The following is a 229078-nucleotide window of genomic DNA, read 5'->3' as shown; positions in this document are numbered from 1 at the left end:
TCGAGCGAGATGCCGATGTTGTGAGCGCGTACGCGTGCCATGTCCATCTCCTCATCCGCCGCCCTGACGGCGGCTCGTCACCCTGACGTCGAACCAGCAGCCGACAGATCGACAGTCACGGTCACGTCGAGTCACTGGTTCTTGGCGTTGAGCCTCATCTTCGCGATCTGGTTCTTCAGCTCGTCGAGGAAGAGCGACCGGATGCTCTCGGTGTCGAGCGCGCCGTTGACACCACGCAGCTTGCCCTCGGCGAGCTTGACGCAGACGGTCGACCATGCCGCGCCGATGGCGACCGTGAAGCCGGCCGCGACGGTGGCGTTGATCGCCCCGCCGCCGACGGCGCCGAAGCCGGGCACGAACTTGAGCAGGTTGCCGGCCACGGAGCGCCCGGCCTGGGTGGCGGCGGCGGTGGCCGCGATGGAGGCCATCGCCGCCTTGTCGACCTCGATCCCGAAGATCGCCGAGATCCTGGCCATCATGCCCAGCTGGATCGGCACGAGCACCACCGCGTCGGAGAACGGGATCGGCGTGACCCCGGCGGCACCGGCCGCCGTCGCGGCACCGGCGATCACCGCGTTGGCCTGCTCCTGCTTACGTTTGACATCCACCTTCTGCGCCGCGGTGAGGGCGTCCTGTACGCCTTCCGGCGCGCAGCGAAAGGTGGCATCGACCAACGCCTGCAGCCCGTGCACCTGCTGACCGGAGAAGTCGTCGGCCTTCGCGTTGGTCAGATAGACCCGCGAGCCGTAGACGGGCAGCGCCCGCTCATCGATCTGCTGGGCGAACTCGACCGCGTCGGGGTGGTAGTCGCCGGTCGGCGAGGTCGGCACCTGCGTCATCACGAGCACCACCGGCAGCCCGAGGTCGGCGAGCTTGCGGACGAACTCGGCCTCGGTCTCCTCGAAGCGGCGGTCGGCGAAGCGGATGGCGTACCAGGCCACGTGGATCTGCTCGGCCGGCGGCCGACGGCGCCGCTCCTGGATCACCTTGGCGAGATCCTTGATCACCCGGTCGCCCTCGACGCCGATCTCCAGCCCCTGGGTGTCGAGCAGGCCGAAGAAGCCGCTCGTGTGCAGGTAGAGCGTCGACTCCCTCGTCACCGGCTCACCGATCCCGGTCTTGGCGACCTCGGCCCCGAAGACGGCGTTGACCAGCGTCGACTTCCCGACCCCGGTCTTGCCGAACAGGGCCAGGTTGAACCTGCCGATCTCCTTGGCGGACTCGGCATACCGCTTGTGGAACTCGTCCTTGAACCAGCCGTGGGATGCGAAGTTGTTCACGGCGGTCAAGGATGCCATCAGGCACCCACAAAGCATCGGCTCCATTTCGCTCCCGCGCGGGTCGCGGCGGGTCTACCCTCCCAGGCATGACTCTTCGGACCCGTCTCACCTGGGCCGTCGCGCTGGGCGCCTCGGCAGTGCTGGTCGCCCCGATCTCCTCGGCCCAGGCTGTCGAGCCCGCCGTCACCGACATCAGCGTCACCCACTGGGACGGTGTCGGCGACTTCGTGAAGGGCACCTCGAAGAGCCTCAGGCCTGGTCCCCACTCCTCCTTGAGGATCGCCGGAGACGGCGCCGGCACGGTCTCCTACACCGACCCGTTCGGCGACGGCAGCGCACGCACCTACGACTACGGCACCTGGACCTCGCCGGTGGTCGAGACGGGCTATCCGGTCGACGAGTCGGTCACCTCGTGGAACCTCGACACCCCGACCGGCACCTGGGCCGAGATCCAGTTCCGCGGTCGCAAGGCCGACGGCGCCTGGACGAAGTGGTTCGTGATGGGCCGCTGGACGGCGGGCGACGACTTCGCCGCCGGCGACATCCACCGCACCTCGCTCGACGGCCAGTCCGACACCGACGCGGCGCTCTACACCGACACGTACGTCGCGAAGACCGGCCACGAGCCGGACGCGTTCCAGACGAAGGTCACCCTGCTGCGTCCCGAGGGTGCGACCACCTCACCGAGCCTGCGGTCGGTCTCGACGATGACCAACGAATACCTCCCCGACTCCGCCTATCCCGGCACCAGCGAGCCCACCCTCGACCGCGAGATCGATCTCGGGCTGCCCCGGTTCAGCCAGAACATCCACCGAGGCGAGTATCCGGAGTTCGGTGGCGGTGGACAGGTCTGGTGCTCGCCGACCTCCACCTCGATGGTGCAGTACTACTGGGGTCGCGAGGTGCCGCCCGCCGAACTCGCCGACATCGAGGCGCCCAACGGCGACCCGCAGGTCGACTACGCAGCGATCAACGCCTGGGACTACGCCTACGAGGGCGCGGGCAACTGGCCGTTCAACACCGCCTACGCCCATCGCTGGGGCCTCGACTCCTTCGTCACCCGGATCCGCTCCCTGGCCGAGGCCGAGCGGTTCATCGAAGCCGGCATCCCGCTCGTCTTCTCGCTGAGCTTCACCGAGGAGGAGATGCCCGAGGCCGGCTACGGCACCGACGGCCACCTGGTCGTCCTGGGCGGCTTCACAGCCGACGGCGACCCGATCATCTACGACCCGGCGAGCAACACCAACGAGGGCGTACGCAACGTCTACACCCGGGTCAACTTCGAGCGGGTCTGGCAGCAGGCCACCGACGGTGTCACCTATGTCATCCACCCCCACGACGTGAAGCTGCCGCGCAACGTCCCCGGTCAGGCCCACAACTGGTGAGCGTCCACAGGTGAGCATCGACGTCGTCGCGGCCCTCCAGGCCGCCGTGCGGGCGCCCACCGTCAGCGACCGCGACGAGTCGCTGATCGACGAGCAGGCGTTCGTACGCCTCCACGCGGTGCTCCGCGAGCACTTCCCGCTGCTCCACGAGCATCTCGAGCTGATCCGCGTCCCCGAGCACGGGCTGCTTTTCTGCTGGCGCGGGGCCTCGAGCGAGAGGCCCGTCGTGCTGATGGCCCACCAGGACGTGGTGCCGGTGACCGGGCAGGACTGGAGCCGCGACCCGTTCAGCGGCGAGGTGGTCGACGGCGTCATCCACGGCCGCGGCACGCTCGACGACAAGGGCTCCCTCATCGGCATCTGCGCCGCGGTGGAGGCGCTGCTGGCCGAGGAGTTCGTGCCCGCCCACGACGTCTGGCTCTCCTTCGGCTCCGACGAGGAGATCTCCGGGCGCGCTGCCCAGGGCGCCGTCGCCGAGCTGCGCTCACGCGGGGTGCGGCCGTGGTTCGTGATCGACGAGGGCGGCGCGATCGCCTACGACGCGTTCCCCGGCGTCAAGACCCCGGTCGGGGTGATCGGGGTGGCCGAGAAGGGAACCACCTCGGTCGAGCTGCGGGTGACCGGCGACGGCGGCCACTCCTCGACGCCGAGGCGCAACGCGCCCACGGTGCGGCTGGCGCGGGCGCTGACCCGGCTCGACCGGGTGCGGATGCCGGTGAGCATGCCGGCGCCGACCGTGGAGATGTTCGGCAGGCTCGCGCCGCACGCGCCGGCGCCGCTGCGCCCGTTGATGGCCAACGCCGCCCGGCTCGCCCCGGCCCTGACCCGGGCGCTGGTCCGGCTCGGCCCGGAGCCGGCCGCCCTGGCGCGTACGACGGTCGCGATCACCACGCTGCAGGGCAGCCCGGCGCTCAACGTCATCGCGACGGTCGCCACCGCGGGCGTCAACCTGCGGGTCATGGTCGGCGAGACGGTGGCGGAGGTGGTCGAGCGGCTGCGCGAGGCGATCGCCGACGACTCCGTCGAGATCCGCGTCGTCGAAGACGGGCCACCCTCACCGGTCTCCCCGCGCGACGAGGCCTTTCACCACATCGAGACCGTGATCGACGAGGTCTTCCCGGAGGCCGTCGCGGCGCCCTACATCATGCTCGCCGCCACCGACTCCCGGCACTTCTATGAGATCTGCGACCGGGTCTACCGGTTCGCGCCGTTCCGGATGACGGCCGAGCAGCGGGCCTCGATCCACGCCGCCGACGAACATCTCGGGGTCGACGACCTGCTCGACGGCGTGCGCTTCTACCGGAGGCTGATCGAGGAGCTGTGAACGCCGAGTCCCCCACGCTCGTCGACAGGACCGCCCGCGGCATCTGGGTCGTCGTCGGCTTCCTGGTCGCCGTCGAGTTCGCCAGCGGCATCCTGCAGGGCTACTACACGCCGATCTTCAGCGACCTCGCCGACCATCTCGGCGTCTCCGACGCCGACCTCAACTGGCTGGAGGCCGCGCAGCTGATCGTCTCGGCGCTCTGCGTGCCACCGCTGGCCCGGCTCGGCGACCTGATCGGCCACAAGAAGGTGCTCCTGCTGGCCACCGGCATCACCGCGCTCGCCACCTGGTGGACCGTGGTCGCGCCCGACTTCGGCTCGTTCCTGGTCGCCTGGGCGATCCAGGGTGCCTACGTCATCTGGCTCCCGCTCGAGGTCGCCATCATCCACAAGCGCACCGGTGGCGACACCGCGCTGACCCGGCGCGCCGCCGGCGTGCTGGTCGGCGCCCTGGAGCTCTCGGTGATCATCGGCGCGGTCGCCGCCGGGGCCCTGGTCGGGGTGCTCCCGATGTGGGCGATCCTCGCCTTCCCGGCGGTCGCGGTGACCGCGGTCTTCGTGGTCATCGCCGTCGGCATCGAGCGCGACTCCGGCACCAGCGACGGTGCCTTCGACTGGCTCGGGCTCGCGGTGCTCACCATCGTGCTCGGCCTGGTCATGGCGGGTCTGGTCGGCGTACGCGTCCTCGGCGGCGGGTCGCTGCTCGCCTGGGGTCTCGTGCTCGTGGGGCTGGTCGCGATCGTCCCGTTCTGGCGCATCGAGACCGCGGTCGACGACGCCGGACGGGCCGAGCCGCTGGTCGACGTACGCCTCCTGGTCTCGCGTGCGCAGTGGCCGGTGCAGCTGACCGCGTTCCTGTTCGGGATGTCGGTGCTGGGCGCGCAGATCCCGCTGTCGACGTTCGCGCGCACCGACCCGGAGGTCGTCGGCTACGGGCTCGGAGCGGGGGCGGGGTTCGTGTCGGCGCTGATCGCGGAGTACGTCGTCTTCATGGCGATCAGCGCGTTCGCGCTGCCGCTGACCTCGCGCTGGTTCGGTGCGGCGCGTGCCCAGGCGGTCGCCTGCTTCTGCGTGGCGGTCGGCTATCTGCTCTGGCTCCCCCTCCACACCGAGCTGTGGCACGGGCTGCTCGCCATGGCCGTCATCGGTCTCGGCTCCGGCACCCTGGTCGCCTCCCTCCCGGCGGCCGCCGCGGCCGCCGCCCCGGCCTCTCGCACGGCCTTCGCCACCGGCATGACCAACGCGACCAAGACGGTCGGCGGTGCGATCGCGTCCGCGGTCTTCGCGATCGCGCTGGCGGCCGACGGCTCCATCGCCGACGCCGGGCTCGGCCACGCGCCGTTGTCGGGATATCTGACGGTGTGGGCGGTCTGCGGCCTGGCCGCCGCCGTGGCGGGCGCGATGCTGCTTTCCTCCCGTCGGTAAACTCGTGAACGCTGGAGGTGACCACATGCCCGAGAGCGAAGACTGGCCGGAGGGCCGTCCGGAGGAGCGCACGCAGCAGCTCGACGCAGACGCGAGCAAGGCTGCGGCCGCCGCCCGCATGCGTGACCAGGTGAAGTGGGTCGATCTGCAGGTGCAGCAGGCCGTGCAGCGCGGGGAGTTCGACGATCTTCCCGGCGCCGGGAAGCCGATCAAGAACCTCGACCGCGACCACGACCCCGACTGGTGGGTCAAGCAGCTCGTCGAGCGCGAGCAGATCGTCATGCTCCCGGCCTCGGTCCAGCTCCGCAAGGACGACGCCGCCCTCGACGACCTGCTCGACAAGCAGACCAGCGACGACGGCGCCCGCAAGATCGTCGAGGAGTTCAACGAGCGGGTCATCGCCGCCCGCTACGGCGCCCCGGAGGGCCCGCCGCTGATCACCATGCCCCGCGACGTCGACGCCACCCTCGAGGCCTGGCGCGAGCGCCGGGCCGCTCGCGCGGAGGCCGCCCGGCACGACGTACGCCGCCGAGCGGCCACGGCGAAGCGCCGCTGGTGGCAGCGGCGCTGAGCTCAGCTGGCCCGCGCGGAGAAACGGGAGCGATAGCGCCCCGGGGAGACACCGACCTCGGCGGTGAACCCGGCCCGGAAGGTCACCGGTGAGTAGTAGCCGGCCTCGTGGCTGACCCGGTCGATGGAGAGGTCGGTGGTCTCCAGGAGGGTCTTGGCGACCGCGATCCGCTCGGCGCCCACCCACCGCATCGGCGTCGTCGCGAGGTCGCGCTGGAAGCGTCGGGCAAGAGTTCGCGGTGAGACCGCGGCGGTCGCCGCCAGACGCTCGAGGGTGATGTCGCCGTGCAGGTTCGCCCGCAGCCAGGTGCGCAGCTCGTCGAGCCAGTGCGCCTGCTCGGTGAGCGGGTCGGCGGCGACGTACTGTGCCTGGTCACCGTCCCGGTGCGAGGCGATCACCAGGTTGCGGGCGATGGTGTTGGCGGCGTGCTGGCCGTGGTCGGTGCGGATCAGGTGGAGGCACAGGTCGAGCCCGGCGGCCGACCCGGCGCTCGTGAGCACGCCGTCGTCGACGTAGATCGCCCGCGGGTCGAGCTCGACCCCCGGATGCGTACGCCGGAACAGCTCGGCCCACCGCCAGTGGGTGGTCGCGCGCCGCCCGTCGAGCAGCCCGGCCTCGGCGAGCGCGAACGCACCGGTGCACAGCGCCACCATCCGGGCTCCGGCCTCGGCGGCCCGGCGCAGCTCGCGCACCAGGGTCGCGCTGATCGACTCGTCGGGCCGCACCGCGGGCACCAGCACGGTGTCGGCCTCGGCCAGCGCCGACATCGGCCGCTGGGGCATCAGGCGCGGCCCGCCGTGCACCCGCACGCCCCGCAGGTCTCCGCAGAGCACCACGTCGTAGAGGGGGCTCGCGTCGTGGTCCCAGTCGTAGCCGAGCGCCTCGAGCGGCATGCCGACCTCGAAGAGCGTCATGCCGTCGACGACCGGGATCGCGACGGTCGGCTTGGTCGTGTGAGCTTCGACGATGGCCATGGCAGAAATCTATCACTCTTCGTCCATCCTGCCACTCCTCCAGCAGGCTCGTCACGACCACGATGGAGTCATGACCACGAACCGGAAGAACCCCAGCAAGCTCCGCGCCACCGTGCGCGCCACCCTCGCCGGCATCGACGCCGGCGCGAAGATCCGCCACGGCTCCAAGGTGCCGACCAACCATCCGTCCCGGCGACGATGACGGCCGGGAAGTGACCTGCCGCACCAGAACCGGACGGCCAGCGGACGGCGTACATGGGAGCAGTTACCGGCCGTTATGGTGTCGCCATGAGCCACAAGAGCCCCAAGGACTTCTTCGCACCGTTGGCGGTGGGCGCCCCCACGCCGCCGCGGGAGATCCCGGCGCGGCCCAGCCGCGCGATCCACTTCTTCGACCCGTCCAACCCGAAGATGGCCGCGAAGGTGCCCGCGATGGTCGGCACCGTCGACGTGCTGCTCGGCAACCTGGAGGACGCCGTCAAGGCCGACAACAAGGTCGCCGCGCGCGAGGGCCTGGTCGAGATCGCCAAGGCCACCGACTTCGGACCCACGCAGCTGTGGACCCGGATCAACAGCCTCGACTCCCCGTGGGTGCTCGACGACCTGATCACCCTGGTCACCGAGATCGGCGACAAGCTCGACGTCGTCATGGTGCCGAAGGTGCAGGGCCCCGAGGACATCCACTACGTCGACCGGATCCTCGCCCAGCTCGAGGCCAAGGGCGGCGTCGAGCGGCCGATCCTCATCCACGCCATCCTCGAGACCGCGCGCGGCGTGGCCAACGTCGAGGACATCGCGCTGGCCTCCCCGCGCATGCAGGGCATCTCGCTGGGCCCCGCCGACCTCGCGGCCGACCGCAAGATGAAGACCACCCGCGTCGGCGGTGGCCACCCCGGCTACCTGGTCCGCCAGGACCCGAAGGACGGCGACATCCAGGGCGAGCGCACGATCTTCCAGCAGGACCTGTGGCACTACACGATCGCGAAGATGGTCGACGCGTGCGCCGAGGCGGGGATCTACCCCTACTACGGCCCCTTCGGCGACATCACCGACGTGGTCGCGGCCGAGGACCAGTTCCGCAACGCGTTCCTGCTCGGCTGCGTCGGCACCTGGAGCCTGCACCCCAAGCAGATCGAGATCGCCAACCGCGTCTTCTCCCCGAGCGTCGAAGACATCAAGCACGCCCGCCGCGTGGTCGCCGCCATGGGCGACGGCACCGGCGCGGTCATGCTCGACGGCAAGATGGAGGACGACGCCTCGCTGAAGCAGTGCCTGGTGCTCGTCGACCTCGCCGAGGAGCTCGCGGCCATCGACCCGAAGCTCAAGGAGCTCTACGACACCATCGAGGTGGACTGATCATGACCGAGCAGACCCTCCGCCCCCGCCGCTCCGTCCTCTACATGCCCAGCTCCAACGAGCGGGCCCTGGAGAAGGCGAAGTCGATCCAGGCCGACGCGCTGATCCTCGACCTCGAGGACGCGGTCGCCCCTGAGGCCAAGCCCCAGGCACGCGAGAACGCCGCAGCCGCGGTGGCCTCGGGTGAGTACGGCAGCAAAGAGCTCACCATCCGCATCAACGGCGCCGACACCGAGTGGCACGCCGACGACCTGGCCGCAGCCGCGAAGGCCGCGCCCGACGCGATCGTGGTGCCCAAGGTCAACAGCGCCCAGCAGGTGCACGACCTCGTCGCCGCCTTCGAGAAGGCCGGCGTGCCGGAGCAGACCAAGCTCTGGGCGATGATCGAGAGCCCGTACGCCATCCTCCACGCCGAGGAGATCGCCTCGGCCTCCGAGCGGCTGACGGTGCTCGTCATGGGCACCAACGACCTGGTCAAGGAGCTGTACGTCGACCACGTCCCGGCCCGCGCCAACCTGGTCACCAGCCTCCAGCTGGCCGTGCTCGCCGCACGCGCGAGCGGCAAGGTCATCCTCGACGGCGTCTACAACAACGTGAAGGACGCCGAGGGCTACGCGGCCGAGGTCGATCAGGGCCGCATCTTCGGGTTCGACGGCAAGACCCTGATCCACCCCGCCCAGGTCGAGGGCGCCAACGCCGGTTTCGCCCCGAGCGAGCAGGCCGTCGAGGACGCCCAGGGCCTCATCGAGACCTGGGAGGCGAGCGACGGCGGCGTGGTGACCTACAACGGCAAGATGGTCGAGAACCTCCACGTCGAGTCGGCCCGGCGCACCCTGAGCATCGCCGCCGCGATCGCCGATCTCTGACCCAGCAGTCCCGGGATACCCCCGCCAGTATCTAATCTGTTACCAACTTCAAATTTTTTGGCCCATTTAGTAACAGTGAGCGGAGGAGAAGGTGACAACTCCGCGAGATTCTGGTGGGGTATCCAGGCGCGCGGCTCCACCCCACTGACTATGCGCGCAGGAGACAGAGTTCATGACTGATCAGAACTATCGGCCGCGACCGCTCAAGCGTCCGGTCGACGGTGTCGCCCCCGACCCGCTCGAGATCGCCGCCCGTGCTCTCGAGGGCATCCAGCCCGCGACCGAGTCGTGGTTCACCAACCCGAACCTGCACGCCGCCCCCGGGCAGGCGCCGGCGCCGCGCTACACGCCCTACTCCCCCGCGCCTCGCGACGGGCAGATCCCGGGCGTCGACGGGTTGCCGCAGCGTACGCCCGGCGCGTCTCGCGCCCCGCAGGGTTCGCCGCGACCCGACGCCAGCTTCTTCCAGCCGGCTCGCCCGAGCCACCGCCGCCCGATGCCGGCGCACGACCAGCTGCCACAGCAGGCCTTCCAGCCGAACCCCTACGCCGCGCAGCAGCCGCGCCTGCACCCCGCCCGGCCGATGATGTACGCCAACCCGGCGATGCCGGCCTACGCCGCCGCCCAGGCGCCGACCCACAAGCCGTCGTTCATCGACCAGGGCCCCGAGGCCGAGGGCCGTGGCCGCGGCAAGAAGGCGATCCTGCTGCCGCTCGCGGCGATGGCGATCGCCTCGGCCGCCATCGGCGCCTTCGCCCAGGCCAACGTCGGCCCCGAGACCGACGTGCAGGCCCAGACCCAGCAGGTCAAGGCCCACTCGAACCAGATCGACGCCTCGCCGGTGATCGAGTACGTCGGCGACCAAGAGGTCGTCGGAGCCCCCGGCGTCATCGTCCCCGACGGCTCGGTCCCGTCAGCCGAGATCTCGCCCGCGGTCGAGCGCGCCACGGCCGGAGGCAAGCACTCCAGCGGCAACTACGACGCGCCCTCCAGCGCCGAGTCCTACGGCGGCTCGCACTCCTCGAGCGGCACGGTCTCCGCCCCGAGCGGCGACAGCGGCAGCGGTGGCGGCGACCAGACCTCGGACCCGGCTCCCGCCCCGGCTCCGGCACCTGCCCCCGAGCCGGAGCCCGAGCCCGAGCCTCAGCCGGAGCCCAAGCAGCCCACGCTCGGCGAGAACGTGGTCGCGCCGACGCTCGACGCGACCACCGGCGTCGTCGGCACCCTCACCGGGATCAACCTCGACCTGACCCGGTGATTCCGGCTCGGTAAAACCTGACGATTGCTCCCAGCGGGCCGCGACCTCCACAGGTCGCGGCCCGCTGCGTACGTTCCGGGTGGTTTCAGCATGGCCCGAACGGATCATTCAGAAATAGATCCCCGACCCCGATAACTTCTCGCGTTTTCTCTCGTTTGAGCGATGTGCCACCCCTTAACTCGGGAGTGCGCCAGGTTCCCCCGGATCTGGCAGGTGGCACGGCCCCGTTGCGGGGATCTTGGGGGATCCCCACCGCAGAATCGGAGTCCAACCAACAATGCGAAGCATGCGTACGCTCGTGCTGTCCGCAGCCGCCGCCGCTCTTACCGGTGGCGTCCTGGCTGTGCCGGCACCCTCACAGGCCGCTCTGACGACTACCTCCTTCGGGATGTTCGCCAACGGCTTCGGCACCCGCGTGACCGGCGGCCAGCTGCCGGCCAACTCGGGAGACCTCGGATACCAGACCGTCGGGTGCACCCGTAAGGCTGGTCACGACGTCAGCAACAACACCGCCGGCGCGAAGGTGCCCGGCCTCGGCAAGATCGGCGCTACCGAGACCCGGCAGCGCACCGTGAAGTCCGGCAAGTCGGTCAAGGTCATCTCGACCCACAAGATCGCCAACGTCGTCCTGAACAACAACAAGCTCGGCAAGGTCACCGTCGAGGGCCTCAGCTCCACCTCGCAGGCGTGGTGGAACGGCAGCGGCTACAAGTCGGACGCCACGTCCGACGTCGCCCGCGTCGTCCTCGACCCGGCCGGCCCCGGCCCGAAGCACGAGCTCAAGGTGCCGGGCCGCGACAAGCCGCTCGTCATCCCGGGCATCGCCACGATCGGCCTGGGCAACGTCACCGAGCGTTCCAACGCCAACGGTGCGATGTCCTACGCCAACGGCATCTACATCAAGCTCCACGGCAGCGACTCCGAGGTCATCGTCGGTCGCTCGCGCGCGGACATCAACGGCAAGGTCTACTCGGGTGTCTTCGGTGGCTTCGGTGCCGCTGTCGACGCCAGCGCCCTCGGCGGCAAGGTCGAGGTCGGCAAGAACCCGCTGACCAACGTCGTCTGCACCGGCACCAAGGGCAAGGAGCTCTCCAAGTCCCTCGCGGGTGTCCCGCTGGGTGACGCCGGCAGCATCGTGAACGTCAAGGGCCTCTCGAGCGGTCAGCGTTCGAGCCAGACCAAGACCTCCGCCACCGGCTACAGCTTCGGTGAGGTTGCCAACGTCAACATCGGCAAGGGCGCCATCCGCATCGAGGCGATCCGTGCTCAGGCCAACGCCAAGTACACCAAGGACAAGGGCACCTCGACCTCCACGTCGGGCACCAAGTTCGGTGACATCTACATCCAGGACAAGAAGGTCTCCCTCGAGCAGCTCCGCTCGGCGCTCTCCCGCGTCGACATCCCGGGCCTCCTCAAGATCGAGACCAACGTCGTCACCAACCGCAGCAAGAAGCTCGTCGAGGTCGTCGCCCTGCGACTGACCCTCCTCGACGCGACCGAGGGCACCAAGTCCCACGTCAACATCGGTCACGCGCGCTTCGCGGTCAACCCTGACCGGTGATGTGCTGATCGACTGAGACCGTCTTCTCGAGGGTCCTCAGAAACGGCCCGCGGCCTGACCAGGTCGCGGGCCGTTCTTCTTTTTGAAGTTACTCGTGGGTAGTATCCCACCTACCCTTACGCGACCGAGCCGAGCACAGGCATTAGGCTCGGTCCCATTCCGGCAGTCCTGCCCCTGATGAGGAGCGCCCAGGCATGTTGCAGATCATCGCCATCGTCTTGTGTCTAGCGACAACGGTGGCCGCCGTCTATCTGACGACCAAGGCGGTCAGGTCGATGCTCGCGGTCATCAAGATCGGTACGCCGATCAGCCGCGTCGATCAACCGTTGGCACGAACACTGACGATGTTGAAGGAGACCGTCCTCCACACGCGCATGCTGCAGTGGACCTGGGTCGGCATCCTGCACTGGTTCGCCTTCGCGGCGTTCATCGTGCTCTCCACGGCAGTCGGTTCGGCCTACTTCCAGCTGTTCTCCGCCGACTGGACGATCCCGTTCATCGGGAAGTTCTTCCTCTACGAGTGGGTCGCGGAGGGTCTCGGCCTGCTCGGCGCGCTGGGCATCATCCCGCTGATCATCTACCGGCTCATGCACCAGCCGAAGAAGCTGGGCCGCGGCACGCGGTTCTACGGCTCGGTCATGTGGCAGGCGTTCTTCGTCGAGGCCATGGTGCTGCTCGAGTCGATCGCGATCCTGTTCATCCGCGGTGCGGAGTACAACCTCGCCCTGGCGCACGGTGGCGAGCACGCCGAGCACGCCACCGGCTTCCACTTCCCGCTCGCGCAGTTCTTCGGTGGCCTCTACCCGACCGGCCACGGCTCCATCGGCTCGCTCGAGAACATCATCTACGTCATCGCGAGCTTCAAGATCCTCTCCGCGCTGATCTGGCTCATGGTGATCTCCTCCAACCTGACGATGGGTGTCGCCTGGCACCGCTTCACCGCCTGGTTCAACATCTGGTTCAAGCGCGAGCCGGGGTCGCGTACGTCCGACTCCGAGGGCGCCCGCCCGCTCGGCACCGCGCTCGGCTCGATCAAGCCGATGCTCATCGACGGCAAGCCGGTCACCCTCGAGGACGTCGAGGAGGACCGCATCCCCGAGGACGCGATCCTCGGTGTCGGCTCTATCCAGGACTTCTCCTGGAAGGGCATCCTCGACTTCACCACCTGCACCGAGTGCGGTCGCTGCCAGTCGCAGTGCCCCGCCTGGAACACCGAGAAGCCGCTCTCGCCGAAGCTGATGATGATGGCGATGCGCGAGCACGCGTACGCCGCCGCCGGCGACTCGGACCTCAAGGAGAAGCCGCTGGTCGGCAAGGCCGACGGCGCCCCTGAGGGTGCCGAGGGCAACGCCGAGGTGCTCGACTGGTTCTACAACCCCGAGGACGGCGGCTTCGTCATCGACGAGGACGTGCTCTGGTCCTGCACCTCCTGCGGTGCCTGCGTCCAGCAGTGCCCCGTCGACATCGAGCACGTCGACCACATCATGGACATGCGCCGTTACCAGGTGCTCGTCGAGTCCAACTTCCCCTCCGAGCTCAACGGCCTCTTCAAGGGCCTCGAGGGCAAGGGCAACCCCTGGAACATGAACGCCAACGCGCGCATGGACTGGGCCAAGGACCTGCCCTTCGACGTCAAGGAGGTCGGCAAGGACATCGAGTCGCTCGAGGAGGTCGACTGGCTGTTCTGGGTCGGCTGTGCCGGGGCGTACGAGGACCGTGCCAAGAAGACCACCCGCGCCGTCGCCGAGCTGCTCGACATGGCCGGGGTCTCCTTCGGCGTGCTCGGCAACGGCGAGACCTGCACCGGTGACTCCGCTCGCCGCGCCGGCAACGAGTTCGTCTTCCAGGGCCTGGCTCAGCAGAACGTCGAGACGTTCAAGGAGTTCAAGGTCAAGAAGGCCGTCACCACCTGTGCTCACTGCTTCAACACGTTGAAGAACGAGTACAAGGAGTTCGGCATCGAGCTCGAGGTCGTCCACCACACCCAGCTGCTCAACCGGCTCGTACGCGAGGGCAAGCTGACCCCGGTGGCCGACGGTGCCGGCGCCCACAAGCGCTCGATCACCTACCACGACCCGTGCTACATCGGTCGGCACAACGGTGTCTACGAGCCGCCGCGTGAGCTGCTCCAGATCATGCCGGGTGCCGAGTACAAGGAGATGCCCCGCAACTCCGAGCGTTCCTTCTGCTGTGGTGCCGGTGGCGCCCGGATGTGGATGGAAGAGAAGATCGGTTCGCGGATCAACGAGAACCGTACGGAGGAGGCCGTCGCCACCGGCGCCGACCAGATCGCCGTCGGCTGCCCGTTCTGCCGCGTCATGCTCTCCGACGGTCTGACCAAGGCCCAGTCCAGCGGTGGCGCTCGCGAAGAGGTCGAGGTGCTCGACGTCGCGCAGATGCTGCTCGCGTCCGTCAAGGGTGAGCAGGCCACCAAGCTGGCCCCGGGCCAGGGCGAGAAGGTCGGCGCCACCGCCAAGGCGGCACCGGCCGGCAAGTCCGCTCCGGCCGACAAGGCCGGCGCCGACTCAGACGGCGGCGGCTCGTCCGCCGGTGGGGCTGCCGTTGCCGGCGGCGCGGCTGCTGCCGGAGGCTCGTCGCTCTTCGACTCGCCTGCCGAGGAGGAGACGAAGAAGGCTCCCGCCGACGCCTCCTCGCTCTTCGACACGCCTGCACCGCAGGAGCCCGCCTCCGGCGGTGCTTCGGGCGGCGGGTCGCTCTTCGACACCCCCGCCCCGGCTGCCGAGCCCGAGAAGCCCGCGAAGCCCGCCGAGCCGGAGAAGCCCGCCGACACCACCGGTGGCTCGCTGTTCGACGTACCTGCCGACGAGCCGGCTGCGCCCGAGGCGAAGTCGACCCCGGCTGCCGAGAAGCCTGCGACCGAGGCCCCCGCCGAGAAGCCTGCTGTCGACCTGGGGGCCGGTGGCTCGCTGTTCGACGTGCCGGCCACCCCCGCCGAGGAGGCCAAGCCGGCTCCCGAGGCGAAGGCCGCACCCGCTGCCGCCGAGCCCGAGGCGCCCGCCGCTGCGGAGACCTCAGACACGGCCTCGGGCACCACCCCGGCCGAGCCGAGTGTCGACCTCAACGCCGGTGGTTCGCTCTTCGATCTGCCGGCCCAGGAGCCCGAGGCGGCTCCTGCCAAGGCGCCCGAGGCTGCTGCTCCGGCACAGGCCGCTCCGAGCGAGGCTGCTCCCGCAGAGCCTGCCGCTCCTGCGGAGCCCGCTCCGGCGGCGCCTGCCGCTCCGGCGGCGGCTGCCGAGGCCACGGCCGCTGGTTCGGGAGCGACCTCGGAGCCCAGGAGCGACGTCGACTTCGACAACCTCGGCTCGCTCTTCGACATCTCGGCTCCGGAGGGTGCGGTCGCCGCCTCGGCAGCTCCCGCCCCGCAGGCTCCGGCTCCCCAGGCTCCGGCCGAGGAAGCCCCTGCCGAGGCCGCTCCGGCCGAGGACACCGCCGTCGAGGCGGCGCCCGAGGCAGAGGCACCGGCCGAGGCAGAGGCGCCGACCGAGGAGGCCGAGGCACCTGCTGAGGCCGAGCCTGAGGAGGCGCCTGCCGAAGCCGCGCCGACGCAGGAGTCGAAGCCGGCCCCGGCCGCGAGCGGCGAGGCCCACACGCCGCGTACGGACGTCGACATCCACGACTCAGGGTCGCTCTTCGACCTCTGATCCCGGCGCAGTCCGCTGCACCAGCCGATGGCACCTTGCGAGCAATCGCAAGGTGCCATCGTCGTCTACGGCGAAGGTCGAAGCGTCACGTCTGCAGGTCGAGTGGGCACGTACGTGCCCACTCGACCTGCAGACGTGACTTCTCGGCAAGCGAGTCTAACACCACGTGATGTCACATCACAGTTGCGATGACGTCAAAATGGTGTCACAGTGGTGCGCATGGACATCACGCCGTACATCGACAGTCTCCGACGGGACCTTCTGGCAGCGGCCGAGGCATCGGGCCCGGAGGCACGCGAGACCGCTGAGCGACTCGGGTTCGCTCTCGACCCGGCCGTCCGGCTGGCGATCATGGAGGCCGTCAGCCAGGCCGCCTCCGAGATCACCGCAGAGCTGCCGGCCGGCAACGTCGACGTACGTCTGCAGGGCCGCGACCTCGAGTTCGGGGTCACCCTTCCGGCCTTCGAACCGACCCCGCCGGTCGCGCCCGCGCCGCCGGCACCTCCCTCTCCCCCGCAACCTCTGGAGCCCGAGACCGACGACGCCCTCTCCCGAGTGACCCTCCGCATCCCGGAGTCGCTCAAGGCGAAGGCCGAGGAGGCGGCCGCCGACGCGGGCCAGTCGCTCAACACCTGGTTGGTCGGCGCGGTGCGCGCGGCGACTCGCGAGAGCGGCGTGAACGTCGACGTCGACCTCTCCGCGATCCCGCAGATCGTCAGCGAGGCGATGGGCGCCTTCGACCCGTTCCGCGGCAGCCCGCGCGACCGGTCCGACAAGCGGATGACCGGCTGGCTCTGAGCCGACCACACCACAGACGCACGACAGACGCACGACAGCGGACGGCCACCTGGCCGGTCCGGTGGATCAGCACACCCACAGCAGCACTCACAGATTCAGGAGCAGCATCATGAGCACCTACACCTTCATGTCCACGGCCCCGGCCAAGCTGTTGGTCGAGTTCGGCAAGGGCAACCTCGAGGTCGAGGCCACCGAGACCGACGAGACGGTCGTCGAGATCGACGGCGAAGACGCCGAGGAGGTCGTCGTCGAGCAGCGCGGCGACGCGATCAGCATCACCGAGCCGCACCGGGGGCCGCTCAGCCGCTCCCGAAGATACGAGATCACCGTGCGGGTGCCGTCGCGCAGCCAGCTGCGGGCCCGCACGGGAAGCGCCGACATCGCCACCCAGGGCGTGCTCCGAGCAGCGTGGGTGCAGACCGGCTCGGGCGACGTACGCATCGACCGGGTCACCGACGAGTTCCAGTCGGAGTCCGGCTCCGGCGACACCGAGGCAGACACCCTCGACGGCCGGGCGTCGATCAAGTCGGGGTCCGGCGACATCCGGATCGGCACCGTCCACGAGCTGAAGGTCAAGACCGGGTCGGGCAGCGTCGAGATCGACGAGGCCGAGGGCGAGGTGAGCCACTCGACCGGTTCGGGCGACTTCGCGATCCACACGGTGCACGCCGGCCGGGTCACGGTGAAGGCGGCCTCGGCCGACGTACGCATCGGGATCCCGAACGGCACCCCGGTGTGGACCGACGTCAACACAGTGAGCGGCCGGTGCACCAGCACTGTCGAGAGCGCTGGCGCACCGGCCGAGGGTGAGCCCTACGTCGAGCTCCGCACCACCACGGTCAGCGGTGACGTCACTCTGATCGGGCTCTGATCGGGCTCCGGGCCTCGTAGGGCCTACTTCTTCTCCGCACCCGGAGGGGTCGGCGCGTCCGGAACGACCGGACGCAGCAGACCCCAGGCGAGGAAGATCGCGCCGATGACGAGCAGGACGATGCCTGCCCACAGGTTGGCGTTGGGCCCGCCGGTCTTCTCGACCTCCGGGTCACCGATCAGCCCCATCAGGAGCAGGATGACGCCGTAGACGGCGAGCAGGGCCCCGATCACGTTGCGGATGTCGAAGAGCGACAGCAGCGTGCCGAGGACTCCGCCGCTCTTGGCGGTCTCAGCGGTGTTGGATTCGCTAGGCATCTCAGTCTCCTTAGAAGATCACGTTCAAGATGATGACCATGACCAGGGCAAGGCCGGCCAGCGGCACCGGCCGTGAGTACCACGCACGTCCGGCGTCCTCGGCGTCGACCAGGTCCTCCTTGGGAGTCTCGGAGTAGACGAGACCCTTCAGCGAGCCCTCGGGCTTCGGCTTGGTCACCAGCGAGACGAGCACGCTGACGACGATGTCGACGACGAAGGCCGCACCGGCAGCGACGAACGACGCGCCCTGGCCCGACAGCGGCAGGACGCCGACGGAGAGCCCGCCGAGCGTGCCGTCGGACAGGATGCCGACGAGCACCGCGGCCAGGGTGCCGGAGACCAGACCGGCCCAACCGGCGGTCGCGGTCATCCGCTTCCAGAACATACCCAGGATGAACGTCGCGAACAGCGGCGCGTTGAAGAACCCGAACAGGGTCTGCAGGTAGTCCATGATGTTGGAGAAGTTGGACGCCAGGGCCGCGGTGAAGATCGCGACCGCGGTCGCGCCGACCGTCGCCCAGCGGCCGAGCCTGACGTAGAACTCGTCGGGCCGGTCCTTGATGATGTATTCCTCGATGATGTCGAAGGACACCACCGTGTTGAACGCGGAGACGTTGGCCGCCATACCGGCCATGAACGCCGCCAGCAGACCGGTGATCGCCAGGCCGAGCAGACCGTTGGGCAGCACCTCTGCCATCAGGTAGAGCAGCGAGTCGTTATAGGTCACGCCCTCACCGGAGGCTCCACCGGCGACCGACTCCCCCGCCTTCGTACGCGCGATCTCGGTGACCAGGACCGCCGCGATCATGCCGGGGAAGATGGTGATGAACGGGATGAACATCTTCGGGAAGGCGCCGATGATCGGCGTCTTGCGGGCGGCGCTGATCGAGTCGGCGGCCATCGCTCGCTGGACCTCGACGAAGTTGGTCGTCCAGTAGCCGAAAGAGAGCACGAAGCCGAGGCCGAAGACGATGCCGATCACCGAGAGGAGGTCGGAGTCGAAGCCGGTCAGCGCGGCACCGGGCCAGGAGCTGAGCTGTCCGGCGGCCGGCGCGATGGTGTCGGGGTTGTCGTTGGCCGCCTGGGTGATCTTGGCGGTCAGGCCGTCCCAGCCGCCGACCCGGTGGAGACCGAGGAGCGTCAGCGGCAGCAGAGCGGCCACGATCACGAAGAACTGCAGCACCTCGTTGTAGATCGCTGCCTTCAGGCCACCGAGGGTGATGTAGGAGAGCACGATCACCGCGGCCACGATCAGCGCGACCCACAGCGGCCAGCCGAGCAGCGCGTGCACGATGGCACCGAGCAGGTAGAGGTTGATGCCGGCGATCAGCAGCTGCGCGATCGCGAACGAGATCGCGTTGACCAGGTGGGCACCGGTGCCGAAACGACGCTTCATGAACTCGGGGACCGAGCGCACCTTGGAGCCGTAGTAGAAGGGCATCATCACGACACCCAGGAAGAGCATGGCCGGCACCGCGCCGATCCAGAAATAATGGACGGTGGGCAGTCCGAGCTGAGCTCCTGTGGCCGACATACCCATGATCTCGACGGCGCCGAGGTTGGCTGAGATGAAGGCGAGGCCGGTCACCCATGCGGGCAGGGACCGACCGGACAGGAAGAAGTCCACCGAGTTCGACATGCCCCGACTGGCCAGGAAGCCGATGCCGAGAACGAATGCGAAGTAGATGGCGATCAGGAGATAGTCGACCGCGTTGGCCTGGATCAGGGTGTCCGCGGCCAGGATGCTTGCTTGCATTCCAAGACCCTTCTATTGGATTGGGCGCATCAAACCTAACCCCGTGTTCGCGGCAAGTGTGCCCGGGGTCACCCCTTCATCGACACGCCTTCGCGCCAGTAGCCCATGAATGCGACCTGCTTGCGGGGCATCTCGAGCTCGTTGACCAGGTGTCGGCGCAGGGCGGTGACCATCCGGGACTCACCGGCGATCCAGGCGTAGCGCCCGTCCACGGCCTCGCTCGCGCTCTTGTCGGTGCCGTCGTCGGTGCCATGGCAGGCCGCCGTGACGGTCTCGCCGGAGGAGGAGTAGACCGGTGTCTCCCACAGGTTGGGGTCGACGACCAGCACGGTGGCCAGCTCGTCAGGCTTCGCCTCGAAGCCCAGCAGGCCGCCGACGGCCGCCAGGGACGGCGCGCCCACCGGCTCACCCTCTCGTGGAAGCCAGGTGACGTTGACGCCCTCCGGAGCAGAGACCTCCTGTACGTCGGCAGCGACCGGCACCTCCAGGAACGCCGTGCCGGTGGCGTCTGCCGGCAACGACTCGAGGATCGAGACGATCGCCGGCACGGCGGTCTCGTCACCGACGAGCAGCAGCCGGCTGGCGTCACCGGGGAGCCACTCGATCCCGCCGTACGCCTCGCCGAGCTTCGGGCCGACGACCAGGATCTCGTCGCCGGGCCGGGCCGAGCCGGCCCAGTCGGAGCCGGGGCCGTGGGCTCCGGGATGCAGCACGAAGTCGACGTACAGGCGCTTCTCGATGCCCTCCCCCTCGAGCGACCGGATCGTGTAGGTGCGCATCCGGGGGCGCTCGTCGTCGGGGATGGCCAGCCACTCGGAATACCAGTCGCCGGGTGCGAGGTCAGGGAGCACGCCCGGGGTGGCCGGGAAGATCAGCTTGATGCGCTGGTCGAACGACGGCCCGTCGTTGCCGAGGTCGGCCAGGTCGGCACCGGCCAGCTCGATGCGGGCGAAGGACGGCGAGAGGCGCTCGACGGAGCGCACGGAGACGCGGGCGAGGATCGGCATGTCAGGCTCCCTGGGACTGGACCGGGACGGGGTGTGTGTTCGGGCGGTGATGGCGGCCGATGGGCACGACCAGCGGCGTTCCCGAGACGGGGTCGGGGATGACCTGCGCCTCCAGGCCGAAGATCTCCTCGACGCGGTCGGCGGTCACCACCTCGACCGGGGTGCCGGTGGCCGCCACCGTGCCGCCGGCCATGGCGACCAGGTGGTCGGCGTAGCGGGCGGCCAGGTTGAGGTCGTGGAGCACCATCACGACGGTGGTGCCCCGGGTCTCCCGGAGGCCGTGCAGCAGGTCGAGGAGGTCGATCTGATGGGCGACGTCGAGGAAGGTGGTCGGCTCGTCGAGGAGCAGCAGGTCGGTCTGCTGGGCCAGCGCCATCGCCACCCAGACCCGCTGCCGCTGGCCACCGGAGAGCTCGTCGACGATCCGGTCGGCGAGGTCGAGGGTGTTGGTCAGCTCGAGCGCGTCGGCGACGGCGGCGTCGTCGTCGGAGGACCAGCGCTGCAGCGCGCCGCGGTGAGGCTGACGGCCGCGGCCGACCAGGTCGACCACGGTGATGCCCTCCGGCGCGATCGGCGACTGCGGCATCAGACCGAGGGTCTTGGCCACGGCACGGGTCGGCTGCTTGTGCACCGCCTTGCCGTCGAGCACGACCTGCCCCGACGACGGTTTCAGCAGTCGCGCCATCCCGCGCAGCAGCGTCGACTTCCCGCAGCCGTTGGCGCCGACGATCACGGTGGTGAGCCCGTCGGGGATCTCCAGCGAGACGCCGTCGACGACCGGGTCCCCGCCGTATCCGAGGCTCACGCTCTCCGCGGCGAGTCTCATCTGGGCCTCTTTCATCTCATCGCCTTCCGGCCCGCCCGCTGGCGAGCAACCACATCAGGAAAGGTGCCCCGAACGCACCGGTGACGACACCGACCGGGAGGTTGGTGTCAGGAATGGCGTACGCCGCCAGGTAGTCGGACCCGACCATCACGATCGCCCCGACCAGACCGGCCCCCAGGAGAGTCGTACGCCCGCCGTTGAGCACGCGCGCGATCGGCCCGGCGACGAAGGCGACGAACGCGACCGGACCGCACGCGGCGACCGCCAGCGCGCACAGGAGCACGGCGAGGAGCAGCAGCAGGTCGGCGTAGCGGTGGGTGACGCCGAGCGCGCGGGCCACGTCGGGGCCGAGCTCGAGCACCCGCTGCGACTTCACGGTCCAGGCCACCAGGGGCAGCAGGACCAGCAGGCAGACGGCCAGGATGCGGATCGTCGGCCAGGTGGCGTCGCTGAGGCTGCCGGTCATCCAGCGCAGGGCGCGCTGGGCGTCGTTCTCGGCGGCGCGGGTGAACAGATACTGGATCACCGCGAGCAGGGCCGCGGCTGCGGTGACGCCGACCAGCACCAGCCGGTAGCCGCCGTCGCTGCCCGCGACCCCACGGATGACCGCCGCGGTCAGGATCGCGCCGACCACGCCGACGACCGACAGCATCGAGCCGTTGACCGAGAGCACGACGATCGCGAAGACCGCGGCGGCGCTGGCGCCGAGCGAGATCCCGAGCATGTCGGGGCTGGCCAGCGGGTTGCGCAGGGTCGACTGGAAGATCGCCCCTGCGGTGCCGAACGCGACGCCCGCGAGCACGCCGAGCACCGCGCGCGGAAGCTTCGACTCCATCAGGATGAAGGTGGCGCTGGGAGCGTTCGGGATGTCCTGGCCGCCCAGGATCTTCACAAAGTCGGCGGGTGTGATGATGAAGTCGCCGGCGAGCACGCGCAGCGCGAAGAGCCCGAATAGGGCCGCGCCGAGCGATCCCGCGACGAGCCAGAGCCGGTTGCGCGGGGCGCGGCGGGCACGGCGTACGGCATGCGTGGCCTGCCCCTCCCCGGCGACCGCCGGGCCTTCCAACGTCGCGCTCACAGGCCGGCCATCCGTCCACGACGCAGGAAGTAGACGAAGACGGGCACGCCGACGATGGCTGTCATGACCCCGACCTGGATCTCGGAGGGCGCCCAGACGACTCGCCCGACGACGTCGGCGAGCAACGTGAGCGCGGCACCGAAGCCGGCCGAGAGCGGGAGCACCCGGGTGTAGGCGGAGCCGACCAGCGTCCGCACCATGTGGGGCACGACCAGCCCGACGAACCCGATCGGCCCGCACAGCGCGGTGGCGGTGCCGGTGAGCAGCACGATACCCAGACCGACCACGACGCGGTCGACGGCGGTGCGGCGGCCCAGGCCCTTGGCGAGGTCGTCGCCCAGAGCGAGGGTGTCGAGCGTACGGGCCCCGGTGAGTGCCAGGACGGCACCGACGACGAGGAAGGGCAGGGCGGTGAGGATGACGTCCCAGCCACGGCCGCCGACCGTGCCGACCTGCCACTGGCGGAGCACGTCGAAAGTGGCCTTGTCGCGCAGGAGCACGGCCGCGGTCCAGGAGGCGACGCCGGCCGACAACGCCGCGCCGGCGAGCACCAGCTTGGCCGGGGTCGCCCCGCCCGCGCCGAAGGCGGCGACCGTGTGGACGAGCACCATCGCCAGCGCGGCGCCGACGAACGCGAACCACACATAACCTGACAGCGAGCCGATCCCGAAGACGGAGACGGCGATGACCATGGCGAACGTGGCGCCGGCATTGATACCGAGCAGCCCCGGGTCGGCGAGCGGGTTGCGGGTCAGCCCCTGGAGGCAGCCGCCCGCGACCGCCAGCGCAGCCCCGACGACGACGCCGAGCACCGTGCGCGGCATCCGGGCCTGGATGATCCCCTGCCCGACGGAGCCGTCTCGCCACAGGTCGAGCGGCGAGACCAGCTTCGCGCCGATCAGCAGCGACGCCACGACGGCGAGCAGCACGACGCCGACCAGGAGGCCGGCGGTGGGGAGACCCGACCAGCCCCGGCCACGCTGAGGCGCGGCCGGGGCTCGGTGCGGGGCGACGGTGAGGGTCACTGACCCTCGACGGCCTTCACGATCCCGGGAACGAACTCGTCGATGGCGTACGGCACCGACAGCGGCGTCGGGATGCCCGCGGCGAGCGAGGCGACGTTGTCGGTCGAGGCCCACATGTGACCGTTCTTGATCGCCGGGATCTGACCGATCAGCTTGTCCTTGCGGAACGTCTCGGCGTCCTTGTCCTCGACCGCATAGGTGAAGAAGAAGTCGGACTTCAGCTCGCTGGCCTTCTCGGCAGAGACCTCGGTGAAGAACTGGCCCTTCTTGGTGTTGGCCTCGACGTAGGGCGCGTTCTTCATGCCGAGCTGGGTCAGGAACTCCGGACGGGCGTCCTCGGTCGTGTAGAACGGGATCTTGGACAGGTCGGCCGTCGCGAGCGAGGCCCACACGAAGGTCTTGCCCTGGATCTCCGGGTTGTCCTTCTTGGCGGTCTCGATGGTCTTCTCGGTCTCCGCCTCGACCTCGTCGGCCAGCTTGTTGCGACCGGTGGCCTTGCCGACCATCTCGAGCGAGTCCTGCCACGGAGTGGCCCAGGGCTGGTCGGGGAACGCGACGACCGGGGCGATCTCGGAGAGCTTCTTGTACTCCGCCTTGGTGATGCCCGAGTAGGTGGCCAGGATCAGGTCAGGGTTCTGCTTGGCGACCTCGTCGACCGGCACCGCGTCGGTCTGGTCGAGGATCGCCGGCTGGTCGGCGCCCAGCTCCTTCAGCTTGTCGTCGAACCACGGCGTCGTGCCGTCCTCGTCGCCGCCCCAGGTCACCTTGGGGATGCTGACCGGCACGACACCGAGCGAGAGGAGCATGTCGGCGTCGTCGACACCGACCACGGCGACTCGCTTGGGCTCCTTCTCGATCTTGGCCTCACCGTAGGCGTGCTTGATGGAGACCGGGAAGGCGCCCGAGTCGGCCTTCGAGGAGGACTCCTGGCCGGTGTCGGCGGAGTCGGTCGAGCCGGTGCTGCACGCAGCCAGACCGGAAAGAGCGAGCACGGCGCTTGCTGCGGTGAGTAGGGAACGACGGATCACGTGGGGCCACCTCGGGTTAGGCAATGCTTAGTTAGGACAGCCTAAACACATTTGCCGTTCAACGACATATCGCCCTCGGATCTTGACCACAGGCCCTGGCCGCCACGGCCGCCCTCACGGCCTGACGAACGCCGCCCTCTCGGCCTCGACCACGTCGCGGATCACGCAGTCGAGCGAGTGGTCGTTGATGACCCCCATCGACTGCATGAAGGCGTACATCGTCGTCGGCCCGACGAACTTCCAGCCGCGCTTCTTGAGGTCTTTGGAGAGCGCGACGGAGGCCGCCGAGGTCGCCACGACCTCCGGCACCGCCAGCGGCTCCGGCTCGAAACCCCAGACGTACGCAGCCAGCGAGCCCTGCTCCTCGACGAGCTCGACCGCGCGCCGGGCATTGTTGATCGTCGCCTCGATCTTGCCGCGGTGGCGGATGATCCTCGCGTCGAGCAGCAGCCGCTCCACGTCACCCTCGTCGAAGCCGGCGACCCGGTCGAACTCGAACCCCGCGAACACCTCGCGGAACGCAGGCCGCTTGTTGAGGATCGTGCGCCACGAGAGCCCGCTCTGGAACCCTTCGAGGCAGATCTTCTCGAACAGGCGCACGTCGCCGCCGGCCGGGAAGCCCCACTCGGAGTCGTGATACTCGAGGAACTCCGGCGCTCCACCGGCCCACGCGCAGCGCGTCTGACCGTCGGGCGCCAAGAACGGTGTCTCACTCATCCAGCCGAGCCTAGCCGCGACCACCGACGCTCAGATCTTGGTGCGGTGGAAGCTCTGGAAGCCGCGCGAGGCCGTCGGACCGCGCTGACCCTGGTAGCGGCTGCCGTACTTCTCGCTGCCGTAGGGGTTCTGCGCGGGCGAGGTGAGCTTGAAGAAGCAGTACTGCCCGATCTTCATGCCGGGGTAGAGCTTGATCGGCAGGGTCGCGACGTTGGCCAGCTCCAGGGTCACGTGACCGGCGAAGCCCGGGTCGACGAAGCCGGCGGTGGCGTGAGTGAGCAGCCCGAGACGCCCCAGCGAGCTCTTGCCCTCGACGCGCGCGGCGATGTCGTCGGGCAGGCTGACCGTCTCGTAGGTCGACCCAAGCACGAACTCGCCGGGATGCAGGATGAACGGCTCGTCGCCGTCGGTCTCGATCTGCCGGGTGAGCTCGGACTGGTCGACGGCCGGGTCGATCGTGGCGTACTTGTGGTTGTCGAAGACGCGGAAGAACCGGTCCAGACGTACGTCGATGGACGACGGCTGCAGCATCGACTCGTCCCAGGGGTCGATGACGATCCGCCCGTCGTGGATCTCGGTCAGGATGTCCTTGTCGCTCAGCAGCACGGGCCAAACCTAACGCAGCCGCGCGCTGCCCACGACGATGCGACTTGCCTGACCGCCTTTCACACCTGCCTGGGCGGGTGGGGTAACATCCTCGTCGCACCTGCGGACGTAGCTCAGTTGGTAGAGCGCAACCTTCCCAAGGTTGATGTCGCGAGTTCGAGTCTCGTCGTCCGCTCCAACGCACAAGTCGGATCTTCCCGTCGCTCGGGGGTCCGGCTTGACTGCATTTCTGGGGCGTGATCCCGCCCACGGAGGCGGGACTCTGTGGGTCGCCTCCGTTAAGATCGGGTAGCTGAATTTCGACCACCAGATGAACGACGCGTAAAGGATCTTCGACATGCCCGCGGGCTCGACCTGCCGATTCACCGACGGACGAGTCCCCGACCACGGCATCGGAGACCTGTTCACCTACGAGGCGCGCCTCCAGGCGCGGCTCGACGTGGAGGCGGCGCTGGCCGAGGCCGAGGCGGCCGTCGAGGCGATCCCCGCGGCAGCCGGCGAGGCGATCTCAGAGGCCGCCGACCTGCACATGCTCGATCTCGACCGGATCGAGCAGGCCACGGCCGAGCAGAGCCACCCGCTGACGCCGCTGGTCGAGGAGCTCTCCCGTGTCGTCGGCGCCGAGCACGGCGGCTGGGTGCACTGGGGTGCCACCACGCAGAACATCACCCAGAGCGCCGACCTGATCCTGCTGCGCCGCGCCCACCACACGATCCTCGACCTGCTCGGCGACCTGCTCCGCTCGCTCTCGAAGGTGGCCGAGGCCGGTGCGGAGGTGCCGATGCCGGGGCGTACGCACTCCCAGCACGCGGTGCCGATCACCTTCGGCTTCAAGGTCGCGATCTGGATCGACGAGATCGCGGCCCACGTCGACCGGCTCCGATCGGTCGAAGACCGCGTCTTCCGCCTCTTGATGGGCGGGGCCGCAGGCACGATGGCCTCCTTCGGCTCCCACGCCCGCGCGATCGAGACGGAGACCGCCGCGAGGCTCGACATGGGCTCGATGCCGGTGCCCTCGCGCGCGATCAACGACGGCATGGTCGAGTGGGTCTCGATCCTGGGCATGCTGGGCGGCACCGCCGGCAAGATCGGCAAAGACGTCTACTCGATGATGCAGCCGGAGTTCGGCGAGGCCTTCGAACCGATCCCCGAGGGCACCGTCGGTTCCTCGACGATGCCCCACAAGCGCAACCCGCAGCTCACGCTCGATGTCATCACCGCCTCCGCCCAGCTGCGCGCTCTCGTCGCCCCGGCGATGGAGTCGATGCTCCACGACCACGAGGCCAACGGTGCGATGACCGGGATCCTCGAGGACGCGGTCGCCCAGGCGTCGACGCTCGCCGGTGACGTGCTGGCCCGGCTGGTGGTCGTCTTCACCGGCCTGACCTTCGACGAGGAGCGCATGCGCGCCAACCTGGCCCTGTCGGGTGGGCTCATCGGCTCGGAGTCGCTGATGCTCGAGCTGGGCGAACGCATCGGGCGTCAGGTCGCCCACGACGTCGTCTTCGAGCTCGCCCAGCGCTCGGCGGTCGACGACGTCGACTTCGCCTCGCTGCTGGCCGCCTCCCCCGAGGTCTCGGCCCACTTCACCCGCGACGAGATCGACGGGCTGCTCGACCCGAGCCGCCACCTCGGCGAGTCCGCCACCATCGCCCGCGCCATGGCCGAGCACGCCCGCCGGGTCGCCGACACGATCCAGATCCCGAGCACCTGACGCCGAGCAGTCGCCTCGTAGGATTGCCGACGTGGCTTTCGAAGGTTTTCCCGTGGCGGCGCTCGACTTCTACGACGATCTCGAGGTCGACAACACCAAGTCGTTCTGGGAAGCCCACAAGCACATCTACAAGGAGTCGGTGCACGCGCCGATGAAGGCGCTCACCGACGAGCTCGCCGAGGAGTTCGGCACCGCGAAGATCTTCCGGCCCTATCGCGACGTACGTTTCTCGAAGGACAAGGTGCCCTACAAGGCCCACCAGGGCGCCTTCGTGGCGGTGGCACCGCAGATGGGCTACTACGTGGAGATCTCACCGCGAGGCGTACGCACCGGCGGCGGCTGCTACTGGTTCGAGCCGCCCCGGCTGGCAGCCTTCCGGGCCGCGATCGTCCACGACCACTACGGCGCCGAGCTGGAGAAACGCCTCGCCGTGGCCGAGAAGAAGGGCTACGAGGTCACCGGCGACCGGCTCAAGACCGCGCCGCGCGGCATCGCCAAGGACCACCCCAAGATCGAGCTGCTGCGCCACAAGTCGATCCACCTCGGCCGCACCATCGGCTTCGAGCCGGTCATCCACACCGGCGACCTGGTCACCGAGGTGAAGAAGGACTGGCGAGCCGTACGTCCGCTGGTCGAGTGGATCGCCGAGCACGCCATCGCCTGAGCACGGGCTAGCCGGCCTCAGGGCTTCGTGAACGACGCCATCGTGCGCTCCGGCTCCCAGAAGGCCTTCATCGACTTCACCCGGCCGTCGTCGTCGACGACGTAGACCATGATCAGCTCGGTGGTGGTGTAGCTGCCGTCGGCGAAGCTCGTCTTGATCTTGCCGATGTTGGCGCAGGTGTTGCCCTCGGGGTTGGCGAAGGAGTCGTTGATCTCGAACTCGAACCTGTCGACGGAGGCGATGGCCTTCTCCCAGAACGCCTTGAGCCCCTCGTGACCGTGGTGGCCCTTGCCCTCGGGGTCGAACATCGAGGGACCGACCGGGTCCTCGAGCACGCAGTCTTCTGCATAGATCGTCAGCCACTCGTCGAGGTCGCCCTTGGCGACGGCGGCATAGGAGCGCTGCCCGGCCGTGCGAGCGGGGTGTTCGTCGTCGGGCGCGTTCCAGGTGATGGCGTCGGAGGAGATCATGCGGCAGATCGTACGCCGAAACTGAAACGTGTTCTACCTATTGGCCGAGTCCATCCCGACTAGGGTCGTCGGGTGACCGCCGCGGAGCTCGAGCCGAGCACCGCCCTCGGCCGAGACTTCAACCGGCTCTGGTTGGCCACCGCCACAAGCCAAGCCGGGTCGACGATCGCCTACGGCGCTCTGCCTCTCGTCGCGGTGCTCGCGCTCGACTCTTCGACGTTCCAGGTCTCGCTGCTGGCAGCGCTGTCCGGGTTCGCGGCCGCGGCGGCAGGGATCCGGCTGGGGCCGTGGATCGAGTACCGCCGCAAGCGGCCGACGATGATCGGGGCCGACCTGATCCGGTTCGCGGCGATGCTGAGCGTTCCGACCGCAGGGCTGCTCGACGCGCTCACCTATGCGCAGCTGTGCGTCGTCGGCGTCATCGGTGCCTCCTGCGAGCTCGCCTTCACCGCCGCCTCCGGTGCACACCTGAAAGCCCTGGTCGCACCGGAGACCAGGCTGACCGCGACCAGCCGCCTGGAGACGACCTTCTGGACGACCTTCACCGCAGGGCCTCCCATCGGCGGCGCCCTCGTCTCCGCGTTCGGGCCGACCCTGACGGTGCTCGTCGACGCGATGACCTATCTGCTCTCCGCGCTGGGCATCGGTTCGATCCGTACGCCTGAACCGGACCCGCCGACGAGAGCGAAGCAGCGCTGGCGGACCGAGGTGACCGCAGGCTGGCGCTACATCCTCGCCCGACGCAACCTCCGCTCGCTCTTCCTCAACGCAGCACTCTTCGGCTCGTGCGTCATCGCGACCAGCCCGCTGCAGGCCGTGCTGACCCTGCGAGAGCTCGGCATGGAGCCGTGGATGTATGGCATCGCCATGGGCGTCCCGTGCCTCGGCGGCATCGTCGGGGCCCTGTGCACACCGCGGCTGACGAGCCGGCTCGGCGAGCGGACGGTGCTGCTGACCTCCGGGGTCGCGCGGACGCTCTGGACCGTCCCGATCGCGTTCACCCCGGGCGGCCCGGCAGGTTTCGTGTGGTTCACCGCCGCCAACTTCGGGCTGATCCTCTGCGCCGGCGTCTTCAACCCCACCTTCGCCACCTACCGGATGCGCGAGACCGCCGACGACCACATGTCGCGGGTGCAGGCGGCGTGGTCGATCACCATGAAGATCGCCCAGCCGGTCGGGGTGCTGGCGGCCGGCACGCTGGCCGCTGCGACGAGCCCGCGCACCGCGATCGCGGTAGCCGGGGGCGTGCTTCTGCTGTCGTCCTTCCTGCTGCCGTGGCGGGCCGAGGCGGAGAAAATTTGCTACCGATGAGTAGCCCCGGGCTTGCACCCCCGCATGGGCATGCCTATTCTTGAGGTTACTCGCCAGTAGTACTCGCCATGACGGCGTCCGCGACTGGTAAATCCGACGAGGCATGAAGGTGGATCAGTGGGCCACTACAAGAGCAATCTCCGCGACATCGAGTTCAACCTGTTCGAGGTCTTCGGCGCCGACAAGGTGCTCGGCACCGGGCCGTACGCGGATCTGGACGTCGACACCGCGAAGGAGATCCTCACGGAGGTCGAGCGCCTCTGCCGCGAGGACCTTGCTGAGTCGTTCGAGGACGCGGACCGCAACCCGCCGGTCTTCGACCCGAAGACCAACACGGCGCCCGTCCCGGCGTCCTTCAAGAAGTCCTACGACGCCTTCATGGAGTCCGGCTTCTGGAGCCTGACCGCTCCCGAGGAGATCGGTGGCCAGGCGGCCCCGAGCTCGGTCGTCTGGGCGATGGCCGAGATGCTGCTGGGTGCCAACCCGGCGATCTGGATGTACGCCGCGGGCCCCTTCTTCTCGAAGGTCGTCTACGAGAACGGCACCGACCGCGACAAGCGCATCGCCGAGATCATGGTCGAGAAGCTCTGGGGCGCCACCATGGTGCTGACCGAGCCCGACGCGGGCTCCGACGTCGGCGCCGGCAAGACCGTCGCGACCCCCAACGAGGACGGCTCCTGGAACATCTCCGGCGTCAAGCGCTTCATCACCAGCGCCGAGTCGGACCTGCAGGAGAACATCATGCACCTCGTCCTCGCGCGCCCGAAGGGCGTCGAGGGCGTCGGCGGCCCGGGCACCAAGGGTCTCTCGCTCTTCCTCGTGCCGAAGCTGCACTTCGACCACGAGTCCGGTGAGCTCACCGGTGAGCGCAACGGCGTCTACGTGACCAACGTCGAGCACAAGATGGGCATCAAGGTCTCCAACACCTGCGAGGTCACCTTCGGCGACCCGCAGGTCGGCGGCGGCGAGGCTGCCCAGGGCTGGCTGCTCGGCGAGGTGCACGACGGCATCGCCCAGATGTTCGACGTCATCGAGAACGCTCGCATGATGGTCGGCACCAAGGCCATCGCGACGCTGTCGAGCGGCTACCTGAACGCGCTGGACTACGCCAAGTCCCGCGTGCAGGGTGCCGACCTCGTGGCCGCCGCGAAGACGGACCCGCGCGTCACGATCACCCACCACCCCGACGTACGCCGCTCGCTGCTCGTGCAGAAGGCGTTCGCCGAGGGCATGCGCGCGCTGGTCTACTACACGACCTCGTGGCAGGAGAAGGTCGCGCTCGCCGAGGAGGGCTCGGAGGAGCGCAAGCTCGCCGAGGCAGTCAACGACCTGCTGCTCCCGATCGTCAAGGGCTATGGCTCCGAGCGCGCCTGGGTGCTGCTCGGCACCGAGTCGCTGCAGACCTTCGGTGGGTCGGGCTTCCTGCAGGAATACCCGATCGAGCAGTACGTCCGTGACGCCAAGATCGACTCGATCTACGAGGGCACCACGGCCATCCAGGGCCAGGACTTCTTCTTCCGCAAGATCGTGAAGAACCAGGGCGCTGCGCTGGGTCACCTCGCGGGCGAGATCCAGAAGTTCCTCGACGACGAGGGCTCCGCCGAGCTCAAGGAGTCGCGCGCCCTGCTCGCGACCGCGCTCGAGGACGTCAACGCGATGGTCGGGCACATGTTCAACGACCTGATGGCCTCCCAGGAGGAGATCACCAACATCTACAAGGTCGCCCAGAACACCTCGCGCCTGCTGCTCGCGGTCGGCGACCTGGTGCTCGGCTGGCTGCTGCTCCGTCAGGCCGAGGTCGCCCTCGCGGCCCTCGCCGGCGACGCCGGCAAGGACACCGACTTCTACACGGGCAAGGTCGCCGCGGCGAAGTTCTACGCCGCCTACAACCTGCCCAAGCTCACCTCGGAGCGGGCGATCGCCGAGGCGATCGACAACTCGATCATGGATCTGCCCGAGACGGCTTTCTGAGCCTGATCTGCACGTACGCTGCGGCCCGCCCGGTTCACCGGGCGGGCCGCGGTGCGTTCTGCGGAATGTCCGGCGCCCGGTGGGACGTTGAGGTGACACGTGACCTCTGAGACCGAGCCCCCGTCCACCGCCTCGGGCTCCGCTTCGGCCGAGCTGCGTACGATCTCCCATCACGCCCGCGGGTTCTGGTCGGTGGCGTTCCTGTTCGCGGTGACGATGGCCTTCGCCTCGGCTCCCGCACCGCTCTACGTCTTCTACGTCGAGGAGCAGGGCTGGGGCTCGTTCGGGATCACGGTGGTGTTCGCGACCTATGGTGTCGGGGTCGCGGCCTCGCTCTTCCTCGCCGGACACCTCTCCGACCGGTTCGGACGACGGCGGGTGGTCGCGCCCGCGGTGCTGCTCAACGTGCTCGCCGCGCTGATCTTCCTCTCGACCCACGAGCTCGGCTGGCTGCTGCTGGCCAGGTTCGCGTCCGGGCTGGGCGTCGGGATGCTGACCGCGACGGCGACGGCTCATCTCGCCGAGCTGCACCGGTCGGCACGACCGCAGGCCTCCACGACCCGGGCCGAGGTGGTCGCGACGGCCGCCAACATCGGCGGGCTCGGCCTGGGCCCGCTGATCGCGGGCGTGCTCGCCGAGTGGGCGCCGCGCCCGCTCTACACGCCCTACGCCGTCTTCGCGTTCCTCATGGTGATCGGCCTGCTCGCCGTGGTCGCGGCGCCGGAGACCGTCGACACCGATCAGCCGGCCTGGACCTACCGCCCGCAGCGGGTGCGGGTGCCGGCCGACGCACGCGCGGCCTATTTCGCCGCGGGGATGGCCAGCTTCGTGGCCTTCGCGATGTTCGGCTTCTTCACCTCGCTGGTGCCCTCGTTCCTCGCCGACGAGCTGCACCTGCGCTCCCATGCGGTCGCGGGCGCGATCGGCTTCTCGATCTTCGGCGCCGCCGCCCTCTTCCAGGTGGCGACCGGGAGCTGGCCGCGCCGACGCTCGTACGCCGCGGGGCTGGTCGCGCTCGCCGCCGGGCTGATCCTGGTGATCGGCGCGCTCTGGTCCGGCACGTTCTCGATCCTCGTCGCCGGCGCCGTCGTCACCGGCGCCGGGTCGGGGATGGCGTTCAAGGCCGCAGTGGCGACGGTGATCTCGGTGGCGCCTGCCGATGCTCGCGGCGAGGCGCTGGCGGGCCTCTTCCTGATGGGTTATCTGGGCATCACCATGCCGGTCGTGCTGCTCGGGATCCTGGTGCAGTACGTCGCCACCGACCCCGCGATGCTCACCTTCGGTGCGCTCCTGCTGGTGCTGCTCGGGGTGGCCGGGCGTGGGGTGGCCGCGCCGCGGCGTACGTCCTGACCTGCGGCCATGTGAATGCAGGGGACGGTATCGTCGGGCGCAACGCCTGGGTAGCGTAGCGGGCCAACCTCAACCGTCTGGAGCTCTGCCATGACTATCGGACTAGGGATCATCCTGCTGATCCTCGGACTCATCCTGCTCACCGGCGCGGTCGCCCTGCCCGACAGCATCGCCAACTCGATCGCGAGCGAGCCCCTCGGGTGGATCCTTCTCATCGCCGGTGTCCTCGCGATCGGGATCTCCGTCCTTCTCTCGGTCAACCGGTCGCGACACACCACGGAGGTCGAGCACCGTCGCTACGACGCCGGCCCCGGTCCCTACGGTGGCCCGCCCCCGGGCAACTACCCGCCGCAGGACCCGAACAACCCCGGCGGCTACCGCCGCTGATCGTTCTTCCGCGTCCGGCGCAGCTGGGCGCGGGCAGCGCGGCGTACGGCTTCGCTCAGGTCGTCGAGGGCGATCGAGTCGAGACGCCAGCGCTGCCAGAAGAGCTGCACGTCGGTCGGCCTGGCTCCCGGGAGCGGCACCGTCGTGCGTGATCCGACGTCGGCCTCGGCCTGGGCATCGAGCAGCATGCCCCAGCCGAGGCCGCGCCGGATCGCCTCGTGGAAGTCATGGGTGCTCGGCACCCGATGGACCACCGGCGGCCGCGTCGCACCGTGCGCGGCCAGCACCTCGTCCTGGAGATGGTCCTTCTCGTTGTAGACGATCATCGGCATCGCGCTCCAGTCGATGCCTCTGCCCTTGCGGTGGCGCTCGATCAGCGCAGGGGTCGCGCCGGGCGTGTAGCGGATCCGCCCGAGCGGCTCGACCGTGCAGCCCTGCACCGGTCTCGGCTCGCTGGTGACCGCAGCCAGCACGTCGCCGCGGCGCAGCGCGTCGGCCGAGTAGCCCTGATCCTCCACCGTGATCCGCAGGGCCGTGCGGTCCCAGGTGGCGACCTCGTCGATCACCGGGCGGAACCAGGTGGCGAGGGTGTCGGCGTTGACCACCACCGAGAGGTCGACGACGGTCTCGCTCCCGGTGTCGCTCAGGCTCGCGGCGGCCTCGGCCAGCAGCAGACGCAGCTGGCGACCCTGTCTGATCAGCGGCTCCCCGGCATCGGTGGCGGTGCACGGCGTCGTACGCCGCACCAGCACCTGCCCGGCCGCGCGCTCGAGCGCGCGGATCCGCTGGCTCACCGCGCTCGGCGTGATGTGGAGTCGTCGCGCGGCCGCGTCGAAGGTGCCTTCCTCGGTGATCACGACGAGGGTCTCGAGCTGGTTCGGGTCGAGGGCGGCCATGACCGCATTCTCGCTCACGTCTGCTTGCTTAAGCCCGCCTTATGTTCAGTTAGATTCTTTCGCTGGCCTGCAGGATGCTCCACACCTAGCGTCATCGGCGTGATCCACGCCAGCCTCGCCGGTCTCGTGACCGGGCTCAGCCTCATCATCGCCATCGGCTCGCAGAACGCCTACGTGCTGCGTCAGGGCATCCTGCGCTCGCACGTGCTGGTCGTGGTGAGCGTGTGCGCGGCCTCCGACCTGATCCTGATCTGCGCGGGCGTCGGCGGGATGGGCGCGATCGTCTCGCGCGCCGACTGGGCACTGGAGCTGCTGCGCTGGTTCGGGGTCGCGTTCCTGGGCTGGTATGGCATCGGATCGTTCCGCAGGGCGCTGCGGCCCGAGGGGATGACCGCGGCCGACGCACCGCGCGAGCCCGTGCTCCGGGTGATCGCCAAGGCGACCGCGTTCACCTGGCTCAACCCGCACGTCTACATCGACACGCTTCTGCTGCACGGGTCGATCGCGGCGACGTACGGTTCCGCGCGGTGGGGCTTCGCGATCGGCGGGTGCCTGGCCAGCATCGTCTGGTTCGCCGGTCTCGGCTACGGCGCTCGCCTGCTGGAGCCGCTGCTCGCCGGGCGGCGGGCGTGGCAGGTGCTCGACATCGTCATCGGGTGCACCATGATCGCGATCGCTGCCGGGCTCGCACTGGGCGGGATCGGCTAGCTGTGATGCCCAGCCAGGTTGTTCAATCTGGTGATGGGTGCGGCTTTCCCGATTGCTGAGTGGGGCCGGTGGTGGTTGTACTGGTGGACCCATCCTGGCAGGGCGGCGAGTCGGGCGGATTCGGAGTTGTAGAACTTCTTGAATGCCCATCCCTCGGCCAGGGTGCGGTGGAAGCGTTCGATCTTCCCGTTGGTCTGTGGCCGGTAGGGCCTGGTCTTCTTCGGCGTGATGCCTAGATCTGCGCAGGTTTCGCGCCATAGGTGGGACTTGTAGCAGCTGCCGTTGTCGCTGATGACACGCTGGACGGTGACGCCGCGGGCGGCGAACCAGGCGACCGCGTTCTTGAGGACCGCGACAGCGGTTTGGCTGGTCTCGTCGTCGTGGGCTTCGACGTAGGCCACGCGGGAGTGGTCGTCGATCACGGTGTGTAGGTAGCAGGTTCCGATCAGTGGTTGACGGTGTTTGTTCTTGGGTCCACCGGTGCGTTTGGCTGTTGTGGAGCGGTTCTTGTCGCCCTGCTGTTTGCCGAGGTAGCGCCAGCCGCCGCCGTCGGGGATCTTGCCGAGCTTCTTGACGTCGACGTGGATCAGGTCGCCGGGCTTGTCGTGTTCGTAGCGGCGGATCGGCTCACCGGTGGCCCGGTCGATGTGGGCGAGACGGTTGATCCGACACCGCACGAGCACGGCGTGCACGGTCGAGGAAGCCATGTTGAGCCTGTCGGCGATCTGGACCGGCCCGAGGCGTTGTTTCCACCGCAGATGCACGATCTTGCGCACGACCGGAGCCGGGGTCAGGTTGGGTTGATGGTGCGGCGCTGAGGACCGGTCGAGCATCCCAGCCGGACCTTCGTAGCGGTAACGCTCGGCCCACTTCTTCGCGGTACGCCACGAGACGTCATAACGCTCAGCAGCGCGGGCCGGCGGCCAGCCGTGTTCAACGACGAGACGCGCAAGCCTGAGCCGGGCGCGAGGGGTCAGGGCAGCGTTGGCATGGGTAGCGTGGGACACGAAGGCCTCTCCTGGTGGCGGAACTGGTTCCTAGACAGCTCCACTCCACACCGGGGAGGCCTTCGTCCATCTACACCTCAGACCGTGTCGTCACAGGAACTCGACCAACGTGCCTGGGCATCACAACTAGCTGCGCCGGGGCAAATGCGCCCATCGCATCCAAGCGCCCCATAGTGTGGCCGCATGCCCTGGACGACCTCCGACATTCCAGACCTGACCGGCAAGAACGCCGTGGTGACCGGCCCGACGATCGGCGGGATCGGATATTTCATCGCGCGCGGTCTCCTCGCGGCGGGTGCACGGGTCGTGCTGGCCGGGCGATCGTGGGAGAAGCTCGACGCGGCCTCGGCGTCCCTGGTCGAGGAGGTCCCGGGAGCACAGCTCGACCGGGTCGCCCTGGATCTCTCCTCGCTCCAGGCGGTGCGTGCGGGAGCCGAGGCGATCGCCGACGCGACCTTCGAGGGCGGCGGGCCGCTGCACCTGCTGGTCAACAACGCCGGCGTCATGGCCACCCCGCAGTCGCGCACCGTCGACGACCTCGACCTGCAGATGGCGACCAACCACTTCGGGCCGTTCCTGCTGACCGGGCTGTTGCTCGAGCCGCTGGCCGAGAGCGGCGAGGGCCGCATCGTGACGATGTCGAGCATGATGCACAAGCTGGCCCGCAAGGCACCGCTCGGCTTCCCGACCGTGCAGGTCGGGCGGTATTCGCCGTGGGGTGTCTACTCCCAGTCGAAGCTCGCCAACCTGCTCTTCACCAACGAGCTGCAGCGACGCCTGGAGAAGGCGGGGCTGCCGGTCACGGCGTACGCCGCCCACCCGGGGCTCGCCTCCACCCACCTGATGGCCAACGGTGCGTCCAAGAACGTGATCGCGCCGATCGCGAGCATCGGGGAGGCGGCCGTCCGGGCGATGGCCCAGACGCCCGAGGCCGGCGCATGGCCCGCCCTGATGGCATCGACCTACGTCGAGCTGGAGCCCGGGACGTACGTCGGGCCCGGCGACGCCCTCGAGGGCCGCGGCGCCCCGAAGCCGGTCTCCGCGACCAGGCTCGCGCGTGACCCGGAGGCGGCCCGCGCGCTGTGGGAGCTCTCCGAGCAGACCACCGGCATCGCCTACCCGTGACCGGCCTCCCCTGACCAAAGTCTGACTCGGTCCCTACCCGCGACCGATGCCTCGCGGGTCGCCCGCACCCTAGATTCACCAGGGTGAGCAAGAAGGTCCAGATCTGGTCGCGGACGATCGACGGCAGCACCCACCGGCTCGAGGTGACCGGTGAGATCGTGCGCACGTTCGTGTGGACCGTCGACGGCGACGAGGTGCTCACCAAGAAGTCTGCCGACGACCGGGCCCGGCTGGAGACCGAGCACCTCGGCAGCCTGCTCGTGGTGCACTCGGGGCTGGGTACGCCACGGCGAGCGACCTACTTCGCCCCCGACGAGGACCTCGGTGGACTCACCGGCATCGGCGGGCTCGACCTCACCCCCGAGCCGGGGTCACGGGCCGCGGCGTACGAACGCCGGGTGATCGACCACCCCAAGCGCTACGCGCTCATCGAGACCCTCGGCGGTGCCGCCGGCGTGGTCGGCGGCATCGTGGCGGCGATGGTCGTCGCCTGGATCCTCGCGAGGATCTCGCTCCCCGACATCGACATCCCGCTGCCCAACATGCCCGACCTGCCCGACCTGCCGCTCCCCGACCTCCCCAGCATCCCGTGGCCGTCGATCCCCTGGCCGGATCTGCCGGACGTACGGCTCCCCGACTGGGTCACGTGGCTCGCAGACCACCTGAAATACATCTGGCCGGTGATCTTCGCGTTCATCCTGGCCCAGAGCGAGATCCGCCGCCGGCGCAAGCACGCCGAGAAGTCAGGTCTGCAGGCCGAGGAGTCACGCACGCAGGTCGAGAAGTCACCAGATGACGCCTCGACCTGCAGGAGTGACTCTTCAGCCTGCAGGAGTGACGCTTCGACCGACGCGAGCGACTCCTCGACCTGCGGGAGTGACGCTTCGGCGGAGGAGGGTCAGCGGCGGGGCTTGTAGGTCGGCCGCTCGCGCTTGAAGGCGGCCTCGCGGGCGATCTTGGTGTTCTCGCCGAAGAGGAGGCGGAGCTGTTCGATGCGCTCGCGGGAGAAGGTGCGCTTGATGGGGGCGTACCAGGTGTCGTTGAAGAGGCGCTTGGCGGCGGCGAGCTGGTCCGGGGAGCGCTCGGCGAGCTTGCGGGCGAAGACGGTGGCGGTGGCCACCGGGTCGGCGGAGAGCTCGGTGACGAGACCGAGCTCGTAGGCACGCTCGCCGGAGAACTGCTCGGCGGTCATGGTGAGCTTCTTGGCGGTGTCGATGCCGACGACCTCGGAGAGCGACCGGATGCCGGTCATGTCGGGGATGATGCCCCACTTGCCCTCGAGCACCGACCACTGCGAGTCGGGCTCGGCGATGCGGAAGTCGGCTCCGAGCGCGATCTGCACGCCGCCGCCGAGGCAGTGACCGTGGACGGCCGCGATGACCGGCACCGGCAGCCGGCGCCACGCCCAGACCGACTCCTGGAAGAGGTTGGTGCCGCGGAAGGGCACGGGCACGAACGCGCCGACAACCTTCTTCGGGTCACGCAGAACAGAGGCGAAGTCGAGGCCGGCGGTGAACGCGTCACCCTCGCCGGCGATGACGACCGCACGCAGGTCGTGGTTGCGTCCGAGCTCCTTGGCGGTGTCGACGAGCTCGCGGAGCAGGTCGAGGGTCAGCGCGTTGAGCTTGTCGGGGCGGTTGAGACGCACCTGCGCGATGCCGTCGGTGATTTCGGTGGTGACGAGGGGCATGAGGAGAACATTACGGGTCAGTAGGCATGATGGGCACATGGCTGACCCACGCGCTGGAACGCTCGCGACTCCCGACGACCTGGTCGACATCCCCCATCTCGTCGCGTCCTACTACAACCTGCAGCCCGACCCCGAGGATCCGGCGCAGCAGGTTGCCTTCGGTACGTCGGGGCACCGCGGCTCCTCGCTCAAGGCCGCCTTCAACGAGACGCACATCCTGGCCACCACCCAGGCGATCGTCGACTACCGGGCATCGCAAGGGTTCGACGGGCCGCTCTTCATCGGGCGCGACACCCACGGCCTCTCCGAGCCGGCCTGGGCGAGTGCGCTGGAGGTGCTGGTCGCGGGCGGCGTACGCGTCATGATCGACGACCGCGACGGCTACACCCCCACGCCCGCGGTCTCGCACGCGATCCTCCGCGCCAACGGCGGCCGGGTCTCGGGCCCCGGCCTCGCCGACGGGATCGTGGTCACCCCGTCGCACAACCCGCCCAGCGACGGCGGCTTCAAGTACAACCCGCCCCACGGCGGCCCGGCCGACTCCGACGCCACCAAGGTCATCGCCGCGCGCGCCAACGAGCTGATCCGCGGCGGACTCTCCGGCGTCAAGCGGGTGCCGTTCGCCGACGCGAAGCGACAGGCCGAGACGTACGACTTCCTGGGCAGCTATGTCGACGACCTGCCCAACGTGGTCGACCTCGACGCGATCCGCAAGGCCGGGGTCAGGATCGCGGCCGACCCGCTCGGCGGGGCGTCGGTGGCCTACTGGGCCGCGATCGCCGAGCGCCACGACCTGAACCTCAACGTCGTCAACGAGCTGGTCGACCCGACGTGGCGCTTCATGCCGCTCGACTGGGACGGCAAGATCCGGATGGACTGCTCCTCCCCCAGCGCGATGGCCGAGCTGGTGCGCTTCGTCGAGGAGAATCCGGAGTTCGACATCGCCACCGGCAACGACGCCGACTCCGACCGGCACGGGATCGTCACCCGCGACGCCGGCCTGATGAACCCCAACCACTTCCTCGCGGTCGCGATCGACCATCTCTTCGGCGGGGCCCGCCCCGACTGGCCGGCGACCGCCCGGATCGGCAAGACCCTGGTCTCGTCCTCGATGATCGACCGGGTCGCCGGGGCCCTCGACAAGCCCTTGGTCGAGGTGCCGGTCGGGTTCAAGTGGTTCGTGCCGGGGCTGATCGACGGCTCGTTCGGCTTCGGTGGCGAGGAGTCCGCGGGCGCCTCGTTCCTGCGGTTCGACGGCTCCGCGTGGACCACCGACAAGGACGGCATCATCCTCGCCCTGCTCGCCGCGGAGATCCTGGCGACCACCGGTAAGTCGCCGTCGCAGCGCTACGCCGAGCTGGTGACGGAGCTGAATCCTGGGGGCGACGGAGAGCCGGCGTACGCCCGCATCGACGCCCCGGCGTCGCGCAAGGAGAAGGCCAAGCTCGCCGCCCTCTCCCCCGACGCCGTCACCGCGACGACCCTGGCCGGCGAGGAGATCACCGCCAAGCTCACCGAGGCGCCCGGCAACGGCGCCGCCATCGGCGGGCTGAAGGTGACCACCGAGTCTGCCTGGTTCGCTGCCCGCCCGAGCGGCACCGAAGACGTCTACAAGATCTACGCCGAGTCGTTCCGCGGCCCCGACCACCTGGCCCAGGTGCAGGAAGAGGCCAAAGCGGTCGTCGCCGCGGCGTTGGGCTGAGCCGCGTGTAACACGTCGTTCGTAGGACTACTCGCCCTATGGGAACGACCGGAAAGTCCTACGAACAGCGTGTTACAGCAGCCGCGGACCCGCTCAGCCCTCCCGTGCAGCCCTCCCGTTCAGCCGGCCCACTTGGCGGTCGAGGGGTCTTCGCGCACCGTCACGTTGACCCGGTTGAAGAGGTTGTGGGTGGCGATGCAGAGGACCAGCGCTGCGGTCTGCTTCTCGTCGTAGTGCTTGGTGACCTCGCGCCAGAGCTCGTCGGGCACGGCGTCGTCGGCGTCGGCGAGACGGGTGACCGCTTCGGCCAGGGCCAGCGCGGCCTTCTCCGCCTCGTCGAAGAAGGGTGACTCGCGGAAGGCCGCCACCCCGATGACCTTCTGGATCGACAGGCCGATGGCGTCGAGGCGGGTGTAGTGGCCCTGGAGGCAGGCCGCGCACCCGTTGATCTGACTCACCCGGATGGCGACGAGCTCGGTGGTGGTCTCGGGCAGACCACCTTCGGTGACAGCGGCGATGAGGTTGCCGACGCCCTTGAGGGACTGCGGGATGACTTCGATCGGGTTCTTCATTCGGTTGCTCATGCCATCCCTGACCCGGCGGCCGGGGTGGATGTGACAGCCCGGAGCGAGAAAATTTCTTGGGCGGGATCGGTCACATCTGCTCTGCTTCACGTGTCAGGTCGGTAGGGGCCACCGCCCCGAGACCGCAACGATCCAGGGGACACAGATGCAGCAGGAATGGCTGGCCGAGCGTTTCGAGCACGAGCGCCGACACCTGTTCGGCGTGGCCTACCGGATGCTCGGCTCCACCACGGAGGCCGAGGACGCCGTGCAGGAGGCCTGGCTCCGGCTGACCCGCAGCGAGGCCGACGAGATCGACAACCTCGGCGGGTGGCTGACGACCGTGGTCGCACGAGTCAGCCTCAACATGCTGCGTACGCGCAAGAGTCGCGGCGAGGTGTCCCTCGAGGCGGGGCCGTTCGAGGCCGGCCTGCCCGCGCCGACGGTCGTGCTCGACGACACCGGGGAGCACGACCCGGTCGAGCGCGCGGTGCTCGCCGACTCGGTCAGCATCGCGCTGCTCGTCGTGCTCGACCAGCTCTCCCCCGACGAGCGGCTGGCGTTCGTGCTCCATGATCTCTTCGCGGTGCCCTTCGACGAGATCGCCGCGATGCTCGACCGCTCCTCCGACTCGACCCGCCAGCTCGCCAGCCGTGCACGCAGACGAGTGCACGGACGCGCCCCGAGCGACGGCATGAGTGCCCAGCGCGAGGTCGTGGACGCGTTCTTCGCGGCCGCCCGCGACGGCGACCTGGCTCGCCTGGTCGGCGCCCTCCACCCCGACGTCGTGCTGCGTGCCGACAGCGGCGCCGGAGTCACGACCTATCGCGGCGCCGAGACGGTGGCAGGCAACGCCACCAGGTATGCGCATCCCGAGCGGGTCACCCGCCCGGCGCTCGTCAACGGCCTCGCCGGCGTGGTGGTCACCGTGCGCGGGAAGCTCGCCAGCGTCATGGGCTTCACCGTCGTCGAGGGCCGGATCACCGAGATCGAGGCGTACGCCGCGCCTGACCGCATCGCCGCCGTCGCGGCCGGCCTCGGCCTGGAGTCAGCACACTCCTGAGCCCGCCGGCGAGCGAGCAAGCGAGCACCGTCAGGCGGCGTTGCGGCGCGGGCGGCCACGGCCGCGCTTGTGGGTGACGACCTGACCGCGTTCGACGATCTCGCCGCCCCACACGCCCCACGGCTCGGAGCGGGCCAGCGCACCGGAGAGGCACTCGCGCATCACCGGGCAGTCGAGGCAACGGTCTTTGGCCACCTCGAGGGCGGTCGGGGACTCTGAGAACCACAACGCAGAGTCGTCTCCATGGCACGGCAGGCCAGCGGCGTACAGAGGCGGGATGATCTCCAAGGGCACCCCACGAGAATCTGCGCCTGAGGTAGGCCCCCACATCGGGCAACTACCTTAGATCGCCCCTGAGCCGCCACCCGAGTCCCCGCTGATCCTGCCGGGGGCTGCCTCGATCGACTCGGTTCGGACTCGTGATTCCCGTTTGCCCCCTCCGGCATCGCAAATATCTCTACGATGCGAAATCGCCGCGACCTGACGCGGCTTTTCCCGAGAGGAGCAACCCGTGAAGCTCGGAAAGCAAGGAATCACCCTTGCGCTCGTCGCGGCAGGCCTGGTGGTCACACCGATCGCCGCCGTCGCCGCACAGCCGGATCCCAGTGTCATCGACCGACTCAAGGCCGATGCCGACCAGACGGTCACGCTCAAGAAGGAGGGCGCCACCGGCCAGATCGGCTTCGTGTCCACCAAGGGCGACCTGTTGCCCGACGTCGCCGCCGACAGCAAGTCGGAGGCGGCCGCGAAGGCGCGCGAATACCTCGACACCTACGCCCCGGTCTTCGGGGCCGAGGCCGACCAGCTCGACCAGTCGAAGGTCTCCACCACCCCGGCCGGCTGGACGGTCGAGTTCAAGCAGGCGTACAAGGATGTGCCCGTCTTCGGCGGCACCCTGAAGGCCCACGTCGACAAGGCCGGCGACCTCACCTCGGTCAACGGCTTCGCCGCTCCCGACCTCGACCTGAGCACGACCCCGGCCTGGTCGAAGGCAAAGGCGAGCGCCAAGGCACTCGAGCTCGTCAAGGCCAAGCCGGCCGACGCGCACGCCGACGGCAAGGTGAGCACGAAGGGCGTGAAGGTGGTCAAGGCCGACCTCAACGTCTACCGCATGGGCGCCGCCCAGGGCGTGAGCGGCAAGAGCCTGCTCGCCTGGGTCATCGAGGTCACCAACGGGTCGACCGTGCGCGAGACGCTGGTGATCGACGCGACCAGCGGCAAGCCGGTCAACCGCTACTCGATGCTCCACACGGCCACCGACCGCGAGCTCGTCGAGAAGCACAACACCCCCGACACCGGTGACGACGCCACCGTGTGGGTCGAGAACGACGCCTTCCCCGGCACGCTCGACCAGGACCAGGCCAACGAGGTCGCCACCACCGGTGAGTCCTACTGGCTCTACAAGAACACCTTCGGTCGCGACTCCTACGACGGCGCCGGCGCGAAGATGATCACGGTCAACAACGACCCGGCCATCTCATGCCCCAACGCCAACTGGAACGGCGCGACCACCAACTACTGCTCCGGCGTCACCTCCGACGACGTGGTGGCGCACGAGTGGGGCCACGCCTACACCGAATACACCTCCGGGCTGATCTACCAGTGGCAGCCGGGTGCGCTCAACGAGGCCTACTCCGACATGTGGGGCAGCACGGTCGACCTGATCAACTCGCGGGAGAACGACAGCTCCGAGGAGATCAAGCGCACCGACGGAAGCTGCTCGACCTCGTCGCCGGCGCGGGTGAAGTTCGAGATCACCGCGCCGGAGGACGCTGCGGGCCTGTGCCAGGTGGCGTCGGCCTCCTGGACCGCCGCGGACGCGTTCGCCTCTCCGGTGACCGCCGACATCGTGGTGGCCCGCGATGCGGCCGACGCTGAGGGCCCCTCCGAGACCGACGGCTGTACGGCGTACGCGAACGCTGCCGACGTGGCCGGCAAGTGGGCCTACGTCGACCGCGGTACGTGCTCCTTCCAGATCAAGGCGGACAACGCGGTCGCCGCAGGTGCAGCCGGTCTCGTGGTCGGCAACAACACCGCGGCCGCGCCCGGCACGATGAGTGGCACCTCGACGATCCCCGGGGTCATGATCGACATGGCGCACGCCGAGAAGGTGCGTACGGCCGGTGCCGCGACGGCGGCGATCTCGCAGACCACCAACACCGACGAGTCCACCCGCTGGCTGATGGGTGAGGACTCGACCGCCTTCGGCGGCGCGATCCGCGACATGTGGAACCCGACCTGCTACGGCGACCCGGGCAAGGTCTCCGACGCGGAGTACCACTGCGACGGCGCGACCGACTCCGGCGGCGTGCACACCAACTCCGGCGTCATCAACCACCACTACGCCCTGCTCGTCGACGGCGGCTCGTACAACGACACCACCGTGCCCGGCATCGGCCTCGACAAGGCCGCCAACCTGATCTGGCACGCCCAGACCAACTACCTGACGCCGACCTCGGGCTTCCCCGAGTACGCCCAGGCGATGGTCTCCTCGTGCGCCGACCTGACCGGCGTGACGACGCTCAAGAAGCCCACCCTGGGCACCTCGACGCCGCAGACCGGCGGCGGCGAGACCCCGGGCGGCGAGGCCGAGGCACCGGCTCTGGAGCCGATCACGGCTGACGACTGCGCAGCGGTCGCGGCGGCCAACGCGGCCACCGAGCTGACCGAGGAGCCGGTGCAGTGCAACTTCGGTCCGATGCTCGACCCCAACACCCCCGCGCTGTGCGGCGAGGGCACCAACGAGATCACCACCTACACCGAGGACTTCGAGGACGGTCTGGCCGGCTGGACCCAGGACGCCGACGCCCTGGTCGCCGGCAACGACTACCCCTGGGAGGCCGTCTCCGGCACCGAGGGCAACGACACCGGCCTGGCCTGGGGCCCCGACCCCGTCGAGGGCCAGTGCGGTGACCCGGCCGGTGACATCACCAGCCGCAACGGCCTGATCTCCCCGGAGATCACCGTGCCCGCGGGTCTGACGCCTCGCTTCACGTTCGACCACTCGGTGCGCACCGAGTCGACGTGGGACGGCGGCAACGTCAAGGTGTCGGTCAACGGCGGCGACTTCGCGCTCGTCGACCAGGCCGCCTACCTCTTCAACGCACCGGGCGGCACGATGGCCGACGGCAGCGGATACCTGCAGGGCGAGGCCGCCTGGACCGGCACCGACGGTGGGTCGTTCACCGGTCAGTGGGGCACCACGATCGTCGATCTCGACGCGATCGCCAACGCCGGCGACACCGTGCAGTTCCGCTTCGACATGGCTCGCGACGGCTGCAACGGCGTCGAGGGCTGGGCCGTCGACAACGTCTCGGTGAGCTACTGCACCGAGAAGGCCCTCCCGGAGATCTCCGCCGCCTCGCCCAAGAAGGGCAAGGTCGAGATCACCGTCGACGGCGACCGCGCCTCCGGCACGGTCACGGTCACCGAGGGCAATCACCGCGTCGGCACCTTCACCCTGAAGAACAAGAAGGAGACGGCCACCTTCAAGGCTCGCAAGGGCACGCACACCTACGAGGTGGCGTACTCCGGCGACCGCAGGAACGAGGCGACCACCGAGACCGTGACCGTCGAGGTCAGGTAGTCCGCTCCACCACAGGCCCTGCCGGACCCAGGTCCGGCAGGGCCTGTGCCTGTCCGGGTCCTGTTCAGGTCCTGTCTAGACTCACCGACCATGCGCGGAACGATCCTGACCATGGGCGGTGGCGGCTTCTCGATGCCGGAGGTGCACGGTCGGGACGTCTCACCGATCGATGCCCACCTGACCCGGCTGAGCGGCAAGGAGCGGCCGAAGGTCTGCTTCATCGGGACGGCCAGCGGAGACGCCGACAGCTATCACGACAAGTTCCTCACGGCGTACGCCGAGCGTGGCGAGGCCACGATCCTGTCGCTGTTCAACAAGGCACCCGAGGGCTACGCGCTGCCGATCTCCGAGCTCGACCGGCTGCTCGAGCACGACATCGTCTACGTCGGCGGCGGGTCGACCGCCAACCTGCTCGCGATCTGGCGGCTCCACGGGCTGCCCGCCCTGCTGGAGAAGGCGGCGGCCGGAGGCACGATCCTCGCCGGGATCTCGGCAGGAGCGAACTGCTGGTACGAGGCGTCCTCCACCGATTCGTTCGGGCCCACCGCGCCGCTGCGCGACGGCCTGGGCTTCCTCCCCGGCTCCTTCTGCCCGCACTACCTCGGTGAGGAGGACCGGCGCGAGACGTACGTCGGTTTCGTCGGCTCCGGCGCGCTGCCGGCCGGCCACGCGGCCGACGACGGGGTCGCGCTGCTGTGGCGCGACGGCGAGCTGGTCGAGGCGCTCAGCGAGCGTCCCGACGGGGTCGCCTACGCCGTCGGGCGGGACGGTGAGGTCCCGCTCGACGTACGCAGGCTGGATCAGGGCAGGTAGAGCAGGCCGTACGTCGCGAGGTGGCAGACCGCGAACAGCGCGGGTGCCCACACCTCGATGTTGCTCATCGGCAGGTAGCGCGAGCTGTCGCGGCCGAGGCCGAGCGCCGACCACTCGGCCACACCGGGCGCGGCGGGGAGCTGCTTCTCGAGGTGGGAGATGACCGAGTACTTGCCGCTCGCCATCTGCCGGTAGGAGCGGATGATCCAGAACCAGCCGAGGCAGGTGCCGAGCGCGGCGACGAGCGCCACGGAGAAGAGCCAGGGCCGCTCGGGTCCGTGGGCGAGCAGGGCGGTGCCGGCGACCAGGGCGCCGATGTTGACGATCAGGAAGAACGCGCTGGTGAAGGTGCGCCGCACGCTGAGCCGCTCCGCCTCGGCGGCGTAGAGCTTGTACTGGTCGAAGAGCACCGCGCGGTCTCCGCTGGAGAGCACGTCGGGCGGAAGGACCCACAGACCCTCGGCGAGGGCCGAGGAGTTCGGCTGGCTTTGGGTGACATAGCTGCGCACGGCGCTCGTCGGTGCACTCGTCGACGCAGCCGTCGATGCAGCCCCAGGTATCAACTCATTCTCCATAGTGGCTGTTGTCTACCGTCCCACGGGCGCGGTGTCCATACGACGTTCGTCACCGTCGCCGAGGCGGGGCCTACCGAAGATCGCGCAACGTGACCGCGGCCTCGTCGACGCACTCGGCGAGGCTGAGGTCGGCGGCGCCGGATATCCACCGGGAGAAGGCCGCCTGGAAGACGGCGGCAGCACTGTGGGCGGCCAGCCCGGCGACCGGCTCCCCCACTCCCCGGTCGGCGAGGGCCGCCTGCGCGGCGACGGTCATCGTGGCCGCCTTGAGCAGCTCACGCTCCCGCAGCGCGGGCGTGGAGGAGATGATCCGGGCACGCTCGGCGGCCTGCTCCCGGCTGCGGACGGCATCGATCCCGACGGCCGCCTCACGCACGCCGGCGAGCACCATCTGCAGCGGCGTCGCCGACTCGTCGGCGGCGGCGATCGCCTCCGAGACCGTCTCGTCGAGCGGCTTCCCGCCGACGAAGAGCACCTCGCGCTTGTCGGCGAAGTGACGGAAGAAGGTGCGTTCGGTGACTCCGGCACGGGTCGCGATGTCGCAGGCGGTCGTCTTCTCATAACCCTGCTCGGAGAAGAGCTCGAGGGCAGCGGTCAGCATCCGACCTCGTGCGTCCGGTTCCCATCTCGCCATGGTCCCCATCCTACGTGATGTCAGTTCATGACATCACGTGCTACCGTTGATGTCAGTTACTGACATGAGAGGAACGACCATGAACATCTTCATCACCGGCGCTTCGGGCTGGATCGGCTCGGCGGTCACCGACGAGCTGCTCGCCAACGGATACGCCGTCACCGGCCTGGCCCGCTCCGACAAGAGCGCCGCCGCCCTGGAGGCGAAGGGCGTCGACGTCCACCGCGGCTCGCTCGACGACCCCGCCTCCCTGGCCGCCGCGGCCAAGGCGGCCGACGCCGTCATCCACCTGGCTTTCATCCACGACTTCGACAACTTCGCCGCCTCCGGGCGAGCCGAGCACGACGCGGTGAAGGCCATGCTCGACGCACTCGAGGGCAGCGGGAAGACGTTCATGCTGGCCAGCGGCACCACGGGCGCCAGCCGCACCGCGCCCGGCGCGGCCACCGAGGACGACCCCAGCCCGTTCCACGGCCGCGACTCGGTGCGAGGCGGAGCGGAGAACCTCGCGCTGAGCTACGCCGAGAAGGACGTACGCCCCGTGGCGCTGCGCTTCCCGATCGTGCACGGCCGCGTCGGCGACCCCGGCTTCGTCGCCTACCTGGCGCAGGTCGCCAAGGAGCGCGGCGTGTCCGGCTACATCGGTGACGGCAGCCAGGTGTGGGCGGCTGTCGACCGTGCCGACGCGGCCCTCGGCGTACGCCTCGCGCTGGAGAAGGCGCCGGCCGGCTTCCGCGCCCACATCGTCGCCGAGCAGGGCACCCCCACCCGGGAGATCGCCGAGGCGCTCGGCCAGCGCCTCGGGCTCCCCGTGGAGTCGGTCAGCCCCGAGGACGCCGAGGCGCACTTCGGCTGGATGGCGAGGATGTTCGGCGCCGGCACCCCGGCCTCCTCCGACATCACCCGGCGCACCCTGGGCTGGACCCCGACGGGCCCGACCCTGCTCGACGACATCGCCGCCGGGGCGTACGACCTCTGACACGTACGACGGGACGTTCCGGTCGGTCTACCCGCAGGTAGCGGACCGGAACGTCCCGTCGTATCGCTCAGACGGCCTTGCCGACCGAGGCGGCGCCGGCCGCCTCGAACTCCTTCAGGAGGCGACGGCGGGTGCGGGTGTCGCCGCGGACGGCCTTGATCAGCTTGCCGATCTGGGAGGGGGCGTTCTTCACCGTCGTCGACTCCAGGAAGCCGTTGGGCAGCGAGAGCCGCACCACCTTGTGCCAGGCCGAAGCGACCTGCTGCGGCATCGGCGCGGTGTGGTAGTTGAGGCCGTACTTGTCGAACAGCGCGCGCACCTTCGGGGCGATCTCGGCGTAACGGTTCGACGGCAGGTCGGGGAAGATGTGGTGCTCGATCTGGTGCGACAGGTTGCCCGACATGAGGTGCAGGAGCTTCGAGCCGGAGATGTTGGCCGAGCCGAGCATCTGGCGGACGTACCACTCACCGCGGGTCTCGTTGTCGGGGATGTCCTTGAGCTCGAAGGTCTCCACGCCCTCGGGGAAGTGACCGCACATGATCACCGAGTGGGTCCAGACGTTGCGCGTGAAGTTGGCCGCGAGGTTGGCCAGCAGGGTGGTCGGGCCGGAGAGCGTCACCATCGAGAGCAGCGGGTGGGCGACGTAGTCCTTGAGCGCCTGGCGACGGATCTTGGCGACCGTGTTGCTCGCCATCTCGTGCCAGCCCTCGGGCATGTCACGGCCGCTCTTCTTGAGGCGGCGCATCTTGCCGAGCTCGAGGTCGTAGGCCGCGATGCCGTACTCGAAGATGCACATGTTGAGGAAGTTCATCAGCGGCTGCGCGAGGGAGGCAGGCGTCCAGCGCTGCTCCTCGTCGACGCGCATGATGCCCCAACCGAGGTCGTTGTCCTTGCCGACGATGTTGGTGTAGGCGTGGTGCAGCTCGTTGTGGCTGTGCTTCCAGCCCTCGCTCGTCGAGGCGTTGTCCCACTCCCACACGGTGGAGTGGATCTTCGGGTCACGCATCCAGTCCCACTGGCCGTGCATGATGTTGTGGCCGATCTCCATGTTGTCGAGGATCTTGGCGATCGAGAGCCCGACGGTGCCGACGACGAACGCCGGCGGGAAGATGCTCGCGAGCAGCACGGCACGGCTGCCGAGCTCGAGCGAGCGCTGCACCTTGATGACCTTGTGGATGTACGCCGCGTCGCGCTCGCCGCGGGTGTCGAGGACGTCTTGGCGGATGGCGTCGAGCTCGCGGCCGAGCTGCTCGATGTCGTCGTGGGAGAGATGGGCGATCGGGCCGGCGTACGCCGGGGCGTCAGGTGCGATGGTCATGGCGGTCTCGCTCTCGTGGGGTCTGCGTAGATCAGGAGGGTGATCAGGCGGGGTGGTCGATGACGCACTCGCCGGCGGCGGCGGAGATGCACGTCTGGATGGGGATGCCCTCGGGGCCGGTCTCGCCCGGCCGGGCGACGGTGACCTCGCCGTTGCGGAGGTCACGCACGGCGCCCTCCTTCATCGGCAGGACGCAGCCGAAGCAGATGCCCATGCGACATCCGCTCGGCATGAGGACGCCGGCCTCTTCGGCGGCGTCGAGGATCGGCTTGCCACCAGGTGCTTCGATGCTCTTGCCCGTGAAGGTGACGGTGCCGCCGCTCTGCCCGTCACCGGTGGTGACGACGGGGCCCAGGCGGAACTGCTCGGTCTGGAGCGGCAGCCCCTCCGCGTCGTACCAGGCCTGGAGGCTGTCGAGGAGGCCGGCCGGCCCGCAGGCGTACGCCGTGCGCTCCCTCAGGTCGGGCACGATCTCGGTGAGGGTGTCGATGTCGAGGCGGCCCTCGGTGCCCGAGTAGCGGGTGACGAGGCGGATCGCGCCCGCCTCGGCGAGCGACTCGAGGTTGCGGATGAAGATCGAGTCGGGGCGGCTCGGGGCGACGTGCACGACCGTGACGTCGAGGCGCTGGCGCTCGACGACGCCTTCGTCGGTGACCGGGAAGAGGTTGCGCAGCATCCCGATGACCGGGGTGACGCCGGAGCCGGCGGTGACCATCAGGAGCTTGTGGCCGCGCAGGTCGCCGGGCAGCACGAAGTCGCCTGCGGCCTGCTCGAGGTGGACGATCCTGCCCGGGCGCAGCCGGCGCACCAGGTGGCTGGAGACCTTGCCGTCGGGCACGGCCTTGACGGTGATCGAGATGTGGCCGTCCCTGCGGGGACCGTGGGTCAGCGAGTAGGCGCGCCAGTGACGCACGCCGTCGACCTCGACGCCGACCCGCACGTACTGCCCCGGCACGTGGTCTTCCCAGTCGGCACCGGGCTTGATCTCGATGGTGGCCGCGTCGGCGGTCTCCGGAACGACCTTGACGATGCGTCCTCGCAGGTCAGCACCGGGTCGGAGCGGGTTGAAGATGTCGAGGTAGTCGGCCGGGGCGAGCGGTGTCGCGATCGTCTCGGCGACCTCCCACACCTTGCGTGAGAGCCGCTCCCGAAGCGCGGGTCGCCTGAGCTCACCAGGGGCGAGCAGGGCGGGGGACGTGGACATCTCAACCATGTATTCCATGATGCTATTTGTGCGAGGTAAACTCCTGTGTCGACGGCGTGAATCTGATAGGCGGATTTATACGTGACGAACAAAAGTTCCCGTGATGGGCTGACACTTTCGTCCTACGACGTTCACCTGACTCCCGAGATCGTCGCGTCGATCCGCAGCGTGCTCCCCCGGGTCAGCGACGAGGTCGTGGCCGCGATCACCGCCGAGGTGCCCGCCTACCGCGATGCCTTCTCGGGGCCGATGGGCGAGACCATCCGCACGGCCGTGGGCATCGCGCTGGGCGGGTTCCTCTCACTGGCATCGGTGGACGATCTTCCGGCGGACGTGGCGACGGCCACTCCCCCAGCCCTCGAGGGCGCCTACAGCCTCGGCCGCGGCGAGGCACGTTCGGGCCGGACGACCGAAGCCCTGCTGGCGGCCTACCGCATCGGCGCCCGGGTGGCGTGGCGAGAGCTCTCCAGCAAGGCCGTCGAGGGCGGCATGGCACCGGAGGGACTGGTCGAGTTCGCGGCCCTGGTGTTCGCGTGGATCGACGAGATCTCCGAGGCCTCCGCCGCCGGGCACGCCGACGAGCGCGCCACCACCGGGCGGGTGCAGCGGCAGCTGCGAGAGCGGCTGGCCAGGCAGCTGCTGGCCCAGGCGGCCCCGGAGGAGCTCGACGACGCCGCGTCGCGCGCCGAGTGGACGCCGCCGAGCACGCTCACCGCGCTGCTCGTGCCCAACCCCCAGGTCGGCTCCATCCTGGCGAAGGTCAACCAGGCCACCTTGGAGCACGACGACCTGCGCGACCTGGACGACTACACCCTGCTGCTCGTGCCGGACGCGCACGGCAGACGGCGCCGGGCGCTGCTGAAAGCACTGGAGGGCCGCCGGGCGATCGTCGGACCGGCCAAACCCTGGCGCGAGGCCCGGGTCTCCTACGAACGCGCCCGCCGCGCCCACTTCGCGGGCCTCGACTCCGACACCGAGCAGCACCTGGTCGAGCTCGTCCTCTCCGCCGACGCCGACGCCCGCGACGACCTGCGCGCCCAGGTGCTCGCCCCCTTGGCCGACCTACGCCCCGCCACCGCCGAGAAGCTCGCCGAGACACTGCGCTCCTGGCTGCTCCACCAGGGCCGGCGCGAGGAGGTCGCCGCCGAGCTGTTCGTGCACCCGCAGACCGTCCGCTATCGGATGGGGCAGCTGCGCGACGCGTACGGCGACCGGCTCGACGATCCGGCGATGATCCTCGCCCTCACGGTCGCGCTAGGTTGACCGACCGGGGCTGACCACCTCGAGGCCGAGCTCCTCGGCAGCACTGGCCATCTGCCGGTCATACGTCACGAGCTGCTCGATCGCCTCGTCGCCTTCGGCGTCCTCCATGAGGAGTGATGCCGTGCCGACATGGATGGCGTCCAAGGACTTGAGCGACTGAGTGAGATCCTTGGCTTCGGCGATCACCTCGGGCAGGATTCTCATGAGGTGCACCTCTTGCACGATGGCATCCACGTCGGCGCGGGCTATCCCGCTCCTGAGTGCAACGCGCGTCAGTTCGACATCGAGCAGCTCCGAGGAGATGACGCGGCCATCGTTGTCCACGATCTCGTTCAGATGACCCTCGAGGGCATCTGACTCCGGCTCGTCGATGAGCAGTTTCAGCACCGCGGACGTGTCGACGTAGACCAGCATCAGACACGGTCCTCCCGCATCTCTGCCAAAATCTCCTCCGACGAGCGACTCAGCTTCACCCGCTGGATCTTCGGCATCCGCCCGGTGCCCCGAGGCTTGCTGATGTGCCCCAACAGCTCCAACTGCTTGAACTTGCTCTTGGGCACCGGCACCAGCATCGCGACAGGTCGGCCATGGTCGGTGACCACCATCGACTCCCCCTCAGCGACGCGCCGAAGAACCCTGCCGGTCTGCTGGTTCAGCTCACCTACTCGCACTTCGCTCATGAACGCATGCTATCTCGCTGGGTAGAAATCTTCTACACGTCGAGATAGAGGCAGAACGGGTGCCCGTCGGGGTCGAGCATCACGCGTACGTCGTCCTGGGGCTGGACGTCGGCGACCCGCGCACCGAGGCCGACGGCATCCTCGACGGCCGCAGCCAGTTCGGTGACCCCGATGTCGAGATGGACCATCTGCTGCTGGGCGTCCGGCTCGCTCGGCCAGACCGGCCGCCGGTAGTGACGGTCGAGCTCGAAGGCGAGGTTGCTGTGCGTGCCGTTTCCCGACGGGTCGCAAATGAGCACCGTGGCGTACGTCGGCTCCGAGCTGCTGACCTCCCAGCCGAACAGGTCCGCGTAGAACCTGGCGAGGGCGGGCGGGTCGGTGCAGGCGAGGTTGACCCCGACCCAGCCGGTGGCGCCGCGGATGCCGCCGTTCTCCTCGGTCATGCCGTTCATGCCACCCACGCTAGGCAGAGTTCCGGACACAATCCTTCCGGCTCCATGTCGAGTCCTGGGCCTTGACCTCAACCGAGCTTGAGGGCGGACGATGACAGCATGAGGTTCACCGACGCCCAGCTCCGCTATCTCCGTACGCAGCCTCTCGGGCGGCTCGCCACCATGGCTCCCGACGGGGGTCTGCAGAACAATCCGGTCGCCTTCGCGATCGACGACGAGCACCGCATCGTGATCGGCGGCTTCGAGATGGGTAGGTCGCGGAAGTATCGCAACGCCCGCGAGCACCCCCAGGTCGCGTTCGTCGTCGACGACCTCGAGACCATCGACCCGTGGAAGCCGCGGATGATCGAGATCCGCGGCACCGCCGAGGCGCTCACCGACGAGGACCCGCCGATCGAGGGGATGTCGCGCGAGGTGCTGCGGATCACCCCGACCTGGACCAACCACTTCGGCATCGACGAACCGGCGGACGAGACAGCGACGGCGTGAGGCGCCGGCGGGCGAACCTTCGCCCGCCGGATGCACCTACCGCTTGCCCAGCAGTCGCGCGGGCAGCAACGAGAGCGGGTTGATCGCGGCGCGGATGCGCTGCCACCTGGTGCGCGAGTCGGACAGCGACGTACGCAGCGTGCCGACCTGCTCCCAGAAGGCCTCGACCTCGTCGTCGTCCGGGCCGGCCTCGCCGAACATGGTGGTGTCGGTCAGGAGCGCCAGCCCCGAGGCTCCCTCGAGCCCGGGGTCGCCGGACAGCACGGCGGCCTGCTCGCGCCTGGTGGCGCCCGCGGGGGTGCCGACGCCGTGGTCGCGGGCGTGGTCGAGCGTCTCGCGCCAGCCGCCCGAGAGGCGAGCCACCGCGGTGCCCTGCGTGCGCCGGCGATGGCGTCGCCAGAGCTTGGCACCGATGATCGCGCCGCACACGGCGGCGACGAGCAGGATCGGCAGACCGACGTAGGTGAAGACGGCGACCAGCCAGCCCGGCAGCGTGAACCCGTCGGGGCGGGAGTTGGCCTTCTGGTTGACCGACTCGTCGAGCGGGTCGCCCGAGGTCGCCGGCGGGCGCACCGGCGCCGGCGGCGGGACGACCTTGCCGGTGACGAGCTCCTCGGGCTGGGGCGCGTTCTGCTCCGGCGGCTTCTCGGTGTTCATGAACTCCGACCAGTCGAGCGTGGCCCACGAGCCGTCGGACATCCGTAGCTCGACCCAGGCGTGCATGTCCTTGCCCTGCACGACACCGTCGGAGCCGACGACGGCGCCGAGCACCACGCGGGCCGGCACGCCGACCTGGTTGGCCAGCACGGCCATCAGCGCGGCGTACTGCTCGTCGTTGCCGGCGAGCTGACCGCCCTTGGCGGTGAAGTCGGCGAGGCGGCGCAGCGAGTGGCCAGCCGGATACTGCTGGTTGGGCGGCTCACCGTCGGTGTAGGTGCCCTCTTCCTTGAGCTTCTCGGCGACCGCCAGCGCGTTGGTCATCGGTGAGTCACCACCGCCGGCGTACTCGGAGGCGAGCGCCTGGAACTGCGCCGCCTCGTCGCCGATCGGCGACCCGCCCGACCACGGCTCGCTCTTCTCACCGACGTTCTCGTCGGAGACCGAGGCGCTGAAGGAGTAGGAGTCGCCCGGCTTCAGGGCCGCAGGCAGCACGCCAGTGGAGGTCGCCAGGTTGTAGCGGAACGAGTCGGAGTCGGGTCCGTCGAAGGAGATGTGGGTGAGCGCGGTCGGCAGCGGCACCCACACGCCACCGAAGTCGTCGCCGATCGTGATCGTCCCGCGCACCTGCTTGCCGTCGGCGAGCGGGTTGCGCAGCGTCGAGCTGATCTTCTGGAAGGTGTCGTCGGCGCCGTTGCTGGTGCCCGAGTCGTTGGCCGCGCGCCAGACGGTGCCGTCGTAGGAGTCCATCGCGGCGACCCGGATCCGGGTGCCCTCGGGCAGGCCGGAGACGCTGAAGAGATCCTTCTCGTAGAGCCGCTTGTCGTCCTCCGGGGTCTGATAGCCCTTGGTGTAGACGCGGTATCCGGCCAGCGGCGACGGGTATTTCCCGACGTTGAACGGCGGCTCGATCTCGCCGCGCAGCACCGTGCGCTCCGGCGCCAGACCGGGCAGGAACGGGCCGACGAGGAAAGCGAGACCGGCGGCGCCGACGCACAGCGCCACCCCGAGCGTGGTGCGCGAGATGCGGCGACCGCCCGCGCCCAGGGCACGCGCACGCTGCCCGCGGATGCACAGCCAGCCGATCGCGATCGCCCCGAAGAGCGCGCCCAGCAGGGCGGTCTTCGACGGGTCCTGTACGCCGAGGAGGATCACCCCGGCCATCAGCAGCAGCGAGACCAGCACCGGCGGCAGCGCCGCCTTGGTGCGCACAGCCATCGCGAAGCCGATGCACCCGGTGACCAGGCCGAGGATGTAGGGGATGGTCAGCAGCGCGCCGCCGTCGACCGGCGGCAGCGTGGTCAGCAGCCGCTTCCAGCCGTTGACCGAGTTGTCGGCCAGGGTGCCGATCGTGTCGGGCACGGGCAGCACCGAGAGGCCGCCGAGCCCGTGCAGCGCGACCGCACCGCCGAGCACGAAGAACGCGGCCAGCAGCCCGACGGCCAGCACGACGATGGGCTGGCCGCGACCGACGAACGCGATGGCGATGCCGAGCGCGAGCCCGGCGACGCCGGCGATCAGGTAGGTCCAGCCGGCGTAGGTGTCGTCGAAGCCGAGGAAGGCGATGGTGCCGAGGAGCAGCAGGATCGCGGCGTCGATGGCGTGGTGTCTGGTGATCATCCTGCGAGCCCCTTCGACAGCACGATCGGGAGCTGGTCCAGATCGGGGACGGTGAGCATCGGCAGGTCGGCGACGGCCTTGAAGCCCGCCCGCTGCGAGGTGTCGACCCGCACCGCGACCGTAGTGGCGTCGACGGAGAACTGTCCGGCGGCGCGCTGCAGCGCCACGAACTCCGGGTAGCGGCCGGTCACCAGCATCACCAGCGACGCGTCCGGCGCCTGCCGGGCCGCCTCGGCGGTGATCTCGGTCAGGTTGGCGTGCTGAGGGGTCGCCCGCGCGCAGGCGTCGAGCGCCGTACGCCCGCCGCCGGCGGCCGCGGTGGCCCGCACCAGCATCACGTCGCCGGTGGCGAACGAGACGTCGAACTCGTCGAGGAGACCGCGGCGCAGCAGCGAGCCGGCGATCGACATCGCGGACTCGTACTCCTCCTCGGAGTCGTAGGAGGTCGGCGAGGAGTCGACGATGACGACGATGTGGGAGCGCCGGGTGTCGAGGAACTGTCGCACCAGCAGCTGCCCGTGGCGGGCCGACGAGCGCCAGTGGATGTGGCGCAGGTCGTCGCCGGGCACGTACTCGCGCAGCGCGTGGAAGGCCAGGTCGCTCATCGAGGTGTTCTGCGCCGTCGACCCCTCGAGGTCACGCACGAGCCCGACCCCGAACGGCTCCAGGTGCGTCGTACGCGGGTGCACGAAGACCTCGGTGCGGTCGGTCCACTCCTGCACCCGCCGGAAGAGTCCGAGCGGGTCGCCGCGCACCGTGCGGACGGGGCCGACGTCGATGACGCCGCGCCGCTGGGTGGGCACCACGAACAGCTCGGTGTGCTCACCCCCGGGCATCAGCATCGGCAGGTCGTAGGTGACGCCGCCGGCGCCGATGGGGAACTCCAGGCTCGTCGAGACGAGCGGGCCGCGGGCGTCGTTGCGGGCACGCAGCTCGCCGGTCAGCGCCTGCCCGACCGAGACCCGCGGCGGCTCCACCACGGTCGCCACCGTCAGCCGGGTGCGGCCGATCATGAAGAAGGCCGCGGCGATCACGAGGAACAGCGCGGCCAGCGCCACCACCGCCGCCTCGATCCAGCCGAGCGCCGCTGCGGCGACCCACGCGAGCGCGCCCACGAGCAGGGCACCCCAGCCGATCGGGGTCACCGTGCGGAACCACGGACCGACCCGGTCGGCGACGAACGTGTATGCCGCAGCCGCCCCGGCCCCCAGCGGGCCGAGGCGTTTGCGCAGGTCGGCAACGATGTTGCCGACGCTCGGGCGACTCATCTCAGGCGACACGCTCGGTGGGAGCCGGGACCGAGGTGAGCAGGTCGCCGATGACGTCCTCGACGGTGATGCCGTTGAACATCGCCTCCGGGTCGAGGATCAGACGGTGCGAGAGCACCGGCTCGGCGAGCGCCTTGATGTCGTCGGGCAGCACCTGCGAGCGGCCCTCGGCCAGCGCCCAGACCTTGGCGGTGCGCACCAGCGCGAGGCAGCCACGCATCGAGGCGCCGAGGCGTACGTGCTTGTGACGGCGCGACGCGTCGATCAGCGCGGAGACATAGGCGACGATCGCCTGGTCGATGTAGACCTGATCGGCCATCTCCGCCATCTGGGTGACCGTCGGCGCGGTGATGATCGGGGTGACCAGGGTGGCGCGGTCGCGCACCGAGGAGTTCATCAGCAGCTCGACCGTCGCGTTCTGGTCGGGGTAGCCCACCGAGGTCTTCATCAGGAAGCGGTCGAGCTGCGCCTCGGGCAGCCGGTAGGTGCCGGCCTGCTCGATCGGGTTCTGGGTCGCGATCACCATGAACGGTCGGCCGACCTCACGGGTGGCGCCGTCGACGGTGACCCGGCCCTCCTCCATGACCTCCAGCAGCGCCGACTGGGTCTTCGGGGAGGCACGGTTGATCTCGTCGGCGAGCACGATCGAGTGGAAGATCGGGCCCGGGTGGAACTCGAAGGAGCCCTTGCCCTGGTCGTAGACCGTGACACCGGTGACGTCGCTCGGGAGCAGGTCGGGCGTGAACTGGATGCGGGCGTGCGAGCCCTGCACGGTGTTGGCCAGCGCGCGAGCGAGCTGGGTCTTGCCCGTGCCGGGGTAGTCCTCGAGCAGCAGGTGGCCCTCGGAGAGCAGCGCGGTCAGCACCAGGCGGATCACGTTGCGCTTGCCCAGCACCGCCTTCTCGACGTTGTCGGCAAGCTTCTCGAAGGTGTCGTGGAACCAACGGGCCTGCTCTTGGGTGACGGTCATCTTCTTGTTTCCCCTACCACGTAACGGTCTTTCTCTGAGTCGGTCGCCCATCGGCTGTGCAGGTCACGGTGAACGGAGTGTTGGCGCCGACCCAGCCGCTGCCGCTGCCCGATCCCGAGCCATCGCGCCCGATGGTCACGTTCCAGGTGCCGGCGGTCGCGCTGGTGTCGCACTTCCAGGTCTTCCCCTCGAACGCGGGGTCGGTGATCGTCGAGCCGACATACCAGCAGGTGCCACCGCACTGGGTCTCCGGCTTCGGGCAGGAGCTGCCCGAGCACTCGCCGGCCTTGTTCACCTTCATCGTCGGGTCGGGCGGCTTGGCGGTGCGTACGTTGACCGAGTCGGACTTGCTGGCTCGTGACGGCGAGCTGTCGCTGATGGTCACCTTGTAGGTGTAGGCGGTGTCCCAGTTGGGCGCGGTGTCGGTGCCCGAGCGCGAAGCCGCACCGGTGCCGGTGGTGAAGCTGTCGACCACGGTGCCGCCCCGCTTCACCGTGACGGTGGCGGCGTTGCCGTTGGGGTTGTAGCTGACCCGCCAGTTGACCTTGTTGCCGTCGACGCTCGCCGAGATCGAGGGTGTGCCCAGCGGGCCGTAGGTGGTGACGTTCTTCGTCGAGTCGGGCCCGCAGGAGTTTCCGGCGCCGGTGCCGCCGGCGGAGTCGTTGCACGCGTGCAGCGTCACCGGCGTCGAGGTGCCGTTGGAGAACCCGCTGATCGTCTTGGTCTGCTGCCCAGCGCCACCGGGCGGATAGGTCCACGACCCGCACGAGGAGCCGTTGCGTACGCACTCGACCCGGTTGGTCTTGCCGTGGGATGCCTTCGGCGTGAAGACGATCTTGGCCTGACCGTTGGTGCCGGTCGGGGTGGCGCTGGCGAAGGAGACCGCGTCGGGCGTCGCGGCCGCCTCGACCTTGCCGCCGGCGGAGTAGCTGGAGATGTGAGCCTCCGGCGACCCACCGCCGCCGGTCTCGCGTGGCGAGGTGGCCTCCGCGTTGCGAGCCCGGACCGCGTAGGTGTAGACGGTGCCGTCGTTGGCGACGTCGTCGCGACAGCTCGTCGCCGTCACCCAGGAGCAGACGATCTTCTCCCCGGAGCCGCCGGTGCGGCGCACCTCGTAGCTGACGGGGGCCGGGCCGTTGGCTGCCACCGGGCTCCAGGAGACGGTCACCGCCTTGCCCGAGTTGTTGGCGGTGTTAGCCCAGTCGAAGGTCGGGGTGGCTGGGGTGTCCGGTTTGCCGGCGCCCATGCCCTCGACCGTCGAGGAGGGCCCCTTGTTGGTCTTCACGCCCTTGTCGTTGAGCGGCATCACGGTGAACTGCACCGGGTCACCGTTGGTAGCGACCGACGCCGCATAGGTCGTCTGACCTGCGGAGATGTCCTTGATGCCGCCGCCCGGCCAGCTGATCCGGTACTTCTGCACGTCGGAGCAGTCGCACTCGGCCGGCTTCGCCCAGCTCAGCTCGACCTTGTGGTCGCGCTGGCGGTTGACCCGCAGGTTCTGCACCGGGCCGGTGTAGGCGTCGGGCTCGCCCTCGGCCGAGTTGCTCCACTCGCGGCTCGGGCCGACGGAGTTCACCGCCCGCACCTTGAAGTCGTAGACGACGCCGTTCTTCAACCCGGTGATGCGGCACGACGTCGACGGGCAGTCCTGCACGTGGTCGCCGTTGGCCTCGACCTCGTAGCGCTGGATCGGGTCGTCACCGTTGTCCTTCGGCGCGTTCCACGACAGCGCGACCACGTTGGAGAGGAAGTCGGAGGTCGTACGCAGCCCCGTGGCCGCACCGGGCACGTCGATGACGTCGACCTCGATGACACCGGTGGCCTTGACCCGTTTGGAGTCCTTGCCGGAGTCGCTGACCTCGATCGCGTAGCGGTAGTGGCCGTGCCCCTCGGCAGGGGTGTCGAACTTGATCTTGGAGCCGCTGGTCTTGGCCATCTCCGGGGCGCCGTCCATCGGCTGGAGCTTGGTGATCGCGATCTCCTGCGACCCCGACGGCACCGGTGTCTGCAGATAGCGGGCCAGGTCGATGGTGACCGGCTTGCCGGCCTCGGTCTGCAGCGGCTTGATGGGCGAGAGGCTGGGCGGCGGCAGCGCGATCACGCTGACCAGGAGCTGGCCCTTCGCGTCGGAGCCCTCGATGCCGATCTCGAGAGCACCCTGGGCGCCGGCGTCGGCGTGCTCGGCGATGAGCCGCAGGCCGCCGTCCTCGGGCTTGACGTCGACACCGTCGAGCCCGTCGCCCACGTCGGCGGTGAAGTCGAGGTCGTCGGCATCGGCGGGGTCGGCGGTCCACACATGGCAGATCGCGGCGATGTCGACCAGAGCGCCGTCACCGCTCTCGGGCACCTCGACCGGAGTGCTCGGACAGTTGATCTCCGGCTCCTCCTTGCCGACCTGCACCGGCAACGAGATCACCGAGAGGTGGGCGTCGGCCGAGGTGATCTTCTCCCGGTCGGCGACCTCGAAGGTCAGGTTGGCCGGACCCTTGGTCTCGCCGGCGGTCACCTTCACGGTCGTCGCGGTGGTGTCACCGGTGTTGAGCATCCCCTCGGGGGCGGCCTCGATCTTGTCGGTGGTGGTGAGCACCACCGGGTCGCCCTCGGGGTCTTCGACGTAGTCGGTGATGTCGACGTTCTTCGTCTCGCCCGGGTCGAGCTGCAGCTCGGAGCCGGCCTTCAGGTAGGGGGCGTCCTTCGGACGGGCCGGGACGTAGATGGAGCCGACCGCCTGGGCGCCGTCGGGGTCGGTGACGCGGTAGGTCCACACCCGGGTCGTGTCGCCGACCGGGAGGGTCACCTTGCCGCCGTCGATCTTCGGCTTCGACTCGTCCTCACCGACCGAGGGGCCCTTGACGTCGTCGACGGCGAGGTCGTCGAGCGAGTCGTCGATGTCGGTCACCTTGGTCATCACGTCGACCTCGGTGGTGGAGGAGTCACCCTCCGGGTGGGCGACCACGATGCCCGCCATCGGCGGGTTGTCGTAGCCCTCCTGATAGCGGATCGCGAGCTCGCCGGTGTCTTCGTGGAGACCGGTGGTGGCGCGGTAGGGCACGTGCTGGAACGGTCCGTCGGCTCCGCCCTCGACCGTGACGATGCCGTCGGAGCGCTGCGTGACGCCCGAGCCCTCGGTCTGGTCGGTCGCGGCCAGATGCAGATCGGTGCCCGGCGTACGCAGGTCGTTGGCGAGCACGTCGTAGGTCAGCTTCTTCGACGGGTCGAGCGTGACCAGGTCGTCGACGGCGACCGGCTTCTGCGGCGCGCCCGGCGCGACGACGGCGACACGTGCGGTGCCGGTCGCGACCGCTCCGAACGGGTCGCTGACCTCGTAGGTGAACTCGTCGGTGCCGGCGGCGTTCGGGAAGGCCTGATAGGTGATCGTGTTGGCGCCGTGGGCGAGGATGCGGCCGTTGGAGGGCGCGCTGCCGATGCGCGTCACCGAGACCGAGTCGCCGTCGGCGTCGGTGCCGACGGTGGGCAGCCGCAGCGTGACCTCGTCGCCCTGCACCACGCGCGACTCCAGTGCCTTCGGCGCGGGCGCGGAGTTGTCGGCCTTCTTGCGCGGCAGCGGCTTCACGTGGATGCGGATGTTGCCCGAGGACCGCTCCGCGGAGGGGTCGCCGGTGTTCTCCACGACGTAGCGGACGTCGACGTCGACCGGGCTCTTCACGTCGTCGGGCGCGACGTAGCGCACCCGGTTGCCATCGATGTAGGCCTCGCCGACCGCCGGCTGGCCCAGCACCTGCAGCTGGCCCTTGGTCTCGATGGTCTGGTCGACGACCAGGCCGACCGGGTCGCCGGACGGCGTCGAGTCGTTGTCGAGCACGGGGATGGAGACGGAGTCGGCCGCTCTCACCGTGGCCTCGTCGTCGACCGCCTCGGGTGCGTTCTCGGCGCCGCGCAGCGCCGGGCGCTGACTCACCGTGACCGATCCCTCAGCCTCGGCGGCGCCGTTGCTGATCGTGTAGCGGATCGCCTGCGTGGCGGGGTCGATGTCGGGCTTGGAGGCCTGGATCCGCAGCCATCTGCCGTCGAGCACCGCGACCGTCAGGTCGCTGTCGCCGACCGGCTCGGCGTGGGTCACCGCCAGCAGACGGCCCTGGGAGTCGTAGTCGTTGGCGAGCACGTCGAGGGTGCGGGTCGAGGTGCCGAGCACGGCCGTGGTGTCCGGCGTCGCGATCGGCTCGTCGGCCGCCTGCGAGGCAGGTTTGACGTCGACCCGGATGTTCGCCGCGGCGGGCTTGGCCGCGCCGAACCCGGCGTTGTAGCTGAGCTGGTAGGTGCCCGGCGAGCTTCCTCGCGCCCGCACCACCCCGGTCTCCCGGTCGGTGCTCACCTCGAGTCCCCCCTTCGGTGGTACGTCGCCGGCCAGCGTGAGCGAGGCGTCGAGGTTGGAGGGGTCGGCGCCGGGGATGTCGTTGTCGAGCGGCCGGATCGTGACCCACGACCCCTGGGTGCCTTCGGCGACGTCGTCCTTCGGCTCGGGCGAGGCGGTGTTGGCGCCACCGACGACGTCGATCTGCACCTTGTTCTTGGCCGTCTTGCCGCCGGTGCTGACCTCGTAGCCGAGCTTCTCGGTGCCCGAGGCGTCGGGGTCGGCGGTGAACCGCAGCAGACCGTCCGGGGTGACGCTGGCCTTGCCCTTGGAGGCGCTCGGCTTCTGGGCGGTGACCGGGTCGCCGTAGCGCTCGTCGCGCCAGTCGCCGACCACCGGGATCTCGACGGTGCCGCCGGCGGCGACGGTGTAGTCGGTCGGCGTGTAGTGCTCACGCAGCGTCGGCTTGCCGGTGCCGCCCTCGCCCTGGATCTTGAGGTCGACGGTGGCGTCGTCCTGCCCGGCCTTGCCCTTGAGGCCGTCGTCGACCGTGTATTTGAAGCTGGTCTTCTTGCCCTTGGCCGACTCGGGCGTGGTCACCAGGATCGACTGCCGGTCGGGGGCGATGGTGGCCTCGACGCCCTTGACGGAGGCCTTGCCGACCGAGACGACGCTCAGGATCGAGTCCTTGGCCGAGGAGTCGTTGTCGAGCACGTGCAGCACCGTGGTGCGCCCGGCGCGGGCGCCGAGCTGGTCGTCCTTCGCCTTCGGCGCCTGGGCGGCCTTGGTCTGCTGCTGCTTCTTGTCCTTCTTCTGGTTCTTCTGCTGCGTCTGGGGCTGGAACGCCTCCCAGTTGGAGATCTTCTTGATGTTGGCGCCGTCGATCTCCCAGACATCACCGTTGCGCAGGTCGTTGAGCACCAGCTGGCCGCGGTTGATCCGGAACTCCAGCTCGGCGGCAGGACCGAGCGCGGGGATCTCGCCCAGCACCGGCTCACCCTCGCCGCACTGGGTGGCGACCGAACCGGTCGAGCCGTTGGCCCAGGCACCGAAGACGCAGTCGCCGAGCCTGACCGGGGCCGCGGGGTCGCCGGCGGACTCGGCGACGTGCCGGATCTCGCCGTTGCCCACGTCGACGGCCTTCAGGCCGGTCGCGTCTCCGACGAGCACCTCCTTGGCCTTGTCCGAGGGCTGCTGGAGCACCGCGCTCTCGGCCGTGTCGCCGAAGTCCTCGGCGATGTCGGAGCCCTTCGAGGCGCCGAGCAGCCAACCCGCCTTGTCGAGCGTGACGACCTCGTGACCGACGACGGTCGCCGAGGTCGGGGTCTCCGCATACTCGGGCGCCTTCGGGAGCTTGGTCTCCTCGGGGTCGGCGAACCCGTCGTTCTCGGGCGCGAACTCGGTCAGGGTGCGTTCAGCCGCAGAGACGGCGTACGCGGTGCCGTCGGTGCCGACGGTGAGCACCGTGTCGGCGCCGACGGTCTTGATGGGCTTGGTGGAGCCGGAGAGGTCGGAGAGGTCACCGGCGCCGACGGTGGGGTCGACGGAGGTGAGCCAGACCTTGCCGGTCTTCTGCTCGGCGACACCGATGGTCTCACCGCCCATCACCACACGGCTGTCCTTGACCGTCACCGCATCGTCGTCGAGGCCTTCGGCGAGCTTGGTGTTGACCGGGGTGATCGTGCGGGCGTCGCGGTCGACCGAGGCCACCGCGATGCCGTTCTGCACGACGTCGAGACCTGCGCGCTCGGCGCGCGAGCCGGCCTCGTTGCCGGCCCAGACGACACCGTCGAGCTGCGCGACGGGCCGGTTCTGCCGGCCCAAGGTGCCCCACGACTGGTTGGTCACCCAGATGCCGCCGTCGTCGAGGTCGGCCTTGTGCACGGGGTAGCCGGTGGAGCGCATCGCGTAGACGGTCAGACCGCCGGCGACGACCGCCAGTGCGAGCCACGACGCGATGGCCGTGCGATGACGCCGCATCCAACCGGGCGCCATCCCGAAACGTGCCACCAAGACTCTCCCCAAGTGCTTCCATGCAAACTGCCGGCCAATGCAAACAGCCGGGCATACTCTAGGCCTGCCTCAGGGCTCGAGACCACACGAATGAGCCAAACCTGGTCCACACGTCGGTGAACTCGCTCACTCACACCGTACGGGATGTTCTAAGGTGTCCGCCTCTAGCGTCACTGTTCGCATCCTCGACCAGGATGTCCGATTGAAGGAACCGCATGACCGCACACCCCGCCCTGCGCGCCGCGGGAGCGACTGACGTCGGCCGGGTCCGCGAAGTGAACGAAGACTCGTTCGTCATGCTGCCCGCGGTGGCCGTCGTGGCCGACGGGATGGGCGGTCACGCCAGCGGCGACGTGGCCAGCGCGCTCGCTGTCGGCACCTTCCAGAGCCGTTTCGCCAACCTCACGCCCGGTCGTGACGACATCCTCGACGCTGTCTACGCCGCCAACTCCGCGATCACCTCCGAGGCCGACCGCAACCCCGAGAAGCAGGGCATGGGCACCACCCTGACCGGGGTGGCGCTGGTGGAGCAGGACGGCACGCCCCAGTGGCTGGTCTTCAACGTCGGCGACTCCCGCGTCTACCGCATCTCCTCGGCCGGCGTCGCCCAGATGACCATCGACCACTCCGAGGTCGCCGGCATGGTCGAGGCGGGGATGATCACGCCCGACGAGGCGCGCGTCCACCCGCTGCGCAACGTCATCACCCGGTCGCTCGGCACCTGGCCCGCCCCCGAGACCGACACCTGGACCCTCGCGGTGGCGCCCGACGACATCTTCCTGCTCTGCTCCGACGGTCTCACCGGCGAGCTCGAAGACCACGAGATCCTCGAGATCGCGGCCACGACGCTGAGCGTGGGTGGCAGCATCGACAATCTCGCCCAGCGGCTGGTGGATGCGGCGGTTGCCTCCGGTGGGCGCGACAATGTCACTGTGGTACTCGTGACGCCCCCGCCCTCGCTCTTCAGCACGCCCGCACGACCTGATGACTCGTCGTCGGAATCCGCACGCCCCGAGGACACCTCCGCGCGTCATGAGTGATCTCGCCACCTACTGTGCAGGGCACTGGCTGGCGTTGAAGGGGCAGCAGTGCTGGGCACTCGTGCAGCTCGGCCCCGGTGACCCCCGGGTCGTGGGTGTGCAGACGGCTCTCGCCGACCCTCGACCGGTCGACGCGATCGCCGGGCTCCTCTCCGCCGACGGCGCGCGGGCGCCCGGCTTCGCGCTCGTCGCGCGCGAGGGCAACCGGGTGCGCTACGCCGTACGCTCGCCGGCCAAGGTGACCGCGGTGGTCAACGAGGTGCCGGTCTTCGTCGACGGCATCGACGTCGCGGGCAGCTGGGCCGACGGCCACTTCGCCGCGGTGCCCGAGCGGGTCGAGCTCGCCAACGGCGCCTGGGGCGGGATGGAAGAGGACCGGCCCCTCACCGACACCGCCCACGCCCGGTCGCTCGACGTCGTCTTCGACCCCGCCGGCGCGGCCCCGGTCGACTCGACCGTGGTGCCGCTCGACCACACCATCAGGCGCTCCGACCTCGCCGTCTCCCCGCCGCCCCCGCCCGGCTCGGCCGGTTTCGCGCCGGGCCTGCCGAGCGGCCCGCCCGCTGCGGTGCCGCCGCCGGCCTCCCCACCGCCGGCCGAGCCCAAGAAGGGGCTCATCGACGGCCTCCCGTGGCGCAAGAAGGGTGCCAAGAAGACCAACCCGAACGCCTGGGGTCCGCCCGACCGGCAGCCCTCCGCGCCGCCTCCTTCCGCTCCCCCGCCCGGGCCTCCGCCCCCGGTGCCGCCCATGCCGGCTGCTCCGCGGCCGTCCGCTCCGATGCCGCCGGCTCCGGTGCAGCCTGCCCCCGTGCAGCCGCCTCCGGTGCAGCCGCCCCCTGTGCAGCCGTCGGTGCCGAACGACATGGCCACCCGCGTGCGCGACAGCCCGACCCCGACGCCGACACCGCTGCCGCCCGAGGGCGGGCCGACGGTGTGGGCGGTCTACTGCTCGCAAGGCCACGCCTCGCCGCCCTACTCGCCCCAGTGCCGCATCTGCCGCACCACGCTGCCGCCGCACCAGCAGCCGGTCTCGGTGCCGCGGCCCGCGCTCGGCCAGCTCAAGCTGGGTGATGGGCGCGTGGTGATCCTCGACCGTGGTGCGATCTTCGGGCGCTCCCCGCGCGCGGAGTCCGGCGGCCACACCGGGGCCGGCGGCGTACCGCCTCATCTGGTGAAGGTGATGCTGCCCGACATCAGCCGGCTCCACACCGAGGTGCGGCTGGAGGAGTGGCAGGTGCTCGTGCGCGACCTCGGCTCCGCCAACGGCTCCTACCTGACCCTGCCCGGCGGGCGACCACAGCAGATGCGGCCGATGGAGGAGTACGCCCTCGAGCCCGGTGCCGTGGTGAGCCTGGCCGGCTCGATCAACGTCACCTTCGAGGTGCTCGGGTGAGCCAGCAGTGACCACGACGCCCAACCGCGAGCTCGGCCCCGAGCTCCCCGGGATGACCTGCCTGGGCAGGCTCGGCTCGGGCGGCTTCGCCGACGTCTATCTCTACGAGCGTCACCACCCGAAGGTGCGGGTCGCGGTGAAGCTGATGCGCTCCTCCGACATCGCCGAGTCGCAGCGGGCGCAGTTCGCCGCCGAGGCCGGGGTGATGGCCGAGCTGGCCGAGCACCCGTTCATCGTGCCGGTGCACAGCGCCGGCGAGACCCCGGACGGGCGGCCCTATCTGGTGATGGGCTACTACCCCAACAACGACCTGGGCGCCCGCGTACGCAACAACCCGATGAAGGTGCAGGACGCGCTGCGCTTCGGCATCCAGATGGCCTCGGCCGTCGAGACCGCGCACCGCGCCGGCATCATCCACCGCGACATCAAGCCGTCCAACATCCTGCTCTCCCGCTACGACGTCCCGGGCCTGGCCGACTTCGGCATCGCCGGACGTCCGCGCGACGACGAGGGCGACATCGGCGTCTCGTTGCCGTGGTCGCCGCCCGAGGTGCTGACCTCGGCCTCCAACGGGTCGGTGGCCTCCGACGTCTACTCGCTGTCGGCGACCGTGTGGCACCTGCTGGTCGGTCGCTCGCCGTTCGCCGAGCGGGGCAACAACTCCGACCGTGCGGTCTTCTCCCGCATCCTGCACACCCCTCCCCCTGCCACCGGCCGGGCCGACGTGCCGCCATCGCTCGACCGGGTGCTGCAGCAGGCGATGGCCAAGGACCCCTCCTACCGGCCCGCCTCGGTGCTCGACCTGGCCCGCCACTTCCAGCGGATCGAGCAGGAGCTCCGGCTGGGACGCACCGAGGTGCAGGTGCTCGCCCGCGAGTCCGGCGGCTCGGAGTCGAGCCCCGTGGTGCCGGCGGTGCCGGCCTCCCCCGGCGAGGGCCCGCCCACCGGTTCCGGACGCGGAAACCTGCCCGCCGCGCCGAGCGACCCCGAGGCCGAGCTGGTCACCGAGGTCAAACCTCCCTCCCAGGTCATCGCCCAGGCACCGATCACCCAGCCGCCTGCCGCCCTCGCCTCGACGGCCGGCACCGAGACGACGTCCGCCTCCGCCGACCGCACCCAGTTCAGCTACCCGCGCACCGACGAGGGCCCCGCCGTGCTCACCGGCACCCGCCCGCAGGGATCCCGCAGCAAGACCCCCGCGATCATCGGTGTCGTCATCCTCATCCTCGTCGCCGCCGCCATCGGCATCGCGCTCTCCCGCGGCGGCGAGGACGAGAAGCCCGACAAGGTCCCGCCCCCGCCCGTCGAGACCGACCTCCCCGGCGTGACCGGCCCCGCCGCCCCCGGCAAGGTCAAGGGCACCCTCAAGGGCAACCGTGCCGTCTTCACCTGGTCCGGCGTGCCCGGCGCGACCGGCTACAAGTGGGTCGCCGACAACTCCACCGCCGGCAAGGTCGGCCAGCCCAAGGCGGTCGTACGCCTCGCCGGCGCGGCCAAGGTCTGCATCCAGGTGCGCTCCCTCGGTGAGAACGGCAACGTCTCCCAGGGCGCCGGCCAGGCCTGCGTGTCGAAGTAGGCCAGTAGCCTCAGCTGGTGGCGCGGTGTGGCCCGGGATGTCCCTCGCGACGGATGCAGGGACGCTTCACACGCTTGAGGATGACGCCACAGCGTGACTCACGGCGTCCAGACATGATGCGGGTCAGGTCAAACGGCTCGACGCCCGCGCGAGCACGCCTCATCGCCGCCCCCACGGCGCCTACCGGATCGGGGTTGCCGTCGGTGTCCCAACCATGGGTCATCGCAGCTTCGAGCTCGTCCTTGGACAGATTCATCGCCGTCGCCTCGTCGAGGATTCCGGACGCGACAGCGGCCTTGACCATGCCGGGCGGAGCCGGCTCGGGGCGGTAGTCCCAGCCGTCGAGCCCGACCTCCTCGGCGACCACCTCGACCAGGGCGAGCACGTCCCAGACCTCCGTCAGCAGGTCCGGGTCGATCCGCCCGCTGCGGACGAGCGCGGCCGCCATGTCGTAGGCCGCCTCCGCTCTGCGGGGCCCGGCGACCAACACCTCGATCATCCCGACGGCGACCCCGTCGACGACGTCGACCCGGCTGGCGAAGACGACCCGATACTCCTTCTGGAGCACGTCGAGCGTGTTCCACCCCGCGAGCTTCTGCCCACCACGGTTGCTGAGTGGGTGCGCGCCGGCCGGGTTGCGGCACAACGCGACGACGTCGGCCAGGAGAGACTCACGCTGCGCGATCGTCAGCGGCTCGAGCGACTCGACGAAGGCGTCGTTGAACTCGATGTAGGCCTGGTCGTACGGAAAGCTCTCGCCTGCTCGCACGAGCTAGGCGACGTCGCGACGATCGGCGGCCCGCTCACGGACCCGCTCCACGTCGACACCGAGCCGTTCGCAGGTCTCCTCCAGAGACAGCGTCTCGCCACGTGAGGAGACGATGTCGGCGGCGGCGTCGATCACCCGAGCCGTCGCCTCTCGAAGCGCGCGAAGGTCGGCATCGAGATGCTCGGCCGACCCGATCACGGCAACTGCTCTCCCGTGGCTGGTGAGGACGACTCGACCCTCGGCGCTCTTCGCCGCCAGCGCTGACACGCCCATCCTGGAGGCCGCCGTCATCGGCACCCGCGTCTCCTTCATGACGACAACACTACCTAGATCTATGTAGTCTTGCAATCATCTGGAAGGCCGCATCCGGTCGTCACCGTCCACCCCGGGAAGGGGATAATCGGCGCATGCCGACTTCCCCAGTGGCCACGCCAGCCGAACTAGCCGACGGACGCCAGATCTGGTTCTTCGACGAGCAGCCGACGACACGGACGGTGCACGACGAGCGGCCGCTGGAGCCGCGGGCGGGCGGGTCGCAGCTGCGCTGGGACCGGCTGACCGCCACCTGGACCGCGGTGGCAGGACACCGGCAGACGCGTACGTTCAAGCCGCCCTCGGACGAGTGCCCGCTGTGCCCGTCGATCGACGGCCGGCTCACCGAGATCCCGGCGGAGAGCTATGACGTGGTGGCCTTCGAGAACCGGTTCCCGGCGCTGTCGACGGTGGCCGTCGGCGAGGCGACAGGGGAGCCGTTCGTCTCCCGGCCGGGGCGCGGCCGGTGCGAGGTGGTCTGCTTCACCAGCGACCACGACCAGAGCTTCGTCGACCTCCCTCCGGAGCGGGTGCGCACGGTGCTCGCGGCGCTCGCCCACCGCACCGAGCAGCTGATGGCGATGCCGGAGGTGGCCTACGTCTTCTGCTTCGAGAACCGCGGCGAGGAGATCGGGGTGACGCTGCAGCACCCGCACGGCCAGATCTACGCGATGCCGGTGCTGCCGCCTCGGATCGAGTCGCTGGTGAACGCCGCGGACGCCCACCGCGAGGCGACCGGTGACTGCCTCCAGTGCGCGGTGCTCGCCGACGAGATCGCCGACGGGTCGCGGGTGGTCGCCGAGAACGAGACGTTCGTGGCGTACGTGCCCTATGCGGGCCGCTGGCCCTACGAGATCCGGGTCGTGCCGCGGCGCCACGTCGGCACGCTGCCGGGTCTCACGCCCGCGGAGATGGACGACCTCGGCGTCATCTACCAGGAGTGCCTGCAGCGGATGGACGGTCTCGACGACGCCGGGCCGGTGCCGTACATCGCCGGCTGGCAGCAGGCGCCGGTCGGACGTGAGGACACCTGGCACCTGGCCACCGAGATCTTCACGATCCGGCGAGCTCCCGGGCGGCTGAAGTATCTGGCAGGCATCGAGTCGGGTGTCGCGCTCTGGGTCAACGACATCCCGCCGGAGACCGCCGCCGAGCGGCTCCGCGAGGCGCTCTGACGCCCGCTCAGATGCCCGCTCAGATGCCCTGCCAGCCGGGCTTGTCGGCGTAGACCTCGCGGTAGTAGTCGAGGCGAGCGAGGCGGGAGGCCGCGGCCTCGTCGAGGAGCACGGAGACGTGGCGGTGGTGCTGGAGCACGGAAGCCGGGCAGCTGGCCGAGACCGGGCCCTCGACGGCTTCCGCGACGGCGGCCGCCTTGCCCTCACCGGTGGCCAGCAGAAGCAGGTGGCCGGCCCTGGAGATGGTGCCGAGACCCTGGGTGAGCACGTGGTGGGGCACCGCGTCGGGGGACCCGAAGAAGCGCGCGTTGTCGCGCCTGGTCGTGGCCGTGAGGGTCTTGATCCGGGTCAGCGACGCGAGCGAGGAGCCCGGCTCGTTGAAGGCCAGATGACCGTCGGAGCCGATGCCGAGGAGCTGCACGTCGATGCCGCCGGCCCGCTCGATCGCCGCCTCGTAGCGCTCCCCCGCGTCGGGCAGCGTCGCCTCGGTCGGGTCCGGGCCGTGGACCCGCTCGGGCGGGATGCCGACCGCATCGGTGAACTCCCGCCGGATGGTCGCCAGATAGGCCTGCTCGTGGCCATCGGGCAGGCCGACGTACTCGTCGAGGTTGAAGGTCTCCACGCCCGCGTACGACGGCCCGCGGCCGTCCTGGGCGCGCCTGATGAGCTCTTCGTAGGTCGCCAGCGGGGTCGAGCCCGTCGCCAGCCCGAGCACGGCCGAGGTGTTGTCGGCCGCCCTGCGGCGTACGACTGCTTCGATCGCGTCCGCGGCGAGAGCCGCCACGGCGGCGGCATCGTCCAGGACCACTACTTCCATGTCAGTCCTTCATCCGGATCGGGGTTCGAGGGGTGCGCTGAGGAGTGATCAGGGCGGCGCCGATCGCCGCCACCGGAGCGGACGAGACCACCCGCAGCCGCGAGGCCAGCTCCAGGGAGGCGAGGAACGGCGAGGTCTCGGCCTGCTCGGTGAGCGCGACCGCGATCGCCTCACGCAGCGGTTCGCCGATCGCGGCGACACCGCCGCCGATGACGACGCGCTCGGGGTCGACGGCCAGCGCCAGCGCGCGGATCGCCGCGGCGACGCCGGTGGCGAAGCGGTCACGTACGGCGATCGCCGCCGGGTCGCCCTCGGTGGCGGCCGCGAAGAGAGCCGCGGCCGGGTGACCGGTCGTCGTGGGCCAGGCGGAGGCGAGAGCAGCACCGGACGCGACCAGCTCGAGGCAGCCGCGCTGCCCGCAGCCGCAGACCGCGCCCTCCGGGTCGACCGGGAGATGCCCCACCTCGCCCGCCGCACCGTGGAAACCTCGCCGGAGCGCACCGCCGAGATAGAGGCCGGCGGCCAGACCGGTGCCGAGGGAGAGGTAGACGAGGTCGTCGACGTCCTCGACGGCATGGGCGCCGAGGGTCGCCGCGTTGGTGTCGTTCTCGAGCGTGACCACCGCGCCGGCTCGCGCCCCGAGGAGCTCGGCGAGCGGGAAGGCGGCACCGTCGAGGCCCAGGTTGACCGCGTGCTTGACGGTGCCGGCGCGGGTGTCGACGATGCCCGGGATACCGGCACCGATCGACCTGATCACGTCGCCGTCGAGGGATGCGCGAAGCGCCGCGACCACTGCCGCCGCGCTGGTCACGACGCCCTCGGGCCCGCGGGTCGTGGCGACGCGCTCCTCCGCCAGCACCACGCCGTCGGGCCCGATCGCGATGCCATGGATCTTGGTGCCCCCGATGTCGAGGCCGACCCGTACGTCGCTCACCGCTGCCAACCCGCTTGCCGGAGCACGTCGGTCACCGCGGCCACACCCGGCAGCGAGTAGCCCTGCGGGCACAGTCGCGGCAGCCCGGCGTCGTACGCCCCGGGCCACCCCCACTCCACCAGCACCGCAGCTCGGCGCAGCTCGGCGACGGTGCGGCCGACCTCGGGCCGGCGGTGGGCGTCACGCACCTGCACGATGAGGGGCACGTCGGGGAGATCGGGGAGCGGGTCGTCGGGGCGCACCACGACGTCGGGCGCCAGCCCCCAGGGCACGTCACCGACCGCGATGTTGGCCTCGGTGCCGACGGTGACGACGAGGGCGCCGGTCAGGTCGGGGAGCGAGCCGAGGTCGCCGGCCGCGACCAGAGCCTTGCGGGCACCCTCGACCGATGCCTCCTCGAAGCGCGGGTCGGTCGCGACGGTCGCGTCAGTCGCGGCTGGGTCGGCCATGCCGGCGAGCAGCCCGTCGACGCGCGCGACCGCATCCTCGAGCCGCTCCAGCGAGAGCTCACCGGAGTCGACGGCCGCCACGATGGCGGCAGCGGTCTCCCGCACCAGCGAGACGGGCTTGTCGGGGCCGAGCAGGAGCAGGTCGGCGCCGGCCGCGAGCGAGAGCACCGCGGCCGCGGGGATGCCACGGGTCGCCGAGGCACCAGCCATGTCTAGGGCGTCGGAGACGACCGGGCCGGCATAGCCGAGCTCACGGGCCAGCTCGAGCACCGGCGCGGAGAGGGTGCCCGGAAGCTCCGGATCGAGCGCGGGCACCACGATGTGGGAGGTCATGACCGAGGCTGCTCCGACCTCGGCCGCGGCCTGGAACGGCACCAGCTCACGCTCGCGCAGCGTCGCGAGCGACGCCTCGAGCACCGGGAGGTCGACGTGGCTGTCCTGACCGGTGTCGCCGTGGCCGGGGAAGTGCTTGACGCAGGCGGCGACCCCGGTCGACTCCAGCCCCGTGACCCAGGCGGCCACGTGCTCGGCCGCCACGTCGGCGTCGCGGGAGAACGACCGGGTCGCGATCACCGGGTTGTCGGGGTTGGAGTTGACGTCGGCGACCGGCGCCAGGTTGAGGTTGATGCCCGCCCGGGCCAGCCTCGACCCGATCGCCCGGCCGGTGGCCTCGGTCAGCGAGAGGTCGTCGGCCGCGCCGAGCGCGGCGGCCCCGAGCACCGACGAGCCGGTCTGCGCCTCCAGCCGGGTGACGTCGCCGCCCTCCTCGTCGATGGCGATCACCGGTGTCCAGCCACCCTCGGCGGATGCCGCCCTGATCGCACCCGTCAGGCTGCGTACGGACTCCTCACCGGCCTCCGTGTTCGTCCCGAACAGGCAGATCCCGCCCATGCCCTCGCGGAGCAGGCCGGCGTAGTCGGCCGGCAGGTCGGTGCCGGCGAAGGCCGAGACCTGCACGCGCAGCGCGAGGGTCTCGGCACGCTCCTGAGGCCTCGGCATCACGACACCCCCAGCTCGCCGGCGAGCACGAGCACGGCCGCGCCGACGATCACGACGTCGTCGCCGAGGGTGGAGGTGCGGAGCTCGAGGCGCTCGCCGCTGACCGGCATCGTCCGCTCCCGGATGATGCGGTCGGAGGTCTCTCGCAGCGGTCCGTCGAGGAGATCCGCGGGCCCGGAGAGCACCAGCTCGTGAAGGTTGAGGGTGCCGACCACGGGCGCCAGCACCTTTCCGAGATGGGCACCGGCCTCGACCAGCACATCCTCCTCGGCCCTCTCGAGGCGCTCGCGCAGGTGCGGCACCGCCAGGAAGGTCTCCAGACAGCCACGGCGGCCACAGGCGCACAGCGGGCCGTCGGGATCGACGGTCACGTGGCCGACCTCACCGGCCGCGTCGACGAACCCGTGCAGCAGCGCACCCTCGAGCACGAGCCCCGCACCCACACCGGTGCCGACCCGGATCAGCATCAGACCACCGTCGCCGGACTGGCCGAAGGTGTATTCGCCCAGCACCGCCGTGTTGGCGTCGTTGGCGACGTACGTCGGTCTGCCGGTCTCGCGCCGGACCTGATCGGCCAGGGCGACGTCGCTCCAGCCGAGGTTGGGGGCGGCGACCACGGTGCCGTCGGCCGAGACCACGCCGGGGCTGCCGATGCCGACGCCCAGGATCGGCCGGTCGGTGGCGGCGATCATCTCCGCGACCAGGCCCTTCACGAGGCGTACGGCGGCGTCGCCCGTGCGCCCGCGCCACGGGGTGGTGGCGCGGTGCACGACCTCACCGGTCAGGTTGAGCACGGCCCCGACGACATCGTCGTCACCGGAGACGTCGATGGCGACGATGTGGGTGGCGTCGGCGGCGAGGCCCACGAGCATCGGCGGCTTCCCGACCCGGCTCTCCACCGGAGCACCCAGCTCTTCGACGAGCCCGTCGTCGAGCAGGCTGCCGACCAGATCGGAGACGGTGGCCCGGGTCAGCCCCGATGCGCGAGCGAGGTCGGCGCGGCTCGCGGGGCCGACCGCGAAGAGGTGCTGCAGCACCAGCGAGCGGTGATGGCGCCGCGCGTCTTCCTGCAGCAGCTTCCCGATCGGTCGCAGTGTGCGCCGCCTTGTCTTCGACATGTTTGTTAGTCCATCGTACTTATTAATGAATCGTCAAGTCGGCGCGACGGTTTCCGCGGGCGTCGACCTCTGACATCGAGCCCTCAGGCGATGGCGGCGAGCTGTGCACGGGTGGGCACGTACGGCTCGATCCGCAGCATCATGTGCGCCTCCTCCGGCGTGCGGTTGCCCTTGCGGCCGTTGCACGTGCCGCAGGCCGCGACGGTGTTCATCCATGTCCACCTGCCGCCGCGCGACTGTGGAAGCAGGTGGTCGATGGTGCGAGCGTGGCCGCCGCAGTAGGCGCACCGGTGGTGCTCGCGCTTCAGCACTCCCTCGCGGGAGTAGCCGGCGGGCCGATACATCCAGTGCATGGCGACGTAGCGGACCAGCCGCACGGCCCGGGGCCAGGGGTGCGGCCCGATCATCTTGTCGCCCTGCTGCTCGTGCACCACCGCCACCTCGCGGAACAGCATCCGCACGGCATGCTTGAACGAGACCCGCCCGAGCGGCTCGAAGGAGGCGTTGTAGAGCGTCACCGCGCCCACGGTCGTGTTCATGCTCGACTGCCTCCTAGGAGCCGGACAGAAGGAAACAAAAAGGCCGCCCCAGCGAGACAGACATGTCTCGCAGGAGCGGCCCGGCGCGATCCGGTGCGGCTATGCACCCAGGTCACTGTCGACTCCCGCGAGCATGAGGGTCACGCTCGTGCGCAGCGGTCAACGACCACGCCGCCGGAGCGGTGGTCGAGTGCTGCGTGATCATGACTGGTGCCTTCGTTCGGGCTGACTGGGATATGCCCAGCGCGAACCGGGCGCTACCCAGAATAGGACGAACACCCTCCAGCTACCAATGGTTTTCGCAGGTCAGGAGCGTGTCTTTCCGGTTAACTACGTTCGACTCGTCGCGTTTGAGCCAGTTAGCGCGTCCGTCACGCCAGGCCGCAGACGCGGGATCAGTGCCTTGCCGACCCGGTCGACCTCGGTCCGGTAGGGCGTGTCCGAGAGCACGAAGTGGGTCACACCGAGGTCCTGGTAGCGCTTCAGCGCCCCGGCGACATCGTCGGCCGAGCCGACCAGCCAGGTCGTGCCGGCGCCGCCACCGCCATACCTTCCGGGAGCGGTGTAGAGGCACTCGTCGAGCACCTCGCCGCGGTCGGCGAGGTCGAGGAGACGGTTCTGACCGACGGCAGCCCGACCGGCCCGGAACTCGCGATCGCCGACCGAGTCGGCCATCTGACGCACCTTCTCCTCGGCGTCACGCCAAGCCTCCTCGCGGGTGCCTCGGACCAGCGTGGTGATCCGCAGCCCGAACTCGAGCGGCGCCAGGTCACGCTCGAGCGACCGCTCCAGCCCGCGCAGACGCTCGATCCGCTCGCCGACGCCGTCCAACGGCTCGCCCCAGAAGAGCTGCACGTCGGCCTCCGTCGCGGCCACCGCCTCGGCCTCCGGCGAGGCGCCGCCGAAGTAGAGCCTGGGGCGAGGACGGCCCGGGAGTGCGTACGGCCTCGGGGTGACCGTGGAGCCGGCGACCCGGAAGTGGTCGCCGTCGGCCGTGACGGACTCCTCGGTCCACAACCGCCGCACCAGCCGCATGAACTCCTTGGTGCGTGCATAGCGGGCCTCGCGCGAGTCCTCACGGTCACCGTAGGCAGCGAGGTCGTCCTGGCCCGAGACGATGTTGACCCGCACCCGCCCTTTGCTGAGCTGGTCGAGGGTGGCGGCCGCGGTGGCGAAGTTCGCCGGGCGCCAGAAGCCGGGCCGGATCGCGATGAGCGGCTCGAACCTCGTCGTGCGTGCCGCGAGCGCCGTCGCCACGGTGAACGTGTCGGGCCTCCCCCAGCTCGTGCCCAGCAACGCACCCGACCAGCCGGCGTCCTCGACCGCTTCGGCCAGCCCGACCTGATAGTCGAGGGTGCCGTAGCCCTCCTCCGCCGACGCGGTGTCGCCGCGGTGACCGGTCTCGACGAAGTTGGGCAGATACCAGAGGAGCTCGGGGGTGGTCTGCGCGCTCATTCCAGACTCCTAAATATTGTTGACTTAATTAATAGACTATCGTCTACTGGCGGCTCCCCCGGACAGGTCCGGCCAGTGGTCCAATCCGTAGGTATCGTCCGATCCATGGGCCTGACCTCCGCTGAGCTGATCGACCTCGTCCTCGACCCGGGCACCTGGAGCCCGTGGGACACCGCACCCTCCTACGGCGACATCTCCGAGGCGTACGCCGCCGACCTGGCTCGCGCGCGCGAGCGCGCGGGCACGGACGAGTCGGTGGCGACCGGGGAGGCCCGCATCGCCGGTCGGCGGGTGGCCGTGGTGCTCTCCGAGTTCAAGTTCCTGGCCGGGTCGATCGGTCGCGCCTCGGCCGATCGGCTGATCGCGGCCATCGAGCGGGCCACCGCCGAGGGGCTCCCACTGATGGCCGGGCCGGCCTCGGGCGGCACCCGGATGCAGGAAGGCACGCCGGCGTTCGTGCAGATGGTGCGCATCGCCGAGGCCGTCACCCGCCACAAGGAAGCCGGGCTCCCCTACCTCGTCTACCTGCGCCACCCCACCACCGGCGGGGTGATGGCCTCGTGGGGATCGTTGGGACACGTCACCGTCGCCGAGCCCGAGGCGCTGCTGGGCTTCCTGGGCCCCAAGGTCTACGAGGTGCTCAACGGGCGACCCTTCCCGTCGGGCGTACAGGTATCGGAGAACCTCTTCGCCCACGGCCTCGTCGACGGCGTCGTACCTCCCGACGAGCTCGCCGGCCTCGTCGACCGCGTGCTCGCCATCCTCGACCTCCGCCCAGCCGAGAAGTCACCCCTGCAGGCCGAGGAGTCACGTACGCCGGTCGAGAAGTCGCCCCTGCAGGCCGAGGGGTCACCTGCTGACGACTCGTCCTGCAGAAGTGACGCCTCGGCGGAGGTCGACACCTGGGATGCGATCACTCGCTCCCGGCGCATCGACCGGCCCGGAGCGCGGGCGCTGCTACGGATCGCGGCGTCCGACGTCGTACCCCTCAACGGCACCGGGCAGGGCGAGCGCGACCCGGGCCTGATCATCGCGCTGGCACGGTTCGGGTCGGCCCCGTGTCTCGTGCTCGCCCAGGACCGCCGCGAGCAGGCCCATCAACCGCTCGGCCCCGAAGGTCTGCGCGAGGCACAGCGCGGCATGAAGCTCGCCGCCGGGCTCGGGCTCCCCGTCGTCACCGTCATCGACACCCCCGGCGCAGCACTGTCCGCGGAGGCGGAGAACGGCGGGATCGCCGGCGAGATCGCGCGTACGTTGGGAGCGCTCGTCAACCTCGAGACCCCCACGCTCAGCCTGATGCTCGGCGAGGGCAACGGCGGCGGCGCGCTCGCGTTCCTCCCCGCCGACCGGGTGGTCGCGGCACAGCACGCCTGGCTCTCTCCGCTGCCGCCGGAAGGCGCCTCGGCGATCGTCCACGGCAACGCCGATCACGCCGCCGAGATGGCCGAGGCCCAGCAGGTGCTGGCGGTCAACCTCCAGCAGATCGGGGTCGTCGACCGCATCGTCCCCGAGACTCCTGACGCCGCCGACGAGCTCGAGGCGTTCTGCCGCCGCGTCGGCGAGGCCCTCGAGGACGAGCTGCTGGCGCTGCTGGCCGCCGGACCCGGAGACCCGACAGCGCGAGCCGCGCGCTACGCCGGCTGATTCTGCGCCACCAGGCCTGATCTTCCCGCCACGGCGGGATTCTGCCGCGCCCGGACCCACTCACCTCTTGCGTTTCGATTGAACACGTGTTTAGCATTAAACATGCGTTCAACCCAGCCCGACCCGACCACCCGCGAACGGATCCGCGACGCGGCGGTGCTGCGGTTCGCTCGGGACGGGTTCGGCGCCTCGGTGCGGTCGATCGCGACCGACGCCGGGGTCAGCCCCGCGCTGGTGATCCACCACTTCGGCTCCAAGGACGAACTCCACGCCGAGTGCGACGAGCAGGTGCTCGCCGAGATCCGGGCGACGAAGAACGCGACGATCGACGAGGTGGCTTCCGGGCAGGGCATCCTGCACCGGTTCGCCGCCGCCGACGAGTACGCACCGATGCTCGGCTACGTGCTCCGCTCGCTGCAGGACGGTGGCCCGGTCGGTCGCACCTTCATCGAGCAGATGATCGATGACGCGGTCGGCTACACCAAGCACGGCGTCGAGGCCGGCCTGATCAAACCCAGCCGCGACGAGACGGCCAGGTCCCGCTACCTGGTCCTCTCCGCCCTCGGCTCGCTCATGCTCGAGCTCACCCTCAACCCGCCCAAGGATCCCAGCGACATCAGCGGCATGGTGCGCAGCTTCTTGGAGACGAGCTACCTCCCGATGATCGAGCTCTACACCCAAGGCGTCTTCACCACCCGGCGCATGCTCGACGAATACCTGCTCTACGTCCCGGACCCGCCGCAGGAGGCCCCGACGGAGCCCTCGGTCGATTGAGCACAGCTGAATCACGACCAGCCCCGTCGGCGTACGTCCTCCTGATCCCCAAACGTGGAAGAGAGCTCTCATGTCCGACAACATCCCCGCGGTCGAGATCGCGGGTCTGCACAAGTCCTTCGGTTCGTTCAAGGCCCTCGACGGCCTCGACCTGACCGTCCAGCCCGGCCAGGTGGCCGGCTTCCTCGGCCCCAACGGCGCCGGCAAGTCGACCACCATCAAGATCCTGCTCGGCCTGCTGCGCGCCGACGCCGGCACCGCTCGCCTCTTCGGCGGCGACGTCTGGCGTGACGCGGTCGCGCTGCACAAGCGGATCTCGTACGTCCCCGGTGACGTCAACCTGTGGCCCAACCTGTCCGGTGGCGAGTGCATCGACTACCTCACCCGGCTCAAGCCCACGGGTGACAAGACGCGTCGCAAGGCCCGCAAGGCCGAGCTGCTGGAGCGGTTCGACCTCGACCCGACCAAGAAGGCGCGCACCTACTCCAAGGGCAACCGGCAGAAGGTCGCCCTGGTCGCTGCCTTCCTCGACGAGTCCGACCTCTACATCTTCGACGAGCCGACCTCCGGCCTCGACCCGCTGATGGAGGCGGTCTTCACCGAGTACGCCCGAGAGGCGAAGGCGGCGGGCTCCTCCGTGCTGCTCTCCAGCCACATCCTCAGCGAGGTCGAGAAGGTCTGCGACACCGTCACGATCATCCGTGCCGGCGTCGCCGTCGAGTCCGGCACGCTCGACGAGCTGCGCCACCTGACCCGCTCCTCCGTCGTCGCCACCGTCGGCGGCGACCCCGCCGCGCTGAGCGGCCTGCAGGCCGTCAACGACCTGGTGACCAGCAAGAACGGCGCCGGCACCCGGGTCGCTTTCGACGTGGACAACAGCGCGGTCGGCGAGGTCATGAAGACCCTGACCGACCTCGACGTCCACGGCCTCACCATCACCCCGCCCTCGCTCGAGGAGCTCTTCATGCGCCACTACGGCGACGTCATCGAGCCGGCCGCCGACCTCGAGGAGAGCAAGCGATGAGTGCGGTGGCAACGGTCGCACCGCGGCGTACGGCCCTCGCGGACTTCACGGGCAGCGGCCACCTGATCTGGTTCATGCTCCGGCGCGACCGGATCCGGATCGCGGTGTGGACCGTCGTGATCGCGCTGCTCTACCTCGCCTCGCTCGCGCCGGGCGGTGAGTACGCCGTGCTCGACGACGACCCGCAGGCGCGGGCGGGCCGGGCGGCGACGCTGAGCAGCCCCGCGATGATCGCCATGGGCGGTCCCGGATACGGCCTCGACGACTACCGTCGCGGGCCCGCGGCGGCCAACGAGCTCATCCTCTGGGTGACGATCGCGCTGGCGGCGATGACGATCCTGCAGGTCGTACGGCACACCCGCGCCGAGGAGGAGTCCGGCCGCTCCGAGCTGATGCGCGCCGGCGTCCTCGGGCGGCACGCGCCGTCGGTCGCGGTCATCGTCGAGGTGCTCCTGACCAACGCGCTCGTCGCAACCGCCAGCACCCTCGCGCTGGTGGGCGTCGGGCTCGACCCGGTCGACTCGGCGGTGATGGCCTTCGGGATCGCGCTCGCGGCACTGGTCTACGGAGCGGTCGCGCTGGTCACCTCGCAGGTCTCGGAGAGCAGCGGCGGGGCGCTGGGCATGGCCTTCGGCGTGCTCGGCGTCACCTACGTCGCCCGCGTCATCGGCGACATCCAGGAGCCGCACGGCAGCGCGCTGTCGTGGCTCTCCCCCATCGCCTGGGTGCACCAGACCCGCGTCTTCGTCGACACCCGGATCTGGCCGCTCGGCATCGCCGTGGTCGTCGCGCTGGCGCTGCTCGTGGTCGCCGCCGTCCTCGGCTCCCACCGCGACTTCGGCGCCGGGATGGTGAAGGTGCGCAGCGGGCGGGCCGACGCCCCGGCCTACCTGAACGGCCCGGTCTCCCTCGCCTGGGTGCGGCAGTGGAGCGCCCTCGCCTGGACCGCGGTGGGGCTCGCGCTGATGTGGTTCGCCACCGGCACGATCCTGACCGAGGTGCCCAACATGCTCGAGGCCGTGGGCGACAACCCGCTCTACGACCAGCTGCTCAAGGGCTCGGGCGACGAGATGGTGAAGGTCTTCGCGGCGTTCATCGCGGCCTATTCGGCTCTCGGCGCCGGCGCTTTCGCCGTCGTGATGATGCTGCGTGCGAAGGCCGAGGAGGATGCCACCCGGGCGGCGCTGGTGCTCGCGAAGCCGGTGGCGCGCACCCGATGGCTGCTCGCCAACCTGCTGGTGGTCGCCATCGGCTCGATGGTGGTCCTCTTCAGCGGCATCTGGGCGATGGCGCTCGGCGGCTTCGCCGCGGGCCTCGACTCGATCACGTTCGGTGACTTCACCGGTCTGGCGCTGGCGTACGCCCCCGCCATCCTGGTCGTGCTCGGGTTCACGGTGGCCGTCTACTCCTGGGTCCCGCGGGCTTCCGGGGCCGCCTGGGCGCTGTTCGGCTGGATGTTCCTGGTGCTGATGTTCGCCGACATGCTCGACCTGCCCGACTGGCTGCGTGGCATCTCACCGTTCTGGTGGGTCAAGAACACCCTCTCGGAGACCATGCCCGCCAGCCACACCCTCGGCCTGCTCGGAGTGGCCGTGGCGCTGCTCCTGGCAGCCCTGGTCGGCTTCCGGCGCAGAGACATCCACGGGTGACGTGGCACGTGGGAGCTCCGGAGTCACTCGGTGACTCCGGAGCTCCCACGTCCAGCCTCTGCCGTCAGGACCCGGTGACCTTGAAGGTCGCGCCCGGCAGCTCCTGCTCCGGCCGCACCGAGCTCGGATAGGTGTCGACCCACTCCTGGTAGAGGTGCGGGCCGTAGTAGTCCTCGGTGACCGAGATGCGGTCTGCCGCATAGACCTGGAGGTCGTACGCCCCGGTCGGGGTGCCCTTCGGGACCGTCAGGCTCACCGTCCACTCACCGGCATAGATGGTGCCGGCCGTACGCACCGGGTCGGCCCCACAGATGAAGTCGCCGTGCATCGTGCGGCCGAAGCACACGCTCAGGGAGTCCAACCCGTTCATCTCGGTCACCCCGATCCGGTCGGTCACCGTCAGCACCGCCTTGATGGTCTTCGCACCGGTGCGTACGTCGACGGACGTCGCGCTCAGGCTCTTGAGCCGCACCACCGGCGGCGCCTCGTCCGGGTTGGTGCTGGTCACCTGCATCGAGGCGGCGACCTTCTCGGTCTCACGGCCGGCGGTGTCCGACGCGATGGCCTGGAGGGAGAGCTTGCCGCCGGGTGTCCACCGGGGCACGGTGACGTAGCCCTGCCACCAGCCGTCGCGGATACCACCGGAGACCATCGGCATGAAGCTGGTGTAGAGCTGCGCCGGGTTGTCGTCGGCGAGGCCGGTGACCCATCCCTGAACCCGGGAGACGCGAAGGTCGTCTTTCACGTGAACCCGCACCCGGACCAACGTGTCGCCAGAGTCCGAGTCGACCGCCGTCGGAGACAGGGAGGCCGAGACGATCACCGGTGCCTTGGTGTCGCGGAAGCAGCCGTAGAGGTAGTCGTAGACGTCGTAGTAGCAGGTGTTGGTGCCCCCGTTGCCGTGGACCTCGTCCACCCCTGATCCGCCCGCGAGCTTGTCGTTGCCGCTGTCGCCGTTGAGGATGTCGTTGCTGCTCTCGCCCCAGAGCAGGTCCTGGCCCGGGCCGCCGCTGATGGTGTCGCGGTTGTCGTTCCCGTGGAGACGGTCGTCGCCGTAGCCGCCGGAGAGCCGGTCGTTGCCGTCGCCGCCCGCGAGCTTGTCGTTGCCGTCGCCTCCGCTGACCGAGTCGGCTCCGGTGCCTCCGGAGACGGCGTCTGCGCCTGTGCCGCCATAGATGGTGTCGCCGGCAGCGCCGCCGTAGATGCGGTCGGCCCCTGCCCCGCCGGAGATCACGTCGAGGTGATCGCCACCGGAGATGACGTCACCGCCGTCCTCACCCCAGATGTGGTCCTGGCCGGTGCCCCCGTAGAGGCTGTCCGTGCCGCCACCACCGTGGATCCGGTCCTCGCCGCTCCCGGCGAGCACCTTGTCGGCGCCGTAGCCGGCGTAGACGTGATCCCCACCGGATCCGGCATCGATGAGATCGTCGCCGCCCCTGGCGTAGATGATGTCGCTGCCGCCGCGTCCGCAGATGACGTCGCGCCGTGACGTGCCCTTCAGGACATCACCACCGGACGTACCGACGATCGTGCACCGTACGCCGGTCGAAGTCGTCGCCGCGCTCGCGGGACTCGCCGCGAGCATGGTCGCCGAGGCGGCCAGCGCGACGATCCCGGCGAGCAGCGTGCGCCCCGTGAGGAGCACCATTCCTGCCTCCAGAAGATCTCAGGCCCGCGTCAGCGCGGGCCGCAGGATCATTGCAGAATCGATGCCCCTCCGGGTAGCGAACGGCGAATGTCGACTCAGAACATCAGAACATCAGAGCGGTGCTCGGGTCCGAGAGGACGGCACCCACGTCGGAGAGATAGCGCGAGCCGGCCTCGCCGTCGATGTGGCGGTGGTCGAAGCTGAGCGCGACGGTGCAGACGTCGCGCGGCTCGATGCGTTCGTCGTCGCCTTCCCCGACGACCCACGGCTGACGCTTGATCGCACCGACGCTGAGGATCGCGGACTCGCCCGGGTTGATGATGGGCGCGCCGCCGTCGATGCCGAACGGCCCGATGTTGGTGATCGTGAACGTCCCTCCGGCCTGGTCGGCAGGCGGGGTCTTGCCGGTGCGCGCGACATCGGTCAGCTCGTTGATCGCACCGCCGAGCTCGGCCAGCGACATCCGCTCGGCCCCCTTGACGTTCGGCACCTGCAGCCCGCGCGGCGTCGCCGCGGCGATGCCGAGATTGACGTAGTCCTTGAACACGATCTCCTGGGCGGCCTCGTCCCACCAGGAGTTGACGATCGGGGTGCGCCGCATCGCCAGCAGGCACGCCTTCGCCACGATCAGCAGCGGCGAGACGCGTACGTCGGCGAACTCGCGTCGCGCCTTGAGCCGGCCCACCAGGTCGGTGGTCGCGGTGACGTCGGTCGTCGTCCAGATGGTGACGTGCGGCAGCGTGAACGCCGAGTCGACCATCGCCTGGCCCATCTGCTTGCGCAGGCCCTTGATCGGCTCGCGACGCTCGCCGGCCCCGCTGGTCGTCTCGGTCCCGCTGGTCGTCTCGGTCCCGGCGCGGCCGAGGTCGGCCGTGGTGATCACGCCGTCCGTACGCTCCGGGGTGACCGTGGCCAGGTCGACGTCGAGGTCGCGCGCCAGCTTCCGCGCGCTCGGCTTGGCCAGCACCCCGTTGCCCGTCGTGGTGCCCGCGACCTGTGCGGAGACGGATCGGGTGCGGCGTACGACTGCGTCTTCCTTGGACCCGTAGCCGACCAGGTTGAGCGGCCCTTCGGCCTCCTCCGGCTCTGGCGGTGACGCTTCGACCTGCAGATCTGACTTCTCGGCCTGCGGGGGTGACGCTTCGGCCTGAGGGGGTGAGGCTTCGACGGAGTCGCCGATGCGGATGATCGGGGTGCCGACCTGGACCTCGTCGCCGACCTCGACCAGGAGCTCCTGGACGACACCGGCATAGGGAGAGGGCAGCTCGACGACCGACTTGGCGGTCTCGATGTCGCAGACGGGGTCGTTGACCTTGATGACGTCGCCGACGGCGACGTGCCACTCGACGATCTCGGCCTCGGTCAGGCCCTCGCCGACGTCGGGCAGCTTGAACTCGTTCACCACGCCAGGCTCCTGTCGACGGCATCCAGCACACGGTCGAGGTCGGGGAGGAAGAACTCCTCGGCCCGTGCCGGCGGGTAGGGGGTGTCGAACCCGCCGACACGGAGCACCGGCGCCTCCAGCGAGTGGAAGCACTGCTCGGCGACGCGGGCGGCGACCTCCGCGCCGAGACCGAGGTTGACCTGGGCCTCGTGGACGACGACCGCCCGCCCCGTACGCCGCACCGACTCGAAGACCGGCGCCATGTCGAGCGGCGAGAGCGTGCGCAGGTCGATCACCTCGAGCGACTTGCCCTCCCCCGCGGCCGCCTCGGCGGCGGTCAGGGCCGTCTTCACGGTCGGCCCGTAGGCCAGCACGGTCACGTCGGTGCCCGCGCGCACGACCCGCGACTCGAACAGCGGGGCAGGAGCGGCGTCGACGTCGACCTCGGCCTTGGTCGAGTGGTAGAGCCGCTTCGGCTCCAGGAAGATCACCGGGTCGGGGTGGGCGATCGCCTGCTGGATCATCCAGTAGGCGTCGAGCGGGTCGGAGCAGGCCACGACCTTGAGACCCGGCGTGTGCGCGAACTGCGCCTCCGGTGACTCGCTGTGGTGCTCGACCGCCCCGATGCCGCCGCCGAACGGGATCCGGACGACCATCGGCATCGCGACCCTGCCGCCGGAGCGGTAGTGGAACTTCGCCACCTGCGAGACGATCTGGTCGTAGGCCGGGTAGACGAACCCGTCGAACTGGATCTCGACGACCGGCCGATAGCCCCGCAGCGCGAGCCCGACCGCCGTGCCGACGATGCCCGACTCGGCCAGCGGCGTGTCGACCACCCGGGCCTCGCCGAAGTCCTTCTGCAGCCCGTCGGTGATCCGGAAGACACCGCCGAGCCGGCCGATGTCCTCCCCCATCAGGACGACCTTCGGGTCGTCCTCCATCGCCCGCCGCAACCCGGCGTTGAGCGCCTTCGCCAGTGTCATCTTCATCGCGAGGCCCCCTCGAGATCGAAGGAGGCGTGGTAGGCCGCGTAGCCGTCGCGCTGCTCCCGCAGCTCTGGCGGCAGCTCGGAGTAGACGTTGTCGAAGAGCGCGACCGGATCGGGCTCGGGCAACGCATGGATGCCGGCCCGCAAGCGTTCGCCGAGCTCGTCGGCCTCGGCCTCGACCTTGGAGAAGAACGACGACGAGGCGCCACCACCGCGGCGCAGGTAGGCCTCCACGCGGGCGATCGGGTCCTTCAGCTTCCACGCCTCGACCTCGTCGGAGACCCGGTAGCGGGTCGGGTCGTCGGTGGTCGTGTGGGCACCCATCCGGTAGGTGAAGGCCTCGATCATGGTGGGCCCACCGCCTTCGTGAGCCCGCTTGAGCGCGGCCTTCATCACCTCGTAGGTCGCCAGCACGTCGTTGCCGTCCACCCGCACTCCTGGGAAACCGAAGCCCTGAGCACGCTTGTAGAGCGGCACCTTCACCATCTGGTCGACCGGCTCGGAGATCGCCCACTGGTTGTTCTGGCAGAAGAAGACGACCGGGGCGTTGTAGGTGGCGGCGAAGACCATCGCCTCGTTGACGTCGCCCTGCGAGGAAGCGCCGTCGCCGAAGTGGGCCACCACCGCGGTGTCGCGGGTCGGGTCGCCGGTGCCGACGAGGCCGTCCATCTGCACGCCCATCGCATAGCCGGTCGCGTGCAGCGTCTGGGCGCCGATGACGATCGTGTAGAGCCCGAAGTTGTGCTCGGCGGGGTCCCAGCCGCCCTGGTCGGTGCCCCGGAAGAGTCCGAGCAGCTGCATCGGGTCGACATCGCGGCACCAGGCGACGCCGTGCTCGCGGTAGGTCGGGAAGACGAAGTCCTGGGGCGCGAGCGCGCGGGCCGCGCCGATCTGCGCCGCCTCCTGGCCCAGCAGCTGCGCCCACAGGCCCAGCTCGCCGTGGCGCTGCAGCGCGGTGGCCTCGACGTCGAGGCGACGGGTCAGCACCATGTCGCGGTAGAAGCCGCGTACGGCCTCGTCCTCGGGCCGGTCGGGCGAGAACTCGTAGTCGGGGTGGGAGACCCGCTCACCCTCGGGGTTCAACAGCTGCACCATGTCTGGGTGGCTGGGACTCGGAGTCAGGAATTCAGTCATCACGCTTCCTTCACACGGGGTGGGGTTGCCACCGCTGGCTGCACCGATCACGGACTTGTGATCCGTGACACATCGGCTCACCCAAACGGTACTCGCCCCCAGGAAAGCCCGTGCTCGAGAACGCCGAGGCTCACGGGCATTTCGGGTGGTGCCCGGACGGAGCCGTCGCTAGAGTCGCCGCACCTGTCAGGAGGCACAGATGTCCGATCAGTACGGCTACCAGCAGCCCTACCCCGCCCCGGCCGCGCCGCCGATGGCGCCCGTCGAGCGACCCAAGACGTTGACGTACGCCGTCATCGGCATGTGGATCGGGGCCCTGCTCGACGTCGTCTCGACCATCGTGCTCCTCACCACCGACATGGCCGAGATGAAGAAGCTGATCGTCACGGAGATGGAGAAGCAGCCGACGTACGACCCCTCCGTCTTCGAGGCGGAGAACATGGCCGACGTGATCGTCTCGATCGTCCAGATCGGCGGGGTGGTCTTCGGGGTGATCAGCCTCGGTCTGTGGATCTGGATGGCGATCATGAACGGCAAGGGACGCAACTGGGCCCGCATCACCGCCACCGTCTTCGGCTCGCTCTCGCTGATCTCCAGCCTCTCGAGCCTGGGCAACCTCGCCGGCAGCTCGACGTTCGGCGACGTCTCGGTCCCGACGTCGGCCGGCAGCGTGGTGGTCACCGTCGCGCAGCTCCTGCTGGTGATCGCGATCCTGGTGCTGCTGTGGATGTCGCCGACCAACGCCTACGTCAACGCCGTCACGGCGCAGCGCAAGGCGTCCAGGCAGGGCTACCCGGCCAGGTGACCGCGGTGACCCTGGCGACTCGGGTCGGCTAGCCGAGCGAGTCGCGCCCGTGCGGTTCGTCCCAGCCGGAGAGGTCGGGCCCGGCGGGCACGATCTGCGTGGGGTTCAGATCGGTGTGGACCTTGTAGTAGTGGTCCTTGATCTGCCCGAAGTCGAGCGTCTCGCCGATCCCCGGGGTCTGGTAGAGGTCGCGAGCGTAGCCCCACAGCGCGGGGAGCTCGACGAGCTTCTGCCGGTTGCACTTGAAGTGACCGTGGTAGACCGCGTCGAAGCGGGCCAGCGTCGTGAACAGCCGGATGTCGGACTCGGTCAACTGGTCACCGACGAGATAACGCTGTGAGGTCAGCCGCTCCTCGAGCCAGTCGAGAGCCGTGAAGAGGCGGTCATAGGCAGCGTCGTACGCCTCCTGCGACCCGGCGAAGCCACAGCGGTAGACACCGTTGTTGACCTCGGTGAAGACCCGCTTGTTCACCTCGTCCATCTCCGCGCGGAGCTCGCGAGGCCACAGGTCGGGGGCGTCGTCGGCGAAGAAGTCGCTCCACTCGTGGAAGAAGTCGTGGGTGATCCACGGGAAGTCGTTGGTCACGACCTTGCCGCTGGCCTCCTCGACGATCGCCGGCACTGTGATGCCGCGCGGGTAGTCGGGATAGCGGGCGAGGTAGGCCTGCTGCAGCCGCTCGATCCCGAGCACCGGGTCGACACCGCCGGGGTCGAGGTCGAAGGTCCACGACCGGGCGTCGTGGGTCGGGCCGGCGAGACCGAGGGAGATGACGTCCTGCAGCCCGAGGAGGTTGCGCACGATGATCGCCCGGTTGGCCCACGGGCAGGCGGCGGCCGCGACCAGCCGGTAGCGACCCGGCTCGACGGGCCACAGCGGCACGTCGGTGGGCCCGAACTCGGGCGTGCGGGCGCCCGCGGTGATCCGGTCGGGGATGTAGTTCATGTCGCGGTTGAACTCGCTGCCGGGCTCGACGTACTTCGCGTGCTTCCCCATGAGATCAGCCTACGGTGTCGTTGAATCCTGAACCAAGGAGGCGACGAAGTCGAGCTTGTCCAGCACGGCGGGCGGGATGACGAACGGGTAGAGGTCGTCATGGCCCATCGACCGGTTGATGACGTTGAGCGCGGCCGAGAGCGGCACCCAGACGTCGGTGACGACCTCGCTGAAGGCCTTGTCGGTCGGCACCGGAGCGGCGAGCCCGTGCGAGGCGGCGGAGCCGAGGGTGTCGTGGATGTGCAGGAAGTGGGCCCAGGTCTCGGCGAAGTCCTCGAACGGGTGCATCGTGGCGTACGTCGAGATGTAGTGGTGCTCCCAGCCCTTCGGCGGACCCTCGGAGTAGTGACGCTTGAGTGCCTGCTCGTAGGGGACCGACTCGTCGCCGAAGACCTCGGTGCACCGCTCCATCACCTCGCTCCCCCGCACGAGCTGCCACTCGAAGTAGTGGCCGACCTCGTGGCGGAAGTGGCCCAGCATGGTGCGATACGGCTCGGCGAGCGTCGCCCGGACGTGCTCACGGTAGGCGTCGTCCGACTCGGCGAGGTCGATGGTGATCACCCCACGGTTATGGCCGATGACCACGTCGGGGGTGGTCGCGATCCCGTCGCTGGCCAACAGGTCGAAGATCAGGCCCTCGGCAGGATCCTCCCGCTTCGTACGCACCACCAGCCCGAGCGCGTCGAGCTCCACCAGCAGGTGACGTTTCGCCTGCTCGGCATAGGAATACTGCTGACGTACGGAGGCCGGGGCGGTGTCGTCGGGGTGGGCCCCGGTCAGCTCGCAGGCGAAGCACACCCCTCCCTCACGGCGTGCCAGCCAGTTGCACCCGGTGACCAGGGTGTTGGTGCAGACCCACCGGACGGAGCCGTCGCTGCCGACGTAGCTGCCCTCGGGTGAGACCGGCACGATCTCTCGCTCCTCGCGCGAGTAGGCCAGCCGGGTGCCGCAGGAGACGCACGCCGAATTCTCGAAGTAGAGCCGGTTGCCGCACTTCTGGCAGGTGAACGCTTTCATGCCCCCATCATCGGCTGCGTTCGGCCGTGCCCCACTCCTCGACGCGCCAGCCGTCGTCGTCACGGGCGAGCACGACGATCATCGAGTCGTCGGGCACGGGGCCGTCGTCTGCGACGTAGGAGATCGTGACGTCGACCCGGGCGACGTCGCCCTCCACCTCCGGCTCGCCGTAGACGATGGTGCGGGTCAGCGCGTGCGGGTTGGGGTCGGTGTAGGTGCGCTTGCCCTGGGCGACGTCGATCAGTGCCTTCGCACCACCGCCGTCGAGGAGCTTGTCGCCCTTGTCGGAGGCGAGGTCGTAGAGGGTCGAGGTCGACGTGGTCTCCACGAACTCGCGGGTCACCTCGGCAGGGGTCGAGCTGCGCGCGAGCAGCCAGAGCGAGAGCACCACAAGGGCCGCGACGACCACCAGCACTCCGGAGATGCGAACTCCGCGTCGCCAGCGGCGGCCACGGGTGACGATGCTCGCCCGCTGCGGCGCTTGGTCCACGAGCAACACCGTACTTTCACTCCTGCGGGTCGGGGGCCACATCGCCCGAGACCGTCGAGGTCAGGCGGTGGTGAGGTAGCCGGAAACATAGCGGGCCACGACCCCACGCGCTCGAGAACGGGTCAACACCAGCATGACCCATCCTCGGTTGCGGGAGGCGAGGTCAGCGCGGGAGGGAGGCCAGGAGTTCGATGAACCGGGTGTTGGCCTCGACCTCGCCGATCGAGACGCGCACGCCTTCGGGGGCGTAGGGGCGCACCATCAGGCCCGCCTCGTCGGCAGCCGCAGCGAACTCGGCGCAGCGGTCCTCGGAGCCGAGTGCGAACCACACGAAGTTGCCCTGGGCGTCGGGGATGTCCCAGCCGGCGGCGCGTACGCCCTCGACGACCCGGGCGCGCTCGACGGTGAGGTCGTCGACCCGGGCCAGCAGCTCGGCCTGGCGCTCGAGCGAGGCGACGCCGGCCGCCTGCGCGACCACGTTGACGCCGAACGGCAGCGCCATCGCCCGCAGGGTCGCGGCGATCGGCGCGGGCGCGAGGGCATAGCCGACCCGGAAGCCGGCCAGCCCGTAGGCCTTGGAGAAGGTGCGCAGCACGACCACGTTGCTCCTGCCGCGGTAGGTGGCGACGCCGTCGACCGCGTCGTCCATACGGACGAACTCGGCGTAGGCCTCGTCGACCACGACCAGCACGTGCTCGGGCACCTTGGCGAGGAAGGCATCGAGCTCGGTCTGGGTGACCGAGGTGCCGGTGGGGTTGTTGGGGGTGCAGACGAAGACGACCTTCGTACGCTCCGTGATGGCGTCGGCCATCGCGTCGAGGTCGTGGCGGCCGTCGGCCGTGACGGGCACCTTGACCGCGGTGGCGCCGGCGGCGAGGACTGCGATCGGGTAGGCCTCGAAGCTGCGCCAGGCGAAGACGACCTCGTCGTCAGGGCCGGTGTAGGCCGAGACGAGCTGGAAGATCAGCGCCACCGCGCCGGTGCTCAGCGCGACCTCCTCGACCGGCACCTGGTAGCTCGCCGAGAGCGCCTCGTAGAGCTCGGCGCTGCCGGCGTCGGGGTAGCGGTTGACCCGCCTCGCCGCCTCGGCCGCGACCTCCACGACCCCGTCGAGGGGCGGGTAGGGGTTCTCGTTGGAGGAGAGCTTGTAGGTCACCAGACCCGGCCGCTCGGCCGGCGGCTTGCCCGCGACGTACGCAGGCATGGCAGCGACACTGGGACGGGGCTGTGGGATGCTCATATCGTGAGATTCTAGGTCGCGATGACCTCGCCGCCGTAAACGACAGGGACGTCCCGGCCGATCACGATGTCGAGGGGGTTGGTGACGCAGCGGACCGACCCGCCGCCGAGGTGGAGCTGGCTCATGTCGACGATCCGGATGGTGAAGCCCCAGCCCTCGAGGACCGCGCGGACGCGGTCGGGGCAGGAGGGCATCACCACGGTGCGGCCGATGACGATCGAGTTGGCGGCGAAGGTGGTCAGCGCCTCGTCCTCGGTGATGACGAGGGGCTCCGGGATCAGGTCGAGCAGGGCCTGCGCCGACTCGGGGGCAAGCGCGTCGGGGCAGATGATCGCGCGGCGGTCGTCGAGCGGGCAGAACGCGAGGTCGAGGTGGTACATCGCCGCGTGCGTGGTGCGCACGCCCAGCACGCGCACACCCATCTCGGCGGCCAGGGTCTTGAGCGCCATCTCGTCGGTGCGCGGGCCGGTGCCGGCCACCAGGTGGCCTGCGAACGGGAAGACGTCGCCCGCCTCGAAGGTCGGACCGATGCCGTCCTTGCCGACGTACGCCATCCCCCACCCGTTGCCGGCGAACCACTCGGCCGCGGAGAGGGTCTCGTTGCGGCGCTCGGGGAAGCGCATGTGGGAGAGCAGCACGTGGCGGCGGCTGTCCCCGCCGTCGGGGAGCGTGGCCGCGAAGCCGAGGTTCATCGCGTAGACCATGTCGGGGCTGTCCTCGCGCGGCGTGATGACGTCGACACGGCCGCCGAGCTCCTCGATGGTCGCCCTGAGGGTGTCCCACTGCGCGCGGGCGCGGAGCGGGTCGGGCTGGATCGCGGTGTCCATGAACGGGTTGATGGCGTAGTCGATGCGGTAGTGCGTCGGCTCGGCCATCAGGTAGTGACGGCCCCAGCTCAGTGTGCTCACTCGAAACCCCTCTCAGATCTGATCGTCAGAACGTCCGATTGCCTGATTGACTGATTGACTGATTGTCAGACAATTCTCTACCGATAGATTAGTGCACGAACGGTCATCACCGGAAGGCAGCGCAGGTAGGACAATGGGGTCCATGTTCGACTCACTCACCCTCGACGAGCCCGCCTCGACGGTCGACCGCGTCGCCGACGAGCTCCGCCGGGCGGTGTTCGAAGGCGAGCTCGAGTCGGCCACGCCGCTGCGCGAGCAGGGTCTCGCCGAGTCACTGGGTGTCGGCCGGTCGACCGTACGAGAGGCCCTGACGATCCTCGTCGCCGAAGGCCTCGCCACCCGCACCCCCAACAAAGGGGTCGCGGTCGCCACCACCGAGGCCGACTCGGTGCGCGACGTCTGCGCCTCGCGCTGGGTGCTCGAGGGCGCGGGCGTACGCAACTGGCTGAGCGCCACGCCCGACGACCGCCAGGCGGTGCACGACTCGCTCGAGGCGTACATCTCGGCGGTGCACTCCGAGGACGCCACCTATCGCGACCTCAACGAGCGCCACCTCGCCTTCCACCTCTCGCTGGTCGGCCTCACCGGGTCGCCGCGGCTGGTCGCGATGCAGGAGCAGCTGGTGCTCGAGCTCAAGCTCGCCCTCGCCCAGGTCGACCGCATCCGCCGCAACGCGCACGACCAGGCCGAAGACCACGCCGCCCTCGTACGCCTCCTCGACGCCGGCCGCATCCACGATGCCGAGCGGTTCCTGGAGAAGCACCTCTCCGACGCCGCCCACTCGATCTGCAAGGCGCTACGGCTCGAGGAGTAGCGGGTCGAGGAGTAACAGCCCCGCCACACCTCCACCCGGGCCCTTACGCGAGGTTGCCGCACCTGCCAGACTCGCCGGCATGCGCATCGTGACGTGGCTCATCACCAACGCCATCGCCCTCGCCGTGGCGACCTGGCTCGTCGGCGGGATCTCCTTCGACGGCCCGACCAGCGGCATGGACGAGGTCAAGCAGAAGCTGCTCCCGCTGCTGATCGTCGCCCTCGTGCTCGGCATCGTGACGGCGTTCGTGAAACCGATCCTCAAGTTCCTCGCGTTCCCGTTCATCGTGCTCACCCTGGGCCTGCTCCTGCTGGTCATCAACGCGGCCATGCTCGGCCTCACCGCATGGATCCTCGGGCCGACCGGGGTGGGCTTCCACGTCGACGGGTTCTGGGCGGCGGTGCTCGGCGGCATCATCATCTCGATCGTCGGCTGGGGCCTCGACCGCGTCTGGCCCGAGGGCGACGAGTAAGACGTTCTGCTCCGCATTCTTGGCCAAAATGTAAAACTCGGGCCATGAAGATCGCCGTCGTCTGCCTGGGCAACATCTGTCGTTCCCCCATGGCTGAGGTCGTGCTGCGTGACCGTCTCGACGGCTCCGGGCTCGACGACGTCGAGCTGGTCTCGGCCGGCACGGGTGGCTGGCACGCCGGCGACGCGATGGATCGTCGGGCTGCCGCCACACTGCGCGAGGCGGGCTATGACCCCGACCACCATCGAGCCAAGCAGTGGCCGGTCGGCGACCCCGCGACGTACGACCTCGTGCTCGCCATGGACGCCGACAACCTGGCCGACCTGACGGGCCTGGCGCCCGAGGGCCGCCTGCGGATGTTCCGTGATTTCGATCCCGAAGGGCCCGGTGACGTGCCCGATCCCTATTACGGTGGGGATGAGGGATTCAGGGAGGTGCTGGCGATGGTGGAGCGTACGAGCGATGGGATCGTCACATCCGTGGCCGCTTCGAGGCCTGGTTCGTGACCCGTCAACGGGCGGTGGCTCGTCGCGCCGAGCAGCTGCTCGGCGCGGCGGTGGTCAGCACGTCCCCGGTCGCCGGCGGAGACATCGCGACCGCCACCAAGATCCGGCTCAGCGACGGCTCGCTGGCCCTGATGAAAGCCCATTCGCCTGCGCGTGACGACTTCGTCGCCGCCGAGGTCCGAGGGCTGCGCTGGCTCGAGGAGTCGGGGTCGGTCAACGTGCCCGAGGTGCTCGCCGCCGAGACCGACTGCCTGGTCCTGCGCTGGATCGAGCCCGGCCGCCCCAACGCCGAGTCGGCCGAAGACCTCGGCCGCGCGCTCGCCGGGCTCCACCGCACGCAGGTCGCCGACTTCGGCGCCGAGAAGGACGGGTTCATCGGCCGGCTGCCGATGCCCAACAAGCCCGCCGACACGTGGGTCGAGTTCTATGCCGTACGCCGCCTGCTCCCCTATCTCAGGGCCGCCCGTGACCGGGGCGCCATCGACGAGGAGGGCGCCGCGAGCGTCGAACAGGTCGTCGGCAAGCTGCCGGCGCTGATCCCGGAGGAGCCGCCCGCCCTGCTCCACGGAGACCTCTGGAACGGCAACGTGCTCTGGGACCGGAACAGCCAGGCCTGGCTCATCGACCCCGCGGCGTACGCCGGGCACCGCGAGGTCGACCTGGCCATGCTCGCCCTCTTCGGCCTCCCCCACCTGGAGCGGATGATGGCCGCCTACGAGGACCTCACCCCGCTCACCGAAGGCTGGGAGGACCGCCTCGGTCTGCACCAGCTCTTCCCGCTGCTCGTCCACGCCGCCATGTTCGGCGGCGGCTACGGCAGCCGGGCCGCCACGGTCGCCCGCCGCTACCTCTGACGTCAGCGGGCAGCAGCGCTGTTCACGATCGGGACAGTATTGATGGACTGCAGCTAGCCCCTAAGAGCGGTCGCGGCGTGCGCGATGAGCTGCTCGCTGACTCGCCGTGCGCGGGTCTCCTCCGCGCTTCGGATCAGGGCCGGCGAGTACTGCGCCTTGTCCTTGATGTCGAGCAGTGAAGCAAGCAGCTTGCCCAACTGTTCCTTCGGCACGGCCTCTTCCAGCAGAGTCACCGCACCGCGATGATCCTCGCCTCGCCAGCGCTCCCCCACCCTCGCGGCGCAGATGGCGTCGGCAGATGCGATCCCAGCGAGCACGTAGAGAGTGACCGCAACCTTTCCGGCGTACGCGTCCTCAGGCTCTTCGCCTCCGAGAACTCCGAGCTCGTAGCACTTGCGCGCATAGCCCAGTCGCGCGGTTGCCTGCGCTTTGCTGAAAGGCTCTCGTCGACCCTTGGCCCTGCTCACGCCGACGGCACCAGCGCGAGAAGGTCGACGCCGTCGCGCTCGACAGACCGAACCAACGGATCACCCTCAGCAATCATGTCCTGCCACCTGCGCTCATCGACGATCACGAACTGGGCATGGTTTCCGGTCCATCGAGCGATCTGCTGACCGAGGGCATATTGCTCGTCGGCCCAGGACGACGGTTCGTCGTCTCCGTGGACGAGCAGGATGTCGATGTCGGAGTCTGGCCCACCGTCAGCGCGCGCAGCGGACCCGAAGACGACAGCCTTAGCCGGCAGCGGCCTCCAATCGCGGACGGTGGCGGCGATACGGCCGAACAGGTCCTCCCGCAACGACATGATCGTGTCCACCGCCGGCCACACAAGGTGGTCCCGGTTGACGCTGTAGAGGATCGCGGCGCCCGTCCGCTCAGCAACCACCAGTCCGGAGTCGACCAGACGGTCCAGGACACGTGCGACCCCGGGGACGCTGCCCCGTTCGGCGATGCGTTGGATCTGGCGACCACTCAGCGGTTTGCCTGACCGCGCAAGCACCTGAAGCACCGGCCCATCAAGGCTCGGCACCAGAGTGGCGTACGGAAAGGACAGGTCCATGTGTTAACTATAACAGACACTTGTCTAGAATAATTAACACATGGACCCGACTGCACCGTCACAGGAATGCAGAAAGGGCGCTTGACCTGGTGTCAGATCAAGCGCCCTTCACTGGCGGTGACGGTGGGATTTGAACCCACGGTAGGTCTCCCTACACAACATTTCGAGTGTTGCACCATCGGCCGCTCGGACACGTCACCGCCGATTAAGTTACAACCTCGGGGGGTCTGCGTCGAAATCGGGGTCGCTGCGCTGGTCGGCGAAGAAGCCGGCCAGCAGCGTGCGCTGCTCATCGGCCATCAGCCCGGCGATCACCTCGGGGCGGTGGTTGAGCCGGCGGTCGCGTACGACGTCCCACAGGGAACCGACCGCACCGGCCTTGTCGTCGTAGGCGCCGAAGACGATTCGCTCGACCCTGGCGAGCACGGCGGCGCCGGCACACATGGTGCACGGCTCGAGGGTCACCACGAGCGTGCAGCCCTCCAGCCGCCACTCGCCGCGCGCCTTGGCGGCCTCGCGCAGCGCGACGACCTCGGCATGCCCGGTGGGGTCGGCCTCGGCCTCGCGTACGTTGCGGCCGGTGCCGATCACGACGCCGGAGGGGTCGACGACGACCGCGCCGATCGGCACGTCACCGGTCGCCAGAGCGGCCCGGCCCTCGTCGAGGGCAGCCCGCATCGGACCCTCCCAGCGGCTGCTCGGGGTCACGCGGGCATGAGGCCGACGGCGTCGTCGAAGGCCTCGCCGCAGCCGATCGCCCGGGCGATCTCGGAGAGCGTCTCGTCGGGGTAGAGATCGTCCTCGTACATGTCGTCGAGCAGGATGCCCATGTCGACCGCGCTCATCCCGAAGTCGGCGAGAATGCCCAGGTCACCGGCGGGTTCGGCGTCGTCGTCCTCGACCTCTTCGGGCAGCGGCAGACCGAGCACGTCGAGCGCCGAGGCGGCGATCTCCCACTCGTCGGCGGCGGTCACATCGGAGAGGAGCACCTTCGTGGCCGCGCCGGAGACCCGGACGATCACGAAGAAGTCTTCGTCGACGGCAGCCATCGCGATCGCACCGCCGTCGCCGGGGAACCGGTGCAGCGCGTGGGTCAGTGTCTCGACATCGGTCAGCAGGTCGTGAGCGAGCTCGCGCACGACCCAAGCGCCGCTCTCGCGATAGACCGCGACAGCGAAGTCCACACCCTCGATCTGCTCCAGCTGATCAGACACACGACCAGAGTGACACCGAAACCGCCCCGGGTCTAGGGGGAATTGGTGACCACAAGGCGAACCGATCGTAGGGTTCAGCCCATGGAGACCCTCGTTGTGGACCACCCGCTTGTCGCCCACAAGCTCACCACGCTGCGTAACAAAGACACCGATTCATCGACTTTCCGTCGGCTTGCGGACGAGCTCGTCACGCTGCTTGCCTATGAGGCGACTCGTGGCGTGCGCGTCGCCACCGTCGACATCGTCACCCCGGTCTCGCCCACCCAAGGCGTACGCCTCACCGATCCGCAGCCGCTGATCGTGCCCATCCTGCGGGCGGGTCTCGGCATGCTCGACGGCATGATCCGGCTGATGCCGACCGCCGAGGTCGGGTTCCTCGGCATGGTGCGCAACGAGGAGACGCTCGAGGCCACGACCTACGCCGAGCGTCTTCCCGCCGACCTCTCCGGACGCCAGTGCTACGTCGTCGACCCGATGTTGGCCACGGGTGGCACCCTCGCCGCAGCCATCGACTTCCTGGTCGCTCGCGGCGCCGACGACATCACCGCCGTCACTCTCCTGGCCGCTCCCGAGGGCATCGAGGTCCTGGAGAAGGCCCTCGAAGGCGTCGACGCCCCCGTCCGTCTCGTCACCGCGGCTCTCGACGAGAAGCTCAACGAGAAGGGCTACATCGTTCCCGGTCTCGGCGACGCCGGCGACCGTCTCTACGGCGTCGCGAACTGACCCCTCGCCGAGAAGTCACTCCTGCAGGCCGAGAAGTCACTCCCGCGGGCCGAGAAGTCACTCCTGCAGCTCGAAGAGTCAGTCCTGCAGGTCGAGTTGGCATTGCCATGACCTCTCGGCCTGCAGAAGTGACGCATCGACCTGCAGGAGCGACGTCTCGACGCGTACGTCTGACGTCTCGACCTGCAGAGATGACGCATCGACCTGCAGGGGTGACGTCTCGACGTGGGTGGGTCAGCCCCTGAGGGTGACGCCTTCTTCGACGTACGGCGGGCGGGCGGCGGCAGCGGCGGCTTCGGCCTCTTCCTTCTCGGCGCGGCGACGGGCGGCCTTGGCCTTGAAGGGCCAGGTGAAGATCTGGTCGAGGGTGAGGCGGCCGGGGGCGATGACGCCGAGCACCAGCGCACCGACGCCGAGGGCTGCGGCGAGCTCCCAGCCACCCTGGTCGACGAAGACCTCGGTGCCGCGGTGGGCGTACCAGATCGCGCCTGCCATCTGTGCCGCGAGCACGACGCCGGCGATCGGGGCGAACAGACCGACGATCAGGAGCGCGCCGCCGCCGAGCTCGACGAAGGTCGCCACCTGGGCGGCGATCGCCGGCTGCGGGACGCCGAGGCCACCGAGGAACTTCTCGGTGGCGGCGAACCCCTGGTCGTACTTCTGCCAGCCATGGGCGACGAAGATGCCGCCGACGACCACGCGGGCGGCGAGCAGCACGACGTCGTTGAACAGTCCGGTGTAGGCGTTGCGCCCCACTCGACGACTCATGTCCGGTTCTCCTCTGGTCAGGTCAGAACGATCCGCACACGCTAACCGTCGAGCCCGGCACCCCTTACCACCCGGGGCACGTGTCGCCGGGTTTGGTCGCCGGGTTTAACCGAAGGGGAACTCGGCGACGACCTCGTGGACCGGATGCTTCCGCGGCCCCTCGCCGAGCCGCGAGTGCACCAGCGCGAAGGACGAGACCGTCCAGGATGGGCCGCGGTAGGCGTCGAGCAGTCGCACCCAGTTGCTGAGCTCGACCGGTTGGCCGGTGCGCGCGAGCGTCAGGTGGGGTCGGAAGCGCCCGCCGTCGACGTCGGCACCCGCCTTGGCGAGGGCGTTGCGGGCGCCGGTCGCCGAGCGATCCAGCTCGTCGGCCGGGTCCGCTTCCACACCGGCGTAGAGGACCTTGCCGGCGGTGACATCGGGAAAGGCACCGCCTCCGGTGATCGTCAGGCCGAAAGGCGTACGCCGCCCGGCGGCCGTCTCCAGCCGCTCGATCACGTCGTCGAGGGACCGCTCGGGGACGTGCTCGGCGAAGGCGAGCGTCAGGTGGAGCTGGTCGGCGAGCGACCAGCGGAAGGCGGCCGCGTCGCGGCGTACGGCCAAGAACTCGTCGAGATCCGCAGATACCGACTCCGGCGGGATCACCGCCACGAACATTCGATTCATCGGTGTCCATTGTGCCTGGCATGGCCGGCCGGATCATCCGAGATTGTCGGTGCAGGCTTTCGGCGCGCGGTCAGCCGATGCGTGCGCCGAGGAGATTGCCGACCAGGTAGGTCACCAGCATCGCGAGCAGCCCGCCAGCGACGTTGCGCACCGCAGCTCGCAGCGGCGGGGCATAGCCCAGTCGAGCGCTGGTCCAACCGGTGACGGCGAGCGCGACGGCGACGGTGAGCACCGTCGCCCACACGCGGGCGCTGTCGGGCAGCAGCATGATCGCCAGCAACGGCACCAGCGCACCCAGCGTGAACGCGACCATCGAAGCCCCGGCCGCCGTCCACGGCGAGGTCAGGTCGTCGACGTCGATCCCGAGCTCGAGGGCGGCGTGGGCCCGGAGCGCGTCGCGCTCGGTGAGCTGCTGGGCGACGTCGACGGCGGTCTCGGGCTCGAGGCCGCGCTCGCGCAGAAAACCCTCCAGCTCACGCAGCTCCTCGTCGGGCATCTCCTGCAGCTCGCGGCGCTCCTTGGCGATCAGCGACTCCTCGGTGTCGCGCTGGGTCGAGACCGAGACGTACTCTCCCGCCGCCATGCTGAGCGCACCCGCCACGAGGGCGGCGACACCGGCGATGAGGATCGCGCCCGTGTCGGTGGTCGCGCCGGCGACACCCATCACCACACCCGCGGTGGACACGATGCCGTCGTTGGCGCCGAGGACGCCTGCACGCAGCCAGTTGAGCCGGTTGTTCAGGCCTTCGGCGCGTTCCTCGGCGTCGTCGTGCGCCGCCTGGCCGTCATCGCTGGGTCGATCATTGGGTCGATCGTTGGGCCGATCATTGGGGTGCGTCGCTGTTCCCATTGCCCTGGCTGCTCCCCTTGTCCGGCACCGGCTTCTGCGGCTTCTCGCAGAAGACGACAGAGCCGCTCTTTCCACCGTGATACTCGAACTGCTTGCCCGCAGTCTCGAGCACCACACGGACGCCCTCGGTCAGGGCCATCGTGTACATCTTGCCGGGCTCAGGGCAGCCGAGGCTACCGTCGCGCCAGGTCACCTTGTCGTTGGAGACGACGGTGATCTCCTCGCTCTTCACGCCCTGACGCTTGCTCAGGTCGGCGATCGCCTCGGCGACGTTCGGGTCCTCGGGCGTCGGGCTCGATGAGGTAGGCACGTCGGACACGTTAGCGCCTGGGTCGGTCGCCTCGGAGCCGCATCCGGCAATCGCTGGGAGCAGTGTCAGAGCCAGGACGGGCAGGGCGTACGCAGCGCGGCGGATCGTGGGCTTACTGATGTCGGTGGGGGTCATGTCCTTGGGTACGTCCGCGGTGCGGGGTTCGTTGCGTCCGAGTCTCACGCGCGGCACTCTCGCACATGCCCGGCGATCAGCTCCGCGTAGACCTGGGCGGCCGCAAGCAGTTCCCTCAGCTCGACGCTCTCGTCGGGTCGGTGGGCCTGCTCGGCCACCGACCCCGGACCGAGGACGACGACCGGGATGCCCTTGCTCGCGACGAAGCCTCCGTCGCAGGCCGCTGTCCATCCGGTGGGCTCCGGGGACGGCACTCCGGCTGCCGTCAGTGCGGCGGCGACGTTGTGGACAATCGGATCGTCGACCGAGGTCTCGAAGCCTGGCATGTCCATCGTCATCGCGACCTCGACACCCAGACCCCGGTCGGCGAGACCGAGGGATCCGAGGCGGCGCACGACCTCCTTGTGCACGTCGCCGGCGGACTCGCTCGGGAGCAGGCGGCGGTCGGCGGTGATCCGGCAGCGCGCGGCGACGGTGGAGGTCGCCTGGCCGCCCTCGATGGTGCCGACGCTCCAGGTGGCCGGGCCACACAGCGGGTGCGGCGCGGCGGCCAGCTCGTCGTGCCAACGCTCGATCTCGGCGACCACCTGGGCCATGCCGTGGATGGCGTTGCGGCCGTCGGCCGGGTTGCCGGAGTGGGCGGCCCTGCCCTCGATCGTGATCTCCAGATAGGCGTCGCCACGGGCGGCGACCACCGGCTGCAGGCTGGTGGGCTCGATGACGAGGCAGGCCGCGTAGTCGGCCGGCGAGAGGCCGTCGACGAAGTGGCGTACGCCGAGGCCGAGCTCCTCCTCGTCGACCAGCACGGCGAGCGTGATCGGGCCGTCGGCGAGATTGTCGACTGTCGACAACGCGACGATGGCCGCCGCGAGGCCGCCCTTGGTGTCCGCGCTGCCTCGCCCGTGCAGCCGCCCGTCGCGTACGTCGCCGGAGAACGGGTCGCCCCTCCAGCCGTCGCCGGGTGGCACCACGTCGGAGTGGCTCACGACCAGCAGGCCAGGACCGGAGCCGCTGCCGATTCGGGCGATCAGGTTCTCCCGGCCCGGTGCGACCTCGTCGAGGGTGACCTCGAAGCCGCGCCGACAGCACTCCTCGACGAGCACGGCGACCGTCGCCGCCTCCTCCCCTGGCGGGTTCTGACCGCGGGCGCGCACGAGCCGCTGCGCGAGCCTGATCACGTCGTCCGCATCGACCTGCCTGCCGTTCACTGCCGCCCCGCGGCCAGTCGGTCGACGGCAGTCCGCAGCCGGGCGACACCCGCCGCGATCCGGGCAGGCGGCGTCGACGCGAAGCAGAGCCGCATCGAGTGCGGGAAGAGCCCGCCCGGGGAGAACGCGTTGCCGGGGATGACCGCGACGCCCTCGGCCAGCGCCACCTCGAACAGGGCCGTGGTGTCGATCGGGGCGTCGAAGGTGACCCAGAGGAAGAAGCCACCGTCGGGGTCGGTCCAGGTCGCCTCACCGCCGAAGTGCTCGGTCAACGCCGCCCGCATCGCCTCTTTGCGCTCCTTGTAGACAATCCGCTGATCGGCCACGTGAGCGTCGAACCCACCCGAGGCGATGAACCCGGCGACCTGCCGCTGAGCCGGCAGGTTCGTGCAGGTGTCCATCGCCTGCTTGGCGTTGACCAGCAGCTGGCGCAGCGACGGGTCGGCGTCGACCCACCCCACCCGCAGGCCCGGCGCGACGGTCTTGGAGAACGTACGCACCGAGTAGACCAGCGGATCACCGTCGGCGAGCTCGTGCAAGGTGGGCAGCGGGTCGCCGGAGAACCGGAGCAGGCCGTAGGGGTCGTCGTCGATCAGCATCGATCCCCACTCCCGGGCCAGCTCGATCAGGCGGACCCGGCGCTCGAGCGCGAGCGTCGCGCCCGACGGGTTCTGGAAGGTGGGGATGGCGTAGATCGACTTCGGTCGGCGGCCGATGCGGCGCACCTCCGCCTCCAGCCGGTCCACGTCGAGACCGTCCTCGTCGACCGGGATCTCGAGGAGATCGGCGGAGTAGGACAGCGCGGTCGCGCTGCCGTTGGTATAGGTCGGCGCCTCGACGACGACCAGGTCGCCCGGGTCGGTGAAGAGCTTGTGGGCGAGGTCGAGCCCCTGCATCCCGCCGGAGGTGATCATGAGCCGGTCGGGGGTGGTCTCGTCGCTGGTGCCGGCCAGCTGCGCGAGCAGCGCCTCCCGCAGCACCGGGTCGCCCTCGGTGGCGGCGTAGTCGTAGGCATGAGTCTCGAGCGGCACCGCAGACAGCGCTGCCGCGGGGATCGCGTCCTGCGCCGGGCTACCCATGGCCAGGCGGACGATGTCGTGGGTCTGCTCGGCCAGCAGCGACGTGCTCGAGTCGATCACCGACCCGACCAGGTGCTCGCTCCGTGCTGCCAGCGGCAGCCTGGCGGCTGTGCTGACTCCTGTGTGGATTCCTGCGTGGATTGTCGACACGGTGGGCTCCTTACTCGTTGACGATCACTCGTTGACGATCAGCTGACGCGGCCTCGAGGTCAGCGGCTCGGGCAGATGCTCGGTGACCAGGACCGACTCGGAGAGCTCGTAGGCCCACCCGTCCATCCACATCCCGAGGATCACGTGGAAGGCCATCCCCGGCGCCAGGACCGTCTCCTCCCCCGCCCGGAGGCTGACCGTCCGCTCGCCCCAGTCGGGCGGGAAGCCGATGCCGACCGAGTAGCCGATCCGCGACTCCTTGCTGAGCCCGTGGGCGGCGATGACGTCGGTGAAGGCGGCATGCACGTCGGCGCCGGCCGCCCCCGGTTTCATCGACCCGAGCGCGGCCTCCATGCCCTCGTTGGTCGCCTTGGCGCAGTCGAGGAGCTTGGCCGAGGGCGGGCCGAGGCAGACCGTGCGGGCCAACGGGGCGTGATAGCGGTTGCGTACGCCGGCCAGCTCGATCGTGGTCGCCTCACCGCGCCGTAGGACCCTGTCGGTCCAGGTCAGATGGGGTGTGTCGGCGCTGTCACCGGTCGGCAGCAGCGGCACGAAGGCCGGATAGTCGCCGCCCACGCCACCGACGCTGATCGTCTGTGCCGACTGGATGTCGGCCACCACGTCGCACTCGCGCCGCCCCGACCGCACGCCTTCGAGCGCGACCGTCATCGCCCGGTCGGCGACCGCACCGGCGGCCCGCAGCTCGTCCTGCTCGGCCGGCGACTTCACCAGCCGCACCCAGTTGACCAGCTCCTCGCTGTCGACGATCCGCGTGCGGGGGATGGCCCGCTGCACGGCCTGGAACCCGCGCACCGACAGGAAGTGGGCGTCGAGCTCCATCGCGACGACCACATCAGGATTGTCGACAAATATATTTAGCTCTCGGCACTGCGCGGCGATGTCGTCGTAGGGATGGATGTCGGGCCGATGGACGAGATCCTCCGGGTAGGCATGGATCCGGTCGTCGGGCAGCACGGCCGTATGGGCCGCCCCGTGAGCGTCCATCGCCCGCAGGAAGAGGTGCACCCCACCCTCGGCCGGCACCACCGCACACTGCGGCACGTAGAACGACCAGGCGTTATAGCCGGTCAGGTAATAGAGATTCGCCGGGTCAGCGACCACCAGGGCAGACCAACCGCGCTCCGCCATCCTCTGCTGCACGCTCTGCAGCCGTGTCGTGAACTCTTCGGAGCTGAAGACGCTCACCACGGTGAAACCGTTCCTGCCACCTGCTCATCGTGACTGAGCACGCTGATTGTTGACAATAGACAAACAGAACATTTCCAGAGCGCCGCGGCGCTGGCTAGCACCGGGCCGTCACACCCCGAAGATGGCCGGTGTCTCAGGGCACAGGGGCGATCGCGCCCACGACGGATCCGAGGAAGGACATACCCAGGTGAAGACGCTGATCGTGTGCACGTCTGTCTCCCACGGCAACACCAGGCGGGTCGCCGAAGCCGTCGGTGGCGTACTGAACGCTCCGGTGGTCGATCCGGACAGCGTCGCCGTCGACGACCTGCACGACTACGACCTCGTGGGATTCGGGTCCGGCATCTTCAACATGGCGTTCCACCCGCGACTGCGCGACCTCGTCGCCTCGCTCCCCCACAGCCAGGGCACCACAGCGTTCGTCTTCTCCTCCAGCGGGTTCCCCGAGCCCCCGTTCGCGCGATACAGCCGCACGATGGCGAAGCTCCTCGAACAGCGAGGCTTCGACGTCGTCGGCTCCTTCTCCTGCCGCGGCCACGACACCTGGTGGCCCTTCAAGCCGGTCGGCGGCCTCAAGAAGGGCCGCCCGAACCCGGCCGACATCGACGCCGCCCGCGCCTTCGCGAAGACGCTGCTCGCGCAGAGATGATTCCAGACTTCGCAGTACCAACCGGGCGGATGTGATCCGCTGTACGCGTACGCCGGGATCCCGACCACGGGGCTCACCGGAAACCATCTCGGGAGGACACATGTCCAGCAGACGATTCATCCGAAGTCTCATCCTGTTCCTGGGCGCCGTGGCAGCGGCCCTGCCCGGCGCGGTCACCTCAGCGCCACCGGCATCAGCGGCCAACGGCACCACCTACTACGTGCTGATCGGCGGCACCTGCGACGGCCCCGCGAATGTCTACCGCGACGAATGGCTGCGCGGTGGGATCCCCTTGCGCGTCGATTACCCCGCCGGCGGCCAGGGCACCTCGTGCCCCGACCAGACACCGATGAACGAGAGCGTCCAGATCGGCCGGCGAAACGCGATCGATCTGATCCGAGCCAACTACAGCCCGGACTCCACCTTTGTCGTGGTCGGCTACTCACAGGGCGCGATCGTCGCCAACCTGGTGCTCAACGACCTTGCCGACGGCCAGGTGCCCGGCGTGGACAAGTCACGGTTCCAGGCCAAGCTGTACGCCGACCCGATGCAACCCGCCGGACCGGCCGGCGCCGGTATCGGCGCGGTCGTGCCGGCCGGGTCCGGAGTGCCGTTCACCGGCTGGGTCTCCCCCGGGGCGGGACGCTCCGACTTCGGCGGCATCCCCTACATCCGCTACTGCATCGAGACCGACGGCATCTGCAACTTCGACGCCCCGTTGGGCGCGGGCCTGGGCGGCTACTTCGCTCAGCACTGGTGCTACCAGTGGGATCGGCCGACCGACCACCGCTCGATCATGGGCGACTCGATCGCCGACGGCGTCTACATCAACGACGCCCACAGACTGGGCAAGCAGGACTGCAAGCCGCCATATCCGGCCTGACCGAGGCACCAGCACCGAGCTGACCAACGACGGCGGGCGGCCCCTCCTCGTGGAGGGGCCGCCCGCGGCGTACGAAATATCGAAGACTCAGAAGCCCAGGTCGCGGCCGATGAGCTCCTTCATGATCTCGTTGGAACCGGCCCAGATCTTCGTCACGCGGGCGTCGCGCCAGGCGCGAGCGACGCGGTACTCGTTCATGAAGCCGTAGCCGCCGTGCATCTGGACGCAGTGGTCGAGCACCTCGGACTGGGCCTGCGAGGACCACCACTTGGCCTTGGAGGCCTCGACCGGCGAGAGCTCACCGCGGGAGTGAGCGGCGACGCACTTGTCGACGTACGCCTCGGCGACCTCGATCTGGGTGACCAGCTCGGCGAGCAGGAACTTGTTGTGCTGGAAGGCGCCGATGGACTGGCCGAACGCCTTGCGGTCCTTGGCGTACTGAACCGTCTCCATGAGGATCTGCTTGGCCTGCGCGACGTTGGCGACGGCGCAGGAGACGCGCTCCTGCGGGAGCTCCTCCATCATGTGGATGAAGCCGCGGTTGAGCTCGCCGATGATCTCGGCGTCGGTGACGCGTACGTTCTCGAAGAACAGCTCGGCGGTGTCGGACTCCTCCATGCCGACCTTGTCGAGCTTGCGGCCACGCGAGAAGCCGGCCTTGTCGGCCTCGATCGCGAAGAGCGTGATGCCCTTGGCACCCTTCTCCGGGTCGGTGCGGACCGCGGTGATGACCAGGTCGCAGGAGTAGCCGTTGGTGATGAAGGTCTTGGAGCCGTTGATGACCCACTCGTCGCCGTCGCGGACGGCAGTGGTCTTCAGCGCGGCCAGGTCGGAGCCACCGGAAGGCTCGGTCATACCGATAGCGAGCAGGATCTCGCCGGAGGCGACGCCGGGCAGCCAGCGCTGCTTCTGCTCCTCGGTGCCGAGCCGCACCAGGTAGGGAGCGGTGATGTCGGAGTGGATGCCGACGCAGGTCGGGTAGGCGGCCCCGATCTTGCCGAGCTCCTCGGCGAGCACCGCGTTGAACCGGAAGTCCTCGGCGCCGGCGCCGCCGTACTCCTCCGGGATCGCGAGACCGAGGAAGCCGTTCTCACCGGCTTCGAGCCAGAACTCGCGGGGCAGCGCCTTGTCGGCGATGTGCTTGTCGGTGTGGGGCTTGACCGAACGCTCCAGCCACTGCTGGACGGAGGCTCGGAAGTCCTCGTGGTCTTCCTCGAAGATGTCGCGCTTCAGCATGCCCCGGAGTCTACGACGCCATGGTTACTGTGTGGTAACCCTCTCAGACTGCAGTCCTGGTCCCACGCTGCCGGATCCAGAGGCTTCGTCGCTGAGTCACTGCTCTCGCGCACGAGCCGCGATCCGAACATCGAGGTCAGCGAGCTCGTCGAGGATGTCGCCCACGCCCCACACCTGGTTGCGAGTGCGCTGCGTGAGTGGCCGAATGATTCCTGCGCCCCGAAGACGGTCGATGACGCGGTGCGTCGTCGCAACGGAGAGACCCAGATCGTCCTCGACGTCCTCGGTGGTGACGACAGGCTCCGCGGCCAGCTTCTCCAACAGCGACTCGGCCGCGCTACCCCTGCTCGGCTTCACGCGATCACGCCAGTCGTCCGGCAGCTCGGCAAGTCGGCCCGCCGTCACTTTCGACTCCTCAGCGGCAACGGTCGATGATGTCGCGACGACACTGATGATCGGCTCCGCGTCGCCAGCATGGAAGTCGTTCAGCGCCCGGAAATACGCACTACGACGAGCCGCCAGCGCAGAGGCCACCGGGACTGTCACAGAGCGCGCAATTCCGCGGCGGCGTACGACCGCAGCGGCAAGGGCTCGACCGATACGGCCGTTGCCGTCGGTGAACGGATGGATCGCCTCCAGCTGCGCGTGCGCGATCGCAGCCTGCGGGATGACGGCGATGTCGTCGCGGGCCGCGAAGACGACCAGGTCGGCCATCAGACCAGCCACACGGTCGGGTGGCGGAGGCACGTAGATCGCGCCCCGTGGAGAGTGATCGCTGCCCCCGATCCAGTTCTGCATGTCGCGCCAGCGCCCGGCGTACGGCCCGTCGACGGGGTCGTCACACATCAGGCGTCGATGCGCATCGATCATCGTGTCGAGATCGAGCGGGCCGGAGACCAGCCGATCCAGAGCCCCGGTGGCACGGACCATCGATCGCGCCGACGAGTTCGACCTCACACCGTGCACAGCTCGCACGTAGTCCTCGACCGAAGCGGTCTCGTGCTCGATCTTCGACGACGCGATCGACTCGGCTCGCAGCAGCATCGTCGCCAGCGGGCGAAGCTGAGGACCATGGGTTGCGTCCAGCGACGCGATTGCTCGAATCGCCTCGTCACACTCGGCGGCGACGCCGGGCGGCACGCTCAAGCTGATCCCGGAGATGTGCGCCGGGATGCTGACCGTCACCTCCGCCAGCCGACGGTCGTCGATGGTTCCGCCCTTGACGCTCTGACGCCACGGCACGACAGCACTCTCTGCTGCCGGAACCAGGGCCGCACTGCGCTCGGTCATGAGACCAGCGTAAGCGTTATTCTCACCTTTTACTGAAAAGCGAGAACAGCGTCGATGCAGTCCTCATTTCTCCAGCTCGGCCAGGTCGAAGACGTCGGCGGCCGCCGGCTCCTCGACATGGAACTCCTGGTCGAAGTCGGAGAAGCGGAGCTCGCCGGCGCTGCCCTGGGTCCACTTCACGATCCGGTGGGGCTCCGAGGCGACGACGTACGTGCGGCTCTGGGTCTCTCCGTGAGTGACGTCGAGCTGCACGGTCGGGGTGCGATACACCATCGCCGGGCCGATCGCCTCCGCCTCGGCCTCGGCCGGGGCCATCTGGGCGGTGAGGCTGTCGATGCTGCAGAAGGCACGCAGGCTGGCCAGCTCGCCCTCGAGCGCGACCCACTTGTCACCGACGCGGTCGGCGATCTCCTTGCCCTCGCTCTTGCCCGGGGCGATGGACTTCCAGAAGTCCTCGTCGCCCTGATACCAGGCCGAGCCGCCGATCGCCCGCAGCGAGATCTGGCCGTCGCCGATGTCGACGGTGCCGAGGCAGCTGCCCTTGGCGGAGACGTCGAGGTCGATGGTGATCTTGGTGCCGCTCGGGTCGAGCACCTCACCCTCGACGTGGACCGCGTCGATGTCGTGCATCGCCGCGCGCGCCTGCTCGGCGATGCGGTTCCCTGGCTCTCGGGCATATTCACGCGCCTGCGACAGCGTCCCGCCGTCGTCGCCGCAGCCGGCGAGAGCGCTGGTCAGCGCGATGATGAGGGCGGTCGCAGGGACGACAGGTCGAAACACGCGGCCTATGGTGGCAGAAGGCATCACGAGGTCATCGCAGGGTGCCTTGAAGGTCGGCGACCCACTCGGGCACGACCTTGCCGGCCGGCCCCTGGCGGGCGTCGTCGAAGAGGTGCGTGGTCTCGGACAGATCGAGGTTGAGCTCGAGCGTCTTGGCGCCGGCACGAGCCGCCATGCGTACGAACCCGGCCGCCGGGTAGACCGCGCCGCTGGTGCCGATGGCGACGAAGAGGTCGGCCCGCACCAGCGCCTTCTCGATCAGGTCGAGGTCGTAGGGCATCTCGCCGAACCACACCACGTCGGGCCGCAGGGTGTCGTTGCCGCAGGCCGGGCAGGTCGGTGAGTCACCGAGGTCGTCGTCCCACGGGAACCGACCCTGGCACGACTCGCACAGGGCCGAGAGCAGCTCGCCGTGCATGTGTACGACACGGCTGGAGCCGGCCCGTTCGTGCAGGTCATCGACGTTCTGCGTGACGACGAGCAGGTCGTCGCCGAGCAGCTGCTCGAGTCGGGCGAGGGCGACATGGGCGGCGTTGGGAGCGACCGTACGCAGCTCGCGACGCCGGTCGTCGTAGAACTTGTGGACCACGGCCGGATCACGATGGAACGCCTCGGGAGTGGCAACGTCGTCGACGTGGTGCCCCTGCCAGAGACCGTCGACGTCGCGGAAGGTCGCGAGGCCACTCTCCGCAGAGATCCCGGCGCCGGTGAGCACGACAACTTTCACAATCATTCAGGCTAGCGAGGTTGACCGCGCTCCCGCTGCCTCAAAGCGCCATATTGGTCACTTGATCGCCATTTGTAACACGCCCGGCGCGTGCGTCTGCGCCCAGCCGGGCCCCTCGCCCGAACCTATGGACTTTTACTGTAAAGGACCCTTACTGTAAGGCGGGTTCCCACAGTCCCCCACTCGGGAGGTCCCATGCTGACCAGACGATCTGTACTCGCCGCCACCTCTGCCGCGGTCACCCTGCCGCTCCTCGGCGGAAACCTGTGGCAGGCCCAGGCTGCCCGCCCACCACGGCTCGGCGCCCAGGCCACGATCCAGCTCCGCTTCGTCAACCAGACCGGCGCCTACGACAACTCCTCGATCCACTTCTACATCGTCGGCACCAACCTCGCGACGGGTGAGCAGTCGCGGGTCACGCCCGAGGGCCAGCTCGTGCCGGTCTCGACGGCCGACAACGGCTCCGACGGCTACGCCGACTACTCGATCCCGTTCGCCGGCAGCGGTGAGACGCTCTCGCAGATCCCCGCCGACATGTCGGGACGGATCTACTTCTCGCTCGGCGACAAGCTGAGGTTCAAGGTCAACGAGGGCAACGCGCTCGCCTACCCGGCCGCCTGGGTCGAGTCCGACCCGAGCTACGGCGTGCTGCACGACTGTGTCGAGTTCACCTACAAGAGCGGCCGCATCTACTGCAACACCACCATGGTCGACATGTTCAGCGTGCCGCTCTCGATCGCGCTGACCGGCGAGGAGTCGCCCACCACCGGCACGCTCGTCGAGGGCGGCCGCGCGAAGATCTTCGACGCGATCTCCGCCTCGCCCGACTTCAGCTCGCTGGTGGTCGACGACCGCCGCATCATCGCGCCCGGGCACGGCCTGGAGATGGGCCGCTTCTCGGAGTCGTTCTTCGACTCCTACGTCGACCAGGTGTGGTCGAAGTACGCCGGCGAGGACATGGTGGTCAAGGCCAACAACACCACCTTCACCGGCCGCGTCAGCGGCGACCAGTTCGTCTTCGACGGCGGGGTCCAGGCGTTCAGCCGGCCCACGACCCGCGACGTGCTGTTCTGCGACGGCGCCCTGGCCGCACCCAACGACGGCATCACCGGCCCGGTCGCCGCCGTGCTCGGCGCCGGTTTCAACCGCACCACGCTGCTCGCCTCCGCCAACCAGCCCACCGACGACCCGGGCGGCTTCTACCAGGGCGACCCGGTCCATGCGTACTGCAAGGCGATGCACGACAACACCGTCGATGGGAAGGCCTACGGCTTCGCCTTCGACGACGTCGGCGGCTTCGCGTCGTACGTCGAGGACAACGCCTCCGAGATGGCGGTCACGCTGACCCCGTTCTGATCGGCGCGTTCTGATCGGCCCCTTCCGAGCGACACCCCTCATATAGGGGACCGTCGGCTCGACGCGTCCACCACGCCACGAGGACTCGTACGGTCACACCATGACGTACGTCGTCCTCGTGGCGTGGCTCGTCCAGGCCTCTGCGGGAGTGCTGCTGCTGACGCGTTGGTGGCGGCACCGCATCCGCGCGGGGGTGGTCGTCACCCACGTCGCCCTCTCCGTGCTCGGGCTCGCGCTCTGGGTGGCGTACGTCCTGAGCGACCATGTGTTCTGGGGCTGGGGCGCCCTCGGGCTGATCGCGGTCGGCAACGGTTTCGGCGATGCCATGCTCCTGCGGCGTGCGCGCGCCATGGGCGGACGCCATCTCTCGGTCCTCCATGCCTATCGGGTCGCGCTGGGCGCGATCTTCGCCGGGAGGATGCCGGCGTTCGTCATCTTCCACGCGCTGCTCGCCGGGGTCGTCTTCTTCGCCACCCTCGCGGTCTGCGTCGTCGCGACCGTCTAGTGCCGGTTCGGCCGCGCCAGGCGTGCGGGGTCGGGGATACTGGCGTCCATGGGTGCCGGCGGTGCGGTCTTGCTGCTGTTCGTCGCCGCCGTGCTGCTCATCTTCATCGTCATCGGCGTGGTCGTGCTGGTCGTGGCGGCCGGGGTCGGACTCTCCGGTCGGGACGCGCGGCCACTGTTCTGGGGTGGCGGCATCGTGCTCGCCGTGCCCGTGGTGTTCGTCGTCGGCGTGGCCGTCTTCGCCCAGGTCACCGGCGACCCCGACACCATCGAGCTCGATCTGCGCGACCCGGTCAGACTCTCGAGCCTGCCCGATGACAACGAGAGCTTCCCCGGGATGCGCGACTACGACAGCGACCACGTCGACCTGCTGCTGCCCGGTGGCCGCCACTTCGAGGCCGACGTCGACGGCGTGGCGGTCTGGTCGAAGGACGGCTACGTCACCCAGGTCACCTTCGACCGGCGGGCGCGCGACGCGGGCGAGGCCCAGGGCCTCGCCCGCGCATGGGAGCGCCAGCTCGGTGAGACGGCCACCGTGGAGGTCGATCCCGACTACTCCGACCACGGCCGGGTGCGCGGCGAGGTGCTCGCCGACCCCACCCCGTGACCTCCGGCGTCTTCAGCCCGTCCTGTTGACCACGACGAACGGGCAGGCGAAGGGGTCGCGGTCGCCGAGCCCGACGCGGTTGAGATGGCGGACGACGATGCCGTACGACTCCAGCAGACCGGCCTCGGTGTACGGGACGCCCTGCTCGGTGCAGTAGGCGCGCACGATCGGCTGGGCGCGGCGCAGGGTGCTGCTCGGCATGCTGGGGAACAGGTGATGCTCGATCTGCAGGTTCAGGCCGCCCATCAGCCAGTCGACCCAGCGGCCGCCGCGGATGTTGCGGGAGGTCAGCACCTGGCGGGAGAGGAAGTCGATCCGGGTGTCACGCGGCACCAGCGGCATGCCCTTGTGGTTGGGGGCGAAGCTGGCGCCCATGTAGATGCCGAAGACGGCCAGCTGCACGCCGAGGAAGGCCGCCCCGAGGCCGGCTCCGAGCACCGAGAGCACGAGCACCGGCCACCCGATCAGGCGCAGCGCCAGGAACGCCGCCTCCGTACGCCGGTGCTTGAGGTCGCGGTCGCCGATCACGGTGCGGACGGCGCCGACGTGGAGGTTGATGCCCTCCAGGGTCAGCAGCGGGAAGAAGAGCCATCCCTGGCGGGCGGTGAGCCAGCGCGCGAGACCGGTGCGCCGTTCGACGTCCTCGGTCGTGAAGAGCAGCACCGAGGGGCGGATGTCTTGGTCGGCGTCGACCTTGTTGGGGTTGGCGTGGTGGCGGGTGTGCTTGCGCATCCACCAGCCGTAGCTCAGCCCGACGACCAGGTTGCCGAGGATGCGGGAGGCCCACTCGTTCTTCGGACCCGAGGCGAAGATCTGGCGGTGGGCGCCGTCGTGGGCGAGGAACGCGGTCTGGGTGAACAGCACCCCGAAGGCCGCCGCGACCAGCAGCTGCCACCAGGTCTGTCCGAGCGTCAGCAGGGCGATCACCGCGATCGCGAAGGCGGTGCCGAGGATGATCACCCGCAGGACGTACGCCCTGGGTGACCGCGCCAGGAGACCCTCCTGCCGCACGCGGCTCATCAGCTCGGTGTAGGCGTTGACCTGTCGGGAGGCCTGGCCCTGGAGCACGGTCATCGCGGTCACCGCCCCAGGCGGCGCAGCCGCAGCATGGCCAGCGGCAGGCAGACCGCGATGATGGCGACCGGCCAGAGGACGGCCGTGGTCATCGCGTGCTCGCCGATCCAGGTAGTGGCCGGGGCGGCCGTGTTGCCGAAGAGGTCGCGGGTGGCGATGACCGTGGACGTGAGCGGGTTCCACGCGGCCAGGCCGCCGAGCCAGCTCGGCATCAGGTCGGTCGGCACGATGGTGTCAGCCACCATGGCCAGCGGGAAGACCAGCGCGAAATACTTCATCGCCGCCTCGGGGCCACTGACCAGCAGACCGAGCAGGATGCCGACCCAGGAGAACGCCAGCCGCAGCAGGATCAGCAGCCCGAGCGCGGCCACGACACCGGCGGCGCCGAGGTGGGCCTGCCAGCCGAACAGGGTGCCGAGCGCCATCAGGATCCCGAGCTCGACGACCGCCAGGATCACGTCGGCCAGCGACCGGCCGGCGAGCACCGCGACCGGCGACATCGGCAGGGATCGCATCCGGTCGAGCACCCCGCCGCGTACGTCCTCGGCGACGGAGATCGTCGTGTTGCCGATCCCGAAGGCCATGGTGAGCGCGAAGAGGCCGGGCAGCAGGAACTCGCGATACTCCGCTCCCGGCACATCCATGGCCACTCCGAAGGCGTCACCGAAGACGAAGCCGAACATGGCCACCGCCATCACCGGGATCATCAGGGTGCCGAGGAGCTCGTCGGGGCGGCGTACGAGGTGGAGGAGGTGACGTTTGGCCACGACCCAGGTGTCGACCGCCGCCCACGTGATGCGTGATCCGTGGACGTTCACGACATCGCTGAACCGGACGTCGATGGCCGCACTCATGCCGACGCCCCCTCGGTGATCAGGAGGAACGCCTCGTCGAGGTCACGGCCGCCGACGCTCGACTTGAGCTCGGCGGGCGAGCCCTCGGCGACGACCTTGCCTCGGTCGACCATGGTGATGCGCGAGCACAGCCGGTCGGCCTCCTCGAGGTATTGCGTGGTGAGCAGCACGGTGGTGCCGGAGTCGGCGAGCTCGCGCACGGCGTCCCAGACCTCGATCCGGCTGCGCGGGTCGAGGCCGGTGGTGGGCTCGTCGAGGAAGAGCACCTGCGGGCTGCGGATGAGGCTGACGGCGAGGTCGAGCCGCCTGCGCATGCCACCGGAGTAGCCCCGCACCGGGCGGTCGGCGGCCTCGACGAGGTCGAAGCGCTCCAGCAGCTCGTCGGCCCGCTGACGGGCCGCGCGGGCTCGCATCCGATACAGCCGGGCGAACATCTCCAGGTTCTGCCGGCCGCTCAGCACACCGTCGACGGCGGCGTACTGACCGGCGACGCCGATGCGGGCGCGCACGCCGGCCTGGTCGCGGGCGACGTTGCGCCCGGCGACCCAGGCCTGGCCGGAGTCGAGGCGGGCGAGGGTGGCCAGGATGCGTACGGTCGTGGTCTTGCCGGCGCCGTTGGGGCCGAGCAGGCCGTGGACCGTGCCGGCCGGGACGGCGAGGTCGATGCCGTCCAGGGCGGCGCCGCGGCCGGGGTAGCTCTTCCGGAGCGCCTGGGTCCAGATGGCGGGTTCGTCGGTGATCATGCTGCTGTCTCCACTTCTCGTGCGGTCTGAGCTGTTCGAGCGGCGCGGGCGGCTCGTGCGGGGATGCGGGTGGTGACGCCGGCCGGGGTGACCTCGTCGTAGCGGCCCAGGGCGATGCGGGCGACGTTGAGCAGCGACTCGCTGCCCTCGGTGTAGTAGCCGCAGTGGCCGGGGATGTCGCCGGTGCCGAAGCTGGTGGCGCCGAGCTCGGGGTGCAGCGGATCGCGCCCCAGGCCGAGCCGGCCGAGGCGTACGTGCGGGATCAGCCGGATCCGGTCGCTCTCGCCGTAGCCGGCCCACAGCCGGGTGCCCGAGCCGAGCTCGGAGCGGTGCACGACGCCCATGCCCGGGCTGCCCAGGGCCACGCAGTCCTCGGCGCGGGCGGAGGCGAGCGCGAGGCCGGCGACCGTGGAGCCGTAGCTGTGGCCGACCAGGGTGATGTGGGCGGCGCGCGGCAGGTAGTGGGTGAGGGCGGCCAGGTCGCTCGCACCGGCATAGGCGGCGTCGTTGGTGATCGCGTTGTACCACTCCGGCGGGGCGTGGTAGCCCACCCAGACCACGACGGCCGAGCGGCTCTCGGGGGCGAGCTCCTGCATCGTACGAAGCAGCAGCTGGCCGCGGGAGCGCGGGCTGTGCGCCTCCTGGCTGGTGAAGTAGTTGCCGAGGTGCTGGCCGTTGCCGGGCACGATGACCGCGATGTGGTCGGCGGTCGCAGCGTCTCCGAAGACCTCGACGACGCGAGCGCCGCCCGGCGGGTCGCAGGCGAGCAGGCGCCCGCCGATCGTTTCGACGATGGTTGCGTCGGCCTCCTCGAGGCCGTATCTGAGCGGCGTCACTGTCATGGCTGTGACGTTAAGAAGCAGGTGTGCTCCTGCGCGTCACTCCCGAGAGCCATTCGACCCCCTACCGGGGTAGTCAGGGACGCCCCCGAGACCCGCTCCCGACACGCTCTAGACGTGCGGCGCGACCAGCCCGCTCTCGTAGGCGAACACGACCGCCTGGGCGCGATCACGCAGACCGAGCTTGCCCAGGATGCGGCTGACGTGGGTCTTCACGGTCTGCTCGGCCAGGAAGAGGTCGGCGGCGATCTCGCTGTTGGAGCTGCCGCGGGCGATGTTCTCCAACACCTCCCGCTCGCGCTCGGTGAGCTGCTTGAGACGTGGGTCGGCGCGCCGCTTCCGCGGCGCCCGGGCGAACTGCGCGATCACCTGGCGGGTCACCGACGGCGAGAGCAGCGCCTCACCGGCATGGACCACGCGGATCGCGGACGCGAGCTCGTCGGGCGAGGCGTCCTTGAGCAGGAACCCGCTGGCGCCCAGGCGCAGCGACTCGTGCACGTACTCGTCGGCGTCGAACGTGGTCAGCATGACCACCTTGGTCTGGGCGGTGGCCGGGTTCTCCAGCAGCTGCCGGAGCGCCTCGATCCCGTCCATCACCGGCATCCGCACGTCCATCAGCACCACGTCAGGGCTCGTACGCCGCACCACCTGCAGCGCCTCGGAGCCGTCGGCCGCGGTGCCGACGACCTCGATGTCGGGCTGGGTGCCGAGCAGCGCGACGAAGCCCGACCGCACCATCTCCTGGTCGTCGACGACCACGATCTTTACCGTCACGGGGTCTTCCTACCGCGTCTGGAGGTCTTGCGCACCGTAGTTGTCACCGGCAGGCGCGCCTCGACGACGAACTGGTCGCCCTCGGAGGTGCCGGCGGTGCTTTCGGCGCCGGCGGTGAGGGTGCCGCCGACCGCGGCGGCGCGCTCGCGCATCCCGATCAGCCCGTGACCTCCGCCGGCGCTCTCGGCGTCGATGTCGGCGCCAGGGGCAGCGCCGTCGAGCGCGTTGGCGACCCGGATCTCCAGCTCCGCCTCCCCCAGGCTCAGGTCGACGGTGACCGGCTCGTCGGAAGCGTGACGACGGGCATTGCTGAGCGCCTCCTGCACGATCCGGTAGGCGGCAGTGCCGACCTCCGGCGCCACATCGGTAAGCGCGGGGAGCTCGCCGTGCACCTCGACCCGCTGCCCGGTGCCGCGTGCCGACTCGAAGAGCTCACCCAGCCCGTCGACGCCGGGCACCGGCACCCGGCCCGACTGCCCCTCCTCCGTACGCAGCACGTCGAGCACCCCACGCATCTGCCGCAGCGCCGAGGCCGCCAGGTCGCCGATCTCGGCGAACTCGGCCTCGGCGGCCGGGCTGACGTCGTCGACCCGGTGCGGCGCCGACCTGGCCTGCACGGTGATCAGCGACATATTGTGGGCGATCACGTCGTGCAGCTCGCGGGCGATGCGGGCCTTCTCCTCGACGACCGAGCGGCGCTCGTGCTCCTCGCGCAGCGCACTGCGGCTCTCGACCAGCCGTCCGGCGACGGTGGCGAGCGCACCCAGCAGCAGGGCGAGGGAGGCGAAGTTGGCCACCTCGACGAGCGAGCCGACGAAGTCGTTCCAGGCCAGCCCGACCACGGCCAGGGCCACGCCGATGGCGACCTGGATGCCCAACGTGGTCGCGGCCAGCCGCCACCCGGCGACCACGGTCAGCACCAGCAGCACCAGGAGCTGCGTCAGCGTCGGTGGCGGTGCCATCCACGGCCACCCGTCGGGGCTGTGCCGCGCCACGGCCAGCGCCGCCGCGGTCACCGCGACCAGGGACAGCCCGGCCGCCTCCACCGGGCGCCGCAGCGCCAACGGCACCGCGGCGGCGTGCGAGAAGCCCACCAGCATGGCGACGCCACCGGCGACGCTCTCGGTCAGGATCGCGGCCTGCACGATCCCGAGCACGGTCGCGGCGACGTACAACGCCAGGCGACCGCGACCGACCCAGGTCTTCAGCATGGTTTCAGTAATACCAGGGCGATGCGTGGTGCGCGTCCCGTCAGGAGGCGTCGACGAGCTCGCGGTCGCTGGTCTCCCCCAGCCGGAGCAGGGAGAAGGCGCTCAGCAGGCAGAACGCCGCGATGACGGTGGAGAGCGTGACCGTGCCGGCACCGGCCTTCTGCAAGGAGGCGAAGAGCAGCGGCGACAACCCTGCCCCCATCCCGGCGAGCTGGTAGCCGAGCGAAGCGCCCGTGTAGCGCGACGAGGTCTTGAAGACCTCGCTCATCAGCGCGGCGAGCGGACCGTAGAAGGCGGCATGGATCACCGACTGACCCAGGACCACCGCCAGGACCAGCAACGCGACCGACCCGCTGTCGAGCATCGGGAAGAGCAGGTAGGCGAAGACGGCGGTCGCGACGGCGGCGGCCAGCACGACAGGGCGGCGGCCGACCCGGTCGGTGAGCGCCGACCAGCCGAGGATGCCGATGACCGCACCTGCCGAGGAGAGCGTGAGCGCGTTGAGCACCGTCGGGCGCTCGAAGCCCGCTCCGAGGGCATAGCTGATCAGGAAGGTGGTCAACGTGCCCTGCACCACGAAGGCACCCAGCCCGACACCGACGGCCAGCAGGAGCGTACGAGGATGGTTGCGGAGCACCTCCACGAGCGGCGTCTTCGCGTCGGCCTTCTTCTCCTTCATGGCCTCGAAGGCGGGCGACTCGGTGACGCTGAGGCGGATCCACAGACCGACCGCGAGCAGGACGATGCTGAGCAGGAACGGCACCCGCCAGCCCCACGCGGTGAACTGCTCGGGCGTGGTGACCGAGGCCATCACCGCCATCACCGCTGTGGAGAGCACCATGCCGGCCGGAGCGCCCGCGTTGGTGAACGAGGCCCACAACCCACGCCGGGAGGTGGCGTGCTCGGCAGTGATCAGCACCGCGCCACCCCACTCCCCGCCGATCGCGACGCCCTGGACGACCCGGAGCAGGACGAGGAGGACAGGCGCGGCCGCGCCGATCTGGCCGTACGTCGGCAGGCAGCCGATCAGGAAGCTGACCGCCCCCATGATGAGCATCGTCAGGACCAGCATCTTCTTGCGGCCGAGCCGGTCGCCGAAGTGTCCGAAGACCACGCCGCCGAGCGGCCGCGCCAGGTAGCCCGCTGCGAACGTGCCGAAGGAGGCGATCGTGCCGGTGACGGGGTCGAGGTTGGAGAAGAAGACCTCGTTGAACACCACGGCCGAAGCGGTGGAGTAGAGCAGGAAGTCGTAGTACTCGATCAAGCTGCCGGTGAAGCTGCTCGCGACGATCCTGCCCATCTGTGTGCGTGGGCCGGTCGCGCTTCTGCCGCCGGAGGTGAGGGTCATGGGGGACTCCGTTCAGGATTCCTGTTTATCAGGATTCCTGTTGATTGTGGGTGACGGGCGTCACGCCGTCAACCACTACGGAGTCAGACCCGAGACAGGTCCGAGGTTCTAGGTGGCGTCTGCGCTCCCCGCGCGCTGGCCGGCACGCAGCCGAACCGCCTCCCGCTCGGTGTCGGCGTCGCCAAAGTAACCACCGGCCAAGACCTCGGCCGCGTGGTGGAGTGACGAGAGGAGCAAGCCCCTCTCGGCGGGTGGCATCCCGGCATAGATCCGGTCCTCCACGGCGATCATCTCGGCCAGGCAGGCGTTGAGCTTCGCCAGCCCGGCCTCGGTGAGACGCGCGAGCCTGATCCGACGGTTGTCGGGGTGCGGGGTGCGCTCGACCAGCCCGCGGGAGACCAGGTCGGACAGCACCAGATGGGCGGCCTGGGAGGAGACGAACATCAGCCGCGCGAGGTCGGCGTTGGACCTCGGCACGTGGTCGCTCAGGATCAGGAGCATGCGGTATTCCGAGACCGAGATCGACTGCCTCGCCGCGATCAGCTCGGTCGCCCGCTGGAGCGCACGCGCCAGTCGCTGAGAGACGTACTCGATCCGCGAGAAGGCCGCCGTGGGAAGCCGCTCCGGACCGACGGGATCCGCCGGACGCGGCGGTGTGGCTGGCTCTTCAGACATGGGGCGAATCACTTTCACACATCGAGGCGAAGGCGGGTGCACGATCGCGACCAGTCTCTCTCACGGGCCGGGTGCCCCGCCCCGGCAGGGGACGCTCGGCCATCAGGAGACCGCCACCGTGTCCCCACCGTCGGTCCAGGCGAAACTCGTCGCCAGCCCGGCCGTTCGGGAGATGCGCTCGATGTAGGCGACCACCGAGTCGCCCTCGCCCCGCCTCAGCGGCGTCGGCCGCGCCTCCTCGTCGATCCAGCACGGGATGAACGAGGGCCGCACCCGGTTCTCCTCGTCGACGTCGATCACCGCGATCGCGGTGTTGCGGCTCTCCGGGTGGAACGGGTAGGCGGGCATCGCCGGATCCGGCTCGAAGCCGTACAGCTCCCGACGCCGCAGCGCCCAGGCCCGCAGCTCCTCGGAGTCGTTGTCCGCGTCCGGCGTCAGCGCGTCGGTGACGGTGACGAAGTTGCCGAGCCCGTGGAAGATCGGCACGCCGCGGTAGACCTCGACGCCCCGCATGATGTGCGCGTGGTGGCCGACCACCATGTCGGCGCCGGCGTCGACGGCCGCCCTCGCGACCTCGAGCTCGTAGTCGGCGATCGCGGCCGGAGTGTGCCCGATCCCCTTGTGGAAGGCGACCACCACGATGTCGACCCGCTCGGCCAGAGCGGCGACCTGCTCGGTCATCGCCCGGAGAGATGTCTTGTCGCAGAAGGTGTAGATGGTCGGCGGGCTGGCCGGGTTGGCGTCGTCGAGCTCGTAGTGGGTGATCACCTTGACGTAGGCCGCCCCCGCCTTGAGGCTCGTCGCCCACGACTCCCGCGGACCCACGCAGTTGTAGCTCAGCACGCCGACCGTGCGGCCCCCTGCCGACGTCACCACCGGAGTGGCGGCGGCGCTGAGGTTCCTGCCCGTGCCGGTCGTCGCGATCCCGTACGCCTCGGCCGACTCGATCGTGTCGATGACGCCCTTCGTGCCGAGGTCGAACGCATGGTTGCCCGCGGTGGTGGCCACGGTGAACCCGGCCTCTGCCATCCCCCGCAGCGCCTCCGGCTCGGCCGGCGGCGACGGCACGGTGATGCCGGCCGTCTCGGTCGACGTCGTGTGCGGCACCTCGATCTGCCCGATGGCGACGTCTGCCGCACGCAGGACCTCGGAGCTCGGCAGGAAGAGCTTCTCGGTCTCGGGCTGCTGCAGCACGATGTCGCCGACTGCGGCGATGCGTACGGTCATGACGACACCTTCTCGGATGCGACCGGCGAACGACGCTCACCGGAGTAGCGGGACAGGAACGTACGCAGCCGCTCGCTGCTGGGATCGGCGAAGAACCGGTCCGAGGGGCCTTCCTCGACGACCTTGCCGTCGGCCATGAAGACGCAGCGGTCGGCGACGTCGCGGGCGAACTCCATCTCGTGGGTGACCACGACCATGGTCATGCCGGACTCGGCGAGGTCCTTCATCACCTGGAGCACGTCACCGACCAGCTCGGGATCGAGCGCGCTGGTCGGCTCGTCGAACAGCACGACTCGCGGCCTGGCGGCGACAGCCCGGGCGATCGCCACCCGTTGCTGCTGGCCGCCGGAGAGATGACGCGGGTGGGCGTCGGCCTTGTCGGCCAGGCCGACCCGGTCGAGGAGGTCGCGAGCGCGCTCCTCCGCCTGCCGCCGGGACTGGCCGTGGACGGAGATCGCGGGCTCGACGATGTTCTTGAGCACGGTCCAGTGGGGGAACAGGTTGAACTGCTGGAAGACCATGCCCATCCGCCGTCGCTGCACGCACACCCGGCTCTCGCTCAGGGTGCGGTAGCCGCCGCGGTGCGCCTCGTAGCCGAGCAGCTCCCCGTCGAGGAACATGGCTCCACCGTCGATGGTCTCGAGCTGGTGGATGCACCGGACGAGGGTCGACTTTCCCGAGCCGGACGGCCCCAGGACGGCGACGACCTCCTGCTCGTGGACCTCGAGGTCGACGCCGTCGAGCGCCACCTTGTCGCCGTAGTGCTTGCGCAGGTCCTGGACCCGGACGACCGGCTCCGTCGATACCTCTGTCACGGCCTGTCTCATGCGGGATCACCTTCCAGGGAACGGGCCCGCTCCCGGGCGGGCCCCGAACGGTCGTAGCCGCGGCCGAGCCGGCGCTCGATGCGGCGCTGCACGAGGGTCAGCAGGGTCACGACGAGGAGGTACCAGATCACGGCCACGACGAGCAGCGGCACGACCTGGTAGGTGCGGCCGTAGATGATCTGCACCGAGTAGAGGAGGTCGGTCAGGGTGATGACGCTGACCAGGGAGGTGCCCTTGAGCAGCGCGATGAACTGGCTCCCCGACGGTGGCACGATCACCCGCAGCGCCTGCGGGACGACCACCTTCCAGAAGGTCTGGCTGCCCGAGTAGCCCATCGCCCGGGCCGCATCGCGCTGCCCGCTGTCGACCGACATGATCCCCGCCCGGATGATCTCCGCCATGTAGGCGCTCTCGTGCAGGCTGAGGCCGATGATCGCTGCGGTCAGCGGCGTGATGAGGTCGTTGACGGACCACGACGCGAACCCGACCGAGAGCCGCGGCACGAGGTAGGCGAGGTTGAACCAGAAGATCAGCTGCACGAGCGGCGGTACGCCACGCAGCAGCCCGACGTAGAGCTGGCAGGTCCACCGGATCGGCCCGAAGGCGCTCAGCTGACCCGCGGCCGCCGCGGTGCCGATGGCGGTGCCGAGTGCCATGCAGACGACGGTGAGCAACAGGGTCATCCCCAGGCCGGCCAGCACCGACGGGTCGAACATGAGGTCGGCGACCACCGCCCACTCGAACCGCGGGTTGGTCGCCGCCCAGGTCAGGACGAGCACGGCGGCGACCACGAGGACGACGACGGCCGCGAGCCGTGCCGGCCGGAACCTCGGCCGAGCGGTCGCCGCGTCGGGCGCCACCAGCAGTGCGTCGGCCGTCGTCATGACGGCTCACGCTCGGTGGTCGGGTTGATCAACGGCTTCTCGACGGCGACCGGCTCCAGACCCCATTCCTCGAGCACCTTCTGGTAGTCACCGTTGTCGAAGATGTTCTGGAACGCCTCGTAGAGCGGCTTGCCCATCCCGCTGTCCTTGGGCGTCAGCAGGGCCAGCAGGCTCACGCCCGAACCCTGCTCGTCGGTCTGGGTGACGTAGTCGTACGTCTCGTCGGCGGCGGTCACGTCGAGCGCGGCGGTCTCGGTCATCCCGGCGACATCGGCGCGGCCGCTCTTCACCGCGAGGAGCGTGGCGTTGGTGTCGGCGTAGTCGGCCCGCTTGTTGGCCGGCTCACCCTGCTCGGCGCACCACGTGTTGAGCTTCTCGACCTCGCTCTCGGTGATGCTGCCGCCCACGAGCGCGATGGTCTGACCGCACGGGGCCTCCTCGGCGGCGATCCCGTCCGCACCCTCCTTCGAGAAGACGTACGCCGTGCGAGTCTGCAGCCAGGTGATGGCGTCGAAGGAACGCTCGCGCTCCGGGTTCGCCTGCACCGGCCCGTTCCAGGCCTGCCACCGACCGGACTGCATCCCGGTCAGCATGCTGGGCATCGACTGGGACACCTCCATCCGGACGGGGACGCCGAGCTGCTCGCCCAGCACCTTCCACAGGTCGGGGTCGATGCCGGTGACCTCGCCGTCCTTCTCGACGGTGCGATAGGGCGGGTGCGCATCGCCCACGACCACGAGCTCCCCGGCGTCCTTGACGCCCTTCGGGAGCGCGTCGTAGAGCGGGGCACCGGTGTCGACCTTCCCCGACTCCGCGCCCGACTCCTCGGCCGCGCCCTCGGCGCAGCCCGCGAGCAGGACCCCGGCGAGGGCGATCGAGACAAGTGAGGCAGTCGTCCTTACCTGCATGGTGCACTCCAGTTCGGTCGTGATCCGGTCGTGCCGCGGGTCATGTGACGTACAGCACTTCTCATGTGACTTGATATCAACATCAGTCAGAGATCCTGTCAATAGTCGTGGAGAAATTTATCGAAAGACGCACATGAGCGCCTAGTTTTCCCTTGCCGGGATGAGCCTTGTGGACCCACAGGAACCCGTGATATCAAGTTGCTTGATATCGAATCACGAGAAGCCGAGGTGTGACATGAGTTCGGGACCCCTGGCAGGAAAGACCGTCATCGATCTGACGACAGCGCTCGCCGGCCCCTACGCGACACTGCTGCTCGCCGGCCTCGGCGCGCGGGTGATCAAGGTGGAGAACCCCACCCGGGGAGGCGACTCCTCACGCAACAACTCGCCCTACCTCACCGCCGACGGGCTGCAGATGCGCCGCACCTCGCCCGACGACATGTCGGTGTCGATGCTGTCGCGCGGCCGCGGCAAGGAGAGCATCACGCTCAACCTGAAGCAGCCGGAGAGCCGGCAGGTCTTCCTCGACCTGGTCCGCAACGCCGACATCGTCGTCGAGAACTACAGCGCAGGAGTCACCGAGCGGCTCGGCATCGACTATCCGGCCGTCCGCGCGGTCAACGACCGCGTCGTCTACACCTCGATCAGCGGCTTCGGTGCCCAGGGCGTGCCCGGCGACGGCAAAGCCATGGACACGATCATCCAGGCGCTCAGCGGCGTGATGATGACCGCCGGCGACCCCGGCGACCCGCCGGTGCGCTTCGGGCTGCCGATCGGCGACCTGGTCGCACCCCTGTTCGCCGTCATCGGCACCCTCGCGGCGGTGCTCGACGCCGAGCGTACGGGCGAAGGACAGCATGTCGACGTCTCGATGCTGGGCAGCCTGACCTCGCTGGTCGCCTGCGAGCCGTTCGATGCGCTGGAGTCGGTCGGCTTCCCGCTGCGTACGGGCGCGCTGGTCCCCCGGCTCGCCCCCTTCGGCACGTTCCGGGCACAGGACGGCTGGTTCGCCATCTGCGCCCCGACCGATGCCTTCGCGAGCGGCGTCCTCGCCGCGATCGGCCGCAGCGACCTGGTCAACTCGGAGCTCTTCGCCACCCGCGACGCGCGCGTCGCCAACGCCGACCTCCTGCATCGCATGATCGGCGACTGGGCGGTCGAGCGCCCCCTGGAGTCTGCGCTCGCAGCCCTGAGTGCCAGCTCGGTGCCCGTCGCCCCGGTGCGCGACACGGCCGAGGCGGTGCGCGACAAGCTGGTGACCGGCCGTGGCGAGGTCACCCCGCTCGTGCACCCGAAGTTCGGCCACCACGACGGCCTCTACGGCAGCGGGGTGCCGATGGTCTTCTCGCGCAGCAAGGTCGACATCACCGCTCCGGCTCCGGGCCTGGGCGAGCACACCGACAGCGTGCTCGGCGACCTGCTCGGCTACGACGCCGACCGGGTCGAGAAGCTCCGCGAGGCCGGTGTGCTGTGACCAGCCCCGACGCGGGCACCAACGCTGGCATCGGCACCATGCCGCTGATCGGCATCGTCGGCGACGACGTGCCGCGGCAGCTCGTGCTCGCGGCCGGCGCCGTCCCGCGGCGCCTCTTCGGCTCCTGGCACGAGCCGGTCTCGGCGGAGGCGGCAGAGCTGCTCGGCACCGTCGATGCCGCAGCCGGGCGGATCCTCGACGACCTGCTGTCGGGCTGGCACGACGATCTCGCCGGGCTGCTGGTCTGTCATGACTCCCAGGCCGACCTCCGCATCTTCTACGTCCTACGCATCCTCGCCCAGCGCGGCCGGCTGCCCTTCCCGGTGCATCTCGTCGACGCGCCACGCCTGGACAGCCCGGCGGCCCGGCGGTTCGTGGGGAAGCAGTACGCGCGTCTGCTCGAGTTCTGCGAGCAGGTCACCGGCCGGCGTGCCGACGTCGGGTCGCTGCGTCGCGCGGCCGAGCAGGAGCTCGCGCTGGGAAGCGCGCTCGAGACGATGCGCGAGCGCCGCCGGAACGGTGGCTGCACGGGTGCCGAGGCGCTGCGCGCCTACTGCGCCGCCGCCACGATGTCGCCCGAGGAAGCCGTCGCCGAGGTCTCCGGAGCCGGAGCTGCGGTCGCGCCGGGCGCGACGCCTGTGCACGTGACCGGGAGCAACCACCCCGACGCCGGTCTCTACGACGCCCTGGAGCGCACCGGCGACCTCGTCGTCGTCGGTGAGGACCACGACACCGGTGACACCGCCTGGCTCGGCGTCGCCGTCGACGGGACGGAGACCGGCGAGGTGATCGACGCCCTGGCCGCCGCACACCTCGCCCGCCCCGCTGCGGCGACGGGTGGCCTGGCCGCGGCACGCGCGGCGTACACCGCGACGTGCGCCGAACGGACCCATGCGCGCGCGGCGATCGCCCTGGTGCGCGAGCACGACGACGCCCCGACCTGGGACCTGGCTCACCAGCGGCTCGCGCTCGATCGACTCGGCGTGTCGATCGTGACCCGCACCCGCATCCGGCCCGACGAGGACATCGCCGCTCTGGCTCGAGAGAGCGCCGCCGAGGTCGTCGCCGTGCTCGCGTCCCCATCCGTCGGCCCATCCGTCGGCCCAGCAGGAGGCACCGACTCATGAGCCGGCTCGACGCGGCACGGGCCGCGACACAGCACCAGAAGCAGTGGTTCGCCGAGACCGCGCGACGCGCGCGCGACGGCGACCCGATCGCTCTCGTCAACGCCGACGCGCCCCACGAGGTGCTGCGCGCGTTCGACGTGCCGTACGTGGTCAATCAGTGGTGGGCGTCGATCGTCGCCGCCAAGCGGCTCGGACCGGCGAGCATGCGTGCGTTGGCGGAGGCCGGGCTGCCCGACTACAGCCAGCAGTACGACGCCATGCCGCTCGGCGCCCAGGCGCTGCCGATCGAGCAGCAGCCCTGGGGCGGCCTCCCGGACCCGGCGTTCGCGATCGCGGACGGCCACGGCGACGTGACCCACAAGATCTTCGAGCAGTGGGGGCGGCGGCCCGGGACAGAGACGTTCCTGCTCTCGCGTACGGCCGCAGACCCGGTGCCTCCGCGATGGTGGGAGCTGGTGCCCCACGAGTGGGAGACGGCGTTCGGGGCGGATCGTCTCGACCTGCTCCAGGGCGAGATCGATGACCTGATCGGGTGGCTGGAAGAGCGCACAGGCCGCTCCTTCGACGAGGACCGCTTCGAGGAGATCATGCGGCTGGCCAACGAGCAGGCCGGCTGGAACCGGCGCACTCGTGATCTCCTCGCCGAGGCCAGGCCGGCACCGGTCCTGGTCAACGACACGATGCCGGCCGTGATGGTCCCGCAGTGGCACCGTGGCTCGCAGTGGGCCGTCGATGCGGCCCGCCGGCTGCACGACGAGGTGGCCCGACGCATCGACGACGGCGTGGCCGTCTGCCCTGGCGAGCGGCGCCGGCTCATGTGGATCGGCCGCGGACTCTGGACCGACCTCGACCTCTACCAGCGGTTCCACGAGGAGTTCGGCGCGGTGTTCGTGTGGTCGATGTATCTGGCGATCGCGGCGGACGGCTACGTGCGCTACGGACCCGACCCGCGCCGCGCGCTCGCGGCCAGGTTCGTCGGCCTGACCGACCTGCTCTACGTGCCGCCCTGGTCGGCGCAGTGGTATGTCAAGGAGGCACAGACCCACGGCGTCGACGGCGTGGTGCATCTGGTCGCCGACGACACTCCCGGAGGCCGGTTCATCTCCGAGGCGCTGGAGGCCGAGGGCATCCCCGTCCTGGAGATCCGGGCCAACAACGCCGACTCACGCTCGAGCGGCGCGGCCCGCATCCCCGAGCGGATCGCCGACTTCCTGCGTGACCGGGTGCCGGCCCGGGGCTGACCCGATGACGTACGACGGGATCCTGTCGCCGCTGGCCCACCCGGGGTTCCTCCGATACTTCGTCGGGCAGGTGGTGACGAACGTCGGCACCTGGTTCCAGAATCTCGCCCTGTCGCTGGTGGTGCTCGAGGCGACCGGCAGCGCACAGGCGCTGGGCGGGGTGACCTTCGCGCAGTTCCTGCCGATCCTGCTGCTCAGCATCCATGCGGGCCGCATCGTCGACCGGGTCAGCTCGCGCACGGTGCTGCTGGTCGGGGCGGCGCTGTCTGCGGTCGTGGTCCTCCTGCTCGCCGCAGCCGTCGCGACCGACAACGCGAGCCTCGCCGTGGTCTACGGGCTGGTCGCCTGCCTGGGAGCGGTGAACGCCTTCGAACGGGTCGCCGCACAGGCGATCATCCGGTCGCTGGTGAGCGCGGACCGGCTCGGTCGCGCGGTCTCGCTGAGCACGATCGCGGTGGCCGCCGGCCGGTCCATCGGGCCCGGGCTGGCCGGGCTGCTGTTCCAGGCGGCGGGCCCGGTGGTGTGTCTGCTGGCGAACGCGGCCTCCTTCGTGCTCGTGTTCGTGCTGCTGCTCTTCGTGAGGCCCCGGGAGGAGCGCGCCGGCCACCGCCCCGATCCCTTGCGCGGTGGGCTCGGCGGGCTTCTGCGCGACCGGTCGCTGAGGCTCCTCCTGATCGTCAACGCGGCGATCGCGCTGCTGGCGCTCAACCTCAACATCGTGCTCACCTCGATGGTGTCGCTGACCTTCCACGGGTCGGCGACGAGCGTCGGGCTCAACCACGTGCTCAACGCGGTGGGCGCCGTGGTCGGCGGCCTGGTCGCCACGGCGCTGCCCCGGGTGTCGACGGGCACGCTCGCGACGGGCTGCGCGCTGCTGGGGACGACCCTGTTCACCAGCGCCCTGCCCGGCACCCTCCCGCTCTTCCTCCTGCTCGCGCCTGTCCTCGGCCTCGGCTTCGGCTTCTACACGGCGGTCATCAATGCGGCCGCACAGGCAGCGGCGCCGCCGGGCGCGGTCGGTCGGGTGATGGCGCTGATGCTGCTCGGCAACGTCGGGATGGCCCCGTTCGGCGGCCTGATCAGCGGCTGGATCATCGACCGCTCCTCTGCCCATGTGTCCCTGCTGGTGGGCGCCGCGGTCGCGGTGACCTGCGCGATCGCCGTCGTCCTCCGGCCCCCACGACGTGGCGACCGACCGCCGCGATGCACGACCGACCATGAAAGTGAGTTGTGATGAACCTCAGAGCACGACCGAGAGCTGTGATCGCCGCAGCCGCCGCGGCGCTGGTGGCGACGCCGGCACTGATGACGACCAGCAGCCCTGCCATGGGAGCGACGGAGGACACCGTGATCAGCGGACACCTGGCCGACTCGACGCCCTACCGGTTCCTCGTCCCGGACGACTGGAACGGCACCGTCTTCGTCGACATGGACTTCGCCGGCTCGGCCGACGCGTCACCGACGGCCCAGCACCTGGTCGGCGAGGGTGCGGCGTACGGCGGGACCTCTCGCACGGTGACGGGATGGAACATCCCGGCGGCCATCGCCAACCAGGTGGAGGCGCTGGACCGGTTCGAGGCGACCGCCGGCAAGGCCGACCGCAGGATCACGATGGGCAGCTCGATGGGCGGGTTCGTCGCCGCCGGCGTCGCGCAGCACTATCCGGATGCGATCGACGGCGTGGTCTCCCTGTGTGGCGGGCTGTCCGGCACCGTGTCGCAGTGGAACCAGAAGCTCGACACCGTCTTCGTCCTCTCCACGCTGCTCGACCCGGCCGGCACCCTGCCCGTGGTCGGCATCCCCGAGGACGTCAGCGGGTCGGTCGCCGCATGGCAGCAGCACCTCGCCGAGGCCCAGAAGACCCCCGAGGGGCGCGCCCGGATCGCGCTGGCGGCGACGATCGGACAGCTGCCGGCGTGGTCGGAGTCGGCGCCGCGACCGGCTCCGCGGGACATCGATGCCTACCAGCGTGGCTGGTACGGCGCTCTCTCCGCCGACTCGCTCCCCTACATCGGCCAGGCGATGAGCAGCCGCCGGTCGTTCGAGACCATCCTCGGCGGCAACCCCTCCTGGAACACCGGGGTCGACTACGCCGAGCAGCTCTCCACCGCCTCGCCCGCGGCACGGCATGTGGTCGACCAGCTCTACCGCGAGGCCGGGCTGTCGCTCGAGGCCGATGTCGCGGCCGTCGACGGCGCCCCGCGGATCAGCGCCGACCCCGACGCCGTCGAGCAGTTCGAGCTCGGCACGGAGTTCGACGGCCGGATCAGCGTGCCGGTCGTGACGATGAGCAACATCGGCGACCAGATCTCCACCGTCGCCCAGCAGAGCGAGTACCAGGACGAGGTCACCCGAGCGGGCAACTCGCACCTGCTGCGCCAGACGTACGTCGAGGCGCCGACGCACTGCGGCTTCTCCGACGCCGAGCGCGTCGCCGCAGCCCACCTGCTGCTGCACCGCCTCGACACCGGCGACTGGCACGGTCGCGAGACGCCGCCGCGGATGAACCGCGTCGCCGAGTCCCTCGACCTCGGCCCGGCCAGGTTCATCCCGTTCCGGCCCGACGCCTTCAACCGCCCCTACTCCCCCAGCTGGGGCTGAGCCACGACACCCGTCGGCCCCGGCTGGTCGCGATGACCGGCCGGGGCCGTTGGGTGGGGGCGGGTGAGGTTATATGGGCTTGCGGTCAGCGCAGCCCGAGGAGCCCGATCGCGTTCTCCTTGAGGATCCCGGGCAGGACCTCCGGCTTCAGCCCGAGCCCCTCGAAGTCGGAGATCCAACGCTCGGGGGCGATGAGCGGGTAGTCGCTGCCGAAGAGCACCTTGCGCTTGAGCATGCCGCCGGCGGCGCGGACGAGCTCGGCCGGGAAGTACTTGGGCGACCAGCCGGAGAGGTCGATGAAGACGTTGGCCTTGTGGGTGGCCATCGAGATCGCCTCCGCCTGCCACGGCACCGACGGGTGCGCCAGGATGACGGTGAGACCGGGGAAGTCGGCGGCGACGTCGTCGAGCAGCAGCGGCTGGGAGTAGCGCAGCTTGATGCCGCGGCCGCCCGGGAGGCCGGCGCCGATGCCGTTCTGACCGGTGTGGAACAACGCCGGCACGCCGAGCTCCTCCAGGGCCTCCCACAACGGGTAGAAGGCCTGGTCGTCCGGGGAGAACGCCTGCAGGCTGGGGTGGAACTTGAAGCCTCTGACGCCGTGATCCTCGACCAGCTTCCGGGCCTGCGCGACAGCGTCGGCCCCACGGTGAGGATCGACCGACCCGAACGGGATCAGCACGTCGGCGTGCTCGGCGCACTGCTCGGCGATCTCCGCGCTCGACAGCGGCGGATGCCCGGTGGCGGTGCCGGCGTCGACGGTGAACACCACCGCCGCCATCTGCCGGGCCCGGTAGCGCTCGGCCAGGTCGGCCACCGTGGGCGTGCGGTTGTCGGAGGAGCGGAAGTACGCCGCGGAGGCGTCCATCAGGTCCTCGGAGAGCGACAGGCAGCCGTCGCCGTCCTTCTCCACGTGGACGTGCATGTCGAGAGCGGTGATCGCATCGACGTCGATGCGCGGCTCGTAGTGCATTCTCATGATCCTTCCGGGGTGCCGTACAGCTCACGCACCCGGGACTTCGAAAGCTTCCCGGAGGCGTTGTGGGGGATCTCGTCGACGAAGACGACGATCTTGGGGATCTTGTAGCGGGCGAGCCGCCCGTCGAGGTGTTTCAGCAGGTCAGTCTGGGTGAGAGCGGAGTCGGGGCGGCGTACGACGACGGCTCGTCCCACCTCTCCCCAGCGCTCGTCGGGCACCCCGATGACGGCCGCCTCGGCCACGTCGGGGTGGGTGTAGACGGCCTGCTCGACCTCGGCCGGGAAGACGTTCTCGCCGCCGCTGATGAACATGTCCTTCACCCGGTCGACCACGTAGAGGAAGCCGTCGTCGTCGAGCACCGCGACGTCACCCGTACGCAGCCAGGGCCCGTCGAAGGCAGCATCCGTCGCCGCTCCGTCGTGCCAGTAGCCGGGAGTCACGTTGGGGCCGCTGACGTGCACCTCGCCGGCCTGGCCGGGAGCCGTCTCCTCGGCGCCGGTGGCGACGACGCGGACGTCGGTGAAGAAGCAGGGGGTGCCGGCGGAACCGAGCTTGTCGAGGCCGTCCCCGGCGCGCAGCATGGTGGTGCCGGGGGAAGCCTCGGTCAGGCCGTAGCCCTGGATGATGTGCAGCCCGCGGGCCTGCCAGGTCTCGAGGAGGGTGCGCGGGATCGGGGCGCCACCGCTCAGGGCCGAGCGGAGGCTGTCGAGGTCGGCGCTCGCCCAGGTCGGCTCCTGGGCGAGCGCCTGATACATCGAGGTGACCCCGAAGAGCAGGGTGACCCGCTCCCGCTCGATCGTGGCGATCGCCTTCGCCGGGTCGAAGCGGGCGGCGATGAGGGAGGTGCCGCCCTTGAGGAAGGTCGGCAGCAGCACCTGGTTGAGCGCGGCGGTGTGGAACAGCGGGGCGGTGACCAGGGCGATCTCGTCGGAGCGGACGTCGACGTCGACGAGCAGGTTGAACGCGTTCCAGGCGATGTTGCCATGCGTCAGCATCACGCCCTTGGGGCGGCCGCTGGTGCCGGAGGTGTACTGGATCATGAAGACGTCGTCGAGGCCGACCTCGACGTCGATCCGGTCCTCCTCTCCCGCCGGCTCGACGGCCAGGGCGTCCAGCCCGCGGCCGCCGGCCTCGGTGAAGCGGTGGCTCGGCAGGCCCAGCGCCGCGACCGGCTCGGCCGAGACCGCCTCGTCGAAGTCCACCGCATGGATCAGCAGCGCGGGCTCGGCGTCGGTGAGGATCCAGGCCAGCTCGGGCGGCGCGAGCCGGGTGTTGAGCGGCAGGAAGACCGCCCCGAGCCGCGCCGTGGCGAAGAGCGTCACCGCGAGCTCGATGGAGTTCAGGCCGAGGAAGGCGACCCGGTCGCCGGCCGCGACGCCGCGGGCGCGCAGCCCACGGGCGACGGCTTCGACGAGACGGTCGACCTCGGCGTACGTCACCACCGCGTCGTCCTGCACGAACGCCCGGCCGCCGGGGGTCATCCGGGCCCGGCGGGTGGGCCACGATCCGATGCCGCTGTCCAACATGTCGATCCTCGCTCGTCTGGGGCTCAGGGGCTCAGCTGAGCCCGAGGTCGGTCTTGATCTCCAGCAGTCGCCGCAGCGCCTGGTCCCGGCGCGCGACCAGGTCGTCGGCGGAGGTGCCGTCGAGCTCGTCGTCGACCCCGTCGACCAGCTTCTCGACCAGGCCGGCGGTGAGCTCGGGGTGACCCAGGTCGTCCCACCAGTCGACCATGGGCGGGCCGAGATGCTCGAGCACGTGGCTCAGCCCGCCGGGGCCGCCGGAGAGGTGCTGGGTCGCGAACGGACCGAGCAGCGACCAGCGCAGCCCCGGGCCGTCGGCGATCGCGGTGTCGATGTCGGCGACCGAGACGATGCCCTGGTCGACGAGGTGGTAGGCCTCTCGCCACAGCGCCGCCTGGAGCCGGTTGGCCACGTGACCGGGCACCTCCCGGCGGATGTGGATCGGGCGTTTGCCCAGGTGGCGCAGGGTATCCAAGGCTGCCTCGACGGCCTCCGGAGCGGTCGCGGAGCCGCCCACGACCTCGACCAGCGGCACCAGGTGCGGCGGGTTGAACGGGTGGACGACCAGCACCCGCTCGGAATGGTGCGTGCAGGCGTCCTGGAACGTGCTCGGCATCAGGCCCGAGGAGCTGCTGGTCAGCAGCACGTCGGGGGCCGCGGCCGCGTCGAGCGCGGCGAAGATCTCGCGCTTGACGTCGAGACGCTCGGGTCCGCTCTCGAGCACCAGGTCGGCGGCCGCGCCGACCTCGGCGAGGCTGTCGGCGAAACGGAGCGCGCCAGCCGACTGTGTTGGTCTCGACACGCTCGGCCGCAGGCGGCCTTGCGGCTCGACCAGCGGCGACACCTGCGCGCGCAGCCGCTCCTCGGCGCCCGCGGCCGGGTCCCAGGCGACCACGTCGAGCCCGTGCTCGAGCCCGAGGGCCACCCAGCTGACGCCGATCGCGCCGGTGCCGACGACGCCGAGCGTACGGACGCTCTCACCGCTCCTCATGGCCGGCTCCTCGTGGTGGTGCCGTCCGCCGCGCGCGAGTGGGCCAGCGCGACGAACGGGTCCAGGGCTGCCGGGTCGGCGAGCGCGTCCTTGCTGGCGACGTCCTCAGGACGTACGCCCTGCAGGATGCGCTTGGCCGGCAGCTCGAGCTTCTTGCCGGTGAGGTTGCGCGGCACCGTGGGCACCTCGATCACCCGGTCGGGGACATGTCGCGGGGAGAGCGCCGAGCGCAGCGCACCGGTCAGGCGAGACCGGAGCTCGTCGTCGAGGCGGGAGCCGTCGTCGGTGACGACGAAGAGCAGCAGCTCGCCGTTGCCGCCGTCGGGGTCCTCGAGATGGACGACCAGCGAGTCGGCGACACCGTCGACCTCCTCGGCGACGCGGTAGAACTCGGCGGTGCCGAGGCGTACGCCGCCACGGTTGAGGGTCGCGTCGGATCGGCCGGCGACGTGGCAGCTGCCGTTGTCGTGGAAGAGGATCCAGTCGCCGTGGCGCCAGACGCCGGGATAGCGGTCGAAGTAGGCCTCGCGGTAACGGGAGCCGTCCGGGTCGCCCCAGAAGCCGACCGGCATCGAGGGCATCGGCGAGGTGATGACCAGCTCGCCGAGCTCTCCGGTGACCGGGCGGCCGGACTCGTCGTAGGCGTGGGCATCGACGCCGAGGCAGCGGCCGGAGATCTCGCCGGCGTAGACCGGGAGCAGCGGGTTGTTCTGCACGATTCCGGAGCAGACGTCGGTGCCGCCGCTGCCGACGTTGATCTGTGCACCTGGGAGCTGATCGCGCAGCCAGGCGTAGCCCTCCGGCGGGAGCGGCGACCCGGCCGAGCCTAGGACGCGAACCCGCAGGTCACCGAGGTCCTTCAGCTCGACGCCGGCCTTGCGGCAGGCCATCACGAAGCCTGGGCTGGCCCCCATGACCGTCGCCCCGGTCTCGACCGCGAGCCGCCACTGCCAGGTCAGATCGGGGTGCATCGGGTTGCCGTCGACCATGACGATCGAGGAGCGCACCAGGAGCGAGGAGACCAGGGCGTTCCACATCATCCAGGCGGTCGTGGAGAACCAGAGCATCCGGTCCTGCGGCCCCATGTCCCACGAGAGCGCGTGGTTCTTGAGGTGCTCGAGCAGGATGCCGCCGTGGCCGTGGACGATCGCCTTCGGACGGCCGGTCGTGCCCGAGGAGAAGAGCACGACCAGCGGGTGGTCGAAGGGCACCGGCTCGAAGGCGAGCTCGGCCCCGTCCTCGGCGCCGAGCAGCGAGGTCCAGGAGAGCGCGTCGTCGACGCGGTGCTCGCCGTACTCGACGTCGACCACGTGCCGCACCGACGGCAGCTCGGCCAGGATCTCGGCCACCTGCTCGCGCCGGTCGACGTCCTTGGCTCCGTAGCGGTAGCCACCGGCGACCAGCAGCACGACCGGCTCGATCTGGGCGAAGCGGTCGATCACGCTGCGCGGGCCGAACTCGCTGGCACAGCTCGCCCAGGTCGCGCCCAGGCTCGCGGTGGCGAGGTAGGCGACGAGGGCCTCGGGGATGTTGGGGAGGTAGCCGGCGACGCGGTCGCCGCTGCGTACGCCCAGTCTCTTCAGGGCCGCCCGCGCCCGGGCCACCTGGTCGCGCAGGTCGGCGAAGGTCAGCTCGACGTCGTCACGGGTCTGCGACCGGCCGAGCACCGCGACCCGGTCGAGATCCTCGTCGGTGCCGAGCGCGTGCTCGGCGTAGTTGAGAGTGGCACCCGGGAACCAGCTCGCGCCGGGCATCTCGCGGGAGGCCAGCACGGTGTCGTACGCAGCGTGCGCCCGCACCCCGAAGAACTCCCACAACGCCGACCAGAAGCCCTCGAGGTCGGTCACCGACCAGCGCCACAGCTCCTCGTGGGTCGTCATCTCCATCGAGCGCGCACGCCCGAGCCAGGCCAGGAGCTCACCGACCCGGGAGGTGGAGAGCACGTCGGCGGGAGGCGTCCAGACGATGTCGCCCTGCTCGATCTGCCCCGTCTGCCCCGTCTGCTGCGTGGTGCTCACTGGTCCGTCACCTTCCTGGCGCGCCCGTCGAGGAAGTCCTGCATCCGGCCCTTGGCGTCGTCGGTGCCCTGCGCGATCGCGGCCATCAGCGACTCCATCAGGAAGCCGTCGCGAGGGTTGGCCTCGGCGATCCGCGGCAGCGCCTGGATCACGGCGAAGTTGGTCTGGGGCGCGTTCTGCGCGATCCGCCCGGCGAGCTCGAGCGCGGTCTTGCGGCCGGTGCCGTCGGCCACGACGTACTGGCTGAGGCCGATTCCCAGGCCTTCCTCGGCCGAATAGCGGCGGCCGGTCAGCATCATGTCGGTCATCCGGGAGACCCCGATGAGCCGCGGCACCCGCACCGAGGCGCCACCACCGACGAAGAGTCCGCGCTGCCCCTCCGGCAGGGCATAGAACGTCGACTCCTCCGCGACCCGGACGTGCGCGGCGGAGGCGAGCTCGAGACCGCCACCGACGACAGCACCCTTCAGCGCCGCCACGACCGGCACCGGCCCGAGCTCGATCTTCTCGAAGGCCCGGTGCCACATCCGTGAGTGCGCGACCCCCGCAAGGGTGTCGCGCTCGGTCATCTCGCCGAGGTCGAGGCCGGCGCAGAAGTGGTCGCCGTCCGCGTCGATGACGACGGCGCGTACGTCCGCGGGGAGGGTGTCGAAGAACCGCTCGATCCCGAGCACCGCCTCGTCGCTGAGCGCGTTCCGCTTCGCGGGGCGGGCCAGCGTCAGCACCGCGATGTCGTCGATGCGCTCTGCTCGCAGGGCATCGGGCAGCTCCGACCAGGGGGAGGTTCCGGGCATCATGAACTCCTCGTGATTGACAGGAATCCTGATAATTGCAGAAGTCGAGGCGGGTCGCAAGAGTCGTGGACCACCTCCTGCTTGAATGTCGGCATGACAGATGCCCCCCTGCTCCTCTACGTCGTCAAGCAGCTCGAGCTCGCCACGCGGGCCCGCCTCGACGCCGTGCTGAAGGAGTCAGGGGTCACCGCCCTGCAATACACCGCCCTCTCGGTGCTGGAGCACCGCCCCACAATGAGCGCCGCCGACCTTGCTCGCGCCTCGTTCGTGCGCGCCCAGTCGGCCGCCGACCTCATCGGCGCCCTCGAGCGCCGCGGGCTCATCGAGCGCCGCATCGACCCGGACAGCCGACGCCGCATGCTGATCAGCCTCACCGCCGAGGGCCGCGCCTTCCTCGACACCTACGACCCCCGCGTCGAGGAGCTGGAGGAGCAGATGCTCGCCGACCTCGGCCCGGAGGACCGCGCAACCTTCCGCGCATTCCTAGATACCGCCCGCCGCGCCCTCTCCTAACCCGCCGACCCGGCGCGTCTGTCCCGCGAGAAGTCGCCGAATCTGGGACAGACGCGCCGACTCGGCATTCAGAGCTGGGACAGACGCGCCGACTCGGCGCTGGGCTGGTGCGCTCAGCTCACCGCGATCTCGTTCGGCTGCTCGTCGAGCTCGACGGAGGCGGTGACCTCACCGGAGGTGAGGTCGACGGCGTGCACGGTGTTGGCGGCCGGCTCGGTGACGTAAGCGGTGTCGCCGCTCACCTTGATGGCCGGGTGCGGGTCCTGCCAGTCGGCCGGGCCCTCCCACGGCTTCACGACCGGGAACTCGTCGGTGACCTTGCCCGTGGCCGGGTCCAGGACGTGGATCGAGCCGTCGGTCGCGAGGATGTAGGCGAGATCCTCCGGGCCGCGGGCGACGTCGCGGAAGGTGTACTCGACGCCCTCGGGGAGCGCGACCGGCTTCAGGGTGCTCTTCTCGGTGTCGATGAGCGTGACCGTGTCGAGCAGGTAGCCCTCGGCATCGGGGTCGTTGCTGTAGTCGCCGACGACGATCGGGCTGGTCTCGGAGACGTAGGCGTTGCCCATCCGGCCGTACGCATCGGGGGCCTGCAGCTTCTCGAACGCGCCGTCGCGATAGAGGAGCGCGCCGTCCTCGCAGCCGAAGACCACCGCCTCGCCGGCCGCGGTGCCCTCGCCGTGGATGCCGGGGCAGGCGTCGTTGGCGGCGACCTGCTCGAAGCCGTCGCCCTCGGGCGCGAGGGCGATCGCGCCCGAGCGGATCTCCTCGGTGCCCACGGTGGTGAGCAGGGTGCCGTCCTCGAGCACGATCGAGACGCCGTGGTGGGCCTCCGGGGCCTTCCAGGTCGTCGTCTCGGGCGCCTTCCCCTCGGCCTTCTGCAGCGCGTCGGTCTCGAAGATGGTGGTCTCGCCGCTGCCGTCGGCGAAGAGCACCGTGTGGTCGCCGTGGTGGACGACGTGCCCACCGGTGTCGGCCGGGAAGACGAGATCGGTCAGCTCGGGCTCCCGGGTGTCGAGCACCTGGAAGCCCTTGCTGGTGGTGACGGCGAGGTTGCGGCCGTCGCCGACCGGGTTGAGGCGTACGAACTCCTCGGTCTCGAACTCGTCGACGACCTTCAGCGACTCACCGTCGAGAACGGCGATCCCGCCGGCGTAGGAGACCGCGAGGCGGTTGCCCTGGTCGCCCTTCGAGGTCGCCGACTCCTCGCCTTCGGCGGTGGAGCCGCACGCCGAGAGCGCCAGCGATACGCCGGCCACCGCCGTGACGGCTCGGAGGGCACGGTGCTGTGGGGCCCGGTTGTGTGGGGTGTGCATGGAGGTGCCTTTCAATCGATGGGCCCGGGTGAGAGCCCGCTGGTGATGCGCTCGGTGTTGGCGCGCATCATGGAGAGATAGGTGTCGGCGCCCTGGCCCTGCTCGGTCAGGGACTCGGTGAACAGCTCGCTGACCTCGACGTCGACGCCGGCCTCGTCGGCGAGCACCTGGATGAGGCGGTCGGGCTGGGACGACTCGGCGAAGATCGTCGCCACGCCGGCCCGCTCGATCGCCTCGGTGAGGTCACGCAGGTCCGCCGCGCTCGGCGCGGCCAGGGTCGTGCCACCCGGGATCACGGCGCCGACGACCTGGAAGTCGAACCGGTCGGCCAGGTAGCCGAAGACGTGATGGTTGGTGACCAGGCTGCGCTGCTGCTCCAGGATGCCCGCGAAGGAGTCGGTCATCTCCTGGTCGAGCTCCTCGAGCTCCGTGACGTACGCCGCCGCTGCCTCGTCCACAGCCTGCTCGTCGACGCCGTCGATGTCCTCGGCCGCCTTTTCGAGGCCGTCGACGACGTCGAGCATCCGCGCCGGGTCGGTCCAGAAGTGCGGGTCCGGGGTGCCTGCGGCCTCGCCGTCGGAGTAGTCGAGGGCGTCGATCTGCTCCCCCGCGGCGTACGTCTCGACACCGGCGTCCTCCGCCTGGTCGAGGTGACGCTGGAGCCCCTCCTCGAGCCCGAGCCCGTTGGAGACGATCAGGTCGGCGTCCCGCATCATCGCGGCCTCACGGGCCGAGATCTCGAAGGAGTGCGGGTCGGCGTTCGGTCGCATCAGGGTGGTGACCTGGGCGGCGTCGCCGACCGTGTTCGCCACGACGTCGCCGAGGATGTTGGTGGTCACCACGATGTGGGGGCGGTCGTCGCCGTCGGCTCCGCCGGCGCAGCCGGTGAGGGTCAGCGCGAGCGCTGCCGCGCCGGCGATCCCGGCCAGGCGCCTCATCGGCCCGTCTCCGTGAAGAACACCGGGGCGGTGGGCGTCTCGAGCGTCCGCGCGATCCGTGCGTCGTCGGCGTAGTCGATCTCGTGAACGACCCCTTCGGCCGGATCGTTGAGGTAGGCCCGCTCCTGGTCGACGACCAGGTCGACCCCCGCGGCGGCGTCGCCGACGAGCGGCTCGGTCACGGCGAGCTGCTTGCCGCCTTCGGCGGCGAAGACACGCACCCGGCCGGTGGTGTCGAGGGCGAGCACGTGTCCCTCCTCGTCGTCGACGGCGGCGACCTGACGCAGCGACGCGCCGGCGTCGAGGTGGGTCCAGCGCCGCTCGCGGGTGTCGAGCAGCCAGATCCCGCTCTTCCCGGAGAGCCCCGCGACCGTCGGGCGGTTCTTGCGCCCGTCGAACCGGGTCGCGCGGGGCGCCTGGCTCGGGTAGGGGATCTGCTCGAACGCGATCCGGCCGTCCGTCTCGGTGGCGAGCACCGCACCGTCGGCGCAGCCGACGACCACGCCGACCTTGGTGGTGATGGTGCCGCTCGCCTCCGCGCACGGGATCTGCTCCCCGGACGCATCGCCGTCGGCGTCGTGATAGCGCAGCCCGGTCACCTCACCGCCGGCGACCGTCACCAGGGCACCGTCGCCGACCGGGGCGACCAGGCCGTCGCGCGAGCCGGTCTCGATCCGGAACAGCTCCTTCGGCTTCCCGTCGGCGAGTGCCTCGTTGTCGAGCAGGACCGCGTCGCCGCTGCCCGCGAAGAACACCCCGGTCGCCCCGGCGGTCGACAGCGGCCCGGTCGCGACCTTCGCCTCGCCCTCCCCCGCGACCGTGCCGAGTCGCTTGGGCTCGCCCCGGTAGTAGTGGAAGTGGTCGCCGTGGTCCCAGGTCCACATGCCGCTGTCGACGATCTCGACGCCGTCGGCGGTGGTCGCGAACAGGTAGCGGCCGTCGGAGTCGACCGCGCTCGGCTCCCCGATCCGGCCGATCTCGGCCGAGCTCCCCTCGAGGAGGTCGAGCTGGGCGACGGTGCCGGCCTCGTCGATCGTGGTCAGGTGCAGCTGCGGCTCGGCGACCTCCTGGGCGCCGTCGACGGCGCCGTGGTCCCGGGTCTGGTCCGGGCCGGTGCCCGTGTCGTCAGCAGGGGCGGCGTTGCTGCCGCATCCCGTGGTCGCGGCCAGCGTCAGCCCTGTGACGATGCCGGCGAGTGTGCTGCGGTGCATGGGGTCCTTTCGGAGGTGGGGGACAGACGGCGAAGCAGACCGAGGCCGCTGCGGAGCAGCCCGGAGACGACCGCGGTGAGCACGGCCGCGCAGGCGATCGACGCGCCGGCGGCCGTGCCCGCATACCAGGACGCGGTCAGGCCGATGACGACCGCGACGGCGCCGATGGCGGCGGCGCAGGCCATGGTGGTCGGGATCCGCGTCGTCCAGCGGCCGGCGGCGACCGCCGGCGCGAGGAGCAGCGCGATCACGAGCAGCGAGCCGACCGCCTGGTAGGACGCGACCACGGCGAGGGTCACCAGACCGACGAGCATCACCTGCGCCAGCTGCGGATGCAGGCCCAACGTACGGGCGATGCGGGGGTCGAAGGCGGAGGCGACGAACGCTCGGTGGAAGCCGACGGCGATGGCGAGGGTGACGACCAGGGCGACCGCGAGGACGGTGAGGTCGTCGAGCCCGAGGGCGAGCACGTCACCGAACAGCATCGCGGTCGCGTCCGTCGCGAAGCTGCGCGAGTGGGAGATGATGATGACGCCGAGCGAGAGCATCGCCACGAACAGCAGACCGATGCTGGTGTCGTAAGTCAGCCGGCCGCGACGCTGGAGCGCCCCGATCGTCGCGCTCATCACGATCGCGCTCACCGCGCCGCCGAGCATGACGGGTGCACCGAGCACCGTCGCGAGGGCGACGCCGGGGAGCATCCCGTGCCCGATCGCCTCGCCGAGGAAGGCCATCCCACGGATCACGACCCAGGTGCCGACGACCCCGCAGATGGCCGCCACCAGTACGCCGCCGGCCAGCGCCTGCAGCATGAAGTCGGCCCGGAACGGCTCGGTGATCGATGACACGGGGCGGGACTCTAGCTACTAATGAGAATGATTACCAGTTGCTATAGTGCTGCACGTGCCCCCACTCGCCTCGACCGACTCCTCGCCCCTGTCCGCTCGCGGACTCTGCTTCGGCTACGCCGACGAGGACGTGCTCCACGACGTCAGCGCTGCCTTCCGGGCCGGCGCGGTCACCGCGGTGACCGGGCCGAACGGGTCAGGGAAGTCGACGCTCGTCGAGCTGCTCGCGGGCGTACGGACCCCGCGGCGCGGCGCGGTCGAACGCCACGGACGGATCGCCCTGGTGGTGCAGCGCCCCTCCGTCCCGGACGCGCTCCCGGTGACCGTCCACGACGTCGTCGCGATCGGCACCTGGGCCCGCGGAGCCCGGCGGAGCGATCGGCGGGCGGACCGGCAGGGCGCGATCGCCGAGGCGATCGACCGCGTCGGCCTGAACGGCCTGGAGCGGCGTACGTTCAGCGAGCTCTCCGGCGGACAGCGCCAGCGCGCCCTCCTGGCCCAGGGCGTCGTCCAGCGCACCGAGATCCTGCTGCTGGACGAGCCGGCCGCCGGGCTCGACGCCGCCAGCCGACAGCGCACGCGGGAGATCCTCGCCGAGGAGGCCGCCCGCGGCGCCACCATCGTGTGCGTCACCCACGACGAGGAGAGCATCGCGGCCGCCGACCACGTGATCCGGCTCGAGGCGGGTCGCACGGTCGGCTGAGACCCGTCCGAGGCCCGCATGCTCGCCGTCGCGGTGGCCGACGACGTGGCCGTACGCCGCACCCCACGGTGACGCCGCCGGCTGCCTTCGTCGCCTCAGGGGCGGTCGACGAAGATGTCGTACTCGAGGTCGCCGTGTCCGCCGTAGGAGGACAGGTCGGTGACGCCGGCCTCACGCAGGACGTCGACGTCGATGAAGGTGTTTCCGGTGCACTCTCGCGCAGGTCGAGCGAGGATCTCGACGGCCGCGTCCGCGACGATCTCGGGCGTACGTGACTTCTCGATCGCCTGGTCGCCGCCGAGGAGGTTCTGCACGGCCGCGGTGGCGATGAGGGTCTCGGGCCACAGGCAGTTGGCCGCGACACCCTGCTCGGCGTGCTCCGCACCGAGGCTGAGGGTGAGCAGGCTCATGCCGTACTTCGCGAGCGTGTAGGCGGGGTGCTTGCCGAGCCACTCCTGAGACATGTTCAGCGGCGGCGAGAGCGAGAGGATGTGCGGGTTGTCGCTGCGGACGAGATGGGGCAGCGCCTTGCTGGTCAGCAGGTAGGTGCCGCGCAGCTGGATCTGCTGCATCAGGTCGAAGCGCTTCATCGGCAGGCTCTCCGTCGGGTCGAGAGCGATCGCCGAGGCGTTGTTGACGACGATGTCGATGCCACCGAACCGCTCGACCGCCTGCGCCACGGCGCCCTCGACAGAGGCCTCGTCACGTACGTCGCCGACCACGGCGAGCGCCTGCCCGCCGGCGTCCTCGATCTCGGCCGCCGCAGTGTGCACGGTGCCGGGCAGCCTGGGGTCCGGCACGTCGGTCTTGGCGAGGAGCACGACGTTGGCTCCCTCACGCGCCGCGGCGATGCCGACGGCGAGGCCGATGCCCCGGCTACCGCCGGACATGAGGAGGGTGCGGCCGTCGAGTCGTTTCTGGGTCATGCTGGTCACTCCTGAGCTGCGAGGGTCGGTCGAGGCGGACCGCGAGCATTGCATGTCAATGACAGTCGAATCAATACTGTAATGCCTAGCATGCAGCCGATCGCCACTACGCTGCCGCCATGAGCACCCCGGTCCTGAAGCCCATCTCGGCGCGCTCGGCGTTGCTCAGCGTGCTGCTCGGCGCGGACGAGTCGAGCCTGACGGCCCGTGAGATGGTCGCGGCCGGTTCGCTGCTGGGCATCGCCGAGACGACCGTCCGCGCGGCTCTCTCGCGGATGGCGTCGTCCGGCGATCTGGTGCGCGAAGCGAACGGGTACGCCCTCTCGGCACGCCTCCGGCGGCGTCAGGCCCGCCAGGAGGAGGCCGTCCGCCCGCGCACCCATGAGACCGGCGGCCGCTGGGACATGTTCGTCATCACCCAGAGCGGACGGCATGCGCACGAGCGCGCCGAGCTGCGCACCAGCCTGACCGAGCTGCGCCTGGCCGAGGTCCGCGAGGGCGTCTGGACCCGTCCGGCCAATCTGGACCTGACCTGGCCCGACGCGGTCGCGGGGACGGGTGAGCACTTCGTCTCCACCCCCGCGGGCGACCCGGGTCAGCTGGCTGCGCGACTGTGGGATCTCACGGGCTGGGCGCAGCGGGCCCGCCAGCTCCTCGCGGCCGCCGACACGGACGACCACGTGCAGCGATTCACGGCGTGCGCCAGCTCGGTGCGTCACCTGCTGGCCGACCCGGTCCTGCCGGCCGACCTGCTGCCAGCCGACTGGCCCGGCGACGAGCTGCGGGCGTCCCACCTGCGCTACCGCAGATGGCTCATCGACCTGCGTCGCGAGCTCAGCACAGAGTCGGCCTAGTCTACCCGAACTCTGCCCCGAGCTCTGCCCCGAAGGAGCCGTGACGTCCCGCGCCGTCGGCGAACCGGGTCGCACCCGCGACGGTGTCGGCGGTGACGGAGACGACGCCGTGGCGGTATTCCACCGCCAGAGCGTCGGGTTCGCCGAGGCCCTCCTGCTCCAGCAGGGAGAGCCGGTCGTGGCGCATGCAGGTCTGCGGGAAGCCCGCCAGCTGGCGGGCCAGCTCCTGCGCCGCCGCGAGCGCCTGACCGGTCTGGACGACGCGGTTGGCGAGCCCCATCCGCTGCGCCTCCTCGGCGCCGACCGCACGCCCGGTGAGGATCAGGTCCATGGCGTTGCTCGTGCCGATCAGGCGTGGCAGCCGGACGGTGCCGCCATCGATCAGGGGTACGCCCCAGCGCCGGCAGAACACGCCGAAGACCGCGTCATCCTCCATGACCCGCAGGTCGGCCCAGATCGCCAGCTCCAGTCCGCCGGCGACGGCATGACCGGCGACCGCGGCGATCACGGGCTTGCCGAGCCGCATCCGCGTCGGGCCCATCGGACCGTCGCCGTCGGGCTCGAACCGGTTGGGGTCTCCGCCCGCGACCGCCTTCAGGTCGGCCCCGGCGCAGAAGGTGCCGCCTTCGCCGTGCAGCACCGCCACGGCGGCGTCGGGATCGGCGTCGAACTCCGCGAACGCGGCCACCAGGGCCTCCGCCGTCACCCGATCGACGGCGTTGCGTACGTCGGGACGGTTGATGCCGATCGTGGTGACCGGGCCGTCCTTGATGACCGTGACCGTCATGCCGGGAGCGCCCGCTCGAGGATCGCGTCGAGGTCGCCACGTGGCGAGAGCGTGCCGAACGCGCCGCCCCAGTCACGACCGAGGCGCGAGGAGCAGAAGGCGTCGGCGACGGCGGACGGCGCGTGCCGGAGCAGCTGCGAGCCCTGGAAGACGAGAGCCAGCTGCTCCACGATCCGCCGGGCCCGGAGCTCGATGTCGTCGAAGGAGGTGAACTCCTTCTTCAGCCGGTCGAGCGCGGCGTCGTAGCGGGCGTCGGCGCCGGTGGCGAGCTCGGCCTCCGCCAGGAACGCGTCCAACGTGTGCGGCTCCTTGGCCAGCGCGCGCAGGGCGTCGAGGGCGGCGACATTGCCCGATCCTTCCCAGATCGAGAGGAGCGGCATCTCGCGGTAGATGCGCGCGATGTCGAAATCCTCGATGTAGCCGTTGCCGCCGAGGCACTCCAAGGCCTCGTTGACCATGAACGGCGCCCGCTTGCAGACGTAGTACTTCGTGACCGCGAGGGCTATCCGGCGCAGCGCCGCCTCGCCCTCGTCGCCACGAATGGCCCGGTCGTTGGCGCCCGCGAGCCGCAGCATCGCGGTCGTCGCCGCCTCCGACTCGACCTGCAGGTCGGCCAGCACGTTGCGCATCGCCGGCTGGTCGATCAGCAGCTTGCCGAACGCCGAGCGGTGGCTGGCGTGGTGCGCGGCCATGGTCAGCGCGGTGCGCATGCCGGCCGAGGAGCCGATCACGCAGTCGAGGCGGGTCATGTTGACCATCTCGACGATCGTGCGCACCCCGCGGCCCTCCTCGCCGACGAGCCAGCCGACGGCGGCGTCGTACTCGATCTCCGAAGAGGCGTTGGACTTGTTGCCGAGCTTGTCCTTGAGCCGCATGAAGCGCATCGCGTTGCGCTCGCCGCCGGGCAGGACGCGCGGCACCAGGAAGCAGGAGACACCGGCCTCGGTCTGGGCGAGGGTGAGGAAGAGGTCGCTCATCGGGGCGCTGGTGAACCACTTGTGGCCGCGCAGGACGTAGGTGCCGTCGGGCTGCGCGGTCGCCGTGGTCGTGTTGGCACGTACGTCGGAGCCGCCCTGCTTCTCCGTCATCGACATCCCGGCGATCAGGCCGCGCTTGGTCTCGGGGTCGCGCAGGCCGAAGTCGTACTCCCGGTTGGTCAGCAGCGGCTCGAAGCGCGCCGCGAGCTCGGGGTTCGCGCGGAGCGCGGGGACGACGGCGTACGTCATCGAGATCGGGCAGCCGTGGCCGGCGTCGACCTGCCAGGCGAAGAACTTCCCGGCGCGGGCGACGTGAGCGCCGGGGCGGTCGTCGGCCCAGGGAGCGGCGTGCAGACCGTGCTCGACCGCGACGCCCATCAGCTGGTGGTACGCCGGGACGTACTCGACCTCGTCGACCCGGTGCCCGTAGCGGTCGTGGGTGTGCAGGCGCGGCGGCACCCGCTCGGCGAGCCGGCCCCACTCCTGCGCCTCGGCGCTGCCAGCGAGACGGCCCAGCTCGTCGACCTCCGGGAGGGCCCACGCGGCGCCCTCCCGCTCGATCCCCTCGCGCAGGGCAGGGTCGCCGGCGGTGTTGTGACCCACCAACGGCGGGACCTGGTTGCTGACCTCGTGGGTGGAGTGGATCTCGTGCGTGCTGGTCATGGTGCTTACCCCTTGTTGGTCGAGGATCCGAAGTCGTCGTACGGCGCCGCGTCGCGCTCGCGCACCGCCTGTCTGAAGCCCGTCTCGGCGGCCCGCTGCTGGAACGCGTAGCCCTCGCGGGTGTGGCGGGAGATGCCGTCGAAGACGGTGCTGATCATCTGGCTGTTCTGCACGCCCTGGGCCAGCAGCGCAGAGTTGAGGGCGAGCTTGACCATCATCAGCTGGTTGACCGGCATCGCGGCGATGCGCTGCACGAGGACCTCCGTACGCTCGTCCAGCTCCTCCGGCGCGGCCGCCTCCACGGCGAGCCCCCACTCCGCCGCCTCCCTGCCGGAGAGGCAGTCGCCGGTCAGGAGCAGCCGCTTGGCGCGCTGGTCACCCAGCCGGTGGGCCCACAGGCCGGCGCTCGGCACGCCCCACACCCGCGTCGGCGGATAGCCGATCTTGGCGTCGTCGGCGATGACAATCTGGTCGCAGTGCAGCGCGATGTCGGTGCCGCCGGCCACGCAGAACCCATGGATCTTCGCGACCGTCGGCTTGTTGGCGTGCAACAGGCTCGAGAAGCCGCGGGTGAAACGGCTCATCATCGCGTAGTCGATCATCGGGTCCCAGGTCTGCCCGGGATCATGGTTGGTCATCTGGACGAGCGGGTCGAGCACCGTGCCGGCCTGCGCGGCGGCGCCGGTCGGCCCACCGTCCAGGAGTCGCTCGGCGCTCGCCGCCAGGTCGTAGCCTCCGCAGAATCCCTTGCCCCGTCCGCTGAGCACGATCACGTGGACCCGCGGGTCGAGATCTGCCCGCTCCACCGCGTCGGCGAGCTCGACCGGGGTGTCGGGCGTGATCGAGTTGCCCTGCTCGGGCCGGTTGAAGGTCAGCCGGGCGACCCGGCCGTCGACCTCGTAGGTCAGCGTCCGGTAGTCCCCCGGGTTGCCTTCCGGTGACCGGTCGCGGGTCGGTCCCGTGTCGTCTCGCCAGGGCGCTGCATCCGTCATGACCACCACGTTACATAGTTGGCAACAGTCGTGTCCATGAATGTTGCATGAGAAGATGCCGAGGTGGTTACCGCGCGCGACGAACTGGCTCCGCTCTCTGCCCGCTCTGCCATCCTGAGCCTGATGCTCGGCGCCCACCCGGCTCCGCTGACCCCCGCCGACCTGGCCCGCGCCGGGCAGCTCCTCGGGATCACCCCGGCGACCGTGCGGGTCGCGATCACCCGCGCGGCGGGCGACGGAGACCTCCGCCGCACCGACGGCGGCTACCGGCTCGGCGAACGTCTCGTCCGGCGGCAGGCACACCAGGACGAGGCCGTACGCAGCGCCGACGGACCGTGGGACGGCTCCTGGGAGATGGCCGTCGTCGTGGTCGGCGGTCGCTCCGGACCCGAGCGCGCGGTGCTGCGCGACGCACTGACCGCCCACCGGCTCGCCGAGCTGCGCGAAGGGGTCTGGACCCGGCCGGCCAACCTCCGGCGTAGGCGCTTCTCCGACCCGGTCATCCAGACCTTCACCGCGAGGCCCGACGAGGATCCTGTCGGTCTCGCCGCCTCGCTGTGGGACCTCGCCGGGTGGGCGCGCGACGCCGAGCACCTGCTCGAGCGCCTGGCCTCGACCCCCGAGCCCGCCCTCCGGCTGGCGACCGCCGCCGCCATCGTGCGCCACATCGACGCCGACCCGCTCCTCCCCGCGGAGCTCCGCCCCGCCGACTGGCCGGCAACGGCACTGCGCGAGACCTACCGGGCGTATCAGCGCGAGCTCAGCGAGCTCGCCGCGCTCCCCCGCTGACCGTCTGACCGACAGCGGCCGAATCCGGACCGGACGACGCTAGGCTCTCGCCACATGCTCCCACCTCCCCGTCCTGACGGCGTCGCTGTCGTCACCGGTGCATCGTCGGGAATCGGGGCGGAGATCGCCCGTGAGCTCGCCCGGCGCGGTTATCGTCTGGCCTTGGTGGCCCGGCGCGCGGACCTCCTCCACGAGCTCGCCGAGTCGCTCGACGGCGCGTTGGTGATGCCGGTCGACCTGGCCGAACGTACGCAACGCGCCTCGCTTCCCGATCAGATCGCGGCCCTCGGGCTGGTGCCCGACATCCTGGTCAACAACGCCGGAATGGCGAACCTCGGACCTGTCGCCGCGTCCGACCCGGCGGCCGAGCTCAGGCTGGTCGAGGTCGACGTCAGTGCCGTCGTCGACCTGTGCAGCCGGATCGTTCCCGGCATGGTCGGCCGCGGCCGCGGCGCGGTGCTCAACGTCGCCTCCGTCGGTGCCTTCGGGCCGGTGCCCGGACAGGCCACCTACGGCGCCGCCAAGGCGTTCGTGCTGGCCTATACCGACGCGATGCACGAGGAGCTGCGCGGCACCGGTGTCACCGCTGCCACCCTGTGCCCGGGGCCGGTGCGAACAGGCTTCGGCTCGGCCGCAGGCATACCCGACGATGAGGCCGAGAAGTCGCTGCCGAGGTTCATGTGGCGTCACGCCGACGCGGTCGCCAAGGCGGCCGTCGACGGGCTGGCCAAGGGTCGGCGGGTCATCGTCCCCGGCGCTCCCAACCGCGTCGCCGCGGCGGTGAACCATCACCTTCCGCGGCGGCTGCTGCTGTCGATGGTGGCACGCAACCACCCCGGTCTCGCCGACGGATAGCTACGTTCGTCGGCCCTCGGTCGGCCCACGATCCGGGCTGTCGCCGAGCTCAACGTAGGCAAGTGAGCCGGCTCGCTGCCGGGATCAGCCCTCGGGTTGCAGCTCGGCGAGCGACGACTCGCGGCGTACGCCCCACCAGCCGAAGGCGAGCAGCAGCGCACCGGGCATGATGCCCGCCACGACGTCGATGGGCAGCGCGCCGTAGCCGAGCATGGCCAGCAGGATCCCCACCGCACCGCATGCGGTGATCAATGCGCCCAGCCCGTGGAAGAAGCGCTGCCGGAAGACCACCGCGAGCGCGAAGAAGTGGACGCCGACGACCACCGATACCCAGGCCACCCCGGCCTCGGGCATCTCGAGCGGCCCCGAGAGCAGCCGCGCGCCGCCGATGAGGGCAACGACCTCGATCGCCACCACCAGCCAGTAGCTCTTGCCGAAGACACTGCCCGGCCCAGCGCCCCGGACCGCCGGTCCGCCGCGGACACGTCGCACCGCCAGGAACGCGACCGCGACGAAGACGAACGCGGCGAGCAGGCAGACGGCCCAACGCACCGGCGCGGGCAGGGCGCCGCTGTTCACGAATACGTAGATCAGCCCGAAGGAGGCGCCGATCATCGACCCTACGATCTGTCCCGGCATGCGCTAGCGCACCAGCTCGGGCACAGGGGCGTCAGACATCGCTCGTGGATGGGCGGTCATGGCGATCAGTAGTACCACGGGTAGGGCGACCAGTCGGGCTCGCGCTTCTCGAGGAACTGGTCGCGGCCCTCCTGCGCCTCGTCGGTCATGTAGGCCAGACGGGTGGTCTCGCCGGCGAACATCTGCTGGCCGACCAGGCCGTCGTCGAGAAGGTTGAAGGCGTACTTCAGCATCCGCTGGGCGGTGGGCGACTTGCCGTTGATCTTGCGGCCCCACTCGAGCGCGACGTCCTCGAGCTCGGCGTGCGGGACGGCACGGTTGACGGTGCCCATGCGCATGCCGTCCTCGGCGGAGTACTCCTCGGCGAGGAAGAAGATCTCGCGGGCGAACTTCTGGCCCACCTGGCGGGCGAGATAGGCCGAGCCGTAGCCGCCGTCGAAGGAGCCGACGTCGGCGTCGGTCTGCTTGAAGCGCCCGTGCTCGACGCTCGCCAGCGTCAGGTCGCAGACGACGTGGAGCGAGTGGCCGCCACCGGCGGTCCAACCGGGGACGACGCAGATGACGACCTTCGGCATGAACCGGATCAGCCGCTGGCACTCGAGGATGTGCAGCCGGGCGAGCTTGGCCTTGTCGATCGGGGTGGGCTCCTCCGCGCCGGTCCGGCCGGCGGCGTACGCATCGGTCTCCTCGTACTGGTAGCCGGCCTTGCCGCGGATGCGCTGGTCGCCGCCGGTGCAGAAGGAGTGCTTGCCGTTCTTCTCCGACGGCCCGTTGCCGGTCAGGAGCACGCAGCCGACGTCGGCGCTGGTGCGGGCGTGCTCGAGCACGCGGAGCAGCTCGTCGACGGTGTGCGGGCGGAAGGCGTTGAGCACGTCGGGGCGGTCGAAGGCGATGCGGACGGTGCCGTGCTCCTTGGCCCGGTGATAGGTCAGGTCGGTCAGATCCTCGAACCCGGGCACCTCGTCCCAGCGGCTCGGGTCGAACGTGTCGGAGACTCCCTCGATCGCACTCATGGCCCAGAGGCTATCCGGGCTTGGAATAGTCGCTGTTTTCGGCTGTTGTAGAAGACATGACAGAACTTCAAGGTGAGTACGCCCCGAGCACGGCCGGATGGGTGCGCGAGCAGGTCGAGGCCTTCGAGGCTTCCAACGGCACCGAGGCCAACGTGCTCGAGCGCGACGGCAACCCGATCATCCTGATCACCAACCGCGGCGCCAAGTCGGGCAAGATCCGCAAGACGCCACTGATGCGCGTCGAGCGCGACGGCCGCTACCTCGCGGTGGCGTCGCTGGGCGGGGCCGACAAGGACCCGGCGTGGGTCAACAACTTCCGCGTCAACCCCGAGATGGCGCTCCAGGACGGCGAGACCAAGAAGGCGTACGTCGCCCGCGAGCTCTCCGGTGCCGAGCGCGACGAGTGGTGGGACTACGCGGTCAAGACGTGGTCGACCTACGGCGAGTATCAGCCCAAGACGTCGCGGATCTTCCCGCTCTTCCTGCTCGAGCCGGCCGGCGCATAGCCAACCGATCGACCCCGGCGCGCACTCGCTGAGCATCGGGACGGTGCGGCGCCTGTCGGTTCGCGGCGCTAGGGTCTATGGCCATGCCGTTCCTCCTACGCGTCGAGCTGCCCGATGTCCCGGGTTCACTCGGTCGCCTTGCCTCTGCCATCGGTGAAGCCGGCGGTGACATCGAGGCGATCGAGATCGTCGAGAAGGACAAGCTCACCGGGCGAGCAGTCGACGACGTGCTCCTCGAGACCGCGCCGGGTTCGATGCCCGACTCCGTCGTCTCCGCCTGCAACGAGCTCGAAGACGTGCACGTCGTCTGGATCTCCCGCTACGCCGCCGGCGGCAACCTCTTCCTCGACCTCGAGGCCGTCGAGGACCTCACCGAGAACGCGCCCGAGGCGCTCGACAGACTCGTCGACGTGCTGCCGCTGACCTTCCGCGCCGACTGGGCCATCCGCATCCACCGCGTCAAGGGCATCGGCAAGTGCACCGAGGGCTCGCCCGACAACGTGCCGTTCATCGAGCTCGACCGCCCCGAGCGCCTCGAGGTCGACGGCGAGGACGAGAGCATGTTCATCGGCGCCCGCATCGACGGCAACGAGATCGTCGTCATCGGCCGCCGCGGCGGCCCCGACTTCCTCGACTCCGAGCTCGCCCGCCTCGGCCACCTCGCCTCCCTCGCCAGCTCCATCGCCCGCTCGTGACCTGACCCACCCCAGCCGAAGCGTCACGTCTGCAGGTCGAAGCGTCACGTCTGCAGGTCGAAGCGTCACGTCTGCAGGTCGAAGCGTCACGTCTGCAGGTCGAAGCGTCACGTCTGCAGGTCGAAGCGTCACGTCTGCAGGTCGAAGCGTCACGTCTGCAGGTCGAAGCGTCACGTCTGCAGGTCGAAGCGTCACGTCTGCAGGTCGAAGCGTCACGTCTGCAGGTCGAGTGGGCATCGAGATGCCCACTCGACCTGCAGGACTGACTTCTCGACCTGCACGAGTGACTTCTCGGCGGGCGTCAGGAGAGGCGGGTGCGGAGGCCGGAGGCTCGTTGTGCCTGGTGGGTGACGGCGGCGCGTACGGACTCGGGTGAGCCGATGACACGTACGCATTCCTCGGCGCGGGTGACGGCGGTGTAGAAGAGCTCGCGGGTCAGGAGCGGGGAGTCGTCGGGTGGGAGCAGGACGGTGACGGACCGGGCCTGGCTGCCCTGCGACTTGTGGACGGTCATGGCGTGCAGCGTCTCGACGTCGCCGAGCCGCGAGGGCGTGAAGTCGAGGCCGGCACCGCCCGCGATCCGCACGCGCAGGTCACCCGCCGCGTCTTCGTAGGTGACCCCGGTGTCGCCGTTGAAGAGCCCGAGTCCGTAGTCGTTGGCGGTGATCAGGACCGGACGGCCGGCGTACCACTCGCGGCCCCAGCCGGCGCCGAGCGGAGTGCCGGTGGACTCGGAGAGGCCGCGCTCGATCTGCCGGTTCCAGTGGGCGACGCCCCACGGGCCGTCACGGTGCGCGCAGAGGAGACGCCCCTCGTCGAGCATGCGTACGCTGCCCGCCCGGTCACCCGCGAGCGCGGATGTGCGCAGGGCGACGGCGTGAGCGACCAGGTCGCGCTCGACCTCGGCCATCACGGCGTCATCGGACGGGTCGACGAGCTCGACAGCGGGGTCGGCGGAGCCGAGCACGGCGAGCGCGGCGTCGGCGTCGCCGACCCGGAGCGCGGACGCGAGATCACCGATCGCGCCGCCGAAGCGGTGGGTGGTGCGGAGCGCGGCGACCGCGTCGGGCGACCGGGTCGTCAGTCCGGCGACGAGGTCGGAGAGCACGGCGCCTGCTTCGACCGACGCCAGCTGGTCGGGGTCGCCGACGAGGATGAGGCGCGCCTCGGGGCGCACCGCCTCCAGGAGCCGGGCCATCATGGTCAGCGACACCATCGAGGTCTCGTCGACGACGATCACGTCATGGGGCAGCCGGTTGGTGCGGTGATGCTTGAACCGGGTCGATGATCCCGGCCGCCATCCGAGGAGCCGGTGGAGCGTCGACGCGGTCAGGCCGGCCAGCCGGTCACGGTCGTCGGCGGTGAACTGCCCGGCCTGCTGGGCTCCTTCGACCGCCTCCTGCAACCGCGCCGCAGCCTTGCCGGTCGGCGCGGTCAATGCGATCCGCAACGGTGTCTCCGACTGCTCGGTGAGCAGCGCCAGCAACCCGGCCACCGTGGTCGTCTTGCCGGTGCCGGGGCCGCCGGTGAGCACCGTCGTCGACTGCCGGGCGGCGGCGAGCGCCGCAGAGCGCTGCTCGGCGTAGCCCTCCCCCGGAAAGAGCCGGGCGGCGGTCGCCTCGAGCAACGCCTCGTCGGCGACCGGACGGGCCGCGGCGAGCCTGGCGAGCAGGTCGTCGCGGACCTGCCCCTCCTCGCGGTGGTACCTGTCGAGATAGAGCAGGCCGTCCTCGACCTGCACGAGCGACTGCGTCGCCAACGGGCTCTCGGCGACCGCAGCGAGCCATCCGGCCGGATCCGGCCACGGCAGCGTCTCCTCGGCCTCCCGCAAGGCGGCCAGGTCGACGCAGACCGACCCGTGGCGTACGGCACGGACCGCCATCGCGACCGCCAGCCGCACCTCGTCGCGGGCCTCCCCCGCCAGGTCGGAGGCACGCGTCGCCACATGCACGTCGGCCGCGGTCAGCACGCCCTCACGGTTGAACGATGCCAACAGCCCCGTCGCCGACCGCGCCAGGCGCGCGTCGAAGGGGTCCTCGGACTCCCAACGCTCGATCATGTGGTCATGCCTCCGTCCAGCAGGTCGGACAGCGCCACGGCCAGCGACGCGGGCGGGTTCCAGGTGAAGACACCGGTCGGGATGCCGTCGACGACCGGGGTCTCGGGTCCGAGCATGCCGCGCACGTAGAGGTAGAGCACGCCGCCGAGGTGCTCGTCGGGCGAGTAGTCGGGCAGCCGCCACCGTAGGAACCGGTGCACGACCGCGGAGTAGAGCAGCGCCTGCAGCGGATAGTGCGAGTGGAGCATCGCCTCGGCGAGCTTGGGCTGGGTGTAGTCGTAGGCGTCGGTGCCGAGGAAGTTGGTCTTGTAGTCGACCACCACGAACCGGTTGCTCGGCAGCCGCACCACCACGTCGACCGAACCGGTCAGATAGCCGCGCAACGACTGGTCGCCGAGCGGCGGAGCCTCCAGCCTGTCGGCGTAGGTCACCATCGGGTCGTCGGCCGGAAGGTGATTGCGCAGGATCGGGGCGAGGTCGCGCAGGCGCAGGTCGGGCGCCCCCGGCGCGTGGGTGTCTCCGCCGGCCAGCGGGATCTCGAAGTCGAGCTCGCGGAGCCGGTCGCGCAGCGGGATGTCCACCAACCGCAGACCGTCGGCCAACGGCCCGAGCGGGGTCACGTTGAGCGGCAGGATCGCGGTCGCGAGCTCCTCGGCCGCGGCAGGCACCGGCCACCAGCGCAGCTGCTCACGTGTCCTGGCCAGCAGCTCCTCGCCCAGATCGGGCGCCGACGGGTCGGTGTGCTCGAGCACGGCGTGGACCAGCGACCCGAATCCGGCTCCCTTCGGGAGCTCCGCCATCGGTGAGAGATGGTGCTCGGCGGAGGTGGTGTCGACCGGTTCGACCTCGGGCGAGGCGGGCTCGTCGTCGGTGCCCTCGTCCTCCGGCTCCGAGGTCGCCGTGATCGCCTCGTCGACCCGGATCAGCCCCGAATACGACGTACGCCGCCACTCGGCGTCCACCTCTCGGGCGAACTCTCGCGCGGTGAGCGCCCCGACCGGGACCTCACGCACCGACGGCTCGGCGGTGACCGGCACTGCCTCCTCGGCCGCGGGCCCGCCGTGGCGGGCGACGTTGCCGAGCAGGCTCGCCGCGTGCTCGTCGCTCGGCACCGCGACGTTGTCGGGCACCACTGCCTGGCCGGGACCTCGCCCGAACAGGATCCGGTGCAGCCCGCCGTGGGCGGTGTTGGCGGTCGGCGCCCACCAGGCGACGACCTGCGACTGGGCGCGGGTCAGGGCGACGTAGAGGTCACGCAGCTCCTCGCCGAGCTCCTCCGCCGTGTGGCGTTCGACGTGGGCGGCCCACTGCGCGCCGGTGCCGGTGACGTCGATCGTGCGCTGTCCGGCCTCGTCGTGGAACCGTGCCACCTCCGGGTCACGCACGAAGAGGTCGTAGGCGAAGGGCAGATAGACGATCGGATACTGCAGGCCCTTCGAGCCGTGCACGGTGACGATCTGCACGGCGGCCGCGTCGGAGTCGAGCCGCCGCGGCCGCTCGGCGGCCGCGGAGCGACGCCGCTCGTCGCGATACCAGGTCAGCAGCGCGGGCAGCCCGAGCGAGTCGCGCACGGAGATGTCGTGGAGCAGCTGCCCCAGGTGGCGTACGTCGGTGAGCAGCCGCTCCCCGTCGGTCCGCTGCAGCACCCTGCTGGTGAGCCCGCGCTCCTCGGCTGCCTCGATCAGGGCGGCGACGCCTCGGCCACGCAGCAGCAGCGCCCAGCCACGCAGCGTGTCGGCGATGCGCGAGGTCAGCGCCTCGCCTCCGGCGTCGAGCTCGGTCGCGGTGTGGCCGAAGAAGACACTCAGCCCTGCCGCCCGCACCAGCGGGGCACGGTGGGGCGAGTCGAGCGCCTGCAGCAGCGCGAGCCAGTCCTCGCCGGCGGGGGTGAGGAACACGTCGCCGCCCCCGGCCATCACCGCCGGGATGCCGCGCGCCCGGAGCGCGCGCTGCACGAGCAGGCCGTGCTCACGCACGGCGACGATGACCGCGACGTCACCGGCAGCCACCGGGGAGTCGCACCAGGTGGCTCCGGAGCCGAGCAGCTCGGCGACGTCGCCGGCGAGGTCACGGGCGATGTGGCGGCGTGCGTCACCGGCCGGGACCATCTTGCCGCGGGTGAGCCTGAACCCGTCCCTGGCGACCCGACGTAGCCGGAACGGCGCGGGGTGCGGCGCACCGTCGAGGCGAGACCCGGCATGGTGGGCCTCGACGCCACGCACCACGATGTCGGGGTCGCCCAGCGCGGCGCCGCCGAGCACCACCTGCAGCCGCTCGACCAGCGGCCGGTCGCTGCGCCAGTTGGTGCCGAGCGTCGCCTGGGTCTGCGCCGTGCGGGCGGCGGTCAGATAGGTGAAGACGTCGCCGCCGCGGAAGGCGTAGATCGCCTGCTTGGGATCGCCGATCAGCACCAGGGTGGAGTGGCCCTCGAACGCCCGGGAGAGCACCTGCCACTGCACCGGGTCGGTGTCTTGGAACTCGTCGACCAGCACGATCTTCCACCGCTGTCTCATCCGCACCCGAGCGGGCGCCGACGCGTCCTCCAGCGCGACCGCGAGCCGGGAGAGCAGGTCGTCGTAGGACAGGACACCGCGCAGCTGCTTGCGACGCTCGACCTCGGCGCGCACCGACTCGGCGAACTCCACGCGCGCCCCAGCCACCGCATCCTCGGCGGGAGCAGCGGCGAGAGCCGACTGCGGATCCTCGACCGCGGTGCGCGCCAGCCCCAGGGCGTCGTCACGGGTGAACACCGGCCTGTCGCGAGACTCGCCGAACCACTTCAGATAGAGGTCGTCGACGACCTCCACGACCAGCTCGTCGAGCGACTCGACCAGCTCGGCGCCGGCATCGGTGTCACCGGCCACCCCGAGCGAGCGCAGCACGAGCTGACAGAACTGGTGCGTCGTCGCGATCGTCGCCCCGTCGAAGGAGGCGAGCGCGTCGCGCACGCGCTCGTGGCGTACGCCGATCTCGTCCTCGTCGACATCCAGCAGCAGCTCGAGGTGAGCGTCGAGCGGCACCGGACGCTGCCCGGCGACCGTCGCGGCGAACGCCCGTTCGGCCTCGACGAGATGGGCACGCACCCGGTCACGCAGCTCCTGGGAAGCGGCCCGGCCGAAGGTGATCGCCAGGATCTCGTCGAGCGTGGCGACCCCTTCGACGACGTAGCGCGTGACCAGCGCACCGATGGTGAAGGTCTTCCCGGTGCCGGCCGATGCCTCGATGAGGGTGGTGCCGGTCGGGAGAGTGCCGGTGAGATCGAAGGGCTCCATGGTCACCAGCTCCCCTGCTCGGCCTTGAGCAACGGCGACCACACGCGCATCGCGATGGCACCGAAGCGGGTCGTCTCGCCGTCGAACTCCTCGCCGGTCCCGGGCTGGTCGTCGAGCCCGGGGATCCCCGACCGTGCGCCCCACGCCCGCACCTGCTCCACGTCGGACTGCTCGCCGTCGAAGCGGCCGTCCTTCCAGTCCCAGCCGGCCTTGTAGAGCGCGTCGTCGGGACTCGCCTGCGTGCGGCGCTGACGCGCGTAGGCCAGCGAGGTCTTCAGCGGCAGCGGCAACGGCTCGGAGAGACCGCGGTCGCGCAGCCGCACCAGGTCGCGCAGCACGTCGACCGCGGTGTGGTCGAGCGGGCCGAGCTGGGAGAGCCCGAACGGCGTACGCGACCTGAAGTTGTGGGGCCGGCCGAGCGTCCAGGCGCTCCACGCCCGGTCCTCGTCGGAGGCGGCCAGCGCGGTCAGCTGCACCCACGACTCGATCCGCTGCTTGGCGCCCAGCCGGGAGTAGGTCACCGGAGCCAGCCGGTCGCCGTAGACCTGCGGCACCGTGCCGGTCAGGCGCCGGCCGTCGCCGAGATCGACCTCGACGTCGACGGCACGCGTCTGCCCGGTCGAGATGCCCGCGTGCCGCACCCGCAGCGCCTCTTGGGCGATCGGCTTGGCCTTGGTGACCACATCGGTGAGGATGCGCCAGCCGAGCCACTTCGGAGGAAGTACGCCGCGGCGCCACTCCTGCTGGATCGCCTGCTCCTCCGACATCCCGGTGAGCAGGTCGTGGAGCAGGCGGTCGCCCACCGACCACTGCCCCAGCCCGTCTAGCTCGACGGGCAACCCGTCGGAGAGGGGGTCGTCGTCGCGCGGCAGCGCCAGCTCGAGCCGGTCTCGGAAGAAGGCGCGCACCGGCGCCCGGTAGAAGGCCAGCAGCTCCTCGAGGGTGACGTCGCCGCTCGCGGCGAGCGGCAGCGGGCCGGGCAGGAACGCCGGCGGCTCCACGCGGTCGGCGACGGCCGCGCGGGCACCGGCCTCGGCCGCCTTGTCGAAGGAGAAGGAGTGCCCCGCCACCAGCGCCCCGGGCGTCAGGTTGCGCGGGTCGAACGGCTGCAGCGGATGCCTGGTCGTCACGCTCGCCGAGACCGGGCGTCCGTCGGCGGAGACAGCCGTCGCGTCGAGCGCATCGAGCAGCTCGCCCAGGGGAACCGCCGGCGGCCGGGGCTGCCCCGAATACTCGTTGGCGCCCGTGTAGGTCACCACCAGGGTCTCGGTCGCCGCCAGCAGCGCGTCGAGGAACAGCTGCCGGTCCTCGCTGCGCAGGTCGCGCTCACCGGTCTGCGGAGATCGCGCGAGCAGGTCGTCGCCGTCGGTGGCCCCGACCCGCGGGAAGACTCCGTCGTCCATGCCGAGCAGGCACACCACCCGGTGGGGCACCGACCGCATCGGCACCAGCGTGGAGACGGTCAGCGTGCCGGTGCGGAAGTTGGCCCTCGTCGCTCGCCCGGCCAGCCGGGCTGCCAGCAGCGCCCGCACGTCGGGCAGCCGCAGCTCGTCGACCTCGTGGCCCGCGGCTCCTTCGCGCACCCGCGACAGCTCCCGGGTCACCTGACCTGACTGCCAGTCGTCGTTGGCCGAGACCGACGTCAGCGACGCGACGCCCTCCTCGATGACCTTCAGCCAGTGGCCCAGCGGATGCACACCGGCCAGCTCGTCGGTCACCTCCTGCAACCGGTCGACCAGCTCGGCGAACCGTCCCGCCAGCTCGACCGAGCCGCTGCCCACGTCGTCGAGCGGCAGCGTGGTGTCGAGCCAGGTCGCCGAGTCCTCCGACATGGCCACCCCGGTGAGGATCCGGTCGATCCCGAAGCGCCAGGTGTTGGCGACGTACGACTCCAGCCCGAAGGGCGCGCGATGCTCCGCGTCGAAGCCCCATCGGATGCCGGAGTCCTTGGCCCAGTCCTCCAGCTGCTCCAGCGCGTCGTCGCTGAGCCCGAACCGGCGGCGCACGGGGTCGAGATGAGCAAGATCGAGTACGTCGCTCACCCCTGCCCGGCCGCCGGCGAGATCGAGCAGCCGGGTGGCCACGTCGAGCAGCGGGTTCGTACGCGTCAGCGACCGGTCTGCGAGCCTGACCCGCAGTCGGTGCGCGGGGTGCCCGGTCTCCCCGACCATCTCACCGAGCCCGAAGCCGGCCTCGATCAGCGGCGCGAACGACTCGATGTCGGGGCACATCACGAGCACGTCGCGCGGCTCCAGCGTCGGGTCGTCCTCGAGCAGCCCGAGCAGCACCTCGCGGAGCACCTCGACCTGTCGCGCCGCGCCGTGGCAGGCATGCACCTGGACCGAGCGGTCGGTGGCCTCGACCACGCGCTCGGACCTCTCCCCGACCGTGTTGCCCCGGATGTCGTCCTGCAACCACCCGAGCAGCCCTCCGTTGGTCGAGCCGCGAGCGCCGGCGAGCGTGCCGAAACCCACACTGTCGCTCTCGGCAGCGAGACCCGCGAGCCCCCGCTGCAGCTCCCGCGTATCCCGCCCCAGCGTCGCCAGCAGCGGATGCCCGACCGCATCGTGCGACCGGTCGGCCGTACGTCCCACCGACCCGTCGAGCCCGGCGAGCGCCTGCCACAGCGCCTCGGAGGGGTGCGGAAGCCACAGGTGCACCTCCCGGTGCTCGCCCAGCGCCGCGACCAGCTCGACATCGGTCGCCGAGAGCCTGGTGTGCCCGAACAACGACACCCGCTCCGGCAGCGCGAACTCCCCCGGCGACTCCTTCAGCCGCGCCACTGTCGCCGCATGCCGCTCGACCGGCGTGGGGCCGCCGACCCGCTCGGCGACCTCGCGCCACAAAGGCGGCTGCCACGCCAGATCCTCAGCGATCTCCGCACCGAGCCCGTCGGTGTCGCGCCCCGCGGCCCAGTCGGCGATCAGGTTCGGCCGCTGGTCCGCGTACGCAGCGAACAGCCGCGCCAGCCGCCGCGCCAGCGCCAGCCGCCGCCCCCGCCGGCGCACGCCTTCCTCTGTCTCGTCACCATGCCCCAGATGCTGCGCGAGCGCGCCCGCCCACGGCTCGTCCAGCGACGCATCGATCGCCGCCAGCACCGGCCAGCTCAACGACTCCGGCGCCCACGGATCCTCGTCACCCGTGCCCGCACTGTGCCCATCTCTGAGGGCGGCGAACAACGACCACGGCGACCGGAACTCGACCCCCGCACAGATCCCGTCTGCTCTCCCGTCGGCCGCTCCCAGCCGATGCGAGAGCCGCTGCGACAGCCACCGCTCCACCCCTCGCGCCGGCACCACCACGACCTCCGTCGCGAACGGATCCCCCGACGGCACCGCCAGCAGCTCGCCGAGCGAGTCGGCGAGCAGATCGGTCCGCGGCGCGCGGTGGAGATGTACGACCACAGACCGCAACCTATCGGGCACCGCCGACACTCATCAGCACCCCTCGGCGACGCTCGCCGAGGCGTACGTCAGCCGGTGAACTTGAACGTGGGCATGACCTGGTTGATCCACGTGTCGATCTGCTCTGGGTTGGCCAGATCAGGGTTGAAGGACCACGTGATCGTCACTTGGTCATCACCGACCACGGCGCCGTACTGGTCATAGGTCAACGATCCGCCAGTTCCGCGGATATGAAAGAACGGCGTCCGGCCGAACTTCTCGTCTGCAAGGCGCTCGACCTTCTTGTAACCCCCTCCGGCGGACCCTTTGGCCTCCGTGGCTAGGTCGTCCGTGCCCAACGCCAGCGTGGGCGCAACGTCGAGGATCCCTCGGCCAACCGACGCACCGGCACTGTCCTTCGGAGAGCTGAGGACGTACGTCGCCCCATCCATCCTCACGTCCCAGTCGGCCGGTGCCTTCAACTGTGCGCCTTCCATCTCAGCAACCTGCCAATCAGCGGCCGGATCGGTTGAGGGGGCGCCGGACTGGTCAGCCGAACGCGAAGTAGATTCGGTCGGCTCGCTACCGGAGGGACCGTCGTCGCTACCGCACGCCGTCAAACCAGCACCCAGTACTGCACAGATGGCGACGGTCGACTGGAGAAGCTGGGACGTCCGAGATCGACTCATGCTGCAGAGCGTATAGGTACGACGGAACGACTCTCGTCCGGTCGACACCCCACCGCACCTCCTGTTTACTTAGAGCAACATCCGAACACGCTCGGGAGGCCGCCGATGACTGGCTCGCGCTCAACGGGGGCCAACAAGGCCCTCGTCAACAGGATCAAAGAGGTCTTGATCGACGACACCGTCAAGATCGACCAGGTTCACGTCGACAAGCCTGCGACAGGCAGCTTGGGCGGCAGCGCGACCGGACAGGCCCTCGAGCGTCTCATGAACGTCGCGACCGACAGGATCAACTCGACACTGTCAGAGACGTCAAGGGCGTTGGTCAATTTCGTCGACGGGCTTGACGACGCCGTACGCGCCGTCGAAGGCGCTGATGAAAAGGCCGCATCTGATGCAGAGCGCCTCATGAACCAAGGCGTCGGCACTATTAGTCAACCGTTCTTCGATAACTTGATGAAGGACGCTCGTTTGAACCTCCCGGACATCGACGCACCGTTCCTCCCGAATTTCGGCGCAGTCGAGGAAGCTGTGACGCGAGGGAAGTTCGGCCAGAACAACGAGACTGAGGGGTGAGCGCGGTGGGACCCAGGGGCCAGATGGTGATCTTGCTCGGGCAGTACGTCGCGAAAGCCAGCCCTCAGGACGTCGAGGATCGGTTGACCGACTGGGCGCAAACACAAGAGGCGTTCACTGACCTCGCCACCGACCTGGACCTCGCCGCGAAGCGGGTCACGGAGGCCTTCCCCGAAACCTCCGCCACAGCTCAAGCTGCGCAGCATGCGTTCCGAACGGCAGCGGAGAAACTGACAAACAAAGCTGAACAGCTCGACGCTGCCATCGTTGCCCTGCGCGAGGCGCGCTCCGAGACCACGCGAGCGCAGGAAACCCACAAGAGGATTGAGCAAAGTCTCTCGTTCACTGCACTCTCGGCTCCCGACCCGTCATCTGACAAGTACGCCGCATCCGGTGTTGGAGTCGACGCTGCTCAAGGTGTCGAGAATCAGAAGGCGCTCAAGGCCGATCGGGCGGCATACAACGCTCAGCAGGCTTCCATCGCCGAAGCAGAGGCCGCTGCCGCCAAACAGATCCAGCAGGTCGACGAGCAGAACTACACCTCGCAGCCTCCAGTACGCGCACTCACCGACGAGCCCGGCTCCCCCAACGATCCTGCCCCGCAACCTCCCTCATCCCCGGGCTCCTACAGCGACGTCCAAGCAGCCCGAGCCCGGATGGCGGGCTACAACTCCGGCACGCTCTACCCCGGCGGCGTGGGCCACGAGCTGATCGCGCAGGAGAAGGCGAACATCGAGGCGTACGAGGCGGAGAACAAGCCTGAGTGGAACGGCAACCAGTGGGTCAACGCCGATGGGTCGGCGGCGCCGGCTACGTCGTACGCGATGGTCGAGACGGCTGATGGTCTGGCGCCGCTCGCGGGTGGCACCGGAGGAATGACGGCGCTCGCGGTCGGTGGCGGCGGGGCCCTCCTCGGCGCCGGTGTCGCGAAGGCGCTCGCCAGCAAGTTCGCTGCCGGTGGAACCGCCAAGGCTGCCACGGCCGGCGGTGCCCAGAGGTCAGCGGCTGCGAGGTCGGCGAGTGCCAAGGCCGGAGCCGCTGGCGCCCGAGCGAGCGGCGCTGCGAGCCGCGCTGCAGGTGCTGGCGCCAGGGGCGCCGGGGCGGGCGCTCGCGGAACCGGCGCACGTGGCGCAGGAGCAGGCAGTCGCGGCGCGACCGGCGCCGGCAGCCGTGCCGGACGCGGTGGCGCCGGAGCCGGCGCGGGCCGCGGCGGACGGAAGAAGGACAGCCGGCAGAACGGCCAGGACCAGGACTGGCAGGCCGACTACACCGACGACTGGACCGAGACCGCCAGCGACGTCTTGGACCCCAACGCGTCCCGAGGATGGGTCCCGGACCCGCCGCAAGGGGACGGTTCCGGCGACGGCAAGAGCCAGACCCGCGGCTCGTAGACCGACCCTCAGGCGACCTTGTTCATCTCACCCGTGTGCTGGATGTCTTCGTCGAGCTGGTGGCGGGCGGCGGGGTGGCCGTGGAAGTGCTTGTAGGAGTAGCCCAGGACGGCGAGGGCGATGACACAGGAGCCGATGAGGGTGATGCCGGTCCATTCGCCGCCGAGGAGCCAGAAGGAGGCTTCGAGGGGCCACCAGTGGGGCGCGGGCGGGTTGATCAGGAAGACGATGCCGACGGCGCCGATGGAGAGCGAGCCGAGGGTGGACAGGACGATCCGCGGCCAGGTCTCGACGCCCTCTGCTGCCCCGCGGAGGGCACGAAGGCGGACCGGCTCGACGAAGCGACGGGCCCAGGCGTACTGCCGCGACAGGACCGCGAGGCCGGCGAAGAGCATCAGCAGACCAGGGCCCGGAAGGACCATGGCTGCGATCCCGGCGACCACGAGGAGCCAGCCGAGCGTCTCGTAGGCGAGCCGCTTCATGGCAGCTCCTGCGAGGGACTTCATAGGAACAGCCTGCCATTCGGGGACAACCCCGAGAACAACTTGGGGAATCTTGCGGCGAATCATGCGGCCAGGTCGTACTTGACGCCCTCGGGGCTGGGGAACGTCAACCACAGCACGGCGAGCACGATGTCACCGATCACCGGTACGACCAGGACGAGCTGCCACCACCCGGAGCGGTTGCAGTCGTGGAGGCGCCGCGCGCCGACCGCGATGGACGGCACGAACACCACCAGCGCGTAGAGACCGACCACGATGCTGACGACCTCGTTGCGCGCCAGCACGGCGACGATGAGCATCAGCAGGTTCACGAGCATCGGCCAGAGCAGCTCGGTGCGGCTGGCGCGACCCGAGAATGTCGCGTACTTCTTCCAGAACCGCGAGTACGCCTCGGTGATCGAGGCCGCACGGAGCGGCTGGCTGAGGGGGATCGTCACGGGCAGGAACCTTAGGTGGGGACGTCGGGCTGCGTAAATGTCCGACCGGGCATCTGGTCCGGATGTCGGCAAAGTTCATCTTCCCGTTGCAAACAGACGCAGACAGAAACAGAAGAAGGCGGCGTACGGAAATCCTCCGTACGCCGCCCCCTTGATGTGAAGCCTCAGCCCTGGGCAGCCTCGTCGATGGCAGCCGCGACGCGCTTGTGCGCCTCCCAGATCTCCTCGGGCAGGTTGAACTGGTTGAGGTGCTCCTCGCGGAAGCCCATCTCCTGCTTCCAACGCTCGACATCGATGTTGAGGATGCGGTCGAGGTCTTCCTGCGGCAGGTCGAGACCGCGCAGGTCGAGCTCCTCCTGGGTCGGGATCACGCCGACAGCGGTCTCCCGGCCCTTGACCTCACCCTTCTGGAACGCCTTCAGCCACAGCAGCGCCCGCACGTTCTCGCGGAATCCGGGCCACAGGAAGTGACCGTCCTCCGGGTCGCGCTGGAACCAGTTGACGTGAGCGAAGGCCGGCTTGTCGGTGGCCTCACCGATGATCTTCAGCCAGTGGCGGGCGTAGTCGCCCTCCTCGTAGGCCAGGAACGGACGCATCGACATCGGGTCGTAACGGAGCTGACCCTCGACGCCCTCGGCGGCGAAGGTCGCCTCCGCGCCCAGCGTCAGGCCGTCGTAGACGCCCTCGGCGACGTCGCCGATCGCGCGGATCAGCGGCTCGCGGTCACGGGTGCGCCCGCCGAAGATGATCGCGTCGACCGGCACGCCCGCCGGCTCGTTGTAGTCGGCAGCAGCGTTGGGCACGCGCGAGATCGGGATCGTGAAGCGGGAGTTGGGGTGCGCCCACGGGTCGCCCAGCTCGTCGGCGATCCGGTTGGCGATCTTCTCGCCCTTCCAGTCGATCCAGCCGTCGAGGTCGTCGGGGTGGTGCTTGGTCTTACCCTCCCACCAGACTTCCTGGGTCTTCTCGTTGTAGGCGACGTTGGTGAAGATCGCGCCGGAGCCCTCTTCGATGCCCTTGATGGCGCCGGGGTTGGAGCCCTCGTTGGTGTCCTTGGCGACACCGAAGACACCGTTCTCCGGGTTGAAGGCGTAGAGCTTGCCGTCCTCGCCCACCCAGATCCAGGCGATGTCGTCACCGTAGAAGCTGACCTCGTACCGGTCGCCGAGCGCGTCCGGGGTGAAGGTCATCGAGAGGTTGGTCTTGCCGGAGGCGGAAGGGAAGCCACCGACGACGTGGAAGTCCTCGCCGGTCTCCTTGTCCTTGATGTTCAGGAGCAGGAACTGCTCGGCGAGGAACTTGCCGGAGGCGCGGCCGTCGTAGCAGGCCTGGCGCAGGCCGTGGGCGATCTTGCCCAGCAGCGCGTTGCCGCCGTAGGAGGAGCCGAAGTGAAGGATCGTACGCTGGTCGGCGACCGTCGCGAAGAGACGCTGGTCCTTGTCGGTGCCCTGGCCGAGGTTGGGCAGGTCGCCGGTCACGTGCACCGCACGGACGAAGGAGCTCGGGTCTGCGAGGTTGTTGATGTAGTCGATGCCGACGCGCGCCATCCGGATCATCTGCTGCACGACAGGGCGGCTGTCGGTGAGCTCGACGCCCGCGGCGTAGGTCTCCAGGGGCGAGCCGACCGGAGCCATCAGGTAGGGGATGACGTACATCGTCTTGCCCTTCGAGGCGCCGGTCATGCGCTCGGTGAGCGTCTTGACGGTCTCCTCGGCGGGCTTCCAGTTGTTGTAGACGCCCTTGTCCTCCGGGTTGGAGGTGGCGACCACGGTGCGCTCCTCGGAGCGCGCGGTGTCCTTGCTGTAGGAACGGCTGTAGTAGCGACCACCCGTGACGGGGAGAAGCTCACCGGCCTCCAGCGACTCCTTGAGCAGCCGCTCGTCGTCGGTCGCGCTGACAACCTCGACGCGCTCGGCTCCGGTCACCCCTGCCCAGTACGCGACATAGTCACGCACATGGGGATTCGTCAGCCCCGCCTCATCGAGGACCTTCTCAACGTCAACCATTCCGACACCCTTCAAAAGTTTCGCCGATTGCAGGCACGTTACCCGACTTGAAGAACCCTTCAACTGGGGTACCGTGCACCAGACTGATTCATTGATCACCGGCCTGGACAATTGATCGATCCAAGCGCCCGCGATGTTCCGATTGGGGGTCCGATGCCCGGCAGTATGCCGCTCTATGAGGCTAAGGCCGAGCTGTTCCGTACGCTCGGTCACCCCACCCGGATCCGGGTTCTCGAGCTTCTTCAGGACGGCCCGATGCCCGTGCGTGACCTGCTCAACGAGCTCGACCTGGAAGCCTCCAACCTTTCCCAGCAGCTCGCGGTGCTGCGCCGTTCCGGCCTGGTCACGTCCGCCCGTGAAGGCTCGATGGTCTTCTACTCGCTGAGCACGCCGGCCGTGGCCGATCTGCTCGCCGACGGCCGCTCGATCCTGGCCGCAAAGCTGCACACCTCCGAGGAGCTGCTCGCCGAGCTCCGCTCCGGGGTTTAGTGATATTCGACTCATTTCTCACGACGTTCCGCCATCTGGATGCCACGCCTGGATCTCGGCCCATCTCGCGTCGTGACCCGTATTACATCTAGGATTTCGCGGGTGATCCCCCAACACACCCCCATTGCGCCCATTTCAGACCGAGTGATCGGCTGATGGACCTCATTCTCGGGACGTTCGCCGCCTCCTTCACCGGAGGCCTCTTTCCGGTCATCAACTTCGAGACCTATCTCGCGGTGGCCGCCTCCAACCTGACCTTCTCCGCCCTGGTGCTCGCTCTGGTGGCCGGCGTCGGGCAGACCACCTCCAAGGTGGTCTGGTACTACGCGGGCCACGGCACCACCGCCCTCCCCTTCGTGCGCAAGAAGATGGACTGCGAGAAGTGGAAGCTGCGGATGGAGAAGTGGGAGCGGCGTACGCAGGGCCGACCCGCCTACGCCGGCGGACTGCTCGCGGTCGCCGCCCTCAGCGGCCTGCCTCCGCTCGCGATCCTCGCGGTGGTCTACGGCACCCTCAAGGCCAACCTGATGCTCTTCGTCGCGATCACCTTCGTCGGGCGGGTGCTTCGCTCGTGGATGATCCTCGAGGCTGCCGCGTTCGCGTGGTTGCGGGCGTAGCCGGCCCCAGGGATACCCGGTCGACCGGGTATCCCTGGACATGACGGGCACTGAAACACCCACCAAGTCCATGAAGTGCCCGTCCAGTGACGCGCGCCGTCTCGCCATGTAGACCGTCGAGCGTGCGAGACGACGTCGGTCCGAGCGCCCGACCCGCATAGAATCCGGCTATGTCTCAGCCCGCTGGATTCGTCGGAGTCACCGCCAACCTCGGCCTCAAGGAGGGTGCTGACGACTTCGCCGTCGTCGCTGCCCCCTCGGGAGCCGTGACGAGCGCAGCGGTCTTCACCCGATCCCGATTCGCCGGTGCGTCGGTGCTGGTCAGCCGGGCCGAGGACGTCTCCGCGTTCCGGGGCATGGTCACCATCTCCAAGAACGCCAACGTCGCCACCGGCGAGGCAGGGCACGCCAACGCCCTCGAGGTGCGCCGCCTGGCGGCGGAGGTCGTCGGGGTGCGCCCCGAGGAGCTGCTGGTCGCGTCGACGGGCGTGATCGGCGTGCAGTATCCGATGGATGTGCTCACGCCCGCGCTCGAGAAGCTCGGCGGTAGCGCCGGCGCGGCCGACTTCGACGCCATCGCGGCCGCGATCATGACGACCGACACGGTCGCCAAGATCGAGACCCGCACGGTCGGCGGGGCCACGATCACCGGTGTCGCCAAGGGCGTCGGGATGCTCGAGCCCGACATGGCCACGATGCTGACCTACTTCTTCACCGACGCCGCGGTGCCCGCCGCCGACCTCGACGCGCTCTTCCGCCGGGTCGTCGACCGCACCTACAACGCGGTCTCGATCGACACCGACACCTCGACGTCCGACACCGCGGCGATCTTCGCCTCCGGGACCGCGGGGTCGGTCGACCTCGGCCAGCTCGAGGAGGCGCTCTACGACGCCGCGCTGGCACTGGTGAAGAAGATCGCCTCCGACGGCGAGGGCGCCTCCAAGCTGATCACGGTCTCGGTCGCCGGAGCCCGCGACGACGCCCAGGCCAAGCGGGTCGGCAAGGCCATCGTCAACTCGCCACTGGTCAAGACCGCCGTCCACGGCGCCGACCCCAACTGGGGCCGGGTCGCGATGGCCCTCGGCAAGCTCCACGACGAGACCGACGTCTCCCCCGAGCACGTACGCATCGCCTTCGGCGGCACCGAGACCTACCCCGTGCAGGTCTCCCCCGAGCTGCTGGCCGATTTGTCGACTTATCTCTCTGGTGACGAGGTCTCGATCGAGGTGGACCTCGGGATCTCCTCGGGCGAGTTCACGGTCTACGGCTGCGACCTCACCGACGGCTACATCCGCATCAACGCCGACTACACGACCTGACAGCCCTCGCTGGTCAGCGGGAGACGACTCTCAACCAGCCTGTGCGGGGCGCGGCTCGCCCCGAAGCTCCGAGGCACGGCGTACGACCAGGTCGACGACGTCAGGGTGAGGGCCGATGACGTCGGCGACGACCTCGGCCCCAGCGGCTTCGGAGCGAGAGTGGACGAGGTCGGAGAAGAAGCCGGGAGCGAGCAGGTAGGGGGAGACGGCGTCACCGGGGCGTACGACCTCGTCGACGGCCGGAGCGCCGGAGCCCGAGACCGTGGCGACGCGGACCTCGCCGCCCCACGCCTCGGCCAGCATCGCTCCGGCGGTCTCGATGTCGGCGCGGGCGGCCGGGTCGTTGGAACCGGCAGCGACCAGCACCACCGGCTGACCGGGCGCGACGCCGGTGGCGACCAGCCGGGAGACCTGGGCGGAGGCGAGCAGCGGGTCCGGTCCGAGCGCTCGGCCGAGGGCCGCCGGGTGGCCATCGGCGGCCCGCGGCAGGTCGACCCTGACGTGATAGCCGGTCGAGAGCAGCAGCGGCACCACCAGCGACGGCTGGGCCTCGGCCAGGACATCCCTCACGAGCGGCTCGCAGAGCTCGACGTACGCGGCCCTCGACTCCATCCCCAGCACCCGGCCGGCGCGCTTGGCGATGATCGAGGCGACCGCGTTGCCGAGCAGCTGGCGGGTGCCGTGGGCGACGACGACCAGCCGCATCAGCCGACCGCCAGCCGGTAGCCGCGCTTGACGACCGTCTGGACGGCCTTGGTGCCGAGCACCGCTCGGAGCCGGGCGACGGCCATCTCGACGGCGTGCTCCGAGCCGGCGGTGCCGGAGGGCAGCATGGCGAGCAGCGCCTGCCGGGAGACGACGTTGCCGGGGTTGGCGACGAGGGCTCCGAGCACGGCGGCGGGAGCCGGGGAGAGCTTCACCTCGGCACCGTCGAGGATCGCCGCGTCGTCGTGCAGCAGCAGCTGGTGACCACCGGCGAGCTCGATGAGGAGGCCCTCGCGCCGCAGCGGCAGCTCGGCCTCGAGCATCTTGACCATGGCCGCGGTGCGCGAGCGGTCGGGGATCATCGTCGGCACGCCCCACATCTCGAAGGCGGCTGCGGTCACCGGCCCGACGCAGGCTGCGATGACGTCGGCCTGGAAGGCCGCGACGACCTCGTCGCGCAGCCCCACGGAGCCGGCAGCCTGCATGAACGCGGCCACGGCCGGCGCGGAGGTGAAGGTGACCGCGTCGAGCTCACCGTCGGCCAGCGTCTCGACCAGGCGGAACACCGGCTCGGGGTCGGCGGCCGAGTCGACCCGGTAGACGACCACGTTGATGACCTCTGCGCCCTGTCTGGTCAGCGCGTGCGCGACCATCGACAGCGACTGGCCGTGCTCCTGAACGACGATGCGCTTCCCGGTCAGGTCGCGACCGCGCAGGTGCTCGAGCACGTCGTCGAACTCCTCCGACTCGGGCGCCCACAGCTCACGCAGCCCTCGTCGCCGCAGCGCGCCGACCGACTTCGGTCCGCGGGCCAGGATCTCGGCCCCGCCCAGGGTCTCGAGGAGCCGGTCGAGCAGGCCCCACTCCTCGGCCGCGTCGAACCAGGCGCGCATCCCGACGCCGGTCGTGGCCAGGAACATGTCGATCTTCTCGCCGATGATCTCCTCGGTGACCGTACGCAGCGCGCCGGCGTCGACGCGGTTGGGGTCGACGGAGAGCGCGGGCGCCCACACCACCTGGGCGCCGCGCCGCTCGAGCAGGTTGATCTGCTCCTCGGCCTTGCGCGCCGCGGTCACCCCGACGCGGAACCCTTTCAGCGCACCACTGTCCACATCCGCATCGTAGGTCGCCTGCGTCGTCTGCACTGCCATGGTGTCACCCTGCGGCAGCCGCATTTCGGCGTACGCGGGCCGGCCGGTCGGGGGCGCTAACTTTCCCTCACGGCCTCACAGCGCCACCGCCACACCTACCCGGATCTCCCCCTCGACCACATCGACCTCATAGGTCGCGACGGCGACCGAAGGATCATCGAGGCACCGGCCGGTCTCGAGCGAGAACGCCTGCTTGAGCAGGGGCGATGCGACGAACGGGACGTCGCCGCGAGTCCCGACGATGCCGCGGGCGAGCACCGATGCATGGCCGTACGGGTCGTAGTTGGACAGCGCGAAGACCCGGTCGTCGTGGGTGCGGAAGACGGCCACCACCTCGCCCCTGACCAAGGCGGTGACACCGGTCTCCGGGTCGATGTCGTCGAGGCGACAGACGGAGATGTACGTGGCGGTCCTGGCTGCGTTCATCGGGCGTGCTCCATCGTGTGCTCGTCGGTGGCCGGCGGGCCGACCGGGATCGAGGAGCCGAGCGCGACCGGACCCGACGCCGGCTGCTCGCCGACCGCCGGCGCGATCTGGCCGCGCACGGCTCCGAAGGAGATGTTGGGGTCGGGGAGCTCGGGGGCGTTGACGAAGGAGACGAACCTGCGCAGCATCGCCGGGTCCTCGAGGGTCGCCTTCCACTCGTCGAAGTAGCCGTCGACATGCTGCGCCATCGCGTCCTCGAGCTCCGTGCCGAGCCCGAGGACGTCGTCGACCACGACCTCGCGCACCCGGTCGAGACCGCCCTCGAGGGAGTCGATCCAGGTCGAGGTGCGCTGGAGACGGTCGGCGGTGCGTACGTAATACATCAGGAAGCGGTCGAGGCAGCTGACCAGCTCGTCGGTGGTCAGGTCACCGGCGAGCAGCTGCGCGTGGGCCGGGACGGCGCCACCGTTGCCCCCGACGTACAGGTTCCAGCCCTTCTCGGTGGCGATGACGCCGAAGTCCTTGCCGCGGGCCTCCGCGCACTCACGGGCGCAGCCGGAGACGCCGCCCTTGAGCTTGTGCGGCGAGCGCAGCCCGCGGTAGCGGGTCTCGAGCATGATCGCGAGGCCGACGGAGTCCTGCACGCCGTAGCGGCACCAGGTGGAGCCGACGCACGACTTCACGGTGCGCAGCGACTTCCCGTACGCGTGGCCCGACTCGAACCCGGCGTCGACCAGGCGCTTCCAGATCGCGGGCAGGTCCTCCATCCGGGCGCCGAACATGTCGATGCGTTGGCCGCCGGTGATCTTGGTGTAGAGGCCGAACTCGCGGGCGACCTCGCCGATCACGATCAGGCCCTCGGGGGTGACCTCGCCGCCAGGGATGCGCGGCACGACCGAGTAGGAGCCGTTCTTCTGGATGTTGGCGAGGAACGCGTCGTTGGTGTCCTGGAGCTTGCGGTTCTCCGCGGCGAGGACGTGGCCGTTGAGCTGACTGGCCAGGATGGAGGCGATCGCCGGCTTGCACACGTCGCAGCCGCGGCCGGTGCCGTGGGCCTCGATGATCTGGTCGAAGGTCGTGTAGCCGTGGATCAGCACCACGTCGAAGAGCTCGGCGCGGGTCATCGGGCTGCGGCCGTGCTCGTCGCCGGCGAAGTGCTCGCACAGGGAGGTGTCGACCGTCTTGCCCTGGGCGGTGAAGTAGTCCTCGACGATCTTCTTGACCTGCACCTTGCAGGAGCCGCAGGTGCTGCCCGCCTTCGTCTCCTTGGTGACCTCCGCGGCGCTCCCACAGCCGGCATCGACGGCCGCCTCGATGTCGCCGCGGGTCACGTCGTTGCACGAGCAGACCTGCGCCTCCGGCGGGAGCTGGACCCCGCCACCCCCGCCGCTGGATGCAGGCAGGATGAGCTCCTCGGGGTTGTCCGGGAGCGGGATGCCGGAGGCGACCATGGGCCGGAGCAGGCCGTACGCCGAGGCGTCGCCGACCAGCACACCGCCGAGCAGCCGGGTGCCGTCCTCGCTGATCACCAGCTTCTTGTAGACACCGGCGACCGCGTCGGAGTAGGTGAGCTCGAGGCAGTCGTCGGTGGTGCCGTGGGCGTCGCCGAAGCTCGCGACGTCGACACCGAGCAGCTTGAGCTTCGTCGACAGATCGGCACCGGTGAAGGTGCCCTGGCCGCCGAGGAGTGCATCGGCGACCACCTCGGCCATGTCGTAGCCGGGGGCCACCAGGCCGTACATCTTCCCGCCCGGCGCCGCGCACTCGCCGACCGCCCACACGTGCGGGTCGGAGGAGCGGCACTGCTCGTCGACGAGCACGCCGCCGCGTTCGGCCAGGTCGAGGCCGGCGGCTCGGGCGAGCGCGTCGCGGGGCCGGATGCCGGCCGAGAAGACGATCATGTCGACCGGCAGCGGCTCCTCGACGTCCTTGAACTTCAGGGCGCTGACCTGGCCGTCCACCTCGCCGGTGGCATCGACGTCGACGATCGCCGGGAGAGCCGCCTCCGTCATCACGCCGGTGTGCACGGTGAGCCCGAGGTCGGTGATGTGCCGGCCGAGCATGCGACCGCCCGCCTCGTCGACCTGCACCGACATCAGCCGCGGGTTCATCTCGACCACGTGGGTCTCGACGCCGAGCTGGTGCAGTGCGTTGGCGGCCTCCAGCCCGAGGAGACCACCGCCGATCACGGCGCCGGCCTTGGCGGTCTTCGCGGCCTCGCGGATCGCCTCGAGGTCCTCGATGGTGCGGTAGACGAAGACGTTCCCGAGCTCGGCGCCCGGCACCGGCGGCACGAAGGGTGCGGCTCCGGTGGCAAGCACCAGCTCGTCGTACGCCATCTCCTCGCCGTCGCCGAGCATCACGGTCTGCGCGGCGGGGTCGATCTCGATGACGCTGGTGCCGGTGCGCAGCGTGACCCGCGGGTCGTCGTAGGCACCGCCTGGGAGGAACGAGAGCGCCTCGGCGCCGACCTCGAAGAAGCTGGTGAGGGCCACACGGTCGTACGCCGGGCGCGGCTCCTCGCCGATCACCACGATGTCGTGGGTCTCGGTGAGGCCGCGCTCGATCGCGGCGGTCACGAAGCGGTGGCCGACCATGCCGTGACCGACGACGACGACCTTGCGGAGGTGAGGGCTCATAACGGGGTTCCTTCCATGCTGAGCTCGGGTTCTCGGGTGGCGAGGAGCTGTCGGACGGCCGGCGCGCAGCCGCCGCAGCCGGTGGTGGCGCGGGTGGTCTCGCGTACGTCCTCGAGGGACCGGCACGCTCGGATCCGTCCGGCGTCGACCCCCGCGCAGGAGCAGACCTCGGCGTCGTCGGGGAGCCTCGGACGCGCGGCGCCTGCCGGCATCGGCTCGGGCAGCAGCAACCTGCCGGCCTCGTGGTCGCCGAGGACGGTCTGCCGGTCGAAGGCCTGGGTGATCACGCCGACCCGGCTCAGGTCGCCGACGAGGGCGCCGGCGACGATGCGGCCCTCGCGCACGACGAGTCTGCGGTGGGTGCCGGTGACCGGGTTGGCGATCTCGACGACCTCGCCGACCTCGTTGCGCGGGTCGCCGAGCACGCAGACGTCGAGGTCGGTGGCGCGCAGCCGGGCGACGACGCGGTGTCCCTCATAGGTGGCCTCGTTGCCGGCGAGGACGTCGGCGAGCACCCCGGCCTGCTCCCAGGCCGGGGAGACGAAGCCGGTCACGTTGCCGTCGTGCTCGGCGCAGTCGCCGATCGCGTGGACGTGGGGATCGTCGATGCTGCGCAGCCGGTCGTCGACGATGACGCCGCGGTTGACGGTGAGCCCGGCTCTTCTGGCGAGGTTTGCGCGCGGGCGGCCGCCGGCGGTGAGCACCACCAGGTCGGTCTCGAGCGTGTAGCCGTTGTCGAGCCTGAGGCCCTCCTCGGTCAGCCGGGTCGCGCGGGCGCCGAGATAGACCTGGGTGCCCAGCCTGGCCATCGACCGCTTCAGCACCTTGCCGGCGGACGCGTCGACCTGGCTGCTGAGCAGGTGGTCGCGCCCTTCGACGATCTCGGTCTCGATGCCGCGCACCGCCAGCGCGCGGGCGACCTGGAGGCCGAGCAGGCCGCCGCCGACGATCACCGCGCGCCGCGGGCGGTCGTGGAGGGTCTGTCGGTCGACGAGGGCGAGCAGTCGCACGCAGTCGTCGAGGCTGCGGAACGCCTGCACCCTCGGGTCGAGCGAGCCGTCGGCCCGCACCGTGCCCCGGATCGGGGGCAGGCTCGGGATGGCCCCGGTGGCGAGCACGAGCCGGTCATAGGGGACGGTCGTGCGGTCGGCGAGCTCGACCGTCCTGGTGTCCCGGTGGATGTCGGCGACGAGGCAGCCCAGCCGGAGATCCACTCCGCGTGCGGCGTACCACTGCTTCTCGCGCAGCGTCAGCGCCTCGGGGCGATGAGTGCCCTCGAGCACGGCGGAGAGCAGGATCCGGTTGTACGGCGCGTGCTGCTCCTCCGCGAGCACCGTGGTCTGCGGGCCGAGGCCGCGCGCGACCAGCCCCTCGACCAGGCGGGCGGCCGCCATGCCGCCGCCGACGATGACGATCCTGTCGCCGCGTACGGGCTGCTGTAACACGTCGTTCGCAGGACTACTCGCCCTATCTGAACGACCGGATAGTCCGTCGAACGACGTGTTACAGCTGACGGCGGCGGCACTCATGCGCTCACCGCCGCGGCACAGACCTTGAACTCCGGCATCCGGCTGGAGGGGTCGAGAGCGTCGTTGGTCAGCTTGTTGGCGCCGACCCAGTGGAACGGCACGAAGATCGTGTCGGGGCGGATCGTGGTCACGACCCGGGCCGGCGCCTTCATCTCGCCGCGCGGGGTGCGCACGACCACCGGGTCGCCGTCGTGTGCCCCGACCCGGTCGGCCAGCAGCGGATGCATCTCGACGAAGGCGCCGTCGTCGGGGAGGTCCTTGATCCGGCGGGTCTGGGCGCCGGACTGATACTGGGCGAGGATCCGCCCGGTGGTCAGGTGGAGCGGATAGTCGTCGTTCGGCTCCTCTGCGGCGCCACGGTGGTCGACGTCGATGAAGCGGGCCAGGCCGTCGGGGTGGAAGAACGAGTCGGCGAACAGGCGCGGGGCGCCGCCGCTGCCGTCGGGGCACGGCCAGAAGACCCCGTCCTCGGCGCGGATCCGGTCGTAGGAGATCCCGCTGTAGTCGGCCCTGCCGCCCCGCGAGGCCGCGCGGAGCTCCTCGAAGATCTCCTCGGGGTCGGTCGGCCAGCGGGGCCCGCCGAGCCGGGCGGCCAGGCCCGCGATCACCTCCAGGTCGGAACGTACGCCGGCCGGCGGGTCCACCGCCTGGGTGCGCAGGATGACCCGCCCCTCGAGGTTGGTCATGGTGCCGGTCTCCTCGGCCCACTGGGTCACCGGGAGCACGACGTCGGCGAGCGCGGCGGTCTCGCTCATCACCATGTCGGCGACCACGAGCAGGTCGAGGCCGGCGAGCCTGGAGGCGACGTGACCGGCGTTGGGCGCGGAGACGACGACGTTGGAGCCGAAGACGAGCAGGCTCTTCGGGCCCTCGGGGGTGCCGAGCGCGTCCAGCAGCTCAGACGCGGAGCGCCCCTTGCCGGGGATCGCGTCCGGGTCGATGCCCCAGACGGCAGCCACATGGGCGCGGGCCTCGGGGTCATCGATCGACCGGTAGCCCGGGAGCTGGTCGGCCTTCTGGCCGTGCTCGCGGCCGCCCTGGCCGTTGCCCTGCCCGGTGAGGCAGCCGTAGCCGGCGTACGGCCGTCCGGGCATGCCGAGCGCCAGCGCGACGTTGATCCAGGCGAGCACGGTGGCGGTGCCCTGGGCGTGCTGCTCGGCGCCGCGCGCGGTCAGGATCATCACCTTCTCGGCGCTCGCGAGCAGGCCCGCGAGCTCGCGGAGCCGGCCGGCCTCGACGCCGCTGACGCGCTCGACCATCTCCGGCCACCAGGCGGCCACGGAGCGGCGTACGTCATCGAAGCCGGTGGTGCGCTCGGCGACGTAGTGCTCGTCGACGGCTCCGGCGGCGTCGAGCAGGTGCAGGATTCCGAGGGCGAGGGGCAGGTCCGTGCCGGGCACCGGCTGCAGGAAGAGGTCGGCGCGCTCGCCGGTCGGCGTCAGCCGCGGATCGATGACGACGACCTTGCCGCCGTTCTCACGCAGCCGGTCGAGGTGACGGGCGGCCGGCGGCATCGTCTCGGCGAGGTTGGAGCCGACGAGCACACAGACGTCGGTCTGCTCGATGTCGGCCAGCGGGAAGGGCAGCCCGCGGTCGACGCCGAACGCCTGGTTGCCGGCCGACGCCGCGGAGCTCATGCACCAGCGGCCGTTGTAGTCGATCTGCGAGGTGCCGAGCGCGACCCGGGCGAGCTTGCCGAGCTGGTAGGCCTTCTCGTTGGTCAGCCCGCCACCTCCGAAGACGGCGTTGGCGTCGGCGCCGTGGGTCGCACGCAGCTCGGCGAGCCTCGCGGCGACCATGTCGAGCGCCTGGTCCCACTCGACCGCGCTCCACTCCCCCGTCGCCCGGTCACGCACCATCGGCGACGTCAGCCGCTCACGACTCCCGCGCAGCCCGGCCGCCGCCCACCCCTTACGGCACAGGGCCCCCTCGTTCGCCGGGCTGTGCTTGTTCCTCTGGGATCGCGCACCGACCTCCAGCCGGGTTCCCCTGCGACTCAGGGTCATCCCGCACTGCAGGCTGCAGTATGGACAGTGGGTGTCGGTCACACCGGCAACACTCGCGAGCCGACGTTTCGCCCCGCCCCACCCTCCGTACCCCTTCCGTCAACTTCCCCTCACCACCTCACGCCGTTCTCGAGCGGAGTGCCGAGGAGTCACCTCTGCGGGTCGAAGAGTCAGGTCTGCAGGTCGAAGAGTCAGGTCTGCAGGTCGAAGAGTCAGGTCTGCAGGTCGAGAGGTCACCTAGGTGACGTCTCGACCTGCAGGAGCGACGTCTCGACCTGCAGGGGTGACGTCTCGACCTGCACGAGCGACTCTTCGACCTGCAGGGGTGACGTCTCGGCAGCGATCAGGGGGTACGTCGCCGCAAGGTCGCCGAGCCGAGGGCGAGCCCGGCCACGACGAACGCGGCGACGACGGCCAGGTCGATCCAGACGTCGCCGGTGTCGGTGGAGCTGACCAGGTGGGTCATCGCGTCGACGGCGTAGGAGAGCGGGAGCACGTCGGAGATGGCCCGCAGCACCGACGGCAACGAGTCGCGCGGCACCAGCAGACCGCAGAGCAGGATCTGCGGAACCACGACCGCCGGCATGAACTGCACGGCCTGGAACTCGGTCGCGGCGAAGGCGGAGACCAACAACCCCAGAGCGGTGCCGAGGAGGGCGTCGACGATCGCGACGACGACGAGCATGACCACCGATCCGGAGATCTCCAGCCCGAGGAGGCCGACGCTGATCCCGACCGCGACGCCCGACTGCACGGCGGCGAGCACCCCGAACGCCAGCGCGTAGCCGAGCAGGAAGTCGCCCTTGCCCAGCGGCATCGCGAGCAGCCGCTCCAGCGTGCCCGAGGAGCGCTCGCGCAGCGTCGTCACCGAGGTGACCAGGAACATCACGATGAACGGGAAGATCGCGAGCAGCGCCGGCCCGATCTGGTCGAAGATCGGTGCCGGCGAGTCCTCGTACATCCACCACAGCAGCGTCATCAGCAGCGTCGGCAGCGCGACGAGCATCACCAGGGTGCGGGGGTCGCGGCGGATCTGGGCGAGCACGCGTCCGGTCACCGCGAGCGTACGTCGGATGCTCATCGTGTCTCCCTCACCAGCGCCAGGAACGCCTGCTCGATGTCGTCGACGTCGGCCTTCTGCTTGATCTCCGTCGGGCTGCCGTCGGCGAGGATCGCACCCTCACGCATCAGCAGCAGCCGGTCGCAGCGTTCGGCCTCGTCCATCACATGGCTGGAGACGATGACCGCCGCGCCCGCGGCGGCCAGATCCCGGAAGGTGCCCCACAGCTGCTCGCGCAGCACCGGGTCGAGCCCGACCGTCGGCTCGTCGAGCACCAGCAGGTCGGGCGACGCCAGCAGCGCGGCCGCCAGGGAGACCCGGGAGCGCTGGCCACCGGAGAGGTCGCGCACGACCTGGTCGCGATGAGAGACCAGGTCGACCGTCTCGACGGCCTCCGAGACCGATGCCGCGGGGGCACCGAGCACGCGCGCGAAGAAGCGCAGGTTCTCGGTGACCGTCAGGTCGTCGTAGACGCTGGCCGCCTGGGTGACATAGCCGATCCGTGGTCGCAGCGACGCCGATCCGGCGGGGCTGCCGAGCACGGTGAGCGACCCGGTGACCTTGGCCTGCACCCCGACCAGCGCCCGCATCAGGGTCGTCTTGCCACATCCCGAAGGCCCGAGCAGCCCGGTCACCTCACCTGCGCGCACGGAGAAGTCGAGGTCGTGGAGCACCTCGCGCTTCCCGCGTACGACTCGGAGGCCGGATGCCTCCACCACGTTATTCATCACATGATGAAATGTGGCACGGCAGGCGCCGCCGCGCAAGAGGGCGCGGCTCGGTCAGGGCAGCGGCCCGGTCAGATAGCCCTGGATCACCGGCGCGTACGTCGCCACCAGCGTCTCCGGCGGCGCCGAGGCGAGCGGCTCGAGCCGGGCCACATAGCGCAGCACGATGATGCCGACGAGCTGCGAGCCCACCAGGCCCATCCGGCGCTCCGGCTCGTCGAGCTCGAGCGCCTCCCCGACCGGACCCAGCACCAGCTCGCCGAACGCCTCCGGAGCGAGGCTCATCCCCTCCGGCTCGAAGACGCTGCGCACCAGAGCCATCAGCGGCAGCCGCGCCTCCTCGTCGTCCCAGACGCTGAGCAGGAGGCGTACGAGCCGCTCGCCTGCGTGCTCCTTCCCCTCGACGATGATCGTCGGCGCGATCACCCGCGGGTCGACCCGCAGCTCCAGCGAAGCCACGAAGAGATCCTGCTTGGTGCCGAAGTAGTGGTGCACCAGCGAGGAGTCGACCCCGGCGGCCGCCGCGATCCCGCGCACGGACGTCGCGGCGTACCCCTGCTGCGCGAACGACTGCCTCGCCGCCGTCAGGATCGCCGCTCGCGTGTCCGGCGATCCCGGCCTGCGCCCGCGCCGCGGCGCCTCGGTGCTCATAGGAGCACGCTAACGCGATGCCACCGGCCCCGGCCGGGCCTCCGTCCGCCGCAACCACATCGACGGACGTCCGACGAGCCACTCGAGCGGCCCGGGGCGGCCCCAGGCGGTCACGAGAGCCCCGATGCCGAGCACGACGAGCACGTGGACGACGTACGTCCCCGGCGTCTGCGCCGGCCAGACGGCGTCGGTCATCATCACCACGTGCAGGCTGTAGAGGCTCAGCGTCATCGTGCCGGCACCGAACAGCACCGCGAGCCCCACGCGCCAGCGGCCCCGCAACCGCAGCGAGATCATCTGGCAGGCGCCGATGGCGAACATCGAGCTGCCGATGGTCTGGGCGAGGTCGAACGGGGTGGAGGAGTGCGGCGCGACGACCAGCAGCCACTGCCAGCCACCGTCGACCGGGGTCTGGCCGTAGAGCCCCAGGCTGATCTTGGTGAGCACGCCGTCGAGGTCGAGCTCGGGATAAGTGCGCACCAGCACCTCGGCGACCGACGGCAGCCGGGTCAGCCGGCCCGAGATCCAGGTCGCGGAGATCGAGAGGATGATGCCGCTGGTCCAGACCATGTCGACCACGAGCCGGTTGCGCAGGTCGATGCGGCCGATGGCCATCCCGATCAGCAGGTAGGCCAGCCACGGCACTGCCGGGTAGTAGCCCGTGAAGAGCAGCTCGGCGAGCAGCCGGCCGGGCTCCAGCAGATGTGACGGCTCCGGGCTGGCGAACTGTCGCTCCGGCAGCATCGGGCGGATGCCCATCGAGATCAGCGGGCCCACCACGATCCAGGCCACGCCGAGCAGCCACAGCCACCGCGCCCGCAGCCCCAGGAACGGCAGCCCGAGCACGAACAGCACGCCGTAGTAGGTCAGGATGATCGCCACATCCGCGTCGAGCGCGCCGAGCACCAGCCCGATCGCGGCGATGAGCAGGGCGCGTACGGCCAGACCCAGGGCCCGCGACCGCAGCACCTGCCCGCGCACCGGCGTATGCCGCCCGGTCATCAGCGCCAGGCTCACCCCGGCCAGCACCGCGAAGAGCGCCGCCGAGCGTCCGCCGGCCAGCGACTGCACCCTCGTCAGCTCACCCGATGCGCCGATGGGGTCGAGGAGGTGCGTCGCCATCATCCCCAGCAACGCCAGGCACCGTGCGACGTCGACCCCGACGAGACGGGTCGAGACACGATCGGTGAGCGCGGACATCGCTCCAGAGTAGAGATATCTCACGCGTGCTCAGTCTTCACCCACCCACAACGCCTGCTTTACCGTGAGAACGATGTCCGTAGACGCCTCCCCGACCCGCGCATGGGAGGGACACGACGCCGGCAGCAGCGGCTACCGGCGGATCCTGGTCGGCCTCTTCGCCGCCGGGATCGCGGCGTTCGGCCAGATGTACTCCACCCAGGGCATCCTCCCCACCGTCGCGCAGGCGCTCGAGGTCGACGAGGCCTCCGCCGCGCTCACCGTCTCCACCGCCACCCTCGGCCTGGCCGCCAGTGTCCTCGGCTGGTCGTGGATCGCCGACCGCATCGGCCGGGCGCCGGCGATGAAGATCGCACTCTCGATCTCCCTGGTCCTCGGCCTCCTCACTCCGCTCGCGCCCGGCTTCACCACCCTCCTCGTGCTGCGCGGCCTCGAAGGTCTCGCCCTCGGCGGCGTGCCTGCCCTCGCGGTCGCCTATCTCGCCGAGGAGATCCACGTACGCCACGTCAGCGTCGCCGCGGCCATCTACATCTCCGGCACCACCGTCGGCGGCCTCCTCGGCCGGGTCGTCACCGGCCCCTTCGCCGACCTCGGCGGCTGGCGGCTGGGCGTCACCGCCGGTGGCGTCCTGTCGGCGATCGCCGCGATCATCGCCATCACCCTGATCCCCCGCGCCCAGGGCTGGTCCCGACCGGCCGGCAAGCCGGCCACGTCCGTACGCCAGGGGGTGCTCGCCAACCTCCGCGACCCGGGCATGCTCGTGCTCTACGGGCAGGCGGCTCTGCTGATGGGCGGGTTCGTCGCGACGTACAACTATCTGGGTTTCCGCCTCGAGCGCGAGCCCTTCGGGCTGCCGGTGGCGATCTCGAGCCAGATGTTCTTCGCCTACCTCGGCGGCACGGTCTCCTCGTCGGTCGCCGGCCGGCTGGCGGCGGAGCACGGGCGACGAAAGGTGATGCTGACCTGCGTGATCGTCATGATCGCCGGGGTCACGATGACGCTGCCCGACAACCTCGTGATGGTGCTCACCGGCCTCCTCGTGCTCACCACCGGCTTCTTCGGTGCCCACGGCGTCGCCTCCGGCTGGGTCGGCGCCCGCGCGAAGGTCGGCAAGGCCCAGGCCAGCGCCCTCTACAACCTCTTCTACTACGGCGGCTCGAGCCTGTTCGGCTGGCTCCTCGGCTATGCGTACGTCGTCGGCTGGTGGGGCATCGCCACCGCCGTCCTCGTGCTGGCCCTGACCTCGCTCACCTGGTCCTGGCTCGCCGCCCGCGACTGAACCCGCTCGCCCGCTGGCCGAGCCGGATTCGTGAGGAACGAACGAATCCGTGTCGAGACCAACACGGTCCCCTCGGCGCTCGATTGGACTGTGTTGGTCTCGACACGCCTCCGCCTAGCGGCTCCGGCGGCTCGACCAGCAGTGAGCTCAGGCCCGGAAGTGCTCGCGCGCGAAGTCGAGCGACTCGCGCAGGTCGGCGAGGCGTCCCTCGCGCGAGCCGGACTTGCGGGTGTTGATCTCGAGCACGATCTCACCGTCGAACCCCGAAGCGGCCAGGTGACGCAGGAACCGGTCGGCGCCCATGTGACCGCGGCCGGGCACGAGGTGCTCGTCCTTGGCCGAGCCGGTGCCGTCGGTGAGATGGATGTGGCGCAGCCGTGAGCCGAGCCGGCGCGCCATCTCGATGACGTCGTCGCCGGCGATCGCGGCGTGAGAGAGGTCGACGGTGGTGTTGGCGTAGTGCTCGGTCGACGGGTCCCAGTGAGGCAGATACATCTGCGTCGCGCGCTTCGCGGCCCGCCACGGATACATGTTCTCCACCGCGAACCGCAGCCCGGTCGAGCGCTCGAGCGTGGCGATCCCGTCCACGAAACCGGCTGCATAGTCGCGCTGCCAGCGGAACGGCGGATGCACGACGACCACCTCCGCCCCCACCTCGAGCGCCATCTCGGCGGAGCGCTCGAGCTTGCCCCAGGGCTCGAAGCCCCAGACCTGCTGGGTGAACAGCAGCGTCGGCGCGTGGATGGCGACGACCGGCAGACCGTGGTGCTCGGAGAGCTGCTTGACCGCGTGGGTCTGCTGCGAGAGCGCATCGATGCCGACCATCACCTCGACCCCGTCGTAGCCGACCTCGGCCGCATAGGCGAAGCCGTGGGCCGTGGACTCGGGATAGGTCGAGGATGTCGACAGCGAGATCATCGAGACGACCTAGACCTCGTGGCCGATGAACGAGAGATGGTCGAGGCGGTCGAGGATCAACCCCTCGCGCAGCGCCCACGGGCAGATCTCGAAGGCCGGCAGGTCGAAGATGTCGAGGCACGCCTCGGCGACCAGCGCGCCGGGCACGATCTGATGGGCGCGCGACGCGCTCACCCCAGGCAGGTCGGAGAGCTCCTCGAGGGTCATCTCCAGCAGCTTCGGGATCCAGCGGCGCAGGTCGTCGAGCTGCAGCTGACGGCGCACCCGCAGGCCGTCGCCGCTCGGCGCGGCACCGCAGATGCGCGCCAGCGAACGGAACGTCTTCGAGGTCGCCACCGCCATGTCGGGGTGCCCACCGCGCAGGATCTTGCCCGCGTCCTCGGCGATCGAGGTGCGGATCGTGCGGCGCAGCTCGGGCAGCTCGTCGTCCAACGGCCGGTGCCCGGCATAGCTGCGCGCGAGCCGGCCGGCACCGAGCGGCAGCGACCAGGCGACGTACGGCTGCTCGTCGAGGCCGGCAGCGATCTCCAGGGAGCCGCCGCCGATGTCGAAGACGGCCAGCCGGCCGGCGGACCACCCGAACCAGCGGCGTACGGCCAGGAAGGTCAGCCGCGCCTCGTCGTCGCCGGGGAGCACCTCGATCTCGACCCCGGTCTCGGCATGCACCCGGTCGAGCACCTGCTGCGAGTTGCCGGCGTCGCGCACCGCCGAGGTCGCGAACGCGAGCATCTCCGCGACGCCCTTCTCCTCGGCCACCTCGACCGACTCGCGGGTGAACGCGGTCAGCGCGTTGATGCCGTCCTCGGTCACGTCGCCGGCCTCGTCGAGGTGCTCGGCAAGCCGCAGGGGCTGCTTGAACGAGTACGCCGGAAGCGGGGCCGCCCCGCCGTGGGCGTCGACCACGAGCAGGTGTCCCGTGTTCGATCCGATGTCGAGTACGCCCAGACGCATAGGTCTACGTTAGACGGTGCGACGTCTCGCGACCCAGGTCCGGGTCACCCCGCGCTCTCGTCGGTCGCGAACGTCTCCAGGTGGTCGATCGCTGCCCGCAAGGCGTCGTCGAGCGGGCCGATCTCCTGCGCGACCTGAGCGAGCATCATCCCTCCCTGGAACGCGGCGAGGAGCAGGTTGGCCAGCTGTGTCGGATCCGCGTCGGCACTCATCCGGCCGCGCCGCTGCATCTCGGTGATCCCGTCGCGGAAGATCTCGCGCCACTGCCCGAACGCGCTCGCGAGCTCGTCGCGCACGTTGAGATCGGTCTTGATGATCTCGCTCGCGAGCGATCCGAGCGTGCAGCCTTCGCGGTAGGCACGCTCGTAGCCGACGTAGAAGGCCGCCCATCTCCGAAACGCGTCGATGCTGTCGAAGCTGTCGAACTGCTCGCCCCGATGCACCGCGAGCACCCGCTCGGCCTGCCACTCGATCACGGCCAGCACGAGCTTCTCCTTCGTGGAGAAGTAGTGGTTGAGCTGCGACCCACTGATGCCGGTCGCCCGGCGGATCTGCTCGTTGTTGGTCGCGTGCACGCCGTTGGCGTAGATGAGCTCGGCGGCCTGCTCGAGGATCCGGGCGCGCGTGGCCTGCCCCTTCCCGGTGAGCCTGCGGTGCTCGGCGGGCTTCGTCGACACGTTCATACGTCACACGATACCCGTTTTGGGCTTGACAGCCCACTTTTTCAGGAGTTCAATCGAAAATGGGTTACGCAGCCCAATCTTGATCACCGACTCGTCCCAGGAAGAAGGCACCACCATGAGAGCAATCGTCGTCACCGACCCGGCCGCGGGCACGTCAGGAATGACGCTGACCGAGCGGCCCGAACCGTCGCCCGCGATCAACGACGTCGTCGTCCGGGTGCACGCATCAGGCTTCGTACGCGACGAGCTGGAGTGGCCCTCGACCTGGGTCGACCGCGCCGGCCGAGACAAGGTCCCGTCCATCCCGGGGCACGAGGTGGCCGGCGTGGTCACGGCCCTCGGCTACGGCACGACGGGGCTCTCGGTGGGTCAGCGCGTGTTCGGTCTCGCCGACTGGCACCGTGACGGCGGGCTCGCGGAGTATGTCGCCGTCGAGGCGCGCAACCTCGCTCCCCTGCCCGACGACGTCGACTTCACCGTGGCGGCATCCCTGCCGATCTCGGGTCTGACCGCGTGGCAGGGCCTGTTCCAGCACGGCCACCTCGGCTCCGGGCAGCGTGTGCTGGTCCACGGCGCGGCGGGAGCGCTCGGAGCGCTGGTGACCCAGCTCGCCCGCGAGGCCGGGGCCCAGGTCATCGGCACCGGACGCGCCGCGGACCGGGAGAAGGCCCTCGACCTCGGGGCGCACGAGTTCGTCGACCTCGACCACGACGCCCTCACCGACGTCGGCGCCGTCGACCTGGTCTTCGACACCATCGGCGGCGACGTCCAGACCGCCTCCGCCGCTCTCGTCAAGCCCGGCGGCACCCTGGTCTCCGTCGTCGGCCCGGTCGAGGCCCGTCTCGATGACGCCACTGCCGTCGACTTCGTGGTCGAGGCCGACCGCGCCCAGCTCGGCGAGATCGTGCAGCGGGTGCGGGACGGCCGGCTGCGTACGAACATCGGCACGATCGCCACCCTCGACGACGCCGTCGCCGCCCTCAGCTCGACCGAGCGACGCAAGGGCAAGACGATCATCGCCGTGGCCCCCACGGAAACGGCCTGATGCTGCGTACGCCAGCAGCCGGAGCGCGCGAGGATGGCCCCATGAAGGAGCTCGACCGCATCCGGGACGACATCGTGGCCGACCCGAGCAACGCATGGGCCACCGCGGCCGGATACGACCCCCTCTACGTCGCCCACCCGGACGCCCGGTGCCTGATCATCGGCCAGGCGCCGGGCGTCAAGGCACAGCAGAGCGGCATCCCCTGGAACGACGCGAGCGGCCAACGCCTCATCGAGTGGCTCGGCGTCGACGAGGCCACCTTCCGCGACCCCACGGCCTTCGCGATCCTGCCGATGGACTTCTACTACCCTGGCAAGGCCTCGACCGGCGACCTGCCGCCCCGCGCCGACTTCGCCTCCACCTGGCACCCTCGCCTGATCCACGAGATGCCGCACATCAGCCTGACCCTGGTCATCGGCTCCTACGCCCAGCAGCACTACCTCGGCGGAAAGGACTCACTGACCGAGCGCGTACGCAGCTTCCGCGACCAACTGCCGGACCGGTTCCCCCTCGTCCACCCCTCACCGCTCAACTTCCGCTGGCAGGCTCGCAACCCCTGGTTCGTCACCGACGTCCTCCCCGAGCTGCGACGTCACGTCGCCGACGCGATCGGCGGCGGGTCCGGGCTGTGACTGAGGGTGTCGGCCCTCAGTGGTCGGCGGTGACCGCGGCCGCCTCGGGGCTCTGGACGGCGACGACGGGCGGGACACCCAGGCGCGCGTTGACGACACCGGCGACGACGATGACCAGCGCGGCGCCGACGGGCATGAGCAGGGCGGCGTCGGTGCCCCAGCGTTCGGCGACCTCGCCGGTGATCGCGGAAGCCATCGACTGGCCGAGGATGATGGCGGAGCCGAGCATGGTCATGACCGTTGCGGAGCGGCCGATCGGGCTCCGGCGGGCGCCGAGGCCGAACTGCGTGACCAGGGTCGGTCCGATCCCGATGCCGATCACGAGCAGCGCGACCACCATCCCCGTCACCGAGCCCGCAGACGACACCGCCGGCAGCGTGAGGGCGCCGAGGAGGATCACCGCACCGAAGACCAGCCACCGTGCGGCCGATCCGAAGCCGGCTGGGAAGAGCGCGACGCCGAGCGCCAGCGCCGCCGAGCCGACGCCCATCGCGGCGTAGACCAGGCCGGCCTGCTCCGGGCGTCCGTGGTCGGCCATGAACGCGGTCAGCGAGGTGAGCATCGACCCGAAGAAGAGGCCCACCCCGAGGATACCGACGACCACCACGACCAACCTCGGGCGCGCGAGCTCGCGGGCGGGTGCCGCAGGCGTACGTCCGGTCGTGTCTCGTGCGACCACGGCGCTCGGGTGGAGCGCGAAGACGGCCACGAAGACCAGGGTGAGCGCGGCCGCGGCGACGACCGGCGCCCACGGGTCGATCGCGACGGCGAGAAGCCCCGCGACGACGGGGCCGACGATGAAGACGGTCTCGTCGGCGGCCGACTCGTAGGCCATCGTCGAGTTGAAGACCCGCTCGCGCCGCTCCGGGACGATGCGCGCCGAGATGATCGTGACCAGCCGTGTGCGTGACATCGGGGCGATCTGCGGTGCGGTCGCTCCCACCAGGAACGCCACCACGAGCACCGCCGCGTCGGGCAGCGGGCTGTAGACCACCCACGCCATCACGCCGAGCGCCGCGCTGCTGAGACCGCTGATCACCAGCAGCACCAGCCGCTGGCCGAAGCGGTCGACGGCCGCACCCAGAACAGGCCCGCCCAGCGCCGCCCCGACGCCGACCAGCGCCGAGTTCAGGCCACCGAGCGCCAACGAGCCGCGGGCGGTGACGACCAAGGTCAGCACGCCGACGACCATCATCGCGTACGGCATCCGCGCGACCAGCGCCAGCGGAAAGTAGGAGCCTCCGACGGCGCGCACCAGACTCTGCTTGCCCTGCTCTGACATGTCCTTCACCTCTCGCTACGAACCGTGGCCCTGTGCCGCCTTGGTCCGCCGGCAGAGCCGGCGCGAGGTGTTACACGTCGAACACGGAGCGGTCGCTCCGTACGACAAGTTTACGCCGCCCGACCCGGTCTCCCGGAATCGTCGGAACGGTCGACCGCGTAGGCTTGTGCGGTGGCTGAGACGAACAGAGTGAGGTCGAGCGGCGAGCTTGCTCGTCCGCTCGCGCCGAACGAGGGAGTACCCGCGCGAAGCGCGGAGGTATCCCTGGATTTCCCACGTGCGTGGGTTGAGTTCGTCAATCCTGACGACCCGGACGAGCGGATGCGCTGCGACCTGACCTGGCTCACGTCGGCCTACACCTGCATCTTCGGCAACGGCTGCCCCGGCATGTTCGCGAGCTCGCCCGACGTGGGTTGCTGCACGCTCGGGGCCCACTTCGCCGACGAGGACGACGAGACGCGCACCGCCCAGTTCGTCGAGCGGCTGACCCCGGAGCTGTGGCAGCAGCACCCCGGTCGCACGGTGCAGACCGACGACTGGGTCGAGCTCGACGACGACGGCGAGCGCAAGACCCGGGTGAGCGAGTTCCAGGGCCAGGAGTCGTGCGTGCTCAGCAACCGCCCCGGCTTCGCCGGTGGCTCCGGCTGCGCCCTCCACATCCTCGCCGCGGCCGAGGGCCGCGACCACTTCGAGACGAAGCCCGACGTGTGCTGGCAGCTGCCGATCCGGCGTACGTTCCGCGACGTCGAGCTCACCGACGGCACCACCTACACCGAGGTCACGATCACCGAGTACGACCGGCGCGGCTGGGGCCCGGGCGGCCACGACCTCGACTGGTACTGCTCCGGCAACCCCGACGCGCACGTCGCCGTCGAGCCCGTCTACCTCACCAACGGCCCCGAGCTCATCGAGCTGATGGGCGAGGCGGCCTACGCCGAGCTCGTCCGTCACTGCGAGTCGCACGTCCGATCCAGGTCGGCGCTGGCCCTGCATCCGGCAAGTCCGCGCTGAACTGCGCCGACGCACCGCCCCTGTATCTCGACATCAAGAGATAGCGACCCTGGATTCGTCTCTCTCTCAGGCAGAGTTCAGAATCGTTACATGCGACTGGACCATGTTTCGTACGCCGCAGGACCCGATGGCCTGGTACAGACCGCCAAGCAGCTCGGCGACCTGCTCGGCCAGGAGTTCGTCGACGGCGGCGTCCACCCCCGCTTCGGCACCCGCAACTACATCCTCCCGATGCGCGGTGGCCTCTACCTCGAGGTCGTCGAGGCGCTCGAGCACCCGGCCAGCGACAAGGCCCCGTTCGGGCAGGCCGTCAAGGGTCGCTCCGCGCTCGGCGGCGGCTGGGTCGGCTTCGTCGTCGGCGTCGACGACATGACTCCGATCGAGGAGCGGCTCGGCCGCAAGGCGGTTCCCGGCAACCGCCACCTGCCCGACGGCCGTGAGCTCCAGTGGGAGCAGATCGGCATCAACGGCCTCATCGCCGACCCGCAGCTGCCCTACTTCATCAAGTGGGACACCCTCGAGCTCCACCCCGGCAACGCCGGCTCCGACATCACCCTCACCGACCTGGAGATCTCCGGCGACCCCGACCGGGTCAAGGACTACCTCGGTGACGAGCTGCGCGAGCGGGTCGACCCCTGGACCGGCAAGCCGGCCGAGAACGTCAACATCGAATGGGTCGCCGAGCACGGCACCCCCGGCCTCCTCGCCGCCAAGTTCGTCACCCCGGGTGGCGAGGTCCGGATCTGACCAGGCTCGACCTACCGGGGGCGACGGGCGCGATCCCGTCCCCCAACATCTGGCACCACACCTCGACGTACGAGGTCGAGAACCGCGCCCTCGACCCGCACGGACGGCTGTGGGCGGCCATGGCCGAGACGACGCCATGGTCGGGTCGCGACGTGCTCGACCTGGGCTGCGGCACCGGGTTCTACCTGCCGAGGTTCGCCGAGACGGCACGCAGCGTCACCGGCATCGAGCCGCATCCCGACCTCGTGGCACTGGCCCGGCGGCGTACGAAGCGGCTCGAGAACGTCGCCGTCCACAACGGCATCGCCCAGCGGCTGCCGATCCCGCCGGCGTCGGTCGACGTGATGCACGCCCGCTGGGCCTACTTCTTCGGCCCCGGCTCCGAGCCCGGCCTGCGCGAGCTCGACCGGGTGATGCGCCGCGGCGGCGTAGCGATGGTGATCGACAACGACGGATCGCGCTCCACCTTCGGATCCTGGTTCCGCCGCGGCTACCCGAAGGTGCCGCCGCCCGAGGAGCAGGAGCGGTTCTGGTCGCTGCACGGCTGGACCAGGGTGCCGGTCGACATGGACTGGTCCTTCGCCTCCCGTGACGACCTGGAGGCGGTCGTACGCATCGAGTTCGACCCCGCCACGGCGGCCGCGATCCTCGCCGAGCACGCCGGGACGTACGTCGACTATGCGGTCAACCTGTGGTGGAAGCGCTTCTGACCAGCAGAAGCTAGAGACCCGTGGCCGTCTGCACGAGTCGGGCCAGGTCGAGCGAGCGGCTGTGCCGCGGCCAGGCGATGACCGTGGTGACCTCGGGCGCATCGAGCAACGGCACCGTGGAGACACCGTGATGCTGCTCGGCACGCGCCGACTCCGGCAGGATCGCGTACGCCCGACCGAGCCCGATCAGCTGATACAGCTGCGCCGAGTCGCGCATCTCCGGGCCGGGGCCGTCGGGAAAGGTGTCGCCGTCCGGCCAGCGCATCGGCGGCACCTCGGGGATGTCGTCGACGTCGGCCAGCCGCAGGTGCGGACGGGTCGCCCACGGGTGACCGGAGGGCAGCACGACGACCTGGCCCTCGGTGAGCAGGTCCTCATGGTCGAGGCCGTCGGTCGAGTCGAACGGCCGGTGCAGCAGCGCGACGTCGGCCCGGCCGTCGCGCAGCCGGGACTCCTGCTCACCGATGCCGCACAGCACCACCTCGACCTTCACGGCACCGGGCTCGGCGGCGTAGGCGTCCAGCAGCTTGGTGAGCAGCTCGCTCGCGGCCCCGGCCTTGGAGACGAGCACCAGCCCAGGCTCCTCCCCCGCGCCGGCTGCCCGGCGGGTGCGGCGTTCGGCGGCATCGACCGCGTCGAGCGCCGCCCGAGCCTCGGCCAGGAGCACGCGGCCGGCGTCGGTCAGCGAGACGCCGCGGCTGTTGCGCTCCAGCAGCGCTCCGCCGAGACGTCGTTCGAGCTGGCTGATCGCGCGGGACAGCGGCGGCTGCGCGATGCCGAGGCGGGCGGCGGCCCGGCTGAAGTGCAGCTCCTCGGCGACCGCGACGAAGTAGCGAAGCTCCCGGGTCTCCATGACCTCGAGGCTACTGCGACCAGGCAACATACCCGAGCGGTATCGGTGGCGACCGAGACGATATTGGAGTGATCTCCGGCCCGGGGACACGCTTGAAGACATGAGTGAGACAACGATCGCGCTGGTCACCGGCGCCAACAAGGGAATCGGCTACGAGATCGCCGCGGGCCTCGGCGCGCGCGGCTGGAAGGTCGGCGTCGGCGCTCGCGACGACGCCCGGCGTGAGGCCGCGGTGGAGAAGCTGCGCGCGGACGGCGTGGACGCCTTCGGGGTGCCGCTTGACGTGACCGACGACGCCAGCGTCGCCGCCGCTGCCCAGCTGCTCGAGGAGCAGGGCGGGTTGGACGTGCTCGTCAACAACGCCGGGATCACCGGCGGGATGCCTCAGGAGCCCACCGCCGTCGCGATCGAGACGATGCGGGAGGCGGTCGAGGTCAACGTCTTCGGGGTCGTGCGGGTCATCAACGCGATGCTGCCGCTGCTCCGCCAGTCTGCCTCACCGCGGATCGTCAACATGTCCAGCAGCGTCGGCTCCCTCGCCCGGCAGTCGTCGACGGACGACGCGCTCACCGTCGGCCCGGTCGCTGCTGCGTACAGCCCGTCGAAGACCTACCTCAACGCCGTCACGGTCCAGTACGCCAGGGAGCTGCAGGACACGAACATCCTGATCAACCTCGGCTGCCCCGGGTTCGTGGCCACCGACCTGAACGGTTTCCGCGGCGTACGCACGCCCGAGGAGGGCGCCCGGATCGCGATCAGCCTCGCGACGCTGCCCGACGACGGCCCCACCGGTGGTTACTTCGAGGAGGCCGGCGCGATCCCCTGGTGACCTGAGAGGTTCATCGGAAACGCGCGTGGGCGCAGGCGTTTCCCGCCATCCTGAGGAGCGACTCGGGTCCTCTCGGACCTCTCGGAAGGTTAGGAGCTCCACAGATGCGTCTCACCCCACGTCCCGGGCGCCGGCTCGGAACCGTCATCGGCACTCTCCTCGTCACGCTGGCGACCAGCCTGGTCGCCATCACCTCCACGGCCGCCCCAGCGCAGGCCGACGCCTGCTACACCTGGGACGGCACGCTGCGCCAGGGATCCACCGGCGCCGGCGTCACCCAGCTGCAGATCCGTGTCGCCGGCTGGGCGGCCTCGGGCACGGTCTTCACGATCGACGGGTCCTACGGCCCGGCCACCACGACCGCGGTGCGCAACTTCCAGGCCGCCTACGGGCTGGGTGCCGACGGCGTCGCCGGACCCAACACGTTCTCCAAGATCTACGCGCTCCAGGATGACGACTGCACCCCGGTCCACTTCGCCTGGAACGAGGTCGACGACGTCTGCTACGGAGGTTGGCCGGCCCCGATCTCCGGCACGGTCGCCCAGGTCAAGGCCAACCTGATGCAGGCGATGTGGCGCGCCGAGGCGATCCGGCACCGGCTCGGTGACCACCCGCTGAGGGTCACCTCGGCCTACCGGTCGAAGGCCTGCAACGACCAGGTCGGCGGTGCCACCAACAGCAACCACCTCTACGGTCGCGCGATGGATCTCGTGCCCGGCGACGGGGCCACGTCGCTGTGCAGCATCGGCCGTGCCTCGCGGCAGTCGTTCCCGCAGGTGCTCGGGCCGGGCTACCCCGGCCACAACGACCACATCCACGCCGGCATCCAGTCGAGCGTCTACCACAACGCGCCGAGCTGCTTCTGACCCGTCGAGTCGGCTCGTTCTGACGTGAAACAACGTCGAGTCGGCTCGTTATAACGAGCCGACTCGGCGGGGATCTCGGTCAGGACGAGCCGACTCGGCTCAGGGGGTATCGGTGAGCTGGTCGGGGTCGGCGTCGGTGCCGACCAGCTCGCGGAGCTTGTCGTTGACGTCCCAGATGCCGACGTTCATGCCGGCGGTGACGGTGCGGCCGCGCTGCCAGTAGGCGATGAACTCGTCGCCGTCGACGTTGCCGCGGAGCACCGCCTCGTCCTCGGGGGTGGAGCGGCCGACGTACTCCATCGAGAACTCGAACTGGTCGGTGAAGAAGTAGGGCTGCCAGTCGTAGACGCCGTCCTTGCCGAGCATCGAGCGCGCCGCCAGTCGGCCCTGCTTGAGCGCGTTGTCCCAGTGCTCGACGCGCAGCGGGCCGAGCGTGGTGTGCTTCGCGAGCGCGACGTCGCCCGCGGCGAAAACACGAGGATCAGACGTACGCAGCCGCTCGTCGACCACGATGCCGTCGCCGACCTCGAGGCCGGCCGCCTCGGCCAGGTCGACGGCCGGTGCCGCTCCGACGGCGACGAGCACGATGTCGGCGGGGATCTCGCCGGCGCTGGTGCGTACGACTCCGGGCTCGATCGCTTCCACGGTCGTCTCGGTGTGGACCTCGACGCCGTGACGAGCGTGCAGGTCGGCGACGTGCTTGCCGAGCACCGGACCGAGCGCACCCAGGAGCGGCTGGGCCGCGGCCTCCACCACGACCGCTTGGGCGCCGAGCGCCGTCACGGAGGCGGCGACCTCGAGACCGATCCAGCCGCCGCCGATCGTGACGACCCGGGTGCCGGACGAGACCGCGTCCTTGAGCCGGCGGGCGTCGTCGACGGTGCGGAGCGTCATCGCGGTCTCGACGCCGGGGATCGGCGGGGTCTTCGGCGCCGCGCCGGTGGCCAGCAGCAGCTGGCCGAACGGCACCGTCTCCCCCGTGTCGAGCGCGACCGAGCCGTTGTCCAGGTCGATCGCGGTCGCCGTGGTGCCGGTCAGCACGGTGACGTCCTTCTCGGCGTACCACGCCTCGTCGTGGGAGGGCTCGAACTCCTTGTCACCGGCGAGGAACTCCTTGGAGAGCTGCGGTCGCTCGTACGGAAGCTCGGGCTCCTTGCCCACCAGGGTCAGGCGGCCGGCGTACCCCTCGTCACGAAGGGCCTCGATGGCACTGGCAGCCGCGAGACCAGCACCGATGACGACGATGGATTCAGTTCCCATGAAGCCATCGTCGCGCGGAACCCGTGAACTATGAAGACCCTCGGACGGTCAGAACGGGTTTGAGCATCACACCGGGCGCGGCGTAGGACGGGGTGGCGAGCAGCTCCTCGAGCGCCTTGACCAGCTCGCGGGCGGCCTCCTCGAGCGGCGGGCGTACGGACGTGATGCCCGGCGGCACCGTCTGCGCGACCTGGGAGTCGTCGAAGCCGACCACGGCGATGTCCTCGCCGAGGCGGAGTCTTCTTTCGAAGAGCGAATGGAGCACGCCCATCGCGAGCGTGTCGGAGGCGCAGACGAGCGCGGTGGGCTTGGTCTCGTCGAGGATCGCGTCGGCGGCGGCCTTGCCGGAGCTGATCGAGTCCTCCGTACGCGAGGCCAGGCCGGTGGTCGAGAGGCCGTGGGTGTGCATCGCGTGGATCCAGCCGCTGCGCCGCTCCTCGCCCAGGAGCGAGTCCTTGTGCCAGCCGATCCAGGCGATCTTGGAGTGGCCGCGCTCGATGAGGTGCTCGGTGGCGATCTCGGCGCCGTAGGCGAGGTCGACGTCGACCCAGGGATGCTTGGCGTCGGGCTGGGTCCAGGGTCGCCCGAAGGAGACGAAGCGAGCACGGCGCGACTGCAGCCAGGTGGTCTGCTGACCGCCGAGGTGGGTGTCGGTCACGACGAAGGCGTCGACCGCGGTCGAGCGGAGCAGCTCGTCGTAGCCGTCGAGGGGGTCTTCGGGGTCACCGTAGAAGAGGAGCACGTGATAGCCGGTCTCGGCCGCTGCCTCGACGAAGGTGTGGACGAAACGGTCCATCATCGCGTTGGCGGTGCCCTCCTGGAGGGCAGGCATCCGCAGGCCGATCAGGTGACTCGCTCGGGTGCGCAGGCTGCGGGCGGCGCGGTTGGGCTGGTAGCCGAGCTTGTCGATCGCCTCCTGCACCCTGGCCAGGGTGTCGGCGCGCAGCAGATCGGGGTTGTTGACGGCGTTGGAGACCGTCTGCCTCGAGACTCCGGCGAGCTCGGCGACGTCGGCGAGGGTCGGCGGGGCGGCCGAGATATGACCACCCGAACGCGGCATCACCACGCTCTGCCTCCCTAGGTGCCGTGTGAGAACTCTGGATCGTTCCAAGACATCGTAACGAAGGGTGAACCCGGGCAGCGCTCACGGTCCAGAAGTGGTGGCGTGGGTCTCGGTCGGATCCGATGTCGGTGCTGTGCTCTAGGTTGCTGGTCATGGCTTCCGCACGCTCGTCCAAACGCGCCACCTACCGCTGCTCGGAGTGCGGCTGGGAGACGATGAAGTGGGTCGGCCGCTGCGGCGAGTGCCAGGCCTGGGGATCGGTCGCCGAGGCGGCGGCCCCGGTCGGACGTACGCCGACGGCCCCCGTCTCCTCCGCCGCGGTGCCGATCGGCACCGTCTCGGTCTCCGAGTCCGAGCGACGCACCAGCGGGGTGCCCGAGCTCGACCGGGTGCTCGGCGGCGGGCTGGTGCCGGGCGCGGCCATCCTGCTCGCCGGCGAGCCGGGCGTGGGGAAGTCGACGCTCCTCCTCGAGGTGGCGGCGCAGACGGCTCGTTACGGGCGTCGGGCGCTCTATGTGACCGGCGAGGAGTCGGCCTCCCAGGTGCGGCTGCGCGCCGACCGCACCAGCGCGATCCAGGACGAGCTCTATCTCGCTGCCGAGACCGACCTCGGTGCGGTGCTCACCCACATCGAGGAGAGCCGGCCCGAGCTGATCGTGGTCGACTCCGTGCAGACCATCGGGGCCTCCGGCATCGAGGGCATCCCGGGCGGGGTGACCCAGGTGCGCGAGGTCGCGGCCGCGCTGATCCGGGTGGCCAAGACCCGCAACATCACCGTCGTCGTGGTCGGCCACGTGACCAAGGACGGAGCGATCGCCGGGCCGCGGGTGCTGGAGCACCTGGTCGACGTCGTCCTCCACTTCGAGGGCGCGCGCGACTCCCGGTTCCGGATGGTGCGGGCGATGAAGAACCGCTTCGGCCCGGTCGACGAGGTGGGCTGCTTCGACCTGTCCTCCGAGGGCATCGTGGCGGTCACCGACCCGTCCGGGCTCTTCGTGGAGACCCACCATGTCTCGGTGCCCGGCACCTGCGTGACCGTGACGATGGAGGGCCGCCGCCCCCTGCTCGCGGAGATCCAGGCGCTGACCGTGCTGGGCGCGGAGGAGCGGGCGAAGCGTACGACCTCGGGGTTGGACGGCTCCCGGCTGGCGATGATCCTGGCCGTGCTGCAGCGCCACGCGAAGGTCACGCTCTCGGGCCGCGACGTGTTCGCCTCGACCGTCGGCGGGGCACGGATCAGCGACCCCGCCGCCGACCTGGCCACGGCGCTGTCGGTCGCATCGAGCCACACCGGCACACCCACGCCGCGGGGCGTGGTGGCGCTCGGCGAGATCGGCCTGGCCGGAGAGCTGCGCCGGGTGCGCGACCTCGACCAGCGGCTCTCCGAGGCTGCGCGGCTGGGATTCACGGTTGCGGTCGTCCCGGCCGATCCGGGCACGCCGGTGCCTCCGCGCCCCAACGAGCGCAATGTCGACGGTATGCGTGTCTTTGAGGTGCACAGCATCACTTCGGCGTTGGAATTCCTCCGCTTGGTGTGATCGACTTGGTGACTCGTGGTCGCTCATTCTCGGCGTTACGGTTGGGTTCACGGTTAGAATCAGCACATCCCACCCCGAAAGGAATCTCGTGGCCGCCGACCGCACCGCGGACTCCATCCGACTGCGCGAAGTGCTCGCACTGATCGCGCCCGGGACACCGCTGCGCGACGGACTCGAGCGCATTCTTCGTGGCCGCACCGGCGCGCTGATCGTGCTCGGTTTCGACCCGATGGTCGATGCGATATCGACCGGCGGGTTCACCCTCGACGTGCCCTTCACCTCCACCGGCCTGCGTGAGCTCGCCAAGATGGACGGGGCGATCATCGTCGACGACTCCCTCAGCCGCATCGTGCAGGCCGCCGTCCACCTGATGCCCGACCACACGATCCCCTCGACCGAGACCGGCACCCGGCACCGCACCGCCGACCGGGTCGCCAAGCAGACCGGCCAGCCGGTGATCTCGGTGTCCCAGTCGATGCAGATCATCGCGGCGTACGTCGGTCAGACCCGCCACGTCCTCGAAGACTCCGGGCAGATCCTCTCTCGCGCCAACCAGGCGCTGGCGACGCTGGAGCGCTACAAGCTGCGCCTCGACGAGGTCGCCTCGACCCTCTCGGCGCTCGAGATCGAAGACCTGGTGACCGTGCGCGACGTCGCCGTCGTGGCGCAACGCCTCGAGATGGTGACCCGCATCGCCCGCGAGATAGAGGACTACGTCCTCGAGCTCGGCACCGACGGCCGGTTGCTCTCCCTCCAACTGGAGGAGCTCATCACCGGCGTCGACGCGGAGCGCGAGATGGTCATCCGCGACTACCTCCCCCGCGGCCGCCGCGCGCGGTCGCCCGAGGAGCTGCTCGCCGAGCTCGAGGCGCTCAACTCCGCCGAGCTCGTCGACCCCGCCGCCACCGCCCGCGTGCTGGGCCTGACCACCTCCGAGGCTCTCGACGGCGCCGTCGCCCCGCGCGGCTACCGCCTCCTCGCCAAGGTGCCGCGGCTGCCACCCGCCGTCGTCGACCGCCTCGTCGACCACTTCGGCACCCTCCAGAAGCTCCTCTCCGCCAGCGTCGACGACCTCCAGGCCGTCGAAGGCGTCGGCGAGCTCCGCGCCCGCTCCGTACGCGAAGGCCTCTCCCGCCTCGCCGAATCCACCATCCTCGAACGCTACGTCTGACCCTCCGCCGAGAAGTCACTCCTGCAGGGTGAGAGGTCACTCCCGCACGCCGAAGAGTCACTCCTGCAGGGCGAGAGGTCACTCCCGCACGCCGAAGAGTCACTCCTGCAGGGCGAGAGGTCGTTTCTGCAGGTCGAGTGGGCATCTACGTGCCCACTCGACCTGCAGAAGTGACGCTTCGACCTGCACACGTGACCTCTCGGCCTGCAGGGGTGACTTCTCGGCAGGGAGGGTGTGTCAGTTGGCGGGGGTGTCGGGCTCGGTACGCGGCAGGGTGCTGCCGGGCTTGTAGAGGCCGAAGGTGGCGGAGGAGGGTTCGCCGCCGAGGGCGGAGGCGACGATCACGAAGAAGTTGGGCTTCACCCACGGGCCGTGGCCGGTGCACTCGTCGGCGACGATGCGGCGGCCGCTCCAGGTCAGGGGAAGCGTGGTGACGGTGTCGCGGCGGAGGACGATGTCCTTGGTCGGCACCGCCTTGGGGCAGGCGACCGTCGACCAGACCAGGTCACCGCCCTTCTGCGAGATCCGCACCTGCAGGGCGTCGTCGGACACCTTCCAGATGCAGGCGGCGGCCTTCGCCGTGCGCACCTCGAGCGGGATGGTGACGTTGTCCTCCGCATAGCCGTTGGTGACAGCGGGCTTGAGGATCACGTCGGAGGGCGAGCACTCGCCGGTGGGCTCGGGCGGCGCCGAGCTCGTGGACTTCTCGGGCTTTCCGGGCTTCTCGGGCTTGCCACCCGTGGCGTCGCCGGCCTGCTTCGACGGGTCGGCATCCGGCGTCGGAGTGACCGTCACGGTCGCCGCGGGCTTGTCGGCAACCTGCGACGCGGTGTCGTCGGGCTCGTCGGACCCACCGACGAAGAGCCGCGAGATCCCGACGATGAGAAGCAGGACGATCGCGAGCACAGCCACCCGCCGGCGCCAATACACCGAGGCCCGTTGCCGTCCTCGGGTCCGTGTCGTGCGCGCCATGGGTGACACGGTAATGACCAGATCTTCGGGATGCGGGGTGCCACTCCGGGGCCATACCTGTCGCACGGCACAATCGGTGTGTGATGGATCTCCACGACGCCGTCCTCGACTGGTACGACGCCAACGCACGCGACCTCCCGTGGCGCTCGACGAGCGCAACCCCGTGGTCGGTGATGGTCAGCGAGTTCATGCTTCAGCAGACTCCGGTCAGCCGGGTCCTCCCCGTCCACGAGGCGTGGCTCGACCGCTGGCCCACCCCCGCCGACCTGGCCGCCGAGCCGACCGGCGAGTCCGTACGCGCCTGGGGCCGCCTCGGCTATCCGCGGCGCGCCCTGCGGCTGCACGCGGCCGCCACCGCGATCCTCGAGCGTCACGCGGGCGAGGTGCCCGCGGCGTACGACGACCTGATCGCGCTCCCCGGCGTCGGCGACTACACCGCGGCCGCGATCGCCACCTTCGCCTACGGCAGGCGACACGTCGTCCTCGACACCAACGTACGCCGCGTGCTCGCCAGGACGCTGAGCGGAGTCGAGTTCCCCGCGCAATCGGTCAACAAGGCCGAGCGCGAGCTGGCCGCGAGCGTGCTGCCCGACGACGAGCCGACCGCCGCGACCTGGTCGGTCGCCGTCATGGAGCTCGGCGCGCTCGTGTGCACGGCGAGCAACCCTGCGTGCGGCCGCTGTCCGGTGGCCGATCTCTGTGCCTGGCGCACGGCCGGTCACCCCGCCTATGACGGCCCGCCTCGAAAGGTGCAGACCTGGGCCGGCACCGACCGGCAGTGCCGCGGTCGGTTGATGGCCGTGCTCCGCGACGCCGACTCCCCCGTGCACCGCAGCCGGCTCGACACGGTCTGGTCGGACAACACCCAACGCGAGCGCGCCCTGAACGGCCTCTTGAAAGACAACTTGGCCACAGAAGTCGAGCCCGACTTCTTCGCTCTTCCCTAATCTCCCGAGAAGTCGAATTCCGACCCCAAGAAGTCGGCTTCCGAATCAGACCAGGAAATAGACCACGCCGGGTGACCAGTCACTGGTCACCCGGCGTGGATAAGGCACTTCTGGGTCAGTCGGATTCCGGCTTGGGCTTCTCGATGTTCACCGGCTCGTCCTGGTCGGGAAGCTCGGCGTCAGAGACGCTCGCGCCTTCCAGCGGGGGGACGTCGGGAATCGCCGAGCGCTTCTGGCCCTCGAAGGTGAAGGTCGCCTCTGGACCCTCGCCGTCGACACCGACGAGCACGATCTCGCCGGGGCCGATGTCGCCGTAGAGCATCTTCTCGGCGAGCATGTCCTCGATCTCGCGCTGCACCGTGCGGCGCAGCGGACGAGCACCCAGCACCGGGTCGAAGCCGCGCTTGGCGAGCAGCTCCTTCGCGGGCGTGGTGAGCTCGATGCCCATGTCGCGGTCCTTGAGCCGAACCTCGACGGCCGAGATCATGTTGTCCACCATCGACATGATCTGGTCCTGCGAGAGCGGCGGGAACACGATCACTTCGTCGACACGGTTGAGGAACTCAGGCCGGAAGTGCTGCTTGAGCTCGTCGGTGACCTTGGCCTTCATCTTCTCGTAGGAGCCCGCGGCGTCGTTGGCCTGGGAGAAGCCCAGGTTGACCGACTTCGCGATGTCCCTCGTGCCGAGGTTGGTGGTCATGATGATGACGGTGTTCTTGAAGTCGACCACCCGGCCCTGCGAGTCGGTCAGGCGACCTTCCTCCAGGATCTGCAGCAGCGAGTTGAAGATGTCCGGGTGGGCCTTCTCGACCTCGTCGAAGAGCACCACGGAGAACGGCTTGCGGCGCACCTTCTCGGTGAGCTGGCCACCCTCTTCGTAGCCGACGTAGCCCGGAGGCGAACCGAAGAGCCGCGAGACGGTGTGCTTCTCGCCGAACTCCGACATGTCGAGCTGGATCAGCGCCTCTTCGTCACCGAAGAGGAACTCGGCGAGCGTCTTGGACAGCCACGTCTTTCCGACACCGGACGGACCGGCGAAGATGAACGAACCACCGGGGCGCTTGGGGTCCTTCAGACCCGCACGCGTGCGGCGGATCGCCCGGGAGAGCGCCTTGACGGCCTCGTCCTGACCGATGACGCGCTTGTGGAGCTCGTCCTCCATGCGCAGCAGACGCTGGGACTCTTCCTCGTTGACCTGCACCATCGGGATGCCGGTCGCCACGGCGAGCACCTCGGCGATCAGCTCCTCGTCGACCTCGGCGACCTCGTCCATGTCGCCGTCGCGCCAGGCCTTCTCACGCTCGGCCTTCTTGGCGATGAGCTGCTTCTCCTCATCCCGCAGACGGGCGGCAGCCTCGAAGTCCTGGCCGTCGATCGCCGCCTCCTTGCGCTGGCGTACGTCGGCGATCTTGTCGTCGTACTCGCGCAGGTCGGCGGGGGCGGTCATCCGGCGGATGCGCAGCCGCGAGCCGGCCTCGTCGATCAAATCGATGGCCTTGTCGGGCAGGAACCGGTCGGAGATGTAACGGTCGGCCAGCGTCACCGCGGAGACGAGCGCCTCGTCGGTGATCGTCACCCGGTGGTGGGCCTCGTAACGGTCACGGATGCCCTTGAGCATCTCGATCGCGACCGAGATGGCCGGCTCCGGCACCTGGATCGGCTGGAAACGGCGCTCGAGAGCGGCGTCCTTCTCCAGGTACTTCCGGTATTCGTCGAGCGTGGTCGCGCCGATCGTCTGCAGCTCACCGCGAGCCAGCATCGGCTTGAGGATCGAGGCCGCGTCGATGGCGCCCTCGGCCGCACCCGCACCGACGAGGGTGTGGATCTCGTCGATGAACAGCACGATGTCGCCGCGGGTCTTGATCTCCTTGAGCACCTTCTTGAGGCGCTCCTCGAAGTCACCGCGGTAGCGCGAGCCGGCGACGAGCGCACCCAGGTCGAGCGTGTAGATCTGCTTGTCCTTGAGCGTCTCGGGCACGGTGCCCTTGACGATGTCCTGCGCGAGCCCCTCGACGATCGACGTCTTGCCGACGCCGGGCTCACCGATGAGGACCGGGTTGTTCTTCGTACGCCGCGAGAGCACCTGCATCACACGCTCGATCTGGCTCTCGCGCCCGATGATCGGGTCGAGCTTGCCGTCGCGGGCGTCCTGGGTGAGGTTGCGGCCGAACTGGTCGAGCACGAGGCTCGAAGAAGGCGCCTCGGCCGAGGTGGTGCCGGCGGTGGCGGTCGCACCGGAGGCGCCACCCTGGCCCTCCTTGCCCTGGAAGCCCGAGAGCAGCTGGATGACCTGCTGGCGCACCCGGTTGAGGTCGGCGCCGAGCTTCTGCAGCACCTGGGCGGCGACGCCCTCGCCCTCACGGATCAGGCCGAGCAGGATGTGCTCGGTGCCGATGTAGGAGTGGCCGAGCTGCAGCGCCTCGCGCAGGGACAGCTCGAGCACCTTCTTGGCGCGCGGGGTGAACGGGATGTGCCCGGACGGCGCCTGCTGACCCTGGCCGATGATCTCCTCGACCTGGTTGCGCACCGCCTCGAGCGAGATGTCGAGGGACTCCAGGGCCTTGGCCGCGACGCCCTCGCCCTCGTGGATGAGGCCGAGCAGGATGTGCTCGGTCCCGATGTAGTTGTGGGAGAGCATGCGGGCCTCTTCCTGGGCCAGCACGACCACCCGGCGGGCTCGGTCAGTGAACCGCTCGAACATGTACGCATCTCTCCTAAAGAATTCTGGGGCGAAGGCGCCCACCGGACGGGTCCGATGTGGGCGGTCTCAACGGGAAACAACCCCACAGACAGCCTACGCGTTCCCGACAACACAATGCGATCCGTGCGCTGAGAGCGAACAAGCCCCTCCCGGTGTCAGTACGCCGCTCGGACCCTCACTCAAATACGGCTGCCGCGCCCCACGGGGCGCGGCAGCCGGTCGCGTAGGACGCGGACGAGCTCAGTGGGCCGCCTCGAAGGCGGTGCGGACCTCGGCGGGAATGCGACCGCGGTCAGGGACGGTGTAGCCGTTGGCCTTGCCCCACTCACGCATGACCTTCGGGGTGGTGCCACCAGCGGCGGCCGCCTTCTTGGCGCCGCGACGGCCGCTCACCTTCTGCGCGTGGCCGACGAAGAGCGCGAGGGAGTCACGCAGCTTGGCCGCATTGGCGTCGTTGAGATCGATCTCGTAGGTGGTGCCGTCCAGGGCAAACGACACCGTCTCGGTGGCCTCCGAGCCGTCGATGTCGTCCTCGAGGATGATCTGGACCTTCTTAGCCATGTTCCTACCTTCACTGCTCTTCTTCACCCTGGAACGGGTCGAATATAGCCGTCGCGGTTGCGCGAGATGCACATAGCATTACATATCAACCTGATAATTCAACAGGTTGGCATACCGAAATCGCTAACGAATGACATTTCGCTGGAATATGAGCTCGAGGCCTTGGAAGGTCAACCACGGAGAATGCACTGAGAAGCACTTACTCTCATCAAGAACGAACTCCGCCAGATATCCGGTCGCAATCACCGTCACTTCATCGGCTGCGACATCCATCTCGCCGATGATCCGAGATACCAGACCCTCCACCTGTGCCGCGACTCCGAAGACCATCCCCGACTGCAGCGCCTCGACGGTGTTCTTCGCGATCACCGACCGCGGACGCGCGAGCTCGACCCGACGCAGCTGGGCACCGCGGCGCCCCAGAGCCTCCAGGGAGAGCTCGATGCCGGGCAGGATCGCGCCGCCGACGTACTGCCCGGCCGCGTTGACGACGTCGAAGGTGGTCGCCGTCCCACCGAAGTCGACCACGATCGCGGGCCCACCGTGGTGGGCCACGGCAGCGACCGCGTTCGCGATCCGGTCGGTGCCGACCTCGCGCGGGTTGTCCATCAGGATCGGGATGCCGGAGCGTACGCCCGGCTCCACCACCACCGCGGCGACCGAGCTCAGGTGGCGCGAGATCATCTCGCGCCACTCGTGCAGCACCGACGGCACGGTCGCACACACCACGACGCCGTCGATGCCATCGACCCGCTCGTCTCCGACGGTGCCCCGCAGCAGCGCCCACCACTCGTCGGCGGTGCGGTGCTCGAGCGTGGAGACCCGCCAGTCGGCGGACACGGCACCATCGGCGATCAGCCCCAGGATCGTGTGGCTGTTGCCGATGTTGACAGCGAGAAGGGTCACGGTCGGGTTCAGCCCTCCGAGAGGTCGAAGCCGATGTCGAAGACCTTCACCGAGTGGGTCAGCGCACCGACGGAGAGATAGTCGACGCCGGTCTCGGCGACCTCGCGCGCGCGGTCGAGGGTGAGCCCGCCCGACGCCTCCAGCACCGCGCGGCCGCCGGTGATCTCGACGGCTTCCTTCATGGTCGCGGTCGACATGTTGTCGAGCATGATCCGCCCGCAGCCGGCGTCGAGAAGCGACTTGAGCTCCTCGAGCGTCGTCACCTCGACCTCGATCGGCACGTCAGGATAAGCGAACTTCACGGCCTCATAAGCCTGCACCGCGCCACCGGCGGCGACGATGTGGTTGTCCTTGACCAGTGCCATGTCGGAGAGCGCCATCCGGTGGTTGGCGCCGCCGCCGCAGCGCACGGCGTACTTCTCGAGCGTGCGGAAACCGGGCAGGGTCTTGCGGGTGTCGAGCACCTGAGCCCCGGTGCCCTCCAGCGCCTCGGTCCAGGCCGCGACACCGGTGGCGACGCCGGAGAGGTGGGAGGCGTAGTTGAGAGCCGTACGCTCCGCCGTCAGCAGCCCGCGCGTCGAACCGGTCAGGCGCATGATGATGTCGCCCGCCTTCACCTTCGAGCCGTCCCTGACCCGGTCGGTGATCGTGACGGAGTCACCCATGACGTACGCGAAGACGAGCGCGGCCACGCCGAGGCCGGCGACCACGCCGTCCTCACGAGCGGCGAAGACGCCGACGCCGGTCGAGTCGGGCGCGATGGTGGCCACCGAGGTGACGTCCTCGCTGGGCATCTCGCCGGGCGCGACCATGGGCAGGTCTTCGTCGAGAGCGAGCTCGACGGCGTCGTAGACCACACCTGCGTCCAGCCCTGCAGCGGTCAGCTCCTCCCGGAGCGACTCCGGGATCTCGTCGAAGGGCACGCGTCGAATGCTCATCAGGCTCCTGCCGGTGTTGACGGGGTTGACGGGGTGGTGCGATTCGCCGGCTCGGCTCGAGACGGGTCTGTCGCCGGCGCCGGGGTGAACGTGGCGATGGTCTCACCATCGAGGAGTCGCACGTCGAAGTGGCCCGCGAACCCGGCGTCGTCACGCTGCCCGAAGTCTTCGCGCCAGTGGGATCCGCGGGTCTCCTCGCGCAGCAGCGCCGATCTCGCGAGCGCGAGCGAGACGGTGAGCAGGTTGGTCGCCTCCCACGCCTCCGGGTCGATCGTGGTCGCGGGCGTGCGGCCGAGCTTCTCGAGCTCGTCGACGGCCTCGGCGACACCGGTCGCGTTGCGGAGCACACCGACCTTGGTCGTCATCGTCTCCTGCAGCTGCTTGAGCGCCGTGCCGGGCACGAGCACGCGGTCGACGTGGGTCGTGGTGTCGGTCTCGGGGTCTTCCAGCTGGCGCAGCTCACCGGGCAGCACCTCCGCGATCCGCCGGGAGAAGACCAACCCCTCGAGCAGCGAGTTGGAGGCGAGCCGGTTGGCGCCGTGGACGCCGCTGCAGGCGACCTCGCCGGTGGCGTAGAGGCCGGGCACCGAGGATCGGCCCCACAGGTCGGTGCGGACGCCGCCGGAGGCGTAGTGGCACGCCGGCGCGACCGGGATCAGGTCGACGGCGGGGTCGACGCCGTGCTGCTTGCAGGAGGCGAGGATGTTGGGGAACCGCTTCTCCCAGAACGCGCGACCCAGGTGACGCGCATCGAGCCACATGTTGGGGTGGCCGGTCTCGAGCATCCGCTTCATGATCGCCTTGGAGACGATGTCGCGAGGCGCCAGGTCGCGCATCTCGTGGACACCCTCCATCAGCCGGGCGCCGTCCCAGTCGACGAGGAACGCGCCCTCGCCGCGTACGGCCTCGGAGATCAGCGGCTGCTGGCCGCGGGAGTCCTCGCCGAGATACATCACCGTGGGGTGGAACTGCACGAACTCGAGGTCGCGCAGCGTCGCACCGGCCCGCAGCGCGATCGCCATCCCGTCGGCGGTGGCGACGGCGGGGTTGGTGGTCTGCGAGAAGACCTGGCCGAGTCCGCCGGAGGCGAGCACGACCGCACGCGTACGCACCATGCCCACGCCGTCGGCGTCGCCCTCGCCCATCACGTGGATGGTCAGACCGGCCACGCCGCCGTCGTCGGCGGTGAGCAGGTCGACGACCATGGCGTGCTCGAAGACCATGATCGGGCTTGCGTCGCTTCGCTCCTCGCCTGCTGGCGCATCGGGAGCGCGCCGCACCGCCTCGATCAGCGCGCGCTGGATCTCGGCGCCGGTCGCGTCGCCGTCGGCGTGCGCGATCCGGTCGCGGTGGTGGCCGCCCTCACGGGTCAACGACAGGTTGCCGTCGGGGTCCTTGTCGAAGTCGGCGCCCCACTCGATGAGCTCGCGAACGGCCTCGGCGCCCTCACCGACCAGCACACGTACGGCCTCCAGGTCGCACGCCCCCGCACCTGCGACGAGCGTGTCGACCTCGTGCTGCTCGGGGGTGTCACCCTCACCGAGCGCGGCCGCGATGCCGCCCTGGGCCCACTGCGTGGAGCCTGCCTGGAGCACGTCCTTGGTCACCACGGCGACCCGCTCGACCTGGTCGCGGAGCCGGAGGGCCGCGGTCAGCCCGGCGATCCCGGAGCCCACCACGATCACGTCGGCCCACTCGGTCCAGCCCGGGTCACGGGCGGAGAGCAGCTCAACTGTCGTCCGCTGGCGCTCGCTCATGGCCGCACGTTACTGCGTGAGGACGAGGTCGCCCCGCAGCTGGTCGCTCCCCGGCACCGGCTCGGCAGCGTCCGAACCCAGCGCGATGATGTGGTTGGCGTCGTCGACGTGCACGACGTGCGGCTCGAGAGCCTTCGCCTCGGCCGTGGTCATCTGCGCGTAGGCGATCAGGATGACGAGGTCGCCGGGGTGCACCAGGTGGGCGGCGGCGCCGTTGATGCCGAGCACGCCGCTGCCGCGCTCGCCGGCGATCGTGTAGGTCTCCAGGCGGGCGCCGTTGGTGATGTCGACGATGGAGACCAGCTCGCCGGGCAGGATGTCCGCGGCGTCGAGGAGGTCGGCGTCGACGGTGACCGAGCCGACGTAGTGAAGGTCTGCCTGGGTGACCGTGGCACGGTGGATCTTGCCGGTCATCATGGTGCGCAGACGGGTCATCGGGGTGCTCCGATCGTAGGGTGTGGCGTTGAGCAAGTTGGGCCGTTCAGCGTCGTCAGGGCGCGTGCTGGGCAAGGCGGAGGAGGGAGCCGTGGCGGAGCCACGGCGACTGACGACAACGCCGCCCGGTGCGTGCCATGGCGGCGCTGGCGGTCCAAGGTGTTCATCGCCCCACCCTTAGGCTCATGTTGTCGATGAGTCGGGTGGTTCCAAGTTTGGCGGCGACGAGGATCCGGGCCTCGCTGCCGGGGGCCGGTGTCTCCGGCAGGGGCGCGAGCGCGGGGTCGGTGATCTCGACGTAGTCGAGCTCGACGCCCGTCACCCGGTTCAGCTCGGCGTGAGCAGCAGCGAGCGCGGCATCGACGCCGTGCACGGCCTCGCGCTGCGCTGCACGGAGGGCCCGCGACAACGTCGTCGCGACCTCCCGTTGCTCGGGCGAGAGATAACGGTTGCGCGAGGAGAGGGCCAGGCCGTCGGGCTCGCGCTGCGTCGGCGCACCGACGACGTCGACGCCGAGGCACAGGTCGGCCGACATCCGGCGGATCAGCGCGAGCTGCTGGTAGTCCTTCTCGCCGAAGACGGCGACGTCGGGCTTCACGAGCCCGAACAGCTTCGCGACGACGGTGAGCACGCCGCCGAAGTGGCCCGGACGGGTCGCGCCCTCGAGCACGTCGGCCAGCGGGCCGGGGGCCACGGTCACCTGCGGGTCGCCACCGGGATAGACCTCGTCGACCGACGGCGCGAAGACGACGTCGACGCCCTCGCGCTCGCAGACCTCGAGGTCGGCCTCGAGGGTGCGTGGGTAGCGGTCGAGATCCTCGCCCGCGCCGAACTGCAGCGGGTTGACGAAGATCGAGACGACGACCGGGCCGTCACCGACCCGCTCACGGGCGACACGCATCAGCGACGCGTGGCCGTCGTGCAGGGCGCCCATCGTCGGCACGAACCCGACCGAGGCGCCGTCACGGCGGGCAGGGTCGAGCAGCTTCGCGAGGTCGTCGCGAGTGGAGGCGATCGCGGTCATGCCTGGTTCCAGGTAGAGGTCTCGACGGTGTCGACCGCACCATCGCTCTGCGCGGGCGCTGCCCCTGCGACGGCATCGTCGAGCAGGTGCGAGATCTTGCGCGCCCGGATCGGCAGCAGCCGCCCGTCGGAGACGGCCCGGTCGAGCGTGGCCCGTGCCATGGCGACGTACGACGCCAGGGTCTGCGGCGCGTTGGTCCGGATGTCGTCGAGGTGGGCCGCGACCGTGCCGGCGTCACCGCGCACGATCGGGCCGGTCAGCGCCGCGTCGCCGTGGTCGAGGGCGTTGTCGAGGGCGGCGGTGAGCAGCGGCCGCAGCGTGCCGGCGGGGTCGTTCGCGCCGGCGGCGGAGAGGATCTCCATCGCCTCGGTGACGAGGGTGACCAGGTGGTTGGCGCCGTGGGCGAGACCTGCGTGGTAGAGCGTACGCATCTCCTCGGGCACCCACATCGGCCTGCCGCCGAAGTCGTGCACCAGCGCCTCGGCGAAGGCGCGGTCGGCAGGCGTCGCGGCGGTCAGCCCGAAGACGCCGCCGGAGAGCCGGGTCAGGTCACGGGCGGTGCCGGAGAAGGTCATCGCCGGGTGCACGGCCATCACGTGGGCGCCGATCGCGGCGGCCGGCTCGAGGATCGCGAGGCCGTGGCGACCGGAGGTGTGCGCGACGTACTGTCCGGGCCGGATCGCGCCGGCATCGACCATCGTGCGGACGACGTTGCCGAGCATGTCGTCGGGCACGGTGAGAAGAAGGAGGTCGCACGCTCGCGCGACGGCGGTCGGCTTCTCGACCGGCACGCCGGGGAGGAGCTCGGCGGCCCGCGCGCGGGAGGCATCGGACTCTCCGGCGACAGCGACGACCGTATAGCCACCTGCCGAGGCGGAGCCCGAGGTGACGGGTGCGGTCTGCAGCGCCGCGGCGAGGACGGCACCGACGCGACCGGCGCCGACGACACCCACCCTGAGTGGTGCGTTCATGAGGTAGACCTTTCGTTCCAGTCCCTCCGACCACTCCCTCAGGTGAGGAAGCCGGGGTGGGTACCAGACGTTGTGCCTGCGTGCTCGACCACCGTGACCGAGCCATCACAAACGGTACGCCGCACGACACTCTTCCGAAACATTCCGTCCATGTGGCACCCGTCACGCAACGCCGCTGGCCGCCATACCGGCCGCGGCATCGCGCCGGAATCTCCACGGATCCGACGACTCGGCGACTGCCCCCTCTGATTCCGGTGAACGAGAGTTGAACGCCTAGACTCGACAGCCGACTTCTTTTGTGTCCCCCTCCGGAAGGTCCGCCCCTTTGTCAGCCATGAGCCCACGCCGCCGTGCGGCGCATCGCGTCGCCGACGCGATCGACCGCACGATGAACGTCGACTCCCGGCGCGTGGCTCGGGCGGCCCGCCGTGAAGCACGCCGTGCGAGATATGTCGTCGGGCTCGGCCCGAAGCCGATCCTCAGCGTGGTCATGCCGATCTACAACGTCGAGCAGTGGGTCGGGGCGGCGCTCGACAGCATCCTGACCCAGTCGCTGCACGCACTCGAGGTCATCGTCGTCGACGACGGCTCTCCCGACGGCTCCGCCGACGTCGTACGCCAGATCGCGAGGCGCGACCCGCGGGTCAGGATCGTCACCAAGGAGAACGGCGGCCTGGGCGCGGCCCGCAACACCGGCCTGGAGCACATCCGCGGTGAGTACGTCGCGTTCGCCGACTCCGACGACATCATCCTTCCGGGCTCCTACGAGGCCATGGTCGGTCTGCTCGAGCGGACCGGCTCCGACTTCGTCACCGCCGCCTTCGAGCGCGGCGAGCAGGGCCGGGCGGCCCGCCCCAACTGGGTCAAGAAGCTGACCCGGGTGACCCGCACCCGCCTGCGGATCGAGGACGAGCCGCTGGCGCTGCTCGACATCACCTCGTGGAACAAGGTCTTCCGCACCAGCTTCGTCGACGAGCACGGGCTGCTCTTCAGCGAGGGCGTGCGCTACGAGGACCAGGTGCCGATCACCCGCGCCTACCTCGACGCCACCTTCGACATCCTCGACCAGTGCGTCTACCTGTGGCGTACGCGTGACGACGGCACGTCCATCACCCAGCAGAAGGCGACCCTGCAGGACCTCGCCGACCGCATCCTGAGCCAGGACCGCTGCGCCGAGCTCGTGCAGGACGCCCCGACCGAGGTGCGCAACACCTGGTTCGTGAAGCTGCTCGACTACGACTTCCCCAACTACGTCGAGGCGGCGATCGGTGCCGGCAGCGCTGAGTACGCCACCGCCGTACGCGAGCGGCTGGCGGTGCTCCGTGACGAGATCCCCAGCGAGATCTGGTCGCGTCTCCAGTTCCGCAACCGGGTCGTCTCCTGGGCGCTGAGCCACGACGACTTCGACCTGGTCAACGACCTGCGCGGCTGGTTCCAGCGGTTCCAGTCGGGCCGCCCGATCGGGGTCGTCGACGGTCGCCCCGTCTTCGTGCTCCCCGAGGGTCTCGACCCGCGCGGCACCCTCCCGCCCGACACGCTGCGGGTGGAGGAGGTCGACCTGCTCCCCCGCGTGCAGCTGACCTCGGCCGCCTGGCACGACACCGAGCTGGTGCTGCGTGGCTCGGCCTTCCTGCAGAACCTCACCGACGACTACGCCCCCCACGAGCTGCGTCTGCACGTGCGCGGCGACGGCGTCGACCTGGAGGTGCCGGTCACCCGGTTCACCGACCCGTGGCTCGACGAGATCGCCAACCGCGCCTACGAAGACCGCGCGAACGCCGGCTTCGAGGCCCGCATCGACGCCCTGAAGCTCGCCGAGGTGACCCCGGCGGGCCAGCACGACCTCGTGCTCGACTTCGAGCACACCCAGGGTGACTTCACCCGCGTCTCGGGCATCACCGGCCAGGTGCCGTCCGGCCCTGCCGGCTTCCGGGAGGCCCACATGCTGGCCGACCGTCTGGTCCGGCTCGGCGGCAACGGTGCCAACGGCTTCCGGGTGCACGTCCAGGACGACTGGGCCCGCACCGCCGGCCACAGCGTCGCAGCCGACGGCACCGTCGAGCTCACCGTCGTCGGGCCCGAGCGCAACCCGATCCTCAACCCCGACTTCGGCAAGGTGGTCCGCCGCGGCACCGACGGCGCCGTGACCGTGCTGCTCAACCCACGCCGCTCGCGCGAGCTCGAGGTCAAGCTGACCTCCGGCAGCTATGTGCCGGTCCGCTGGTCGGAGGAGCCCAACGTGCTCGGTGCGGACGCCGGCACCGACGCCGGCCGTGCCTACGTCGTACGCAGCGGCGGCAACACCGTGCGGGTGACCAACCGGCAGCCGTCGGTGCACATCAGCGCGATCGACGCCACCGAGGAGCGGCTGGTGCTGCGCGGGGTCAGCCTCGGCGCGGCCGGCCACCGTCTGCAGCTCTCCTCCGAGCGTGCCGACGCCGTCGCGAGCGACGTGCTCCCGGCCGGCGAGTTCGAGATCGAGGTGCCGGTCGCTCGCGACGCCTGGCAGCTCGGCCGCACCGCGCTGCCCACCGGCCGCTACGAGCTGCGCCTCATCGACGAGCTCGGCGAGGTGCGCCCGTTCGCCCACGTGAAGGTCTCCACCTCGCTGCGTGCGCACGGCCCGATCGACATCGACATCGACGGCGCCTCGGTGCGCATCGGCGTCAGCAACTCGTGGAGCCTCATCGTCATCTCGCACGCGCTGCCCGTCGACGTACGCCCCGGGCGCACCCAGCAGCTGCTGCGCGAGCGCTACCTCGAGCAGCGCCACGAGCCGCGCCTGCCGGTCGCTCTGCTGGAGACGTTCAAGGGCAAGATGGCCGGTGACTCCCCCGCGGCGATGGCCCGCGAGCTGCTCGCCCGCCACCGCGCCGGTGAGGGGCCGGAGCCGGTCTTCAGCATCAACGACCGCTCCGTGCTGGTGCCCGACGGGATCCGCTCGGTCGTCCGCTTCTCGCCGGAGTGGTACGAGCTGCTGGCCCGGGCGGCCTATCTGGTCACCAACGACAACTGGCCGTTCTTCTTCGAGAAGGCCGAGGGCCAGGCGTACGTCCAGACCTGGCACGGCACCCCGCTCAAGCGCATCGCCAAGGACATCACCGACCCCCAGGGCGGGCTCTCGGTGCTCTACATGAAGACGATGGACGCCGAGGCGAAGGCATGGGACCGGCTGATCAGCCCGAGCCCCTACTGCTCCGAGATCCTGCCGCGTGCCTTCGGGTTCGAGGGCGAGGTGCTGGAGTCGGGCTACCCGCGCAACGACGTGCTCGCCGCCGGCGACCGCGACCAGGTGAGGGCGGCCATCCGCAAGCGCCTCGATATCCCCGACGACCAGCGGGTCGTGCTCTACACCCCGACCTGGCGCGACAGCTTCTCCAAGGTGCTCTACCTCGACCCGGAGAAGGTCGTCGCGGCGCTGCCCGACGTCACCGTGCTCGTGCGCGGCCACGTGAACACCTCCACCGGCGCCTCGGTCGCCCCCGAGCTCGCCGGCCGGATCCGCGACGTCACGCTCTACCCCGACATCAACGACCTGTTCCTGGCCGCAGACGTGCTGGTGACCGACTACTCCTCGGTGATGTTCGACTTCGCGATCCTCGACCGGCCTCAGCTGTTCCTGGTGCCCGACCTGGAGGAATACGAGGCCTCCCGCGGCTTCTACTTCGACTTCGTCGACACCGCTCCGGGCCCGCTGTTCGACGACAACGAGACCCTCATCGCCCACCTCGCGGGCGGCCCGGAGGCCGATGCGGCCTACGCCGATGCCCGCGCGGCCTTCCGGGAGAAGTTCGCCCCGTGGGACGACGGGTCGGCCTCGGTCCGCGCCGTCGACGCGCTCCTGTCCGCAGCACCCTCGCCGGCCGCGGTCCCCGCGGCTCCGTCTCCCGCCGCGGGCACCGCGGCTCCGTCTCCCGCCGCGGGCACCGCGGCAGAGGCATGCGACTGAGGCGCAGCCGGCCGATGCTGGGTGTGATCGTCCCCGCCTACAACATCGCGCCGCTGCTACCCGCCGCGCTCGACAGCATCCTCGGGCAGACCTACAAGAATCTGCACGTGGTCATCGTCGACGACGGCTCGACCGACATGACCGGCGTGATCGCCGAGGAGTACGCCGACCGCGACCCGCGCGTGAGCGTGCGACGCACCGCCAACCACGGCCTCGGCGCGGCCCGCAACACCGGCCTGCACCACCTGGTCGGCGCCGACTACATCACCTTCGCCGACTCCGACGACATCGTGCCGCGCACCGCCTACGCCACCATGGTCCGCACCTTGGAGAAGACCGGCTCCGACTTCGTGACCGGTTCGGTGCTGCGGTGGGAGGACGGCGAGCTCAACGAGCCCGTCTGGATGCGCAACTTCCACAACCCGGCTCGCCTGGGCGCCACCGCCGACGACGACGCCCGCATCCTGGGCGACGTCTTCGCGTGGAACAAGGTCTATCGGCGTACGTTCTGGGACTCTGCGGGGCTCTCCTGGCCCGAGGGCCTCCGCTACGAGGACCAGCCGACGCTCACGCAGGCATATCTCGCCGCGGAGGCGTTCGACGTCATCCCCGACATCGTCTACCACTGGCGCATCCGCACCGACGGCACCTCGATCACCCAGCAGCGCTCCACCGTCGCCGACCTGCGCGACCGCCACCTGACCAAGAGGATGTCGCTGGAGACCGTGCGGAAGTACGTCGCCGACGGCGGCAACCCCGAGGTGCTCGAGATCTTCCTCGACAAGACCCTCCCCGGCGACATGCGCCGCTACTTCGCCGCGATCCCCGAGGGCGACGCCGAGTGGTGGGACCTGCTCGTGGAGATGGTCCGCGACATCTGGTCCGAGCGCACCCTCGCCGACACCAGCCTCCCCCCGGGCCAGCGGCTCATCGGGTGGCTCGTCGAGCACGACCTCCACGACCAGGCCGCCCACGTCGCCACCTGGATCGCCGAGCACGGGCCGGTGCCCCGCAACGCCGACGGCACCGCCCTCGACGTGCCCGGTCTCGACCTCACCGGCATCGACGCGTACGCCCTCCGGGCCTGACCCCACCAGCGCTCACGGGTCAGCGGCGACGTTGCCCTGATTCCGCGCGACCGCTGCTACGATCCCGCCCAGACTTACCCCCCACGGCTTGTTTCTCCCGAGGGGTTTCTCCGTCAGCGAATGGCTCGCCGCACGGCTCGGGAATGATCAGAGAGTTGGTAGTGGTGGCTTCTGTAGGTTCGACGCGTCGCAGCTGGTTGCGCTCTCGCAAAGGTGCGCGCTCGACGAACACCGGTCTGATGACCTCCGACGTGCTCGACGGCTACCGGGTGGCCGACGACGTGCTCGAGGTCGAGGGTCGCGTGCCCGTCCACTACTTCACCTACACCCCCAACTTCGGCGACCTGCTCTCGCCGTGGATCGTCGCCAAGCTGACCGGCCGCGAGGTCACCCTCGCCGACCGCTCGCAGCCGCACTACACGGTGATCGGCTCGATCCTCAACGAGTGCACCGACACCTCGATCGCCTGGGGCACCGGCACCTACGGCTCCGAGGGCGTGCGCGACCTGAGCCGCAAGATGCGGATCACCGCGGTGCGCGGCCCGCTCACCCGCTCCAAGCTCTCCGCCGACCACGGCTTCGGTCTCGCGGTGCCCGAGGTCTACGGCGACGCCGCGCTGCTCGCCCCGCTGGTCTACCGCCCGGAGGTCGAGCAGACCCACGAGTACGGCTTCGTCGTGCGCTGGAGCGAGCGCCGTTGGGCGCGCGCGACGTACGGACCCGACATCAAGCTGATCGACTTCGCGCGCACCGACATCGAGGGCGTGATCCGCGACCTGCTCTCCTGCCGCAAGATCATCACCTCCTCGCTGCACGGCCTGATCGTCGCCGACGCCTACGGCATCCCCAACGCCTGGCTCGCCTCCGGCACCCCGCGCGGAGGCGAGTACAAGTTCTACGACTACTTCGCCTCGGTCAAGAAGTTCCGTACGCCGCAGCAGTTCGACGCCTCGGCGGCCCCGCAGGTGACCGGCGAGCTGCTCGAGTCGACCTTCGAATTCGACGGCCGCCCGATCGACTACGACCCGCTCCCCCTGCTCGACGCCTGCCCGTTCCTGCAGCGCGCCACCGCCCCGGCCGACCCTGCCCACGACGCGGCCGCCAAGATCGCCGAGTCGCGCAAGCTGCGCGAGCCCAACAGGCTGCGCCGCACGGTGCCGGGCGTCTCGACGCTGCTGCCGTCCCTGGGCTTCTTCGGCGGCACCGCAGCTGATCACCTCTCGGTGCGGGTCAGCGAGCCGGTGCAGGAGATCCGGCTCTTCCTGCCCGCCAAGCAGGCGGGCCAGCTCGACCTGCGTGGGATCCAGCTGGCCAAGGCCGCCCGCCCGATCCACATCGACGCCCCGAAGGTGCGTATCGAGCAGAGCTCCTACGCCGGTTCGGCCGAGAGCGCGTCGATCAACAGCCGGATCCGTACGACCCGCGAGCAGGGCGCCTGGGCGATCGCCCGCTTCGACGCACCCGTCCGGGTCGACGAGGTCAGGGTGCTCAACCAGCTCGACCACCGCGGCGTACGGGCCCAGCGGCTCAACGTCGCGGTCATCGGCGGCGACGGCGCCGAGATCGCGCGCTGCAGCCTCGACTCCGACAAGGCCGTCACCACCACGCTGCGGCTGGTCGAGGAGCTGACCGGCATCGCGATCGAGCCGGCCGACCTGAGCTCGGCCGAGGCGGGTGCCGACCTGCGCGACAAGGTCGTCGCCGCGCTGGTCGCCAACATCCGCGACGGCGCCCGCGGCCGCACCTCGCGCGAGCACCAGCTGCTCTTCGCCCTGTTGCCCACCCGGCCCTCCGGCCCCGAGCTCACCGACAACGACCTGCAGCTGCTCGGCTACCTGCTGGCCACCGAACGCCGCCGTGTCTCCGGCGCGGCGACGTCGGTGCGCTCCTTCGGCGGCGTGCTCACCACGCGCAAGCTCCTCGACCGGGTCGAGGAGGCCACCAACGAGGCGACCGCGCTCCTCGGCATCGACCCGGTGACCCTGACCCGCAAGGGCTTCCGGGCCGGCGAGGTGCTCAAGCGCCGCCGCGCGGCTCACCTGCAGCTGCTCGACCGCACGCTGGTGACCCTCCGCGGTCTCGGGTTCACCCCGATGCTCGGCTTCGGCACCCTCCTCGGCGCGGTGCGCAACGGCGAGTTCCTGCCCTTCGACGACGACATCGACGTGCTGGTGCCCTGCGCCGACGACAGCGAGTGGGCTCCCCTGGCCGACCGGGTGCGCGAGATGGGCTGGGAGGTGCGCACGCACAAGAGCGGCTTCCACATCATCGATCCCGAGTCACGGCTGCAGATCGACGTACATCCGGCGACGGAGCTCGAGAATCTCCTCCCCGCGACGACGGTCACCCTCGAGGGCAACGACTACCCGGCACCCGCGCAGCCCGAGATGCTCCTCGAGGAGCGCTACGGCCCGGAGTGGATGTCACCCGACCGCTATCACGGCTGGCCGCGGGCGCTCGACCAGGTGTAGCTCCCAGCGGCGTCATCGCCGGGCGATCACGAACCGACGCCGCTTCGGCTGCTCCGGCGCGGACATCAGGTGCCGCTCGTAGTCGCCCCTCACCAGCGCACCGGCGACGGTGGCCGGGGTGATCTCGTGCGGCTTGAGCTTGTAGGTCAGCTTGTGCACGAACGACCCGTCGATCGCGGCGAGGTCGGCGCCGGTGCCCGCCGGGCGGCGTAGCTGCCCCTGCAGCTTGTGGGCACCTCTCGTGTCTCGATGTTGTCCCTTGGTCTCCCAGATCTCACCGAAGCGGTCGTCGAGCTGCGCCAGGGCCTCGAAGATGTCGTGGAAGAAGAAGTAGTGGGTCGCCTTGTCGTGCGACCGGTGGTAGATCTCCAGCGCCGCATGCATCATGTGCACGATGTAGGAGTTGTTGCGAGCAGCGAGGAACCAGCTCGAGATCCGCGCGTCGTTGTATCTGAACGCGAAGAAGCGGCGGTCGCCCACAAGCTCGTCGACGACCGACGGGTCGCCGGTCACGTAGCAGGTCGCGTCGACCCAGATGCCGCCGTACTCCTTCAGCAGCGCGATCCGCAGCCAGTCGGCGAACGCGGCCTTGTCGGTCGGGACCCGATGCCTGATGTGCCCCGGCACATCGACCCAGTAGGGCACCGACGCCTCGGTGAGGAGCCGCAGGTCGATGCCAGGCACCCGTCGGAGTCGCTCATAGCAGGCTCTGACGATCGGCGGCGCCGCCTCCATCCCCTGCGCCCAGTAGACGAAGACGTACGGCATCTCGCCGGTCTTGCCCGCGCGGCCGGCGTGCGCCATCCGTCGGATCTGATCGAGGTGCGCGCCGACGAACGCTCTGATCGCCACCCGCTCCGAGGTGTAGTTGGTGGTCGCCGCCATCAGCTCGGTGGCTCCGGCGGCGTCGATCCTCGGGTCCTTCGCCGTGGCCGCACCGACGACGTCGTACGTCTCGCCGGCGCGGTGCAGCAGCCGGTAGGCGCGCGCGAGGGCATAGCAGGCGGTTGCGTCGACGGCAGGGTCGTCGAAGATCGGGGCCAGTGCCGCGACGACCTGCTCGTGGTTCTTCAACCGTACGGCCGCGGCCGCCGTCAGCAGCCTTGGCGCCAGCGCCTTCGGGTCCTCCTCGGTGGCGATCTCACCGGCCTCGAGCACCTTCGGCCAGGAGCCGTTCGACGCGTGGCCCAGAGCCGTGGTCAGGTCAGAACCGGGCACGACGAGACCCGCCGTACGCGCCGCGACCTCGAAGGCTTCCAGCTGCAGCCACACCGCGAGCCGCTCGTCGAGCAGGCCCGGAGAGAGGGTGTCGCGGTCGACGTACAGCTCGGACGCCGAGCGATCGGGGTCTCCGCGCCAGCGGGCGGTCAGGCCGTCGGGCGGTGCAGCTGCGGCGTCGAGGAAGGCACGGCCGTTGGCTCCCTCGGAGAGCTGGAAGCGGGACCACCGCACAGCGCCCTTGCGGGCGCCGCCGAAGAGGCGCACCCAGGCCTCGTCCGCATCGACCGGCACCGTGAAGGTCACCGCCAGCCGGGTGCGGCCGGGCACGTTCTGCGCCGCAGCCGACCGGGCTCCGTTCCACGTCGGCTCTCCCTGTGTCGACCAGCCCGCGACGATACGGAGCGCGTTCACGTGCAGCACGCCGCGCAGCGGCGCCTCCAGCTCGACGTCGGCGGCGAACGTGTAGGTGCGCCCGGGCAACATCCCCAGTCGCAGCCCACCGTCACGCCCGCCCGGGCTGATGTGGGTGTCGTTGCTGTCGGTGCGACCCTCGATACGCACCGCCTGACCGTCACCGTCGTCGACCAGGGTCGCCCGCGCGTGCTTGTGCACGTAGACCCAGTCGCCGGGATCGAGCTCGAGATGGTCCTGCGGGGCCCGGTCGGCGCTGAGCAGCGGCGGTCTTCGTAGCCTCGGGTTCAGGAACAGGTTGGTGAGGGCGAGGTCGTCCCTCACCGTCGACGGATCACTCGCAGTCCGCTCGTGCATGACAAAGCCGCCTTCATCTTCATGGCCATGCCCCCGAGCGGCCGTGCCTGGTTACCCAGTGCTCCCACCAGTGGTGGGTCGCGGCAGACACCCGGCCGCGAAAGTAAAGAATACCTGTGGCCGCTGTCGATTCTCTGTCCGTTCGCGAGAGTTTGCGTCAGGCTGTCTGGATCAGCCCGAGATCGCCCAGCTCGCGTCCGGCGGCGAATCTCTGCGTAGACGATGACGACGTGGTGGTCGTCGATGTCCGCGCTACCGATAGACTCCTCGCCCTGCAGCGGGGACGAGCGCGTCGCTCACGGAGTGCCTTGCCTGTTCGTGAAAGTAGCTGTGCGTGGAGATCGTTCGACGAGTCGTGGGCGTGTCGCCCCTGCGGCTGAGCGAGGCCTGGCCGGTCCACCGCGAGCCGCCGCGACCGCCCGAGCTGCGACAGTCGGACTACCTCGACAAGTTCGACCACGACACCCTGGTCTACGACGCCTTCCCTGTCACCGGCCCCGCCGGTGACACCGTTCGGCTCATCGGGCCGCCTCTGCTCAACCTCGCGACGAGCATGGCGGAGTCGGTGTGGCGACTCGACGGCATGGAGGCGACCGCTCACCTCCACGACCTCAACCGCACCCAGGGGTCGTGGCTGAGCGCCACGGCGGTCGGCGGCGAGACACTCAGCGTGACCTCGGGCGAGGCGAGCTGCAGCGCGGTGGTCTCCGAGAGCGGGGTCGACTGGTTCCGTGACCGGTCGGTCCTGGTCACGAAGTCGAAGGACAACGACCTGCGCTGGATCACCGACTGGGCCCGGTTCCACGCCGCTACACAGGGTGTGGACGCCGTTCTCCTCTACGACAACGGGTCCGGCGACTACCGGCCCGAGGACGTCCTCGCCGCGCTCGACGTGCCGGGCATCGAGGTCGCTGTCGTGGTCTCGTGGCCGTTCAAGTTCGGACCCCAGGGCGGCAACTGGGAAGGCCTGAGCGACGCACCGTGGGACTCCGACTTCTGCGAGTACGGCATCCTCGAGCACGCCCGGCACCGCTTCCTCTCCGCAGCCGCCGGCGTGCTCAACCACGACATCGACGAGCTCGCGATCTCCGAGGACGACGCCGGCGCCTTCGACCTCCTGGCGGCCTCCGACTCGGGTGCGATCCGATACCGCGGCCGCTGGATCGACACCCCACGAGCGACCACGACGCAGCCGCCGCGCTTCACCGACTTCACGGTCTACGACAGCACCCAGCCCCCGACCACCCACAAGTGGGCGATCGACCCGAGGCGTACGCCGGATGCCGTGCAGTGGAAGACGCACAGCGTGCGCGGGGTCTCGATGACGAGCACCGACCGCATCCGGCACCGCCACTTCACCGGCATCACCTCCAACTGGAAGTACGCGCGCGCCGCCGACCGGGCCGTGCTCTCGAGCATCCACCGTAACGACGACCGGCTCCGCGACGCCTTGGCCGGCGTCTTCGGCGCAGGCTCGATCCACCCGGTGGCCGGCGTGCACGTGGTCGACCGCGAGGCAGCGCACAGCAACCGGCAGCCGACCGCCATCGCCGGCTACTGGCCCGGCGAGCGCACCGACTTCGGCGACCAGCTCGGCCCATGGCTCCTCGGAGAGATGACCGGCCGGCCGTCGTACAACACCATCGGGCACCCCGACGACGGCGACGCCCTGATGACGATCGGCTCCCTCGTCACCGACATGGAGCGGCCCGGCATGACGATCTGGGGCTCCGGCCTGCGCGCACCGCTCAGGGGCGCTGCGCTCGAGCGGCTCCGGGACCGCAAGCCTCGGGAGATCCGCGCGGTGCGCGGCGTACGCACCCGCAACCAGCTGATCAAGCATCTCGGCTGGGACGTCCCCGAGGTCTTCGGTGATCCCGCGCTGCTGATGCCGTACGTCCTGCGCCCCGGCGAACGCCCCAGCGGCCGGTCGGGCCTGAGCGTGGTCGTCGACCAGTCGCACACCGACATCGTGACCGAGTCGCTCATCGCGCGCGCCGGCGGACACCGTGTCGACGTGCAGCGACCCACCGAGGAGGTGGTCGAGGAGATCGCGCAGTCCGAGGTCGTCGTCTCGACCTCGCTGCACGGCCTGATCATCGCCCAGGCGTACGGCATCCCCTGGGTCTGGCTGCGTATCGACGGCACCGGCGTGGTCGGCTACCGGTTCAGGTTCTCCGACTTCTTCACGACGCTGGAGAAGTCAGAGGTCGTCTCGGTCGCGACGACCGTAGAGACCGCACCGTCGCTCGACCTCGCGCAGGTCGCCTCCTCGGCGAGCCTCCCGGGGTCGAAGTTCGACCCGCGAGCACTGGTCGACGCGCTCCCCTACGACCTCCGCGACGACTTCCTGCGCCGTCTCCCCCGCCCCCGCCGCAGCTGGGTGCGTTGGCTCAGCGGCCCTTGACGACCCCGAAGTCCTTGAGGTGGCGCCAGATGTAGGGCGCCAGGGTCTCGGCGTAGGTGATGCTGATGTGGTCGCGGTCGCGGTAGACGTTGACGCCACCGATGACGGCGGGGCACTTGGTCTCGTCGCAGAAGAAGTCGGTGTTGTCGATGAAGTAGGCGCCCTTGGACTGCTTCACGGCCGGGCCGAAGGGGTCGAAGATCGAGTCGTAGGACTTCTTCCGGTCGAGGCTGCACTCCTCGTTGGCGCGAGCGACGCCGGCCTCCTCGACGCATGCCGGCTGGTCCTCGCGGGTCTCGCCCGAGGTGGGGTTGTCACGCATCGCGACGACCGGGACACCCTGCTTCAGCACCGGCTTCCAGGCGTCCTTGACGGCCTTGACCCGCTCCTTCTTCGGACCGGTGATCAGCTTCGACCAGGCCGTGGTCATGACCACGTCGTAGTCCTTGGCGTCCTTCTTCAGCTTGGTGTCGAGGTCGTCCTTGAGCGAACGGCACTGGTCCTTGAACTCGGTGGTCTTGACGTACGGCTCACCGGCGGTCCACGAGCAGCCGCTGCCCCAGAACAGCTCGGCCGAGAGCATGCCCTTGTCGGCCAGTGTCTCCAGCGACGCCATCAGCACCCGGCTGTGCGAGTCGCCGATCACCGCGATGTGCGGTCGCCCGGGCTTCTTCTCGCCGATCGCGCAACCCTTGAGCGGCCGCTTCAGCAGCTGCTCGTCGCAGCCGGGGTAGTCGGGCCAGTCCTCGCGTACGCCGGCTGCGGTCGGGATGAGCACGTCGTCGAGCTCGGGGTTGGGGCAGTCCTTCGCGCCCGGGGCGCGGGAGGCCGCGCCGAAGCAGCGCGGCGCGTCGTCGGTGATGGAGGCGGCGAGCGCGGCGTCCTCGCGGTTCTGCTTCTCGACGACGCCCCAGCCGGTGCCGCTGGCGCCCACCAGCAGCACGGCGGCGACGCCGGTCGCGACCAGGCTGCGGCCGGGGTGGTGGACGAGCTTGCGGTGCGTACGCACCGGGTCCTCGACCCAGACCTTGGTCGCCCACGCGAGCAGCACGGAGACGACCCCGATCAGCAGCCTCTCGACGAGGCCGAGGTGGTCGACGCCGAGGGCGTACGGCACCAGGATGATCAGGGGCCAGTGCCACAGGTAGAGCGAGTAGGAGATCTCACCGAGCCACTGCAGCGGCCGGAGGTCACCGATGCGGGTAGGCGACCAGGCGACCTCGGGGTGGCCGGCCCAGATCAGCGCCGCCGAGGCGACGCAGACGACGACCGCAGCGAAGCCGGGCATCGGGGTCTCCGCGCCCATCAGGAAGCACGACGCGGTGAGCACGCCCAGCGAGGCCCAGGAGACCGCGGCCCTGAGATGGTCGCGGCCGGCGAGCACAGGCACGAAGGCGAGCATCGCGCCCAGGCCGAACTCCCAGGCACGTGCCGGGGTGATGAAGTAGGCCGTCTCCGGCGAGACGACGGTCCACCACAGCGCGAAGACGAGCGAGACGGCGGTGACCACACCGAGCACGATGGCCGTGGTGCGACGCCGGTTGGCGCCGCTGCGCGTGGCGATCCAGCCGGCGAGCAGCACCAGCAGCGGCCAGATCAGGTAGAACTGCTCCTCGCCCGAGAGCGTCCAGTAGTGCTGCACCGGGGACGCGGCGTGCTGGGCCGCCAGGTAGTCGACCGAGTTGCGCGCCAGCTCCCAGTTCTCCACATAGATGCCGGCCGCGCCGATCTCCAGGAAGAACGTCTGCCACTGCACCTTCGGCACCCACAGCAGCGTGCCGATCGCGGTGACGACCAGCACGAGATAGGCGGCCGGCAGCAGTCGCCGCGCCCGCCTGGCCCAGAAGTCGGCCAGGCCGAGCGTGCCCTTCTCCTGGCTGCGCAGCAGGTGAGAGGTGATCAGGAAACCCGAGATCACGAAGAAGACGTCGACACCGATGTAGCCCCCCGGAAGTCGGTTGGGCCACAGGTGGAACAGAACGACGGCACAGACGGCGAACGCCCTCAGTGCTTGGATCTCGGTGCGAATCACCCAAAGGAGTATGACGAACTGGCGAACGGATCGAAAACTCGGGGCGGTTCACCCCGGGACCACCCGATCAGGCAGACTGCGCGCCCGTCCAGCTGGTGCGCTCGATCTCGAGCTCGGCACGCACGGCGTCCAGCTCGGACTCCAGCTCGGCGACCCGGATGGCCGCCTCGGCGGCGTCTGCCTCGACGGCCTGCAGCTTGGCTTCGAGCTGCTCACCGCGCAGCTCGGCCTGAGCGGCCCGACGGGCCTCTTCACCACGACGGCGCACGGCCTCGGCGGCGCGCTGGTGCGCGGCTGCCAGGGCGGCCTCGAGCTCGTCGACGGCCTGGACGCGTTCGGCGAGCTTGGCGTCCATGTGGGCGCGGAACTCGGCGTTCTCCTCCGCCCGCTGGTCGGACTCGGCGCGGTGGGCCTGCGCCTGCTCGGCGCGGTCACGCGCCCAGTCGCGACGGGTCTGGAGCAGCTCGGAGTGGGTGATCTTGGTTGCGGCAGCGCCACAGGCGAGCCCGAGAACGGCAGCGAGCACGACGATCAGCCACGACCCGGAGGCGATGGCTGCGGCGATCATGACGGCTGCCAGTGCCAGCAGGGCTACAGCAACCGTCAGGCGTGTGCTGCGCTGACGCCTGCGCGTGACTGGAGTTGCGGATGGGGAAGGCATGCTTTCACGGTACGGCTACTCATCGTCGGATTTGCGGACCCGGCATGCGTGTTCGAGGAGTCGACTTGCGATCACGATCACGATCCCTGCCACCGCCGCGACCGCCGAGCGCACCAGCCGGTCGCCGGCCGAGGTGCTCGCGTCGTAGCCGAGCCAGCTCACGGCGTAGCCCAGATAGCCTCCGGCCAGGAGCGCTCCGACCAGCGTGCACGCGCGGGCGAGCACCAGCCGGTTGACCGCCTGATAGGACTCGATCCGCTCGCCGCCGACCTGCAGCTGGCGATGGGTGATCCACGCCGTGACGCCGAGGACGGCCGCGATCAGGAGCAGCAGGACCGGCTGTGCCCAGGTGACCACCGGGGCCACCCCGCGCCATGCCTCCAGCACAGGGTGGGCCAGCCAACCGCCGACGAGGCCGATGACGGCCCATGCGGTGATCGCTCCGCCCGAGATCGGGTGAAGTCGACGCTCGTCTCCGCCGGGGTCCTTCTCAGGGCCCTGGTCGGTGTGTTCTGGTGGGTTGTTCAGCTCAGAGCTCGATGACCAGGTCGTCGCGGCGGGTGATGCCGGTCTGGTCGGACCGCTCGAGCAGCTCACTGATCGGCCCGACGCCCGGAAGGTCGGCGCTCGGCTCGAGGTCGGCCCACGGCTTGAGCACGAACGCACGCTCGTGGGCGCGCGGGTGCGGAAGCGTGAGCGAGTCTTCCTCGAGGATCTTGTCGCCGACGGAGATGACGTCGATGTCGAGCGTGCGCGGCTCGTTGAAGATGCCGCTGCGGGAGCGTCCGTACGCATCCTCGATCGTGAGCGCACGGTCGAGCAGCCGCGCCGGGGTGAGCGTGGTGTCGGCGAGGACGATCGCGTTGAGATAGAGCTCGGAGCCCTCGGGTGAGTCGACCGGCTCGGTCTCGTAGATCGGCGAGATCGTGGTCACCCAGACGTCCGGGGTCTCGGCGAGCGTGTTCAGTGCGTCCTGCAGGTTTGCCAGACGCTCTCCGAGATTGGAGCCCAACGACAGAACCGCCCGCCGAATCGGCCGCATCTCCCCGGTGAGCGTGTCGGCGTCGATGATGTGGGGGTTGGGTACCTCTGTCACGTGCTCTGCCTCCGGGTGATCGTCAGGGTGACGTCTTTGAACGTCGCTTCGATAGGCGCCCCCGGTTTGTGAACCGTAACACGAGCCCAATGGACGCGGGTTTCTGCGAGGCAGATGTCCGCGATCCGCTGGGCAAGCGTTTCGATGAGGTCCACCGGGTCGCGCTCAACACTAGTTTTGACCGCCGCCGCGAGACTTCCGTAATCGACGGTGTCATGCAAGTCGTCCGTCGCCGCCGCTCGGCGGGTATCGGTGCCGATGACCAGGTCGATCACGAACTTCTGCCCCTCGCGGCGCTCGAAGTCGAAGACCCCGTGGTGGCCGTAGCACTCCAGGCCGACGATCGAGATCTCGTCGGCGGGCTCGGTCGCGGGTTCGGTTGCGGGGGTGGTCATCGGATCGTCTCCTCGCTCCGCTCGGTTACTCCCTCGCTCGGCGCGGGCGGACGAGCAAGCTCGCCGCTCGACCTCGCTCCGATCGTCTCCAGCTTGGTTGCCGCCTTGAGGGCGTCGGCGGCGGCGCGTACGTCATGGGTACGCGTGGCCCAGACGCCGCGTTGCGCCAGGAAGACGGTGATCGCATCGTGCGCGCTCTCGCGCTCGTCGACCGGGCGCAGCGTGCCGTCGGGTGCGGCCAGCAGGTGGCCGAGGAAGGTCTTGCGGCTGGCGCCGATCAGCACCGGGAACCCGAGCTTGTGGAACTCCTCCACCCCCGCCAGCAGCCGCCAGTTGTCGTCGGCGGTCTTGGAGAAGCCGAGGCCGGGGTCGATCACGATGTTGTCGTCGGGGATCCCCGCTGCCCGCGCAGCCTCGATCCGCTGCTCGAGCTCCTGCTTGACCGTGGCGACCACGCCGTCGGCGTAGACGAGGTGGTCCTCGTGCTGCATCTCCGCGCCATGAGCGCGCCAGTGCATCACGACGTACGTCGCATCGTGCTCGGCGGCGACCTTCAAGATCTCGGGGTCGGCGAGGCCACCCGAGACGTCGTTGATGATCTGCGCCCCCGCCTTCAGTGCCGCGGCCGCGACCTCGGGGCGCATCGTGTCGACCGAGAGGGTCGCCCCCTCCGCGGCCAGCGTCTCGATGACGGGCACGACACGGGCCAGCTCGTCGCCGACCAGCGGCCTGGTCGCACCCGGCCGCGTCGACTCCCCGCCGATGTCGAGCAGATCCGCCCCCTGGGCGATCAGCTCGTGACCGTGCGCCACCGCATCATCGGTCGCCAAGAACCGTCCGCCGTCGCTGAACGAGTCGGGCGTGACGTTGACGATCCCCATCACCTTCACGGGAACGACCCTACCTAGCGGGTTCCGCCCCGGATCAGCGCCATCGCTTCGGCGCGGGTGGTGGCGTTGGAGCGCATGGTGCCGCGTACGGCGCTGGTGATCGTGCGGGCGCCGGCCTTGCGGACGCCACGCATCGTCATGCACAGGTGCTCGGCCTCGATCACCACGATCACACCGCGCGCCTCGAGGATGTCCATGAGGGCGTCGGCCACCTGGGTGGTGAGCCGCTCCTGGACCTGAGGGCGCTTGGCGTAGACGTCGACCAGACGGGCGAGCTTGGACAGACCGGTGATCTTGCCCGTGGCGGCAGGGATGTAGCCGACGTGGGCGACGCCGGTGAACGGCACCAGGTGGTGCTCGCACATCGACCACAGCTCGATGTCACGCACCAGGACCATCTCGTCGTGGCCCAGGTCGAACGTGGTGGTGAGCACGTCCTCCGGGGCCTGGTGCAACCCCTGCGTCAGCTCTCGGTAGGCACGGGCGACCCGGGCGGGCGTGTCGAGCAGCCCTTCGCGATCGGGATCCTCCCCGATCGCGAAGAGGAGCTCGCGCACGGCCGCCTCGGCACGCTGCTGGTCGAAGGCCGGCACGTCGGCCACATCCCGCTCGGGGGTGTGGACAGGCGTCACCTGGGTGTTGCGCGCGCTCACTCCATCGCTCTTCTCGTCGACGTCAGACATGTGTGGTCAGGCCGGCGGAGTGGCCTCGGGGCCAGCCTGGCCGGAGGGCTCGGACGGCTTGGCCGGCTCGACACCGTTGACCGACCTGCCCGCGGCGCTGATCGCCTTGGCGAGGTTCTCCTTGTCGCGCTCGATGATCCACTGCGGGACCTCGACGGCGGGACGGTCGGAGGGGCGGCGGGTGTCGGAGCCGGTCCAGGCCGGACGCGGGTCGCGCCGGCGCAGCGGCTCGAAGATCTCGGCGACCTCCTGCCGGGAGAGCGTCTCCTTCTCCAGGAGCTGCAGAACCAGCCCGTCGAGGACGTCCCGGTTCTCCTCGAGGATGTCGAACGCCTCCTGGTGAGCGGTGGCGAGGAGCTTCTTGGTCTCGTCGTCGACGACGGCCGCCACCTCCTCGGAGTAGTTGCGCTGGTGGCCGATGTCGCGCCCCAGGAACGGCTCGCCGTTGGACTCCCCCAGCTTGATCGCGCCGAGGCGCTCGGTCATGCCGAACTGGGTGACCATCGCCCGGGCGAGACCGGTGGCCTTCTCGATGTCGTTGCCGGCGCCGGTGGTCGGGTCGTGGAAGATGAGCTCCTCCGCGGCACGGCCGCCGAGCATGTAGGAGAGCTTGTTGAGCATCGACGAGCGCGTCTGGCTGTATTGGTCGTCGTCGGGCATGACCAGGTTGTAGCCCAGCGCCTTGCCGCGCGGCAGGATCGTGATCTTCTGGACCACGTCGGGGCCGGGCAGCGCCGCGGCGACCAGCGCGTGGCCACCCTCGTGGTAGGCGGTGATGAGCTTCTCCTGCTCGCTCATCAGGCGCGTGCGCTTCTGCGGACCCGCGATGACCCGGTCGATGGCCTCGTCGAGAGCCTTGTTGGTGATCAGCTTCTGGTCGCTGCGTGCGGTCAGCAGCGCGGCCTCGTTGAGCACGTTGGCCAGGTCGGCACCGGAGAAACCAGGGGTGCGACGGGCCACCGAGTCGAGGTCGATGTCACCGGCGAGCGGCTTGCCGCGGGCATGGACCTGCAGGATCTTCTCGCGCCCGGCGAGGTCGGGGGCGTCGACCTGGATCTGGCGGTCGAAGCGGCCCGGGCGCAGCAGCGCCGGGTCGAGCACGTCGGGACGGTTGGTGGCCGCGATCAGGATGACCCCGCCGCGTACGTCGAAGCCGTCCATCTCCACGAGGAGCTGGTTGAGCGTCTGCTCGCGCTCGTCGTGGCCGCCGCCCATGCCGGCGCCACGGTGGCGGCCGACGGCGTCGATCTCGTCGATGAAGACGATCGCCGGGGCGTTCTCCTTGGCCTGCTCGAACAGGTCGCGGACACGGCTAGCACCGACGCCGACGAACATCTCGACGAAGTCGGAACCGGAGATGGAGTAGAACGGCACGCCGGCCTCGCCCGCAACGGCACGCGCGAGCAGGGTCTTACCGGTGCCCGGCTGGCCATAGAGCAGCACACCCTTGGGGATCTTGGCGCCGACGGCCTGGAACTTCGCCGGCTCCTGGAGGAACTCCTTGATCTCCTGGAGCTCCTCGACGGCCTCGTCAGCACCTGCGACGTCGGAGAAGGTCGTCTTCGGCATGTCCTTGGTGATCAGCTTCGCCTTGGACTTGGCGAACTGCATGACCCCACGGCCGCCGCCACCCTGGACCGAGTTCATCAGGAACAGGAACAGGATGATGATCAGGACGAACGGCAGCGCGAAGCTCAGGATCGAGCCGAGCACGGAAGGCTTGGCGACCTCGGA

209 protein-coding genes and 2 tRNA genes (2 of these 211 only partly in view) are annotated in these 229078 nt (G+C 70.0%); 80 read left to right on the top strand and 131 right to left on the bottom strand.

Annotation, left to right across the window (positions count from 1 at the left end; genetic code table 11):
- Positions 1-41, bottom strand: the beginning of a protein-coding gene (locus FB381_RS03270; RefSeq protein WP_141778960.1) for a dihydrofolate reductase family protein. Its footprint begins 616 nt before the window's first position; the window shows 41 of its 657 coding nt (coding positions 1-41); it begins with the start codon at positions 39-41; its stop codon lies off the left edge, out of view.
- A 90-nt stretch (positions 42-131) separates the two neighbouring features.
- Entirely contained in the window at positions 132-1280 is a 1149-nt protein-coding gene (locus FB381_RS03265; protein ID WP_246087940.1) for a GTPase family protein, read from the bottom strand.
- 86 nt (positions 1281-1366) lie between these two features.
- Here FB381_RS03265 and FB381_RS03260 point away from each other — a divergent pair, with 86 nt between their 5' ends.
- The 4 genes from FB381_RS03260 to FB381_RS03245 are packed head-to-tail and all read left to right on the top strand — an operon-like array spanning position 1367 to position 5984.
- Positions 1367-2665 carry a C39 family peptidase gene (locus FB381_RS03260; RefSeq protein ID WP_141778958.1) on the top strand — a complete coding sequence of 433 codons (1299 nt, stop codon included), beginning with the start codon at positions 1367-1369 and terminating at the stop codon, positions 2663-2665.
- 10 nt (positions 2666-2675) lie between these two features.
- Positions 2676-3989, top strand: coding sequence for a M20/M25/M40 family metallo-hydrolase (locus FB381_RS03255; protein ID WP_141778957.1), 1314 nt, complete (start codon positions 2676-2678; stop codon positions 3987-3989).
- Positions 3986-5413 (top strand): MFS transporter, encoded by a 1428-nt coding sequence (locus FB381_RS03250; RefSeq protein ID WP_141778956.1) that lies wholly within the window; start codon positions 3986-3988, stop codon positions 5411-5413. Before FB381_RS03255 ends, FB381_RS03250 begins: the two co-directional genes overlap by 4 nt.
- A 25-nt stretch (positions 5414-5438) precedes the next feature.
- The gene (locus FB381_RS03245; RefSeq protein WP_141778955.1) at positions 5439-5984 is read left to right on the top strand and encodes a DnaJ family domain-containing protein; all 546 of its coding nucleotides are present in this window, start codon (positions 5439-5441) and stop codon (positions 5982-5984) included.
- Positions 5985-5986: 2 nt separating this feature from the next.
- Here FB381_RS03245 and FB381_RS03240 read toward each other — a convergent pair whose 3' ends face one another.
- On the bottom strand, positions 5987-6958 hold the full coding sequence (locus tag FB381_RS03240; RefSeq protein WP_141778954.1) for a GlxA family transcriptional regulator: 972 nt from the start codon (positions 6956-6958) through the stop codon (positions 5987-5989).
- A 70-nt stretch (positions 6959-7028) separates the two neighbouring features.
- Between FB381_RS03240 and FB381_RS24400 the strand changes: the two genes are divergently transcribed.
- From FB381_RS24400 to FB381_RS03210, 8 genes are all read left to right on the top strand, one after another.
- Entirely contained in the window at positions 7029-7160 is a 132-nt protein-coding gene (locus FB381_RS24400; RefSeq protein WP_281285025.1) for a hypothetical protein, read from the top strand.
- Positions 7161-7246: 86 nt separating this feature from the next.
- Positions 7247-8314, top strand: coding sequence for an HpcH/HpaI aldolase/citrate lyase family protein (locus FB381_RS03235; RefSeq protein WP_141778953.1), 1068 nt, complete (start codon positions 7247-7249; stop codon positions 8312-8314).
- 2 nt (positions 8315-8316) lie between these two features.
- Positions 8317-9180 (top strand): HpcH/HpaI aldolase/citrate lyase family protein, encoded by an 864-nt coding sequence (locus FB381_RS03230; RefSeq protein ID WP_141778952.1) that lies wholly within the window; start codon positions 8317-8319, stop codon positions 9178-9180.
- A 172-nt stretch (positions 9181-9352) separates the two neighbouring features.
- Positions 9353-10438: a hypothetical protein gene (locus FB381_RS23795; protein ID WP_170225035.1), complete on the top strand. Its 1086-nt coding sequence runs from the start codon at positions 9353-9355 to the stop codon at positions 10436-10438.
- A 286-nt stretch (positions 10439-10724) separates the two neighbouring features.
- Entirely contained in the window at positions 10725-11999 is a 1275-nt protein-coding gene (locus FB381_RS03225; protein WP_141778951.1) for a choice-of-anchor P family protein, read from the top strand.
- 194 nt (positions 12000-12193) lie between these two features.
- On the top strand, positions 12194-15661 hold the full coding sequence (locus FB381_RS03220) for a (Fe-S)-binding protein (protein WP_141778950.1): 3468 nt from the start codon (positions 12194-12196) through the stop codon (positions 15659-15661).
- 219 nt (positions 15662-15880) lie between these two features.
- Complete coding sequence (locus FB381_RS03215; protein ID WP_141778949.1) at positions 15881-16459, top strand: toxin-antitoxin system HicB family antitoxin; 579 nt, start codon at positions 15881-15883, stop codon at positions 16457-16459.
- A gap of 109 nt (positions 16460-16568) precedes the next feature.
- Positions 16569-17330 carry a DUF4097 family beta strand repeat-containing protein gene (locus tag FB381_RS03210; RefSeq protein ID WP_141778948.1) on the top strand — a complete coding sequence of 254 codons (762 nt, stop codon included), beginning with the start codon at positions 16569-16571 and terminating at the stop codon, positions 17328-17330.
- Between the two features lie 23 nt (positions 17331-17353).
- Here FB381_RS03210 and FB381_RS03205 read toward each other — a convergent pair whose 3' ends face one another.
- The 9 genes from FB381_RS03205 to dcd all read right to left on the bottom strand — a co-directional run bounded on the left by FB381_RS03205 (position 17354) and on the right by dcd (position 25690).
- The gene (locus FB381_RS03205) at positions 17354-17647 is read right to left on the bottom strand and encodes a hypothetical protein (protein WP_141778947.1); all 294 of its coding nucleotides are present in this window, start codon (positions 17645-17647) and stop codon (positions 17354-17356) included.
- A 10-nt stretch (positions 17648-17657) separates the two neighbouring features.
- Positions 17658-19388 (bottom strand): sodium:solute symporter family protein, encoded by a 1731-nt coding sequence (locus FB381_RS03200; RefSeq protein ID WP_141782584.1) that lies wholly within the window; start codon positions 19386-19388, stop codon positions 17658-17660.
- A gap of 83 nt (positions 19389-19471) precedes the next feature.
- The gene (locus tag FB381_RS03195; protein WP_141778946.1) at positions 19472-20410 is read right to left on the bottom strand and encodes a siderophore-interacting protein; all 939 of its coding nucleotides are present in this window, start codon (positions 20408-20410) and stop codon (positions 19472-19474) included.
- A 1-nt stretch (position 20411) separates the two neighbouring features.
- Complete coding sequence (locus FB381_RS03190; RefSeq protein WP_246087939.1) at positions 20412-21236, bottom strand: ABC transporter ATP-binding protein; 825 nt, start codon at positions 21234-21236, stop codon at positions 20412-20414.
- A 16-nt stretch (positions 21237-21252) separates the two neighbouring features.
- On the bottom strand, positions 21253-22314 hold the full coding sequence (locus tag FB381_RS03185; RefSeq protein WP_246087938.1) for a FecCD family ABC transporter permease: 1062 nt from the start codon (positions 22312-22314) through the stop codon (positions 21253-21255).
- Positions 22311-23339 (bottom strand): FecCD family ABC transporter permease, encoded by a 1029-nt coding sequence (locus FB381_RS03180; protein WP_246087937.1) that lies wholly within the window; start codon positions 23337-23339, stop codon positions 22311-22313. Before FB381_RS03180 ends, FB381_RS03185 begins: the two co-directional genes overlap by 4 nt.
- On the bottom strand, positions 23336-24367 hold the full coding sequence (locus FB381_RS03175; RefSeq protein ID WP_141778944.1) for an iron-siderophore ABC transporter substrate-binding protein: 1032 nt from the start codon (positions 24365-24367) through the stop codon (positions 23336-23338). The genes FB381_RS03180 and FB381_RS03175 overlap by 4 nt, the downstream gene beginning before the upstream one ends.
- A 114-nt stretch (positions 24368-24481) precedes the next feature.
- Positions 24482-25084 (bottom strand): DNA-3-methyladenine glycosylase I, encoded by a 603-nt coding sequence (locus tag FB381_RS03170; protein WP_141778943.1) that lies wholly within the window; start codon positions 25082-25084, stop codon positions 24482-24484.
- Positions 25085-25114: 30 nt separating this feature from the next.
- A complete protein-coding gene (gene dcd / locus FB381_RS03165; protein ID WP_141778942.1) occupies positions 25115-25690 on the bottom strand; it encodes a dCTP deaminase in 576 nt (191 codons plus the stop codon).
- 102 nt (positions 25691-25792) lie between these two features.
- Here dcd and FB381_RS03160 point away from each other — a divergent pair.
- The 3 genes from FB381_RS03160 to FB381_RS03150 all read left to right on the top strand — a co-directional run bounded on the left by FB381_RS03160 (position 25793) and on the right by FB381_RS03150 (position 28068).
- Positions 25793-25868: transfer RNA gene (locus tag FB381_RS03160), tRNA-Gly, on the top strand.
- Positions 25869-26027: 159 nt separating this feature from the next.
- Positions 26028-27404 (top strand): class-II fumarase/aspartase family protein, encoded by a 1377-nt coding sequence (locus FB381_RS03155; protein WP_141778941.1) that lies wholly within the window; start codon positions 26028-26030, stop codon positions 27402-27404.
- A gap of 31 nt (positions 27405-27435) precedes the next feature.
- A complete protein-coding gene (locus tag FB381_RS03150; RefSeq protein WP_141778940.1) occupies positions 27436-28068 on the top strand; it encodes a DUF2461 domain-containing protein in 633 nt (210 codons plus the stop codon).
- A 17-nt stretch (positions 28069-28085) separates the two neighbouring features.
- Here FB381_RS03150 and FB381_RS03145 read toward each other — a convergent pair whose 3' ends face one another.
- Entirely contained in the window at positions 28086-28538 is a 453-nt protein-coding gene (locus tag FB381_RS03145; RefSeq protein ID WP_141778939.1) for a nuclear transport factor 2 family protein, read from the bottom strand.
- A 72-nt stretch (positions 28539-28610) separates the two neighbouring features.
- Between FB381_RS03145 and FB381_RS03140 the strand changes: the two genes are divergently transcribed.
- The 4 genes from FB381_RS03140 to FB381_RS03125 all read left to right on the top strand — a co-directional run bounded on the left by FB381_RS03140 (position 28611) and on the right by FB381_RS03125 (position 33557).
- Entirely contained in the window at positions 28611-29849 is a 1239-nt protein-coding gene (locus FB381_RS03140; RefSeq protein ID WP_141778938.1) for an MFS transporter, read from the top strand.
- Between the two features lie 117 nt (positions 29850-29966).
- A complete protein-coding gene (locus FB381_RS03135) occupies positions 29967-31820 on the top strand; it encodes an acyl-CoA dehydrogenase (protein WP_141778937.1) in 1854 nt (617 codons plus the stop codon).
- A gap of 99 nt (positions 31821-31919) precedes the next feature.
- On the top strand, positions 31920-33170 hold the full coding sequence (locus FB381_RS03130; protein WP_246087936.1) for an MFS transporter: 1251 nt from the start codon (positions 31920-31922) through the stop codon (positions 33168-33170).
- 90 nt (positions 33171-33260) lie between these two features.
- Positions 33261-33557 carry a DUF6458 family protein gene (locus tag FB381_RS03125; protein WP_141778936.1) on the top strand — a complete coding sequence of 99 codons (297 nt, stop codon included), beginning with the start codon at positions 33261-33263 and terminating at the stop codon, positions 33555-33557.
- Here FB381_RS03125 and FB381_RS03120 read toward each other — a convergent pair.
- The gene (locus FB381_RS03120) at positions 33545-34471 is read right to left on the bottom strand and encodes an ArgP/LysG family DNA-binding transcriptional regulator (protein ID WP_246087935.1); all 927 of its coding nucleotides are present in this window, start codon (positions 34469-34471) and stop codon (positions 33545-33547) included. The two genes, FB381_RS03125 and FB381_RS03120, sit on opposite strands and share 13 nt — an antisense overlap.
- Positions 34472-34552: 81 nt before the next feature.
- Between FB381_RS03120 and FB381_RS03115 the strand changes: the two genes are divergently transcribed.
- On the top strand, positions 34553-35161 hold the full coding sequence (locus FB381_RS03115) for a LysE/ArgO family amino acid transporter (RefSeq protein ID WP_141778935.1): 609 nt from the start codon (positions 34553-34555) through the stop codon (positions 35159-35161).
- On the opposite strand, the gene FB381_RS03110 is transcribed toward FB381_RS03115, so the two are convergent.
- A complete protein-coding gene (locus FB381_RS03110) occupies positions 35158-36168 on the bottom strand; it encodes an IS481 family transposase (RefSeq protein WP_141778934.1) in 1011 nt (336 codons plus the stop codon). The genes FB381_RS03115 and FB381_RS03110 overlap by 4 nt on opposite strands.
- Before the next feature lie 183 nt (positions 36169-36351).
- Between FB381_RS03110 and FB381_RS03105 the strand changes: the two genes are divergently transcribed.
- Both FB381_RS03105 and FB381_RS03100 read left to right on the top strand, forming a co-directional pair.
- A complete protein-coding gene (locus tag FB381_RS03105; protein WP_141778933.1) occupies positions 36352-37293 on the top strand; it encodes an SDR family NAD(P)-dependent oxidoreductase in 942 nt (313 codons plus the stop codon).
- Positions 37294-37376: 83 nt separating this feature from the next.
- Positions 37377-38210, top strand: coding sequence for a hypothetical protein (locus tag FB381_RS03100; protein ID WP_141778932.1), 834 nt, complete (start codon positions 37377-37379; stop codon positions 38208-38210).
- Here FB381_RS03100 and FB381_RS03095 read toward each other — a convergent pair.
- Positions 38192-38983 (bottom strand): crotonase/enoyl-CoA hydratase family protein, encoded by a 792-nt coding sequence (locus tag FB381_RS03095; RefSeq protein ID WP_141778931.1) that lies wholly within the window; start codon positions 38981-38983, stop codon positions 38192-38194. The two genes, FB381_RS03100 and FB381_RS03095, sit on opposite strands and share 19 nt — an antisense overlap.
- Positions 38984-39020: 37 nt before the next feature.
- On the opposite strand from FB381_RS03095, the gene pgm reads away from it, so the two are divergent.
- Positions 39021-40685 (top strand): phosphoglucomutase (alpha-D-glucose-1,6-bisphosphate-dependent), encoded by a 1665-nt coding sequence (gene pgm / locus FB381_RS03090; RefSeq protein ID WP_141778930.1) that lies wholly within the window; start codon positions 39021-39023, stop codon positions 40683-40685.
- Positions 40686-40804: 119 nt separating this feature from the next.
- On the opposite strand, the gene FB381_RS03085 is transcribed toward pgm, so the two are convergent.
- Entirely contained in the window at positions 40805-41269 is a 465-nt protein-coding gene (locus tag FB381_RS03085) for a carboxymuconolactone decarboxylase family protein (RefSeq protein ID WP_246087934.1), read from the bottom strand.
- A gap of 145 nt (positions 41270-41414) precedes the next feature.
- Between FB381_RS03085 and FB381_RS03080 the strand changes: the two genes are divergently transcribed.
- On the top strand, positions 41415-42311 hold the full coding sequence (locus tag FB381_RS03080) for a sigma-70 family RNA polymerase sigma factor (protein ID WP_141778929.1): 897 nt from the start codon (positions 41415-41417) through the stop codon (positions 42309-42311).
- Between the two features lie 30 nt (positions 42312-42341).
- Here FB381_RS03080 and FB381_RS03075 read toward each other — a convergent pair whose 3' ends face one another.
- Positions 42342-42641 (bottom strand): WhiB family transcriptional regulator, encoded by a 300-nt coding sequence (locus FB381_RS03075; protein WP_281285024.1) that lies wholly within the window; start codon positions 42639-42641, stop codon positions 42342-42344.
- 181 nt (positions 42642-42822) lie between these two features.
- Between FB381_RS03075 and FB381_RS24395 the strand changes: the two genes are divergently transcribed.
- On the top strand, positions 42823-45897 hold the full coding sequence (locus tag FB381_RS24395; RefSeq protein WP_141778928.1) for a M4 family metallopeptidase: 3075 nt from the start codon (positions 42823-42825) through the stop codon (positions 45895-45897).
- 90 nt (positions 45898-45987) lie between these two features.
- Positions 45988-46710, top strand: coding sequence for a Type 1 glutamine amidotransferase-like domain-containing protein (locus FB381_RS03065; protein ID WP_141778927.1), 723 nt, complete (start codon positions 45988-45990; stop codon positions 46708-46710).
- Here the strand turns inward: FB381_RS03065 and FB381_RS03060 are convergent.
- The gene (locus FB381_RS03060) at positions 46698-47219 is read right to left on the bottom strand and encodes a RipA family octameric membrane protein (RefSeq protein WP_141778926.1); all 522 of its coding nucleotides are present in this window, start codon (positions 47217-47219) and stop codon (positions 46698-46700) included. The genes FB381_RS03065 and FB381_RS03060 overlap by 13 nt on opposite strands.
- Positions 47220-47355: 136 nt before the next feature.
- Positions 47356-47919 (bottom strand): TetR/AcrR family transcriptional regulator, encoded by a 564-nt coding sequence (locus FB381_RS03055; RefSeq protein WP_141778925.1) that lies wholly within the window; start codon positions 47917-47919, stop codon positions 47356-47358.
- A gap of 79 nt (positions 47920-47998) precedes the next feature.
- Here FB381_RS03055 and FB381_RS03050 point away from each other — a divergent pair, with 79 nt between their 5' ends.
- The gene (locus tag FB381_RS03050) at positions 47999-48898 is read left to right on the top strand and encodes an SDR family oxidoreductase (RefSeq protein WP_141778924.1); all 900 of its coding nucleotides are present in this window, start codon (positions 47999-48001) and stop codon (positions 48896-48898) included.
- Between the two features lie 67 nt (positions 48899-48965).
- Here FB381_RS03050 and FB381_RS03045 read toward each other — a convergent pair whose 3' ends face one another.
- Both FB381_RS03045 and FB381_RS03040 read right to left on the bottom strand, forming a co-directional pair.
- A complete protein-coding gene (locus tag FB381_RS03045) occupies positions 48966-50216 on the bottom strand; it encodes a fatty acid desaturase family protein (RefSeq protein ID WP_141778923.1) in 1251 nt (416 codons plus the stop codon).
- A gap of 43 nt (positions 50217-50259) precedes the next feature.
- Entirely contained in the window at positions 50260-51429 is a 1170-nt protein-coding gene (locus FB381_RS03040) for a ferredoxin reductase (protein ID WP_211352311.1), read from the bottom strand.
- 72 nt (positions 51430-51501) lie between these two features.
- On the opposite strand from FB381_RS03040, the gene FB381_RS03035 reads away from it, so the two are divergent.
- Positions 51502-52683: a PucR family transcriptional regulator gene (locus FB381_RS03035; RefSeq protein WP_141778922.1), complete on the top strand. Its 1182-nt coding sequence runs from the start codon at positions 51502-51504 to the stop codon at positions 52681-52683.
- Here FB381_RS03035 and FB381_RS03030 read toward each other — a convergent pair.
- The 3 genes from FB381_RS03030 to FB381_RS03020 are packed head-to-tail and all read right to left on the bottom strand — an operon-like array spanning position 52675 to position 53815.
- On the bottom strand, positions 52675-53097 hold the full coding sequence (locus FB381_RS03030; protein WP_141778921.1) for a type II toxin-antitoxin system VapC family toxin: 423 nt from the start codon (positions 53095-53097) through the stop codon (positions 52675-52677). The genes FB381_RS03035 and FB381_RS03030 overlap by 9 nt on opposite strands.
- Positions 53097-53363 carry a type II toxin-antitoxin system Phd/YefM family antitoxin gene (locus tag FB381_RS03025; protein ID WP_141778920.1) on the bottom strand — a complete coding sequence of 89 codons (267 nt, stop codon included), beginning with the start codon at positions 53361-53363 and terminating at the stop codon, positions 53097-53099. The genes FB381_RS03030 and FB381_RS03025 overlap by 1 nt, the downstream gene beginning before the upstream one ends.
- A 32-nt stretch (positions 53364-53395) precedes the next feature.
- Positions 53396-53815 carry a VOC family protein gene (locus FB381_RS03020; protein WP_246087933.1) on the bottom strand — a complete coding sequence of 140 codons (420 nt, stop codon included), beginning with the start codon at positions 53813-53815 and terminating at the stop codon, positions 53396-53398.
- Positions 53816-53914: 99 nt separating this feature from the next.
- On the opposite strand from FB381_RS03020, the gene FB381_RS03015 reads away from it, so the two are divergent.
- Positions 53915-54304: a PPOX class F420-dependent oxidoreductase gene (locus tag FB381_RS03015; protein ID WP_141778919.1), complete on the top strand. Its 390-nt coding sequence runs from the start codon at positions 53915-53917 to the stop codon at positions 54302-54304.
- Positions 54305-54340: 36 nt separating this feature from the next.
- Here FB381_RS03015 and FB381_RS03010 read toward each other — a convergent pair whose 3' ends face one another.
- From FB381_RS03010 to FB381_RS02995, 4 genes are read right to left on the bottom strand one after another with little or no spacing between them, the layout of a single operon-like run.
- A complete protein-coding gene (locus tag FB381_RS03010) occupies positions 54341-56581 on the bottom strand; it encodes a transglutaminase TgpA family protein (RefSeq protein ID WP_141778918.1) in 2241 nt (746 codons plus the stop codon).
- Positions 56578-57849: a DUF58 domain-containing protein gene (locus tag FB381_RS03005; RefSeq protein WP_141778917.1), complete on the bottom strand. Its 1272-nt coding sequence runs from the start codon at positions 57847-57849 to the stop codon at positions 56578-56580. The genes FB381_RS03010 and FB381_RS03005 overlap by 4 nt, the downstream gene beginning before the upstream one ends.
- Position 57850: 1 nt before the next feature.
- Positions 57851-58819 (bottom strand): AAA family ATPase, encoded by a 969-nt coding sequence (locus FB381_RS03000; RefSeq protein WP_141778916.1) that lies wholly within the window; start codon positions 58817-58819, stop codon positions 57851-57853.
- 13 nt (positions 58820-58832) lie between these two features.
- The gene (locus FB381_RS02995) at positions 58833-65141 is read right to left on the bottom strand and encodes an Ig-like domain-containing protein (protein WP_141778915.1); all 6309 of its coding nucleotides are present in this window, start codon (positions 65139-65141) and stop codon (positions 58833-58835) included.
- Positions 65142-65359: 218 nt separating this feature from the next.
- Here FB381_RS02995 and FB381_RS02990 point away from each other — a divergent pair, with 218 nt between their 5' ends.
- Genes FB381_RS02990 through FB381_RS02980 form a run of 3 tightly spaced genes read left to right on the top strand, consistent with a single transcriptional unit; the run spans position 65360 to position 69153 of the window.
- Positions 65360-66184: a PP2C family protein-serine/threonine phosphatase gene (locus FB381_RS02990; RefSeq protein ID WP_141778914.1), complete on the top strand. Its 825-nt coding sequence runs from the start codon at positions 65360-65362 to the stop codon at positions 66182-66184.
- The gene (locus FB381_RS02985; RefSeq protein ID WP_141778913.1) at positions 66177-67577 is read left to right on the top strand and encodes an FHA domain-containing protein; all 1401 of its coding nucleotides are present in this window, start codon (positions 66177-66179) and stop codon (positions 67575-67577) included. The genes FB381_RS02990 and FB381_RS02985 overlap by 8 nt, the downstream gene beginning before the upstream one ends.
- A gap of 7 nt (positions 67578-67584) precedes the next feature.
- Positions 67585-69153 carry a serine/threonine-protein kinase gene (locus tag FB381_RS02980; RefSeq protein WP_141778912.1) on the top strand — a complete coding sequence of 523 codons (1569 nt, stop codon included), beginning with the start codon at positions 67585-67587 and terminating at the stop codon, positions 69151-69153.
- A gap of 10 nt (positions 69154-69163) precedes the next feature.
- On the opposite strand, the gene FB381_RS02975 is transcribed toward FB381_RS02980, so the two are convergent.
- Both FB381_RS02975 and FB381_RS02970 read right to left on the bottom strand, forming a co-directional pair.
- Complete coding sequence (locus FB381_RS02975) at positions 69164-69922, bottom strand: hypothetical protein (protein ID WP_141778911.1); 759 nt, start codon at positions 69920-69922, stop codon at positions 69164-69166.
- 3 nt (positions 69923-69925) lie between these two features.
- The gene (locus FB381_RS02970) at positions 69926-70234 is read right to left on the bottom strand and encodes a hypothetical protein (protein WP_141778910.1); all 309 of its coding nucleotides are present in this window, start codon (positions 70232-70234) and stop codon (positions 69926-69928) included.
- Between the two features lie 95 nt (positions 70235-70329).
- Here FB381_RS02970 and galT point away from each other — a divergent pair, with 95 nt between their 5' ends.
- On the top strand, positions 70330-71409 hold the full coding sequence (gene galT / locus FB381_RS02965; protein ID WP_141778909.1) for a galactose-1-phosphate uridylyltransferase: 1080 nt from the start codon (positions 70330-70332) through the stop codon (positions 71407-71409).
- Positions 71410-71428: 19 nt separating this feature from the next.
- On the opposite strand, the gene FB381_RS02960 is transcribed toward galT, so the two are convergent.
- From FB381_RS02960 to FB381_RS02935, 6 genes are all read right to left on the bottom strand, one after another.
- Positions 71429-72226, bottom strand: a complete 798-nt coding sequence (locus FB381_RS02960) for a glucosamine-6-phosphate deaminase (RefSeq protein ID WP_141778908.1) — start codon at positions 72224-72226, stop codon at positions 71429-71431.
- 1 nt (position 72227) lies between these two features.
- Positions 72228-73160, bottom strand: coding sequence for an ROK family protein (locus tag FB381_RS02955; RefSeq protein ID WP_141778907.1), 933 nt, complete (start codon positions 73158-73160; stop codon positions 72228-72230).
- Positions 73157-74608 (bottom strand): glycoside hydrolase family 3 N-terminal domain-containing protein, encoded by a 1452-nt coding sequence (locus FB381_RS02950; RefSeq protein ID WP_141778906.1) that lies wholly within the window; start codon positions 74606-74608, stop codon positions 73157-73159. Before FB381_RS02950 ends, FB381_RS02955 begins: the two co-directional genes overlap by 4 nt.
- The gene (locus tag FB381_RS02945; protein WP_141778905.1) at positions 74608-75726 is read right to left on the bottom strand and encodes an ROK family transcriptional regulator; all 1119 of its coding nucleotides are present in this window, start codon (positions 75724-75726) and stop codon (positions 74608-74610) included. The genes FB381_RS02950 and FB381_RS02945 overlap by 1 nt, the downstream gene beginning before the upstream one ends.
- A gap of 83 nt (positions 75727-75809) precedes the next feature.
- Entirely contained in the window at positions 75810-76265 is a 456-nt protein-coding gene (locus tag FB381_RS02940) for an HNH endonuclease (protein ID WP_246087932.1), read from the bottom strand.
- Between the two features lie 330 nt (positions 76266-76595).
- Positions 76596-77720: an LLM class flavin-dependent oxidoreductase gene (locus FB381_RS02935; RefSeq protein WP_141778904.1), complete on the bottom strand. Its 1125-nt coding sequence runs from the start codon at positions 77718-77720 to the stop codon at positions 76596-76598.
- 105 nt (positions 77721-77825) lie between these two features.
- On the opposite strand from FB381_RS02935, the gene FB381_RS02930 reads away from it, so the two are divergent.
- From FB381_RS02930 to FB381_RS02915, 4 genes are all read left to right on the top strand, one after another.
- Positions 77826-79364: a carboxyl transferase domain-containing protein gene (locus FB381_RS02930; protein ID WP_141778903.1), complete on the top strand. Its 1539-nt coding sequence runs from the start codon at positions 77826-77828 to the stop codon at positions 79362-79364.
- A 102-nt stretch (positions 79365-79466) separates the two neighbouring features.
- A complete protein-coding gene (locus FB381_RS02925; protein ID WP_141778902.1) occupies positions 79467-80138 on the top strand; it encodes a TetR/AcrR family transcriptional regulator in 672 nt (223 codons plus the stop codon).
- A 70-nt stretch (positions 80139-80208) separates the two neighbouring features.
- Positions 80209-81162: an ABC transporter ATP-binding protein gene (locus FB381_RS02920; protein WP_141778901.1), complete on the top strand. Its 954-nt coding sequence runs from the start codon at positions 80209-80211 to the stop codon at positions 81160-81162.
- Positions 81159-82811, top strand: coding sequence for an ABC transporter permease (locus FB381_RS02915; RefSeq protein ID WP_141778900.1), 1653 nt, complete (start codon positions 81159-81161; stop codon positions 82809-82811). The genes FB381_RS02920 and FB381_RS02915 overlap by 4 nt, the downstream gene beginning before the upstream one ends.
- A gap of 64 nt (positions 82812-82875) precedes the next feature.
- Here the strand turns inward: FB381_RS02915 and FB381_RS02910 are convergent, their stop codons facing one another.
- The 4 genes from FB381_RS02910 to pdhA all read right to left on the bottom strand — a co-directional run bounded on the left by FB381_RS02910 (position 82876) and on the right by pdhA (position 87965).
- Entirely contained in the window at positions 82876-84459 is a 1584-nt protein-coding gene (locus tag FB381_RS02910; RefSeq protein WP_141778899.1) for a calcium-binding protein, read from the bottom strand.
- A gap of 103 nt (positions 84460-84562) precedes the next feature.
- Positions 84563-85864, bottom strand: a complete 1302-nt coding sequence (locus tag FB381_RS02905; RefSeq protein ID WP_425465436.1) for a dihydrolipoamide acetyltransferase family protein — start codon at positions 85862-85864, stop codon at positions 84563-84565.
- Positions 85858-86832, bottom strand: coding sequence for an alpha-ketoacid dehydrogenase subunit beta (locus FB381_RS02900; RefSeq protein ID WP_141778898.1), 975 nt, complete (start codon positions 86830-86832; stop codon positions 85858-85860). The genes FB381_RS02905 and FB381_RS02900 overlap by 7 nt, the downstream gene beginning before the upstream one ends.
- The gene (gene pdhA, locus FB381_RS02895) at positions 86829-87965 is read right to left on the bottom strand and encodes a pyruvate dehydrogenase (acetyl-transferring) E1 component subunit alpha (RefSeq protein ID WP_170225034.1); all 1137 of its coding nucleotides are present in this window, start codon (positions 87963-87965) and stop codon (positions 86829-86831) included. The genes FB381_RS02900 and pdhA overlap by 4 nt, the downstream gene beginning before the upstream one ends.
- A 199-nt stretch (positions 87966-88164) precedes the next feature.
- Between pdhA and FB381_RS02890 the strand changes: the two genes are divergently transcribed.
- Positions 88165-88770, top strand: coding sequence for a hypothetical protein (locus FB381_RS02890; RefSeq protein ID WP_141778896.1), 606 nt, complete (start codon positions 88165-88167; stop codon positions 88768-88770).
- 28 nt (positions 88771-88798) lie between these two features.
- On the opposite strand, the gene FB381_RS02885 is transcribed toward FB381_RS02890, so the two are convergent.
- The 5 genes from FB381_RS02885 to FB381_RS02865 form a co-directional block, all read right to left on the bottom strand.
- A complete protein-coding gene (locus FB381_RS02885) occupies positions 88799-89764 on the bottom strand; it encodes a glutathione S-transferase family protein (RefSeq protein WP_141778895.1) in 966 nt (321 codons plus the stop codon).
- Positions 89765-89773: 9 nt separating this feature from the next.
- A complete protein-coding gene (locus tag FB381_RS02880; protein WP_141778894.1) occupies positions 89774-90781 on the bottom strand; it encodes a zinc-binding metallopeptidase family protein in 1008 nt (335 codons plus the stop codon).
- A 7-nt stretch (positions 90782-90788) separates the two neighbouring features.
- Positions 90789-91271: a hypothetical protein gene (locus tag FB381_RS02875; RefSeq protein WP_141778893.1), complete on the bottom strand. Its 483-nt coding sequence runs from the start codon at positions 91269-91271 to the stop codon at positions 90789-90791.
- A gap of 163 nt (positions 91272-91434) precedes the next feature.
- Entirely contained in the window at positions 91435-92511 is a 1077-nt protein-coding gene (gene hisC, locus FB381_RS02870) for a histidinol-phosphate transaminase (protein WP_141778892.1), read from the bottom strand.
- A gap of 11 nt (positions 92512-92522) precedes the next feature.
- Entirely contained in the window at positions 92523-93419 is an 897-nt protein-coding gene (locus FB381_RS02865) for a dimethylarginine dimethylaminohydrolase family protein (protein WP_246087931.1), read from the bottom strand.
- Between the two features lie 142 nt (positions 93420-93561).
- Here FB381_RS02865 and FB381_RS02860 point away from each other — a divergent pair, with 142 nt between their 5' ends.
- From FB381_RS02860 to FB381_RS02845, 4 genes are all read left to right on the top strand, one after another.
- Complete coding sequence (locus FB381_RS02860; protein WP_170225033.1) at positions 93562-94233, top strand: GntR family transcriptional regulator; 672 nt, start codon at positions 93562-93564, stop codon at positions 94231-94233.
- Between the two features lie 79 nt (positions 94234-94312).
- Positions 94313-94705, top strand: coding sequence for a phage holin family protein (locus FB381_RS02855; RefSeq protein WP_141778890.1), 393 nt, complete (start codon positions 94313-94315; stop codon positions 94703-94705).
- 44 nt (positions 94706-94749) lie between these two features.
- A complete protein-coding gene (locus tag FB381_RS02850; protein ID WP_141778889.1) occupies positions 94750-95211 on the top strand; it encodes a low molecular weight protein-tyrosine-phosphatase in 462 nt (153 codons plus the stop codon).
- Positions 95208-96065, top strand: coding sequence for a fructosamine kinase family protein (locus FB381_RS02845; protein WP_141778888.1), 858 nt, complete (start codon positions 95208-95210; stop codon positions 96063-96065). Before FB381_RS02850 ends, FB381_RS02845 begins: the two co-directional genes overlap by 4 nt.
- 53 nt (positions 96066-96118) lie before the next feature.
- On the opposite strand, the gene FB381_RS02840 is transcribed toward FB381_RS02845, so the two are convergent.
- The 5 genes from FB381_RS02840 to FB381_RS02820 all read right to left on the bottom strand — a co-directional run bounded on the left by FB381_RS02840 (position 96119) and on the right by FB381_RS02820 (position 98339).
- Complete coding sequence (locus FB381_RS02840; RefSeq protein ID WP_141778887.1) at positions 96119-96532, bottom strand: hypothetical protein; 414 nt, start codon at positions 96530-96532, stop codon at positions 96119-96121.
- Complete coding sequence (locus FB381_RS02835) at positions 96529-97125, bottom strand: nucleotidyltransferase domain-containing protein (RefSeq protein ID WP_141778886.1); 597 nt, start codon at positions 97123-97125, stop codon at positions 96529-96531. Before FB381_RS02835 ends, FB381_RS02840 begins: the two co-directional genes overlap by 4 nt.
- A gap of 112 nt (positions 97126-97237) precedes the next feature.
- Positions 97238-97325, bottom strand: a tRNA-Ser gene (locus FB381_RS02830).
- A gap of 10 nt (positions 97326-97335) precedes the next feature.
- Positions 97336-97803, bottom strand: coding sequence for a nucleoside deaminase (locus FB381_RS02825; protein ID WP_141782572.1), 468 nt, complete (start codon positions 97801-97803; stop codon positions 97336-97338).
- A 26-nt stretch (positions 97804-97829) separates the two neighbouring features.
- Positions 97830-98339, bottom strand: coding sequence for a tRNA adenosine deaminase-associated protein (locus tag FB381_RS02820; RefSeq protein ID WP_141778885.1), 510 nt, complete (start codon positions 98337-98339; stop codon positions 97830-97832).
- An 81-nt stretch (positions 98340-98420) separates the two neighbouring features.
- On the opposite strand from FB381_RS02820, the gene upp reads away from it, so the two are divergent.
- Entirely contained in the window at positions 98421-99062 is a 642-nt protein-coding gene (gene upp, locus FB381_RS02815; RefSeq protein WP_141778884.1) for a uracil phosphoribosyltransferase, read from the top strand.
- Positions 99063-99296: 234 nt separating this feature from the next.
- On the opposite strand, the gene FB381_RS02810 is transcribed toward upp, so the two are convergent.
- From FB381_RS02810 to FB381_RS02780, 7 genes are all read right to left on the bottom strand, one after another.
- Complete coding sequence (locus tag FB381_RS02810) at positions 99297-99830, bottom strand: DoxX family protein (RefSeq protein WP_141778883.1); 534 nt, start codon at positions 99828-99830, stop codon at positions 99297-99299.
- 105 nt (positions 99831-99935) lie between these two features.
- On the bottom strand, positions 99936-100496 hold the full coding sequence (thpR, locus tag FB381_RS02805; protein ID WP_141778882.1) for an RNA 2',3'-cyclic phosphodiesterase: 561 nt from the start codon (positions 100494-100496) through the stop codon (positions 99936-99938).
- A gap of 70 nt (positions 100497-100566) precedes the next feature.
- Positions 100567-101346 carry a VIT1/CCC1 transporter family protein gene (locus tag FB381_RS02800; RefSeq protein WP_141778881.1) on the bottom strand — a complete coding sequence of 260 codons (780 nt, stop codon included), beginning with the start codon at positions 101344-101346 and terminating at the stop codon, positions 100567-100569.
- On the bottom strand, positions 101321-101839 hold the full coding sequence (locus tag FB381_RS02795) for a hypothetical protein (RefSeq protein WP_141778880.1): 519 nt from the start codon (positions 101837-101839) through the stop codon (positions 101321-101323). The genes FB381_RS02800 and FB381_RS02795 overlap by 26 nt, the downstream gene beginning before the upstream one ends.
- Entirely contained in the window at positions 101836-102999 is a 1164-nt protein-coding gene (locus FB381_RS02790; RefSeq protein WP_141778879.1) for a M20 family metallopeptidase, read from the bottom strand. The genes FB381_RS02795 and FB381_RS02790 overlap by 4 nt, the downstream gene beginning before the upstream one ends.
- Positions 102996-104228 carry an aminotransferase-like domain-containing protein gene (locus tag FB381_RS02785; protein WP_246087930.1) on the bottom strand — a complete coding sequence of 411 codons (1233 nt, stop codon included), beginning with the start codon at positions 104226-104228 and terminating at the stop codon, positions 102996-102998. Before FB381_RS02785 ends, FB381_RS02790 begins: the two co-directional genes overlap by 4 nt.
- Positions 104229-104252: 24 nt before the next feature.
- Entirely contained in the window at positions 104253-105434 is a 1182-nt protein-coding gene (locus tag FB381_RS02780; protein ID WP_246087929.1) for a M24 family metallopeptidase, read from the bottom strand.
- A gap of 190 nt (positions 105435-105624) precedes the next feature.
- Between FB381_RS02780 and FB381_RS02775 the strand changes: the two genes are divergently transcribed.
- Both FB381_RS02775 and FB381_RS02770 read left to right on the top strand, forming a co-directional pair.
- The gene (locus tag FB381_RS02775) at positions 105625-106086 is read left to right on the top strand and encodes a flavodoxin family protein (protein WP_141778878.1); all 462 of its coding nucleotides are present in this window, start codon (positions 105625-105627) and stop codon (positions 106084-106086) included.
- A 100-nt stretch (positions 106087-106186) separates the two neighbouring features.
- Positions 106187-106969 (top strand): PE-PPE domain-containing protein, encoded by a 783-nt coding sequence (locus FB381_RS02770; protein WP_141778877.1) that lies wholly within the window; start codon positions 106187-106189, stop codon positions 106967-106969.
- Between the two features lie 87 nt (positions 106970-107056).
- Here the strand turns inward: FB381_RS02770 and FB381_RS02765 are convergent, their stop codons facing one another.
- From FB381_RS02765 to FB381_RS02750, 4 genes are all read right to left on the bottom strand, one after another.
- Positions 107057-108202: an acyl-CoA dehydrogenase family protein gene (locus FB381_RS02765; protein ID WP_141782569.1), complete on the bottom strand. Its 1146-nt coding sequence runs from the start codon at positions 108200-108202 to the stop codon at positions 107057-107059.
- Between the two features lie 99 nt (positions 108203-108301).
- Positions 108302-109495: a Fic family protein gene (locus FB381_RS02760; protein WP_141778876.1), complete on the bottom strand. Its 1194-nt coding sequence runs from the start codon at positions 109493-109495 to the stop codon at positions 108302-108304.
- A 63-nt stretch (positions 109496-109558) separates the two neighbouring features.
- A complete protein-coding gene (locus FB381_RS02755; protein WP_141778875.1) occupies positions 109559-110275 on the bottom strand; it encodes a hypothetical protein in 717 nt (238 codons plus the stop codon).
- A gap of 31 nt (positions 110276-110306) precedes the next feature.
- Positions 110307-111008 (bottom strand): NAD-dependent deacylase, encoded by a 702-nt coding sequence (locus tag FB381_RS02750; RefSeq protein WP_141778874.1) that lies wholly within the window; start codon positions 111006-111008, stop codon positions 110307-110309.
- A 189-nt stretch (positions 111009-111197) separates the two neighbouring features.
- Here FB381_RS02750 and FB381_RS02745 point away from each other — a divergent pair, with 189 nt between their 5' ends.
- From FB381_RS02745 to FB381_RS02735, 3 genes are all read left to right on the top strand, one after another.
- The gene (locus FB381_RS02745; protein ID WP_141778873.1) at positions 111198-112358 is read left to right on the top strand and encodes a beta-1,3-glucanase family protein; all 1161 of its coding nucleotides are present in this window, start codon (positions 111198-111200) and stop codon (positions 112356-112358) included.
- Positions 112359-112458: 100 nt separating this feature from the next.
- Positions 112459-112863: a hypothetical protein gene (locus FB381_RS02740; RefSeq protein WP_141778872.1), complete on the top strand. Its 405-nt coding sequence runs from the start codon at positions 112459-112461 to the stop codon at positions 112861-112863.
- 48 nt (positions 112864-112911) lie between these two features.
- A complete protein-coding gene (locus tag FB381_RS02735) occupies positions 112912-113469 on the top strand; it encodes a hypothetical protein (RefSeq protein WP_141778871.1) in 558 nt (185 codons plus the stop codon).
- 12 nt (positions 113470-113481) lie between these two features.
- Here FB381_RS02735 and FB381_RS02730 read toward each other — a convergent pair whose 3' ends face one another.
- The 12 genes from FB381_RS02730 to FB381_RS02675 form a co-directional block, all read right to left on the bottom strand.
- Positions 113482-114543 (bottom strand): fatty acid desaturase family protein, encoded by a 1062-nt coding sequence (locus FB381_RS02730; protein WP_342778440.1) that lies wholly within the window; start codon positions 114541-114543, stop codon positions 113482-113484.
- Between the two features lie 5 nt (positions 114544-114548).
- The gene (locus tag FB381_RS02725; protein ID WP_141778869.1) at positions 114549-115397 is read right to left on the bottom strand and encodes an ABC transporter permease; all 849 of its coding nucleotides are present in this window, start codon (positions 115395-115397) and stop codon (positions 114549-114551) included.
- Entirely contained in the window at positions 115394-116140 is a 747-nt protein-coding gene (locus tag FB381_RS02720; RefSeq protein ID WP_141778868.1) for an ABC transporter ATP-binding protein, read from the bottom strand. Before FB381_RS02720 ends, FB381_RS02725 begins: the two co-directional genes overlap by 4 nt.
- Positions 116137-116982 (bottom strand): alpha/beta hydrolase, encoded by an 846-nt coding sequence (locus FB381_RS02715; RefSeq protein ID WP_141778867.1) that lies wholly within the window; start codon positions 116980-116982, stop codon positions 116137-116139. The genes FB381_RS02720 and FB381_RS02715 overlap by 4 nt, the downstream gene beginning before the upstream one ends.
- Positions 116983-117090: 108 nt before the next feature.
- Complete coding sequence (locus tag FB381_RS02710) at positions 117091-117753, bottom strand: response regulator (RefSeq protein WP_141778866.1); 663 nt, start codon at positions 117751-117753, stop codon at positions 117091-117093.
- Positions 117750-118964, bottom strand: coding sequence for a sensor histidine kinase (locus tag FB381_RS02705; protein WP_141778865.1), 1215 nt, complete (start codon positions 118962-118964; stop codon positions 117750-117752). The genes FB381_RS02710 and FB381_RS02705 overlap by 4 nt, the downstream gene beginning before the upstream one ends.
- Before the next feature lie 40 nt (positions 118965-119004).
- Positions 119005-120312, bottom strand: coding sequence for an MFS transporter (locus FB381_RS02700; RefSeq protein WP_141778864.1), 1308 nt, complete (start codon positions 120310-120312; stop codon positions 119005-119007).
- Between the two features lie 108 nt (positions 120313-120420).
- Positions 120421-120987, bottom strand: coding sequence for a MarR family winged helix-turn-helix transcriptional regulator (locus tag FB381_RS02695; RefSeq protein WP_141778863.1), 567 nt, complete (start codon positions 120985-120987; stop codon positions 120421-120423).
- Positions 120988-121089: 102 nt separating this feature from the next.
- Complete coding sequence (locus FB381_RS02690) at positions 121090-122214, bottom strand: CapA family protein (protein WP_141778862.1); 1125 nt, start codon at positions 122212-122214, stop codon at positions 121090-121092.
- Positions 122211-123041, bottom strand: a complete 831-nt coding sequence (locus FB381_RS02685) for an amino acid ABC transporter ATP-binding protein (RefSeq protein WP_141778861.1) — start codon at positions 123039-123041, stop codon at positions 122211-122213. Before FB381_RS02685 ends, FB381_RS02690 begins: the two co-directional genes overlap by 4 nt.
- Positions 123038-123925 carry an amino acid ABC transporter permease gene (locus tag FB381_RS02680; protein WP_141778860.1) on the bottom strand — a complete coding sequence of 296 codons (888 nt, stop codon included), beginning with the start codon at positions 123923-123925 and terminating at the stop codon, positions 123038-123040. Before FB381_RS02680 ends, FB381_RS02685 begins: the two co-directional genes overlap by 4 nt.
- Positions 123922-124833 (bottom strand): transporter substrate-binding domain-containing protein, encoded by a 912-nt coding sequence (locus FB381_RS02675; RefSeq protein ID WP_141778859.1) that lies wholly within the window; start codon positions 124831-124833, stop codon positions 123922-123924. The genes FB381_RS02680 and FB381_RS02675 overlap by 4 nt, the downstream gene beginning before the upstream one ends.
- A 235-nt stretch (positions 124834-125068) precedes the next feature.
- Here FB381_RS02675 and FB381_RS02670 point away from each other — a divergent pair, with 235 nt between their 5' ends.
- The 5 genes from FB381_RS02670 to FB381_RS02650 are packed head-to-tail and all read left to right on the top strand — an operon-like array spanning position 125069 to position 131276.
- Positions 125069-126307 (top strand): CaiB/BaiF CoA transferase family protein, encoded by a 1239-nt coding sequence (locus FB381_RS02670; protein ID WP_141778858.1) that lies wholly within the window; start codon positions 125069-125071, stop codon positions 126305-126307.
- Positions 126304-127434, top strand: a complete 1131-nt coding sequence (locus FB381_RS02665; protein WP_141778857.1) for a 2-hydroxyacyl-CoA dehydratase family protein — start codon at positions 126304-126306, stop codon at positions 127432-127434. Before FB381_RS02670 ends, FB381_RS02665 begins: the two co-directional genes overlap by 4 nt.
- Complete coding sequence (locus FB381_RS02660; RefSeq protein WP_141778856.1) at positions 127431-128675, top strand: 2-hydroxyacyl-CoA dehydratase family protein; 1245 nt, start codon at positions 127431-127433, stop codon at positions 128673-128675. Before FB381_RS02665 ends, FB381_RS02660 begins: the two co-directional genes overlap by 4 nt.
- A gap of 4 nt (positions 128676-128679) precedes the next feature.
- The gene (locus FB381_RS02655) at positions 128680-129909 is read left to right on the top strand and encodes an MFS transporter (protein ID WP_141778855.1); all 1230 of its coding nucleotides are present in this window, start codon (positions 128680-128682) and stop codon (positions 129907-129909) included.
- The gene (locus FB381_RS02650; RefSeq protein WP_246087928.1) at positions 129909-131276 is read left to right on the top strand and encodes an alpha/beta hydrolase family protein; all 1368 of its coding nucleotides are present in this window, start codon (positions 129909-129911) and stop codon (positions 131274-131276) included. Before FB381_RS02655 ends, FB381_RS02650 begins: the two co-directional genes overlap by 1 nt.
- Positions 131277-131361: 85 nt before the next feature.
- Here the strand turns inward: FB381_RS02650 and FB381_RS02645 are convergent, their stop codons facing one another.
- Genes FB381_RS02645 through FB381_RS02625 form a run of 5 tightly spaced genes read right to left on the bottom strand, consistent with a single transcriptional unit; the run spans position 131362 to position 137578 of the window.
- On the bottom strand, positions 131362-132246 hold the full coding sequence (locus FB381_RS02645) for an amidohydrolase family protein (protein WP_425465455.1): 885 nt from the start codon (positions 132244-132246) through the stop codon (positions 131362-131364).
- Between the two features lie 2 nt (positions 132247-132248).
- Positions 132249-133778, bottom strand: a complete 1530-nt coding sequence (locus FB381_RS02640) for an acyl-CoA synthetase (protein WP_141778852.1) — start codon at positions 133776-133778, stop codon at positions 132249-132251.
- 31 nt (positions 133779-133809) lie between these two features.
- The gene (locus tag FB381_RS02635; protein ID WP_141778851.1) at positions 133810-134766 is read right to left on the bottom strand and encodes a 3-hydroxyacyl-CoA dehydrogenase NAD-binding domain-containing protein; all 957 of its coding nucleotides are present in this window, start codon (positions 134764-134766) and stop codon (positions 133810-133812) included.
- Positions 134763-136784 (bottom strand): acetoacetate--CoA ligase, encoded by a 2022-nt coding sequence (locus FB381_RS02630; RefSeq protein ID WP_246087927.1) that lies wholly within the window; start codon positions 136782-136784, stop codon positions 134763-134765. The genes FB381_RS02635 and FB381_RS02630 overlap by 4 nt, the downstream gene beginning before the upstream one ends.
- Entirely contained in the window at positions 136781-137578 is a 798-nt protein-coding gene (locus FB381_RS02625; protein WP_141778850.1) for a crotonase/enoyl-CoA hydratase family protein, read from the bottom strand. Before FB381_RS02625 ends, FB381_RS02630 begins: the two co-directional genes overlap by 4 nt.
- Positions 137579-137671: 93 nt before the next feature.
- Here FB381_RS02625 and FB381_RS02620 point away from each other — a divergent pair, with 93 nt between their 5' ends.
- Positions 137672-138091, top strand: coding sequence for a MarR family winged helix-turn-helix transcriptional regulator (locus FB381_RS02620; RefSeq protein WP_141778849.1), 420 nt, complete (start codon positions 137672-137674; stop codon positions 138089-138091).
- A gap of 113 nt (positions 138092-138204) precedes the next feature.
- On the opposite strand, the gene aztD is transcribed toward FB381_RS02620, so the two are convergent.
- From aztD to aztB, 4 genes are read right to left on the bottom strand one after another with little or no spacing between them, the layout of a single operon-like run.
- Positions 138205-139404 (bottom strand): zinc metallochaperone AztD, encoded by a 1200-nt coding sequence (gene aztD, locus FB381_RS02615; protein WP_141778848.1) that lies wholly within the window; start codon positions 139402-139404, stop codon positions 138205-138207.
- Positions 139405-139415: 11 nt separating this feature from the next.
- Positions 139416-140342 carry a zinc ABC transporter substrate-binding protein AztC gene (gene aztC / locus FB381_RS02610; protein ID WP_141778847.1) on the bottom strand — a complete coding sequence of 309 codons (927 nt, stop codon included), beginning with the start codon at positions 140340-140342 and terminating at the stop codon, positions 139416-139418.
- A complete protein-coding gene (locus FB381_RS02605; RefSeq protein WP_141778846.1) occupies positions 140339-141553 on the bottom strand; it encodes an ABC transporter in 1215 nt (404 codons plus the stop codon). The genes aztC and FB381_RS02605 overlap by 4 nt, the downstream gene beginning before the upstream one ends.
- Positions 141514-142401: a zinc ABC transporter permease AztB gene (aztB, locus tag FB381_RS02600; protein WP_141778845.1), complete on the bottom strand. Its 888-nt coding sequence runs from the start codon at positions 142399-142401 to the stop codon at positions 141514-141516. The genes FB381_RS02605 and aztB overlap by 40 nt, the downstream gene beginning before the upstream one ends.
- A gap of 55 nt (positions 142402-142456) precedes the next feature.
- Here aztB and aztA point away from each other — a divergent pair, with 55 nt between their 5' ends.
- The gene (gene aztA / locus FB381_RS02595) at positions 142457-143104 is read left to right on the top strand and encodes a zinc ABC transporter ATP-binding protein AztA (RefSeq protein ID WP_211352309.1); all 648 of its coding nucleotides are present in this window, start codon (positions 142457-142459) and stop codon (positions 143102-143104) included.
- A 95-nt stretch (positions 143105-143199) separates the two neighbouring features.
- On the opposite strand, the gene FB381_RS02590 is transcribed toward aztA, so the two are convergent.
- Positions 143200-144030 (bottom strand): SDR family oxidoreductase, encoded by an 831-nt coding sequence (locus FB381_RS02590; protein WP_141778843.1) that lies wholly within the window; start codon positions 144028-144030, stop codon positions 143200-143202.
- A gap of 119 nt (positions 144031-144149) precedes the next feature.
- On the opposite strand from FB381_RS02590, the gene FB381_RS02585 reads away from it, so the two are divergent.
- Positions 144150-144884, top strand: a complete 735-nt coding sequence (locus FB381_RS02585; protein WP_141778842.1) for a PaaX family transcriptional regulator C-terminal domain-containing protein — start codon at positions 144150-144152, stop codon at positions 144882-144884.
- Position 144885: 1 nt separating this feature from the next.
- Here FB381_RS02585 and FB381_RS02580 read toward each other — a convergent pair whose 3' ends face one another.
- Genes FB381_RS02580 through FB381_RS02570 form a run of 3 tightly spaced genes read right to left on the bottom strand, consistent with a single transcriptional unit; the run spans position 144886 to position 148303 of the window.
- Complete coding sequence (locus tag FB381_RS02580) at positions 144886-145671, bottom strand: crotonase/enoyl-CoA hydratase family protein (protein WP_141778841.1); 786 nt, start codon at positions 145669-145671, stop codon at positions 144886-144888.
- Positions 145668-147311, bottom strand: a complete 1644-nt coding sequence (locus tag FB381_RS02575; protein ID WP_141778840.1) for an acyl-CoA dehydrogenase family protein — start codon at positions 147309-147311, stop codon at positions 145668-145670. The genes FB381_RS02580 and FB381_RS02575 overlap by 4 nt, the downstream gene beginning before the upstream one ends.
- Positions 147312-147316: 5 nt before the next feature.
- Complete coding sequence (locus tag FB381_RS02570) at positions 147317-148303, bottom strand: crotonase/enoyl-CoA hydratase family protein (protein ID WP_141778839.1); 987 nt, start codon at positions 148301-148303, stop codon at positions 147317-147319.
- A 63-nt stretch (positions 148304-148366) separates the two neighbouring features.
- Here FB381_RS02570 and FB381_RS02565 point away from each other — a divergent pair, with 63 nt between their 5' ends.
- On the top strand, positions 148367-149092 hold the full coding sequence (locus FB381_RS02565) for a PaaX family transcriptional regulator C-terminal domain-containing protein (protein WP_141778838.1): 726 nt from the start codon (positions 148367-148369) through the stop codon (positions 149090-149092).
- 54 nt (positions 149093-149146) lie between these two features.
- A complete protein-coding gene (locus FB381_RS02560) occupies positions 149147-149947 on the top strand; it encodes an SDR family NAD(P)-dependent oxidoreductase (RefSeq protein ID WP_141778837.1) in 801 nt (266 codons plus the stop codon).
- A gap of 84 nt (positions 149948-150031) precedes the next feature.
- On the opposite strand, the gene FB381_RS02555 is transcribed toward FB381_RS02560, so the two are convergent.
- The gene (locus tag FB381_RS02555; RefSeq protein WP_141778836.1) at positions 150032-150562 is read right to left on the bottom strand and encodes a hypothetical protein; all 531 of its coding nucleotides are present in this window, start codon (positions 150560-150562) and stop codon (positions 150032-150034) included.
- An 89-nt stretch (positions 150563-150651) separates the two neighbouring features.
- Complete coding sequence (locus FB381_RS02550) at positions 150652-151599, bottom strand: 1,4-dihydroxy-2-naphthoyl-CoA synthase (protein WP_141778835.1); 948 nt, start codon at positions 151597-151599, stop codon at positions 150652-150654.
- A gap of 56 nt (positions 151600-151655) precedes the next feature.
- On the opposite strand from FB381_RS02550, the gene FB381_RS02545 reads away from it, so the two are divergent.
- Both FB381_RS02545 and FB381_RS02540 read left to right on the top strand, forming a co-directional pair.
- Positions 151656-152105 (top strand): nitroreductase family deazaflavin-dependent oxidoreductase, encoded by a 450-nt coding sequence (locus FB381_RS02545; RefSeq protein ID WP_141778834.1) that lies wholly within the window; start codon positions 151656-151658, stop codon positions 152103-152105.
- An 83-nt stretch (positions 152106-152188) separates the two neighbouring features.
- The gene (locus FB381_RS02540; protein ID WP_141778833.1) at positions 152189-152800 is read left to right on the top strand and encodes an ACT domain-containing protein; all 612 of its coding nucleotides are present in this window, start codon (positions 152189-152191) and stop codon (positions 152798-152800) included.
- Positions 152801-153101: 301 nt separating this feature from the next.
- Here the strand turns inward: FB381_RS02540 and recD are convergent, their stop codons facing one another.
- From recD to FB381_RS02520, 4 genes are all read right to left on the bottom strand, one after another.
- Entirely contained in the window at positions 153102-154859 is a 1758-nt protein-coding gene (recD, locus tag FB381_RS02535) for an exodeoxyribonuclease V subunit alpha (protein ID WP_141778832.1), read from the bottom strand.
- On the bottom strand, positions 154856-158131 hold the full coding sequence (locus tag FB381_RS02530; RefSeq protein ID WP_141782567.1) for a UvrD-helicase domain-containing protein: 3276 nt from the start codon (positions 158129-158131) through the stop codon (positions 154856-154858). Before FB381_RS02530 ends, recD begins: the two co-directional genes overlap by 4 nt.
- 2 nt (positions 158132-158133) lie before the next feature.
- Complete coding sequence (recC, locus tag FB381_RS02525; protein WP_141778831.1) at positions 158134-161535, bottom strand: exodeoxyribonuclease V subunit gamma; 3402 nt, start codon at positions 161533-161535, stop codon at positions 158134-158136.
- Positions 161536-161603: 68 nt separating this feature from the next.
- Complete coding sequence (locus FB381_RS02520; RefSeq protein ID WP_141778830.1) at positions 161604-162011, bottom strand: hypothetical protein; 408 nt, start codon at positions 162009-162011, stop codon at positions 161604-161606.
- A gap of 297 nt (positions 162012-162308) precedes the next feature.
- Between FB381_RS02520 and FB381_RS02515 the strand changes: the two genes are divergently transcribed.
- Together FB381_RS02515 and FB381_RS24390 are read left to right on the top strand one after the other, a co-directional pair.
- On the top strand, positions 162309-162776 hold the full coding sequence (locus tag FB381_RS02515) for a hypothetical protein (protein WP_141778829.1): 468 nt from the start codon (positions 162309-162311) through the stop codon (positions 162774-162776).
- Positions 162777-162799: 23 nt separating this feature from the next.
- Positions 162800-164167, top strand: a complete 1368-nt coding sequence (locus FB381_RS24390) for a hypothetical protein (RefSeq protein ID WP_170225004.1) — start codon at positions 162800-162802, stop codon at positions 164165-164167.
- Between the two features lie 8 nt (positions 164168-164175).
- On the opposite strand, the gene FB381_RS02505 is transcribed toward FB381_RS24390, so the two are convergent.
- The 3 genes from FB381_RS02505 to FB381_RS02495 form a co-directional block, all read right to left on the bottom strand.
- Entirely contained in the window at positions 164176-164673 is a 498-nt protein-coding gene (locus FB381_RS02505) for a PGPGW domain-containing protein (protein ID WP_141778828.1), read from the bottom strand.
- Positions 164674-164732: 59 nt separating this feature from the next.
- Positions 164733-165107, bottom strand: a complete 375-nt coding sequence (locus FB381_RS02500; protein ID WP_246087926.1) for a DUF805 domain-containing protein — start codon at positions 165105-165107, stop codon at positions 164733-164735.
- Positions 165108-165271: 164 nt separating this feature from the next.
- Positions 165272-167113: a phosphoenolpyruvate carboxykinase (GTP) gene (locus FB381_RS02495; protein ID WP_141778827.1), complete on the bottom strand. Its 1842-nt coding sequence runs from the start codon at positions 167111-167113 to the stop codon at positions 165272-165274.
- A gap of 153 nt (positions 167114-167266) precedes the next feature.
- Here FB381_RS02495 and FB381_RS02490 point away from each other — a divergent pair, with 153 nt between their 5' ends.
- From FB381_RS02490 to argJ, 3 genes are all read left to right on the top strand, one after another.
- Complete coding sequence (locus tag FB381_RS02490) at positions 167267-167602, top strand: ArsR/SmtB family transcription factor (RefSeq protein WP_141778826.1); 336 nt, start codon at positions 167267-167269, stop codon at positions 167600-167602.
- 155 nt (positions 167603-167757) lie between these two features.
- Positions 167758-168219 (top strand): hypothetical protein, encoded by a 462-nt coding sequence (locus FB381_RS02485; protein WP_141778825.1) that lies wholly within the window; start codon positions 167758-167760, stop codon positions 168217-168219.
- A 170-nt stretch (positions 168220-168389) separates the two neighbouring features.
- Positions 168390-169538: a bifunctional glutamate N-acetyltransferase/amino-acid acetyltransferase ArgJ gene (gene argJ, locus FB381_RS02480; protein WP_141778824.1), complete on the top strand. Its 1149-nt coding sequence runs from the start codon at positions 168390-168392 to the stop codon at positions 169536-169538.
- Between the two features lie 30 nt (positions 169539-169568).
- On the opposite strand, the gene FB381_RS02475 is transcribed toward argJ, so the two are convergent.
- The 10 genes from FB381_RS02475 to FB381_RS02430 form a co-directional block, all read right to left on the bottom strand.
- Positions 169569-170243, bottom strand: a complete 675-nt coding sequence (locus FB381_RS02475) for a sirohydrochlorin chelatase (RefSeq protein WP_141778823.1) — start codon at positions 170241-170243, stop codon at positions 169569-169571.
- Positions 170243-171394: a uroporphyrinogen-III synthase gene (locus FB381_RS02470; protein ID WP_141778822.1), complete on the bottom strand. Its 1152-nt coding sequence runs from the start codon at positions 171392-171394 to the stop codon at positions 170243-170245. Before FB381_RS02470 ends, FB381_RS02475 begins: the two co-directional genes overlap by 1 nt.
- A gap of 75 nt (positions 171395-171469) precedes the next feature.
- A complete protein-coding gene (gene nirD, locus FB381_RS02465; RefSeq protein WP_141778821.1) occupies positions 171470-171820 on the bottom strand; it encodes a nitrite reductase small subunit NirD in 351 nt (116 codons plus the stop codon).
- Positions 171817-174459 carry a nitrite reductase large subunit NirB gene (nirB, locus tag FB381_RS02460; RefSeq protein ID WP_141778820.1) on the bottom strand — a complete coding sequence of 881 codons (2643 nt, stop codon included), beginning with the start codon at positions 174457-174459 and terminating at the stop codon, positions 171817-171819. Before nirB ends, nirD begins: the two co-directional genes overlap by 4 nt.
- Positions 174456-175904: an FAD-dependent oxidoreductase gene (locus tag FB381_RS02455; protein ID WP_246087925.1), complete on the bottom strand. Its 1449-nt coding sequence runs from the start codon at positions 175902-175904 to the stop codon at positions 174456-174458. Before FB381_RS02455 ends, nirB begins: the two co-directional genes overlap by 4 nt.
- An 80-nt stretch (positions 175905-175984) precedes the next feature.
- Positions 175985-178036 (bottom strand): molybdopterin oxidoreductase family protein, encoded by a 2052-nt coding sequence (locus FB381_RS02450; protein ID WP_141778818.1) that lies wholly within the window; start codon positions 178034-178036, stop codon positions 175985-175987.
- Between the two features lie 301 nt (positions 178037-178337).
- A complete protein-coding gene (locus FB381_RS02445) occupies positions 178338-179075 on the bottom strand; it encodes an ABC transporter permease (protein WP_141778817.1) in 738 nt (245 codons plus the stop codon).
- On the bottom strand, positions 179072-179782 hold the full coding sequence (gene ccmA / locus FB381_RS02440) for a heme ABC exporter ATP-binding protein CcmA (protein WP_141778816.1): 711 nt from the start codon (positions 179780-179782) through the stop codon (positions 179072-179074). The genes FB381_RS02445 and ccmA overlap by 4 nt, the downstream gene beginning before the upstream one ends.
- A gap of 54 nt (positions 179783-179836) precedes the next feature.
- Positions 179837-180433 carry a TetR/AcrR family transcriptional regulator gene (locus FB381_RS02435; protein ID WP_141778815.1) on the bottom strand — a complete coding sequence of 199 codons (597 nt, stop codon included), beginning with the start codon at positions 180431-180433 and terminating at the stop codon, positions 179837-179839.
- A gap of 9 nt (positions 180434-180442) precedes the next feature.
- Complete coding sequence (locus tag FB381_RS02430; RefSeq protein ID WP_141778814.1) at positions 180443-181633, bottom strand: heparan-alpha-glucosaminide N-acetyltransferase domain-containing protein; 1191 nt, start codon at positions 181631-181633, stop codon at positions 180443-180445.
- 73 nt (positions 181634-181706) lie between these two features.
- Between FB381_RS02430 and FB381_RS02425 the strand changes: the two genes are divergently transcribed.
- Positions 181707-182912, top strand: a complete 1206-nt coding sequence (locus FB381_RS02425; RefSeq protein WP_141778813.1) for an MFS transporter — start codon at positions 181707-181709, stop codon at positions 182910-182912.
- Positions 182913-183059: 147 nt separating this feature from the next.
- Here FB381_RS02425 and FB381_RS02420 read toward each other — a convergent pair whose 3' ends face one another.
- The 3 genes from FB381_RS02420 to FB381_RS02410 are packed head-to-tail and all read right to left on the bottom strand — an operon-like array spanning position 183060 to position 185464.
- On the bottom strand, positions 183060-183830 hold the full coding sequence (locus FB381_RS02420; protein ID WP_141778812.1) for a sugar phosphate isomerase/epimerase family protein: 771 nt from the start codon (positions 183828-183830) through the stop codon (positions 183060-183062).
- 9 nt (positions 183831-183839) lie between these two features.
- Positions 183840-184781 carry a Ppx/GppA family phosphatase gene (locus tag FB381_RS02415; RefSeq protein WP_141778811.1) on the bottom strand — a complete coding sequence of 314 codons (942 nt, stop codon included), beginning with the start codon at positions 184779-184781 and terminating at the stop codon, positions 183840-183842.
- A 44-nt stretch (positions 184782-184825) separates the two neighbouring features.
- Positions 184826-185464: a TetR/AcrR family transcriptional regulator gene (locus FB381_RS02410; RefSeq protein ID WP_141778810.1), complete on the bottom strand. Its 639-nt coding sequence runs from the start codon at positions 185462-185464 to the stop codon at positions 184826-184828.
- 115 nt (positions 185465-185579) lie between these two features.
- Between FB381_RS02410 and FB381_RS02405 the strand changes: the two genes are divergently transcribed.
- Both FB381_RS02405 and FB381_RS02400 read left to right on the top strand, forming a co-directional pair.
- Positions 185580-186509 carry an NADP-dependent oxidoreductase gene (locus FB381_RS02405; RefSeq protein ID WP_141778809.1) on the top strand — a complete coding sequence of 310 codons (930 nt, stop codon included), beginning with the start codon at positions 185580-185582 and terminating at the stop codon, positions 186507-186509.
- Positions 186510-186550: 41 nt separating this feature from the next.
- Complete coding sequence (locus FB381_RS02400; RefSeq protein WP_141778808.1) at positions 186551-187141, top strand: uracil-DNA glycosylase family protein; 591 nt, start codon at positions 186551-186553, stop codon at positions 187139-187141.
- Positions 187142-187157: 16 nt separating this feature from the next.
- On the opposite strand, the gene FB381_RS02395 is transcribed toward FB381_RS02400, so the two are convergent.
- Positions 187158-188423, bottom strand: a complete 1266-nt coding sequence (locus FB381_RS02395) for an MFS transporter (RefSeq protein WP_141778807.1) — start codon at positions 188421-188423, stop codon at positions 187158-187160.
- Between the two features lie 321 nt (positions 188424-188744).
- Here FB381_RS02395 and FB381_RS02390 point away from each other — a divergent pair, with 321 nt between their 5' ends.
- From FB381_RS02390 to FB381_RS02380, 3 genes are all read left to right on the top strand, one after another.
- On the top strand, positions 188745-189434 hold the full coding sequence (locus FB381_RS02390) for a DUF3109 family protein (protein WP_246087923.1): 690 nt from the start codon (positions 188745-188747) through the stop codon (positions 189432-189434).
- A gap of 90 nt (positions 189435-189524) precedes the next feature.
- Positions 189525-190181 carry a VOC family protein gene (locus tag FB381_RS02385; protein ID WP_141778806.1) on the top strand — a complete coding sequence of 219 codons (657 nt, stop codon included), beginning with the start codon at positions 189525-189527 and terminating at the stop codon, positions 190179-190181.
- Positions 190106-190891: a class I SAM-dependent methyltransferase gene (locus FB381_RS02380; protein WP_170225032.1), complete on the top strand. Its 786-nt coding sequence runs from the start codon at positions 190106-190108 to the stop codon at positions 190889-190891. Before FB381_RS02385 ends, FB381_RS02380 begins: the two co-directional genes overlap by 76 nt.
- 10 nt (positions 190892-190901) lie before the next feature.
- Here FB381_RS02380 and FB381_RS02375 read toward each other — a convergent pair whose 3' ends face one another.
- Positions 190902-191744, bottom strand: coding sequence for a LysR family transcriptional regulator (locus FB381_RS02375; RefSeq protein ID WP_141778805.1), 843 nt, complete (start codon positions 191742-191744; stop codon positions 190902-190904).
- Positions 191745-191844: 100 nt separating this feature from the next.
- On the opposite strand from FB381_RS02375, the gene FB381_RS02370 reads away from it, so the two are divergent.
- Positions 191845-192573, top strand: a complete 729-nt coding sequence (locus FB381_RS02370) for an SDR family oxidoreductase (protein ID WP_141778804.1) — start codon at positions 191845-191847, stop codon at positions 192571-192573.
- A gap of 104 nt (positions 192574-192677) precedes the next feature.
- On the top strand, positions 192678-193439 hold the full coding sequence (locus FB381_RS02365; RefSeq protein WP_141778803.1) for a D-Ala-D-Ala carboxypeptidase family metallohydrolase: 762 nt from the start codon (positions 192678-192680) through the stop codon (positions 193437-193439).
- A 99-nt stretch (positions 193440-193538) separates the two neighbouring features.
- Here the strand turns inward: FB381_RS02365 and FB381_RS02360 are convergent, their stop codons facing one another.
- Entirely contained in the window at positions 193539-194699 is a 1161-nt protein-coding gene (locus FB381_RS02360) for an NAD(P)/FAD-dependent oxidoreductase (RefSeq protein WP_141778802.1), read from the bottom strand.
- A 28-nt stretch (positions 194700-194727) separates the two neighbouring features.
- Positions 194728-195759, bottom strand: coding sequence for a LacI family DNA-binding transcriptional regulator (locus FB381_RS02355; RefSeq protein ID WP_246088294.1), 1032 nt, complete (start codon positions 195757-195759; stop codon positions 194728-194730).
- Positions 195760-195914: 155 nt separating this feature from the next.
- Between FB381_RS02355 and radA the strand changes: the two genes are divergently transcribed.
- Both radA and disA read left to right on the top strand, forming a co-directional pair.
- Positions 195915-197300, top strand: a complete 1386-nt coding sequence (radA, locus tag FB381_RS02350) for a DNA repair protein RadA (protein ID WP_141778800.1) — start codon at positions 195915-195917, stop codon at positions 197298-197300.
- A gap of 88 nt (positions 197301-197388) precedes the next feature.
- The gene (gene disA, locus FB381_RS02345) at positions 197389-198471 is read left to right on the top strand and encodes a DNA integrity scanning diadenylate cyclase DisA (RefSeq protein WP_141778799.1); all 1083 of its coding nucleotides are present in this window, start codon (positions 197389-197391) and stop codon (positions 198469-198471) included.
- Between the two features lie 237 nt (positions 198472-198708).
- On the opposite strand, the gene FB381_RS02340 is transcribed toward disA, so the two are convergent.
- Positions 198709-199443, bottom strand: a complete 735-nt coding sequence (locus FB381_RS02340; protein ID WP_211352308.1) for a hypothetical protein — start codon at positions 199441-199443, stop codon at positions 198709-198711.
- Between the two features lie 83 nt (positions 199444-199526).
- Between FB381_RS02340 and FB381_RS02335 the strand changes: the two genes are divergently transcribed.
- Positions 199527-200390, top strand: a complete 864-nt coding sequence (locus FB381_RS02335; protein WP_141778797.1) for an HhH-GPD family protein — start codon at positions 199527-199529, stop codon at positions 200388-200390.
- A 115-nt stretch (positions 200391-200505) separates the two neighbouring features.
- On the opposite strand, the gene FB381_RS02330 is transcribed toward FB381_RS02335, so the two are convergent.
- The 8 genes from FB381_RS02330 to FB381_RS02295 all read right to left on the bottom strand — a co-directional run bounded on the left by FB381_RS02330 (position 200506) and on the right by FB381_RS02295 (position 209683).
- On the bottom strand, positions 200506-203091 hold the full coding sequence (locus tag FB381_RS02330; RefSeq protein WP_141778796.1) for an ATP-dependent Clp protease ATP-binding subunit: 2586 nt from the start codon (positions 203089-203091) through the stop codon (positions 200506-200508).
- 240 nt (positions 203092-203331) lie between these two features.
- Positions 203332-203652, bottom strand: coding sequence for a histone-like nucleoid-structuring protein Lsr2 (locus tag FB381_RS02325; RefSeq protein ID WP_141778795.1), 321 nt, complete (start codon positions 203650-203652; stop codon positions 203332-203334).
- Between the two features lie 123 nt (positions 203653-203775).
- The gene (locus tag FB381_RS02320) at positions 203776-204558 is read right to left on the bottom strand and encodes a type III pantothenate kinase (protein ID WP_141778794.1); all 783 of its coding nucleotides are present in this window, start codon (positions 204556-204558) and stop codon (positions 203776-203778) included.
- An 8-nt stretch (positions 204559-204566) separates the two neighbouring features.
- Positions 204567-205496, bottom strand: a complete 930-nt coding sequence (gene nadC, locus FB381_RS02315; protein ID WP_141778793.1) for a carboxylating nicotinate-nucleotide diphosphorylase — start codon at positions 205494-205496, stop codon at positions 204567-204569.
- Positions 205496-207253: an L-aspartate oxidase gene (locus FB381_RS02310; RefSeq protein WP_141778792.1), complete on the bottom strand. Its 1758-nt coding sequence runs from the start codon at positions 207251-207253 to the stop codon at positions 205496-205498. The genes nadC and FB381_RS02310 overlap by 1 nt, the downstream gene beginning before the upstream one ends.
- Before the next feature lie 9 nt (positions 207254-207262).
- Positions 207263-207688 carry an aspartate 1-decarboxylase gene (gene panD / locus FB381_RS02305; protein WP_211352307.1) on the bottom strand — a complete coding sequence of 142 codons (426 nt, stop codon included), beginning with the start codon at positions 207686-207688 and terminating at the stop codon, positions 207263-207265.
- A 163-nt stretch (positions 207689-207851) separates the two neighbouring features.
- On the bottom strand, positions 207852-208712 hold the full coding sequence (panC, locus tag FB381_RS02300; RefSeq protein ID WP_141778791.1) for a pantoate--beta-alanine ligase: 861 nt from the start codon (positions 208710-208712) through the stop codon (positions 207852-207854).
- Complete coding sequence (locus FB381_RS02295; RefSeq protein ID WP_141778790.1) at positions 208709-209683, bottom strand: Rossmann-like and DUF2520 domain-containing protein; 975 nt, start codon at positions 209681-209683, stop codon at positions 208709-208711. The genes panC and FB381_RS02295 overlap by 4 nt, the downstream gene beginning before the upstream one ends.
- Before the next feature lie 334 nt (positions 209684-210017).
- On the opposite strand from FB381_RS02295, the gene FB381_RS02290 reads away from it, so the two are divergent.
- From FB381_RS02290 to FB381_RS02280, 3 genes are all read left to right on the top strand, one after another.
- The gene (locus tag FB381_RS02290) at positions 210018-213632 is read left to right on the top strand and encodes a bifunctional glycosyltransferase/CDP-glycerol:glycerophosphate glycerophosphotransferase (protein ID WP_141778789.1); all 3615 of its coding nucleotides are present in this window, start codon (positions 210018-210020) and stop codon (positions 213630-213632) included.
- On the top strand, positions 213623-214720 hold the full coding sequence (locus tag FB381_RS02285; RefSeq protein ID WP_141778788.1) for a glycosyltransferase family 2 protein: 1098 nt from the start codon (positions 213623-213625) through the stop codon (positions 214718-214720). Before FB381_RS02290 ends, FB381_RS02285 begins: the two co-directional genes overlap by 10 nt.
- Positions 214721-214959: 239 nt before the next feature.
- Positions 214960-217191, top strand: coding sequence for a polysaccharide pyruvyl transferase family protein (locus FB381_RS02280; RefSeq protein WP_170225031.1), 2232 nt, complete (start codon positions 214960-214962; stop codon positions 217189-217191).
- A 12-nt stretch (positions 217192-217203) separates the two neighbouring features.
- Here the strand turns inward: FB381_RS02280 and FB381_RS02275 are convergent, their stop codons facing one another.
- On the bottom strand, positions 217204-219180 hold the full coding sequence (locus FB381_RS02275; protein ID WP_141778786.1) for a capsular polysaccharide synthesis protein: 1977 nt from the start codon (positions 219178-219180) through the stop codon (positions 217204-217206).
- Between the two features lie 334 nt (positions 219181-219514).
- Between FB381_RS02275 and FB381_RS02270 the strand changes: the two genes are divergently transcribed.
- A complete protein-coding gene (locus FB381_RS02270; protein ID WP_141778785.1) occupies positions 219515-221587 on the top strand; it encodes a polysaccharide pyruvyl transferase family protein in 2073 nt (690 codons plus the stop codon).
- On the opposite strand, the gene FB381_RS02265 is transcribed toward FB381_RS02270, so the two are convergent.
- The 8 genes from FB381_RS02265 to ftsH form a co-directional block, all read right to left on the bottom strand.
- On the bottom strand, positions 221574-223619 hold the full coding sequence (locus tag FB381_RS02265) for an acyltransferase family protein (RefSeq protein ID WP_141778784.1): 2046 nt from the start codon (positions 223617-223619) through the stop codon (positions 221574-221576). The genes FB381_RS02270 and FB381_RS02265 overlap by 14 nt on opposite strands.
- A 67-nt stretch (positions 223620-223686) precedes the next feature.
- Positions 223687-224187, bottom strand: coding sequence for a hypothetical protein (locus FB381_RS02260; RefSeq protein ID WP_246087922.1), 501 nt, complete (start codon positions 224185-224187; stop codon positions 223687-223689).
- A 108-nt stretch (positions 224188-224295) separates the two neighbouring features.
- Entirely contained in the window at positions 224296-224700 is a 405-nt protein-coding gene (locus tag FB381_RS02255; protein ID WP_281285073.1) for a DUF3180 domain-containing protein, read from the bottom strand.
- Positions 224701-224809: 109 nt separating this feature from the next.
- Positions 224810-225376: a 2-amino-4-hydroxy-6-hydroxymethyldihydropteridine diphosphokinase gene (gene folK / locus FB381_RS02250; protein ID WP_141778782.1), complete on the bottom strand. Its 567-nt coding sequence runs from the start codon at positions 225374-225376 to the stop codon at positions 224810-224812.
- The gene (gene folB, locus FB381_RS02245) at positions 225373-225771 is read right to left on the bottom strand and encodes a dihydroneopterin aldolase (protein ID WP_141778781.1); all 399 of its coding nucleotides are present in this window, start codon (positions 225769-225771) and stop codon (positions 225373-225375) included. Before folB ends, folK begins: the two co-directional genes overlap by 4 nt.
- Positions 225768-226652 (bottom strand): dihydropteroate synthase, encoded by an 885-nt coding sequence (folP, locus tag FB381_RS02240; protein WP_246088293.1) that lies wholly within the window; start codon positions 226650-226652, stop codon positions 225768-225770. The genes folB and folP overlap by 4 nt, the downstream gene beginning before the upstream one ends.
- 23 nt (positions 226653-226675) lie before the next feature.
- A complete protein-coding gene (gene folE, locus FB381_RS02235) occupies positions 226676-227344 on the bottom strand; it encodes a GTP cyclohydrolase I FolE (RefSeq protein ID WP_246087920.1) in 669 nt (222 codons plus the stop codon).
- Positions 227345-227350: 6 nt separating this feature from the next.
- A protein-coding gene (gene ftsH, locus FB381_RS02230) for an ATP-dependent zinc metalloprotease FtsH (RefSeq protein WP_141778780.1) crosses the window boundary here: on the bottom strand, positions 227351-229078 show its 3' portion. The gene runs 318 nt beyond the window's last position; 1728 of the gene's 2046 nt are visible here — the last part of the coding sequence; its start codon lies beyond the right edge, outside the window; its stop codon occupies positions 227351-227353.

The sequence above is a fragment of the Nocardioides albertanoniae genome (assembly GCF_006716315.1).
In the GTDB taxonomy this organism is placed as follows: Bacteria; Actinomycetota; Actinomycetes; order Propionibacteriales; family Nocardioidaceae; genus Nocardioides; species Nocardioides albertanoniae.
The sequence above is the reverse complement of the archived record's forward strand: the minus strand, read 5'-3'. Positions and strand labels throughout refer to the sequence as shown.

Bases quoted from the DNA above. Each gene is read 5' to 3' on its own strand.
- FB381_RS03080 (WP_141778929.1), top strand. From the start codon at position 41,415: ATGCAGCAGGAATGGCTGGCCGAGCGTTTCGAGCACGAGCGCCGACAC.
- FB381_RS02425 (WP_141778813.1), top strand. From the start codon at position 181,707: ATGTCCGTAGACGCCTCCCCGACCCGCGCATGGGAGGGACACGACGCC.
- FB381_RS03225 (WP_141778951.1), top strand. From the start codon at position 10,725: ATGCGTACGCTCGTGCTGTCCGCAGCCGCCGCCGCTCTTACCGGTGGC.
- recD (WP_141778832.1), bottom strand. From the start codon at position 154,859: ATGATCGAGCGTTGGGAGTCCGAGGACCCCTTCGACGCGCGCCTGGCG.
- FB381_RS02555 (WP_141778836.1), bottom strand. From the start codon at position 150,562: ATGATCGGCGCCTCCTTCGGGCTGATCTACGTATTCGTGAACAGCGGC.
- FB381_RS02385 (WP_141778806.1), top strand. From the start codon at position 189,525: ATGCGACTGGACCATGTTTCGTACGCCGCAGGACCCGATGGCCTGGTA.
- FB381_RS02470 (WP_141778822.1), bottom strand. From the start codon at position 171,394: ATGGCAGTGCAGACGACGCAGGCGACCTACGATGCGGATGTGGACAGT.
- FB381_RS02430 (WP_141778814.1), bottom strand. From the start codon at position 181,633: ATGTCCGCGCTCACCGATCGTGTCTCGACCCGTCTCGTCGGGGTCGAC.
- FB381_RS02410 (WP_141778810.1), bottom strand. From the start codon at position 185,464: ATGAACGTGTCGACGAAGCCCGCCGAGCACCGCAGGCTCACCGGGAAG.
- FB381_RS02475 (WP_141778823.1), bottom strand. From the start codon at position 170,243: ATGCGGCTGGTCGTCGTCGCCCACGGCACCCGCCAGCTGCTCGGCAAC.
- FB381_RS02960 (WP_141778908.1), bottom strand. From the start codon at position 72,226: ATGGAAGTAGTGGTCCTGGACGATGCCGCCGCCGTGGCGGCTCTCGCC.
- radA (WP_141778800.1), top strand. From the start codon at position 195,915: ATGGCTTCCGCACGCTCGTCCAAACGCGCCACCTACCGCTGCTCGGAG.
- FB381_RS02990 (WP_141778914.1), top strand. From the start codon at position 65,360: ATGACCGCACACCCCGCCCTGCGCGCCGCGGGAGCGACTGACGTCGGC.
- FB381_RS02545 (WP_141778834.1), top strand. From the start codon at position 151,656: ATGACAGAACTTCAAGGTGAGTACGCCCCGAGCACGGCCGGATGGGTG.
- FB381_RS02855 (WP_141778890.1), top strand. From the start codon at position 94,313: ATGCGCATCGTGACGTGGCTCATCACCAACGCCATCGCCCTCGCCGTG.
- FB381_RS02260 (WP_246087922.1), bottom strand. From the start codon at position 224,187: ATGATCGCCGCAGCCATCGCCTCCGGGTCGTGGCTGATCGTCGTGCTC.
- FB381_RS02940 (WP_246087932.1), bottom strand. From the start codon at position 76,265: ATGAACACGACCGTGGGCGCGGTGACGCTCTACAACGCCTCCTTCGAG.
- FB381_RS02280 (WP_170225031.1), top strand. From the start codon at position 214,960: ATGACCTCCGACGTGCTCGACGGCTACCGGGTGGCCGACGACGTGCTC.
- folE (WP_246087920.1), bottom strand. From the start codon at position 227,344: ATGTCTGACGTCGACGAGAAGAGCGATGGAGTGAGCGCGCGCAACACC.
- FB381_RS02375 (WP_141778805.1), bottom strand. From the start codon at position 191,744: ATGGAGACCCGGGAGCTTCGCTACTTCGTCGCGGTCGCCGAGGAGCTG.
- FB381_RS02685 (WP_141778861.1), bottom strand. From the start codon at position 123,041: ATGAGACAGGCCGTGACAGAGGTATCGACGGAGCCGGTCGTCCGGGTC.
- FB381_RS02495 (WP_141778827.1), bottom strand. From the start codon at position 167,113: ATGGTTGACGTTGAGAAGGTCCTCGATGAGGCGGGGCTGACGAATCCC.
- FB381_RS02760 (WP_141778876.1), bottom strand. From the start codon at position 109,495: ATGACCGAGCGCAGTGCGGCCCTGGTTCCGGCAGCAGAGAGTGCTGTC.
- FB381_RS02695 (WP_141778863.1), bottom strand. From the start codon at position 120,987: ATGTCTGAAGAGCCAGCCACACCGCCGCGTCCGGCGGATCCCGTCGGT.
- FB381_RS02740 (WP_141778872.1), top strand. From the start codon at position 112,459: ATGACGTACGTCGTCCTCGTGGCGTGGCTCGTCCAGGCCTCTGCGGGA.
- FB381_RS24390 (WP_170225004.1), top strand. From the start codon at position 162,800: ATGGTGATCTTGCTCGGGCAGTACGTCGCGAAAGCCAGCCCTCAGGAC.
- FB381_RS02640 (WP_141778852.1), bottom strand. From the start codon at position 133,778: ATGTTGGACAGCGGCATCGGATCGTGGCCCACCCGCCGGGCCCGGATG.
- folB (WP_141778781.1), bottom strand. From the start codon at position 225,771: ATGACCACCCCCGCAACCGAACCCGCGACCGAGCCCGCCGACGAGATC.
- FB381_RS02325 (WP_141778795.1), bottom strand. From the start codon at position 203,652: ATGGCTAAGAAGGTCCAGATCATCCTCGAGGACGACATCGACGGCTCG.
- hisC (WP_141778892.1), bottom strand. From the start codon at position 92,511: ATGAGCATCCCACAGCCCCGTCCCAGTGTCGCTGCCATGCCTGCGTAC.
- FB381_RS02390 (WP_246087923.1), top strand. From the start codon at position 188,745: ATGCGCTGCGACCTGACCTGGCTCACGTCGGCCTACACCTGCATCTTC.
- FB381_RS02290 (WP_141778789.1), top strand. From the start codon at position 210,018: ATGAGCCCACGCCGCCGTGCGGCGCATCGCGTCGCCGACGCGATCGAC.
- FB381_RS02660 (WP_141778856.1), top strand. From the start codon at position 127,431: ATGAGCCGGCTCGACGCGGCACGGGCCGCGACACAGCACCAGAAGCAG.
- FB381_RS03010 (WP_141778918.1), bottom strand. From the start codon at position 56,581: ATGATCACCAGACACCACGCCATCGACGCCGCGATCCTGCTGCTCCTC.
- FB381_RS03000 (WP_141778916.1), bottom strand. From the start codon at position 58,819: ATGACCGTCACCCAAGAGCAGGCCCGTTGGTTCCACGACACCTTCGAG.
- FB381_RS02935 (WP_141778904.1), bottom strand. From the start codon at position 77,720: ATGAGCGCGCAGACCACCCCCGAGCTCCTCTGGTATCTGCCCAACTTC.
- FB381_RS02880 (WP_141778894.1), bottom strand. From the start codon at position 90,781: ATGAAAGCGTTCACCTGCCAGAAGTGCGGCAACCGGCTCTACTTCGAG.
- FB381_RS02720 (WP_141778868.1), bottom strand. From the start codon at position 116,140: ATGATCACCGACGAACCCGCCATCTGGACCCAGGCGCTCCGGAAGAGC.
- FB381_RS02985 (WP_141778913.1), top strand. From the start codon at position 66,177: ATGAGTGATCTCGCCACCTACTGTGCAGGGCACTGGCTGGCGTTGAAG.
- FB381_RS02575 (WP_141778840.1), bottom strand. From the start codon at position 147,311: ATGACCAGCACGCACGAGATCCACTCCACCCACGAGGTCAGCAACCAG.
- FB381_RS03220 (WP_141778950.1), top strand. From the start codon at position 12,194: ATGTTGCAGATCATCGCCATCGTCTTGTGTCTAGCGACAACGGTGGCC.
- FB381_RS03005 (WP_141778917.1), bottom strand. From the start codon at position 57,849: ATGAGTCGCCCGAGCGTCGGCAACATCGTTGCCGACCTGCGCAAACGC.
- FB381_RS03125 (WP_141778936.1), top strand. From the start codon at position 33,261: ATGACTATCGGACTAGGGATCATCCTGCTGATCCTCGGACTCATCCTG.
- FB381_RS02810 (WP_141778883.1), bottom strand. From the start codon at position 99,830: ATGAGTCGTCGAGTGGGGCGCAACGCCTACACCGGACTGTTCAACGAC.
- FB381_RS03210 (WP_141778948.1), top strand. From the start codon at position 16,569: ATGAGCACCTACACCTTCATGTCCACGGCCCCGGCCAAGCTGTTGGTC.
- FB381_RS03215 (WP_141778949.1), top strand. From the start codon at position 15,881: ATGGACATCACGCCGTACATCGACAGTCTCCGACGGGACCTTCTGGCA.
- FB381_RS03065 (WP_141778927.1), top strand. From the start codon at position 45,988: ATGCGCGGAACGATCCTGACCATGGGCGGTGGCGGCTTCTCGATGCCG.
- FB381_RS02370 (WP_141778804.1), top strand. From the start codon at position 191,845: ATGAGTGAGACAACGATCGCGCTGGTCACCGGCGCCAACAAGGGAATC.
- FB381_RS02310 (WP_141778792.1), bottom strand. From the start codon at position 207,253: ATGAGCGAGCGCCAGCGGACGACAGTTGAGCTGCTCTCCGCCCGTGAC.
- FB381_RS02650 (WP_246087928.1), top strand. From the start codon at position 129,909: ATGAACCTCAGAGCACGACCGAGAGCTGTGATCGCCGCAGCCGCCGCG.
- FB381_RS02770 (WP_141778877.1), top strand. From the start codon at position 106,187: ATGTCCAGCAGACGATTCATCCGAAGTCTCATCCTGTTCCTGGGCGCC.
- FB381_RS02730 (WP_342778440.1), bottom strand. From the start codon at position 114,543: ATGACCGTGCTCCAGGGCCAGGCCTCCCGACAGGTCAACGCCTACACC.
- FB381_RS03075 (WP_281285024.1), bottom strand. From the start codon at position 42,641: ATGTGGGGGCCTACCTCAGGCGCAGATTCTCGTGGGGTGCCCTTGGAG.
- FB381_RS02850 (WP_141778889.1), top strand. From the start codon at position 94,750: ATGAAGATCGCCGTCGTCTGCCTGGGCAACATCTGTCGTTCCCCCATG.
- FB381_RS02515 (WP_141778829.1), top strand. From the start codon at position 162,309: ATGACTGGCTCGCGCTCAACGGGGGCCAACAAGGCCCTCGTCAACAGG.
- pdhA (WP_170225034.1), bottom strand. From the start codon at position 87,965: ATGACTGAATTCCTGACTCCGAGTCCCAGCCACCCAGACATGGTGCAG.
- nirB (WP_141778820.1), bottom strand. From the start codon at position 174,459: ATGAGCCCTCACCTCCGCAAGGTCGTCGTCGTCGGTCACGGCATGGTC.
- FB381_RS03195 (WP_141778946.1), bottom strand. From the start codon at position 20,410: ATGCCGATCCTCGCCCGCGTCTCCGTGCGCTCCGTCGAGCGCCTCTCG.
- FB381_RS02950 (WP_141778906.1), bottom strand. From the start codon at position 74,608: ATGCCGAGGCCTCAGGAGCGTGCCGAGACCCTCGCGCTGCGCGTGCAG.
- FB381_RS03050 (WP_141778924.1), top strand. From the start codon at position 47,999: ATGAACATCTTCATCACCGGCGCTTCGGGCTGGATCGGCTCGGCGGTC.
- FB381_RS02735 (WP_141778871.1), top strand. From the start codon at position 112,912: ATGGGTGCCGGCGGTGCGGTCTTGCTGCTGTTCGTCGCCGCCGTGCTG.
- FB381_RS02560 (WP_141778837.1), top strand. From the start codon at position 149,147: ATGCTCCCACCTCCCCGTCCTGACGGCGTCGCTGTCGTCACCGGTGCA.
- FB381_RS02530 (WP_141782567.1), bottom strand. From the start codon at position 158,131: ATGGAGCCCTTCGATCTCACCGGCACTCTCCCGACCGGCACCACCCTC.
- FB381_RS02645 (WP_425465455.1), bottom strand. From the start codon at position 132,246: ATGCACTACGAGCCGCGCATCGACGTCGATGCGATCACCGCTCTCGAC.
- FB381_RS02520 (WP_141778830.1), bottom strand. From the start codon at position 162,011: ATGGAAGGCGCACAGTTGAAGGCACCGGCCGACTGGGACGTGAGGATG.
- FB381_RS02945 (WP_141778905.1), bottom strand. From the start codon at position 75,726: ATGTCGAAGACAAGGCGGCGCACACTGCGACCGATCGGGAAGCTGCTG.
- panC (WP_141778791.1), bottom strand. From the start codon at position 208,712: ATGACCGCGATCGCCTCCACTCGCGACGACCTCGCGAAGCTGCTCGAC.
- FB381_RS02285 (WP_141778788.1), top strand. From the start codon at position 213,623: ATGCGACTGAGGCGCAGCCGGCCGATGCTGGGTGTGATCGTCCCCGCC.
- FB381_RS02715 (WP_141778867.1), bottom strand. From the start codon at position 116,982: ATGACAGTGACGCCGCTCAGATACGGCCTCGAGGAGGCCGACGCAACC.
- FB381_RS02680 (WP_141778860.1), bottom strand. From the start codon at position 123,925: ATGACGACGGCCGACGCACTGCTGGTGGCGCCCGACGCGGCGACCGCT.
- FB381_RS02890 (WP_141778896.1), top strand. From the start codon at position 88,165: ATGTCCGATCAGTACGGCTACCAGCAGCCCTACCCCGCCCCGGCCGCG.
- nirD (WP_141778821.1), bottom strand. From the start codon at position 171,820: ATGAACGCAGCCAGGACCGCCACGTACATCTCCGTCTGTCGCCTCGAC.
- FB381_RS02570 (WP_141778839.1), bottom strand. From the start codon at position 148,303: ATGACGGATGCAGCGCCCTGGCGAGACGACACGGGACCGACCCGCGAC.
- FB381_RS02485 (WP_141778825.1), top strand. From the start codon at position 167,758: ATGGACCTCATTCTCGGGACGTTCGCCGCCTCCTTCACCGGAGGCCTC.
- FB381_RS02295 (WP_141778790.1), bottom strand. From the start codon at position 209,683: ATGAACGCACCACTCAGGGTGGGTGTCGTCGGCGCCGGTCGCGTCGGT.
- FB381_RS02750 (WP_141778874.1), bottom strand. From the start codon at position 111,008: ATGATTGTGAAAGTTGTCGTGCTCACCGGCGCCGGGATCTCTGCGGAG.
- FB381_RS02835 (WP_141778886.1), bottom strand. From the start codon at position 97,125: ATGGACCTGTCCTTTCCGTACGCCACTCTGGTGCCGAGCCTTGATGGG.
- FB381_RS02400 (WP_141778808.1), top strand. From the start codon at position 186,551: ATGAAGGAGCTCGACCGCATCCGGGACGACATCGTGGCCGACCCGAGC.
- ccmA (WP_141778816.1), bottom strand. From the start codon at position 179,782: ATGAATAACGTGGTGGAGGCATCCGGCCTCCGAGTCGTACGCGGGAAG.
- FB381_RS02825 (WP_141782572.1), bottom strand. From the start codon at position 97,803: ATGCGGGCTGCCCTCGACGAGGGCCGGGCCGCTCTGGCGACCGGTGAC.
- FB381_RS02675 (WP_141778859.1), bottom strand. From the start codon at position 124,833: ATGCAGGTAAGGACGACTGCCTCACTTGTCTCGATCGCCCTCGCCGGG.
- FB381_RS03020 (WP_246087933.1), bottom strand. From the start codon at position 53,815: ATGAACGGCATGACCGAGGAGAACGGCGGCATCCGCGGCGCCACCGGC.
- galT (WP_141778909.1), top strand. From the start codon at position 70,330: ATGCCGACTTCCCCAGTGGCCACGCCAGCCGAACTAGCCGACGGACGC.
- pgm (WP_141778930.1), top strand. From the start codon at position 39,021: ATGGCTGACCCACGCGCTGGAACGCTCGCGACTCCCGACGACCTGGTC.
- aztC (WP_141778847.1), bottom strand. From the start codon at position 140,342: ATGAGGCGCCTGGCCGGGATCGCCGGCGCGGCAGCGCTCGCGCTGACC.
- FB381_RS02355 (WP_246088294.1), bottom strand. From the start codon at position 195,759: ATGCCGCGTTCGGGTGGTCATATCTCGGCCGCCCCGCCGACCCTCGCC.
- FB381_RS03240 (WP_141778954.1), bottom strand. From the start codon at position 6,958: ATGGCCATCGTCGAAGCTCACACGACCAAGCCGACCGTCGCGATCCCG.
- FB381_RS02725 (WP_141778869.1), bottom strand. From the start codon at position 115,397: ATGAGTGCGGCCATCGACGTCCGGTTCAGCGATGTCGTGAACGTCCAC.
- FB381_RS02415 (WP_141778811.1), bottom strand. From the start codon at position 184,781: ATGCGTCTGGGCGTACTCGACATCGGATCGAACACGGGACACCTGCTC.
- FB381_RS02550 (WP_141778835.1), bottom strand. From the start codon at position 151,599: ATGAGTGCGATCGAGGGAGTCTCCGACACGTTCGACCCGAGCCGCTGG.
- FB381_RS02540 (WP_141778833.1), top strand. From the start codon at position 152,189: ATGCCGTTCCTCCTACGCGTCGAGCTGCCCGATGTCCCGGGTTCACTC.
- FB381_RS02420 (WP_141778812.1), bottom strand. From the start codon at position 183,830: ATGATCTCGCTGTCGACATCCTCGACCTATCCCGAGTCCACGGCCCAC.
- FB381_RS02340 (WP_211352308.1), bottom strand. From the start codon at position 199,443: ATGGCGCGCACGACACGGACCCGAGGACGGCAACGGGCCTCGGTGTAT.
- FB381_RS03145 (WP_141778939.1), bottom strand. From the start codon at position 28,538: ATGATCTCCTCCGACGCCATCACCTGGAACGCGCCCGACGACGAACAC.
- FB381_RS02925 (WP_141778902.1), top strand. From the start codon at position 79,467: ATGCGTTCAACCCAGCCCGACCCGACCACCCGCGAACGGATCCGCGAC.
- FB381_RS03025 (WP_141778920.1), bottom strand. From the start codon at position 53,363: ATGAGCGAAGTGCGAGTAGGTGAGCTGAACCAGCAGACCGGCAGGGTT.
- FB381_RS02970 (WP_141778910.1), bottom strand. From the start codon at position 70,234: ATGAAGGAGACGCGGGTGCCGATGACGGCGGCCTCCAGGATGGGCGTG.
- FB381_RS03030 (WP_141778921.1), bottom strand. From the start codon at position 53,097: ATGCTGGTCTACGTCGACACGTCCGCGGTGCTGAAACTGCTCATCGAC.
- FB381_RS03190 (WP_246087939.1), bottom strand. From the start codon at position 21,236: ATGAGACTCGCCGCGGAGAGCGTGAGCCTCGGATACGGCGGGGACCCG.
- FB381_RS02505 (WP_141778828.1), bottom strand. From the start codon at position 164,673: ATGAAGTCCCTCGCAGGAGCTGCCATGAAGCGGCTCGCCTACGAGACG.
- thpR (WP_141778882.1), bottom strand. From the start codon at position 100,496: ATGAATCGAATGTTCGTGGCGGTGATCCCGCCGGAGTCGGTATCTGCG.
- FB381_RS02395 (WP_141778807.1), bottom strand. From the start codon at position 188,423: ATGTCAGAGCAGGGCAAGCAGAGTCTGGTGCGCGCCGTCGGAGGCTCC.
- upp (WP_141778884.1), top strand. From the start codon at position 98,421: ATGGAGACCCTCGTTGTGGACCACCCGCTTGTCGCCCACAAGCTCACC.
- FB381_RS03230 (WP_141778952.1), top strand. From the start codon at position 8,317: ATGACCGAGCAGACCCTCCGCCCCCGCCGCTCCGTCCTCTACATGCCC.
- FB381_RS02705 (WP_141778865.1), bottom strand. From the start codon at position 118,964: ATGCTGAAGACCTGGGTCGGTCGCGGTCGCCTGGCGTTGTACGTCGCC.
- FB381_RS03045 (WP_141778923.1), bottom strand. From the start codon at position 50,216: ATGACCATCGCACCTGACGCCCCGGCGTACGCCGGCCCGATCGCCCAT.
- FB381_RS02655 (WP_141778855.1), top strand. From the start codon at position 128,680: ATGACGTACGACGGGATCCTGTCGCCGCTGGCCCACCCGGGGTTCCTC.
- FB381_RS03155 (WP_141778941.1), top strand. From the start codon at position 26,028: ATGCCCGCGGGCTCGACCTGCCGATTCACCGACGGACGAGTCCCCGAC.
- FB381_RS02330 (WP_141778796.1), bottom strand. From the start codon at position 203,091: ATGTTCGAGCGGTTCACTGACCGAGCCCGCCGGGTGGTCGTGCTGGCC.
- FB381_RS03040 (WP_211352311.1), bottom strand. From the start codon at position 51,429: ATGGTTGAGATGTCCACGTCCCCCGCCCTGCTCGCCCCTGGTGAGCTC.
- FB381_RS02690 (WP_141778862.1), bottom strand. From the start codon at position 122,214: ATGACCGTACGCATCGCCGCAGTCGGCGACATCGTGCTGCAGCAGCCC.
- FB381_RS02625 (WP_141778850.1), bottom strand. From the start codon at position 137,578: ATGCCCGGAACCTCCCCCTGGTCGGAGCTGCCCGATGCCCTGCGAGCA.
- FB381_RS02700 (WP_141778864.1), bottom strand. From the start codon at position 120,312: ATGACCCTCACCTCCGGCGGCAGAAGCGCGACCGGCCCACGCACACAG.
- FB381_RS02580 (WP_141778841.1), bottom strand. From the start codon at position 145,671: ATGACGGTCACGGTCATCAAGGACGGCCCGGTCACCACGATCGGCATC.
- FB381_RS03170 (WP_141778943.1), bottom strand. From the start codon at position 25,084: ATGAGTGAGACACCGTTCTTGGCGCCCGACGGTCAGACGCGCTGCGCG.
- FB381_RS02360 (WP_141778802.1), bottom strand. From the start codon at position 194,699: ATGGGAACTGAATCCATCGTCGTCATCGGTGCTGGTCTCGCGGCTGCC.
- FB381_RS02365 (WP_141778803.1), top strand. From the start codon at position 192,678: ATGCGTCTCACCCCACGTCCCGGGCGCCGGCTCGGAACCGTCATCGGC.
- FB381_RS02910 (WP_141778899.1), bottom strand. From the start codon at position 84,459: ATGGTGCTCCTCACGGGGCGCACGCTGCTCGCCGGGATCGTCGCGCTG.
- FB381_RS02590 (WP_141778843.1), bottom strand. From the start codon at position 144,030: ATGACCCAGAAACGACTCGACGGCCGCACCCTCCTCATGTCCGGCGGT.
- FB381_RS02635 (WP_141778851.1), bottom strand. From the start codon at position 134,766: ATGAGGAGCGGTGAGAGCGTCCGTACGCTCGGCGTCGTCGGCACCGGC.
- panD (WP_211352307.1), bottom strand. From the start codon at position 207,688: ATGACCCGTCTGCGCACCATGATGACCGGCAAGATCCACCGTGCCACG.
- FB381_RS02885 (WP_141778895.1), bottom strand. From the start codon at position 89,764: ATGGGGAAGCACGCGAAGTACGTCGAGCCCGGCAGCGAGTTCAACCGC.
- FB381_RS03245 (WP_141778955.1), top strand. From the start codon at position 5,439: ATGCCCGAGAGCGAAGACTGGCCGGAGGGCCGTCCGGAGGAGCGCACG.
- FB381_RS02605 (WP_141778846.1), bottom strand. From the start codon at position 141,553: ATGCACCGCAGCACACTCGCCGGCATCGTCACAGGGCTGACGCTGGCC.
- FB381_RS24400 (WP_281285025.1), top strand. From the start codon at position 7,029: ATGACCACGAACCGGAAGAACCCCAGCAAGCTCCGCGCCACCGTGCGC.
- FB381_RS02670 (WP_141778858.1), top strand. From the start codon at position 125,069: ATGAGTTCGGGACCCCTGGCAGGAAAGACCGTCATCGATCTGACGACA.
- FB381_RS02920 (WP_141778901.1), top strand. From the start codon at position 80,209: ATGTCCGACAACATCCCCGCGGTCGAGATCGCGGGTCTGCACAAGTCC.
- FB381_RS03055 (WP_141778925.1), bottom strand. From the start codon at position 47,919: ATGGCGAGATGGGAACCGGACGCACGAGGTCGGATGCTGACCGCTGCC.
- FB381_RS02275 (WP_141778786.1), bottom strand. From the start codon at position 219,180: ATGCACGAGCGGACTGCGAGTGATCCGTCGACGGTGAGGGACGACCTC.
- FB381_RS03235 (WP_141778953.1), top strand. From the start codon at position 7,247: ATGAGCCACAAGAGCCCCAAGGACTTCTTCGCACCGTTGGCGGTGGGC.
- FB381_RS02860 (WP_170225033.1), top strand. From the start codon at position 93,562: ATGTTCGACTCACTCACCCTCGACGAGCCCGCCTCGACGGTCGACCGC.
- FB381_RS02900 (WP_141778898.1), bottom strand. From the start codon at position 86,832: ATGAAGATGACACTGGCGAAGGCGCTCAACGCCGGGTTGCGGCGGGCG.
- FB381_RS02915 (WP_141778900.1), top strand. From the start codon at position 81,159: ATGAGTGCGGTGGCAACGGTCGCACCGCGGCGTACGGCCCTCGCGGAC.
- FB381_RS02380 (WP_170225032.1), top strand. From the start codon at position 190,106: ATGGGTCGCCGAGCACGGCACCCCCGGCCTCCTCGCCGCCAAGTTCGT.
- FB381_RS23795 (WP_170225035.1), top strand. From the start codon at position 9,353: ATGACTGATCAGAACTATCGGCCGCGACCGCTCAAGCGTCCGGTCGAC.
- argJ (WP_141778824.1), top strand. From the start codon at position 168,390: ATGTCTCAGCCCGCTGGATTCGTCGGAGTCACCGCCAACCTCGGCCTC.
- FB381_RS03015 (WP_141778919.1), top strand. From the start codon at position 53,915: ATGAGGTTCACCGACGCCCAGCTCCGCTATCTCCGTACGCAGCCTCTC.
- FB381_RS03095 (WP_141778931.1), bottom strand. From the start codon at position 38,983: ATGCCCCTCGTCACCACCGAAATCACCGACGGCATCGCGCAGGTGCGT.
- FB381_RS02585 (WP_141778842.1), top strand. From the start codon at position 144,150: ATGAGCACCCCGGTCCTGAAGCCCATCTCGGCGCGCTCGGCGTTGCTC.
- FB381_RS02445 (WP_141778817.1), bottom strand. From the start codon at position 179,075: ATGAGCATCCGACGTACGCTCGCGGTGACCGGACGCGTGCTCGCCCAG.
- FB381_RS02335 (WP_141778797.1), top strand. From the start codon at position 199,527: ATGGATCTCCACGACGCCGTCCTCGACTGGTACGACGCCAACGCACGC.
- FB381_RS02405 (WP_141778809.1), top strand. From the start codon at position 185,580: ATGAGAGCAATCGTCGTCACCGACCCGGCCGCGGGCACGTCAGGAATG.
- FB381_RS02435 (WP_141778815.1), bottom strand. From the start codon at position 180,433: ATGAGCACCGAGGCGCCGCGGCGCGGGCGCAGGCCGGGATCGCCGGAC.
- FB381_RS02745 (WP_141778873.1), top strand. From the start codon at position 111,198: ATGCTGACCAGACGATCTGTACTCGCCGCCACCTCTGCCGCGGTCACC.
- FB381_RS02620 (WP_141778849.1), top strand. From the start codon at position 137,672: ATGACAGATGCCCCCCTGCTCCTCTACGTCGTCAAGCAGCTCGAGCTC.
- FB381_RS02490 (WP_141778826.1), top strand. From the start codon at position 167,267: ATGCCCGGCAGTATGCCGCTCTATGAGGCTAAGGCCGAGCTGTTCCGT.
- FB381_RS03085 (WP_246087934.1), bottom strand. From the start codon at position 41,269: ATGAGCAACCGAATGAAGAACCCGATCGAAGTCATCCCGCAGTCCCTC.
- FB381_RS02930 (WP_141778903.1), top strand. From the start codon at position 77,826: ATGGGCCTGACCTCCGCTGAGCTGATCGACCTCGTCCTCGACCCGGGC.
- folP (WP_246088293.1), bottom strand. From the start codon at position 226,652: ATGGGGATCGTCAACGTCACGCCCGACTCGTTCAGCGACGGCGGACGG.
- nadC (WP_141778793.1), bottom strand. From the start codon at position 205,496: ATGAGCATTCGACGCGTGCCCTTCGACGAGATCCCGGAGTCGCTCCGG.
- FB381_RS02800 (WP_141778881.1), bottom strand. From the start codon at position 101,346: ATGGGAACAGCGACGCACCCCAATGATCGGCCCAACGATCGACCCAAT.
- FB381_RS03205 (WP_141778947.1), bottom strand. From the start codon at position 17,647: ATGCCTAGCGAATCCAACACCGCTGAGACCGCCAAGAGCGGCGGAGTC.
- FB381_RS03105 (WP_141778933.1), top strand. From the start codon at position 36,352: ATGCCCTGGACGACCTCCGACATTCCAGACCTGACCGGCAAGAACGCC.
- aztD (WP_141778848.1), bottom strand. From the start codon at position 139,404: ATGCACACCCCACACAACCGGGCCCCACAGCACCGTGCCCTCCGAGCC.
- FB381_RS03260 (WP_141778958.1), top strand. From the start codon at position 1,367: ATGACTCTTCGGACCCGTCTCACCTGGGCCGTCGCGCTGGGCGCCTCG.